207 protein-coding genes, 9 tRNA genes and 2 pseudogenes (1 of these 218 running past the window's edge) are annotated in these 227,001 nt (G+C 58.9%); 89 read left to right on the top strand and 129 right to left on the bottom strand.

Translation table 11 applies throughout. From position 1 onward, the window contains the following. Positions 1-14 precede the first annotated feature (14 nt). The 5 genes from secE to BLR72_RS05895 all read right to left on the bottom strand — a co-directional run bounded on the left by secE (position 15) and on the right by BLR72_RS05895 (position 2,423). Positions 15-215 carry a preprotein translocase subunit SecE gene (secE, locus tag BLR72_RS05915; RefSeq protein WP_027229727.1) on the bottom strand — a complete coding sequence of 67 codons (201 nt, stop codon included), beginning with the start codon at positions 213-215 and terminating at the stop codon, positions 15-17. A 227-nt stretch (positions 216-442) separates the two neighbouring features. Next, positions 443-518 (bottom strand) — tRNA-Trp (locus BLR72_RS05910). A 310-nt stretch (positions 519-828) separates the two neighbouring features. After that, on the bottom strand, positions 829-2,004 hold the full coding sequence (gene tuf / locus BLR72_RS05905) for an elongation factor Tu (RefSeq protein WP_027231390.1): 1,176 nt from the start codon (positions 2,002-2,004) through the stop codon (positions 829-831). Between the two features lie 235 nt (positions 2,005-2,239). Further along, positions 2,240-2,313: transfer RNA gene (locus BLR72_RS05900), tRNA-Gly, on the bottom strand. Between the two features lie 25 nt (positions 2,314-2,338). After that, positions 2,339-2,423 (bottom strand) — tRNA-Tyr (locus BLR72_RS05895). A gap of 241 nt (positions 2,424-2,664) precedes the next feature. On the opposite strand from BLR72_RS05895, the gene rlmB reads away from it, so the two are divergent. The 3 genes from rlmB (at position 2,665) to BLR72_RS05880 (ending at position 4,810) form a co-directional block, all read left to right on the top strand. Then, on the top strand, positions 2,665-3,528 hold the full coding sequence (rlmB, locus tag BLR72_RS05890) for a 23S rRNA (guanosine(2251)-2'-O)-methyltransferase RlmB (protein WP_091946075.1): 864 nt from the start codon (positions 2,665-2,667) through the stop codon (positions 3,526-3,528). A 92-nt stretch (positions 3,529-3,620) separates the two neighbouring features. Continuing rightward, positions 3,621-4,202 carry a cytochrome b gene (locus BLR72_RS05885; protein ID WP_091946072.1) on the top strand — a complete coding sequence of 194 codons (582 nt, stop codon included), beginning with the start codon at positions 3,621-3,623 and terminating at the stop codon, positions 4,200-4,202. 14 nt (positions 4,203-4,216) lie between these two features. Continuing rightward, positions 4,217-4,810, top strand: coding sequence for a YceI family protein (locus BLR72_RS05880; protein ID WP_091946069.1), 594 nt, complete (start codon positions 4,217-4,219; stop codon positions 4,808-4,810). Positions 4,811-4,827: 17 nt separating this feature from the next. Here BLR72_RS05880 and BLR72_RS05875 read toward each other — a convergent pair whose 3' ends face one another. Next, entirely contained in the window at positions 4,828-6,477 is a 1,650-nt protein-coding gene (locus BLR72_RS05875; RefSeq protein ID WP_091946066.1) for an FAD-binding dehydrogenase, read from the bottom strand. Between the two features lie 478 nt (positions 6,478-6,955). On the opposite strand from BLR72_RS05875, the gene BLR72_RS05870 reads away from it, so the two are divergent. The 4 genes from BLR72_RS05870 to BLR72_RS05855 all read left to right on the top strand — a co-directional run bounded on the left by BLR72_RS05870 (position 6,956) and on the right by BLR72_RS05855 (position 8,916). Then, on the top strand, positions 6,956-7,699 hold the full coding sequence (locus BLR72_RS05870; protein WP_139202502.1) for a LuxR family transcriptional regulator: 744 nt from the start codon (positions 6,956-6,958) through the stop codon (positions 7,697-7,699). A gap of 81 nt (positions 7,700-7,780) precedes the next feature. Then, positions 7,781-8,443 carry an acyl-homoserine-lactone synthase gene (locus tag BLR72_RS05865; RefSeq protein WP_091946060.1) on the top strand — a complete coding sequence of 221 codons (663 nt, stop codon included), beginning with the start codon at positions 7,781-7,783 and terminating at the stop codon, positions 8,441-8,443. After that, the gene (locus tag BLR72_RS05860) at positions 8,440-8,643 is read left to right on the top strand and encodes a hypothetical protein (RefSeq protein WP_091946057.1); all 204 of its coding nucleotides are present in this window, start codon (positions 8,440-8,442) and stop codon (positions 8,641-8,643) included. Before BLR72_RS05865 ends, BLR72_RS05860 begins: the two co-directional genes overlap by 4 nt. Before the next feature lie 84 nt (positions 8,644-8,727). Continuing rightward, complete coding sequence (locus tag BLR72_RS05855; protein ID WP_091946054.1) at positions 8,728-8,916, top strand: hypothetical protein; 189 nt, start codon at positions 8,728-8,730, stop codon at positions 8,914-8,916. A gap of 28 nt (positions 8,917-8,944) precedes the next feature. Here the strand turns inward: BLR72_RS05855 and BLR72_RS05850 are convergent, their stop codons facing one another. Then, positions 8,945-9,292: a response regulator gene (locus BLR72_RS05850; protein ID WP_210183718.1), complete on the bottom strand. Its 348-nt coding sequence runs from the start codon at positions 9,290-9,292 to the stop codon at positions 8,945-8,947. Between the two features lie 37 nt (positions 9,293-9,329). Beyond that, positions 9,330-10,949: an ATP-binding protein gene (locus BLR72_RS05845; RefSeq protein WP_027231397.1), complete on the bottom strand. Its 1,620-nt coding sequence runs from the start codon at positions 10,947-10,949 to the stop codon at positions 9,330-9,332. A gap of 233 nt (positions 10,950-11,182) precedes the next feature. On the opposite strand from BLR72_RS05845, the gene blaOXA reads away from it, so the two are divergent. Then, positions 11,183-11,998 carry a class D beta-lactamase gene (gene blaOXA / locus BLR72_RS05840; RefSeq protein WP_091946051.1) on the top strand — a complete coding sequence of 272 codons (816 nt, stop codon included), beginning with the start codon at positions 11,183-11,185 and terminating at the stop codon, positions 11,996-11,998. Positions 11,999-12,031: 33 nt separating this feature from the next. Here blaOXA and BLR72_RS05835 read toward each other — a convergent pair whose 3' ends face one another. From BLR72_RS05835 to BLR72_RS05825, 3 genes are all read right to left on the bottom strand, one after another. Further along, positions 12,032-13,150, bottom strand: a complete 1,119-nt coding sequence (locus BLR72_RS05835) for an NADH:flavin oxidoreductase/NADH oxidase (protein ID WP_091946048.1) — start codon at positions 13,148-13,150, stop codon at positions 12,032-12,034. A 166-nt stretch (positions 13,151-13,316) separates the two neighbouring features. After that, positions 13,317-13,703: a DUF6632 domain-containing protein gene (locus BLR72_RS05830; RefSeq protein ID WP_091946045.1), complete on the bottom strand. Its 387-nt coding sequence runs from the start codon at positions 13,701-13,703 to the stop codon at positions 13,317-13,319. Between the two features lie 74 nt (positions 13,704-13,777). Then, positions 13,778-13,853: transfer RNA gene (locus tag BLR72_RS05825), tRNA-Thr, on the bottom strand. A gap of 228 nt (positions 13,854-14,081) precedes the next feature. Here BLR72_RS05825 and BLR72_RS05820 point away from each other — a divergent pair. The 3 genes from BLR72_RS05820 to BLR72_RS05810 all read left to right on the top strand — a co-directional run bounded on the left by BLR72_RS05820 (position 14,082) and on the right by BLR72_RS05810 (position 17,038). Further along, the gene (locus BLR72_RS05820; protein ID WP_091946042.1) at positions 14,082-14,855 is read left to right on the top strand and encodes an NAD kinase; all 774 of its coding nucleotides are present in this window, start codon (positions 14,082-14,084) and stop codon (positions 14,853-14,855) included. Positions 14,856-15,045: 190 nt separating this feature from the next. Continuing rightward, the gene (locus BLR72_RS05815; protein ID WP_027231402.1) at positions 15,046-16,551 is read left to right on the top strand and encodes a DEAD/DEAH box helicase; all 1,506 of its coding nucleotides are present in this window, start codon (positions 15,046-15,048) and stop codon (positions 16,549-16,551) included. A 79-nt stretch (positions 16,552-16,630) separates the two neighbouring features. Beyond that, complete coding sequence (locus tag BLR72_RS05810; protein ID WP_091921630.1) at positions 16,631-17,038, top strand: NUDIX domain-containing protein; 408 nt, start codon at positions 16,631-16,633, stop codon at positions 17,036-17,038. A 19-nt stretch (positions 17,039-17,057) separates the two neighbouring features. On the opposite strand, the gene BLR72_RS05805 is transcribed toward BLR72_RS05810, so the two are convergent. Beyond that, on the bottom strand, positions 17,058-17,375 hold the full coding sequence (locus BLR72_RS05805; protein WP_091921632.1) for a TfoX/Sxy family protein: 318 nt from the start codon (positions 17,373-17,375) through the stop codon (positions 17,058-17,060). A gap of 57 nt (positions 17,376-17,432) precedes the next feature. Next, positions 17,433-17,807 (bottom strand): Fe-S cluster assembly scaffold SufA, encoded by a 375-nt coding sequence (sufA, locus tag BLR72_RS05800; RefSeq protein ID WP_091921634.1) that lies wholly within the window; start codon positions 17,805-17,807, stop codon positions 17,433-17,435. A 118-nt stretch (positions 17,808-17,925) separates the two neighbouring features. Here sufA and BLR72_RS05795 point away from each other — a divergent pair, with 118 nt between their 5' ends. After that, positions 17,926-18,501 carry a Cif family virulence factor gene (locus BLR72_RS05795; RefSeq protein WP_091946039.1) on the top strand — a complete coding sequence of 192 codons (576 nt, stop codon included), beginning with the start codon at positions 17,926-17,928 and terminating at the stop codon, positions 18,499-18,501. Positions 18,502-18,564: 63 nt separating this feature from the next. On the opposite strand, the gene BLR72_RS05790 is transcribed toward BLR72_RS05795, so the two are convergent. The 7 genes from BLR72_RS05790 to BLR72_RS05760 form a co-directional block, all read right to left on the bottom strand. Beyond that, the gene (locus BLR72_RS05790; RefSeq protein ID WP_091946670.1) at positions 18,565-18,975 is read right to left on the bottom strand and encodes an SUF system Fe-S cluster assembly protein; all 411 of its coding nucleotides are present in this window, start codon (positions 18,973-18,975) and stop codon (positions 18,565-18,567) included. A 5-nt stretch (positions 18,976-18,980) separates the two neighbouring features. Further along, complete coding sequence (locus tag BLR72_RS05785; RefSeq protein ID WP_091946036.1) at positions 18,981-20,222, bottom strand: cysteine desulfurase; 1,242 nt, start codon at positions 20,220-20,222, stop codon at positions 18,981-18,983. Between the two features lie 43 nt (positions 20,223-20,265). Beyond that, a complete protein-coding gene (gene sufD, locus BLR72_RS05780) occupies positions 20,266-21,537 on the bottom strand; it encodes a Fe-S cluster assembly protein SufD (RefSeq protein ID WP_091946667.1) in 1,272 nt (423 codons plus the stop codon). Between the two features lie 11 nt (positions 21,538-21,548). Then, complete coding sequence (gene sufC, locus BLR72_RS05775) at positions 21,549-22,304, bottom strand: Fe-S cluster assembly ATPase SufC (RefSeq protein WP_027231410.1); 756 nt, start codon at positions 22,302-22,304, stop codon at positions 21,549-21,551. 90 nt (positions 22,305-22,394) lie between these two features. Next, on the bottom strand, positions 22,395-22,601 hold the full coding sequence (locus tag BLR72_RS05770) for a hypothetical protein (protein WP_027231411.1): 207 nt from the start codon (positions 22,599-22,601) through the stop codon (positions 22,395-22,397). After that, positions 22,601-24,127: a Fe-S cluster assembly protein SufB gene (gene sufB / locus BLR72_RS05765; protein WP_027231412.1), complete on the bottom strand. Its 1,527-nt coding sequence runs from the start codon at positions 24,125-24,127 to the stop codon at positions 22,601-22,603. Before sufB ends, BLR72_RS05770 begins: the two co-directional genes overlap by 1 nt. 170 nt (positions 24,128-24,297) lie before the next feature. Continuing rightward, on the bottom strand, positions 24,298-25,473 hold the full coding sequence (locus tag BLR72_RS05760; protein WP_091946033.1) for a cysteine desulfurase family protein: 1,176 nt from the start codon (positions 25,471-25,473) through the stop codon (positions 24,298-24,300). Between the two features lie 206 nt (positions 25,474-25,679). Here BLR72_RS05760 and BLR72_RS05755 point away from each other — a divergent pair, with 206 nt between their 5' ends. Continuing rightward, positions 25,680-26,354, top strand: coding sequence for an alpha/beta hydrolase (locus BLR72_RS05755; RefSeq protein ID WP_027231414.1), 675 nt, complete (start codon positions 25,680-25,682; stop codon positions 26,352-26,354). A 56-nt stretch (positions 26,355-26,410) separates the two neighbouring features. Here the strand turns inward: BLR72_RS05755 and BLR72_RS05750 are convergent, their stop codons facing one another. After that, complete coding sequence (locus BLR72_RS05750) at positions 26,411-27,541, bottom strand: anhydro-N-acetylmuramic acid kinase (protein ID WP_091946030.1); 1,131 nt, start codon at positions 27,539-27,541, stop codon at positions 26,411-26,413. A 100-nt stretch (positions 27,542-27,641) separates the two neighbouring features. On the opposite strand from BLR72_RS05750, the gene tyrS reads away from it, so the two are divergent. Then, positions 27,642-28,895 (top strand): tyrosine--tRNA ligase, encoded by a 1,254-nt coding sequence (gene tyrS / locus BLR72_RS05745; protein WP_091946027.1) that lies wholly within the window; start codon positions 27,642-27,644, stop codon positions 28,893-28,895. An 8-nt stretch (positions 28,896-28,903) separates the two neighbouring features. Here the strand turns inward: tyrS and BLR72_RS05740 are convergent, their stop codons facing one another. Then, positions 28,904-32,224, bottom strand: a complete 3,321-nt coding sequence (locus BLR72_RS05740) for a YhdP family protein (RefSeq protein ID WP_091946024.1) — start codon at positions 32,222-32,224, stop codon at positions 28,904-28,906. A gap of 200 nt (positions 32,225-32,424) precedes the next feature. Here BLR72_RS05740 and BLR72_RS05735 point away from each other — a divergent pair, with 200 nt between their 5' ends. Continuing rightward, positions 32,425-32,898: a peroxiredoxin gene (locus tag BLR72_RS05735; protein WP_091946021.1), complete on the top strand. Its 474-nt coding sequence runs from the start codon at positions 32,425-32,427 to the stop codon at positions 32,896-32,898. 119 nt (positions 32,899-33,017) lie between these two features. Beyond that, on the top strand, positions 33,018-34,289 hold the full coding sequence (locus BLR72_RS05730; RefSeq protein ID WP_091946018.1) for a M23 family metallopeptidase: 1,272 nt from the start codon (positions 33,018-33,020) through the stop codon (positions 34,287-34,289). A 10-nt stretch (positions 34,290-34,299) separates the two neighbouring features. Here the strand turns inward: BLR72_RS05730 and prfB are convergent. The 3 genes from prfB to BLR72_RS05715 all read right to left on the bottom strand — a co-directional run bounded on the left by prfB (position 34,300) and on the right by BLR72_RS05715 (position 39,469). Continuing rightward, positions 34,300-35,428 (bottom strand): peptide chain release factor 2 gene (prfB, locus tag BLR72_RS05725; RefSeq protein WP_139202501.1). Its coding sequence is split into 2 segments (ribosomal slippage): positions 34,300-35,358 and positions 35,360-35,428, totalling 1,128 coding nucleotides; the frame shifts between segments, so codons are not numbered across the junction. A gap of 104 nt (positions 35,429-35,532) precedes the next feature. After that, on the bottom strand, positions 35,533-37,992 hold the full coding sequence (locus BLR72_RS05720) for a penicillin-binding protein 1A (protein ID WP_091921653.1): 2,460 nt from the start codon (positions 37,990-37,992) through the stop codon (positions 35,533-35,535). 271 nt (positions 37,993-38,263) lie between these two features. Continuing rightward, entirely contained in the window at positions 38,264-39,469 is a 1,206-nt protein-coding gene (locus BLR72_RS05715; RefSeq protein WP_091921655.1) for an N-acetylmuramoyl-L-alanine amidase, read from the bottom strand. 704 nt (positions 39,470-40,173) lie between these two features. Here BLR72_RS05715 and BLR72_RS05710 point away from each other — a divergent pair. The 8 genes from BLR72_RS05710 (at position 40,174) to BLR72_RS05675 (ending at position 49,153) form a co-directional block, all read left to right on the top strand. Continuing rightward, positions 40,174-43,098 (top strand): ribonuclease E/G, encoded by a 2,925-nt coding sequence (locus BLR72_RS05710; RefSeq protein WP_091946012.1) that lies wholly within the window; start codon positions 40,174-40,176, stop codon positions 43,096-43,098. Between the two features lie 253 nt (positions 43,099-43,351). Continuing rightward, complete coding sequence (locus BLR72_RS05705; RefSeq protein ID WP_244506646.1) at positions 43,352-44,668, top strand: M48 family metalloprotease; 1,317 nt, start codon at positions 43,352-43,354, stop codon at positions 44,666-44,668. Between the two features lie 50 nt (positions 44,669-44,718). Further along, positions 44,719-45,510, top strand: coding sequence for a DsbA family protein (locus tag BLR72_RS05700; RefSeq protein ID WP_091946009.1), 792 nt, complete (start codon positions 44,719-44,721; stop codon positions 45,508-45,510). A 124-nt stretch (positions 45,511-45,634) separates the two neighbouring features. Next, the gene (gene aroQ, locus BLR72_RS05695) at positions 45,635-46,078 is read left to right on the top strand and encodes a type II 3-dehydroquinate dehydratase (protein WP_091946660.1); all 444 of its coding nucleotides are present in this window, start codon (positions 45,635-45,637) and stop codon (positions 46,076-46,078) included. Positions 46,079-46,115: 37 nt separating this feature from the next. Continuing rightward, the gene (gene accB / locus BLR72_RS05690) at positions 46,116-46,595 is read left to right on the top strand and encodes an acetyl-CoA carboxylase biotin carboxyl carrier protein (protein WP_091946006.1); all 480 of its coding nucleotides are present in this window, start codon (positions 46,116-46,118) and stop codon (positions 46,593-46,595) included. A 31-nt stretch (positions 46,596-46,626) separates the two neighbouring features. Continuing rightward, positions 46,627-47,985, top strand: coding sequence for an acetyl-CoA carboxylase biotin carboxylase subunit (gene accC / locus BLR72_RS05685; RefSeq protein ID WP_027231428.1), 1,359 nt, complete (start codon positions 46,627-46,629; stop codon positions 47,983-47,985). Positions 47,986-48,026: 41 nt separating this feature from the next. Then, positions 48,027-48,596 carry a leucyl/phenylalanyl-tRNA--protein transferase gene (aat, locus tag BLR72_RS05680; RefSeq protein WP_244506645.1) on the top strand — a complete coding sequence of 190 codons (570 nt, stop codon included), beginning with the start codon at positions 48,027-48,029 and terminating at the stop codon, positions 48,594-48,596. A gap of 143 nt (positions 48,597-48,739) precedes the next feature. Then, the gene (locus tag BLR72_RS05675; RefSeq protein ID WP_027231430.1) at positions 48,740-49,153 is read left to right on the top strand and encodes a VOC family protein; all 414 of its coding nucleotides are present in this window, start codon (positions 48,740-48,742) and stop codon (positions 49,151-49,153) included. 55 nt (positions 49,154-49,208) lie between these two features. On the opposite strand, the gene BLR72_RS05670 is transcribed toward BLR72_RS05675, so the two are convergent. The 5 genes from BLR72_RS05670 to gatB all read right to left on the bottom strand — a co-directional run bounded on the left by BLR72_RS05670 (position 49,209) and on the right by gatB (position 52,717). Continuing rightward, the gene (locus BLR72_RS05670) at positions 49,209-49,598 is read right to left on the bottom strand and encodes a DUF2155 domain-containing protein (protein WP_244506622.1); all 390 of its coding nucleotides are present in this window, start codon (positions 49,596-49,598) and stop codon (positions 49,209-49,211) included. 140 nt (positions 49,599-49,738) lie between these two features. Continuing rightward, positions 49,739-50,143, bottom strand: a complete 405-nt coding sequence (locus BLR72_RS05665) for an NADH:ubiquinone oxidoreductase subunit NDUFA12 (RefSeq protein ID WP_091945997.1) — start codon at positions 50,141-50,143, stop codon at positions 49,739-49,741. Positions 50,144-50,219: 76 nt separating this feature from the next. Continuing rightward, entirely contained in the window at positions 50,220-50,708 is a 489-nt protein-coding gene (locus BLR72_RS05660; protein ID WP_091945994.1) for a GNAT family N-acetyltransferase, read from the bottom strand. After that, positions 50,705-51,214 carry a GNAT family N-acetyltransferase gene (locus BLR72_RS05655; RefSeq protein WP_091945991.1) on the bottom strand — a complete coding sequence of 170 codons (510 nt, stop codon included), beginning with the start codon at positions 51,212-51,214 and terminating at the stop codon, positions 50,705-50,707. Before BLR72_RS05655 ends, BLR72_RS05660 begins: the two co-directional genes overlap by 4 nt. After that, the gene (gene gatB / locus BLR72_RS05650; RefSeq protein WP_091946657.1) at positions 51,215-52,717 is read right to left on the bottom strand and encodes an Asp-tRNA(Asn)/Glu-tRNA(Gln) amidotransferase subunit GatB; all 1,503 of its coding nucleotides are present in this window, start codon (positions 52,715-52,717) and stop codon (positions 51,215-51,217) included. 218 nt (positions 52,718-52,935) lie between these two features. On the opposite strand from gatB, the gene BLR72_RS05645 reads away from it, so the two are divergent. The 3 genes from BLR72_RS05645 to BLR72_RS05635 all read left to right on the top strand — a co-directional run bounded on the left by BLR72_RS05645 (position 52,936) and on the right by BLR72_RS05635 (position 55,629). Continuing rightward, positions 52,936-54,681 carry an adenylate/guanylate cyclase domain-containing protein gene (locus tag BLR72_RS05645; protein ID WP_091945988.1) on the top strand — a complete coding sequence of 582 codons (1,746 nt, stop codon included), beginning with the start codon at positions 52,936-52,938 and terminating at the stop codon, positions 54,679-54,681. 91 nt (positions 54,682-54,772) lie between these two features. Beyond that, the gene (locus BLR72_RS05640) at positions 54,773-55,156 is read left to right on the top strand and encodes a DUF6152 family protein (RefSeq protein ID WP_091945985.1); all 384 of its coding nucleotides are present in this window, start codon (positions 54,773-54,775) and stop codon (positions 55,154-55,156) included. Continuing rightward, positions 55,153-55,629 (top strand): DUF2214 domain-containing protein, encoded by a 477-nt coding sequence (locus BLR72_RS05635; protein ID WP_091945982.1) that lies wholly within the window; start codon positions 55,153-55,155, stop codon positions 55,627-55,629. Before BLR72_RS05640 ends, BLR72_RS05635 begins: the two co-directional genes overlap by 4 nt. Here BLR72_RS05635 and BLR72_RS05630 read toward each other — a convergent pair. Both BLR72_RS05630 and BLR72_RS05625 read right to left on the bottom strand, forming a co-directional pair. Then, positions 55,626-56,069 (bottom strand): SET domain-containing protein-lysine N-methyltransferase, encoded by a 444-nt coding sequence (locus tag BLR72_RS05630; RefSeq protein WP_091945979.1) that lies wholly within the window; start codon positions 56,067-56,069, stop codon positions 55,626-55,628. The two genes, BLR72_RS05635 and BLR72_RS05630, sit on opposite strands and share 4 nt — an antisense overlap. After that, positions 56,066-56,695, bottom strand: coding sequence for a TetR/AcrR family transcriptional regulator (locus tag BLR72_RS05625; protein WP_091945977.1), 630 nt, complete (start codon positions 56,693-56,695; stop codon positions 56,066-56,068). The genes BLR72_RS05630 and BLR72_RS05625 overlap by 4 nt, the downstream gene beginning before the upstream one ends. Positions 56,696-56,787: 92 nt before the next feature. Between BLR72_RS05625 and BLR72_RS05620 the strand changes: the two genes are divergently transcribed. The 3 genes from BLR72_RS05620 (at position 56,788) to BLR72_RS05610 (ending at position 58,977) form a co-directional block, all read left to right on the top strand. Next, the gene (locus tag BLR72_RS05620) at positions 56,788-57,633 is read left to right on the top strand and encodes an NAD(P)H-binding protein (protein ID WP_091945975.1); all 846 of its coding nucleotides are present in this window, start codon (positions 56,788-56,790) and stop codon (positions 57,631-57,633) included. Next, positions 57,630-58,118 carry an anthrone oxygenase family protein gene (locus BLR72_RS05615; protein ID WP_091945972.1) on the top strand — a complete coding sequence of 163 codons (489 nt, stop codon included), beginning with the start codon at positions 57,630-57,632 and terminating at the stop codon, positions 58,116-58,118. Before BLR72_RS05620 ends, BLR72_RS05615 begins: the two co-directional genes overlap by 4 nt. A gap of 76 nt (positions 58,119-58,194) precedes the next feature. Then, positions 58,195-58,977: a bestrophin-like domain gene (locus tag BLR72_RS05610; RefSeq protein ID WP_091945969.1), complete on the top strand. Its 783-nt coding sequence runs from the start codon at positions 58,195-58,197 to the stop codon at positions 58,975-58,977. Positions 58,978-58,988: 11 nt separating this feature from the next. On the opposite strand, the gene BLR72_RS05605 is transcribed toward BLR72_RS05610, so the two are convergent. The 7 genes from BLR72_RS05605 to BLR72_RS05575 all read right to left on the bottom strand — a co-directional run bounded on the left by BLR72_RS05605 (position 58,989) and on the right by BLR72_RS05575 (position 67,227). Further along, positions 58,989-60,233 carry a Y-family DNA polymerase gene (locus BLR72_RS05605; RefSeq protein WP_091945966.1) on the bottom strand — a complete coding sequence of 415 codons (1,245 nt, stop codon included), beginning with the start codon at positions 60,231-60,233 and terminating at the stop codon, positions 58,989-58,991. A 92-nt stretch (positions 60,234-60,325) separates the two neighbouring features. Beyond that, the gene (gene recJ / locus BLR72_RS05600) at positions 60,326-62,116 is read right to left on the bottom strand and encodes a single-stranded-DNA-specific exonuclease RecJ (protein WP_091945963.1); all 1,791 of its coding nucleotides are present in this window, start codon (positions 62,114-62,116) and stop codon (positions 60,326-60,328) included. A gap of 77 nt (positions 62,117-62,193) precedes the next feature. Continuing rightward, a complete protein-coding gene (locus tag BLR72_RS05595; protein ID WP_027231446.1) occupies positions 62,194-62,805 on the bottom strand; it encodes a hypothetical protein in 612 nt (203 codons plus the stop codon). A gap of 151 nt (positions 62,806-62,956) precedes the next feature. Continuing rightward, a complete protein-coding gene (glpX, locus tag BLR72_RS05590) occupies positions 62,957-63,940 on the bottom strand; it encodes a class II fructose-bisphosphatase (protein WP_027231447.1) in 984 nt (327 codons plus the stop codon). 179 nt (positions 63,941-64,119) lie between these two features. Continuing rightward, the gene (locus BLR72_RS05585) at positions 64,120-65,436 is read right to left on the bottom strand and encodes a homoserine dehydrogenase (RefSeq protein WP_027231448.1); all 1,317 of its coding nucleotides are present in this window, start codon (positions 65,434-65,436) and stop codon (positions 64,120-64,122) included. Between the two features lie 71 nt (positions 65,437-65,507). Beyond that, complete coding sequence (locus BLR72_RS05580) at positions 65,508-66,725, bottom strand: LL-diaminopimelate aminotransferase (RefSeq protein ID WP_027231449.1); 1,218 nt, start codon at positions 66,723-66,725, stop codon at positions 65,508-65,510. A 142-nt stretch (positions 66,726-66,867) separates the two neighbouring features. Continuing rightward, positions 66,868-67,227, bottom strand: coding sequence for a hypothetical protein (locus BLR72_RS05575; protein ID WP_091945960.1), 360 nt, complete (start codon positions 67,225-67,227; stop codon positions 66,868-66,870). A gap of 117 nt (positions 67,228-67,344) precedes the next feature. Here BLR72_RS05575 and phaC point away from each other — a divergent pair, with 117 nt between their 5' ends. The 3 genes from phaC to BLR72_RS05560 all read left to right on the top strand — a co-directional run bounded on the left by phaC (position 67,345) and on the right by BLR72_RS05560 (position 70,948). Continuing rightward, positions 67,345-69,165, top strand: a complete 1,821-nt coding sequence (gene phaC, locus BLR72_RS05570) for a class I poly(R)-hydroxyalkanoic acid synthase (RefSeq protein WP_091945957.1) — start codon at positions 67,345-67,347, stop codon at positions 69,163-69,165. Between the two features lie 248 nt (positions 69,166-69,413). Then, positions 69,414-70,727, top strand: a complete 1,314-nt coding sequence (locus BLR72_RS05565) for a YcbK family protein (RefSeq protein WP_244506621.1) — start codon at positions 69,414-69,416, stop codon at positions 70,725-70,727. Positions 70,728-70,872: 145 nt separating this feature from the next. Continuing rightward, positions 70,873-70,948: transfer RNA gene (locus BLR72_RS05560), tRNA-Glu, on the top strand. 120 nt (positions 70,949-71,068) lie between these two features. On the opposite strand, the gene BLR72_RS05555 is transcribed toward BLR72_RS05560, so the two are convergent. Next, entirely contained in the window at positions 71,069-71,251 is a 183-nt protein-coding gene (locus BLR72_RS05555) for a hypothetical protein (protein WP_027231452.1), read from the bottom strand. A gap of 318 nt (positions 71,252-71,569) precedes the next feature. On the opposite strand from BLR72_RS05555, the gene sfsA reads away from it, so the two are divergent. The 5 genes and pseudogenes from sfsA (at position 71,570) to BLR72_RS05530 (ending at position 75,746) form a co-directional block, all read left to right on the top strand. After that, on the top strand, positions 71,570-72,274 hold the full coding sequence (sfsA, locus tag BLR72_RS05550; protein WP_091945954.1) for a DNA/RNA nuclease SfsA: 705 nt from the start codon (positions 71,570-71,572) through the stop codon (positions 72,272-72,274). An 18-nt stretch (positions 72,275-72,292) separates the two neighbouring features. Next, positions 72,293-73,123, top strand: coding sequence for a type I methionyl aminopeptidase (map, locus tag BLR72_RS05545; protein ID WP_091945951.1), 831 nt, complete (start codon positions 72,293-72,295; stop codon positions 73,121-73,123). Between the two features lie 134 nt (positions 73,124-73,257). Next, a pseudogene (gene radC, locus BLR72_RS05540) lies at positions 73,258-73,932 on the top strand (DNA repair protein RadC); the annotation flags it as partial. Between the two features lie 95 nt (positions 73,933-74,027). Then, positions 74,028-74,861 (top strand): AraC family transcriptional regulator, encoded by an 834-nt coding sequence (locus BLR72_RS05535; RefSeq protein WP_091945944.1) that lies wholly within the window; start codon positions 74,028-74,030, stop codon positions 74,859-74,861. Between the two features lie 129 nt (positions 74,862-74,990). Next, positions 74,991-75,746, top strand: a complete 756-nt coding sequence (locus BLR72_RS05530; RefSeq protein ID WP_091945939.1) for a 3-keto-5-aminohexanoate cleavage protein — start codon at positions 74,991-74,993, stop codon at positions 75,744-75,746. A gap of 29 nt (positions 75,747-75,775) precedes the next feature. On the opposite strand, the gene tig is transcribed toward BLR72_RS05530, so the two are convergent. Next, positions 75,776-77,200 (bottom strand): trigger factor, encoded by a 1,425-nt coding sequence (tig, locus tag BLR72_RS05525; RefSeq protein ID WP_091921705.1) that lies wholly within the window; start codon positions 77,198-77,200, stop codon positions 75,776-75,778. Positions 77,201-77,836: 636 nt separating this feature from the next. Here tig and BLR72_RS05520 point away from each other — a divergent pair. From BLR72_RS05520 to BLR72_RS05500, 4 genes are all read left to right on the top strand, one after another. Next, complete coding sequence (locus BLR72_RS05520; protein WP_091946649.1) at positions 77,837-78,949, top strand: efflux RND transporter periplasmic adaptor subunit; 1,113 nt, start codon at positions 77,837-77,839, stop codon at positions 78,947-78,949. Continuing rightward, on the top strand, positions 78,946-82,113 hold the full coding sequence (locus BLR72_RS05515; RefSeq protein WP_091945934.1) for an efflux RND transporter permease subunit: 3,168 nt from the start codon (positions 78,946-78,948) through the stop codon (positions 82,111-82,113). The genes BLR72_RS05520 and BLR72_RS05515 overlap by 4 nt, the downstream gene beginning before the upstream one ends. A gap of 83 nt (positions 82,114-82,196) precedes the next feature. Then, positions 82,197-82,643: a pyridoxamine 5'-phosphate oxidase family protein gene (locus BLR72_RS05510; protein ID WP_091945927.1), complete on the top strand. Its 447-nt coding sequence runs from the start codon at positions 82,197-82,199 to the stop codon at positions 82,641-82,643. Between the two features lie 463 nt (positions 82,644-83,106). Further along, positions 83,107-83,189 (top strand) — tRNA-Leu (locus BLR72_RS05500). Between the two features lie 27 nt (positions 83,190-83,216). Here the strand turns inward: BLR72_RS05500 and BLR72_RS05495 are convergent. Then, positions 83,217-83,792, bottom strand: coding sequence for a GDYXXLXY domain-containing protein (locus BLR72_RS05495; protein WP_091945924.1), 576 nt, complete (start codon positions 83,790-83,792; stop codon positions 83,217-83,219). Next, positions 83,789-84,901 carry a DUF2157 domain-containing protein gene (locus tag BLR72_RS05490; RefSeq protein WP_175492277.1) on the bottom strand — a complete coding sequence of 371 codons (1,113 nt, stop codon included), beginning with the start codon at positions 84,899-84,901 and terminating at the stop codon, positions 83,789-83,791. Before BLR72_RS05490 ends, BLR72_RS05495 begins: the two co-directional genes overlap by 4 nt. A 257-nt stretch (positions 84,902-85,158) precedes the next feature. Here BLR72_RS05490 and BLR72_RS05485 point away from each other — a divergent pair, with 257 nt between their 5' ends. Continuing rightward, complete coding sequence (locus BLR72_RS05485) at positions 85,159-85,305, top strand: DUF1127 domain-containing protein (RefSeq protein ID WP_081815883.1); 147 nt, start codon at positions 85,159-85,161, stop codon at positions 85,303-85,305. 159 nt (positions 85,306-85,464) lie between these two features. On the opposite strand, the gene BLR72_RS05480 is transcribed toward BLR72_RS05485, so the two are convergent. Further along, positions 85,465-86,043 carry a hypothetical protein gene (locus tag BLR72_RS05480; RefSeq protein ID WP_175492276.1) on the bottom strand — a complete coding sequence of 193 codons (579 nt, stop codon included), beginning with the start codon at positions 86,041-86,043 and terminating at the stop codon, positions 85,465-85,467. Between the two features lie 139 nt (positions 86,044-86,182). Here BLR72_RS05480 and BLR72_RS05475 point away from each other — a divergent pair, with 139 nt between their 5' ends. Beyond that, positions 86,183-87,130, top strand: a complete 948-nt coding sequence (locus BLR72_RS05475; protein ID WP_091945915.1) for an aldo/keto reductase — start codon at positions 86,183-86,185, stop codon at positions 87,128-87,130. A gap of 85 nt (positions 87,131-87,215) precedes the next feature. Continuing rightward, complete coding sequence (gene trmFO, locus BLR72_RS05470) at positions 87,216-88,625, top strand: methylenetetrahydrofolate--tRNA-(uracil(54)-C(5))-methyltransferase (FADH(2)-oxidizing) TrmFO (RefSeq protein WP_091945913.1); 1,410 nt, start codon at positions 87,216-87,218, stop codon at positions 88,623-88,625. Positions 88,626-88,758: 133 nt separating this feature from the next. Here trmFO and BLR72_RS05465 read toward each other — a convergent pair whose 3' ends face one another. The 4 genes from BLR72_RS05465 to yajC form a co-directional block, all read right to left on the bottom strand. Next, complete coding sequence (locus tag BLR72_RS05465) at positions 88,759-89,595, bottom strand: phytoene/squalene synthase family protein (protein WP_091945910.1); 837 nt, start codon at positions 89,593-89,595, stop codon at positions 88,759-88,761. Positions 89,596-89,607: 12 nt separating this feature from the next. Further along, positions 89,608-89,997: an Mth938-like domain-containing protein gene (locus BLR72_RS05460; protein ID WP_091921719.1), complete on the bottom strand. Its 390-nt coding sequence runs from the start codon at positions 89,995-89,997 to the stop codon at positions 89,608-89,610. 4 nt (positions 89,998-90,001) lie between these two features. Continuing rightward, on the bottom strand, positions 90,002-92,269 hold the full coding sequence (secD, locus tag BLR72_RS05455; protein WP_091945907.1) for a protein translocase subunit SecD: 2,268 nt from the start codon (positions 92,267-92,269) through the stop codon (positions 90,002-90,004). A gap of 62 nt (positions 92,270-92,331) precedes the next feature. Beyond that, positions 92,332-92,667, bottom strand: coding sequence for a preprotein translocase subunit YajC (yajC, locus tag BLR72_RS05450; RefSeq protein WP_091921723.1), 336 nt, complete (start codon positions 92,665-92,667; stop codon positions 92,332-92,334). Positions 92,668-92,830: 163 nt separating this feature from the next. On the opposite strand from yajC, the gene BLR72_RS05445 reads away from it, so the two are divergent. Continuing rightward, a complete protein-coding gene (locus tag BLR72_RS05445; RefSeq protein ID WP_091946643.1) occupies positions 92,831-93,694 on the top strand; it encodes an ATP-binding protein in 864 nt (287 codons plus the stop codon). Here BLR72_RS05445 and BLR72_RS05440 read toward each other — a convergent pair whose 3' ends face one another. From BLR72_RS05440 to BLR72_RS05370, 15 genes are all read right to left on the bottom strand, one after another. After that, positions 93,695-94,024 (bottom strand): type II toxin-antitoxin system HicB family antitoxin, encoded by a 330-nt coding sequence (locus BLR72_RS05440; RefSeq protein WP_091921725.1) that lies wholly within the window; start codon positions 94,022-94,024, stop codon positions 93,695-93,697. It abuts the gene before it with no gap. After that, positions 94,021-94,119 carry a hypothetical protein gene (locus tag BLR72_RS22665; RefSeq protein WP_244506644.1) on the bottom strand — a complete coding sequence of 33 codons (99 nt, stop codon included), beginning with the start codon at positions 94,117-94,119 and terminating at the stop codon, positions 94,021-94,023. Before BLR72_RS22665 ends, BLR72_RS05440 begins: the two co-directional genes overlap by 4 nt. Positions 94,120-94,421: 302 nt before the next feature. Then, positions 94,422-95,741, bottom strand: coding sequence for a M23 family metallopeptidase (locus tag BLR72_RS05430; protein WP_091945904.1), 1,320 nt, complete (start codon positions 95,739-95,741; stop codon positions 94,422-94,424). Positions 95,742-95,934: 193 nt separating this feature from the next. Continuing rightward, positions 95,935-96,588 (bottom strand): protein-L-isoaspartate(D-aspartate) O-methyltransferase, encoded by a 654-nt coding sequence (locus tag BLR72_RS05425; RefSeq protein ID WP_091945901.1) that lies wholly within the window; start codon positions 96,586-96,588, stop codon positions 95,935-95,937. Then, positions 96,585-97,343 (bottom strand): 5'/3'-nucleotidase SurE, encoded by a 759-nt coding sequence (gene surE / locus BLR72_RS05420; RefSeq protein WP_091945896.1) that lies wholly within the window; start codon positions 97,341-97,343, stop codon positions 96,585-96,587. Before surE ends, BLR72_RS05425 begins: the two co-directional genes overlap by 4 nt. A gap of 17 nt (positions 97,344-97,360) precedes the next feature. After that, positions 97,361-98,644 carry a serine--tRNA ligase gene (gene serS / locus BLR72_RS05415; RefSeq protein WP_091945890.1) on the bottom strand — a complete coding sequence of 428 codons (1,284 nt, stop codon included), beginning with the start codon at positions 98,642-98,644 and terminating at the stop codon, positions 97,361-97,363. 64 nt (positions 98,645-98,708) lie between these two features. Continuing rightward, the gene (tatC, locus tag BLR72_RS05410; RefSeq protein WP_091945884.1) at positions 98,709-99,533 is read right to left on the bottom strand and encodes a twin-arginine translocase subunit TatC; all 825 of its coding nucleotides are present in this window, start codon (positions 99,531-99,533) and stop codon (positions 98,709-98,711) included. Beyond that, positions 99,530-100,159: a Sec-independent protein translocase protein TatB gene (gene tatB / locus BLR72_RS05405; protein WP_091945879.1), complete on the bottom strand. Its 630-nt coding sequence runs from the start codon at positions 100,157-100,159 to the stop codon at positions 99,530-99,532. The genes tatC and tatB overlap by 4 nt, the downstream gene beginning before the upstream one ends. Before the next feature lie 58 nt (positions 100,160-100,217). Beyond that, the gene (locus BLR72_RS05400) at positions 100,218-100,445 is read right to left on the bottom strand and encodes a twin-arginine translocase TatA/TatE family subunit (protein ID WP_027231478.1); all 228 of its coding nucleotides are present in this window, start codon (positions 100,443-100,445) and stop codon (positions 100,218-100,220) included. A 185-nt stretch (positions 100,446-100,630) separates the two neighbouring features. Next, complete coding sequence (scpB, locus tag BLR72_RS05395) at positions 100,631-101,314, bottom strand: SMC-Scp complex subunit ScpB (RefSeq protein ID WP_244506643.1); 684 nt, start codon at positions 101,312-101,314, stop codon at positions 100,631-100,633. A 34-nt stretch (positions 101,315-101,348) separates the two neighbouring features. Continuing rightward, a complete protein-coding gene (locus BLR72_RS05390) occupies positions 101,349-102,212 on the bottom strand; it encodes a segregation and condensation protein A (protein ID WP_091945873.1) in 864 nt (287 codons plus the stop codon). Between the two features lie 15 nt (positions 102,213-102,227). After that, complete coding sequence (gene nagZ, locus BLR72_RS05385; RefSeq protein ID WP_091945870.1) at positions 102,228-103,247, bottom strand: beta-N-acetylhexosaminidase; 1,020 nt, start codon at positions 103,245-103,247, stop codon at positions 102,228-102,230. A gap of 76 nt (positions 103,248-103,323) precedes the next feature. Then, entirely contained in the window at positions 103,324-105,858 is a 2,535-nt protein-coding gene (locus BLR72_RS05380; RefSeq protein ID WP_175492275.1) for an SPOR domain-containing protein, read from the bottom strand. A 128-nt stretch (positions 105,859-105,986) separates the two neighbouring features. Beyond that, positions 105,987-107,744, bottom strand: coding sequence for an arginine--tRNA ligase (argS, locus tag BLR72_RS05375; protein WP_091945865.1), 1,758 nt, complete (start codon positions 107,742-107,744; stop codon positions 105,987-105,989). A 63-nt stretch (positions 107,745-107,807) separates the two neighbouring features. After that, positions 107,808-109,016, bottom strand: coding sequence for a deoxyguanosinetriphosphate triphosphohydrolase (locus tag BLR72_RS05370; RefSeq protein ID WP_091945863.1), 1,209 nt, complete (start codon positions 109,014-109,016; stop codon positions 107,808-107,810). 168 nt (positions 109,017-109,184) lie between these two features. Here BLR72_RS05370 and erpA point away from each other — a divergent pair, with 168 nt between their 5' ends. From erpA to BLR72_RS05355, 3 genes are all read left to right on the top strand, one after another. After that, positions 109,185-109,520 (top strand): iron-sulfur cluster insertion protein ErpA, encoded by a 336-nt coding sequence (gene erpA, locus BLR72_RS05365; RefSeq protein ID WP_091945858.1) that lies wholly within the window; start codon positions 109,185-109,187, stop codon positions 109,518-109,520. Between the two features lie 40 nt (positions 109,521-109,560). After that, positions 109,561-110,340, top strand: coding sequence for an exodeoxyribonuclease III (xth, locus tag BLR72_RS05360; RefSeq protein WP_091945855.1), 780 nt, complete (start codon positions 109,561-109,563; stop codon positions 110,338-110,340). 237 nt (positions 110,341-110,577) lie between these two features. Then, positions 110,578-112,914, top strand: coding sequence for a phosphocholine-specific phospholipase C (locus tag BLR72_RS05355; protein WP_175492274.1), 2,337 nt, complete (start codon positions 110,578-110,580; stop codon positions 112,912-112,914). Between the two features lie 41 nt (positions 112,915-112,955). Here BLR72_RS05355 and BLR72_RS05350 read toward each other — a convergent pair whose 3' ends face one another. The 7 genes from BLR72_RS05350 to BLR72_RS05320 all read right to left on the bottom strand — a co-directional run bounded on the left by BLR72_RS05350 (position 112,956) and on the right by BLR72_RS05320 (position 122,202). Continuing rightward, a complete protein-coding gene (locus BLR72_RS05350) occupies positions 112,956-113,699 on the bottom strand; it encodes a tetratricopeptide repeat protein (protein WP_228019424.1) in 744 nt (247 codons plus the stop codon). Positions 113,700-113,736: 37 nt separating this feature from the next. Further along, complete coding sequence (locus tag BLR72_RS05345) at positions 113,737-114,087, bottom strand: hypothetical protein (protein WP_139202500.1); 351 nt, start codon at positions 114,085-114,087, stop codon at positions 113,737-113,739. A gap of 135 nt (positions 114,088-114,222) precedes the next feature. Beyond that, positions 114,223-115,527, bottom strand: a complete 1,305-nt coding sequence (locus BLR72_RS05340; RefSeq protein WP_091945846.1) for an OmpP1/FadL family transporter — start codon at positions 115,525-115,527, stop codon at positions 114,223-114,225. 393 nt (positions 115,528-115,920) lie between these two features. Further along, positions 115,921-118,707 carry a valine--tRNA ligase gene (locus BLR72_RS05335; protein WP_091945843.1) on the bottom strand — a complete coding sequence of 929 codons (2,787 nt, stop codon included), beginning with the start codon at positions 118,705-118,707 and terminating at the stop codon, positions 115,921-115,923. A gap of 217 nt (positions 118,708-118,924) precedes the next feature. Beyond that, complete coding sequence (locus tag BLR72_RS05330) at positions 118,925-119,782, bottom strand: PopZ family protein (RefSeq protein WP_091945840.1); 858 nt, start codon at positions 119,780-119,782, stop codon at positions 118,925-118,927. Positions 119,783-119,989: 207 nt separating this feature from the next. Continuing rightward, positions 119,990-121,384: a TolC family outer membrane protein gene (locus BLR72_RS05325; protein WP_091945836.1), complete on the bottom strand. Its 1,395-nt coding sequence runs from the start codon at positions 121,382-121,384 to the stop codon at positions 119,990-119,992. A gap of 143 nt (positions 121,385-121,527) precedes the next feature. Further along, on the bottom strand, positions 121,528-122,202 hold the full coding sequence (locus BLR72_RS05320; RefSeq protein WP_091945832.1) for a protein-L-isoaspartate O-methyltransferase family protein: 675 nt from the start codon (positions 122,200-122,202) through the stop codon (positions 121,528-121,530). 423 nt (positions 122,203-122,625) lie between these two features. On the opposite strand from BLR72_RS05320, the gene BLR72_RS05315 reads away from it, so the two are divergent. Continuing rightward, positions 122,626-123,177, top strand: coding sequence for a GGDEF domain-containing protein (locus tag BLR72_RS05315; RefSeq protein ID WP_051614898.1), 552 nt, complete (start codon positions 122,626-122,628; stop codon positions 123,175-123,177). 58 nt (positions 123,178-123,235) lie between these two features. Here the strand turns inward: BLR72_RS05315 and BLR72_RS05310 are convergent, their stop codons facing one another. Both BLR72_RS05310 and BLR72_RS05305 read right to left on the bottom strand, forming a co-directional pair. Further along, the gene (locus BLR72_RS05310) at positions 123,236-124,687 is read right to left on the bottom strand and encodes an NCS1 family nucleobase:cation symporter-1 (RefSeq protein ID WP_027231495.1); all 1,452 of its coding nucleotides are present in this window, start codon (positions 124,685-124,687) and stop codon (positions 123,236-123,238) included. Between the two features lie 551 nt (positions 124,688-125,238). Beyond that, the gene (locus tag BLR72_RS05305; RefSeq protein WP_091945829.1) at positions 125,239-125,526 is read right to left on the bottom strand and encodes a hypothetical protein; all 288 of its coding nucleotides are present in this window, start codon (positions 125,524-125,526) and stop codon (positions 125,239-125,241) included. A 540-nt stretch (positions 125,527-126,066) separates the two neighbouring features. Between BLR72_RS05305 and BLR72_RS05300 the strand changes: the two genes are divergently transcribed. After that, positions 126,067-126,600, top strand: coding sequence for a cytochrome b (locus BLR72_RS05300; RefSeq protein ID WP_091945826.1), 534 nt, complete (start codon positions 126,067-126,069; stop codon positions 126,598-126,600). 634 nt (positions 126,601-127,234) lie between these two features. Here BLR72_RS05300 and BLR72_RS05295 read toward each other — a convergent pair. Beyond that, a tRNA-Cys gene (locus BLR72_RS05295) sits at positions 127,235-127,308 on the bottom strand. A 149-nt stretch (positions 127,309-127,457) separates the two neighbouring features. Then, positions 127,458-127,709, bottom strand: a complete 252-nt coding sequence (locus BLR72_RS05290; protein ID WP_036814496.1) for a hypothetical protein — start codon at positions 127,707-127,709, stop codon at positions 127,458-127,460. Positions 127,710-127,943: 234 nt separating this feature from the next. Here BLR72_RS05290 and BLR72_RS05285 point away from each other — a divergent pair. Next, positions 127,944-128,018 (top strand) — tRNA-Asn (locus BLR72_RS05285). A gap of 124 nt (positions 128,019-128,142) precedes the next feature. On the opposite strand, the gene BLR72_RS05280 is transcribed toward BLR72_RS05285, so the two are convergent. Continuing rightward, positions 128,143-128,856: a DNA helicase gene (locus BLR72_RS05280; RefSeq protein ID WP_091945824.1), complete on the bottom strand. Its 714-nt coding sequence runs from the start codon at positions 128,854-128,856 to the stop codon at positions 128,143-128,145. A gap of 266 nt (positions 128,857-129,122) precedes the next feature. Between BLR72_RS05280 and BLR72_RS05275 the strand changes: the two genes are divergently transcribed. The 3 genes from BLR72_RS05275 (at position 129,123) to BLR72_RS05265 (ending at position 131,606) form a co-directional block, all read left to right on the top strand. Next, a complete protein-coding gene (locus BLR72_RS05275; protein WP_091945821.1) occupies positions 129,123-129,431 on the top strand; it encodes a DUF6665 family protein in 309 nt (102 codons plus the stop codon). A 169-nt stretch (positions 129,432-129,600) separates the two neighbouring features. Beyond that, positions 129,601-131,109 (top strand): NAD(P)H-hydrate dehydratase, encoded by a 1,509-nt coding sequence (locus tag BLR72_RS05270; RefSeq protein WP_091945818.1) that lies wholly within the window; start codon positions 129,601-129,603, stop codon positions 131,107-131,109. 77 nt (positions 131,110-131,186) lie between these two features. Continuing rightward, positions 131,187-131,606: a hypothetical protein gene (locus tag BLR72_RS05265; RefSeq protein ID WP_091945815.1), complete on the top strand. Its 420-nt coding sequence runs from the start codon at positions 131,187-131,189 to the stop codon at positions 131,604-131,606. Between the two features lie 487 nt (positions 131,607-132,093). Here BLR72_RS05265 and BLR72_RS05260 read toward each other — a convergent pair whose 3' ends face one another. The 4 genes from BLR72_RS05260 to BLR72_RS05245 all read right to left on the bottom strand — a co-directional run bounded on the left by BLR72_RS05260 (position 132,094) and on the right by BLR72_RS05245 (position 136,912). Beyond that, positions 132,094-133,095, bottom strand: a complete 1,002-nt coding sequence (locus BLR72_RS05260) for a Csu type fimbrial protein (RefSeq protein WP_175492273.1) — start codon at positions 133,093-133,095, stop codon at positions 132,094-132,096. Next, positions 133,073-135,520 (bottom strand): fimbria/pilus outer membrane usher protein, encoded by a 2,448-nt coding sequence (locus BLR72_RS05255; protein ID WP_091945809.1) that lies wholly within the window; start codon positions 135,518-135,520, stop codon positions 133,073-133,075. Before BLR72_RS05255 ends, BLR72_RS05260 begins: the two co-directional genes overlap by 23 nt. Next, the gene (locus BLR72_RS05250) at positions 135,495-136,163 is read right to left on the bottom strand and encodes a fimbrial biogenesis chaperone (RefSeq protein ID WP_175492272.1); all 669 of its coding nucleotides are present in this window, start codon (positions 136,161-136,163) and stop codon (positions 135,495-135,497) included. The genes BLR72_RS05255 and BLR72_RS05250 overlap by 26 nt, the downstream gene beginning before the upstream one ends. A 203-nt stretch (positions 136,164-136,366) precedes the next feature. Further along, positions 136,367-136,912, bottom strand: coding sequence for a Csu type fimbrial protein (locus BLR72_RS05245; protein WP_091945803.1), 546 nt, complete (start codon positions 136,910-136,912; stop codon positions 136,367-136,369). A 533-nt stretch (positions 136,913-137,445) separates the two neighbouring features. On the opposite strand from BLR72_RS05245, the gene BLR72_RS05240 reads away from it, so the two are divergent. After that, positions 137,446-138,693, top strand: a complete 1,248-nt coding sequence (locus tag BLR72_RS05240) for an SAM-dependent methyltransferase (protein WP_091945800.1) — start codon at positions 137,446-137,448, stop codon at positions 138,691-138,693. Further along, entirely contained in the window at positions 138,690-139,052 is a 363-nt protein-coding gene (locus BLR72_RS05235; protein WP_091945797.1) for an MmcQ/YjbR family DNA-binding protein, read from the top strand. Before BLR72_RS05240 ends, BLR72_RS05235 begins: the two co-directional genes overlap by 4 nt. Here BLR72_RS05235 and BLR72_RS05230 read toward each other — a convergent pair. Further along, entirely contained in the window at positions 139,049-139,540 is a 492-nt protein-coding gene (locus tag BLR72_RS05230) for an Lrp/AsnC family transcriptional regulator (RefSeq protein WP_091945795.1), read from the bottom strand. The two genes, BLR72_RS05235 and BLR72_RS05230, sit on opposite strands and share 4 nt — an antisense overlap. A gap of 151 nt (positions 139,541-139,691) precedes the next feature. On the opposite strand from BLR72_RS05230, the gene ald reads away from it, so the two are divergent. Further along, on the top strand, positions 139,692-140,807 hold the full coding sequence (ald, locus tag BLR72_RS05225) for an alanine dehydrogenase (RefSeq protein ID WP_027231534.1): 1,116 nt from the start codon (positions 139,692-139,694) through the stop codon (positions 140,805-140,807). Between the two features lie 47 nt (positions 140,808-140,854). Here ald and BLR72_RS05220 read toward each other — a convergent pair whose 3' ends face one another. The 9 genes from BLR72_RS05220 to BLR72_RS05175 all read right to left on the bottom strand — a co-directional run bounded on the left by BLR72_RS05220 (position 140,855) and on the right by BLR72_RS05175 (position 149,226). Further along, complete coding sequence (locus BLR72_RS05220) at positions 140,855-141,328, bottom strand: DUF1203 domain-containing protein (protein ID WP_091945792.1); 474 nt, start codon at positions 141,326-141,328, stop codon at positions 140,855-140,857. A 76-nt stretch (positions 141,329-141,404) separates the two neighbouring features. Further along, positions 141,405-141,833 (bottom strand): hypothetical protein, encoded by a 429-nt coding sequence (locus BLR72_RS05215; RefSeq protein WP_139202499.1) that lies wholly within the window; start codon positions 141,831-141,833, stop codon positions 141,405-141,407. A 201-nt stretch (positions 141,834-142,034) separates the two neighbouring features. Next, a complete protein-coding gene (locus BLR72_RS05210; RefSeq protein WP_244506620.1) occupies positions 142,035-142,571 on the bottom strand; it encodes a GNAT family N-acetyltransferase in 537 nt (178 codons plus the stop codon). A gap of 3 nt (positions 142,572-142,574) precedes the next feature. After that, entirely contained in the window at positions 142,575-143,426 is an 852-nt protein-coding gene (gene sseA / locus BLR72_RS05205) for a 3-mercaptopyruvate sulfurtransferase (protein WP_091945787.1), read from the bottom strand. A 2-nt stretch (positions 143,427-143,428) separates the two neighbouring features. Then, complete coding sequence (locus tag BLR72_RS05200) at positions 143,429-144,175, bottom strand: alanyl-tRNA editing protein (protein ID WP_091945784.1); 747 nt, start codon at positions 144,173-144,175, stop codon at positions 143,429-143,431. After that, positions 144,175-145,206, bottom strand: coding sequence for a cysteine synthase A (locus BLR72_RS05195; protein WP_091945781.1), 1,032 nt, complete (start codon positions 145,204-145,206; stop codon positions 144,175-144,177). Before BLR72_RS05195 ends, BLR72_RS05200 begins: the two co-directional genes overlap by 1 nt. Before the next feature lie 172 nt (positions 145,207-145,378). Next, positions 145,379-146,713 (bottom strand): DEAD/DEAH box helicase, encoded by a 1,335-nt coding sequence (locus tag BLR72_RS05190; RefSeq protein ID WP_091946622.1) that lies wholly within the window; start codon positions 146,711-146,713, stop codon positions 145,379-145,381. 339 nt (positions 146,714-147,052) lie between these two features. Continuing rightward, entirely contained in the window at positions 147,053-148,249 is a 1,197-nt protein-coding gene (locus tag BLR72_RS05180) for an HPP family protein (protein WP_091946619.1), read from the bottom strand. Positions 148,250-148,362: 113 nt separating this feature from the next. Further along, positions 148,363-149,226, bottom strand: coding sequence for a DMT family transporter (locus BLR72_RS05175; protein ID WP_091946617.1), 864 nt, complete (start codon positions 149,224-149,226; stop codon positions 148,363-148,365). Between the two features lie 114 nt (positions 149,227-149,340). Between BLR72_RS05175 and BLR72_RS05170 the strand changes: the two genes are divergently transcribed. After that, complete coding sequence (locus tag BLR72_RS05170) at positions 149,341-150,768, top strand: aminotransferase-like domain-containing protein (protein ID WP_091945776.1); 1,428 nt, start codon at positions 149,341-149,343, stop codon at positions 150,766-150,768. Here BLR72_RS05170 and BLR72_RS05165 read toward each other — a convergent pair. The 4 genes from BLR72_RS05165 to ade are packed head-to-tail and all read right to left on the bottom strand — an operon-like array spanning position 150,744 to position 154,895. Further along, entirely contained in the window at positions 150,744-151,280 is a 537-nt protein-coding gene (locus BLR72_RS05165) for a DUF1697 domain-containing protein (RefSeq protein WP_091945772.1), read from the bottom strand. The genes BLR72_RS05170 and BLR72_RS05165 overlap by 25 nt on opposite strands. Next, the gene (locus tag BLR72_RS05160; protein WP_091945768.1) at positions 151,277-151,825 is read right to left on the bottom strand and encodes a DUF1697 domain-containing protein; all 549 of its coding nucleotides are present in this window, start codon (positions 151,823-151,825) and stop codon (positions 151,277-151,279) included. Before BLR72_RS05160 ends, BLR72_RS05165 begins: the two co-directional genes overlap by 4 nt. Beyond that, a complete protein-coding gene (ilvA, locus tag BLR72_RS05155; protein ID WP_091945765.1) occupies positions 151,825-153,084 on the bottom strand; it encodes a threonine ammonia-lyase IlvA in 1,260 nt (419 codons plus the stop codon). Before ilvA ends, BLR72_RS05160 begins: the two co-directional genes overlap by 1 nt. After that, positions 153,081-154,895 carry an adenine deaminase gene (gene ade / locus BLR72_RS05150; protein ID WP_091945760.1) on the bottom strand — a complete coding sequence of 605 codons (1,815 nt, stop codon included), beginning with the start codon at positions 154,893-154,895 and terminating at the stop codon, positions 153,081-153,083. The genes ilvA and ade overlap by 4 nt, the downstream gene beginning before the upstream one ends. 259 nt (positions 154,896-155,154) lie before the next feature. On the opposite strand from ade, the gene BLR72_RS05145 reads away from it, so the two are divergent. The 3 genes from BLR72_RS05145 (at position 155,155) to BLR72_RS05135 (ending at position 158,176) form a co-directional block, all read left to right on the top strand. Further along, positions 155,155-156,132, top strand: a complete 978-nt coding sequence (locus tag BLR72_RS05145; RefSeq protein WP_091945756.1) for a tripartite tricarboxylate transporter substrate binding protein BugD — start codon at positions 155,155-155,157, stop codon at positions 156,130-156,132. A gap of 72 nt (positions 156,133-156,204) precedes the next feature. Then, positions 156,205-156,666, top strand: coding sequence for a tripartite tricarboxylate transporter TctB family protein (locus tag BLR72_RS05140; RefSeq protein ID WP_027231552.1), 462 nt, complete (start codon positions 156,205-156,207; stop codon positions 156,664-156,666). A gap of 7 nt (positions 156,667-156,673) precedes the next feature. Further along, positions 156,674-158,176 carry a tripartite tricarboxylate transporter permease gene (locus tag BLR72_RS05135; protein ID WP_027231553.1) on the top strand — a complete coding sequence of 501 codons (1,503 nt, stop codon included), beginning with the start codon at positions 156,674-156,676 and terminating at the stop codon, positions 158,174-158,176. 5 nt (positions 158,177-158,181) lie between these two features. On the opposite strand, the gene BLR72_RS05130 is transcribed toward BLR72_RS05135, so the two are convergent. Further along, entirely contained in the window at positions 158,182-159,687 is a 1,506-nt protein-coding gene (locus BLR72_RS05130; RefSeq protein WP_091946613.1) for an ArnT family glycosyltransferase, read from the bottom strand. 87 nt (positions 159,688-159,774) lie between these two features. Continuing rightward, positions 159,775-159,860: transfer RNA gene (locus BLR72_RS05125), tRNA-Leu, on the bottom strand. A gap of 148 nt (positions 159,861-160,008) precedes the next feature. Between BLR72_RS05125 and BLR72_RS05120 the strand changes: the two genes are divergently transcribed. The 3 genes from BLR72_RS05120 (at position 160,009) to gpt (ending at position 162,356) form a co-directional block, all read left to right on the top strand. Then, positions 160,009-160,761, top strand: a complete 753-nt coding sequence (locus BLR72_RS05120) for a competence/damage-inducible protein A (RefSeq protein WP_091945753.1) — start codon at positions 160,009-160,011, stop codon at positions 160,759-160,761. 109 nt (positions 160,762-160,870) lie between these two features. Beyond that, the gene (locus BLR72_RS05115) at positions 160,871-161,713 is read left to right on the top strand and encodes a universal stress protein (RefSeq protein WP_027231555.1); all 843 of its coding nucleotides are present in this window, start codon (positions 160,871-160,873) and stop codon (positions 161,711-161,713) included. Between the two features lie 145 nt (positions 161,714-161,858). Next, positions 161,859-162,356 carry a xanthine phosphoribosyltransferase gene (gene gpt / locus BLR72_RS05110; RefSeq protein WP_027231556.1) on the top strand — a complete coding sequence of 166 codons (498 nt, stop codon included), beginning with the start codon at positions 161,859-161,861 and terminating at the stop codon, positions 162,354-162,356. Positions 162,357-162,359: 3 nt separating this feature from the next. On the opposite strand, the gene corA is transcribed toward gpt, so the two are convergent. Beyond that, the gene (gene corA / locus BLR72_RS05105) at positions 162,360-163,400 is read right to left on the bottom strand and encodes a magnesium/cobalt transporter CorA (protein ID WP_091945747.1); all 1,041 of its coding nucleotides are present in this window, start codon (positions 163,398-163,400) and stop codon (positions 162,360-162,362) included. A gap of 243 nt (positions 163,401-163,643) precedes the next feature. On the opposite strand from corA, the gene BLR72_RS05100 reads away from it, so the two are divergent. Both BLR72_RS05100 and BLR72_RS05095 read left to right on the top strand, forming a co-directional pair. Further along, complete coding sequence (locus BLR72_RS05100; protein ID WP_027231558.1) at positions 163,644-164,126, top strand: NUDIX hydrolase; 483 nt, start codon at positions 163,644-163,646, stop codon at positions 164,124-164,126. A 612-nt stretch (positions 164,127-164,738) separates the two neighbouring features. Beyond that, the gene (locus tag BLR72_RS05095) at positions 164,739-168,536 is read left to right on the top strand and encodes a vitamin B12-dependent ribonucleotide reductase (protein WP_091945743.1); all 3,798 of its coding nucleotides are present in this window, start codon (positions 164,739-164,741) and stop codon (positions 168,534-168,536) included. A 115-nt stretch (positions 168,537-168,651) separates the two neighbouring features. On the opposite strand, the gene BLR72_RS05090 is transcribed toward BLR72_RS05095, so the two are convergent. Further along, positions 168,652-169,041, bottom strand: coding sequence for a nuclear transport factor 2 family protein (locus BLR72_RS05090; RefSeq protein WP_091945740.1), 390 nt, complete (start codon positions 169,039-169,041; stop codon positions 168,652-168,654). Positions 169,042-169,169: 128 nt separating this feature from the next. Then, positions 169,170-169,621: pseudogene (locus BLR72_RS05085) on the bottom strand (nucleoside deaminase). Positions 169,622-169,861: 240 nt separating this feature from the next. Between BLR72_RS05085 and BLR72_RS05080 the strand changes: the two are divergent. Further along, positions 169,862-170,989, top strand: coding sequence for an LCP family protein (locus BLR72_RS05080; RefSeq protein WP_139202498.1), 1,128 nt, complete (start codon positions 169,862-169,864; stop codon positions 170,987-170,989). 9 nt (positions 170,990-170,998) lie between these two features. Here the strand turns inward: BLR72_RS05080 and arsC are convergent, their stop codons facing one another. The 11 genes from arsC to BLR72_RS05025 form a co-directional block, all read right to left on the bottom strand. Continuing rightward, entirely contained in the window at positions 170,999-171,421 is a 423-nt protein-coding gene (gene arsC / locus BLR72_RS05075; protein WP_027231561.1) for an arsenate reductase (glutaredoxin), read from the bottom strand. Between the two features lie 80 nt (positions 171,422-171,501). After that, positions 171,502-172,443: a CDF family Co(II)/Ni(II) efflux transporter DmeF gene (dmeF, locus tag BLR72_RS05070; protein ID WP_091945730.1), complete on the bottom strand. Its 942-nt coding sequence runs from the start codon at positions 172,441-172,443 to the stop codon at positions 171,502-171,504. After that, positions 172,440-172,718, bottom strand: coding sequence for a metal/formaldehyde-sensitive transcriptional repressor (locus tag BLR72_RS05065; RefSeq protein ID WP_091945727.1), 279 nt, complete (start codon positions 172,716-172,718; stop codon positions 172,440-172,442). Before BLR72_RS05065 ends, dmeF begins: the two co-directional genes overlap by 4 nt. A 156-nt stretch (positions 172,719-172,874) precedes the next feature. Next, complete coding sequence (gene phoB, locus BLR72_RS05060; RefSeq protein WP_027231564.1) at positions 172,875-173,561, bottom strand: phosphate regulon transcriptional regulator PhoB; 687 nt, start codon at positions 173,559-173,561, stop codon at positions 172,875-172,877. Positions 173,562-173,579: 18 nt separating this feature from the next. Then, the gene (gene phoU, locus BLR72_RS05055; protein ID WP_027231565.1) at positions 173,580-174,305 is read right to left on the bottom strand and encodes a phosphate signaling complex protein PhoU; all 726 of its coding nucleotides are present in this window, start codon (positions 174,303-174,305) and stop codon (positions 173,580-173,582) included. 22 nt (positions 174,306-174,327) lie between these two features. Further along, entirely contained in the window at positions 174,328-175,101 is a 774-nt protein-coding gene (pstB, locus tag BLR72_RS05050; protein ID WP_244506641.1) for a phosphate ABC transporter ATP-binding protein PstB, read from the bottom strand. 70 nt (positions 175,102-175,171) lie between these two features. After that, positions 175,172-176,488 carry a phosphate ABC transporter permease PstA gene (pstA, locus tag BLR72_RS05045; protein ID WP_091945724.1) on the bottom strand — a complete coding sequence of 439 codons (1,317 nt, stop codon included), beginning with the start codon at positions 176,486-176,488 and terminating at the stop codon, positions 175,172-175,174. Further along, positions 176,485-177,951, bottom strand: coding sequence for a phosphate ABC transporter permease subunit PstC (gene pstC / locus BLR72_RS05040; RefSeq protein WP_091945722.1), 1,467 nt, complete (start codon positions 177,949-177,951; stop codon positions 176,485-176,487). The genes pstA and pstC overlap by 4 nt, the downstream gene beginning before the upstream one ends. An 85-nt stretch (positions 177,952-178,036) precedes the next feature. Next, complete coding sequence (locus BLR72_RS05035; RefSeq protein WP_027231569.1) at positions 178,037-179,080, bottom strand: PstS family phosphate ABC transporter substrate-binding protein; 1,044 nt, start codon at positions 179,078-179,080, stop codon at positions 178,037-178,039. A 408-nt stretch (positions 179,081-179,488) separates the two neighbouring features. After that, entirely contained in the window at positions 179,489-180,277 is a 789-nt protein-coding gene (locus BLR72_RS05030) for an anti-sigma factor family protein (RefSeq protein WP_091945719.1), read from the bottom strand. After that, a complete protein-coding gene (locus BLR72_RS05025) occupies positions 180,274-181,014 on the bottom strand; it encodes a sigma-70 family RNA polymerase sigma factor (protein WP_091945717.1) in 741 nt (246 codons plus the stop codon). Before BLR72_RS05025 ends, BLR72_RS05030 begins: the two co-directional genes overlap by 4 nt. 308 nt (positions 181,015-181,322) lie before the next feature. Here BLR72_RS05025 and BLR72_RS05020 point away from each other — a divergent pair, with 308 nt between their 5' ends. The 3 genes from BLR72_RS05020 (at position 181,323) to BLR72_RS05010 (ending at position 183,401) form a co-directional block, all read left to right on the top strand. Then, positions 181,323-182,297, top strand: a complete 975-nt coding sequence (locus BLR72_RS05020) for an MBL fold metallo-hydrolase (protein ID WP_091945714.1) — start codon at positions 181,323-181,325, stop codon at positions 182,295-182,297. A gap of 22 nt (positions 182,298-182,319) precedes the next feature. Continuing rightward, positions 182,320-182,775 (top strand): tetratricopeptide repeat protein, encoded by a 456-nt coding sequence (locus tag BLR72_RS05015; protein WP_091945711.1) that lies wholly within the window; start codon positions 182,320-182,322, stop codon positions 182,773-182,775. Between the two features lie 209 nt (positions 182,776-182,984). After that, positions 182,985-183,401 carry a hypothetical protein gene (locus BLR72_RS05010; RefSeq protein ID WP_139202497.1) on the top strand — a complete coding sequence of 139 codons (417 nt, stop codon included), beginning with the start codon at positions 182,985-182,987 and terminating at the stop codon, positions 183,399-183,401. Between the two features lie 52 nt (positions 183,402-183,453). Here the strand turns inward: BLR72_RS05010 and BLR72_RS05005 are convergent, their stop codons facing one another. The 6 genes from BLR72_RS05005 to BLR72_RS04980 form a co-directional block, all read right to left on the bottom strand. Continuing rightward, entirely contained in the window at positions 183,454-184,242 is a 789-nt protein-coding gene (locus tag BLR72_RS05005; protein WP_091945705.1) for a hypothetical protein, read from the bottom strand. A gap of 29 nt (positions 184,243-184,271) precedes the next feature. Then, a complete protein-coding gene (locus BLR72_RS05000) occupies positions 184,272-185,204 on the bottom strand; it encodes a DUF2950 domain-containing protein (RefSeq protein ID WP_091945702.1) in 933 nt (310 codons plus the stop codon). Between the two features lie 43 nt (positions 185,205-185,247). After that, positions 185,248-186,738, bottom strand: coding sequence for a DUF3300 domain-containing protein (locus BLR72_RS22385; protein ID WP_175492271.1), 1,491 nt, complete (start codon positions 186,736-186,738; stop codon positions 185,248-185,250). Positions 186,739-186,810: 72 nt separating this feature from the next. Continuing rightward, positions 186,811-187,140 (bottom strand): hypothetical protein, encoded by a 330-nt coding sequence (locus BLR72_RS04990; protein WP_027231577.1) that lies wholly within the window; start codon positions 187,138-187,140, stop codon positions 186,811-186,813. A gap of 22 nt (positions 187,141-187,162) precedes the next feature. Beyond that, a complete protein-coding gene (locus BLR72_RS04985) occupies positions 187,163-187,855 on the bottom strand; it encodes a L,D-transpeptidase (RefSeq protein WP_027231578.1) in 693 nt (230 codons plus the stop codon). Further along, positions 187,852-188,823: an ABC transporter substrate-binding protein gene (locus BLR72_RS04980; protein WP_244506619.1), complete on the bottom strand. Its 972-nt coding sequence runs from the start codon at positions 188,821-188,823 to the stop codon at positions 187,852-187,854. The genes BLR72_RS04985 and BLR72_RS04980 overlap by 4 nt, the downstream gene beginning before the upstream one ends. 221 nt (positions 188,824-189,044) lie before the next feature. Here BLR72_RS04980 and BLR72_RS04975 point away from each other — a divergent pair, with 221 nt between their 5' ends. The 3 genes from BLR72_RS04975 to BLR72_RS04965 all read left to right on the top strand — a co-directional run bounded on the left by BLR72_RS04975 (position 189,045) and on the right by BLR72_RS04965 (position 192,273). Beyond that, positions 189,045-189,677: a response regulator gene (locus tag BLR72_RS04975; protein ID WP_091946610.1), complete on the top strand. Its 633-nt coding sequence runs from the start codon at positions 189,045-189,047 to the stop codon at positions 189,675-189,677. 166 nt (positions 189,678-189,843) lie between these two features. Next, positions 189,844-191,082, top strand: coding sequence for an alpha/beta hydrolase (locus BLR72_RS04970; protein ID WP_228018193.1), 1,239 nt, complete (start codon positions 189,844-189,846; stop codon positions 191,080-191,082). Positions 191,083-191,091: 9 nt separating this feature from the next. After that, complete coding sequence (locus BLR72_RS04965) at positions 191,092-192,273, top strand: hypothetical protein (protein ID WP_091945692.1); 1,182 nt, start codon at positions 191,092-191,094, stop codon at positions 192,271-192,273. On the opposite strand, the gene BLR72_RS04960 is transcribed toward BLR72_RS04965, so the two are convergent. From BLR72_RS04960 to BLR72_RS04950, 3 genes are all read right to left on the bottom strand, one after another. After that, positions 192,270-193,715 carry an MltF family protein gene (locus BLR72_RS04960; protein WP_091945689.1) on the bottom strand — a complete coding sequence of 482 codons (1,446 nt, stop codon included), beginning with the start codon at positions 193,713-193,715 and terminating at the stop codon, positions 192,270-192,272. The two genes, BLR72_RS04965 and BLR72_RS04960, sit on opposite strands and share 4 nt — an antisense overlap. A 127-nt stretch (positions 193,716-193,842) precedes the next feature. Next, entirely contained in the window at positions 193,843-195,582 is a 1,740-nt protein-coding gene (locus tag BLR72_RS04955; RefSeq protein WP_091945686.1) for a tetratricopeptide repeat protein, read from the bottom strand. A gap of 151 nt (positions 195,583-195,733) precedes the next feature. Then, positions 195,734-195,961, bottom strand: a complete 228-nt coding sequence (locus BLR72_RS04950; protein ID WP_228019418.1) for a hypothetical protein — start codon at positions 195,959-195,961, stop codon at positions 195,734-195,736. A 361-nt stretch (positions 195,962-196,322) separates the two neighbouring features. Between BLR72_RS04950 and BLR72_RS04945 the strand changes: the two genes are divergently transcribed. Then, positions 196,323-197,129 (top strand): hypothetical protein, encoded by an 807-nt coding sequence (locus BLR72_RS04945; protein WP_091946607.1) that lies wholly within the window; start codon positions 196,323-196,325, stop codon positions 197,127-197,129. A gap of 6 nt (positions 197,130-197,135) precedes the next feature. On the opposite strand, the gene BLR72_RS04940 is transcribed toward BLR72_RS04945, so the two are convergent. Beyond that, entirely contained in the window at positions 197,136-197,789 is a 654-nt protein-coding gene (locus BLR72_RS04940; protein ID WP_091945683.1) for a hypothetical protein, read from the bottom strand. Between the two features lie 319 nt (positions 197,790-198,108). Between BLR72_RS04940 and BLR72_RS04935 the strand changes: the two genes are divergently transcribed. From BLR72_RS04935 to BLR72_RS04885, 11 genes are all read left to right on the top strand, one after another. Further along, the gene (locus BLR72_RS04935) at positions 198,109-199,770 is read left to right on the top strand and encodes an arylsulfatase (RefSeq protein ID WP_081815869.1); all 1,662 of its coding nucleotides are present in this window, start codon (positions 198,109-198,111) and stop codon (positions 199,768-199,770) included. 75 nt (positions 199,771-199,845) lie between these two features. Next, on the top strand, positions 199,846-202,377 hold the full coding sequence (locus tag BLR72_RS04930) for a fused MFS/spermidine synthase (RefSeq protein ID WP_244506618.1): 2,532 nt from the start codon (positions 199,846-199,848) through the stop codon (positions 202,375-202,377). Further along, a complete protein-coding gene (locus tag BLR72_RS04925; protein WP_091945680.1) occupies positions 202,374-203,348 on the top strand; it encodes an AAA family ATPase in 975 nt (324 codons plus the stop codon). Before BLR72_RS04930 ends, BLR72_RS04925 begins: the two co-directional genes overlap by 4 nt. Before the next feature lie 5 nt (positions 203,349-203,353). Further along, a complete protein-coding gene (locus BLR72_RS04920; RefSeq protein WP_091945677.1) occupies positions 203,354-204,319 on the top strand; it encodes a DUF58 domain-containing protein in 966 nt (321 codons plus the stop codon). Beyond that, complete coding sequence (locus tag BLR72_RS04915) at positions 204,319-204,822, top strand: DUF4381 domain-containing protein (protein ID WP_175492270.1); 504 nt, start codon at positions 204,319-204,321, stop codon at positions 204,820-204,822. Before BLR72_RS04920 ends, BLR72_RS04915 begins: the two co-directional genes overlap by 1 nt. Then, positions 204,809-205,822 (top strand): VWA domain-containing protein, encoded by a 1,014-nt coding sequence (locus BLR72_RS04910; protein ID WP_091945674.1) that lies wholly within the window; start codon positions 204,809-204,811, stop codon positions 205,820-205,822. The genes BLR72_RS04915 and BLR72_RS04910 overlap by 14 nt, the downstream gene beginning before the upstream one ends. Then, on the top strand, positions 205,819-207,387 hold the full coding sequence (locus tag BLR72_RS04905) for a VWA domain-containing protein (RefSeq protein WP_091945671.1): 1,569 nt from the start codon (positions 205,819-205,821) through the stop codon (positions 207,385-207,387). Before BLR72_RS04910 ends, BLR72_RS04905 begins: the two co-directional genes overlap by 4 nt. Further along, on the top strand, positions 207,384-208,745 hold the full coding sequence (locus tag BLR72_RS04900; protein ID WP_175492269.1) for a BatD family protein: 1,362 nt from the start codon (positions 207,384-207,386) through the stop codon (positions 208,743-208,745). Before BLR72_RS04905 ends, BLR72_RS04900 begins: the two co-directional genes overlap by 4 nt. Before the next feature lie 68 nt (positions 208,746-208,813). Next, a complete protein-coding gene (locus BLR72_RS04895) occupies positions 208,814-209,803 on the top strand; it encodes a formylglycine-generating enzyme family protein (protein ID WP_091945665.1) in 990 nt (329 codons plus the stop codon). A gap of 46 nt (positions 209,804-209,849) precedes the next feature. Next, a complete protein-coding gene (aspT, locus tag BLR72_RS04890; RefSeq protein ID WP_091945662.1) occupies positions 209,850-211,541 on the top strand; it encodes an aspartate-alanine antiporter in 1,692 nt (563 codons plus the stop codon). Between the two features lie 10 nt (positions 211,542-211,551). After that, positions 211,552-213,150, top strand: coding sequence for a bifunctional aspartate transaminase/aspartate 4-decarboxylase (locus tag BLR72_RS04885; RefSeq protein ID WP_027231595.1), 1,599 nt, complete (start codon positions 211,552-211,554; stop codon positions 213,148-213,150). A gap of 60 nt (positions 213,151-213,210) precedes the next feature. On the opposite strand, the gene BLR72_RS04880 is transcribed toward BLR72_RS04885, so the two are convergent. After that, the gene (locus tag BLR72_RS04880; protein WP_091945660.1) at positions 213,211-214,923 is read right to left on the bottom strand and encodes a cache domain-containing sensor histidine kinase; all 1,713 of its coding nucleotides are present in this window, start codon (positions 214,921-214,923) and stop codon (positions 213,211-213,213) included. A 270-nt stretch (positions 214,924-215,193) separates the two neighbouring features. Between BLR72_RS04880 and BLR72_RS04875 the strand changes: the two genes are divergently transcribed. Further along, positions 215,194-215,820, top strand: coding sequence for a PAQR family membrane homeostasis protein TrhA (locus BLR72_RS04875; protein ID WP_244506617.1), 627 nt, complete (start codon positions 215,194-215,196; stop codon positions 215,818-215,820). Positions 215,821-215,826: 6 nt separating this feature from the next. Here BLR72_RS04875 and BLR72_RS04870 read toward each other — a convergent pair whose 3' ends face one another. The 4 genes from BLR72_RS04870 to BLR72_RS04855 form a co-directional block, all read right to left on the bottom strand. Beyond that, positions 215,827-216,225: a hypothetical protein gene (locus tag BLR72_RS04870; protein WP_091945655.1), complete on the bottom strand. Its 399-nt coding sequence runs from the start codon at positions 216,223-216,225 to the stop codon at positions 215,827-215,829. A 133-nt stretch (positions 216,226-216,358) separates the two neighbouring features. Continuing rightward, complete coding sequence (locus BLR72_RS04865; protein ID WP_091921865.1) at positions 216,359-217,324, bottom strand: substrate-binding domain-containing protein; 966 nt, start codon at positions 217,322-217,324, stop codon at positions 216,359-216,361. Between the two features lie 28 nt (positions 217,325-217,352). Next, the gene (locus tag BLR72_RS04860) at positions 217,353-218,627 is read right to left on the bottom strand and encodes an ABC transporter permease (RefSeq protein WP_091946601.1); all 1,275 of its coding nucleotides are present in this window, start codon (positions 218,625-218,627) and stop codon (positions 217,353-217,355) included. A 38-nt stretch (positions 218,628-218,665) separates the two neighbouring features. Continuing rightward, positions 218,666-220,240: a sugar ABC transporter ATP-binding protein gene (locus BLR72_RS04855; RefSeq protein WP_175492268.1), complete on the bottom strand. Its 1,575-nt coding sequence runs from the start codon at positions 220,238-220,240 to the stop codon at positions 218,666-218,668. A 93-nt stretch (positions 220,241-220,333) separates the two neighbouring features. Here BLR72_RS04855 and BLR72_RS22190 point away from each other — a divergent pair, with 93 nt between their 5' ends. After that, positions 220,334-221,038 (top strand): GntR family transcriptional regulator, encoded by a 705-nt coding sequence (locus tag BLR72_RS22190; protein ID WP_175492267.1) that lies wholly within the window; start codon positions 220,334-220,336, stop codon positions 221,036-221,038. A gap of 27 nt (positions 221,039-221,065) precedes the next feature. Here the strand turns inward: BLR72_RS22190 and BLR72_RS04845 are convergent, their stop codons facing one another. The 4 genes from BLR72_RS04845 to BLR72_RS04830 form a co-directional block, all read right to left on the bottom strand. Next, positions 221,066-221,638, bottom strand: coding sequence for a DUF1349 domain-containing protein (locus BLR72_RS04845; protein ID WP_091945652.1), 573 nt, complete (start codon positions 221,636-221,638; stop codon positions 221,066-221,068). Between the two features lie 20 nt (positions 221,639-221,658). After that, the gene (locus BLR72_RS04840; protein WP_091945649.1) at positions 221,659-222,690 is read right to left on the bottom strand and encodes an ABC transporter ATP-binding protein; all 1,032 of its coding nucleotides are present in this window, start codon (positions 222,688-222,690) and stop codon (positions 221,659-221,661) included. Beyond that, positions 222,687-224,192 carry an ABC transporter permease gene (locus BLR72_RS04835; RefSeq protein WP_244506640.1) on the bottom strand — a complete coding sequence of 502 codons (1,506 nt, stop codon included), beginning with the start codon at positions 224,190-224,192 and terminating at the stop codon, positions 222,687-222,689. Before BLR72_RS04835 ends, BLR72_RS04840 begins: the two co-directional genes overlap by 4 nt. A 202-nt stretch (positions 224,193-224,394) precedes the next feature. Beyond that, positions 224,395-225,411 (bottom strand): iron ABC transporter substrate-binding protein, encoded by a 1,017-nt coding sequence (locus BLR72_RS04830; RefSeq protein ID WP_091946591.1) that lies wholly within the window; start codon positions 225,409-225,411, stop codon positions 224,395-224,397. Positions 225,412-225,628: 217 nt separating this feature from the next. Here BLR72_RS04830 and BLR72_RS04825 point away from each other — a divergent pair, with 217 nt between their 5' ends. Continuing rightward, positions 225,629-226,630, top strand: coding sequence for a bile acid:sodium symporter family protein (locus tag BLR72_RS04825; RefSeq protein WP_091945643.1), 1,002 nt, complete (start codon positions 225,629-225,631; stop codon positions 226,628-226,630). Between the two features lie 14 nt (positions 226,631-226,644). Here BLR72_RS04825 and BLR72_RS04820 read toward each other — a convergent pair whose 3' ends face one another. After that, positions 226,645-227,001 carry the final stretch of a virulence factor family protein gene (locus BLR72_RS04820; protein WP_091945640.1) on the bottom strand. The gene runs 1,026 nt beyond the window's last position, so only the last 357 of its 1,383 coding nucleotides appear in the window; its start codon lies beyond the right edge, outside the window; the stop codon is at positions 226,645-226,647.

Here is a 227,001-nt window from a genome sequence, read left to right as displayed (position 1 = left end):
TTGTTCAGCCTGCGTTAACGGCCAAGACCGAGAACGAGATCGATCCCGAATGCCATCAACTGATCGGCCGCGAAAAAAAAGACCGCAGCAAAAGCCGCCATTACCATCACCATCGCGGTGGAAATGAGCGTCTCGCGCCGCGAAGGCCATGTGACCTTTGCGGTTTCAGCGCGCACTTGCTGAAAAAAAGTTATTGGATTCGTTTTGGATGCCATTTACCGCTCGTGCGTGTCATTGTGCTGTAAACATGCTGTGTTGAACTTGTTACAACACCATCTGTCCACACCATTGCGGTCCGTAAAGCTGACCGTTCAGCTCCACGCACCGCGTGTCTGTTGACGTTACATAGAACCGATTCCGGAAAAACGCAAGTCCCCGGATCGCTTCTTTTCCAAACATCTGTCGGCGGCACCATCCAATCGTGTCCCGGCAGATTATGCGTTGGCAGGGGAGACAGGGTTCGAACCTGCGACCTACGGTTTTGGAGACCGCCGCTCTACCAACTGAGCTACTCCCCTGCATTGGCGGCGTACATTCCATAAAGCCGTCGCCATTTCAAGGGCAATATTACGACTTCCAGTGAGTTGCGGCAAAATTCGTTTGCCAATGAAGTTCTTGCAACACCTGAAAAGCTTCAAACACCGCTACGGGTCTGCAAATTGATGAATCAGTTGCTTGGGCGAGTAATCCAAATGGCTACGGGGTTCCGTAAGTTCAAGCCCTATACGTCGGAGTCGAATCGCGTGCGGAAGATCCGCCCAGCACTCAAATGCAGAAAGGGCGGCCCCAAGGACCGCCCTTCCCGAATGCAATCGTCAGAAGACGATTTTACTCAATGATCGACGAGACGATGCCTGCACCAACGGTGCGGCCGCCTTCACGGATAGCGAAGCGGAGCTTCTCTTCCATGGCGATCGGCACGATCAGCGTCACATCGACTGCGATGTTGTCGCCGGGCATGACCATTTCCGTGCCCTCCGGCAGCGTCACAACACCCGTCACGTCGGTCGTGCGGAAGTAGAACTGCGGACGGTAGTTGGAGAAGAACGGCGTATGACGGCCACCTTCGTCCTTGGTCAGGATATAGGCTTCCGCCTTGAACTTGGTGTGCGGCTTCACGGAACCGGGCTTGGCCAGAATCTGGCCGCGCTCGACGTCCTCACGGCCAACGCCGCGGATCAGCGCACCGATGTTGTCGCCGGCCTGCCCCTGGTCGAGCAGCTTGCGGAACATTTCAACGCCCGTCACCGTCGTCTTCGAGGTCGGACGGATGCCGATGATCTCGACTTCCTCGCCAACCTTGACGATACCGCGCTCGACGCGGCCCGTCACAACCGTGCCGCGGCCCGAGATCGAGAACACGTCTTCGATCGGCATCAGGAACGGCTGGTCGATCGGACGCTCCGGCGTCGGAATGTACTTGTCGACTTCCGCCATCAGCGCGCGAACCGCGTCTTCGCCAATTTCCTTGTTGCTGTCTTCAAGCGCGGCAAGCGCCGAACCCTTGACGATCGGAATGTCGTCGCCCGGGAAGTCGTACTTCGACAGAAGCTCGCGCACTTCGAGTTCGACGAGCTCGAGGAGCTCGGCGTCATCGACCTGGTCGACCTTGTTCAGGAACACGACGATCGCCGGAACGCCAACCTGACGGGCCAAGAGGATGTGCTCGCGGGTCTGCGGCATCGGGCCGTCGGCAGCCGAAACGACGAGGATCGCGCCGTCCATCTGCGCAGCGCCAGTGATCATGTTCTTCACATAGTCGGCGTGGCCGGGGCAGTCGACGTGGGCATAGTGACGGTTGGCCGTCTCGTACTCGACGTGCGCCGTCGAGATCGTGATGCCGCGCGCCTTTTCTTCCGGCGCTGCGTCGATCTGGTCGTACGCCTTGTACTCACCAAAATACTTCGTAATCGCTGCCGTCAACGACGTCTTGCCATGGTCAACGTGACCAATCGTGCCAATGTTGACGTGCGGCTTGTTACGTTCAAACTTGCTCTTAGCCATAGCTGTCGTTCTCTCGTCATCACAACCGGCCTTGCGCCGGTACCATGTTTGTAGCTCAGACGAGACAGCAAGCCGTCCGTCAGCACATTCACCCGCTCAATCGCAGGGCGATCGACCGGGTTCTGTCCAAGCTTGCTCGTTCATATGGAAAACACATGAGCGAAGTACAATGCTCAAGACAAAAATCGAAGAGCACCTCTGCGCGTTTTCACGCACATGTGGTGCCCCCTGAAACTGGAGCGGGTAGCGGGAATCGAACCCGCATATTCAGCTTGGAAGGCTGCTGCTCTACCACTGAGCTATACCCGCACATCATGGTGTTGGTCCCGGCGGATGGTGGAGGGGGTTGGATTCGAACCAACGTAGGCTAAGCCAACGGATTTACAGTCCGTCCCCTTTAACCACTCGGGCACCCCTCCGGTCATCGCCGATGGAACCACACCATAAGCACTCTCTCAAGCAGCCTGCCTGCGTTTGCCCTGGCCGCTGCTTGCGGAGGGCCTTATGCCGACTAGCCTACGTGGTGTCAACAGGTCACGGCAGAAAATGAATGGCTTGTTGAAACAAGCTGAAGAAATCTGCCTATCATGCCAGCAATGCCCGCGATTTTTGCCGAGATGTCTGTATCGCACGCATTGTCAAAAGGGTATATGTCCGGCCATGACCGAGCAAAAACCATCCCGAACGCCCAAAGATTCCCACTATGCGACGCTGCGTCGCCAGTTTCGCGACCAGAAGGCAGGCGGCGCGCAGCAACCACAGCGCAGCCGGCGTCCCGCGGCGGAAGGCTCGCAAGCGCCTGAGGGCCTGGTGCGGCTCTACGGGCTGCATACGGTGCGCGCCGCGCTCGACAATCCCGCCAGGCAAATCAAGCGCATGCTCGTTACGAAGAACGCTCTGGATCGGCTCGAGATCGGCGATTCGTCCGCGCTGCCTTTCGACGTCGAAATCGTCGATCCGCGCGCCATCGACCGCGAAACGGGCTCTGAGGCGGTGCACCAGGGCGTGATGATCGAGGCGAAACCGCTCAAGGCACAATCCTTGAAAGCGCTGCAGGAGAGTTCGCTGCTGTTGATTCTCGACCAGGTGACCGATCCGCACAATGTCGGCGCGATCATGCGCTCAGCCGTTGCTTTCGGGGCCGGCGCCATCATCACCACCGCGCGTCACAGCCCGCAGGAATCCGGCGTCCTCGCCAAGGCGGCGTCGGGAGCGCTGGAACTCATTCCGCATATCGAGGTCCGCAATCTTGCGGAAGCGATTGGCGAGTTGCACGAACTCGGCTTCACGACGATCGGGCTCGATTCGGAAGGTCCGCTTGAACTCGAACGCACGATGCAGCAGGGTCGAATTGCCCTTGTTCTCGGCGCAGAGGGCAAGGGGCTGAGGCAAAAGACGCGCGAGACGGTAACTCACCTCGCCCGGCTGGACATGCCGGGCGCGATCAAGTCGCTCAACGTTTCCAATGCCGCCGCGATCTCGCTTTACGCCGCGCAACGCTTCCTTGCCGGCGATTCCGCTTAGAGAAAAAGCCGCTTTCGAATATAATCCGCATCAGCAGTGTTCATCCTGCTCCAGTCGTCCCAATAGCGGAGGGCTGGAATGGAGCACGCCCCATGCTGCGCAACAGCAAAGAATCATTTGGCCTGATATCGATCCTGTTTCACTGGATTATCGGCCTCCTCTTCATCGGTCAGATCGCTCTCGGCTATCTGATGGTGCGGGTGAGCGATTTTACCCTTCAATTCAATCTCTACCAGTGGCACAAATCCTTCGGTTTCCTGGTTCTCGGACTGTCTGCCCTCCGTCTGCTGTGGAAATCGGCCAATCTGCGTCCGCGCGATCCCGCAACGCTGAGTCCGCTGGAGCGCGTGGCCGCGCATGGCGCACACGTCATTCTCTATCTGAGCCTCTTCGTCGTGCCGCTGACCGGCTGGGCGATAGCCTCGAGTTCTCCCCTGCGGATACCGACGTTCATGTTCGATCTCGTCGTCATCCCATCCTTGCCAATTGCGATTTCGGACAGCGCCGAGGCGTTCTGGTCGGCGAGCCATGCCTGGCTTGCCTATCTCTCGGCGGCCGTTGCCATGCTGCATATTCTCGCGGCGCTCCACCATCACTTCTGGAAGAGGGACACAATCTTGCTGCGCATGCTGGCTCCAGGGGCCGTGCGAAACGGCGGCCGGCACGCAACATGACAGGATCAACAATCATGGAAACGAAACATGCAATTCGGTCGGCGTTCTCCGGCGCAAGCATTGCCGCGATCATCGCCCTCACTCCAACTTTCGTGACGGCCGACACGCTCTCGGACGTTGCCGGACGCTACCGTATTCAGCCCTCCTCACGCGTGGGCTTTACGGTTTCGCAGGTTGGCGGCGGCGGCATCACCGGCGACTTCAAGAAATTCTCGGGCGTCTTTGCCTTGAACAGTTCCGATATAAAGCGATCAGAGATCGACTTCACGTTGTATCCGGAGAGCGTTTCGACCGGCGAAGCCCGGGTTGAAAGCTTCCTCAAATCCGACGCGGTTTTCGATTCGGCAAATTTCCCGACCATCACGTTCAAATCGACACAGATCACCCAGACCAGTTCCGATACCGCCCAGATATCGGGGATCCTGACGGCGCGCGGCAAAAGCAGTCCGGCGAATTTCCAGGCAAGTCTCGCCGATCACGGCAAGAACACCATCACCTTCCACGTGCAGGGTAAGCTGCTGCGGTCGCGCTATGGCATGGATGTCGGTACGCCGATTTATTCGAACGTCGTCCAGTTCGACATGACGATACGCGGACAGCGTTCCTGACGGAACGAACGCGCTCGTTACACCGCCTTTGTCGCGGACCGGCCGGCGGTGCGGCCGGAAAAGATGCAGCCGCCGAGGAAAGTCCCCTCGAGCGAATTGTAGCCGTGCATGCCACCACCGCCAAAGCCTGCTGCCTCACCGGCCGCATAGAGGCCTGCGAGAACCTCGCCATCCGCCTTGAGCGCTCTCGCGCCAAGATCGGTCTCGATGCCGCCAAGCGATTTGCGGGTGAGGATATTAAGCCGCACCGCGATCAGCGGACCATGCTTTGGGTCGAGAATCTTGTGCGGCGGCACCACGCGCACGAGGCGGTCGCCGATATAGTTGCGCGCGCCCCGTATTGCCGTGATCTGCGCGTCCTTCGTAAAGGGATTGTCAACCTCGCGGTCGCGCGCTTCGATCTCGCCGCGCAGTTTGGCTTCATCGATGAGATTGTCGCCGGTCAGGGCGTTCATCCGGCGCACCAGATTGCCAAGATCCTTCTCGACGATGAAATCCTCGCCATTGTCGAGGAAGGCCTGGACCGGCGCCGGCACGCCTCCAAGCGCCCGTTTCAACACCTGCCGCCAGCTCCTGGACGTGAAATCAGGGTTCTGCTCCGACCCCGACAGCGTAAATTCCTTCTTGACGATCGTATGATTGAGGACGAACCAGGAATAGTCGAAACCGCTTTTCATGATGTAGTCGAGCGTCGACAATGTATCGAAGCCGGGCAGGCACGGAGCCGGCAGGCGTCTGCCTTCGGCATCGAACCATAGCGAAGACGGGCCCGGCAATATTCTTATCGCATGGTTAGTCCATATCGGGTCCCAATTGTGCACGCCTTCCACGTAGTGCCACATGCGGTCGCTGTTGATCAGGTGTGCGCCGGCGCGCTCTGCAATCCCGAGCATAAGCCCGTCGACATGGTCGGGCACGCCGCTGATAAGATGTTTTGGCGTGCCGAGGCGCCTTGGCCAATTACGGCGCACCAGATGATGATTGCCGCCTATGCCGCCGCTTGCGACGATCACCGCCTGCGCCTTTAGCGAAAACGATGTCGAGACCGCGCGCGAACTCGGCTCGCTGCGCTTCACCTCGCTGGGCACGAGCACTTCGCCCTCGACGCCATCGATCGTTCCGGCGCTCGACGACAGCGACGTCACCCGGTGCCTGAAGCGAAAGGACACTAGCCCGCTGCGCTCTGCTTCGCGCGCCCGGCGAATGAAGGGTTCGACGACGCCGAGGCCGGTGCCCCAGGTGATGTGAAAGCGCGGCACGGAATTGCCGTGACCCGTGGCGAGTGACCCGCCCCGCTCCGCCCAGCCCACGATCGGAAACCAGCGCATGCCCTGGGCGTGCAGCCACGAACGTTTTTCGCCGGCAGCAAAATCGATATAGGCTTCGGCCCACTGGCGGGGCCAATGGTCGTCCCGGCGGTCGAAACCGGCAGAGCCCAGCCAATCCTGCAGCGCCAGTTCACGCGAGTCCTTGATGCGCAGCCGACGCTGTTCCGGCGAATTGACGAAAAAGAGACCGCCGAACGAGCGCCAGGCCTGACCGCCAAGTGTTTGTTCCGGTTCCTGATCGACGATGATGACGCGCTTGCCGGCATCGGCCAACTCGGTTGCGGCCACCAAACCTGCGAGCCCCGCCCCGATTACGATGACATCCGCATCATGCGCCATACTGATCTCCCCAAGGGCAAACGGGACCCGATTCGGATCGCAACGAAGCGGCTTGCACCTAATTTTGCCCCGTGCAACCCAAACAAACTATTTATGTGGAGCGAGACGGCGTAAACCCTCCCCCAACCTTTTCCACTTATGCTATACTGCAATGGAACTTTTGGCCTCCGATCTAGTTAGGATGATATGAGCACAATTGTTGACTACCTACTCCCATGTTTGGTGTCATTCGCCCTCACTTACGGGATGCTCTACTTTGTCAGTACCGGACGTCCGCGCCAGCGCTAGCGGGGTTCCACGTTTTCACACCAACGAAACGTATGTCTGCCGTTGCATTCCAGGATGACGTGACGTCGTGCTCGGGTGACGTACTCGCTTCTGCTCCCATTTTCACGCGCGTCTTAGACTATCGTTCAATACAGTTTGCCATTAACGAACTGTATTAAATGTGGCGCAGGCGAATGAAGGATAAGAGCGCGTGACCTCCGCTACGGCGCATTCTATGGACCTCGATCGAAACTTCCTCAATCTGATCGAGGAGGCAACGTCGGTTCGTCATCACCCGCAGGTCCACGAATTGATCGGCCGCCTCGCGACAATCTACGAGCTGAGTTCCGTTGCCTATGTCGGCGTCAATCTTCCCGGCCCTGCCGGCGGAAATCGCTATGTCTCCACGACATTTTTGCCGGATTGGATCAATCGCTATAACGATCAGAACTACTGGCAGCTGGACCCGGTCCTGAAGCAAGGCTTCTCATCCATACTGCCTATCGATTGGGGTAAGTTCGACGTGACCAGGCCGCCATTGCGCCGTTTCTTCGGCGAAGCAGTGGAGTTCGGCGTCGGAAGGCACGGGCTCAGCTTTCCGGTCCGTGGCAGATATGGCGAAAAAGCTCTGCTCTCTGTTTCCAGCAATATGCCGCTCGGAAAATGGATCCGCTTCATGCCGTTCTGGACCCGCGATTTCCAGATCCTCGCTTTTCACATTCACCAGATGGTCCTTCGCGCCGAAGGCCACCGCGACCCAAAGATAAAACTGTCGCCACGCGAGCTGGAGTGCCTGAAATGGTCGGCCGCCGGAAAGTCTGCAGGTGAAATCGGAACCATTCTTTCCTTGAGTGAAAAAACGGTGCGCTTCTATCAAGATCTTGCCCGGCGCAAGCTTGATGCAAAAAACCTTACCCACGCTGTCGCCAAGCTCTATTCGCTCGATTTACTCTGACGATCAAAATACCCGAGTTCTCCAGTATGGCGCGGCCTTTGCCGTCGTCTAGACTGGCGCCGTATTAACGGGGTATTTCCCATGATTTATGTGATTGGCGCCGATGACTATATTTCGCACAACCATTTCCTCGACCAGATGTTTCGCCTTCGCGCCAGAGTATTCAAGGAACGCTTGAACTGGGATGTGCAAGTGCAGAACGGTCGCGAGACCGATCGGTTCGACACGTTTGATCCGCTCTACCTGACCTCGGTCAATGAACAGACCGGAAGGCTGCAGGGATCGCTTCGGTTGCTGCCAACCACGGGCCCAAACATGTTGCGTGACGTGTTCGGCGCGCTCCTGCCCGATGGCGAGTTCATTGAAAGCCCGCTCATTTGGGAAAGCTCCCGCTTCTGCATCGACCCTGACCTGGCCGCCCCGCTGGATGGCCGGCTTAACAGCGTCACGACCGAGCTTTTTTGCGGTGTTGTCGAGGTAGGCCTCTTCGCGGGGCTGGACACTGTGGTTTCGGTCTATGACGCCCGCATGGCGCGCATTTTTCGGCGCGCCAACTGGGCACCGCGTTCCGTCGGCGTCCCTACACACTTTGGCGGCATCCTCACTCATGCCGGCATGTTCGAGATTTCGGACATCGCCCGCAAACGCCTGGGCAAAGCTGGTGATCGTCCCGACCCGGTGATCATGCAACTCAATCCCTCGCCCGCCCTCTTCCTCAATGCACAGATGAGCAACCCCCAATGAAGGCCACGCGTAATGAAAGTCTCGAATATATTGCTTCTTTGCTTCAGGAACTGGCGGATCTCGCCAAAGATCAGAAACTGCCGTTCCTCTCGTACCTGATAGAAATGGCCTTCATCGAGGTTAGCGACCTGGCGAAGCAGCAAGTGTCTGGAAAGAGCAAAACGCAATCAGATCACCTCAACGGTTCCGAACCCCACTAAGGCGTATTCGACCAATTGCCAAGAGCGCCGAAGCGCGCAATGTGCTTAGTTGTGAGCCATGCAAGCTGCAACTCGGGGGCACATATGGCAACGGCCAGCAATGAAAATTTTGAACGACTTGAGGTGGCTAACAAAATCAGGGAGGAGCTCGAGCGATTGAGAACGATCGCGGCGGCCGACGGCTGGTCGTCAGTCGTGACGCTCATTTCAATTGCGTTGGCGGAGGCCGAATTGCAGGTTGCGAGTTCGAGCCAGTTGCTAACCCAAACATAACGGATTTAAAATCGCCGACTTGCGATTTCTAGAACGCGGCCAAAATACCTTCCAACTCATTGAATTGGTAGGGTTTGCGCAGCAGCGGCCGATCGGCAAATTCCGATGCGATATCTTCAAGCGAAAAACCGGATGAAAATGCAAAGGGAATGCCCTTCTCGGCAAGCAAGCTGGCGATGGGAAATGAGTTTTCACCGTGCAGCGAGACGTCGAGGATCGCAGCTTCATATGAACCCGTTTCAACAAGGCTTATGCCTTCGCTTAAGGTAGAAGCAACGTCCGGCACTTCAAAGCCCAGATCTTCCAGCATCTCCTGGATCATCATGGCGAGCAGACCTTCGTCCTCGACAACGAGAATTCTTGCCCCTTTGTTCACCGTCTAACTTTCCCCAATGTCACGATCCCCACTATTCTTATCCAAGAACGTCTTTCAGTTTCAACGCCAGTTGATCGATCGTGAACGGTTTTGGCAGCAAATTGACGCCATGGTCAAGGACGCCATTGTGAACGATTGCGTTACGGGTATAGCCGGTCGTGAACAACACTTTTACCTCCGGCCGTTTCTGCCGCACCATATCCGCCAGTTGTCGGCCGTTGGTTTCAGGTAGCACGATATCCGTGAACAGAAGGTCGATATGGGGCAGCAACTCGATTTGCTGCAGGGCCTCTTTCGGCGTGCTCGCCTGGACCACGGTATAGCCTAACTCACGCAGGGCATCGACGGTCATGTGCCGGACCTGCTCCTCATCCTCCACCACGAGGACGATTCTGGTACCGTCGACAAGAGGCAGCGCCGTTTCCAGCGCATCTCCCGGCGCCGCGACATCCGCTTCGCCGTGATGGCGCGGGAGGTAGATTTTTACCGTCGTGCCACGATCGATTTCGGAATAGATTTTGATGTGTCCGCCAGTCTGCTTGATATAGCCGTAGACCTGGCTGAGGCCGAGACCCGTCCCCTTCCCGGCGCCCTTCGTCGTGTAGAATGGATCGAACGCCCGCTCGATGACCTCCTTGGACATGCCGGTACCGGTATCGGTGATGCTGAGCATCACATATTGGCCAGGCTTGACCTCGTCATGCAGCCGCGCGTAGCGATCATCAAGTTCTGCGTTGGCCGTTTCGATGGTCAGTTTGCCGCCACCGGGCATGGCGTCGCGCGCATTGATACAAAGGTTGATGATCGCGTTTTCCAACTGGCCGATATCCGCATGGGCCTTCCAAAGACCGCCCGCCAGCACGGTCTCGATCTGGATATGCTCCCCGATCGTGCGGCGTAGCAGTTCGGACATGCCACCGACGAGCTTGTTGCCGTCGACGGTCTCGGGCTTCAACGGCTGCTGGCGCGAGAATGCCAGGAGGCGGGCCGTCAAGGTCGCGGCGCGTTGGGCCCCTTCCTTGGCGTTCTGGATCGATTTTGCCAGGCGCGGATCCTCGGAGCCCGTGAGCCGGCGCGTCGCCATGTCGAGGCTGCCGATAATGATCGCCAGCATATTGTTGAAATCGTGAGCGACGCCGCCAGTCAGTTGGCCGATCGATTCCATCTTCTGCAACTGCCGGACTTTTTCCTGTGCCGCGACGCGCTCGTCCATTTCCGATCGCAGCTGGGCGGTGCGGCGCTCCACTTTCGACTCCAGCGTCTTCGCTGCATCCTCCAATTGCTTCTGCAGGACCATCTGCTGCGCATGGGCAGCCGTAACCCGCTCCATCAGCGCAACGATGATCAACCCGTTGCAGAGAAAGCCGATGAGTGCAGCCCATTGATCCGTGGTTTCCGGCAGGACGGAGTACACCGGATCGACAAAGAAATATTGCGCCAGGAACGCCGAAAGTGCCGTTGCAAGAACCCCCGGCCCCCATCGACCGAGCAGGCTCGCAAGGAGAATCGCCGGATAGAAAAGCAGAAAATTGATGCCGCCGACATAAAGCCCGAGCCAGGCTCTGCAAACGAGCGAAACGGTAACGAGCACGATCGCAGTTGCGTAGCCGAGCCACGGACGCAGACGAATCGGATCGGTCGCAAGAAGCAAATTCATTTTTTGCAGATGCCCGGAAATATTCCCGGCCCCCATATTATACTAAGGATTGAAATGACACATGATTTGCCGCCCCGCAATAGGGCTGGTCGCGCTGGTAAAACTTACCTGAAAGCCGAACTTGGGCAGGGTCTACACCCCAGCAGATCGTGGTGGTAACTTATATGCAATGTCCGATGGTTAGCTTGGCATCTTGCACCCGGACCGAATAATCGAAAACAGCGGAGAATATTTTGCAGAAGCTCAATCTTGCGGGGCTCGCCCTTCTGGCGCTCGGCTTTCAAACCGGCGTGTCGCAGGGGAAGACGATCTGCACCATCGTTGCCAACGCATCCAATGGCAAAATCCTCGTGGAAAACGGCGATTGTCAAAGCCGGGTGACGCCAGCATCAACATTCAAGATCGCCCTGAGCGTCATGGGGTATGATTCCGGATTTCTCAAGGATGCCCACACGCCAAGGCTGCCATTTCGCGAAGGCTACCCGGATTGGCAAGGCGAGGACTGGAGACAGCCGACCGATCCGACCCGCTGGATGAAATACTCCGTGGTCTGGTACTCGCAGCAGATCACGCAGGCGCTCGGGGTCGAGCGGCTGCGTCAATATGCGACCACCTTCGGCTACGGCAATGCTGATTTTTCCGGCGATCCGGGCAAGAACAATGCGCTCGAGCGGGCGTGGATCAGTTCCTCACTGAAAATCTCGCCGCTGGAACAGGTGCGCTTTCTCGAAAAGATCGCAAACCAGAAATTGCCAGTAAACCCGCGCGCCTATGAGATGACCAACAGGATCGTTGAAAGCAGCGAGGTGCCGGGCGGCTGGACCATTTCCGGCAAGACGGGAGGCGCCTACCCGCGCAAACCTGATGGCGCGTTCGACAGAAGCCGCGGCCTCGGCTGGTATGTCGGCTGGGCACGCAAAGGCGACGACACTCTGGTGTTCGCGCGGCTCACGCAGGACGAAAGCCGGCAGGCGACATCGCCGGGGATTCGTGCCCGCGCTGCATTCCTGAAGGAGTGGCCGGCGCTAGCCGATAATTTGAAGCGTTGAGACGGGACGTACCGCCCCACCCACTATTCGCCGCTATTTCTGGGAGGCGTTTCCGTCGAACAGGGTGCGGTACTGCCGCGGCTGCGACCGTAGGTACTGGCTCGGTGCGGAAACCGTCTCGCCAAAATGTGCAGCCGCATGCCATGGCCAGCGCGGATCATAAAGCGCCGCCCTGGCAATCGCGATCAGGTCGGCATCGCCGGTCACAAGGATCGCTTCGGCCTGTTCGAACTCGGTGATGAGGCCGACTGCGATGACCGGCATGTGTGTCGCGGCCTTGACGGCTCGCGCAAATGGCACCTGGTAATTGGGACCAATCGCGATCTCCTGGTTGAATGCGAGCCCGCCGCTCGAAACATGGATGGCATCACAGCCACGCTCCTCAAGGGCATGGGCGAAGGCGACCGTCTCTTCGATATTCCAGCCGCCTTCGGCCCAATCTGTTGCCGACACGCGCATCGTGACTGGCTTGCCCGCCGGAAAGGCAGCACGGACTGTCTCGAAGATTTCGAGCGGAAAGCGCATGCGGTTTTCGAGCGACCCGCCATAGGCGTCGGTCCGTTTGTTGGAAAGCGGCGACAGAAACTGATGCAGGAGATAGCCATGCGCGCCGTGGATCTGCACCGCCGCAAGGTCGAGCCGCGCCGCGCGCGCCGTGGCGTCGGCAAACGCCTTGCGCAATCGCGCCAGTCCGTCGCTGTCAAGCGCTGTCGGAACGTCGTAGCTGTCCTTGAAGGGAACGGCGCTGGGTGCAACGGTCTTCCAGCCGTTGGCATTGTCCGGCGGCAACTGGCTGCCGCCCTTCCACGGCACCTCGCTCGAAGCCTTGCGGCCAGCGTGACCGAGCTGGATGCCTATCGGCATGTCCGACCAGCGGCGAATGCCATCGAGGACGCGGCGCATCGCCGCTTCGCAGGCATCGTCATAAAGGCCGACATCGCCGTAGGAGATGCGACCCTCCGGCGTAACGGCGGTCGCCTCGATCGTCAGGAAGCCCGCGCCGGAATTGGCAAGGGTGCCGAGATGAATGAGGTGCCAATCGCTCATCTGCCCGTCTTGCGCGGAGTATTGGCACATCGGCGCAATGACGATGCGGTTGCTGAGACTTAAATCGCCGATCGACACCGGCGAAAAGAGCTTGGTTCCACTCATAGGACCTCCGAAAACCGCTTTATGTTCGAATGGCTTTGCCGCCACATGGTAGCGTAGTCCGGCACGGCTGGTAATGCACTTTTCGAACGCAGATAGTTCGATGATGTGCTGCAGAAGACCGGTCGCAGCTCGGCGGCACAGAGACGACCATGCGAGACTTCGTTCTCTAGCGCTCCTTTGCTCCGCCGCCGGAATAGGACAATCCACCGAGCACCGCGGCGACCAACAATAGCGCCGGCACGTCGCCGAGCATATGACCGGAATGCGCACCGGGGCTGTAGGATTGGATCGCCATGATCAGCGCGTGCACGACACTCGACCCGATCGTAAAGTCGATGAGCGACCGATGTGCCATGGGGTTTCGCGCAGCTCGAACCAGAAATACTCCAAGCGTCGCATAGATGCCCACGATCATCATGAAATAGTGCGAAGCGGTCGGCGGGCCGTCATGCCACGCCCACCCTGACGGCCAGACGATCGCAAGCGGATAAAGGAGGCAGAATGCGACACCGAACACGACCAGAGCAATCTGCAGAATTTTCAGACGTGACATGGGCGCTGCTTTGTTCAGGCAAAACGGCACAGTTTCGCGATGCGGATGCTGTAAAACGTCCTGACAAGTTTTAATGGTGCCCCCGGAGAGACTCGAACTCCCGACCCTCTGATTACAAATCAGATGCTCTACCAACTGAGCTACAAGGGCAGCGGCGTCCGCTTAGCATAAAGCTCGTTCCTGTAAAATTAAAAAATCGGCGGTGAAGCGATTTCGTCAACTTTTTTAGGCGCCGGCGGTTTTGCCAGATCGGCCCTGCCGTGCTACGCGGATAGCCGCGTGTCATAGGATCTGCTGGTTGGAGCGAGGGTGAGATCGCGAACACCTTGCCAGTTAAACAGCGCGCAATGCGGATCGACCGAGGATGAGCAGGCGGAAATGAACCGAAAAATCGAAACATTTGCCTTCGTTTCCTCAGGGACGCCCGATTCCGACGAGGCGATAAGCGAGCTTGCCCGGATCTATGGCCAGACCGAAGCGCGCAACGCCGACGTCATCGTTGCGCTTGGCGGCGACGGTTTCATGCTCGCAACGCTGCAGAACTACATGAACCAGGGCAAGATGATCTACGGCATGAACCGCGGTTCGGTCGGCTTTCTCATGAACGAGTATAAGGAAGAGGGCCTGAAGGAGCGGATCGAGGCCGCACAAGCCGAAACCATCCGCCCGCTCAAAATGGTGACGGAGACGGCGGATGGCGAGACCTTCACGGCCTTTGCCCTCAATGAGGTGTCGCTGCTGCGCCAATCCTACCAGGCGGCCAAGATCCGGATCAGCGTCGATGGGCAGGTGCGGCTCGAGGAACTGATCTGCGACGGTGTCATGGTTGCGACGCCGGCCGGCTCGACTGCCTATAATCTCTCGGCGCAGGGGCCGATCATCCCGCTCGATGCGCGCCTTCTGGCGCTCACGCCTGTCTCGGCCTTCCGCCCGCGACGCTGGCGCGGCGCCCTTCTCCCAAACCGTGTGACCGTGCGCTTCGATATCCTCGAACCCGAAAAGCGCCCGGTCAATGCTGTCGCGGATCATACGGAAGTAAAGTCCGTCCTGTCGGTCACGGTTGAAGAAGCTTTGCAGATGCGAGCGACCATTCTGTTTGACAAGAACCATTCCTGGAACGAGCGAATTCTCAAGGAACAGTTCCTTTATTGACAACATTGGAATAAATTCGCGCACAATTGTAACAAACTCTTAAATGTGACCTGCGCCAAGAGTTGACTTTTGCTCCCCTGCGCCGTAACGCCATTCAAGCAAAACGCTGTGCAATTCCAAAGACCAAGGCAATCCTGGTCGGATTATGGACAGGCGCAGCACCGACTGCAGATAGAAAGTTAAACCTCCGTTGACCACCTTTGCCGATCTGGGCCTTTCACCCAAAGTGCTCAATGCTGTAGAAGCAGCAGGATATACAATTCCGACACCGATCCAGGCTGGCGCCATTCCGCATGCGCTGCAGCGTAAGGACGTGCTCGGCATCGCCCAGACCGGAACGGGCAAAACCGCTTCCTTCGTGTTGCCGATGCTGACCCTGCTCGAACAGGGCCGCGCCCGCGCCCGCATGCCACGCACGCTTATTCTCGAACCGACGCGCGAACTCGCGGCGCAGGTCGAGGAGAACTTCGTCAAGTACGGCAAGAACCACCGGCTGAATGTTGCCCTGCTCATTGGCGGTGTTTCGTTCGACGATCAGTTGCGCAAGCTTGAGCGCGGGGCTGACGTGTTGATCGCAACGCCGGGCCGCCTGCTCGACCATTTCGAACGTGGCAAGCTGCTGCTCAGCGCCGTCGACATTCTCGTCATCGACGAGGCCGACCGTATGCTCGACATGGGCTTCATCCCCGATATTGAACGCATCTGCAAGTTGATCCCGTTCACCCGGCAGACGCTGTTCTTCTCGGCGACGATGCCGCCGGAAATCACCAAGCTCACCGAACAGTTCCTGCATTCGCCGGCCCGCGTCGAAGTCGCGAAGGCAGCGACCACGGCCAAGACCGTCGAGCAGAAGCTGGTGAAGTCCGGCAAGAAGGATTGGGAAAAGCGCGCCGTGCTGCGCGACCTGATCCGCGCTGAAGACGAAGGCCTCAAGAATGCGATCATCTTCTGCAATCGCAAGAAGGATGTGTCGGAGCTCTTCCGCTCGCTCGTCAAGCATGAGTTCGATGCCGGTGCGCTGCATGGCGACATGGATCAGCGCGCCCGAACGACGATGCTTGCGAACTTCAAGGACGGCAAGCTGAAGATTCTCGTGGCCTCCGACGTCGCCGCCCGCGGCCTCGATATTCCGGATGTCAGCCACGTGTTCAACTTCGACGTGCCGATCCACTCGGAAGACTATGTACACCGTATCGGGCGCACGGGCCGCGCCGGACGTTCCGGCAAAGCCTTTACCCTGGTGACGCCCGCTGACGTAAAGCACCTTTCATCGATTGAAAAGCTGATCGGCGAAGATATCAGCTGGCTCGACGGCGACCTCTCCACCCTGCCCGTTTCGACGGAACCCGAAGAGGCGCCACGCCGCGGCCGCCGCAAGGCCGAACCCAAGCGCCGGCCACGCAACGAAGGCCGCGAGCGCGAACGGCCCCAGTCGGAAATCGATATTCTCGCCGCTGCCGACAAGGCAAAGGACGCCGAAGAAGCGCCAGTCGTGGCGGAGGTCGCCGTAGCGCCGCGCAACGCCGACAAGCCGCACAGGGCAGCCATCAAGGCCGACAATGAACAGCGCCGCGGCAAGCCTTCACAAGCCGAGCCGCGCCGTGATCATCGGCGCGAACGCGACGACCTGGGCTCGGCACCGGTCGGCTTCGGCGACGAAATCCCCGCATTCATGCTGATCGACACCAAAATCTGAACCCAGGCAGTCTTGTCGAATCCCATGCCCGTGAGCAAAGCTCAGGACCGGGATTCGGTTCAGACAGAAGGGGCTTCTCGTGCACACTCCGGGCGTCGGTTGCGGCATGGTCTTTTTGGATCGCGGCCGCATTCTCCTTCTGCAACGCAAGAAAAGCCCCGAGGCCGGAGCCTGGGGCATTCCCGGCGGCAAAGTGGATTTCCTCGAAACCGCCGAACAGGCCATACGACGCGAAGCTCTTGAGGAGACCGGTCTTGAAGCCGGAATTGTCAGCCTGCTGGGCTTGAGCGAACAGCTCTTCCACGAAGAGCAACAGCATTGGCTCGGCATCCTGTATCTCGCAAGAACCTATAGCGGCGAGGCCCGGCTGCTCGAGCCTGAAAAGCACGGCGGCATTGGCTGGTTTCCGCTCGGAGAGCTGCCGGAAAAGGTGACGATGCCGACGCTCCATGCCGTCGACCTGCTGCGCGACCGGGCGGTCGTTTAGATAAATCCTGCCTCGGTATTTATTTCTTTGTGCGCAGGGATGCCTCATAGGCGCGCCGTGCCCACTCCGCCATCATATCGGGATCGTCTATCGCCTCGTCGGGGATCGACCAGTAGGGCATGTCGATGGGCTTGTTCTTACCGCTATAGCGCCATTGCCGGCAGCCGGCGGCACTGAACGCCGGCGCTGAAACTGTATCCGCCTTGAGCAGAATCTCGTCATCCACTTCAAGCGCGATGATCAAGCCATTGAAATAGATGCCTTTGCCGCCGAACATCCGCTTGATGGTAACGGGTCCGAGACCGGAGAAAAGATCGTGAATCGCATCATTGTCCATGCACGAACTATTGCAGGACAAGCACGGCGCGTCACGCCCGATTTGACAGGAGTAATCTTAAGACGCGGCTGCAGCCAGCGCCTCCGGCTTTGCCGGCGTCAACTCGACTGATTCGCCGCACCCACAGGCCGAAGTCTGGTTGGGATTGTTGAACACAAAGCCCGTGCGCAGCGTGGTCACTTCGAAATCCATCTGCGTGCCGAGGAGATAAAGCACGGCTTCCGGCGCAACATAGACCTTAATGCCGTCCTTCTCGACCACATCGTCACCCGGCTTTGCCTCGGTAACGAGATCGATCATGTATTCCATCCCCGCGCAGCCGCCCTTCTTGATGCCGACACGAATTCCGAGCGCATTCTCGCGCGTCGCGACAATCTCGCGGACGCGGTTGGCTGCAGCATCAGTCAACGTCATGACAGAAAAACGACCCATTTCTCATCTCTCTTCTTTGAGATCGCGGAACGATCACACAACACCATAGTTAATGTTACACAACCGTCACCGCAAGTGCTCAAACTGTCCCGGCCAACGATTGAGAGGCGGAGAGCCCATGAACCATAGCAATCTTCTCTACTGCAGCATCGCATTCGCCTTCCTCGCGCCGGCCTTCGCCTCGGCCCAGGAAACGAAGCAGCCGGAACAAACGCAGGATCAGGGGCAAACTCCGGCAAAACCCGCCGAACCCGCCGCCGAAGCGCAAAGCCAGACCCCGCCCGAGTATCTCGACAATCGCAGCACGCCGGAAACCCTGATCCGATCGTACTACAATGCCATCAACCGGCAGGAATATGCCCGCGCCTACAGCTATTATGCTCCAGACAATCCGCCCAAGCCTTTTGCCGAGTTTCAGAAGGGCTATGAGACCACGGCCTCGGTAAAAGTACTCTTCGGCAAGGCCGAGGGAGAAGGCGCCGCAGGTTCCGCCTATTGGAGCAAGCCCGTTGCCATCGAATCGACCGGCAAGGATGGCAAGACCGAAGTCTTCAACGGCTGCTATCGTTTACGGCTCGCCAATCCGGCCATCCAGGGCGTGCCCTACGTCCCTATGTCGATCCTCGACGGTACGCTGGAGAAATCCGACAAGCCGCTCGAACAAAGCGTTCCTGAGGGCTGCGAGGCGCCCTGACCAATTCATCGGACGGAGCCGAAGCCCGAGGGCTTGCGGCAAGCTATCCAAACAAAGAACGGATTAATACCAGCCAACCGCAACCTGTGCCTCTTCCGACATCCGGTCGGGCGTCCACGGCGGATCGAAGGTCATCGTTACATCGACGAAGCTGACGCCTTCGACGGCGCTGACTGCATCCTGCACCCATCCCGGCATTTCTCCGGCTACGGGGCAGCCCGGCGCCGTCAGCGTCATCTCGATCTTGACCGAGCGATCATCTTCGATATCGACCTTGTAGACGAGCCCGAGTTCATAGATATCGGCCGGAATTTCCGGATCATAGACGGTTTTCAGCGCACCGATAATATCATCCGTCATCCGCGCCAGTTCATCGGCGGGAATAGCGGACGCCGACGCCGTGCCAACCGGCGTATGTACCGGATCGGCTGCAACCGTATCCTGCTTTTCAAGCGTTTCGACTTTATCGGCCATCATCATCACCCAAAGAATTTCCGCGCTTTCTCCAGCGCATCGGCAAGAACATCGATCTCGTTTCGCGTATTATACATGGCAAATGAGGCACGGCATGTCGACGTTACGCCAAAGCGCTTCAGAAGCGGCTGCGCACAATGCGTACCGGCACGCACCGCGACGCCGGCCCTGTCGATCACCATCGACACGTCATGGGCGTGAATGCCTTCGAGCTCGAATGAAATGATCGCGCCCTTGCCCTTGGCGTCGCCGAAAATGCGCAGTGAATTGATCTGCCGCAGACGCTCGTGGGCATAGTCGCGCAGATCCTCCTCATGCGCCAGAATGGCGGCGCGGCCGATCTTCTCCACATATTCGATCGCGGCACCAAGGCCGATCGCCTGGGCGATCGGTGGTGTACCCGCTTCGAACCGGTGCGGTGGATGGTTGTAGGTGACGATGTCTTCCGTCACCTCTTCGATCATCTCGCCGCCGCCCTGGAAGGGACGCATCGCTTCAAGCTTTTCCTTGCGCCCGTAGAGAACGCCAATGCCCGACGGCCCGTAAATCTTGTGCCCGGTGAAAATGTACCAGTCGCATCCAAGCTCCTGCACATCGACGGGCAGATGAACCGCACCTTGGCTACCATCGACCAGCACTGGAATGCCGCGTGCGTGGGCGATACGGACGATATCCTTGATCGGCGTCACCGTGCCGAGCACGTTCGACATATGCGTGATAGCGACGAGTTTGGTGCGCTCCGTCAGCCGCTTCTCGAATTCCTCGATATGAAACGCGCCTTGATCGTCGACCGGCACCCAGACGAGCTTGGCGCCCTGGCGCTCGCGAATGAAATGCCACGGCACAATGTTGGAGTGATGCTCCATGATCGACAGCACGATTTCGTCGCCCTCGCCGATATTCGGCATGCCATAGCCATAGGCGACGGTGTTGATTGCCTCCGTCGCCGACTTGGTGAAGACGATCTCATCAAGGGAAGCCGCATTCAGAAAGCGCCGGACATTTTCGCGCGCCTTTTCGTAGGCATCGGTCGCCGCATTGGAAAGGAAATGCAGGCCGCGATGCACATTGGCGTACTCGTTGGAATAGGTATGCGTGATCGCGTCGATGACAGCCTGCGGCTTTTGCGCCGATGCGCCATTGTCGAGGTAGACAAGCGGCTTGCCATAGACTTCGCGCGACAGGATCGGGAAATCGCGACGGATCGCCTCTACGTCGTAGCTGCTCGAAATGATCTTGGAGTCCATGATAGCCGCGTTATCCCGTTTTCCAGTTGACTTGGACGACCGCTCAGACGTGAGCGGCCAACCACTTGTCGAGGATGCCTTCCAGCGCTTCGACCAATTCCTCGTCTTGAAGCTCCTCGACGACCTCGGCCACAAATGCCTTGATCAGCAGCCCGCGTGCCTCGCTTTCGGGAATGCCGCGTGCCTGCAGATAGAACAGATGGTTCCCGTCTATTTCGGCAACCGTCGCGCCATGACCGCACGCAACGTCGTCGGCAAAAATCTCAAGTTCCGGCTTGGCGTCGAATTCGCCGTCGTCGGAAAGCAGGAGCGTGTTGCAGGCCATGCGCGCATCGGTCTTCTGGGCGATCTTGTTGACCTTGATCTGGCCCTGAAAGACGCCGCGCGCCCGGTCAGTGACGACGTTGCGGACGATTTCCACCGACGTCGTGTTCTCGACGAGGTGGCCGAGCGTCATCGTCACATCCGTATGGCAGTCGCCGCCGAGGAGATTGACGCCACGCAGCTGGAAGTCGCAGCCCTCACCCTGGGCAAGCACATGCACTTCCTGGCGAACGAGCTTGCCGCCGGCATTGACAACATAGAGGTTGAGCTTGGCGTTCTTGCCGATGGTGGCAATGAACTGAGCGAGTTGGGTCGACTGTTCGCCATGCTCGCGCAGGATGATCCAGGTAATTTCGCAATCGTCAGCGACAGTGACATTGCTGATGCTCGTCGAGAAACCGTCGCCCTCGCCGCCTGCTTGGCGCTCGATGACCGTAGCCTTGGCGCCCTTGCCGAATTTGACCGGAAACCGCACGTGGCCCTGGCCGCGCGTCTGAATGTTCTGGAGTTCGAGCGGCGTACCGAGTTCGATGCCTTCGGCAACCGACACAGCCCAGCCATCGGTAACATAGGCTGCGTTAATCTGGCCGATCGTGTCATCGCCATCACGGATGGCAAGGTCGCCAATGACCGATCCCTCCGACAGCTTCTCGCTGAACTTCTGGAATTCGACGCCATCAACTCTGGGTGCAACCAGGCTGACGCCGTTCGAAACCGCGGCAATGGCAGAGCCGGAGATAATCGGCAGCAATGCATTGGTGCCAGCAGCGCTGTCATAGGGCGCAACGCTGCGCAGCAGCGTCCGCAAATCGGTATAGTGCCAGGCTTCGACACGGCGCGAGGGCAGGCCCTGCTCCTTCAGCGCCTCAATGGCATTGTCGCGGGCGCTGGAGATTTCGCCATCGCCCGGCAGTTCGCCCATCCGGTCAACAAAGGCGTCGACCAGCGCGGCTTCCGCGGCCGTGGGCTGGCGTCTTGCGTGAACATTCATCATGACGCTCCTCAGGCTGCCTCGCCGATAATATCGGCGTAGCCGTTTTCTTCGAGGTGCAGGGCAAGTTCCTTGCCCCCCGACTTGATGACCTGCCCCTTGTAGAGGACATGCACTGTGTCCGGAACGATATAGTCGAGCAGGCGCTGGTAGTGCGTGATGACGATTACTGCCCGATCCGGCGAACGCAGCGCATTGACGCCGTCGGCAACGATCTTCAGGGCATCGATATCGAGCCCCGAATCCGTCTCATCGAGCACGCAAAGCTTGGGCTCGAGCAGTTTCATCTGCAGGATTTCGGCTCGCTTCTTTTCGCCGCCGGAAAAACCGACATTGAGCGGACGCTTGAGCATGCCGATGTCCATGTCGAGCGATGCGGCGGCGGTCTTGACGCGGCCGAGGAACTCCGGGATTTTCAGCGGTTCTTCGCCGCGTGCCTTGCGCTGCGAATTCATCGCCACCTTGAGGAATTCCATCGTGGCTACGCCCGGTATCTCCATCGGATACTGGAACGCGAGGAAAATTCCCTTTGCCGCACGCTCGGACGGGTCGAGATCGAGGATCGACTCCCCATTGTAGAGGATGTCGCCTTCCGTCACCTCATAGTCCTCGCGGCCAGCAAGAATATAGGAGAGTGTAGACTTGCCAGAGCCGTTGGGGCCCATGATGGCGGCAACTTCCCCGGCCTTGACCGTGAGGTTCAGGCCCCGGATGATCTCGGTGCCATCTTCGGCGATGCGTGCGTGCAGGTTTCTGATTTCCAGCATTTCATAGTTCCTTCGTATTCCAGCGGGACCAGCAAACAGGCGATCCTCCGCTCAATTTCATTTCCAGCATGGATAGCCTGTCGCCATCCCTCAATTCGAATTATCGCCGCTCAGGCTTTTCAGGCGCTCGACCACGGAAGCGAGCTCCTTGCGGGCCCGGATCAGTTCAGGTTCAAGCACACGTTCGGTCGCCGTGGACGAGCGCGCCAGCGTATCCGTCAATTCCTCGATGACTTCGCCAAGCTCTTCATAGCGCCGGCGCAACCTGTCGAGCTCTTCCTTCGTGGCGATGACCATTAACCGACGCTCCCCTCAAGGCTGATGCCGATGAGCTTCTGCGCTTCCACGGCAAACTCCATTGGCAGTTCCTGGATAACTTCCTTGACGAAGCCATTGACGATGAGCGCGATCGCCTCTTCCTCCGGAATGCCGCGTTGCATCACGTAGAACAGCGCGTCTTCGGAGATCTTCGAGGTGGTCGCTTCGTGCTCGAACTGCGCCGTGGCGTTCTTTGCCTCGATGTAGGGCACGGTGTGGGCGCCGCAATCATTGCCGATCAGCAGTGAATCGCACTGGGTAAAGTTGCGCGCATTCTCGGCCTTGCGGTGTGCCGACACCTGGCCGCGATAGGTATTGTTCGACTTGCCCGCCGAAATGCCCTTCGAAATGATGCGGCTCGACGTGTTCTTGCCGAGATGCAGCATTTTCGTACCGCTGTCGATCTGCTGATGGCCGTTGGAAACGGCAATCGAATAGAATTCGCCGCGCGAATTGTCGCCGCGCAGGATCACGGACGGATATTTCCAGGTGATCGCCGATCCGGTCTCGACCTGCGTCCAGGAAATCTTGGAGTTGACGCCACGGCAATCGCCACGCTTGGTGACGAAATTGTAGATGCCGCCCTTGCCTTCCGCATCGCCCGGGAACCAGTTCTGGACTGTCGAATACTTGATTTCGGCATTGTCGAGCGCAATGAGCTCGACCACTGCAGCGTGCAGCTGGTTCTCGTCGCGCTGCGGTGCGGTGCAGCCCTCGAGATAGGAGACGTAGGCGCCTTCCTCGGCGATGATCAGCGTCCGCTCGAACTGTCCGGTATCCCGCTCATTGATGCGGAAATAAGTGGAAAGCTCCATCGGGCAGCGCACGCCCTTGGGTACATAGACGAAAGAACCGTCGGTAAATACGGCCGAATTCAGCGTCGCATAGAAGTTGTCGGAGACCGGAACCACCGATGCCAGATACTTCTGGACGAGTTCGGGATATTCGCGGATCGCTTCCGAGATCGAACAGAAGATGACGCCGGCCTTGGCAAGCTCGGCACGGAACGTCGTCACGACAGAAACGCTGTCGAACACGGCATCGACCGCGACACGGCCTGACTTGTAGACGTTGTCGCTGACCTCTTCGCCGTCCGAAGTGCTCGGTTCGCCCTGCTTGCGCACGCCCGCAAGGATTTCCTGCTCTTTCAGCGGAATGCCAAGCTTCTCATAGGTACGCAGGAGTTCGGGATCGACCTCGGCAAGCGACGTCGGCCCGGTCTGGTTCTTCGGCCCGGCGAAGTACACCATGTCCTGGAAGTCGATCTTCGGATAGTTGACGCGCGCCCATGTGGGCTCTTCCATCGTCAGCCAGCGCTCATAGGCCTTGAGACGCCATTCCAGCATCCATTCAGGCTCATTTTTCTTGGCAGAGATAAAGCGAATGATATCTTCGTTAAGGCCCTTCGGCGCCTTATCCATTTCGATAAGGGTTTCAAAGCCATATTTATACTGGTCCACGTCAAGGGTGCGGACCCGATCAATAGTTTCCTGCACGGCAGGCATTGGCGTTCTCCATCCACGCGGGGTTCAAGGTCCCGCAGTTGCAAACGTCAAGGCGTATGTCGTCTTGAATATTTGCTCCGTATGTAGTGCGCAATCGCGCGATTTAACACCCGGCTGACGCCGGATTTTTTCGGTTATCGACCATAAACAGAGGCCGATAGCCGGAATTTCTAGGCCGCATCCACGGCAACAGGTTTCGAACGGTCGCGGCGGGCGACGATTTTGGCCAATGCGTGGAGAAACGACGCAACGTCGCTTTCATCCGTGTCGGACGCTGTCGAAACTCTGAGAGCACCGGTGCCGCCACCAAAACCCATGGCGGCAAGCACATGGCTGGGGCCGACCTTGCCCGAAGAACAGGCGGACCCCGCCGATAGCGCGATTCCCGCAAGATCGAAAGCGATCTGCACGGTTTCCGCTTTCATGTCGCTCAGCGAAAAGAAGGTCGTATTCGGCAAGCGGTTGGCTCCCTCGCCATGGATGATCGCATCTGGCACGATGGACTTGATACCCCGCTCGATGGCGTCGCGCGTTTTGAGGGACCAGCCTCCGGCATTCAGACGCCTGGTCGCAACCTCTGCCGCCGCGCCAAAACCTGCAATAACCGGCAGAGCTTCAGTGCCGGCCCGATGACCCTTTTCCTGGCCGCCACCGCGCACAAGTGCACGCGGCATGACCAGATCGGACACGGCCACTATGGCGCCGACGCCTTTTGGACCACCAATCTTGTGTGAAGACAAGATGAGATAGTCTGCCGAAGTATCGGATATATTGAGCGGAATCCGGCCGGCCGCCTGAACCGCATCAACCACGAACAGGCCTCCGGACGCCTTCACGACCTTACCGATCTCGTCAGTCGGCTGGATAACACCGGTTTCGTTGTTCGCAGCCTGGACGGCCACCAGCGGCAGCCCCGCGCTCCGATCGTGGGCCTCAAGGGCGCCGCGCAGCAAATCGATATCAAGGATGCCGTTGGCATCGACAGGAATAATAGTGATCTGATCCGCGGGAAACTGGCCGCCTGCGAGAATGCACGGATGCTCGCTCGCACTTGCATAGAGATGCGAAAGGCGCATCGGCGACCGTCCCATCATGAATTGCGGGGTCAGGAGGGTTGAAGCTGCCTCGGTTGCACCCGATGTAAAGAACACGTGGTCGGGCTTTGCGGCAACAAGCGCGGCGACATTCCGGCGAGCGGTCTCCAAAATGGCTTTTGCGGACCGGCCTTCCTGGTGAACGGACGATGGGTTACCCGTCTGCATGAGCGCCTGGACGACAGCATCGCGCGCCGCCGGGATCAGCGGCGCGCTTGCATTGTAGTCCAAATAGGCGCGATTGCCGGCCATGGATGGTCCTTGATCCTGTTCTTTATGAACACCGCGCTGCACAAAGCGCAATTTCCTTGAATTTTTGCCTCGGAACAGCCTATTAAGCCGCTTCGAGCAAAAATTCTATACCAGTTTTGAACGGTTCTAAACTGGTTTTATGGGCGCAGTTGGTTGCCGTCAAGTCCGGTCAACTACAACCGCCTGTGGCAAAGAGTGGAGTATACATGCCTGAAGTAATTTTCAATGGACCAGCGGGCCGTCTCGAGGGCAGATATCAGCCTTCGACGGAAAAAAACGCGCCGATTGCGATTGTCCTCCACCCTCACCCACAATTCGGCGGCACAATGAACAACAAGATCGTCTACGATCTGTTCTACATGTTCCAGCAGCGCGGCTTCACGACCCTGCGCTTCAACTTCCGCGGCATCGGTCGCAGCCAGGGCGAATTCGATCATGGTTCGGGCGAATTGTCGGACGCAGCCGGCGCGCTCGACTGGGTGCAGTCGCTGCATCCGGATTCGAAGACCTGCTGGGTGGCAGGCTACTCGTTCGGCGCGTGGATCGGCATGCAGCTCCTGATGCGCCGACCGGAGATCGAGGGCTTCATCTCCGTCGCGCCGCAGCCCAACACCTATGATTTCTCGTTCCTCGCGCCCTGCCCCTCGTCCGGCCTGATCCTTCACGGCGATCAGGACAAGGTGGCACCGCCCAAGGACGTGCAAGGTCTGGTCGACAAGCTGAAGACCCAGAAGGGCATCACGATCACGCAAAAGACCATGGTCGGCGCCAACCATTTCTTCTCCGGCATGACCGATGAAGTCATTGCCGAATGTTCGGACTATCTGGACCGCCGCCTGAACGGCGAACTGGTTGAAGCCAAGCCGAAACGGCTGCGATAACGGGCTCCAAGACTACGGATCCTCGGGACAGGCCCGAGGATCATGGTGAGCCGGATCTACCTCCGACCGGCAATTACCCCGCCCGACACCGGCACTTTGCAGCCCGTCGTCGTCGGCCAGGTCAAGGGCAGCCCGTCGAGTGCGCGAACGGCGAGGTAGGCCCAGGCCTCCGCCTCCATCGAATCACCATTGAAACCCAAATCTTCGGCGACGACGACCTTCGCGCCCGAAAGCCTCGCGCCTTCCGCCAGATCCTTGAGAATCGTTGCGTTCTTGCGCCCGCCGCCGCATATGATCCACAGCGATGGCGTTTCAGGTGCATAAGCGCCTGCCTTCAAGATGGCGTCGGCCGTCACTCTCGCCAGCGTTCGCGCCCCATCGGCAAGCTCGGCATTTCCGAGTTCCTCCAGGGTAAAATCATTGCGGTCCAGCGATTTCGGCGGCTGCAAATCAAAGAACGGTTTCGTCAGATAGCGTGTCACGGCCGCGCCTACGATCTCGCCCTCACTCGCAATGGCGCCGCCCGCATCATAGGCAATCCCGGCGCGGTCCTCGACCCACTGATCAATCAGCGTATTGCCCGGTCCCGTATCGAAAGCGATCGGATCGCCCTTCGAAGGCACGATCGTCACATTGGAAATACCGCCGATGTTGACGAAGACCACCGGCCGGCCGTGGCTGAGTTCAGCGGGAACATGCCGCGCAAGCGCACTGTGATAGGCCGGCACCAGCGGCGCACCCTGACCGCCATGCACCATATCGTTGGCACGCATGTCGTAGACGACGGGAATGCCGGTCACTTTGGCAAGAAGTTCTCCGTTACCCAATTGGACAGTCAAGCCTTCGCTTGGTCGATGCAAAACCGTCTGGCCATGAAATCCAATAATATCAATGTCTTTCGCTTCGATGTTCTGACCGGACAGAAACTGCTTCACGGCATCGCCGTGCCGCCGAGTCAGCTCTTCTTCGATTGGCGCGAGCGTTCCCGGCCGCTCATTGCGCCGATTAATTGCCTTCGCCTCGCTGAGCGACGCTTCGATGCGGCGACGGAATGCAGTCTCGTAAGGCGTGAAGCCGGACGATCCCCGCGCGACGTTGCCACCGCCATCAGTTTCGACGAGCGCGATATCGATACCGTCCATCGACGTTCCGCTCATCAGCCCGATTGCACGCCGTATTGCCGCCAAGACACTGCCTTTCTTGTGATTCGATTGAGAATGATGTTAAACGGCACCGTCTGTTAAGGCACATGCTTTGTGCCGTTTTATTCAATCAGGAAAACCCGAAATGTCTGCCTTCAAATCCGAGTTTCTGCACACGCTTTCCACGCGCGGCTTCATCCATCAGACCTCCGACGATGCGGGTCTGGATGCGCTCTTCGCCAAGGAAACCGTGTCTGCCTATATCGGCTTTGATCCGACGGCATCGAGCCTCCATGCGGGCGGCCTGATACAGATCATGATGCTGTACTGGATGCAGAAAACCGGCCATCGCCCTGTCGCACTGATGGGCGGCGGTACCGGCATGGTCGGCGACCCGTCTTTCAAGGACGAGGCGCGCAAGCTGATGACGCCCGAGACCATTCAGTCCAACATCGATAGCATCAAGCGCGTATTCACAAATTATCTCAACTTTGGCGATGGTCCCAGCGACGCGCTGATGGTCAACAATGCCGAATGGCTTCTGCCGCTCAACTACCTCGAATTTCTGCGCGACGTCGGCCAGCACTTTTCGGTCAACCGCATGCTGTCGTTTGATTCGGTCAAGCAGCGGCTCGATCGCGAGCAATCGCTGTCGTTCCTCGAATTCAACTACATGATCCTCCAGGCCTATGATTTCGTCGAGCTCAACAAGCGCTACGGCCTGCGCCTGCAAATGGGAGGCTCCGATCAGTGGGGCAACATCGTCAACGGCATCGACCTCGGCCATCGTCTGGGAACGCCGCAGCTCTACGCCCTCACCTCGCCGCTGCTGACGACATCTTCAGGTGCGAAGATGGGCAAGTCTATGAACGGCGCCGTGTGGCTCAACGCCGAACTCCTGAGCCCCTATGATTTCTGGCAATACTGGCGCAACACCGAAGACGCCGATGTGGAGCGCTTCCTGAAACTCTACACGACACTGCCGCTCGACGAGATTAGCCGGCTTAGCGCCTTGGGCGGTGCGGAGATCAACGAGACCAAGAAGGTACTCGCCACCGAAGTGACGAGCCTGCTGCATGGCCGGAAGGCTGCTGAAGAAGCAGCCGAGACCGCGCGCAAGACTTTCGAGGAAGGCGCTCTTGCGACCAGCCTGCCGACAATCGAGATCGCCGCAAGCGAACTTGAGGCCGGAATTGGTATCTTGACCCTAATTGTCAAAGCAGGGCTCGCCGCTTCCAACGGCGAAGCACGCCGCCATATCCAGGGAGGCGCGGTTCGGATCAATGACGCCAGCATATCGGACGAGCGGGCTCAGGTCGGCGCTTCGGAGGTGACCGGCGATGGCGTCATCAAGCTCTCGCTCGGCAAGAAGAAGCACATCCTCATTCGCCCGGTCTGATCAAGTCCCTACTGGAACTCGAAGATCGAACGAAAGATGCCAGGAGCAATCACGGATATCGGGTTGACGATGATCTGTGGTTGCTTCAGCGGTCCCTGCAACCGGTAGGTTATGCCGATAAGGCCGCGGTCGCGGCCATTGCCGAGGAACATGCCGAGGATCGGCAACTCGCCGAAGATTCGATTGATGCCGTAGGCCGGCATGAATGTTCCGGTCAGGTTCATGTTCCCTGCCGGATCGCTGAGCACGCCCTGAAACGTCGTGCCGATCGTCGGCCCACGGATCACGCCATTTGCAAGATTGATGTAGTTCGAGCCTTTCTCGATCTGCGAGAAGCCGCGATCGAACGTCACGCGCGACACGTCGATGTTCTTCTGCACGGCATCGTTGAGGCTCGTGCCGTTTGGCGAGGTTGACACCAGTTTGGCGAGCCGCGGCTCGTTCACGAGCGTGAAGTTCTGGGCATCGACCTGCCCGCGCAACGGCCCGTCGCCTTTGGAGTCGAGCGCAACGCTGATGCTGCCGCCTTGCATCTTCTCGTAAAATCCGAAGAAGCGCAGCACCGCGCCGGCTTCGCGCGACTGAAGGTTGATAGAGCGGGCGCCGCTCCCGGAACTATCCGTCGCAATCACCTTCTGGCCGGATTTGCTGATCGCGTTGAAGGCGAGACCCGAAACATTCGAGCCGACGCCCTCGTAGGAAAGCGAGACATTGCTGAAGGTTTCCTGATAGAACCCGACGACATTGTCGATGTCGGCATTGATCAGCACTCTCTGCTTGCCACCTGCCTCGCTGTTCTTCTGCTTCTTGTCCGTGATCTGATTGAGCAAGGGCCGCGCATCGAACGCATTGCCCTTCACGTCAACGCGGAAGCCATATTGCGTCCGCGCCACCTTGACCGTGATGTCGTCGCCGCGATTGAGCTTGACGTTATTGAAATCTGCCGAGCTCAGATCGCCGCCGACGACCTTGACATCGCCCTGGATGCGGAACGTCTCGCCCGCAATATCGAGATCCTTGATGATTGCCGTATCGCCGTCCTGCTGCAGGGCGAATTTTGCGGTGGCCTTCACACCGGCGCCCTTGGTCCAGCCGATTTGCGCCAGTTTTATCTCGGCCTTGGTCAAGTCCGCCGTTGCAACACGCGCGCCATCGGCACCCTTTGAAATATCGACCGATATCGGGCCGGACAGCAGCGGGTCGAGCGCAGGAAAGAGCGCGTTGCGTGTCTTGTCGTCGAGCCGCAAGGTGACGTTCTGCTCGCGCTTCGCCGTGTTGCCGCCCAGGGGCTCGAACAGTTCCACATCGGCGGGAATGCCGTTGAGTTTGGCTTCAGCATCAAGGCTCGCCCCCTCGCGGGTGACCGAAAGCGAACCACTTGCATCCGTGATCAACTGTCCGTCGATTTTCTTGGCGAGGTCGATGTTGGAGAGCGCCATCTCGGCGGTATATGTAAGGCTACCCGGGGGCGCGCGCCGCGTAATCGGGAATGAGACGAGCACGTGTGCCTTGACGTTCCCTTTGATGTCATCGGGCGTGAACGGCAGGTTTTTTACGGCGTTTATGGGCTTGTAGCCGATGATTTCGGCGACGGCCGAAGCGTCGCCTGCAAGATTAAGGTCGAGATCGGCGAGCACCGGCCGTTGCGGCCCCCACGGGATGACCAGCGTGCCGCCGACAATATGTGCTTCGCGGTTGTTCGGGGTAATTGCAATGCCGTTCTCCAGCGAGATCGTCGTGCGCGCGCCGCGCACGCTGATCTTACCGTCGGCATTGCTAACGGGCGGCAGTTCACCGACGATATTGAAGTGCGAGCCCTGGACGGTAAAATCCGCCTGCAGTTCATCGGCTTCGAGCGGCGGCGGCTTGCCGGGGCCGTTGAACCGGCCGGCCGCGAAATTCAAGTCGATCCTGCTGTCACTGGTCGTTCCGCCGGTGAGATTTTCGAGAACCCACCGCCGCGCGCCGGTAGCGACCCAAACGGGCCATAACTGTTTGGCATCGGCAACGGGCATCTGTGGAATCTGCAGCGACATTTGCATGGCCGGCGTGCCATTGCCAAACGTCGCCTTGGCAAAACCTGTCAACGCGCTGTCTTCGCCGGCACGTACGGAAATCTTCGGGATATCGAGCAATTTTTGCGACGGCACGTATCGTCCCGACAAGCCGGCATCGAATGCCAGCGCCGGTTCGCTCGAGTCCTGCGGCGAAGACGTTGCTTGGTTGGTACCAAGTTCGAACCGATAAGCCGGTTCCGCCGGATTTGCCGCGTCCGGGGTAATCGCGCCCGTGACGGTTCCCTTGAATGCACCGAAATGCAGCGTCGAAGGCTTGAGATCGATAGCCTTCGACCCTGCAGCGTGCTCGAAATTGATCTGCGCCGCGACAGCCATATCGTCGACATTGCCGATTGAAACCGGGCCCTCGCCTATGTTGAGCGCGCCCCAGACGCGGGCCGGCTCGCTCGCCGACCCGGCAAGACCATCGAGCTTGATTTCGGCGAGATTATCATAGGCAAGATAGGCGCCGTCAGGCTTGATGCCGTCGACATCGGGCACAGGCGCATTGCCAAATGTGCCATGGAGAGGAATTTTGCTGATGTCGAGCGAAAACGCCTCTATTTTCGCGCCGACGGCCGAGCGCTTTGCCTGTGCGGCAATGGCGATTTGCTTGCCTCGCCACTCGACCGTTCCGTTGATGGCGACAGGCCCGCCAGTCTCTGACAGATCGAGATTGACGATCCGCAGTCGCTCCGGTGCGCCGGCGATGGTGAAATCAAACGATGTGTCGGTGATGGTAATGTCGCGTGTCTCGCGCTGATCGAGCAGCGACACCGCGCTTTCAAGTCCCGAGAAGATCAGGCGCGAGGCGCCATCGAGATCGACGAGACCCTGCGCGTCCCAGGGAACGAGGGTCATGAAATCGAAGGGTACCTTCGAGGTAACCTTGATCTCGGCACCGTCGAGTTCGAGGCGCTCGACCTTGACGTTACCTTGCAGCAACGGCAGCGTCGCCAGACCGATCCGCACGGAACGGACATTGTTTATTTCGATGCCGCGCTTCGCGTCGGCAATGTTGACGTCCCTTGCCTCGAGGGCGAGGTGATGGCGCTGGTCGAGTGATATCTGCGCCGACTGGATCGTTGCCGCGGTCTCCGGGCCGACAACCGATTTCAACGCCGCCTGCGTGCGCCGGGTCAGGGCTTCGCCGCCTATGCCGACCCGCAGAACCGTAAAGGCTATGCCTCCAAGAATGGCGACAAGAATGATGAATGAAAAGCAGGCGTTCGTTGCAATATGCAAACGCGAACGACGCCGCGGCGTCGCCACGGGAGCCCTGCCGCGCTTATGAGCTGACGGGTAACGATGAAGTTTTGTGAGGTCGCGCTTCGTGAAGCGGACTTTTTCCGGTTTCTCTGTCAAATTCCCAAGCCAATTGAGGAATCATATGGGAAACCGTAGACGATTCCCTTGCCTCTGTAGTTGCGTAACTGAGGCGGGCATTCAATAATCAAAAGAAAGGCATTCATATGACAGTTCTGGACACTGGAAGCATCGCTCCGGACTTCACCCTGCCCCGCGATGGCGGCGGCGACATCACCCTGTCCGCGCTGCGCGGCAAGCCGGTCGTGCTCTATTTCTACCCGAAGGACGACACAAGCGGCTGTACCCAGGAGGCGATCGAATTTTCCGGCCTCAAGCCGCAGTTCGAAGCGCTTGGCGCCACGGTTATCGGAATGTCGCCTGACGCCGTGAAAAAGCACGACAAATTCAAGACAAAGCATGATCTGAAGGTCGATCTCGTGGCGGACGAGGACAGGAAGATCATCGAGGCCTATGGGCTCTGGGTCGAAAAGAGCATGTACGGCCGCAAATATATGGGCGTAGAACGCACGACTTTCCTCATCGATGCGAGCGGAAAAATTGCCCGGGTGTGGAACAAGGTCAAGGTTCCCGGCCACGCCGCGGAGGTTCTCGAGGCGACGCTGGCGCTCAAAAGCTGATTTCGTCGCTTTTTTCATTGCGAATTCAATGAGAATGCACGGCTCTGTCAGGATTTATTAACCCTAACAGAGTGTAGTGATTTGCAGGAATTCAGCTGCGGATCGACGAACACACAGCCATGAAAAAGGTCAAGAGCTCCAGCATCTTCGGCACGATCAAGGAACCGCATACAATCATCATTGCGCGCGGCGAAACGATCCGCCATTTCAGCGTGAAGCCCTGGGCCGCGCTCCTCGGCGGATCGCTGGCCGTGGGCTTTGCCGGAACCTACATCCTTGCGACATCCTACCTCGTTTTCCGCGATCAACTCATAACCGGAAGCGTCGCCCGGCAGGCGCAGATCGAGCGCGCCTACGAGGATCGCATCGCCGCGCTCCGCACACAGCTCGACCGCGTCACCAGCCGCCAGCTTCTCGACCGGAAACTGGTCGAGGGCAAGGTTGCAGAATTGGTTCAGCGCCAGAAGCGCCTGACCGAGCAACACCAGAAGCTCGCGCCCATGCTCAAACGCGCTGGCAACACCTTGCCAGCTGACGTCGCTCCACACCTCGCGATGGACAGCGATGCCGACACTATTGTCAGGTCCGAGGACGCCGATGCCTTCTATGGTATCGATCCTATCATAACCGGCCCAACGTCGACGACGCAAAAGCCTGCGCCGCGTGACGACAAGGCGAAAGCCAAGGTCAACAAGGCCGGACTGCTCGATTCCGTCGACCATTCGCTTGCGGCGATCGAAACCAAGCAGTCCCGCCAGATGCAGACGCTGTCCAATTCGGCCTATGAAACCGCCGACAAGATCATGGACGCGCTTGCTGCGACGGGAATCAAACGGGTGGCCGGCGGTGAGACTGCCGGCGCGGGCGGCCCGCTCATTCTGGCAAGCTTTAACCCAACCGCGCCATTCGACACGAAACTCGCCGATTTGAATGATGCGCTGCATCGTCTTGAAGGCGCAAAGAAGCTGGCAAAGGCGGTCCCCATCGCCAATCCGGCGCCGGGCATGCCCGTATCAAGCTCCTTTGGCGTGCGCAGAGACCCGCTCATCGGCATGATGGCTTTTCACTCGGGCATGGATTTCCGCGCAATAGCGGGAACGTCGGTTCTTGCTACGGCCAACGGAACCGTGACTGCCGCTGAATATGCCGGCGGTTACGGCAATATGGTCGAGGTCGACCACGGCAACGGGCTCGTCACGCGTTACGGCCATATGAGCCAGATCCTCGTCAAGACTGGCCAGCGCGTCAAGCTCGGTGACGTTCTCGGTAAGGTCGGGAGCACAGGACGCTCAACCGGCCCGCACCTCCATTACGAAGTGCGCAGAAACGGCAACGCCGTCGATCCGACGACCTTCCTCGCTATCGGCCGGCAGATCGCTGCCGACCTCTGAGAATGCGGCTTTAGGCGATATCCTCGACGACCACGTCCGATCCATGTACCCGGTGCGCCAAGGCAGCTTCCATGAACTCGTCCACCTCGCCGTCAAGCACATCCTGCGGGCTGGTGCTTTCAACACCCGTGCGCAGATCCTTTACCAACTGGTATGGCTGGAGGACGTAGGAACGGATCTGATGGCCCCAGCCGATGTCTGTCTTCGATGCGGAAATCGCATTTGCGGCTTCTTCGCGCTTTTCAAGCTCGGCCTCGTAAAGGCGAGCCCGCAGCATGGACCATGCGGTCGCACGATTCTTGTGCTGTGAACGTTCAGCCTGGCACTGTACGACGATGCCGGTCGCGATATGAGTGATACGCACCGCTGAATCGGTCGTGTTGACGTGCTGTCCGCCTGCGCCCGACGCGCGGTAGGTATCGATACGAACATCGGATTCGTTGACATCGATGGCGATATTGTCGTCAACGACCGGGTAGACCCAGATGCTGGAAAACGACGTATGGCGGCGCGCATTCGAGTCATAGGGCGAAATGCGCACCAGGCGATGAACGCCGGATTCCGTCTTCAGGAGGCCATAGGCATTGTGGCCTTTGACGAGGATCGTGGCGGACTTGATCCCGGCTTCTTCGCCATAGTGAACTTCGAGAAGTTCGACCTTCATACCCTTGCGTTCCGCCCAGCGGGTATACATGCGCAGGAGCATATTGGCCCAATCCTGGCTCTCGGTGCCGCCTGCACCCGAATGGACTTCTAGGTAACAGTCGTTGGCATCGGCTTCGCCCGAAAGCAACGTGTCGATCTGGCGGCGATCCACGTCCTGCTTGATGGCCCGGATCGCGGTCTCCGCCTCCGCGACGATCGACGCATCGCCCTCCTCTTCGCCCATGGCGATGAGTTCGACATTGTCATCCAGGGATTGGCTTAAGGTGCGGATCGAGTTGATGCCGTCTTCGAGCTGCTGGCGCTCGCGCATAAGCTTTTGCGCTTCCTGCGCGTCATTCCACAGCGACGGATCTTCGGCAAGCTGGTTCAGATAGCCCAGGCGTTTGATTGAAGCATCCCAGTCAAAGATGCCTCCTCAGCAGGCTTATGGCCTGCTTGATCTCGTCGACCAGCGTCTCGATTTCGGCGCGCATTGGCTGTCCGTTCCTTCTCTATGCTCGAATTTCGGCGGACCATATTGACTGGTCCGCGCGATGTAAAGTGTTCAGCTCTGCCTGAGATAGTGCGGGCCAGGCGGTCAGAAAAGACCGCCGCCACCGCCCTGAATGGCCCGGTTCACGTTTGGCGATTGCACCTCGACAGGTGAGCCTTCCGAGAACGTATCCATGCCGATGACCGAATAGGTGTCAGCAGGACCGGTACCGGGCTTGAACGCTTCCATGATGACATTCGGGCCGTCCGGCGAGGCGCGCATGCCCGTCTTGCGGTCGATCGGGATGACCGTCATGCCCTCGGGTACGCGGAAATCGACGGAGCGCTGCCCCTGCAGGGCCGCTTCGGCGAATTCCTTGAACACCGGGGCGGCAAGGCCGCTGCCGGTAAAGCCATGGCCCATCGGCGATGGCGTGTCGTACCCGAGATAGAGGCCGAAGACGAGGTCGGGCGTAAAGCCGATGAACCAGGCATCCTTCTCGTCATTGGTCGTTCCGGTCTTGCCGGCGATCGGACGATTGAGGCTCTTGAGGATCGTCGCCGTACCGCGCTGCACGACGCCTTCCATCATCGAGGTGATCTGATAGGCAGTCATCGGGTCCAGCACCTGATCGCGGTCGTCGATCAGATCGGGCTCCGGCTGGTCCTTCCATTCGGTGGCCGTGCAGTTTTCGCACTTGCGCTCGTCATGCTTGAACACCGTCTTGCCATAGCGATCCTGGATGCGGTCGATCATCGATGGCGTAATCTTGCGGCCGCCATTGGCGATGATCGAATAGCCGGTCACCATGCGCAGCACCGTCGTTTCGCCCGAGCCAAGCGCCATGGCAAGAACCGGCAGCATCTTGTCATAGATGCCGAAACGCTCGGCATATTCGGCAACAAGCTTCATGCCCATGTCCTGCGCGAGGCGGACCGTCATCAGGTTGCGCGACTGTTCGATGCCGTAGCGCAGCGTCGATGGGCCGGCAAACTTTCCGCCATAGTTCTTCGGCGCCCATATGCCAAGGCTGCCGCCCTGGTCGATCGAGATCGGACCATCAAGCACGACCGAGGCTGGCGTATAGCCATTGTCGAGCGCGGCGGAGTAGACGAACGGCTTGAACGAGGAGCCGGGCTGACGCATCGCCTGCGTCGCGCGATTGAATTCGGATTCGGCAAAGGAGAAGCCGCCGACCATGGCAAGAACGCGTCCCGTGTGCGGATCCATCGCAACAGCACCGCCGGCGATCTTGGGCACCTGGCGCAGTTGGAAGGCATCGTTGCTGCCCTCCTTCTTCTCAACAAAGACCACATCGCCGACGTTGAGCACGCCCTCGAGTGACTTTGCCGACGAGCGCTTGCCGTCGATGAGCAGTTTCAAGGCCCATTTTGCGTCGGCCGCGTCGATCGTGCCCTGCTTGCGCTCGCTGACGACCTTGCCGGAAGTCTCGCGGTCGGGCTGCAGACCGATCGTCGCCTGCTGCGGCGTTACCTCGAGCACGACGGCGAGCTGCCATTCCGGCACGTCGGAGAAGGCCTTGATCTCGGACAGCGGAATGCCCCAGTCGCCATTGGTTGAAATGGTCTTGTAGGCGCCGCGATAGCCGCGCGCCTCGTCATATTTGAAGAGCCCGTGCTGCAGCGCCTTGCGCGCCATGACCTGCAGCTTGGGGTCGAGCGTGGTACGAACCGAAAGGCCGCCTTCATAGAGCGCGTTCTCGCCATATTTGGCGATGATCTGGCGGCGAACCTCTTCGCTGAAATACTCGGACGCAAAGAGATAGTTGCCGGTGTGCCGCGGCGTAACGCCGAGCGGCTCGGCTTTCGCTTCGGTCGCTTCTTCCGCCGTCACATAGCCGTTCTCGGCCATGCGATCGATGACCCAGTTGCGTCGCTCGATCGCACGCTCCGGCTGGCGGAAAGGATGGTAGTTGGAAGGTCCCTTCGGAAGGGCTGCGAGATAGGCAGCCTCCGCCACGGTCAGTTCATTCACCGACTTGTTGAAATATGTCAGTGCGGCGCCTGCAATGCCGTAGGAGTTGAGGCCGAAGAAAATCTCGTTGAGGTAAAGTTCGAGAATGCGGTCTTTCGAATAGGCCTGCTCGATGCGGAACGAGAGGATCGCTTCCTTCACCTTGCGGCCAATGGTCTGGTCATTGCTCAGGAGAAAATTCTTGGCGACCTGCTGCGTGATGGTCGATGCACCAACAGGCCGGCGCGTGCCGTAGTTCTGGATATTGGTAAGGACAGCGCGGAACAGTCCACTAATGTCGACGCCCGGATGCTGATAGAAATTCTTGTCTTCGGCCGAAATGAAGGCAGCTTTGACCCGGTCAGGAACCGCCTGGATCGGCAAATAAAGCCGGCGCTCGCGCGCAAATTCCGCCATAAGCTGGCCGTCGGATGCATGAACGCGGGTCATGACCGGCGGCTCGTACTTGGCCAGAACTTCGTAGTCCGGCAGATCCTTAGAGATGCTGACGACGTAAAGGGCCGCGCCAGCAGCGGCGATCAGCGCCATAACCGTGCCGATTCCGAAAAAATATCCGATCAAGCGTATCATAAGTATCCGGAACCCGTTTCACCAATTGGCACGTAAAATCAAAGCGAGCTTTCGATTCATGCAGATTGCGATGCAGGAATGGCCACAGTGAAAGCCAGCCCAAGTTCGGCATGTGCCAGGAGCGACGCCGAAAGCTCGTCGATGCCATTGATCGACAAATGTGACAAAGGCAAGGAAAACCCGTTTCCCTTAACAATTTAAATACCAAATGTGTAGTTTCGGCAACGCACGGGCGTGAGAATTTTCAAGACAACCCTACCGTGCATAACTCCTAGTTGAGCGCGCCAGCCGTCTTCATTCCAGCAAATTCGCCGACCGCCGTGGCAAGCCTTTCGGCGACATGGCTCCGCCACGCCGGGTCGAGCATGAGCTTTTCGTCTTCCTGATTGGAGAGATAACCGATTTCAACCAGCACGGACGGCACATCCGGCGCGCGCAGCACCTGAAAGCCGGCAAAGCGGTGCGGGTTGTTGATCATGTTCACGTCTTTCTTGAGCGACTTCACCACGGTCTTGGCGAAACTCAGCGAGAAGTTGTGTGTCTCCCGGCGCGTCAGGTCCATCAATATGTCGGCGATTTCCGGCGCCTCGTTGTCGAAGGCGATGCCGGCCACTGCGTCGGCACGGTTTTCGCGGTCGGCCATGGCGCGGGAATCCGCATCGGAAGCCCGGTCGGAAACCGTGTAGACCGTGGCACCGCGGATGTTGCCGCGATTGATCGTGTCGGCATGGATCGAGACGAAAAGGTCGGCCTCGTACTGGCGGGCGATGCGCACGCGCTCGGACAGACGCAGGAACGTATCGTCGTTGCGTGTCATCTCGACACGGATGCCGGAGATCTTCTGCAATTCGTCCCGCAACTGCTGGGCGAACATCAGCGTCACATTCTTTTCGAGGCTTCCGCCAGCGCTCTCCGCGCCGCTGTCGATCCCGCCATGACCAGCATCGACGACGACTGTGAACGGTTTCGGCGCCTGGCTTGCTTCGCCGGGAGCCGCAGCCGCCAATCGATCGCCCGTCGGCGTCGATGTGGTCGAGGCAGTCGTCTGGTTCTGCGTCTTCAATGCTTCCGCAAAGGCACGATCGGACGATGCGACGAGGTCGGCAACGAGCCGATAGCCGGGACTGTTATCGTTCTTGAGGACATCGATCCGTTCGACCGCAAAAGGACCCTTCAAGGTAAAGATGAGCCGCGAACGCGTTGCGTCGATCATCCCATAGCGCACATCGGTAATGAGACCCCGCGCCTCGGTCGATTTCTTGTCGAAGCCAAAAACCGTCTTCGGCATGTCGATCGCCAGGCGATGCGGATCGCCGAGCAGCATTGTGGAAATGTCCGGCTCCTGGTCGAAATTGATGACGACGCGTGTGCGCAGTTCGTCGCCGGCTGCCTGATAGGTCAAAGCGGCGAGATCGCCCGCCGCATGCGCCACAGCGCCGCCCTGCAATGAGACAACAAGGCCAAGAAATGCAGCCATGATTATCCGACGGAACACATTCACACCTTTGAAACTGAGCGGGCAGGCAATCCCCGCAAGCACCTCTCGGCCGACCAAACACGCACTGGAAGTCTGCTCAGGGCCTATTATCTATGACTATTAGGTAAGGAGCCATGGTTAATAATCTCTTATTCAAGGTTATTTCGTTGCAGCCGTTGATGACACGATTATGAAGAAGGCCTTGTCATTAAGCGACACACCTCCTAAAAGCAAAGGTGAGTTACTTTCCGCCCTCCGGAATCAGCTCTTCGATGTCACCGCAAATGCCGGAAAGACAAGCGGAGCACAGACATGGCGGCGCGATGGCGAAGCTTCGCTGTAGGTAACCGACAAAAGGATTTGGCGCGCGCGGACAGGGATTGTCGGCAGCGCTTTGTGAACGGCAGATCGCGCAGACAAGGCGCATCGGGCCAGCCCCTAGCGGGGTGATAACAGTGGCGGCACAGCTGAAAAGCGTGCCATTCGTGAGGTCGTTTCGTCAGGAACAACAATGTTTGGTACAGATGTGACCATAACCGGCTTACAAGCCGCGGCTGCCTCAAGGCAGGTCCGCGCGTTGCCGCGTCTGTCTGTTTCTGCGAACTTTAATATATCCGGCAGATGTGAAGACGCGGCTCCAGATACCTTGAGGGTATCCGGGCTGTCTCGCGTTGTTAGCGTTGCAGCCGGGGAGAAGAATTATAATGTCGGACAAGATGCTAATCGACGCCTCCCACCAGGAGGAAACACGGGTTGTCGTGGTTCGGGGCAACCGGATTGAAGAATTTGACTTTGAGTCGGAACACAAGAAACAGATCAAAGGCAATATCTATCTGGCGCGTGTCACACGCGTAGAACCATCCCTCCAGGCTGCTTTCGTCGAGTATGGCGGCAATCGCCACGGCTTCCTCGCATTCAGCGAAATTCATCCTGATTACTATCAGATCCCGGTTGCTGACCGTCAGGCGCTGATCGAAGCAGAAGCGGAAGCGGCAAGCCAGGACGAAGATCACGAGGAACATGCAAGCGAGCAGCGCAGCCGCGATCGCAACGATCGCAGCTCGCGCAATCGCCGGCGCGGCCGTCGTGGCCCGCGGTCGGGTGAAGAATCGTCGAAGCTCGATGCCTCTTCGGAAGAGAACTCCGAGGAGAATGCCGTCACGGACGAATCCTCTGAGGACGAAGCCGTCGTGGAAGTCGCAGCCGAAGAGGCGAGCGAATCCCAGTCTGACGAATCGGGCAGCCAGACCCGCGCGGCTTCGATCGATGCGGACGTGATTTCCGAAGCTGTCGTCGTCGACGGCGATGCGGAAGACACAGAGGGCAACGAGACCCCGCGTTCGAAGAAGTCCGGTCGCCGCTCTGGCGACGACAAGGATGATGCGCACGACGAACTCGATGAAGTCGAATCGGTCGGTGCCGAGGATGCGATGGAAGAGGTGCCGACGCACCAGCGCTTTCAGCGCCGCCAGTACAACATCCAGGACGTCATCAAGCGCCGGCAGATCCTGCTCGTTCAGGTCGTCAAGGAAGAGCGCGGCAACAAGGGCGCAGCGCTGACGACGTATCTTTCGCTCGCTGGACGCTATTCCGTGCTGATGCCAAACACTGCCCGTGGCGGCGGCATTTCGCGCAAGATCACCAGCGTACAGGACCGCAAGCGCCTCAAGGACATCGTCAAGGATCTCGAAGTTCCGAAAGGAATGGGCGTCATCCTGCGCACCGCCGGTGCCAACCGCACGAAGCCCGAGGTCAAGCGCGACTACGAATATTTGATGCGGTTGTGGGAGAACGTTCGAAGCCTCACCCTCGCCTCTACAGCGCCGACGCTGGTCTATGAGGAAGGCAGCCTCATCAAGCGATCGATCCGCGACCTCTATAACAAGGACATCACCGAGATCCTCGTCGCTGGCGAGAACGGCTACCGCGAGGCCAAGGACTTCATGCGCATGCTCATGCCGAGCCATGCCAAGGTCGTGCAGCCCTATCGCGAATTGACCCCGATCTTTGCCCGCAACGGAATCGAGGCGCAGCTCGACCGTATGTTGCAGCCACAGGTGACGCTGAAATCCGGCGGCTACATCATCATCAACCAGACCGAAGCGCTCGTCGCCATCGACGTCAACTCGGGTCGTTCGACCCGCGAACACTCGATCGAAGACACCGCGCTGCAGACCAACCTCGAGGCAGCTGACGAAGTTGCGCGGCAGTTGCGGTTGCGCGACCTTGCCGGCCTCATCGTCATCGATTTCATCGATATGGAAGAGAACCGCAACAACCGTGCGGTTGAGAAGCGGCTGAAGGATTGCCTCAAGGACGACCGCGCGCGCATCCAGGTCGGCCGAATTTCACATTTCGGTCTGCTCGAAATGTCGCGCCAGCGCATCCGCGCCAGCGTTCTCGAAAGCACGACGCAGGTCTGCGCCATGTGCGGCGGCACCGGACATGTGCGCTCGGCCTCGTCGATTGCGCTGCACGTCATGCGCTCGATCGAGGAATATCTGCTGCGCCATTCGCAGAACAATATCATCGTGCGCACGACCGTTCCGACGGCGCTCTACGTCCTCAATCACAAGCGCCAGAATCTTGCCGATCTCGAGTCTCGTTTTGGTCTGACGATCAGCATCGAGGCCGATGACAGCGTTGGTGCTCAGCACTTCGCCATCGACAAGGGTTCGATCGCACTCGGTCCCATCGTTCCGCTGGCGGAGACCCCGACGCTCGGCATCGCCGACGATTTCGAGGATACCGATATTCCGGTCGAAGAAGCTGATGAAGTCGAAGACGTTCAGGCGGCCGACACGGCCCGCGTCGACGGCGACGACGGTTCGCGCAAGCGCCGGCGCAAGCGGCGGCGGCGTGGCGGACGTGACCGTCAGGAAGTTGCCGCGGGTGAGCCCGGTCAATCGGTTCGCAGCGACGACGATGCGGACGATGCTGATCAACCGCCCGTTCCAGGCGAGGATGCGGCCGCGAAGAAGGCACGCGAAGATGAGAACGAACGGCGCAAGAAGCGTCGCCGGGGTCGCCGTGGCGGCCGCAAGAACCGTCGCGACGGCGACGAAGGCGATAACTACATCGCTGCAAAAGCCGTCCCGGACGCGGAACCGGTGTTCGTAACCATACCGCTTCCGGACTTTGCCAAGGCAAAGACGATCGAGACGGTTGCCGATGAGGCCGAAGCTGCCTCCGTCGTCGCTGCGGTCGAGACACCTGCCGTCGAGCCAGTGGCCGAAGGGGTGATTGCGGTCATCGAAGAAGCGCCCGCCAAGAAGCCGGCCAAGCGCAAGTCGCGGGCAAAGGCTGCCGCCGAACCGGTGGATGCCGCCGCCGAGCCAGTAGAAACGGCCGCCGAAGCTCCGGCCAAGCCGAAGCGTGCACCGCGCAAGTCAACGAAGAAGGCTGTTGTCGAAGAGGCGGTTGCTGCCGAGGAATCACCTGCTCCGCAGCCCGAGACAGTCGAAGCCGAAGCGCCTGCGCAAGTGCAGCCCGAGCCGGACGCTGCCGAACCGAAGCAAGAGAAAGTTCCGAGCGAGCCGGTCGTCACATCTACCGTTGCCACGGAAAAGAAGAGCGAAGGTGAAGCACAACCGAAGCGTGGCTGGTGGCAGAAGAAGGGTTTCTTCTGAGCCGCGATCGATTGAATTGAAGACAAGAGGAACCGGCATTCGTGCCGGTTTTTCTTTACAAAAGCCGGGATTTGGCTTGTTGCGCCGCAGATTTGCCGAATTGGGCAGATTTCACAAGGTGGGAGGAGCTTGGGCTCCCTTTCATTCGAAGTTCGATTTCGATACCAATGGGGCCATGATGACAATTCGCAGTTCGTGCCAATCGCTCGCGTCCCTGATGCGCCCCGCCCTCATCGCCCTGACCGCGGGCGCAATGGTGGTCGCCCAAGGTGCAGTCGCGCTTGCGCAGTCCCAATCATTGCCGATCGTCCGCGATGCCGAGATCGAGGCGCTGGTTACAGACTACGCAACGCCGATCATCAATGCGGCTGGCCTCGGCAAGCGTGCGATCAAGGTCGTCCTCGTCAACAACAGCAGTTTCAACGCTTTCGTTGACGGGCGCCGCATCTTCATCAACACCGGCGCGTTGCTGCAAGCCGAAACGCCCAATGAAATCATCGGCGTCATCGCCCACGAAACCGGCCATCTTGCCGGCGGCCACCAATTCAAGCTGCGCGAGCAATTGGCCAACGCCAAGACCATGGCCGTGGTAGCGGGTCTTCTCGGCGTCGGCGCTATCGTCGGCGGCGCCGCTGCGGGCGCGAGCGGCCTGTCGAAGGCAGGCGCCGGTATTGCGATGGGCGCGCCGGAAGTCGCGATGCGCAGCCTGCTCAATTATCAGCGCACGGAAGAGATGGCGGCGGATCGTTCAGCAATAACCTACCTTGCCGCAACCCAACAATCGGCCAAGGGCATGCTCACGACGTTCGAGCGATTCTCCAACGCCCTGTCGCTGACGGGCACGCGCATGGATCCCTACCGCATCAGCCACCCGCTGCCGCGTGAGCGCATTGCCAACCTCGAGACGCTGGCACGGGCAAGCCCCTATTTCGACAAGAAGGACAGCCCTGCCCTGCAGCAGCGCCATGATCTGATGCGCGGCAAGATAGCCGCCTATACCGGCGGGGGCGCCAGCGTCCTGCAAACCTTCCGCAAGGATCCGCAAAATATCGGGGCCCGTTACGGCGACGCGATCGCCACCTATCTCAATGGCTCGGCGCAATCGGCCTTGACCAAGCTTGACCCGCTGATCAAGGAGCAACCGAAGAACCCGTATTTCTACGAGATGCGCGGCGAAATGCTGTTAAAGCAGAACAAGGTGCAGGATGCTGCAAACGCCTTCGAGAAAGCAAGTTCACTCGATCCGCGCAAGTCGGGCCTGATCCGTATGAACTACGGCCGCGCCTTGATGCTGACGGGAACGCCGGCGAACCTCAAGATTGCCGTCGACGAACTCAAGACGAGCATAGGCCGCGACCGCGAGTCCCCGGCCGGATACGCCTATCTGGCCCAGGCCTACGGACAGATGGGTGACATGGCGCTCTCCGATCTCGCCAGCGCGAACGAAAAATTCTACTCGGGCAAGATCCAGGACGCTCAAATCTTCGCGACCCGTGCACAACGTGGCTTGAAAAGCGGCTCGCCCGAGTGGATACAGGCTCAGGACATTATCAGCGCCAAGCGCAAGTAAGATGCGGCAATCCCTCAGGGGACACAGTTTTTGAAAAAGGATACTCCATAATGGCAAAAGTCGCTCTGATTGGCGCAGCCGCCGGCCTCGTCAGCATCGCCGCATTGGCGCTCGGCTATCACGCGGGCCAGACCGATCTCATGGCCTCCGCGCCAGACAAGACCGCGGTCACCGCTTCGACCACCGATCGCACCGAGATCGAAGGCATCGTGCGCAACTATCTGATCAACAATCCCGAGGTCATGCTCGAAGTTCAGACCGCGCTCAATACCAAGCAGGAAGCGGCGCAGAAGGAAGCCTCGACGCAGGTTATCGGCGAAAACAAGGACAAGATATTCCAGTCCGCCAATGACGCTGTTTTCGGCAATCCCACGGGCGATGTGACCATCGTCGAGTTCTTCGACTATAATTGCGGCTACTGCAAGAAGGCGCTCCCCGATATGGACGCGTTGCTGAAGAGCGATCCGAACCTGCGCTTCGTCATGAAGGAATTCCCGATCCTCGGGGCCGATTCGACGCGGGCGCATATCGTCGCCAAGGCATTCAAGGCGGTCATGCCCGAAAAATATCTCGAATTCCACCGCGACCTTCTCGGCGGCGAAGGACGTGCGACCGAAGCTTCGGCCATGGCGATCGCCGTCAAGCTCGGCGCCAATGAAGCGCAGATCCGCGAAAAGATGAATTCGCCTGAGATCACAAAGAGCTTCCAGGAAACCTACGACCTCGCAAATAACCTCAGCATCACCGGCACTCCATCCTATGTCGTCGGAACTGAAGTAGTGCCGGGCGCCCTCGGTGCGGACGCATTGGCCGAGCGGATCAGCCATATTCGCAACAAATAGGTCTGAATATTTACTTCTGACTGCGAAAACCCGTTGTGGACAAGCAATAACGTGACTTTGCAGGCTTTTCGCTTGCCGATAAGCCGTCTATATGGGACCAGCATTTTCGAACCGTCCGGTAATCATGAAGCAAACGATCTTCGTCCTCAACGGCCCAAACCTCAACATGCTTGGCAAGCGTGAGCCGGGTATCTATGGCGCCGTGACTTTGGACGACATCGAAGCCATGTGCCGGACCGAAGCCGAGGCACTCGGCTGCGAGATTGATTTCCGCCAGTCCGATCATGAGGGTGATCTGGTCAGCTGGATACAGGAGGCAGGCGAGCAGAAGGCATTGGTGTTGATCAATCCCGCCGCCTATACGCATACCTCCATCGCGCTGCATGACGCCATAAGGGCGGCATCTGTAACGCTGGTGGAAGTTCACCTTTCCAACATCCACGCACGCGAGTCGTTCCGCCACCACTCCTACGTTTCCTCTTTGGCCAAAGGGGTGATATGTGGCTTCGGGGCCGACGGCTACCTGATGGGCTTGCGCGCACTCATCAAGCTGGCAACGCCGCAGTAGCTGGCAGTGCCAATCAGAATAAGGGGCTTGAAAAAGCATGGCTAACAGAACCACCGGGATCGACAAGGTCATGATCCGCGATCTCGCGGAAATACTGAACGATACGGACCTCACCGACATCGAAATCGAGCAGGGCGATCTTCGCATCCGCGTTTCGCGCCAGGTCACCGTGCAGGCGGCAGCCCCGCAGCCGTTCTATGCGCAGGCTCCGGCGGCCGGTCCCGCTCAGCCAGCATCGCCCGTAGCGTCTGCGCCGGCGGCAGCGCCCGCGGCCGATCCCTCGAAGAATGCCATCCCCTCACCAATGGTCGGGACCGTCTATCTTGCGCCCGCACCCGGCGCACGCGACTTCATCCAGGTCGGTACCCAGGTGAAAGAAGGCCAGACGCTTCTGATCATCGAAGCGATGAAGACCATGAACCAGATCCCCTCGCCGCGCGCCGGCACAGTCACCGCAATCCTCGTAGCGGATTCCCAGCCCGTCGAATATGGCGAGCTGCTGGTCGTGATTGAATGATGCCGGACCCCGTGGGTGAATCGAGAGCGTGATGTTTCAGAAAATTCTCATAGCCAACCGCGGTGAAATCGCCCTGCGCGTTCTGCGGGCCTGCAAGGAACTCGGCATCCAGACGGTGGCTGTCCATTCGACCGCCGACGCCGATGCCATGCATGTACGGCTCGCCGACGAAAGCGTCTGCATTGGACCGCCGCCCTCGCGCGAAAGCTATCTGAATATTCATCAGATCGTTGCCGCCTGCGAAATCACCGGCGCGGACGCCATTCACCCCGGTTACGGCTTCCTGTCGGAAAATGCCAAATTCGCCGAGATCCTCGAGGCGCACAATATCACCTTCATCGGGCCTACCGCCGCGCATATCCGCGTCATGGGCGACAAGATTGAAGCCAAGCGTACGGCGAAGCGCCTCGGTATTCCGGTTGTACCGGGTTCCGATGGCGGCGTCACCGACGACAAGGAAGCTGCGCGCATCGCGGCGGAGATCGGCTATCCGGTTATCATTAAAGCCTCCGCCGGTGGCGGCGGCCGCGGCATGAAGGTGGCGCTCAACGAGGACGAACTGTCGATCGCGCTGTCCACGGCGCGCACGGAAGCCGGTGCCGCTTTTGGTGACGATGCCGTCTACATTGAAAAATACCTGCAAAAGCCCCGCCATATCGAAGTCCAGGTCATGGGCGATGGAAATGGCAAGGCGGTACACCTTGGCGAACGCGACTGTTCCTTGCAGCGGCGGCACCAGAAGGTCTGGGAAGAGGCCAACTCACCAGCCCTGAACTCCGACGAGCGCGAGCGCATCGGCATGATCTGCGCCAACGCCATGGCCGACATGGGCTATCGCGGGGCCGGCACGATCGAGTTCCTCTACGAAAATGGCGAATTCTATTTCATCGAAATGAACACGCGTCTTCAGGTCGAGCATCCGGTGACCGAGGCGATTACCGGCATCGATCTTGTACATGAGCAGATTCGCGTCGCCTCGGGCGGCGGGCTTTCGGTAACCCAGGAGGAGATTCGCTTCTCCGGCCACGCCATCGAATGCCGCATCAACGCCGAAGACCCGCGCACTTTCACGCCGTCGCCGGGCAAGATCACGCATTTTCACACACCCGGCGGCCTTGGCATTCGCGTCGATTCGGGCGTCTATTCCGGCTACAAGATCCCGCCCTATTATGACAGCCTCATTGGCAAGCTCATCGTTCATGGCCGCAACCGCGTCGAATGCATGATGCGCCTGCGCCGGGCGCTCGATGAATTCGTCGTCGACGGCATAAAGACCACACTTCCCCTCTTCCAGGATCTGATCAACAATCCTGATATCGCCAATGGCGATTATGACATTCACTGGCTGGAGAAATATCTGGCCGGAGATACCGCAGAAGAAGAGGCATGACGGGCAAGAACCCGGTAGAACCTTTCAAAATCGACCCCGCGTTGCTGTTGCGTGCCTACGCGACCGGGGTCTTTCCGATGGCCGAAGAGGCCGACAATCCAGAAATATTCTGGGTGCGCCCGGAAAAGCGCGGCATTATTCCGTTCGAGAATTTTCACGTCTCGCGCAGCCTGCGCAAGACCGTGCGCCAGGGTCGCTTCTCCATCCGGCTCGACAGCGATTTCGCCGGCGTCATCGCCGGATGCGCCAGCGGGTCGGGCGAGCGTTCCCGCACCTGGATCAACCAGCCGATCCGCGAGGCCTATGGCAAGCTGTTCGAACTCGGTTACTGCCATACCGTGGAAGCCTGGCTTGGCGGCCGCCTCGTCGGTGGGCTCTACGGTATCGCCCTCGGGTCGGCCTTCTTCGGGGAAAGCATGTTTTCGCGCGAGCGCGACGCCTCCAAGGTCTGCCTCGTCCATCTCGTCGGCCACCTGAGCGAGAAGGGCTTTACGCTCCTCGACACGCAGTTCACCACGAACCATCTCGAGAGCTTCGGTGCAGTCGAGGTGCCGCGCCGCCAGTACCAGAAGATGCTGGAAAACGCACTGGCACAGTCCGCGGAATTCTGAACGGCGACATCCCGCTTCCACATTGTCGGTGTATGTCTTCTTGCGGGCGGGTGCCGCGCAATTTTTTCTGAAAGAGAATGTCGACCCGGTGCGCACTCGTTCGTCTTAGGGAGGGAATAACCCGACGAACAAGGAGAATTGTCGTGAAGATCAATGCTTATCTGAACTTTGATGGAAAGTGCGAAGAGGCTTTCAACTTCTATGCCGGCGTACTCGGCGGCGAGATCGTCGCGATGATTCGTTTCGACGAAATGCCTGAAGGCAACGATATGCCGAAGGAACTTGCCAAGAATATTATGCACGCGACATTGCATATCGGCGACAACGTGCTGATGGCATCAGATGCACCGCCGCCCTATTTCCAGAAGGCGCAGGGCATGACGGTCGCCATCAACGTCGACACGCCTGCGGAAGCGGAGCGCATATTCTCTGCCCTGTCACAAGACGCGCAACACGTGCTGATGCCGCTCGGCGAAACCTCCTGGGCTCAGCGCTTTGCGATGTTTACCGACAAATACGGGACACCCTGGATCGTCAACTGCCCGAAGCCGATGTAACTGATCGCATCGGACGGCCGGCACGCTGGTGTCGGCCGGGCGCGCTATAGCGAATTCAGCTCTTTGCCGGCGCCGGCACATCCGACTTCTGCTTGCAGCTCTTCAGCCAGACATCGTAAACGGGATGCTCGACGGCATTGAGACCAGGGCTGTCGGCAAACATCCAGCCTGAGAAGATGCGCCTGATCTTGCGGTCGAGGGTGATTTCGTCGACCTCGACAAACGTATCCGTTTTCGGTGCCTCGGTATCCGGGCGCGTATAGCAGACGCGCGGTGTCAGCTGCAGGGCGCCGAATTGCACGGTCTCACCGATATAGACGTCGAATGTGGTGATGCGGCCGGTAATCTTGTCGAGCCCTGAAAATACAGCAATCGGATTGGTGATCTTTTCATCCGCCCGCGCCGAAGCAATCGCGGTGGCCGCAACTGCAGCGGCTGTGGCCATCACTCCAATCATCCGTGCAAACCTGGCGCGAAAGGGAACAGTCAGGGTCGAGCGGATCATTGCACTTCCGGGGTTAGCGGTGTCGGGGATTTCGATTCCAGCCAGTCGATAATGATCAATTGTGGCAGAAGAAGATCGGATCAGGCACCAGGCGTCCAGGCATCGTAATCGCCGGTGACGGTCGGACGATTGTCGCCATGGGCAATGGAGCCCTTGGGGCGATAAGCGGCTGGTGAACCGGTCAGATTGGGCTGGTGGCTCTTTTCCCAGCCATACGGCTTATAGTTTTCCTGCGACGGGGGCGTGTCGACCCGATGGTGCATCCAGCCGTGCCATCCAGCCGGAATCGCCGAGGCTTCGGCATAGCCGTTATAGATGACCCAGCGGCGCTTGCGCCCTTCCGAATCGAATGTGCTGAGGCCCTCGTAATAAATATTGCCGAGTTCATCCTCGCCGACCTTCGTACCCTTGCGCCAGGTAAAGAACCGGGTCCCGAGCGTCTGCCCGTTCCACCAGGTGAAAAATTGGGTGATGAAAGTCTTCATGGCAATCCTCGAACGATCTCGTTCAGCCTTTGGCAACTCAAGGGTTTATGGCGGTATCACCAAGGAATGGCAAGGGTCAAGTTGCCGCGTGAGCGGGTGCCAGCCGCAATTTGAAACCGGCATGGCTCTTCTCGAATCCGAGCCGCTCGTAAAAGCGGTGGGCGTCCGGGCGCTTGGCATTCGAGGTGAGTTGCACGAGCGCGATATCGCGCTCGCGCGCAACATCGAGACAGTGGTTGATCAGTTTTGCCCCGATGCCCTTGCCGCGCATGTCGGAGCGGGTCTGCACCGCCTCGATCGCCATTCGTCGGGTACCACGGCCGGTCAGCGATGTTATGAAGGTGGCCTGCGCCGTGGCGACCACCTCGCCGCCCAGTATGCCGACGAAGAGCAGATCATTGGGACTGGCCTCGATAGCGGCGAAGGCCCGCTCATAGTCAGGCAATGCCGCAGGATCGGTCGTATCGCCATGGCCGCCGATTGCGTCGTCGGCAAACAGCGCGATCAGCGCGGGAAGATCGGCGCGCGTCGCTTCCCGGAACGAAACATCCTTACCGGCGTTCACGGCGCCAGCTCGTAGCCAGTCAGCGATTTTTCGAAAACAACAACCGAGATACCTGAATTCGGCTCGCCCCAATTGTCGATCCGGTTATTCGTCCGCTCGAACCCCCTGCTTTCATAAAAGCGGATAGCTTTCTGATTTGCCTCGATAACTTCAAGCTGCATCGAGAAGACGCCGGGAAACGCGCTTTCGACTTCGGCCAGCAACAGCGAGCCGACGCCTTGCTTCTGGCGCTCGGGATGAACATAGAGCTGGTTGAGGATCGACAGCCTGTGATCTTTCTGCGAGGCATAGGCCATGCCGAGAATATCGGCACCATCATCGGCGATGATGAATTCCGAATAGGGCTTGGCCAACTGCTTCTTCAACGCCTCCAGAGAATGGTAGCGGCCGGTGATCGCCTGTACTTTCTCGGCTCCATATACGTCGTCATATGTTGCGTGCCAGGTAGTAACCAGCATTTCGTGGACGGCGTCGAGATCCTCTTTCGTGGCGCTGCGAACCCACATTTACTCGACAATCCCTAATTTCGCCTTGACGAGATCGCTGACCGCCTGCGGGTTGGCCTTGCCACCGGTTGATTTCATCACCTGGCCGACAAACCATCCGGCGAGCGTCGGTTTCGCCTTTGCCTGTTCCGCCTTGTCCGGGTTGGCGGCAATGACGTCATCAACAGCCTTTTCGATCGCGCCGGTGTCGGTAACCTGCTTCATGCCCCGGCTTTCAACCAGTTCGCGCGGGTTGCCGCCTTCGGTCCAGAGAATCTCGAAGAGGTCCTTGGCGATCTTGCCGGAAATCGTGCCTTCCTTGATAAGGTCGAGGACAGCGCCGAGCTGGTCCGGCGATACCGGTGATTCCTCGATGCCCTTGCCCGCCTTGTTCAACGCCCCGAGGAGATCGTTGATCACCCAGTTGGCGGAAAGCTTGCCGTCGCGGCCCTTGGCTACGGCCTCGTAATAGTCGGCAATGGCCTTTTCGGTGACGAGGATCGACGCGTCATAGACCAACAATCCCTGCTCATTCACGAGGCGTAACTTCTTGTCGTCCGGAAGCTCGGGCAGATCGGCCTTCAGCGTATCGACGTAAGCCTGTTCGAACTCGAGCGGCAAAAGGTCCGGGTCGGGGAAATAACGGTAATCATGCGCCTCTTCCTTTGAGCGCATGGAACGTGTCTCACCCTTGACCGGATCGAAAAGTCGGGTTTCCTGGTCTATGGCGCCGCCATCCTCGAGGACACCGATCTGGCGGCGGGCCTCATATTCGATGGCCTGTCCGACAAAACGGATCGAGTTGACGTTCTTGATCTCGCAGCGCGTCCCGAACTCACCGCCCGGACGGCGTACCGACACGTTGACGTCGGCGCGCATCGATCCTTCGTCCATATTCCCGTCGCAAGTGCCGAGATAGCGCACGATGGTGCGCAGCTTCGTCAGATAGGCCTTCGCCTCGTCCGAGGAGCGCAAATCGGGCTTCGATACGATCTCCATCAGGGCGACACCGGACCGGTTGAGATCGACATAGGACATGGTCGGGTTCTGGTCGTGCAGCGATTTGCCCGCATCCTGTTCGAGGTGCAGTCGCTCGATGCCGATTTCGATATCTTCGAAGTCGCCTTTTCGGTCAGGCCCCACCGAGATGGTCATCGTGCCCTCGCCGACGATGGGCTGCTTGTACTGCGAGATCTGATAGCCCTGCGGCAGGTCGGGGTAGAAATAGTTCTTGCGGTCGAACACCGACTTGAGATTGATTTGCGCCTTGAGTCCGAGACCTGTCCGGATCGCCTGGCGCACGCACCACTCATTGATCACCGGCAGCATGCCCGGCATCGCCGCATCGACCAGCGACACGTTGGCATTCGGCTCGGCGCCGAACTCCGTCGACGCACCGGAGAACAGCTTCGAGTTTGAGGTTACCTGGGCATGGACCTCCATGCCGACAACGATTTCCCAATCGCCTGTGGCGCCGGATATGAAACGCTTTGGGTCGGGCGTACGGGTATCAACTAAAGTCATGCTGCCTGTCATTCCTGGCTCATTCGTGTGTTCTATTGGCTAGTGCAATCCGCTCGGTCAGGCAAGTGTTTCTCATATGCGAATGGCTGAAAGCCAGGCCCTAATCCCTCTGATGCAATAGCAAGCAGGGCAGACACGCAGTAATACACCGACTTGGCGCATGCCAAACACCGTGATTAACTGAGTGCGTCAGATGGGGATCGGGGGCGACACCTGATATGGCAGATGAACGTGTCAAACGACGACTCGCTGCGATTTTCGTCGCCGACGTGGTCGGCTATACGCGCCATATGGAGCAGGATGAGGCAGGCACCCTCTCCCGTCTGAAGGCCCGGCGCCGCGATGTTCTCGACCCGCTGCTGCTCCGCCACGAGGGGCGCCTCGTTAAAATCCTCGGCGACGGAATTCTTGCGGAATTTGCCAGCGCCGCAAGCGCGGTTCGCTGCGCCGTGGAACTGCAGCGGGACATGGACGCGGCCAATGAAGGATTGCCCGAGACCCGCCAGTATGTGCTGCGCATCGGTATCAGCCTCGGCGATGTCATCGTCGAGGGCAAGGACCTCTACGGCAACGGCGTCAATCTCGCCGTAAGGCTCGAAAGTCATGGCAACGCCGGCGACATAACGATCTCGTCCAACGTATTCGATCAGGTCTGTCGTGAGGTCGTTGCGGAGTATGACGATCTCGGGCCCGTTTCGATGAAGAATTTCGCCAAGTCGGTTCATGCCTACCGCGTCCGGCCGTGTCCGCAGCAGCCGCCAGGAGCGGATGGTGGTCAGTCCACGCCATTGTCGTTGCCGCCGCGGCCGTCCATTGCGGTACTGCCGTTCAACACGATGGGCGCCAATGCCGAGCATGGCGCCTTCGCCGATGGGCTTACCGAAGACCTCATTACCGAGCTTTCGCGCACGCCCGGCCTTTTCGTCATCGCCCAGCATTCAGCCTTTGCCTACAAGGGAAAACCAGTGGACGTCCGCCAGATCGCCACCGAGCTTGGCGTGCGTTACCTGCTCGAGGGAAGCGCCCGCCGTTCCGCAGAGAGAGTGCGCGTCAACGTTCAGCTCGTAGACACGCTCGGCGGCTACCTGTGGGCCGAGCGATACGACCGTGAGATCGAGGATATTTTTGCGGTGCAGGACGACGTGGCGGCAAGGATCGTGGAGGCGCTTGTTGGACGACTTATCGTCCCGCCCATGCGCAATCGCCCAAAGAGCATGGAAGCCTATGATCTTTGCGTGCGCGCGCGCTCGCTTGGCTGGAATTCCGCCGGATCCCCTGAAGCCATCTACGAATCCATCGTCCTGCTCCAGCAGGCGATCGCAATCGATCCATCTTACGCCGAAGCCTATGGCTGGTTGGCATTCAATCTGTGGTCCACTTGGGCAAATGCCATGGATGCTACCGGGGATAACCGCAGACTGTCGCTTGAAATGGCTAAAAAAGCAGTGGCCCTCGATGCCAATGACGCTCAAAGTCGATGGATATTGGGTTATCTCCTTGCCTATGAAGGGCGATGGTCGGAATCGGACGCGGCGTTCGATGCAGCGATCGCAATGGATCGGAACTCGGCGGACGCGCTGATCTTTCGTGCAGAACTTCTGGCCTTTGCCGGACGAGCGAGCGAAGCCATGGACGTCATGGAACAGGCGTTCAGGCTAAATCCGCATCCGACCGCCTCCTATTATTGGGAACAGAGCCTCGTATATTACGTCGCCAGGCAATTTGAAAAAGCGATCGAAACCGTGCGCGGCAGCCCCGCATACCGCACTGGAGCCCGACGCATTCTTGCGGCAAGCCTTGCCCAGGCTGGAAATCTCAACGAGGCGCGCCAGGAGGCAGCGCTCTTCATGGCCAACAACCCCAACTTTTCCATTGGAAAGTGGGCGGAATCGCAGCCCTTCCGTGATCCGGAGACGCGGCAATTGTTTGTCGAGGGATATCGCAAGGCCGGGCTGCCCGAGTGACGCTGCCCGGCCTTCACAAGACTGTTGTTTGGCCTTCCCGCTTATCGGTGGGATAGTTTGACCTGTCAGGCAATTGAAAAGGGAGGCAGCCATGCAGGCGTTGCTAGGCCGAATTTTCAGTGGTGCCGCCGTTGCAGCGATATTCGCCACGGGCGCACTCGCACATCACGGCTGGTCCTGGGCCGAAGCCGACCAGATCGAACTTCGCGGCATTATCCGGGAAATCTATATTGGGCCGCCGCACCCGACCCTTGATGTCGAAACGGCGGGCGATGGCCTTTGGCGCATCGAACTCGCCAATCACAACCAGACCACGCGCGCCGGATTCGTTGAGGGGTCGGCAAAAGAAGGTGATGAAATCATCGCGCTCGGCAACCGTTCCACTGACCCGCAAGAGAAGCGTATGAAAGCGGTGAGGATTTCGGTCGCGGGCAAGACCTATGATCTTTATCCCGAGCGAATAAAAACGCAGTGAACAGCGGTTTCGTCGAGCTGCTGCAGGGACTCTCCGAATGGCCGGTCGCCGTGCTGCTGCGGCGCTATCAGATTGCATATCTGATCGCCAACGCCGTCCATATCATATCCGTCGGCCTGCTCATCGGCGCCATCGTCACGCTTGATCTTCGCATTCTCGGCCTGTTCAAGCAGTACCCTGTGAACATGCTTGCGCCGCCTCTCATCCGCGTAGCGGCAACGGGCATCGCGCTTGCCATACTGACGGGGATCATCCTGTTCACCGTGCGGCCGGTAGCATACGTCAACAACCCGGCCTTCCTTGCCAAACTTGCCTTGATCGCGCTGGGTCTGGGCAACGCATTGCTGCTCAGCCGCAGCCGGTCCTGGCGGTTCGAAAAGCAAGTGTCCGGCGGAGCGCGCATCGCCGCGCTCATATCGTTGACCGCCTGGATATGCGCCGTCATTGCGGGACGCTGGATCGGTTTTATCTAGTCGTCGTCCTGCATGAACGTCGTATCGTCCCGTTGCATGTAGCCGTCGGGTACCGGCTGCACCGCATAGTCGAGAGTCAGTTCTTCGCCTGCGGCGATGGCGCGTATTGCCCGCATGGTGCGATAGTCGGCGCCGATCTCGATACTGGGATTGAAACTGTGGTTGATAAAGCCGTAGCTCGTGCGCAAGGGACGAACCAGCAGCATTTCGCCCGGCAGCGCATTCCATTCCATTTCCGTCAGCAAGACCGGGTAACGCTTCGCTTCCACCAACTGACCATCGAGAACACAAAGCACCTCGTCCCTCGCCCAAGCCCTGCTGGTGAAGAGCCCCTGCCCCTGCAGCCCGCTCTTTGCCACGTATGTATCTGGAATAGTCTCGATAAGCGCTTCGCCGTTGAGGAAGATTTCGGCGCAGGTATCGATCGTCGGCTTGCTCATTCTTGATCCATCTCCCGCAAGACCATGTTCTTGAAGTGCTCAACCAACGCATCGCCCTCCGCCCGGTCGACCGAGATGGCAAGGCGCATCGTTGCTTCGCCAAGCTGCATGATGAGAAAACTCGACCGTTCGAGTTCGGTTCGGTCGGCAACGGGATTGACGCGTGCACGGGCGCTCGCCAGGACCGCGCCATTGATGCGGCTATCGGCAAGATCGATATCGCGCAGCGCCTTGTCGGCCTGCATGCCGGACCAGATATCGCGCATTACCGGCTCGGCCAGGAACATAGCATAATAAATATCGATCAATTCGCCGAACGCCCGGCGCAAACCCACCTTGTCGCTAACCCCTTCCAGTCCTTCGGCAATGCATTGCTGGCCGGCCACATTATAGCGCTCCGCCAGCGTCCGAATGATTGCCGCCTTGTCGGGGAAATACTGGTAGAGCGAACCGATCGATATGCCTGCCATTTCGGCGACATCGCTCATGCGCATGGCATCGCTGCCGCTTTTTTCAATGAGCGCCGAGGCGCACGCCAATATGCGCTCAACCCGTTCGCGGCTGCGTTTTTGTGTGGGTTCGCGCCGCGTCCCCGACTCTGTTGCCACGATGCCAGTGTCATTCATGAGTATTCCTCACATTTTTCTTGACTCCTATAATATGAGGATTTATCACATTTGCAAATATGAGACTTCCTCATATTTAATGGGAGCTGAAAATGACAACGTTTCATAGTTCGCAATTTCCTGTTCTGATCGTTGGCGGCACGGGCAAGACTGGTCGGCGCGTGGCCAAGCGCCTTGCCGCCCTCGGCCTTCCCGTACGCATCGGTTCGCGCCAAGGTACTCCGGCCTTCGATTGGGAAAATCCCGACACATGGGCCGTGGCACTGGAGGGTGTGTCGGCAGCCTATATCACCTACTACCCGGATCTCGCCGTGCCGGGCGCCGCGGATACCGTCGGTGAGCTAGCCCGCCTTGCCGTTCGCAAGGGCGTGAAGCGTCTCGTTCTCCTTTCCGGACGCGGAGAGCCGGAAGCGCAACGCGCTGAGCAGGCCTTGCAGACGTCGGGGGCGGACTGGACGATCATACGCGCGAGCTGGTTTGCGGAGAATTTCAGCGAGAGCTTCTTTCGCGAACCGATCCTTGCCGGCGAACTTGAACTACCGGTGAAAGATGTGGGCGAACCCTTCATCCATGCCGATGACATTGCCGACATCGTCGTCGCCGCGCTGACGGATACGAGGCACATCGGCGAGCTTTACGAGGTCACCGGCCCGCGCCTGATCACATTTGCCGAGGCGACCGCGGAAATCGCCAAGGCGACCCGCCGGGATATCCACTTCACCCCGATCCCTCACGACGTCTTCATGCAGGGGCTGACGGCCGATGGCGTTCCGGATGATGTCGCTGCGTTGATCGATGAGCTATTCCGCTCGGTTCTGGATGGGCGCAATGAATATCTTACCGATGGCGTGCAGCGGGCACTCGGCCGGGCACCGCGGGATTTTGCCGAATTCGCCCAAGCGGGCGCCGCGGCCGGCGTATGGGAGCAAGTGAAATGATTGCTCTCATTCCAATCCTCACCCTTCTTGCCGCCCTTGGCAGCGGTCTGATGGCCGGGCTGTTCTTTGCGTTCTCGAGCTTCGTCATGGCGGCGCTCGCACGCCTTCCCGCCGATCAAGGCATTGCCGCCATGAACTCGATCAACGTGACCATTCTCAACCTCAGCTTTGGCGTCGCCTTCTTCGGAACAGCTATTCTATGTCTTGGACTGGGCGTCGTCGGATTTCTCCGCTGGTCCGAACCCGGATCGATGTGGCTCGTTGCAGGAAGCCTGCTCTTCCTGATCGGCACGATCGCCGTGACGATGATCTTCAACGTGCCGCTGAATGACGCGCTTGCCACCGCCAACCCCGCGAGCCCCGAGAGCGCAGCGCTCTGGACGCGTTACCTTGCAGAATGGCTGCCGTGGAACCATGTCCGCGCGCTCACCACCATAGCGGCATTGATCAGCTTCATCCTGGCCTTTGCCCGACAGTCAGCCTGACCAAACCTCATCTCCTGTCCTTTTTCCGGAAACACAGTAGATTAACCAGGCAATTGCGCTTGTTCCGGGGGAATACATGGCATTTGAGCTTCTTGTCGCGGTCCTGTTCGTTGGCGGAACGATAACCCTGACGCTCATCGCCTATTTCCTGATGCGCCTCATTACGGGCGGCGATCCCGATGGCCAGGAACGCGATCTGGCAAGTTCGATCATCTTCCGCGTATCGGCCTTGCACGGACTAATCCTGGCTCTCGTCTTTGCGCAGGAGATGATCGACTACCAGCAGCTTCGCAATGAAACCGCGACCGAATCCAACGCCATTGCCGATATCTACTTCGACGCGGGCCGCTATGGCGGCGGCCATGCCGGGGCGATCCAGACGCCGCTCAGCGAATATATCAGCGTGGTGGTCGACAAGGAGTGGGCGATCCTCGGCGCCACCGACCGCCTGACGCCAGAGGCCTGGGCGAAGTGGGACGCAGCCTATGCGGCCGCGCTTGATCTCGAACCGACGAACAAGCGCGAGGAAAGCCTGCGCAACCACATGCTTGAGCGTCTCTACACAGTTGCCGAAAGCCGGACCAAGCGGGAAAGCAATGTCGCCGACTCGATGAGCGGCATCTTCTGGTTCGCGGCTCTCTCCGGCGTCGTGTTCATCGCGCTCGCCTATTATTCCTATCCGCCGCAGCGACGAAATATCGTTCTCATCTCCATGTTCGGCGCCTATACCGGCATTATCCTGTTTCTCATTTATGCCTTCTCCAACCCCTATAGCCCGCCCGCAGCAATGAGCCCCGGCCCGCTTCTGCGCCTCCAGGAGCAGATCCGCCACTCGATCTCGCAACCACCGCAGACCTAACGAAGCGCTTCTCAAAAATCCTCGGCTGCCGGTATTCGGCCAAATGCGATCTTCGACCCTATGTAGTTTCCGGGCCCGTTCGCTGGGCCAAGGTTCAGCGCCCTGGATCCGTGCCTTACCCTGATCGTGTCGAGAACATCCGACACCCGCTCCCACTGACTCTGCGCTTGACGGCTGTCGCGCGTATCGAACAGGTCGCGACTGGCTTCCTGCTCCTCGGAGAGCTCATGCAGGACGACGGTGACCGAACTGATATTGTTCATTTCGCCTGACATCACAAATTTCTCGTGCAATTCGTTGAGTGCATTGAGAAAAGTATGATCGTCGCGTGCCGGCCTGAACCGCTTGTCCAGGCTTGTGCGGCTTTCGCGGCGCGTGCCCACGGAGTAGGTCAGCGCCCCGGCGCGATGATGCGAACGGCGCAGCCTTCGTGCCGCGCTCATTGTCAAAAGACGCGCACATTGCAGCACCTTTTGCGGCGCCCGCCAGTCCGGAGGCAAATTGCGCCCATGGCCGAACATGCGCTTGATCGTTTCCGGCCTTTCGACGGAGTAACCGTGCAAGGCGGCAACGAAGCGTTCGCCTTCGACGCTGTTCCAGATCGCCCGCGCATGCTTGGGGGCAAGTGCCCAAAGGCCTGCAATATCGGTGACGCCTGCCTCTGTGAGGCGCGTCTCCATGCCCTTCGAGATACCCGGCAGATCGCGCAAGGCAAGACCCAGCAATTTCCCTGGCAGATCCGTGTGGTCGAGAATCACGAAGCCATCCGGCTTATCCATCTCCGCCGCAATCTTGGCGAGCAGTTCATTGAACGAGATGCCGATCGAACAGGTGAGCACCGGACCAAACTCGTCGCGCAACGATCGCTTGATGCGCGACGAGAGCTCCGCTGCCTGCCGCGCTTCGGATTCGAGCAGCGTGCAGGCAAGCTCGTCGATCGAGCGCACCGCGGCGATCGGAACGCACCGCTCGATGATTTCAAGAATGCGGTTGTGCAGGCGCACGTATACATCAGGCCGCGCCTCGATGAACACGATGTCCGGGCATTTCTCCCGCGCATCACGTACTGAAGTGCCCGTCTTGATGCCGAATGGCTTGGCTTCGCGGCTTGCAGCGATCACGCTGGTATAGGGAGAATCGAGCGGAACGACCGCTATTGGCCTTCCCTGCAGCGCCGGGTTGAGTTGCTGCTCGACGCTCGCAAAGAAACTGTCAAAATCAAGATATAGCTTTTCAGGATGGGTCGGCTTGCGCATGTTCCGGGGCTCTCACATTGAGAACAAAAATAGAACATTTGCTCCGGAATTAAAACAGCAATCTTGGAAATTGCGAAGAAGAGAAGCTCCGGTCAGGCAGCACGTGCCGCATCGAGAATGCGAAACTGCGTGGTTGTCGAACCATTCCAGTGGTTGAGGGAAAGATTGCCCGCAACGTGGATGGTTTGGCCGAGATTTTTGAACAGGAAATCGCCGAGCGGGCTACCGACAGCGCGAAACGCCATGGCATTGATCCGCGAGCCATCGGCACTGACGAGTGTCGCTCGCACATGGCCGCTTCCCACTTCCCGCGCATCGGTCAGGCGGTGATGCGGCAGTACAAGCACCGGTTGTGGATGTCCCGAGCCGTAGGGTCCAGCCCGCTCCATCAGGTCGTGCAAGGCCACGGTGGCGCCGGCGGCGCTGAGCGCTCCATCGATTTCGAGCGATTCATTGCCGCGCAATTCCCCGACCATGGCCGCTGCATTTTCTTCGAAAAAAGCCCGTAAAGCGCCGAGTTTGCCGCGTTCCACGGTTATGCCGGCTGCCATGGCATGCCCGCCGCCCTTGACGAGAAAGCCCTGTTCGACCGCGCCGCGTACCAGCCTGCCGAGGTCGAACCCGTGGATGGAGCGGCCGGAGCCCGCGCCGGTGCCATTGGCATTGAACGCGATGGCAAAAGCCGGACGCCGGGTTTTTTCTTTCAGCCGGGCCGCGATCAGCCCGACGATCCCCGGATGCCAGTCGTCATTCGCGGTAACGACGATGGCGGGGCCAGCGGCCGCTGAAAGTTCGGTCATTGCCTCCGCTTCAGCCTGTTCCAGCATGGCGGTTTCCATCGCCTGGCGTTCCTGATTGAGGCGGTTGAGTTCCTCGGCAATGCGCAGCGCTTCGTTTGGATCGTCCAGCGTCAACAGACGCGCGCCGAGGCCGGCATCGCCTATACGCCCGCCGGCATTGATGCGGGGGCCGATCAGATAGGCGAAATGAAAGGCATTGAGCGGTTCACCGATCCGCGCAACACGCGCGAGGGCCGCAAGGCCGACATTTTGCTGGGCCCGTGCCACAAGGATGCCCTTGACGACGAAGGCACGGTTGAGTCCCTGCAGCGGCACGACATCGCAAACGGTCGCAAGCGCCGCAAGGTCGAGCAACGACAAGAGGTCGAACGGGGGCGCGCTCGCGCCGACACCCTGTTCGCGCATCGCGCGCAACGTCTGCACGAGCGTCAGGAACACGACGCCTGCAGCACAAAGGTGGCCCTGCCCCGAAAGATCGTCCTCGCGATTGGGGTTGACCACGGCAAGCGCGGCAGCTGGCAACGCGCCGCCAAGCTGGTGATGGTCGAGCACAACGACATCGGCGCCCGCAGCCTTCGCCGCCTCGATGGCGGCCGCGCTGTTGGTTCCGCAGTCAACTGTTACAATCAGGCTCGCCTGTTGCGCGAGTTCCTGCATCGCCGCAGGATTGGGACCGTAGCCTTCGAAAATCCGGTCAGGAATATAGATGCGATTGGCGATGCCATAATGGCTGAGGAACCTTGACAGGATCGCCGAGGAGGCCGCCCCGTCAACGTCGTAGTCGCCGAAGATGGCGACCTTTTCGCGCCCTGCAATTGCCCTTGCGATGCGTGCCGCCGCAATTTCCATATCGGTCAGCGATGTGGGATCGGGCATGAGGCTTTTCAGCGTCGGGTCCATGAAGGCAACCGCCTCGTCGAGCCCGACACCCCTGCCGGCCAGCACGCGGGTCACGATATCCGGGAAACCATGGTTCTGCGCCATAGCGAGCGCAATGTTCGCCTCGCGCTGGGCGAGCCGGTCCACCCATTTCAGGCCGGTTGCCGATTTTTCAACGCCGAGGAAGAGCCGTGCCGATGTCATTGCATCGTTCAATCACCCGGCGACTGCGAAAGCAATGCTTCGAAAGGCCTATCCAACGCCAATCACGCCAACGGGTGTCAGTTGCTGGCAGGAGGCAGCGCAAGTTCGCTGATGGCGGAGGCCATGGCGGAGGCAAAGTCGGCGAGTTGCCGGTCGACCACCTCCTTGGAACTGAGGCGATAATTCATTACGGGCTGTATAAGCATATAGCGCCCGAGCACGCCGGTGGCGCAGACGAGAAAATCGTCCTTCTTCTGCGGATCATCAGAGCTGACACAGGCCATGGCGCGGTTGCCGTAGCTTATATTGGTGCGCTGTGCCACCTGATTGGGCTGGCTCGAATGGTATTGGAATGCCTGGTCGAGCAGGCTGCGCACCACGGGATCATCCGGACCGTCCTTGACCGGGTACATGCCGGCGACATTGCTGGCACGGACCCCGTTGACCGAGACGATCGCTCGCGCATCCACGCCGCCATATTCGACAGTCGCGCTGAAATTCTGCGGATCGGCATTGCGGCTGATGACGGTGAAGGGGCCGGAGGTATCAGGCAGACCGACGAGGATGTCGCGCGAACGGTAGCCTTGAATGAGATCCAGGTCCGTTTCCTGCGCATGAAGCGGAGAAAACGGCACTAAAACCAAAAGTATCGACAATATATTGCAGACAATTCCGTAATGGATATTCATGCCTGACCCGTTGCGAAGAGGTACTCATATGACAAAATACCAAAAAACACGTGATCCCAATAGGGTAGAGTGAAATCAGCAGTAATTATCGTAAAAAAAAGCTGCCGGTCCCGAACGAGACAGGCAGCTTTATGTGAAGGCGGGCGTGTCGTTACTGAAACTTGGCCATGTCCTGATGCTTGGCCTTGATCTCGCGCACCGTTTGCGAATGCGAACGCATGACGACCGTATGCGTCTGGATGTAGTCGCGGGCAAACTTGACGCCGCTGAGCATGTTGCCGTCGGTCACGCCCGTGGCGGCAAAGAGCACGTCGCCCTTCGCCATTTCTTCCATCGTATAGACCTTCTTGGGATCGGAGATGCCCATCTTGGCGGCGCGTGCGATCTTGTCGTCGCTGTTGAGCTGCAAGCGTCCCTGCATCTGGCCGCCGATGCAGCGCAGCGCCGCCGCGGCAAGTACGCCCTCAGGGGCGCCGCCAATGCCGAGATAGATGTCGATACCGGTCTCGTCCGGATCCGTCGTATGGATGACGCCGGCAACGTCGCCATCACCGATCAGGCGAATTGCAGCGCCCGTCGCACGCACCTCCTCGATCAGGCGCGCATGACGTGGGCGGTCCATGATGCAGGCGGTGATTTCATTGAGCGGCACGCCCTTTGCCTTGGCAACGGCGGTGATATTTTCGATGGCAGGCGCGTCGAGATTGATGATCCCGGCCGGATAACCCGGACCAACGGCGATCTTTTCCATGTAGACGTCGGGCGCATAGAGAAGATTGCCCTTCTCGGCAATCGCGATGACTGCGAGAGAATTCGGCAGGTTCTTGGCGCAGATCGTCGTCCCTTCAAGCGGGTCGAGGGCGATATCGACGGCGGGACCGTTCCGCGTGCCGACTTCTTCGCCGATGTAGAGCATCGGCGCCTCATCGCGCTCACCCTCGCCGATCACCACGGTTCCGGCAATGGGGAGCCGGTTGAGCTCCTGACGCATCGCATCCACAGCCGCCTGATCGGCCGCCATCTCGTCACCCCGGCCGCGCAGGCGTGCAGCAGCCACCGCTGCCCGCTCGGTTACGCGCACCAATTCGAGGGTAAGGATGCGATCGAGACCATTTTGTTCGGAGGTTTTCAGCATAGTTTTTCCTGCGTTGGTGTGGCGACGCTGTATTTTCGGATCGCCACAGCTCTCCTTAGCATCGGTATGCAAACCTTTTGTCAAAGTCGCACCAATGCGGCAAGGGCTCGCAAAAAAGCTAATCGATTAAACGCCCTAGGCGCTGTTTCTTCCAGTGGTTGCGGCCGCGCGAGGCGGTCTCAACCCGCCCGTTCGATACGGATCATCTGCGGTTTGTCGGTCGCGTGGCCATCCTTGACGATCCCCTCGAGCGCTTTCTTCACCGCAGCTTCAGTGGTCTCGTGGGTGACAAGAATAACCGTCTTCGTCGCTTCCGGTTGGTTGTCGGCGCTCTGGCGCTGGACGATGGATTCGAGCGAGATATCGTTGTCAGCCATGCGCTTGGCGATAGCGGCAAACACGCCGGCGCGGTCGTGCACCGTCAGGCGGATGAAGTAGCCGCCCTCGTGCGAGCGCATCCGCGCCCGTTTGTAAGGCGCCAGCGCCTTTGCCGGTGTACCGAACACAGGACCGTGCTGGAAACCCGGCCGGCTTTTGGCAATATCGGCAAGGTCGCCAATAACGGCCGAGGCCGTCGCCGCGCCGCCGGCGCCAGGTCCTGACAACAGCAATTCACCCAGAAGATCGGTTTCAATCGCGACCGCATTGGTGACGCCGTGGACCTGCGCAATGACGGATTCGACCGGCACCATCGTCGGATGAACGCGCTGCTCTATGCCGCTGTCGGTTTTCAGGGCCACGCCCAGCAACTTGATGCGATAGCCGAGTTCGTCGGCAGCCTTGATATCGGCGAGCGAGATGTTGCTGATACCCTCAAGATAGATGTCGTCTGCGGAAATCTGGGTGCCGAATGCAAGGCTCGTCAGGATTGCGAGCTTGTGTGCCGTATCATTGCCCTCGATGTCGAAGGTCGGGTCCGCTTCCGCATAGCCGAGACGCTGCGCATCGGCGAGACAGGCATCGAACGAGATACCCTCTTCCCACATGCGCGTGAGGATATAGTTGCAGGTGCCGTTCATGATGCCATAGACGCGCGAAACAGTATTGCCGGTGAGCGACTCGCGCAGCGCCTTGATAACCGGGATGCCACCGGCGACCGCTGCCTCGAAGTTTAGGAGAACCCCCTTATCCTCCGCGATCTTTGCCAAGGCGACGCCATGCTTGGCAAGCAGGGCCTTGTTGGCGGTGATGACGTGCCGGCCGGATTTCAGCGCAGCCTCCACGGCGGCACGCGCCGGCCCTTCGTCACCGCCGATCAATTCGATGAAAACGTCGATGTCGTTTGATTTGGCAAGGGCAACCGGGTCTTCGAACCAGCTCGCTGAGGAAAAGTCGACGCCACGATCGCGCTTGCGGTCACGCGCCGAAACGGCGGTAACCACGATTTCCTTGCCGCACTGGCGAGTGAGCATTTCGCCCCGGTCACGCAATATTTTCAGAACGGAGGCACCAACAGTACCCAGTCCGGCGATACCCACGCGCAGCGCTTCACTCATCATGCAATTCCCTGAAATTTGCTGAAACGGCGCCGGATGGCGCCGCCGATTTTACTGCGAACGCCCTCAGATCAACGACGGACGTTCAACGGGATGACGTTGTGCAGTTTTTCGTCGGCCGTGGCAAGAAACCGCTTCAGACTGCGTGCGGCCTGACGTATCCGGTGCTCGTTCTCGACGAGAGCGATACGGATGTAGTCGTCGCCATGCTCGCCGAAACCGATGCCGGGGGCGACCGCAACATCAGCGTGCTCGATCAGCAGCTTGGAAAATTCGAGCGAGCCGAGGCTGCGGAATTTTTCCGGGATCGGCGCCCAGGCGAACATGGTCGCCGCCGGTGGCGGTACATCCCAGCCTGCCCGGCCGAAGCTGTCGACGAGCACGTCACGCCGGCGCTTGTAGATGCCGCGTACTTCCGCGATGTCGGACCCGTCGCCGTTGAGTGCGGCGGCCGCCGCAACCTGAATAGGCGTGAACGCGCCGTAATCGAGGTATGATTTGACCCGGGTCAGCGCGGCGATCAGCCGCTCATTGCCGACGGCAAAGCCCATGCGCCATCCGGGCATCGAGAAGGTCTTCGACATCGAGGTGAACTCTACCGCGACATCGATCGCGCCCGGCACCTGCAAAACGGAGGGAGGCGGCGCGCCATCAAAATAGATCTCCGAATAGGCGAGATCCGATAGAATGATGATCTCGTTCTTGCGGGCGAAAGCGACGACATCCTTGTAGAAATCGAGCGACGCCACATGGGCGGTCGGATTGGACGGATAATTCAGAATAAGTGCCAGCGGCTTTGGAATGGAGTGGCGAATGCCGCGTTCCAACGCCGGAATGAACTGATCGTCGGGCTTTGCCGGAATCGAGCGAATGACGCCGCCCGACATGATGAAGCCGAAAGCATGGATCGGATAGGTCGGATCGGGGCAAAGCACGACGTCGCCCGGAGCGGTAATCGCCTGCGCCATGTTGGCGAAGCCTTCTTTCGAGCCAAGGGTCGCGACGACCTGCGTGTCAGGATTGAGCTTCACGCCGAAGCGCCGCTCATAATAGGCAGCCTGGGCGCGGCGCAAACCGGGGATGCCTTTCGATGCCGAATAGCGATGCGTGCGCGGGTCCTGCACGGCCTCGCACAGCTTGTCGACAATGCCCTGGGGCGTCGGCAGGTCGGGGTTGCCCATGCCGAGATCGACAATATCCGCACCCGCCGCTCGCGCGCTCGCCTTCAGGCGATTCACCTGTTCGAAAACGTAAGGCGGGAGGCGGCGAACTTTATGAAATTCTTCCATAGGCTGGGTCCGGTTAAAAGGGTTAATTATGCGCGTCGCGCTATACAACGAAACGCTACAGCGGTCGAGTAATCATTGCGGGCATTCGCGCCGGCGATCGCCGACAGCCTCCCACCTCATTGTGGGAAAGATGCGGCCAAAACTAGGGCGTTGTCTTCCTGCCTTCGATCGCCGTCAAATCGTCCTGCTGCTGCTTGATCAGCTTCTGCAAATCCGCCTGCTTCTTGGCAGCCGCCGCTGGATCGGCCGAGGGACCGGATTGCGCGGCTGTCTTTGCCGCCGTCGTCCTGGCGATCAGCGCCTGCTTCTCTTCCGGGGTAAATTGCGTCGTCTCGCCCTTCGGGTCCGGCGTAAAATGCGGATAGGTGCCGGTATTGACGGGTCCGGTCAGCGGCGAATTCGCCATGACCGGCTGCGCCGAGTTATTTGCGCAGGCGCCGAGCCCCGAAATCAGAACGGCGCCGAATGAAAGGCGCATGAGGTTTTTGACCGGCAAGTTCATTTTATGTCCCGATTGCGAAAAACGAATTCATAATGACGATAACAATTGCACGTTAGAGGGATAGCACCAATTTATGATATGATGTCAATATTGTGCGACATGGGAGGAAGTGCCTGCATGGACAATCAAGGGGACAAGACAGGCAAAGCGCCGAACCTTGATAATTATGTCATCAAGGATCCAGAGGCGTTTGCCCGCAATGTCGCCCACATGATCGAGCAGGCCGGCAAGGCCGCATCCGCCTGGGTTGAGCCGCGCGAAAAGGGCCTGAAGCGCGATACGCTTGCCGACCCTGTGACCGATGTCGTCAAGACACTCTCCAAGGTTTCCGAATATTGGCTCGCCGAACCGGCGCGTGCCCTCGAGGCCCAGACAAGGCTGTTCACCAGCTATATGGCGATCTGGTCGAACTCCATTCGCCGCCTGAGCGGCGAAGACGTGGAGGATGTCGTCACGCCCGACAAAGGCGACAAACGCTTTGCCGACGAGGATTGGGGAAAGTACGCCTTTTTCGATTTTCTCAAGCAGGCCTATCTTGTCACGTCCCGCTGGGCCGCCGAGCTCGTCGAAAACACCGAAGGGCTCGACGAGCATACGCGGCACAAGGCCTCCTTTTACGTGAAGCAGATTACGACCGCCGCCTCGCCGAGCAATTTCCTCATGACCAATCCCGAGCTCTATAAGGAAACGGTCGCCAGCAACGCGGAAAACCTTGTCCGCGGCATGAAGATGCTTGCAGAGGATATCGCCGCCGGCGGCGGTGACCTCAGGCTCCGCCAGTCCGACACGACGAAATTCTCGCTTGGCGAGAATGTAGCCACCACGCCGGGCAAGGTCATCGCGCGCAGCGAAGTCGCCGAGATCATCCAGTATGAGCCGACAACGGAAAAGGTGCTCAAGCGCCCACTTCTCATCTGCCCGCCCTGGATCAACAAATTTTACATTCTCGATCTCAACCCGGAAAAATCATTCATCAAATGGGCAGTTGATCGGGGACACACGGTCTTCGTCATCTCCTGGGTCAATCCAGACGAACGGCATGCTCACAAGGACTGGACGGCCTATATCAATGAAGGGCTGCGCTTTGGCCTCGACACTATCGAAAAAGCCACGGGCGAAAAAGGCGTCAATGCCATCGGCTATTGCGTCGGCGGTACGCTGCTGAGTGCGGCGCTTGCGCTTTTTGCCAGAGAGGGCGAGGACCGCATCAAGAGCGCGACGCTCTTCACCACACAAGTGGATTTCACCCATGCCGGCGATCTGAAGGTTTTCGTCGATGAAGACCAGATCAGTGCATTGGAAAAGGCGATGTCCGCCGAGGGTTACCTTGAAGGCACGCGCATGGCGACCGCCTTCAACATGCTGCGTTCCGGCGACCTTATCTGGCCCTATGTCGTCAACAACTACATGCGCGGCCGCGATCCCTTGCCCTTTGACCTTCTCTATTGGAACGCCGACGCGACGCGCATGAGCGCTGCCAACCATTCCTACTATCTGCGCAATTGCTATCTCGACAACAATTTGGTGCGCGGCATGATGCAACTCGCCGGCGAAAATCTCTCCCTCGCCGATGTCAAGATTCCGATCTACAACCTTGCGGCCAAGGAAGACCACATCGCTCCGGCCCTCTCGGTCTTTACCGGGTGCAAGTTTTTTGGCGGGGATGTCACCTACGTCCTCGCGGGTTCGGGCCATATTGCCGGCGTCGTCAATCCCCCGGCCAGGAACAAATACCAGTATTGGACGGGCGGAGCTCCCATCGGCAATTTTGATGACTGGATCGCCAAAACCCGGGAGCACCCGGGTTCTTGGTGGAGCCACTGGGAAAAATGGGTCGAATCACAGGCTCCAGAGCGCGTTTCCGCACGCAAACCCGGCGAACAAAACGTTGAAATTCTGGCCGAAGCACCAGGAACCTATGTTCGCGTCAGGGTGTAGGAAAGAGTTGATTCGAACCGGCGGCACCCGACAAAGCACAGGTGAAGACAATGGCAAAAAAGCGGCCAAACACGTTTTCGCCTCATTCTATCTATACTGGACGACTTGTGCAGATACCTAAAAGTCTTTAACTCTGGCGACTCTACGCCGGTGTTTTTGCACTTAGACAAAACTTCGCGAGCTTTCTGCTCTTATAAAAGCGGTCTCCACGATCCACGGAAATCGCGAAAGACGAGACGGGGGAATCGTTGAAAATACTGCCAGCCTCAGTTTCTGCCTTGCGGGCGAGTACCGTCGCATGCGTCGTTGCGCTCTCTGCATTCGCAGCAACCTCCTGCACCACTGGCACCAGTCCCAGCGTGACCTCGGCACTGACCAGCGCTGCCGAATCGACACAGACGGCCGAAGCCAAGTCCACCTCAGAACACGGTATGCCCTCCACCGGCACGGCGACAGTATCGCCCGAAGCGCTTGCGCTTGCCGGCAGCACCGAAGCCAATGCCCTGCAAGCCGTGAAGGATGCAACCAAGCCAGCCGACGCCAAGGCCGCTGCGCCAGTCGCGTCGACAGAACAGCAAGCAGCGGCCACCGCACCGGTCGAAGCGGCTCCGCAGCAGAAAACCTCGCTCTTCGGTTCGAGCGCGCCGGCAAAGCCGGAAGGCACCGTAGATGTCGCCAGCGCCGCAGCAGCGGCAGCTCCGGCCAAGACTTCGCTCTTCGGCAACAGCATGCGCGGTGAAGGCGCACCAGCGCCGCAAAAGGCTGCGCCGAAGCCTGCCGCGGCCGCGGAAGCACCGGCCAGCGCCGAGACGGCGAAGCCCGACGAGGCTGCCGCCAATGCAGACGTCAAGCCCGCCGAGACCAAGGCGGCGGCTGCCACCGCCCCGAACAAGGACAGCGGTCTCCTCCTTCGCCTTTTCGGCAACAGCCAGAACAGGCCAGCGGCAAGCCGCCAGGTTGCCATCATCCAGCCAAGATCCCAACCGCAACTTCGCTCCGCCGAGCCTCCGGTCCAGACCGCATCGACCGCGCTTCCCTCGGCCGAATCATTCGAAGGCAAGACCGAGCATCTGTCGTCCTTGCCCGGCGTTCGCCCGAATGCCGGCATTCAGATCATGCAGCGCGACAGCCTTTACGAAGATGATGACGTCGAGGCCGCGCCGGCACAGGTGATCCTCGCTTCCGCTGCCGGCCTCGCGCGTCTCGCCCCGAACGGCTTGAAGGTGCAGCGCGAGAATGTGCAGGTCGCATGTCTCAAGCCGCAGCTCGTCGGCTTCCTCAAGTCGATCGAGCGCCGCTTCGGCAAAGCGGTAATCGTCACCTCCGGCTATCGCAGTCCGCCCTACAACCGCCTAGTAAATGGCGCCAAGGCCTCGCTCCATATGTCATGCGCCGCCGCCGATATTCAGGTGCCGGGCGTTTCCAAGTGGGTTCTGGCCAATTTTGCCCGCTCCATGCCCGGCCGTGGCGGCGTTGGAACTTATTGCCACACCGAATCGGTTCATGTGGACATCGGACCGACCCGCGACTGGAACTGGCGCTGCTCTCGTGGCCGTGGCTAGCCGCACCGCGAAAACCGCCTCGTCCTTAGACGCTGTCCTGTGTCGGCTAACGCGCAAGTTGAACAATCTTCATTTTTTTGAAAAAAGAATGCTCAATGGGGTTGCGGCACAAAAACTGTTTCACTATAAGCCGCTTACCTGCGGGGCGCCCATCGTCTAGCGGTCTAGGACGCCGCCCTTTCACGGCGGAAACAGGGGTTCGATTCCCCTTGGGCGTACCAGGTTTTCTTCCTGGAAAATCAGAACCTTAAAGCGCAAAGCTCATTTGCTTTTGTGGCGCGTATCCCATGCAAACGGCCAGCCCTGCGCGAGCTGGCCGCACGATTTGGCGTTTACACGACTCAGTTGGATGGCGCAGGCTTTGCTGGCTCGGGTGCAGGTGTCGCTGGCGCTGGAGCCGGTGTGGCCGGCTCGGATGTCGTGGCAGGCGCGCTGGTTTCACCCTCTTTCGGCTTGTTGTCGCATGCGGCCAAAGTGAGCGCGGCGACGGCTGCGACGGGTAAGAAAAACTTGAAGTTCATCATGTTCTCTCCTGTTTGTTTCGTCCCCATACATAGAATGGGTCAGCGAAAGCGGTTCGAACACCCCGGCATTTTCAAGCTTTATCACGCACTGTTAGACAAAGTTATGAGACCGATAACGGCGGCTGACCTATCATCTGCTTACTGCCGGGACTCATTTGCCGGCAGTAGGGTTCGGTTTACCTCCACTCGGACCCGATTCTCCCACCCCAGAGCAAACTAACCTGCCTTTAGAGGCAGGTTTTTTTATGCAGCATCAGTTATCACTGTACCCGTTCACGCTGATTGCCGTCTTTTTGCGCTTCGGCTAAACCCAGGACCATGAATTTCGCTTCACCCCTCATTACCGGCAGGCTGGTCCAGCGCTACAAGCGCTTTCTCGCCGATATCATTCTCGACGACGGCGGCGCTGCGATCACGAGTTCGGTCCCTAATACCGGTTCGATGCTTGGCCTCACCGATCCCGGCATTCCGGTCTGGCTCTCGCTCTCCGACGGCGCGAAACGCAAATATCCGCACACGCTGCAGATGGTCGAGGTAGGCGGCACGATGGTCGGCATCAATACCGGCCTGCCCAACCGGATCGCGGAAGAAGCCATCCTTGCCGGGATGATACCCTCGCTCTCGGGCTATGCCGAGCTGAGACGCGAGCAGAAATATGGCGCGAACTCGCGTATCGATCTCCTTTTGCGCGGCCCCGGTCGTCAGCCGGCCTATGTCGAGGTCAAGAACGTCCATTTCTCCCGAAAAGCCGGCCTTGCCGAATTCCCCGATTCGCCAACGGCGCGCGGCGCAAAACATCTGGACGAGCTCGGAAACATGGTTGAAAATGGTTTTCGCGGCGTAATGCTTTATGTCGTCCAGCGCGGGGATTGCGAACGACTGAGGATCTGCGGCGAGCTTGACCCGGTCTACGCTATGGCTTTTGATCGGGCAATTAAGCGCGGGGTTGAAGCATACGCTGTAAAATGCCACATCACGCCCACGGGCATTGCTGCCATAAGCACGATGCCAATTATCGATTGATGCCAACCGGACTTAACTATGGTCACCTATCTCGACGCACGGAACGCGCCTCTTAAGAATACCGGCCAGATCCGGCTGCACGGCCCGGAAGGGTTCGAGGCGATGCGCAAGGCTTGCCAGCTGACGGCCCGCTGCCTCGACGAACTGGCATCGATCGTGGCGCCCGGCGTCACGACAAATACGATCGACCGGTTCGTGTTCGAGTTCGGCGCCGACCATGGCGCCCTGCCCGCGACGCTCAACTATCGCGGCTACACCAAATCGAGCTGCACGTCGATCAACCACGTGGTTTGCCATGGCATCCCCGATGACAAGCCGTTGCGCGAAGGCGATATCGTCAATATCGACGTCACCTATATCCTCGATGGCTGGCACGGCGATTCAAGCCGCATGTATCCCGTCGGGCAAATCAAGCGCGCTGCTGAACGCCTGATGGAAGTCACGCTTGAAAGCCTGATGCGCGGCATTGCCGCCGTTCGGCCGGGCGTGCGCACCGGGGCCATTGGCGCTGCCATCCAGAGCTATGCCGAAGCCGAGCGTTGCTCGGTCGTGCGCGACTTCTGTGGCCACGGTGTTGGCCAGCTCTTCCACGACGCACCCAACATCCTTCACTACGGCACGCCAAATGAAGGTATTGAACTGCGCGAGGGAATGATCTTCACGATCGAACCGATGATCAATCTCGGCCGGCCGCATGTGAAGGTGCTTGCAGATGGCTGGACGGCGGTGACACGTGACCGCTCGCTGACCGCGCAATACGAACACACTGTCGGCGTCACCAGCACGGGCTGCGAGATATTCACTCTCTCGCCGGCCGGCCTGTTCGCGCCCGGACTGAACCTCGGATAGGATAGGCAATGAGCGAAGAAAAGCCGGAACCGACTTTCTTCCTCAACGAACCCTCCGCAAAATCCACCCCTAAACAACCAGTCGTTGAGCGTTACGGTGCTTCGCACAACGCGCAGCCGAAGGAGTCGGGCAATGACACGCCGCATTATGTCGGTCATCGCGATCGCATGAAGGAGCGCTTCGAGAAGGTCGGCCACGATGGTTTCGCCGACTATGAAATGCTCGAAATGCTGCTCTACCGCTCTATCCGACAGGGCGACACCAAGCCGCTTGCCAAGGCGCTCATTGCCCGTTTTGGTTCACTGGCGGAAGTCCTGGGCGCGCCTGAGCACCTGCTGCGCGAAGTAAAGGGCTGCGGCCCTGCCGTCACTTTCGACCTCAAGCTGGTATCCGCGCTCTCGCATCGTGTTATCCGCAGCGATATTCGAGCGAAGGCGTTGCTGACATCGTGGAACAAGGTCATCGAATATTGTATCGCCGCGATGGCCCACGAACCCCGCGAGCAGTTGCGCATCCTGTTCCTCGACAAGAAGAACGCGTTGATTGCCGATGAGGTGCAGCAGGTCGGCACTGTCGACCACACACCTGTTTACCCGCGGGAGGTGATCGCACGGGCACTGTACCTTTCCGCCAGCGCGATCATTCTGGTTCACAACCATCCGTCCGGAGACCCGACGCCTTCCAAGGCGGACATCGAGATGACACGGACCATCGCCAATATCGGCGCGCAGATGGGCATTGTCGTCCACGACCACATTATCGTCGGCAAGAACAGCCATGCCAGTCTCAAGGGATTGCAACTTTTCTGAGAATCTCCGGGCAATATCCTGTTCGACAGCAAACCCGATCAAATGAACCATTCTGAAAAGTCCTATTCAGGTATCGTGCTTGAATGGAGATTTGAATGAACACGGTCGAAAAAGCGATCTGGTACATTGAAGGGCATTTTTCCGAGGGTATAACCCTCGATGACATCGCCGCTTCGGCGGGCCTGTCGCGCTTTTACATGTCACGTGCCTTTGCGGCTGTGACTGGCTGTTCGGTCAGCGGCTACATCCGGGGCCGCCGGCTCAGCTCGGCCGCCCGGCTTCTCAGCGAAGGTGCTCCCGATATTCTCTGCGTTGCGCTCGGGGCCGGTTACAATTCCCATGAAGCATTCACCCGCGCCTTCCGCGATCAGTTCGGCATGACGCCGGAACAGGTTCGTGCGCAAGGCCATGTCGACAACATCCCCCTGGTGGAGGCTATCAAAATGGACGAAACATTGGTCGTAAATCTGGAAGTACCGCGTGTCGTTGCCGGCAAGCCTCTTCTCGTCGCAGGATTGGGCGCGCGCTACAATTGCGAGAGCAGCAAGGCGATCCCGTCTCAATGGCAGCGCTTTGCACCGCATATCGGGCATATTGCAGGTCAGGTCGGCGACATTGCCTACGGCGTTTGCTGCAATAGCGACGATGAGAACAACTTCGATTACATCGCCGGCGTCGAGGTCAGGGATTTCTCCGAAATTCCCGACACATTCAGCCGCCTCCGTATTCCGTCCCAGAAGTACCTCGTTTTCACGCATCAGGATCATATCTCGACGATCCGAAGCACGTTCATGACCATCTGGGGCAACTATCTTCCGGAGTCCGGCCATGAGGTCGCCGATGCTCCCAATTTCGAGCGCTATGGGCCGCAATTCGATCCGAGAACCGGAAATGGCGGGCTCGAGATCTGGATACCTGTGAAGTCCTGATCGTTTTCATTGGTGGGCCAGCGGCAGCCGGCCCGCCGCAACCATGCGCCGCTCCAACCGTTATTGCTGACAGATGGCTGTTAGCAGGTTTGCTAAGATCAGCCGCCTTGGCAAGATGGGAGCTGACACATGCTGCAAGCCTGCCTCAACGGCGGTCGTAACCGCGATTTTCACGCTGCCGTTCCCTTTACGGCAGACGAGCTTGCCCGCGACGCCGCGCTTGTCGTGGCGGCAGGCGCCGGCGAGCTTCACATACATCCGCGGGATCTGGATGGTAACGAAAGCCTTGTCGCCTCTGATATCAGCGCCGCGATCCGCGCCCTACGTGAAAGCGTTCCGGAGGTACCGATCGGCGTTTCGACACATTGGCGCATCCCACCCGGCGGCAAGGCGCGCCAGGCACCGATCGCGCAATGGCAGGAGCTTCCCGACTATGTATCGGTCAATCTGATCGAAGAGGACGCTGCCGAGATCATGGCGCTTGTCTGGGATAAGGGCATCGGCGTCGAAGCCGGCCTATGGTCGGTGAGCGACGCCGAGCGCTTCATTGCCCTTCCTGACGCCAAGAAGTGCCTGAGAGTGCTCATTGAAGTCAATGAACAGGACTTTGATGAGGCAATGGCGGTGGCAACTGGGATCATATCAGTGCTGGAACAGGCGAAATTCGAGCTTCCCATTCTGCTGCACGGCGATGAAGCGAGTGTCTGGCCGATGTTCAACCTGGCAATTGCGCGCGGCTATGATGGACGCATTGGCCTCGAGGATGGCAAGCTCCTTCCCGAAGGCAAGGAAGCCGAGGACAATGCCGACCTGATCCGGGCTGCGGTGGTCCTGGCGCATGGCGGCGATACGCTTCTCGGTACCGCAAATGAAAAGGGCGGCTGACGCCGCCCTTTCCGGATCGATAGTGAGGCTTATGCCTCGTCGTCAGTCTTCTTCTTGGCAGCCTTCTTCGGCGCGGCCTTCTTCGCAGGCTTCTTGGTCTCTTCCGACTTGGCATCCGCCTCATCGTCGGCCATCAGCTCTTCCTTCGTCACCTTCTTGTCGGTGACCTTGATGTTCGAAAGGAGATGGTCGACCACCTTCTCCTCGAAGATCGGCGCGCGCAGATTGTTTACGGCTTCCGGCGTCTTACGGAAGAATTCATAAATCTGCTGCTCCTGGCCCGGATAGCGGCGAACCTGATCGTAGACGGCGCGCTGCAGCTCTTCTTCCGTTACCTCGATGCCGGCCTTGTTGCCGATTTCGGAAAGGACGAGGCCGAGACGAACGCGGCGTTCGGCCAGCTTGCGATATTCTTCGCGCGCTTCTTCTTCCGTCGTGTCTTCATCTTCGAAGGTCTTGCCGGCTTCCTGGAGGTCGTGACCGATCTGTGCCCAGATGTTGTTGAACTCGGCGTCGATCAGGCGCTCCGGCGATTCGAACTTGTATTCACCGTCGAGCGCGTCGAGAATCTGGCGCTTGACCTTCTGGCGCGTAAACGTGCCGTACTGGCTCTCGATCTGTTCGCGGATGACCTGGCGCAGGCGGTCGGCGCTTTCGATGCCGAGCTTCTTTGCGGTCTCGTCGTTGATTTCGAGTTCGCCCGGCTTGGCGACTTCCTTGACTGTGACGTCGAAGGTTGCGTCCTTGCCGGCAAGGTGCGCAGCACCATATTCAGCCGGGAACGTCACGTTGATCTGCTTCTCGTCGCCAGCCTTGACGCCGATGAGCTGATCTTCGAAGCCGGGGATGAATTGGCCGGAGCCGAGGACGAGCGTCGCGTCGGTGTCGGCGCCGCCATCAAACGGAACGCCGTCGACTTTGCCGAGGTAGTCCATCGTCACGCGATCGCCGCTCTCGGCCTTGCCCTTCTTCGTCTCGAAGGTCTGGGCGGAGCTGGCAACGCGCTTAACCTGCTCTTCGACTTCCTCGTCGCTGACATCGACGACTTCGCGGGTCACGCTGATGTTCGACGCGTCCTTGATCTCGATGGCAGGAAGAACTTCGTAGTTGAGCGAGAATTCGAAATCGGCTTCGCCGCTCAGAACCTTTTCCGCTTCCTTCTCGTCCTCAGTCATTACGACTTCCGGCTGGGTAGCGGACTTTTCGTTGCGGTCGGCAAGAATGGACCGCGAGGAATCGCTCAAAATCTCGTTTACGACTTCAGCCATGAACGACTTGCCGTACATCTTGCGCAGATGGGTCATCGGCACTTTGCCAGGGCGGAAGCCATTGATGCGCGCCTTGGCGCTGGCGCCCTTGAGGCGTTCGGAAAGCTTTGCTTCCAGATCCTTGGCCGGAACGACGACCTTGATCTCGCGCTTCAGCCCTTGATTGAGCGTTTCAGTAACCTGCATGTCCAAACCTTCACTTTTTTAACATTTGTCCCGCCGTTGCCGGCTCGTTGGCCTAAATTGCGGGAGAAAACTGCCTGCCCTTGCGGCTTCCGGTGCGGACGAGGAGCTTTACTCACCATCCACGTTGATTTTATTGCCTAATTCCAGTGCAACTCTCGATTTGCGACACGAATTCTAGCACAGAATGTGGCACAAAGTTGCGAAAGAGATTGCACCCTCACCGACTGGTCGCTCCCTTTACTTGCCTTGCGGGCAAAAATCAATGGCGCAGCCCGGTTGCTGCTTCGAGAAAAATGCCCGTTTTGCAAGGCGTTTAACCTTTAAATACCAGTCGCGATTGCAAGGTGACAACCGATTCGAACTATGCAAGTCTGGATTCGTGGGGTTTTGAGACAGGTTGTCTCCGCGTCGCCCGGCTGGGCGCACGAGCGTATCTGGTTGAATTACTCCGCCTGAGCGTTGAATTCTGACTTTGCGTAACTAGACCCGATCGCCCGATGATTTGCAGTTTCAGCCGCTCCATCCGGTTGATTTGTCCTCATCCCGCGTGGTCGTTCAGTGTCCGATTGTTTTGGAGGCCTGCCCTTGCCACGAACATTCATTTCCGCCGTTAAACTCGGCCTTGCAGCCGCTATTATGACCGCAACTTCAGCTTTGGCGCAGGAGGCTGCCGCCCCGCCTCCACCACCGGTATCGGTTGCAAAACCCATTGTTCGCGATGTGATCGACGCCGATGAGTTCATCGGCCGGTTCGACGCCGTCGATCAGGTCGCTGTGCGCTCGCGTGTGTCGGGCTATCTCGATACGGTCCACTTCAAGGACGGTGCGCTCGTCAAGAAGGGCGATCCGCTGTTCACGATTGACCAGAGGCCGTTCCAGACTGCACTCGATCAGGCGCAAGCGGCGCTCGAGGTCGCAAAGACCACCCTTACCTACGCCGAAGCCCAGTACAAGCGCACTGAATCGCTGACCGGGAGCGGCACCCTGTCGGTATCGACGCTCGACGACCAGCGCCGCGCCTATCTCGCCGGCCAGGCGAGCGTGCGTGGCGCGGAAGCCGCGGTCGCTCAGGCGAAGCTCGACATGATGTACACCGAAATCACCGCGCCGCAGGACGGGCGTATCGATCGCAGGCTTATTTCCGTCGGCAACCTCGTCAATGCCAATGAAACGATCCTGACGACGATCGTCTCGCTCGATCCCATCGACTTCTACTTCGATGTCGATGAGCGCAATCTTCTTGCCTATGCCCGCTCGGCGCGCGAGCGGGGCAGCGACCTTCAGGAAGGCGGTGGCGGACTGGATGTTACGGTTCGGCTGACCGACTCGAAGGAACCACCGGTCAAGGGCAAGCTCGACTTCTCCGAAAACCGGCTCGATGCCCAGACAGGCACGATGCGGGTGCGAGCCCGCTTCGCCAATCCGGATTTCGTCTTGCAGCCCGGCCTGTTCGGGCGCGTCGAAGTCTCAGCCTCGAACACCTATAAGGGCATCCTCGTCCCTGATGATGCAGTTGGCGCGGACCAGAACGAGCGCATCGTCTACACAGTAAGCGAAGACGGCACGGTTACGCCGAAGCCGGTGCGGCTTGGGCCCAAGCAATATGGCTATCGCATCATTCGCGAGGGTCTGACCGGCGACGAGACCATCGTCGTCAATGGATTGATGCGCATCCGTCCGGGCGTCAAGGTCAAGCCGGAACTCATTACCCTGCCACCCGAAGCCAAGGCGACGGGGGTCGGCCAATGAGGTTCGCGCATTTCTTTGTCGACAGGCCGATCTTTGCATCCGTCCTGTCGATCGTGCTGTTGATCGTGGGCGGCATTGCCTACACGCAGCTTCCCGTCGCCCAATATCCGGAAATCGCGCCGCCTACGATCGTGGTGCGCACCTCCTATCCCGGCGCGGATGCGCAAACCATTGCCGACACGGTGGCGACGCCAATCGAGCAGGAAGTCAACGGCGTCGAGAACATGCTCTACATGTCCTCCTACTCGACCGCAGACGGGTCAATGGCGCTGACGATTACCTTCAAGCTCGGCACCGACCTCGACCAGGCGCAGGTCCTGGTCCAGAACCGCGTTTCCATCGCCGAACCGCGCCTGCCCGAGGAGGTGCGGCGTCTCGGCGTGACCACGACGAAAAGCTCGCCCGACCTGATGATGGTCATCCACGTTCTTTCGCCGAACAACCGCTACGACCAGCTCTATGCGTCCAACTATGCACGCACCCGTATCCGCGACGTCCTCCTGCGGCTCGACGGCGTTGGCGATCTGACCATCTTCGGCGAACGCGAATATTCGCTGCGCATCTGGCTCGACCCGCAGAAACTTGCTGCCTACGGCATGACGGCGAGCGACGTCGTCCAGTCGCTGCGCGATCAGAACGTGCAGGTTTCGGGCGGTTCGATCGGCGGGCCGCCGACGTCGGGCAACAGTGCATTCCAGTACACCGTCACGACGGAAGGGCGTTTCAGCGACGCGAGGCAATTCCGCTATGTCATTGTCAAAGCTTCAGATACCGGCCGCCTCGTCCAGTTGCAGGACGTGGCGCGCATCGAGCTCGGCGCCAAGGACTATGTGACCAACAGTTACCTCGACGGTAGTCCCGCCGTGGCGCTCGGCATTTTCAGCCGGCCCGGCACCAATGCCTTGGCAACCTCCGAAACCATTCAGGAGACGATGAAGGAACTCGCCAAGGATTTCCCGGACGGACTGACCTACAACATCGTCTACAACCCGACCGAGTTCATCTCTGAATCGATCAACGAGGTCTACAAGACCATCATTGAGGCCGTCATTCTGGTGGCTCTCGTCGTGCTTGTTTTCCTGCAGTCCTGGCGCACCGCCATTATTCCCATCGTCGCCATTCCGGTGTCGTTGATCGGAACGCTCGCCATACTCCTTGCCTTCGGCTTCTCGCTGAACATGTTGACACTGTTCGGCCTCGTCCTCGCCATCGGCATCGTCGTCGATGACGCGATCGTCGTCGTCGAAAACGTCGAGCGTAATCTTGCGTCCGGCATGACGCCGAAGCAAGCGGCCCACGTCACCATGGATGAGGTCGGAACGGCGGTCGTCGCCATCTCGCTCGTGCTCATTGCCGTGTTCGTGCCGACTGCCTTCATCCCCGGCATTTCCGGCCAGTTCTATCTGCAATTTGCCATTACCATCGCCGTCGCCACCGCGATCTCGGCGCTGAATTCATTGACGCTCTCCCCGGCCCTTGCGGCAATCGTCCTGCGCCCGCATGGGCACTCGCAATCGCGAAACCCGCTTGCCCGCGCCGGCCGCTTCCTTGCCAACGGCTTCAACACCGGCTTCGACCGAATGGCACATGGCTACTCGTGGATCATACGCCATCTTGTCGGCTCGACTGTCGGGCTTCTGGCCTCGCTGCTCGTCTTCGTGGGTCTCCTCGTCGGCACATGGTACATGGCCAATATCGTACCGCGCGGGTTCATTCCGACAATGGACCAGGGCTACGCCATCGTCGTCGTCCAATTGCCCGATGGCGCGTCGCTGGAGCGCACCGATGCGGTGATCAGGCGTGCCTCGGACATCGTCCGCAGCGTTCCCGGTGTAAGCCATGCCGTGGCGTTTGCTGGCTTCAGCGGCGCCACCTTCACCAATGCGTCGAACGCGGGTGTGGTGTTCGCGCCGTTCAATTCCTTCGAAGAGCGACTGCCAAAGGGCGAGACGGCGCAGGCGATCATCGGCCAGCTCTTCACCAAGATGCAGAGCATCCAGGAGGCCTTCATCATCGCCGTGCCGCCGCCATCGATCCGGGGCATCGGCAATTCCGGCGGCTTCAAGATGCAGATTCTCGACCGCGACAATCCGGACATGCGCCGCATCCTGCCTCTTGCCTATCAGATGATGGGTGAAGCCAACAAGACGCCGGGACTCACCGGGGTTTTCACGACCTTCTCGGCATCGAGCCCGCAATATTTCCTCGAGATTGACCGCGACAAGGCGCGGGCGTTGAACGTCCCGATCCCCAACATCTTCGAGACGCTATCGATCAACCTTGGCACCTCTTATGTCAATGATTTCAATGCATTCGGCCGTGTTTATCAAGTACGGGCGCAAGCGGACCAGCAATATCGCATGGACCGGGCTGATATTCTCGCCTTGAAAGTGAGATCGGCGACGGGCGCGTTGGTGCCGCTCGGCACCCTGATCGAGATCAGGGATACCACCGGACCCTCACTGGTGCAGCGCTACAACATGTATGTTTCGGTGCCATTGCAGGGCAATCCGGCGCCGGGCATTTCGACTGGTGATGCACTCGACAAGATGGAACAACTGGCGGCGCAGACGCTGCCTGTGGGAACGACCTTCAACTGGACTGAACTCGCATTCCAGGAGCGCAGTACCGGCAATACGGCGATCTATATCTTCGCCCTGTCGGTCATTTTCGTCTTCCTGGCGCTTTCCGCCCAGTATGAAAGCTGGATCCTCCCCCTTGCCATCATCCTGATCGTCCCGCTCGCCGTGCTCGCCGCGCTGATCGGCGTGCATCTGCGTGGCATGGACAACAATATCCTGACCCAAATCGGGCTTGTAGTGTTGATCGGCCTTGCCGCGAAGAACGCAATTCTGATCGTCGAGTTTGCGCGACAGCACCAGGACGACGGCGCGACACCCGTCGAGGCTGCAATCGAGGCAAGCCGTTTGCGCCTGCGTCCGATCCTGATGACCGCATTTGCATTCATCTTCGGCGTGGTTCCGCTGATGATCGCAACCGGCCCCGGCGCGGAAATGCGCCAGTCGCTGGGAACGGCCGTGTTCTCGGGCATGCTGGGCGTTACGTTCTTCGGGTTGTTCCTGACGCCGGTGTTCTACGTGGCGCTCCGTTCATTCGGGCGCAAGCGCAAACCCGCGGTGGAGGCTCCGGCGCGGGGCTTCTAGTCCCGCTTCATTACCGGCTTGCGTTAAGGGTCGGCGGGCATCATGCTGGTGCGCGCTGACTTATCATTCATGCGGAGCGAGAAATGATCATTACCGAAATGTCGCGGCAGGAAATCAAGGAACTGCTGACCCGGGCCAGCATCGGCCGGCTCGCCTGCGCCAAGGATGATCAGCCTTACATCGTCCCGCTTCGCTTCGTCTATAATTCCGTCTACCTCTATTCCTTCACCACTGTTGGGCGGAAAATCGAGTGGATGCGCGAGAACAACAAGGTCTGCGTCGAGTTCGACGAGATCGATGCGACCAATAACTGGAAGAGCGTTGTGGTTACCGGCAGGTTCGAGGAGATCACCAAGGAACATGGCGACGAGCGCAACATGGCCCATGATCTCTTGAACAAGAAGGCCGAATGGTGGGAGCCCGGCTACGTGAAGACAGTCATTCGCGAACAGGAACGCCCGCTTGACCCGGTTTACTTCCGCATCGCTATAACAGAAACGACCGGCCATAAGGCGGTCAAGGAGCGTTAGACGAAGCTCGCACATTGCCATTTCTATAAGGTAGAAGAATGTGATCCTGGCCTGCGAACTGGTGCAACCAACGATACCCCTTAGACGTTGTATAATTGAGGGACCAATCAAAAGGAGCACCACCATGGGCGGAACGTCCAATCAGCATTTCGTGCGCAGGATGCCAACTGCTTCGGATCATCTCATCGATACGATTCGGCAGGCAACGCCAAAACCAAAATTCAATCCTGAACGCTTGTCAGATGTCTTGAAACGCTCCAAGGGGGCTTTTTCGATTACGAAGAGCCGGCCATCCGCCAAGTAGGCGCGTACCTACCCCGTCTACCCGAGTCCCGCAGCAGCGGGCCATGCCTCGCGTGTGGCCGGCTCGCCAATCTTCCTTGGAACAACCCCTTTTTCCTTTGACGGCAGAAATCACGATGCTATAGAGACCGGCGCTTGGGGTGCGGTAACGCCTCCATCTGCGGATGTGGCGAAATTGGTAGACGCACCAGATTTAGGTTCTGGCGGGAGACCGTGGGGGTTCGAGTCCCTCCATCCGCACCACAGTGCTTGACGCATAAGGCGCGATCTTCAGTAGATCGGCTCCTCGTAGAGAACTTCTCCGTTATTTTTCAGAGCGCGAATTTGCGCATCTCCCGACGGCGAAACCGCGATGACAGCCTCAATCCTGCGTTCCCGCTGCTGGTCTTCGATCACGCGCCCTTCGCCCTCCGGCACATAATAGCGCTCGATCCCGTATTGGATGTGAAGATCGTGATAGATCGCGGCATTGGCGTAACCGGAGGTGCGGCCGCGCAACTGTATTTCACCTGGCGCCAGATCCTCGCGCTTTTGCCACGAGGCGCTGCTTATGCCCCAAGCACCGTCATCCGCCTGCTTCAACGCTACATAGATATCGGCGAACCCGGTTGACGTCGGCGGCGTCCCGGTCACCTTGTTGGCCTCGATTGTCGCGATGCCGTAACCCAGTGTGACATAGTCGCCGCGCAGGAAATCATGTGGGTCGACGGGCTCGGTAAGGAGCGTGATATTGGTGCCGCTGCGCAGGATCGACGCCCGCTGTGCGACCATGGCATAGAGGGCTCCGGATTGTAAAATCGCCACAGCGGCGCCAAGCAGGATCAGGCGATTTACCTTGAGGATCATGCCGTTGCTTCCTTTTTCGGATTCTTTCTTTGAAGTCTTCGCTCCATTCTGACGACGAAGGCCGCCAGCAACAAGACGAGGATGCCGGCAGTCAGGAAGAAGCCCGCGGTGCCTATCAATGTACCGATCGTCTTGAACGCCAGGTACAGCACCTCGAGCGAGAAGACCGTGTAGGAAACCCAACGCACCGCAAGGTTCCGGTGCCCCGAAAGGGCGAGGCCCGCGACAGAGCATCCCAAAATCGCAAAGCCGATGGCAACCTGATTGCCAACCCCTTCGCTGAATTCGTCGAACTGGAAGAAGATGAGGGCGATGACCAGCATGATGAAGCCATATCCGCCGATGGCCTCGCTCCAGCCGGTCAGCTGCTGGGTCGCCCTGCTCCGCAGTGCATCCGCGAGGAAGAGTGCCGCGCCGAGAACGGCCGCGATCCAAAGGATTGCCTGGTCGTCCAGATCGAACCGGACCACGAAGACATAGGCGATGAGGAGAATGGCAATGAAATGTCGCGCCTGCTTAGCCTTCGTCCACCAGACCAGTCCCGCGCAGGTTATTGCAAGCACAGGCACCAGCCAGATGTAGTTCCAGTGGTCTGGAGTCGATGGTTCGAGCGAAGCGAACAGGTAGAAGCCGGCAATTGCGACGCTGGTGGACGTCAGTACCTTCGATCGCAGCAGGAGGGCTGCGACGATCGTGCCCGCCACCCAAAGAAGCGCAGCATCGGTGGTGTCTCCCGAGAGGTGGTACATTTGGCCAACCAGGCCGATACCGGCACCGAATGTGATGGCGGCGATCAGGTAGAGCGCCTCGCTGAATATTCTGTCACCCAGGGTTGCCCGCCAGGCGCCACCGATATAGCCGACGCCAATGACCGATATGATAAGACCAAGCCGAACAAGGCGCGGCATGAGTTCCCAGTTGGCCGCTACGAGGGAGACGATGGCTGCGCCCAGCAAAACTGCGCCGAGAACCGCAAGGACGCCTCCAAGCCCGAGGCCGTGTCCCCTGCCGTCCATGTCCTTGCGCAAGCGTTCGGCCGTCGTCTCATCGATCAGACCGTCCCGCTGCCAGCGCGCAATGTGTTTCTTCACACCAATGGTTATCGCCAAGGTCTGCTCCTGAATCGCTGCAACGAGTCTTTAGTATAGCGAGGTGGCGGTCATCCTCCTATGGCGATCCCTGCGTGCTCGCAGCGCCACAATCACGACATTTGTGCGCCGCAACAATTAACATCGATTAATGTTGCAATGCAGCAATTGCATAGCTGATCTGCAAACTTGGCTCTGCAACTTTCAGGGGCCGTGCACTATCTTCCACTCAACGATCAAGAGTGATCAAGCAAACAACAACCGAAGTGGTGATTGAAATGAACCTTATCCGCTCCTACAGCAACTGGCGTCGTTATCGCGACACGGTTTCCGAATTGAACCGCCTGTCGTCCCGCGAACTCAGCGACCTCGGCATTGCTCGTTCGGACATCCCGTACGTCGCCAAGAAGTCCGCAATTCGCTAATCGCATAGAGAATATCGCCGGGGCTTATCCTCCTCCCGAAGCCCCCGCGATCAAAGGCCGATACTCCTCCTCCCTGATCGGCCTTTATCAAACGACACCCACCGCACCTCCTCCCGCGGTGGGTGTTGTTATTTCAGGCCGCCTCCACCGCATTGAGCCCTAGCGGACGCCGCCATATCCCCTGCTTTTCCATTCTGCGAGCGTCATGACGTCTGGAGCGCCGCCTCCCGGCTCGTACCAGGAATCGACTGCCCAAAGCGTACCGCTGCGGTCCTTCAGAACAGCAGTGAAATGTGGATAGCGCCCGTCGAAAAAGCTTCCGCGCGAATCCCGCCGGGCAACGGTGTGGAACTGCAACAGGCCTGCACCCTGCAGATAGCGCAGGAAGTGATCGGTATTCGTGGATTCGTCCACGCAATCCATCTGGCCGCGCTCGCGTCCCTTGCCAAAATCCATCTTCGGCCGGTCGACGACGCCAATCACCTGCGTATTGCGTTGTTCGAATACTTGAACCGCCCGGCGAACCGCCGCGCGCTCACCCTCTGGCGATTTGCGACCAGACGCCATGATGGAGGCAATGCGGGAACGGTCGGTTCCGGTCAGCGTCACATTGGTCTTAAAATAGCAGCCATAACCGTGGCAAACGCTGAAGGTCTGCGCCGTGGCGATGGATGCGGGACTGCAAAGAATGAGAAGAAGAAAACAGAAGACGAGTTTATTTAAAACTTTTGTTTGCATGCGCCAACACTAACAATTGTTTTCACCGAAGCCCAACAGATTTGCATAATATGGTTGCTGCCGGAAATCCTCATCTGGCAACAGCCAGCGCCGCACCCTAAATCACCCCTGGCGCAACTCACCCAATCGGAGAATGATCATGCAACAACGCCGTCTCGGCCGAACCGGCCTTTCCATCGCACCGCTCGTTTTTGGCGGGAATGTCTTTGGCTGGACCGCAGACAAGAAGACATCCTTCGACCTGCTTGATCGCTTCGTCGATGCCGGCTTCAACGCTGTCGATACGGCCGATGCCTATTCGCGCTGGGTGTCCGGCAATGAAGGCGGCGAATCCGAAACCATCATCGGCGAATGGATGAAATCGCGCAAAAATCGCGACAAAATTGTCATTATCACCAAAGTCGGCTCCGACATGGGACAGGGCAGGAAGGACCTTTCGGCTGCCTATGTCGCCAAGGCGGCCGAGGCTTCCTTGCGCCGGCTGCAGGTTGATGCGATCGATCTTTATCTTTCGCACTGGCCAGATCCGGAAACACCCTACGAGGAGACCCTCGGTGCGCACGCGGCGCTCCTGAAGGCGGGAAAGGTCAAGTCAATCGGCGCCTCTAATCTCGATGCCCAGCAACTGCGTGCCGCACTCGACGTTTCTAAGGAAACTGGTCTTCCGCGCTACGATGTGCTCCAGCCGGAGTATAATCTCTACGACCGCAAGAGCTATGACGGACCGTTGCGCGATCTCTGCATGGCGGAGGATATCGGCGTCATTACCTATTTCAGCCTCGCGCGCGGCTTTCTCTCCGGCAAGTATCGCAGCGAGGCCGACCTTGGCAAAAGCGCACGCGGCGGCGGCATCAAGGATTATCTCAATCCGCGTGGATTCCGCATTCTCGCCGCCCTTGACGATATTGCCGCCAAGCACAAGGCGAAGCCCGCGGAAATCGCCCTCGCCTGGATCATGCAGCGCGAAGGCGTGACCGCCCCGATTGCCAGCGCGACGTCGCTCGAACAGTTGGACAGCCTGATCAAGTCGGCTTCGCTCAACCTGAGTGCCGAAGACGTTGCCGAACTCGACAAGGCCAGCGCCTGATCGCTTGGATCGAAAGCCGCCGCATTGCACCGTGCGGCGGCTTTTGCACATTGATGCGGGCGATCAAAGCGTTTATTGGAAAGCCATGTCCATCAAACCTGTACACATCATTGGCGGCGGTCTCGCCGGTTCCGAAGCCTCATGGCAACTGGCGCAAGCCGGCGTGCCTGTCATCCTGCATGAAATGCGCCCTGTGCGCGGCACGGATGCCCATAAGACCGAAGGACTGGCCGAGTTGGTCTGCTCCAATTCGTTCCGTTCCGACGATGCCGAAACCAATGCGGTCGGCGTGCTTCACGCCGAAATGCGGCTTGCCAATTCGCTGATCATGGCTGCGGCAGACGCCCACCAGGTGCCGGCCGGCACCGCCCTTGCCGTCGACCGCGACGGCTTTTCCGACAAGGTCACCGCAATCCTCGAAGCGCAGCCGCTCATTACGATCGTGCGCGAGGAGATCACCGGCCTGCCGCCAGCAGACTGGGACAAAGCCATCATAGCGACCGGACCGCTGACGGCTCCTTCGCTTGCCGAGGCCATCGGCCGTGAGACCAGCGCCGACGCCCTCGCCTTTTTCGATGCGATTGCTCCGATCGTGCATTTCGATTCGATCGACATGAACGTCTGCTGGTTCCAGTCGCGCTACGACAAGGTTGGACCGGGCGGCACCGGCAAGGATTACATCAACTGCCCGATGACCAAGGAGCAATACGAGGCCTTCGTGCAGGCCCTGATTGCCGGCGACAAGACGGAATTCAAGCAGTGGGAGGGCACGCCCTATTTCGACGGCTGCCTGCCCATCGAAATCATGGCCGAACGCGGGCCGGAGACGCTGCGCCACGGTCCGATGAAGCCCATGGGGCTCACCAATGCGCACAATCCCACCGTCAAGGCCTATGCAGTCGTGCAACTGCGCCAGGATAATGCGCTTGGCACGCTCTACAACATGGTCGGCTTCCAGACGAAGCTGAAATATGGGGCGCAGACCGAAATATTCCGCATGATCCCCGGACTCGAAAACGCCGAGTTCGCGCGCCTCGGCGGCCTGCACCGCAATACCTACCTGAATTCGCCCACCCTCCTCGATCCAACGCTGCAATTGAAAAGCCGGCCAGGCCTGCGCTTTGCCGGTCAGATCACCGGCTGCGAGGGATATGTGGAATCGGCGGCCATCGGTCTGCTCGCCGGCCGGTTTGCCGCCGCCGAACGACTGGGCCAAGCCGTCACGCCGCCGCCGGCAACGTCGGCATTCGGGGCGCTTCTCGGCCACATTACCGGCGGCCATATCGTCACCGATGAGGAGCCGGGGAAGCGCTCCTTCCAGCCGATGAACGTTAATTACGGGCTCTTCCCGCCTATCGAGGCACCGAAGTCGGAAGGCAAACGCCTGCGCGGCAAGGAAAAATCCAATGCCAAGAAGCGCGCCATGAGCGCCCGCGCCCTCGCCGATTGCCGCGCTTGGCTCGGTTTGCCGGCGATTGCCGAGGCTGCGGAGTAGCGAGCTACTTCACATCGGAGTTGCGTCCCTCAAGGGTGCTCACCCCTCTAGGCGGCCGCCCATCTTCCCGCTTGTGGGGGAGATATCCTGCAAGACCAAGGGGGTGCTGCGTCCTCGATCGGCCTTGTCCCTGTTAACTGACTGAAGCCTTCAGCATCGCCCACTGCCGGCGCAGAGGCGTGATATCGGCAACTTCGTTCGCAGCATCAGCGCCCTTTGCCTTGAGCTTTTTCAGATAGATACGCGTAAGCCGCGCCGGCAGGTATGCAGGACGCAGGCTGACGCGCAGCTCCTTCGCGCCGGCTTCAAACTTTGCCAAATGGTCAGTCGCAAGCGCAATCATGGCAGCGACAGCGCGCGCAATCGCTTCTCCATCAGAACCATCGAGGAGATTCTGCGGGCTGCAGCCGACCGCTGTCAGAATATCGGCCGGGATATAAATCTGGCCGCGCCGCCTGTGCAGGGGCAGGAGCCGCAGCAGGCCGGCAATCGCCTGTGCAACGCCGGCGTGTCCGGCCGTATCCGCGTGCTTCAGCGCGGCATCCTCATCGAGCACCAGCGATGCCAGCTGGATCAACGCCGACGCGGTCTCGCCGCAATAGCCTTCAAGATCATTGCGGCTGGGCATCGGGTCGTCATAAAGGTCGAAAATCCGGGCTTCGCAATAATTGTCGAAAGCCTGTCGCGGCAGGTCGCGGATCTTGATCGTCTCGAGGAGCGCGGCGGCGACCGGATTCGCCGAGGCCGCGCCATGTTCGGTGCCGTTGATCAGATCGCGCCACCATTGCAGCCGTACCTCGCCGGGCAACGGATCATGGATCAGGTCGCGAATGCGGGCGATCTCCGCATTGAAAGCATAAATCGACGCCAGCGCGCCGCGCTTGTCCTCGGGGGCATAGAGGATCGAGACATAGCGGTCAGGGTCCGCATCGCGCAGGAACTGCATGCAGTAGGTTTCATTGGCGTTCATCGAGATGCCGCCTTAATCGACGGCGATCAAGGCAGCCGCCACCGCCCGATCTTCGGCCAGCAAGACATTATAGGTACGCACTGCCGCGCCTGTGCTCATGGGATCGGCGGAAATGCGGTATTTGCGCAAAGCATCGCGCAGTTCCTGCGGCAGCCGGCGCAGCTCCGTGCCGGTGCCTACCAAGAGGATCTCGATGTCATCCGCTTGCTCCATCACGAGCGACAGATCGGCAGCCGTCAAGATCGGCGGCGTTTTCGGCTCCCAGCCATGAATGCCTGATGGAAGACACAGGATCGAGCCACGATGGGACATGTCGGCAAAGCGAAATCCGCCATTGCCATAGGCATCGATCGGCGCGCGCCCCGGAAAATGGGCGTCCCGGATTTCAATGCCCTTGGCCAAGTCCCTAAACTCCGTTCTGCTCGGACGCCACCCTCGCGGTGTCATCAACAACGTCGCGGCCCTTGAGCCCGAACAACATCAATAGTGGACCGGCCACGAAGATCGACGAATAGGTCGCAACAATGATGCCGACGGCAATGGTCAGCGCGAAGGAACGCACGTCATCGCCGCCATAGATGTAAAGCATAAGGAGTGCGAGGAAGGTCGCAAGCGAAGTCAGGATAGTGCGCGACAAGGTTTGATTGATCGATGCATCGAGAACAGCCGACAGCGACATGGTATTGCCATGGCGCCTGAGGTTTTCGCGGACCCGGTCATAAATTACCACCGTATCGTTGAGCGAGTAGCCGACGATGGCAAGAAGCGCCGCGATGCTCCAGAGATTGAATTCCATCTGGAAGATAACGAACATGCCGACGATGAGCACGACGTCGTGGATCGTGGCAAGGATCGCGCCGAGCGCAAAATGCCACTCGAAGCGGAACCAGACATAGGCAAGGATGGCGACGAGCGACAGGACCACGGCGAGCACACCCGCCTGCGACAATCCACTCGATACGGACGGGCCGATGACATCGACACGGCGGAAATCGTAGTCGTCCTGCAGTTCGCCGCGGATCTTGACGCCGACGGTCTGCTCGGCATTCTCGCCCTCGCCCTGGCTTCCAACCGTTATCAAGGCGCGGTCGTCCGACTTAAACGGTTCGATCTTGACCTCGCCAATGTTCAGATCATCGAGCCGGCTATAAACATCGTCGAGGTCGATCGGCCCTTGCCGCGACTGGATTTCGACCAACGTGCCGCCCTTGAAATCGATGCCGAAGTTCATGCCGACAACGGCAAAGAGGACGATGGCGGCAATGCTCGAAAGCGCCGAGAAACCGAGGGTCAGGCCGCGCAATTTCATGAACGGAATTCTGGTGTTGTTCGGCACGAGCTTGAGCGGTGCGCCAGGTACTTCCTTTGGCTTCGAGCGTTGCACCCAGATCGATATGAGCCACCTGGTCAATGTAAATGTCGTGAACAACGTCGTAACGATGCCGATCGTCACCGTGAGGGCGAAGCCGTGCACGGGGCCGCTGCCGAGAATGAACAGGACGAGCGCTGCAATCAGGGTGGTCACGTTGGCATCGACAATTGTCGCAAGCGCCCGGGAAAACCCGGAGTCGATGGCCTGGATGACTGAAAAGCCCGCCCGCCGGTCTTCACGGATGCGTTCATAAATAAGGACGTTCGAATCCACCGCCATGCCGATCGTCAGGACGATACCGGCGACACCGGCAAGGGTCAGCGGCGCGCCAAAGAGCGTCAGCACTGCAAGGATCAGGAGGACATTGACGACAAGCGCAACGCTGGCGATGACCCCGAGGAAGCCATAGGTCAGCAGCATGAACAGGATGACGAACGCTGCGCCGATCAGGGCCGCAATCTTGCCGGATGATACGGCTGCAGCGCCAAGGTCGGTACCGATGGTGCGCTCTTCGATCACGGTAACATCGGTCGGCAAGGCGCCCGCACGCATGACGAGCGCAAGATTGCTTGCGCCGGAGAGGTCGAAATTACCGGTAATCTGCCCGGTATTGCCGGGAATGGCCTCGCTGATCACCGGCGCCGACAGAACCTGATTGTCCAGGACAATAGCAAAGGATTGCCCGACATTGGCTTTCGTCGCCTTGGAGAAGCGATCGGCCCCGATGCTGTCGAGCCGGAACGTCACCACCGGCTCCTGTGACGCTGTGTCGATACCGGCCTGCGCGTCGACGAAATTCTTGTTCGAAACGAGCGGCTCGGTTTTGACCAGATAGGGAACAGGGGGATCGTCGAAGGAATAGACGACCTCATCGCCTTCCGGCGGTGTGCCATCGACTGCCTTCTGAGCCGGTATCGACGAATCCACCATCTGGAAAGTGAGTTCTCCTGTCAGGCTCAAAATGTCCTTGAGGAGCTGCGAATCGTAGAGGCCCGGCACCTCGACAAGGATACGCCCGTTGCGCTGGCCCTCGACATTCGGATTTGTATAGCCGAGTTCGCTCAGGCGCCGCGTCAGCACCGCCATCGTCGCATCCGTATCGGGGAGATGGTCCTTGTCGACCTGCAGGCCGATGCGCGATCCGCCTTCGAGATCAAGCCCGAGGGCAAGCTGCTTCTTGGGCAGCCAGTCCGGCAGCTTTACCAGTTGATCCTGCGTGAACAGATTGGGAAGAGCCAATATGACGGCTGCCAGAACAACGGCCCAAATGAGTACGGTCTTCCAGCGGCTGAAATAGAGCATTCGGCAATAACCTTCGGCATAGAATCAACAGGGCGGCTCCGTGGCCGCCCCGTAACTATGCCTTATTTCTTGTTATCGGCAACCGGTTCGCCCTTGACCCGTACATCGGCGACCATGCCGCGCAACACCCGTGCCTTGACGCCATCGCCGATCTCGACATCGAGTTCGCCCGTATCCTCATACACCTTCACCACCTTGGCGATGAAACCGCCGCCGGTGACGATCGTGTCGCCGCGGCGAATTGCCTTCAGCTGTTCCTCGCGCTTCTTCGCCGCCGTGCGCTGCGGGCGGATGATGAGGAAGTACATGATCACGAAGATGAGGATGAATGGCAGAATGCTCATGAGCATTTCCGGTGCGCCGCCGGCGGCCTGTGCATATGCAGGAGTTACGAACATTGAGACAAACCTCCAGAGAAGACATATTTTGATTATACCTGAGCCTGCGCAATACAATGTTTGCGTTGGCAAAAGCAACCGTACAAAACCGTGAGGGCGGCTTTTCGATTTATCGTCAACATGATAGTTGCAGGTGCGCAGGTAAAGCAAAGGCTGGATGGGAATGTCGCGGGAATTGCTGACGGATAAACTTGACCGCTTGATTAAGGTGCTGGAGCGAATGGCGCCGCCTGAGCCGCAGGCAGTCGACCTCGATAGCGCCGACTGTTTCGTCTGGAATCCGGACCATCTCTGCTTCGATCCAGTAACCAGGGTCAATCGCGTCGATATCTCGCTGATCCGCGGCGTCGACACTGTCCGCGATATCCTTTTCGACAACACCAAGCGTTTTGCCGAAGGCTTCCAGGCCAACAATGTGCTCCTGTGGGGCGCGCGCGGCATGGGCAAATCCTCGCTGGTCAAAGCGGTACACGCCTCGGTCAATGCTGCAGCGGGCGATAATGGCGCGCCGCTGAAGCTTGTCGAGATCCACCGTGAGGACATTGACAGCCTCCCTGCCCTCATGGCGGCGATCAAGGACACCGACTACCGGTTTATCCTGTTCTGCGATGACCTTTCCTTCGACCATGACGATACGTCCTACAAGTCGCTGAAAGCTGCGCTCGAAGGCGGTGTCGAGGGCCGGCCGGACAATGTCATCTTTTACGCGACATCCAACCGGCGGCACCTCTTGCCGCGCGACATGATCGAAAACGAGCGCTCTACGGCGATCAATCCGTCGGAAGCGGTGGAGGAAAAAGTGTCCCTTTCCGACCGTTTCGGCCTGTGGCTCGGATTTCACAAGTGCAGCCAGGACGATTACCTGGCCATGATTGATGGCTACGCCGCGCATTTTGACCTTGGCGTCGAAAAGGGCGAGCTCCATGCCGACGCCCTGGAATGGTCAACGACGCGCGGCTCGCGCTCGGGGCGTGTCGCCTGGCAGTTCACTCAGGATCTCGCCGGCCGGCTCGGGAAGAAGTTGTAGTCAGCTCGCCGCCTTGTCCAAAGCCTCTTCGGCCCATTGATTGAGGCTCTTCCCGGCCCGTTCTGCCGCCAGGACTGCGCGGCGATGAACTTCGGGCTTCACCCGAAACATCATCTTGCCCGAGTAGGGCTTCTGCGGCTCCTTGCCGATCTTGGCGCAAGCCTCGATATAGTCATCCACCGCTTCATGAAAAGCCGCTTTAAGGTCGACGACTGTATCTGCATGAAAGCCGACGCCGTCGCTTATATCTGCGATTTTGCCGAAAAATATTTCATCTTCGTCGTCATACTCTACCCGCGCAGTATAATTCTTGTAGTGCATGACGTTCATGGTTCGATTCCAATTCTTTCCAGAAAGGCCCGGGCGGCGCGGACTTGATAGCGCTTTGCTTCCTTGGTGGGATGGGGCCTGTGAAAGCTTTCCAGTTCACCATCCTTTTCAAATTTGACACGCGAGCCACGACCCTCGATCGTCCGTACCCCCGACGCTGACCAGCAAGCTTTCGATATCCGACCATGCTATCGAGCCAGAGACCGGGTCAGAAAAGACAGCGAGCAGGGCTCGCCTATGCCTGCTATTCATCAAAATGCCTCTTTAAAATATATTACTTGCAAGCATTGAATGCTAGCACAATCGTCAATCTAAAATGCAAAACCCCCGAAGGTTGATATTCAACTTTCGGGGGCCAAATTACATAAAGGCTTCTGAGCTCTCGGTCGAAGCCTGATCAGGATTCGAGATACTTCGACGGATCAACCGGCGTCGAGTTCTTGCGCACCTCGAAGTGCAATTTCGGCTGGGTGGCGTTGCCGGTCATGCCCGACTTGCCGAGTTCCTCGCCGCGCTTGACCTTCTGTCCGCGCTGGACATTGAGCTTGCTGGCATTGCCATAGACGGTGACAAGGCCGTTGTCGTGGCGCACGAGCACGGTATTGCCAAACTCCTTCAAGCCGTCGCCCGAGTAAATGACGACGCCGTTCTCGGCGGCCTTGATCGGCGTGCCTTCGGGCACCGAGATATCGATGCCATCGCTACCCTTGCCGTAATTGGCGACGACACGTCCACGCACCGGCCAGCGCATGCCGGTGACGCCGGTCGCCGATGGTGCTGCGGCCACGTCCTTCTCCGCATCGTCGATGACCTTCTCGCTCGCCTGCGGCGGCGTATATGGCTTAGCCTGGCCGTCAGGCTGGGCATTGGCCGGAGTTGCTGCAGTCGGCGCGGCGTTGGCGACAACCTTGGGCTGTTCGGCGGGCGGCGTCGATGCGGTCTTGACCTGGTCGACCGCGCCCTTCGACTTCATGTTATTGGCGACATTCTGCGCAAGCGAACCGCTGGAAGGCGGAATGATCAGCGACTGGCCGATACGGACAGTACCGTCGGTCATGTTGTTGGCCTGCTTGATGGCCTCGACATTGGCGCCGGTCTTGCGCGAGATCGCATGCAGCGTATCGCCGCTCTGCACCGTATAGGCACCGTTATTATTAGCCGGCGTCTTTGCAGACGTAGAAGCGTTGGGCTGCGTTGCCTTTACCTGCGGCGCTTGCGGCATTACGGCAACGTTGTTGGCAGAATTGTGGGCTGGCTGGGCAGGCATGCGTGCTTCACGTCCGTCGGGGGTCTTCAAAGTGTTTGTGCTGGAGCCAAGCGGTGCCGCCCGCATGGGCTGGACCGGTTCAGCGGATGCCATCTGCTGGCTGCGCGCCGGAGCGCTGGCAACCGGAGCAAGCGCAGGACGCGAGGGCTGCGACGATACGGGCGGCAAGGCCGACGCACTGGCTGCGCCAACCGGCGGCAGGTTGCCGCGCTGAACTTTTCCGCTGCTGACCGAAGCGGTCTGCGTCGAATCGACCGGCGGCGTATAGGGCTGCGGGACGTTGTTCTGCGCCATGACGGAGCGCTGGTTATCGCTGTAGCCGGAGCTGAAATCGGCGCTGGTGAAGCGCTGCACGCCTGAGCTGCAACCTGCAGCCAATCCAGCAACCGTAAGAATAGCGGCATTTAGAGCCAGCCGCCGTGACGCTTTGTCTAATGTACTCAAACGCATCGCATGTCCCGCCCGTACTCAATACAAGTTTATTGACGCCATTAGATCGCGTTAATGTTACCCGACGGTTAAAGTGCTCATAAAATTTGCGAAAAATTCACCAAACCCGTAAAGGGTTGCCCTTCGTCGGCTTGTAGATAGCCACGCGGGGGCGCTACGAGCCGCGCCGAGTGCACGTAGTTGATTACGTAGATCAGAGCGCGGCGGAAAGGCCTTCGAGAAGCGGCAGGAAACGCACCGGCATCATGTCCTGACGCTCGAAACGGCTGCCGACCTTCGAAAGGCGGGCCATGACCTGCCTGCCCTCAAGCGCGCCGATCGGCGCGATCATCACGCCGTTCGACGACAAGAGGTCGACGAATTGGCGCGGCAGGCTCTCGAACGAGCCCCAGACAACAATCCGGTCAAACGGGCCGTCATTGGCAAGGCCATGCCTGCCGTCGGCATGTTTGACGAAGGTGTTCTCGATCTTCAGCGCTTGCAGCCGTTGCTGGGCAAGCTCGGCAAGCGTTTTGTAGCGCTCCAGCGACAGGACACGGCCCGCAAGACGCGCCATGACGGCAGCTGTGAAGCCTGTGCCAGTACCAACCTCCAGCACGCGGTGCGTCGGCTCGAGATCGAGCGACTTGATCAGCTGCGCCTGAAGGTCGAGCCCTTCCATGAACTCGCCGCACTCGATCGGCAGCATCCCCTGCCCATAGGCCAGAGTACCAAGATTGCCATTGACGAACGCCATGCGCGGCGTCGCCTCGAAGGCACCGAGCAGGCGTTGGTCGGTATCGCCGAGCGAGCGCATGCGCAAAACGAATGCGGCAAACCCCTCCCGTTCGGACAATGCAGGCTTCATGCGAAGGCATCCTCCAGCGCCGCACGCGTCTCGTGCGCGGTGAGGTCGAGCTGGAGGGGCGTTATCGAGATGAAATTCTTGCGGATCGCCGCGACATCGCTGTTTTCTGCGGGCACATCCTTGCCCCGCCCGTAGCGCAGCCAGTAGTAGGGCAGACCACGACCGTCATGACGCTCTTCGATGGCGAGGCCATGGGAAAGCTTGCCCTGCACGGTCACCCGCGTCCCCGCGACGGCGCCGGCGTTGCAGTTCGGGAAATTGAGATTGATGAGGACTCCCTTCGGCAATTCGACACCGAGCAACTTCTTCAACAGGTCCGGCGCGTGCGCCGCCACGACGTCCCAAGGCAGCACCCGGGCGTCGCCCTCAAGGCCATATTCCTGCGACAGCGCAATCGACCTGATGCCGAGCAGCGTGCCTTCGATGGCACCGGCGATGGTTCCCGAATAGGTGACGTCATCGGCGGTATTCGATCCCGCATTGACGCCCGAGAGGATAAGGTCAGGCGGCTCGGGCATCAGATGCTTCACGCCCATGATCACACAATCCGTCGGCGTGCCGCGCAGTGCAAAGTGCCGCTCGTCGATCCTGCGCAAGCGTAGCGGATTGGAAAGCGTCAACGAGTGCGCAAGACCGCTCTGGTCGGTTTCCGGCGCGATCACCCAGATATCGTCCGAGAGGCTTCGGGCAATGCCTTCGAGCACACTCAGACCTTCCGCATGAATTCCATCATCGTTGGTCAGAAGTATGCGCATTACCCTATCCTTGCCTGTTAAGCGGCTCTTTCGATTCGTGTCAGTCCACCCATATAGGGCACGAGTGCTTGAGGAACCGTAACGCTGCCGTCCTCATTCTGGTAATTTTCGACAACCGCGATAAGCGCGCGCCCGACCGCGACACCGGAACCATTCAGCGTATGGACGAAGCGCGTCGACTTCTCCCCTTCCGGCCGGTAGCGCGCATTCATGCGACGGGCCTGGAAATCGCCGCAGACCGAGCAGCTCGAAATCTCGCGGTAGCTCTTCTGCCCCGGCAGCCAGACCTCGATGTCATAAGTCTTCTGCGCGCCAAAGCCCATGTCGCCCGTGCACAGCGTCACGGTGCGGAACGACAGATCGAGACGCTTCAGCACCTCCTCGGCGCAGGATGTCATGCGTTCATGTTCCTCGATCGAACGATCCGCATCGGTGATCGACACCAACTCGACCTTCATGAACTGGTGCTGGCGCAGCATGCCCCGGGTATCGCGCCCGGCCGACCCGGCTTCCGAACGGAAGCATGCGGTCAATGCGGTCATGCGCAGCGGCAGGTCGCGTATGTCGAGGATCTCCTCGCGTACGAGATTTGTCAGCGGCACTTCGGCGGTCGGGATGAGGTAGCGGCCTTCGGTTGTCTGGAACAAATCTTCAGCAAATTTCGGCAATTGGCCCGTCCCGTACAGAACCTCGTCATTGACGAGGAGCGGCGGGCTCACTTCCATGTAGCCGTGCTCTTGCGTGTGCAGGTCCAGCATGAACTGTCCGAGCGCCCGCTCGAGCCGTGCAAGCTGGCTCTTCAGCACCGTGAAGCGGCTGCCCGAAAGACGCGCGGCGCGTTCAAAATCCATGTAGCCGAGCTGTTCGCCGATCTCGAAATGCTCCTTCGGCTCGAAGGCGAAGTTCTTCAGCTGCCCGATGCGGTGAACCTCGACATTATCGGACTCGTCCTTGCCGACAGGCACGCTCTCGAGCGGAATGTTAGGCAGCACCGACAGTGCATCGGTCAGCGCACGGTCGAGCTGACGCTCTTCCTCTTCGGCCAACTGCAGGAACATCTTGATGTCGGCGACCTCGGCCTTCAGCCGATCCGCAGTCGCCTGGTCCTTGGCGCCCATGGCCTTGCCGATTTCCTTGGACGCGGCGTTGCGGCGCTCCTGCGCCTCCTGCAGTTTGCCGATATGCTGGCGGCGCTTTTCATCGAGCTCGATCAGGCGGGACGACGCCGGCTCATTGCCTCGTTTGGCCAGAGCTGCGTCAAGCGCTTGCGGATTCTCGCGGATCCATTTGATGTCGAGCATGGGAGTAAAGCCGTCTTGGATGCGTGGTAAAATGGGCCCGAAGACCCGGCGAAATCGGAGAGTGTCAGGAGGAGACTTCGCTTGAGCCCGATTGCGCTTCGGCTTCGGCCGCTGCACGCTTCTTCTCGACCAGACGCACCATCCAGATGGAAATCTCGTAGAGAATGATCGTCGGGAGCGCAAGACCGATCTGGCTGACCGGATCCGGTGGCGTAATCACGGCGGCAACGATGAAGGCGATGACGATGGCGTATTTGCGCTTCGACTTCATGCCGTCATAGCCAACGAGACCGACGCGGGCCAGCAACGTCGCAACGACCGGAAGCTGGAACACCAGGCCGAACGCAAAAATCAGCGTCATGATCAGGCTGAGATACTCGGAAACCTTGGGCAGAAGGGAGATCTGCACTTCTCCAGCGACGCCTTGTTGCTGCATGGCGAGGAAGAACCACATCACCATCGGTGTGAAGAAGAAATAAACGAGGGCCCCGCCCATGAGGAAGAGGATCGGTGACGCAACGAGAAACGGCAGGAATGCCATGCGCTCATTGCGGTAGAGGCCAGGCGCGACGAATTTGTAGATCTGCGAGGCGATTACCGGGAAGGCCAGCACGATGCCACCGAACATGGCGATCTTCACCTGCGTAAAGAAAAATTCCTGCGGCGCGGTATAAATCAGCTGAGCCTTGGCCGGATCGAAACCCGCCCAGCCCACGGCCCATTGATAGGGAATAACGAGAAGATTGAAGAGCTGCTTGCCATAGTGGAAACAGCCGAGGAATGCGACGAAGAACGCAACGAGCGCCCAGATCAGACGCCGGCGCAATTCAATGAGGTGCTCAATCAGAGGCGCTGAGCTCTTGTCGATTTCGTCGTCGGACTTGTTCAAGATTGTTTCCCCGTATCGCCAGTCTTGGCGCGCGGCTTGGCCGTTGTCTTTGCGGGCGCCTTTGCAGCCTTGGCTACCGGAGCCTTGGAAGCGACGGACTTCGCGGTTGCTGCCTTGGCGGGTGCGGCCTTTGCTTCGGTTGCCTTGGGCCCCGCTGGCTTTGTCTTCCGCACAGCTGGTTTCTTTGCCGGAACTTCAGTCTTGGGCTCGGCGACAGTTGAAGCAACCTGCGTCGCTGCCGGCAATGGTTCCATCACCTGCGGCTGGAGCTGAGCTGCGCCGGGCGCGCTCGGATCGGGAATGGCAACGTTATCCTTGGCTGATGCCGCCACGTCCTTGAGACTTGAGCGAATATCCTCGCCCATCGTCCTTACCGGATCGAAAACCTTGCGTATATCGCTGCGCGGATCGAGGCTTTTCGCGTCGTTGATGATGTCGCGGACATCGTCAAGCTCCGCCTCCTTGAGCGCCTCGTCGAACTGGCGGCGGAATTCTCCAGCCGTTGCGCGAAATTTCGCTGTCGCCTTGCCAAAGGCGCGTATCATCTTCGGCAAATCCTTCGGACCGACCACCACGATCAGGACGATCACGATAACCAGGATTTCCGACCAACCGACTTCAAACATTCAACATGCTCCAGCGCGGCAAATCCGCCGCGCCCATGACGAGGCTAATCATTGCCAATCAAGACTTGGTCGTCTTTTCCTTGACCGAGTTTACCGGCTGGCCAGTCTGGTTGTCGATCGTCTTCGAGCCGTCGGCAGTTGCTTCGTCTTCATCGCTCATGCCGCTCTTGAAGTTCTTGATGCCCTTGGCAACATCGCCCATCAGTTCCGGAATTTTGCCGCGACCGAACAGAAGAAGCACGACTGCAAGCACGATAAGCCAGTGCCAGATTGAAAAACTACCCATAATTTCCTCACATTCGCCCAATGGTTCGGGCTGATCTATGCCTTTTCCCCGTGCTTTTCAAACACTAGAGCTGCTTGCTCTTTCACATTCATGTAAGCGACGCGCAAGGCCCAAGTTTAAAACCCGCACAAAATCTTGCGTGACGGGTTGTTTAGGCCACATTATCCTTAAGTCCAAAGCTTGTCTCAATCATGTTCGACGCGCGGCGTCAAAAGACCAAGCTCCTCAAGATCGATGTCCGTCAGCGGATCCTCATCCTCGGTCAGCTCATCCGGATCATTGGTCGGAACGGGCACGGCGAAATTTGCCGGCATGCGCGCCGACAACAAGCCTGCCCCGCGCAGTTCATCGATGCCCGGCAGATCGCGCACCTCTTGCAGGCCGAAATGATCGAGGAATGACGCCGTAGTGCCATAGGTGATCGGCCGCCCCGGCGTGCGTCTGCGGCCGCGGAATTTTATCCAACCTGTTTCCATGAGAACGTCGAGCGTTCCCTTCGACGTTTCAACGCCGCGAATGTCTTCGAGCTCCGCTCGCGTCACCGGCTGGTGGTAGGCAATAATAGCCAAGACTTCGAGCGCCGCCCGCGACAGCTTCTTCTGCTGCACCGCCTCGCGGTTCATCAGGAAGGCGAGATCCGCCGCTGTCCGAAACGCCCAGGCGCCGCCGACCTGACGCAGGTTGATACCGCGCTTTGCGTAGAACTCCTGAAGCTCGCCGAGGAGTGCCGGAACATCGACGCCGGATGGCAGCCGCTCCTGCAACGCCTTCTCGGTCACTGGTTCAGCGGACGCAAACAGGATCGCTTCCACCATGCGCAGCGCCTCGGAAACCCCGATCCGCGCTGTCCAGTTCGCGCCCGGCTCCATGATTTCGTCGTCTTCCAGCGTATCGTGAATGTTGTCAGCCATTGACCACATCCTCCATCGGCTCGAAATAAGGCTCGGTCGCCTTGGTCTGCCGATTGCGCAGATAGATCGGATTGAAGGCGCCGGTCTGGCGAATTTCAAGATGGCCTTCGCGCACCATTTCAAGGCTTGCCGCAAAGGAACTCGCAATTGCGGTTGCTCGTTCTGCCGGCGAGACGATAAATTCCAGGAGATATTGGTCGAGAGCGGTCCAGTCCTTCATTTCGCCGACAAGGCGCATGAGGATTTCTCGGGCATCCTTCAGCGACCAGACACTGCGCCGGGCGATCTGCACCTGCGACACTGCCTGCTTCTGCCGTTGCGAGGCATAGGCCGTCAAAAGCTCGTAGAGCGTCGCGGCATAAGTGTTGGTCTGGTCAACTATGACCGCTTCGGGCATGCCGCGCGCAAAGATATCGCGCCCGAGCCGCGGGCGATTGACGAGCTTCATCGCCGCATCGCGCATCGCTTCGAGGCGCTTCAGCCGGAACTGCAGGGTTGCAGCCAGTTCCTCGCCGCTTTCGCCGTCATCGCCCGGCGACTTGGGGATCAGCAGCTTGGATTTCAGATAGGCAAGCCAGGCGGCCATGACGAGATAATCGGCCGCAAGCTCAAGCCGCAAAGCCTGCGCCTGGCGAATGAAGACGAGATATTGTTCGACGAGTGCGAGCACGGAAATGCGCGCAAGATCGACGCGCTGGTTGCGCGCCAGATGCAGCAACAGATCAAGCGGGCCTTCGAAGCCCTTGATATCAATGACAAGCAAGGGTTCACTGACGCCGCGATCGGACGGACTTTCCCAAAGCGCCTCCATGGGCGCTCCGTTATTGCCGTTTAGCTTCTGTTCCGTCGCTGCCAAAAGTCTCTCACGCTTCTATGCCACCGCCTCGAAATAGCGCTGGAATTCTTCCCGGAGTTCCTCCTCATTCGAGCTATCCGGCTGCTTCCTGTATTCAATTGCCCGCTTTGCGCGCTCGAATGCCTTGCCTTCGAGCTCCGGCGTACACGATGCAACTGCCCGCATCTGATCCATGATGCCATGGCAATGAAGCACGATATCGAGTCCGGCGGCAAAGATTGCTTTGGTGCGGTCGAAATAATCCCCAGAAAGTGCGTTCATGGAGATGTCGTCGCTCATCAGCAGCCCGTCGAAGCCAATATGGCCACGTATAACCTCTTCGACAACCTTTCCCGAGGTCGTCGCCGGATTCTTCGGGTCTATGGCGGAGAAGATCACATGCGCGCTCATCGCCATCGGCAAATCCGCAAGAGCGCGGAACGGGGCGAAATCATGCTCGGCCAACGCATCGAATGGTGTCGTTACTGTCGGCAGCTCATGATGCGTATCGGCAAACGCGCGGCCGTGGCCCGGCATGTGCTTCATAACCGGCAACATGCCGCCGGCGATCAGTCCGTCCGCTGCGGCGCGGCCCATTGCCGTGACGATCTCAGGCTCCTTGCCATAGGCACGGCTGCCGATGACCTCGTTTGCGCCCTCGACCGGAACATCGAGTACAGGCAGGCAGTCAACATCGATCCCGCGTTTCAGAAGGTCGAAGGCGTGCAGGCGTGACAAAAGCCAGGCAGCGCGCAGCCCCTCTTCCTCATTCTCGCGATAAAGCGCTCCGAGAGCCGAACCGGAAGGATAGTTGGGCGCCAGCGGTGGACGCAGGCGCTGCACGCGCCCGCCCTCCTGATCAATCAGCACGAGCGCATCCTCGCGATCGACGAGATCGCGCAAGTGCGCGCACAGATCCTCGATCTGCGCCGGTTCGCTGACGTTGCGGGCGAAGAGAATAAAACCCCACGGGCGTTCGTCGCGGAAAAACGCAATTTCGTCTGGGGTCAGTTTCAAACCGGCAGTGCCGGCAATCCATGCTTTTGATTCGCTCATGCGAGAAGTCTACTTCCTCAATCCAAAAAAGGAAAAGGCGGCCGGAGCCGCCTTGTCTCATTCGTTGTAGTGCCGATCACTGCGTGACGAAGCAACTGCCACCGGCAGACTTGTATTTCGTGCACAGATTGATCGCGTCAGCCTTGGATCCTGCCGGGATGCGTACCCGGAAGAACGTGCCCTTGCCGGCAATCTCGGCCTGTTTGATATCAACGCCGCGACCGCCGATCACACCCGCATATTTCTGCGAGAGCGATGCGTAGGTCTTCTGCGCGCCCTCGACGTTTGGCTGCGATGCGATCTGGATCAGGTAGCTGCCCGCTGCCGGGGCAGCAGAGGCGACCTGCTGTCCTGCGGCATTCTTTGGTGGCACGCGGTCGACGATGTCGACCGGCTGATCGGCGGGGCGATCGACAACCGGTGCATTCCGAGGCGCCGCCGATACGGAGGCGACCGTTTCCTGCGTGATCTTCTTGGTCTCAACCGCCTTCGGCGCAACTTTTGCGGCGACGGGTGCCTTGGCGGGCTTTGCCGGCTCCGATGCAGCGGCCTGCGCCGGGGCGGCAGGTGCATCATTGCTCTCGACCAGATCGCCAATGGCATCGTCACCCGAGGTATCGGCCATCTGCGACGCGGTCGGAGCGTCGTTCGCTACAGCTGCAGCCGCCGGACGATCGACCGGGGCAGCGGCTGGACCACTGCTGAGCGCCTGATCATTCTGCGGGATGGATGCAACCATCGTTCCGTCCGGCTTGACGACCATGGTCTGGACCTTGCGCGGCGCCAGCGTATTCGTATTGGCCGCCGGCTGCTGATCGTTGGCGGCGATATCCTGCTCGGCCGGATCGACCCGTGCATCGACCTTGTCGGTCGCCGGGTCCTCGGCATCTTCATCGGCGGCCAGATCGACCGGATCTTCACGCGTGGTCACGAGCTGATCCTGCTTCGGCGCCGTCGGTGCAGCCGTTGCATCCTTATCGTAGACTGCCTTGTCCTGATTGGGCACGATTGCAGTACTGGTCGTCTCGGGTTGAACCTTGATCGGCGTCTTGTCGGCCATGATCACGACCGGGTCACCGCCCGCACCGCCGGTCCATTTATAGGCAACGGCGCCCGCGACGGCGACGAGCACCACGGCAGCGGCCACACCCGGCACAAACAGGCTGCTGCGGCGCTTCGCCTGCTTTTCGCCGTAAGGCGTTGCGGCGATATCGACATTGTCGCGGCGCGGATCGTAGCCGAAGTCATTGTCGTCCTCGGGACCATAGGCCGGCGTTTGATGCTGGCGGGCACCGGCGGCTGCCGCACCCATGGCGGCGACACCAGCGGCGGCCGCATAACCAGCCGCACTATACTGGCCCTGCTCCGCCTTGTTGCCAAACACATCGGCAAAGATGTCGGCATATTCGTCTTCTTCGGGCTCGGCTTTCGCCGCAGGTTCCTCAGCGACTGACTGGCTCGAACGCACCTCTTCGGCCTCGATCGATCCGAAGACTTCGGCAAATTCACTCTCGAGCTCGCCGAGCGCATGATGTTCGGGAGCATCGTCCTCGTAGTGCACTTCCGGCAGGTCGAGCGCTTCGGTGAAATCGACGCGATTTTCCGTTACCGAGATCGTGTCGACGTCAGGGGCGGCATCGATCGCCGATGCGGCCCGGTCGAGTTCATCGGCGTAGTCATGCAGATCGTGAACTTCGGGAAGCTTCGGTGCGTTTGCGACCGGTATCGCCACCGGCACTTCTAGCTGCTCGCGGACGGGTGCCACTACTGCAGACGGCTCGACAGCCTGATAGAGCGGGAATACCGGCTGGCTCTCGGCAACTTCTTCCTCGGCCTCGGCCGAAACGTCGAAATCGTCGAACGCCGCCATCAATGCCTCAGAGTCGAACTCGTCCTCAGCGGCTTGGGGCTGCTCATCGGTGGCTTCGTAGCTCTGCTGCGTCGGTTCCGGCGCGTTGTAGGCGACCGGTTCGGGCGCACTGTAAACGGCAGGCTCCGGGGCTGGCTGGTGAGCGGCCGGCTGCTGATAGGACATCGCCCGAGCAATCGACGGGGCGGGATGCTCCGCACGGCCGGTCATCTGCGCCTGCGATCCATAACCCCAGGAGGAAGTTGCCGAACGCTGCACCACGGGTTGCGGCGATCCAGCGAGAAGGTTCTCAAGTTCGTCTTCGAGGCTCATCGATGGCGCATCGACCACCGAACGGCCCTCACCTGCCTCATTGTCCGCATAAGAAAGGTCGGGCTCGTAATCGGCATAGTCCGGTTCGGCATACGCTGCGAGGGGTCCTGACGCCGCTTCATGATGGCCGTAATTCGGATCGCCCGCGAGTTCGCGCTCTATGGCTTCCTGAAAATCATCGACCGCATGGCGATCGTCATCCGCCTGCTGCTGGTGATCAGGAACTTTCGCGGCGGACTGCACGGGCGCAGGCTCGTCGAAGCCTCCCATGAGTTCGCGTTCGAGGTCCAAGGCAAACGCGTCGTTCGACGCGGCATCATGCCCTTCATCGGGCGTTCCCATGATACGGGAAAGCTCCATCAAAGGATCGTCATTGCCGAATCGCGAATCGTCCTGCCGGTGAGAACGCTGAATAATATTGTCCGCCATAGCGTTAATCCTGTACTCAACTGTGGGACGTCCGCAAACGTCTCGCATTGGCCTTACCAGCGCAATGTGGGCAAAAGTTGTCAGAATTGCTACGCTTTTCGGCGGTTTATACCGTGTTATACCCGCTTTTAGCGCATTTCGGTCGGAGCGTCCGCACCTATTATTGTCAATCCGGACGCCAAGACTTTCGAAACAACCTGAACCAGCCCTAGCCTGGCTTCTGACAAGTTTGGATCGTTAACCTTAATAAAACGTAAGTCCGGATTTTCCGTGCCTCTGTTCCACTGCGTATGCAGCGCGCTGGCAAGGTCATAAAGGTAGAATGCGAGCCGGTGCGGCTCCTGATGGAGCGCCGCTGTCTCGATCAGCCGGGGATACTCGGCCAACTTGCGGATGAGCGCGATTTCGCTCTCGTCGGTCAGCAAACCGAAGTGCTGGGAACTGCCCGCCAATGCTTCTTCGCCAATATTCATCTGCTCCATCGCCTGCCGGAAAACCGAGTGGCAGCGGGCCGAAGCGTACTGGACATAGAACACCGGGTTGTCCTTCGAATGCTCTGTCACCTTGGCAAAATCGAAGTCGAGCGGGGCATCGTTCTTCCGGTAAAGCATCATGAAGCGGACGGGATCGCGTCCCACCTCCTCGACGACATCGCGCAGTGTCACGAACTCGCCGGAACGCTTCGACATGCGAACAGGTTCGCCATCGCGAAAGAGCTTTACCAACTGGCAGATGAGCACTGTAAGCTTGGCCGTGCCGCCCGAAACTGCGCGCGCCAGCGACTCCAGCCGCTTGATATAACCGCCATGATCGGCGCCCAGCACATAGATCATCTCGTCGAAATGACGGTCATACTTGTCCTTGAAGTAAGCGACATCGGCGGCGAAGTAAGTGAACTGCCCGTCAGACTTTACCAGCGGCCGGTCGATGTCATCGCCGACATCGGTCGAACGGAACAGAGTCTGCTCACGATCTTCCCAATCTTCCGGAAGCTGGCCCTTCGGCGGCGGTAGTTTGCCCTTGTAGACATGACCCTTCAACGTCAGGTCGTTGATCGCCGACCGGATCAGCTTCGCATTGTTCGCATGCAGCGTCCGCTCCGAGAAGAACACGTCGTGATGCACATTCAGCGACGCAAGATCATCGCGGATCATCGCCATCATGGCATCGATCGCCCGGTTCTTGACGATGGCAAGGGCCTCTTCTTCCGGCATTTCCAGGAGTTTGGTGCCGAAATCGCTGGCCAGCGCCTGGCCGACGGGAACGAGATAATCGCCCGGGTAGAGCCCGGCGGGAATTTCGCCGATCTGCTCGCCAAGCGCTTCGCGGTAGCGCAACATCACCGAGTTTGCCAGAACGTCGATCTGCGACCCCGCATCATTGACGTAATATTCCTTGGTGACGTCATAGCCAGCAAACGTGAGAAGATTCGCCAGGGTGTCACCGACGACGGCGCCGCGGCAGTGGCCGACATGCATCGGTCCGGTCGGATTGGCCGAAACATATTCGACGTTGACGCGGTGCCCGTAGCCAAGCTGCGAGCGCCCATAATTGAGGCCGGCGCCTTGCATCATCGCCAACTGCCGGTGCCAATAGGAGTCTTTCAATCGCAGGTTGATAAAGCCCGGCCCCGCGACATCGACGCTGCCCACATCGGGATCGCTCTTCAGCGCCTCGCCTATCCGCACGGCGAGTTCGCGCGGATTCTGCCCAACCGCCTTGGAAAGAACCATGGCGGCATTGGTCGCGATATCGCCGTGGCTCGGATCGCGCGGCGGCTCGACGCCCACGCGGGACAGGTCGATTTCGCTGCCTTGCGCAGTCTTGAGTTCAAGCGCTTGCAGGGCTTTTTTTATCCGCGCGTCGAAATCGGCGAAGATGTTCATGACGTCATACTCGTTTGGGTTTTAGCAGGGTCTAGCGGCTAGCTACCGCAATTTGCGCCCGCATTAAGCTAAATCGGGCGTATGGTCAAACAGGCGTCGGTGTTCTCGCACAGCATAGGTGTCGGTCATGCCCGCAAGAAAATCGGCGACGAGCCGGGCCCGCATGGTCGCATCCCCCTGTTCACCCTCCTCGCGCCAGCCCTCGGGCATCGATTGCGGGTCGGCGAGATAAGCATCGAAAAGCTCGCGTACAATCCTGTCCGCCGATCTGCGCACCCGCATGACGCTGTCATGGAAATAGAGATTCTTGTAGAGAAATGCCTTCAGCGATTTCTCCTCTTCCCGCATCGAAGCGGAGAACCCGACAATGGCACGACCCGCAGCATGAACATCGCCAATATTGCGCGGCCTGACGGCGTCAAGGTTTGCCTGTGCCGCCCGAATGACATCTTCAACCATGATCGTGATCTGACGTCGCACGATCTCGTGCGAGGTACGCACATCGTCAAGCGATGGGTATTTCTGCCGGACCGCCCGCAGGATGCCGCCGGTAATGGCGACATCTTCCAGGCTTTCAAGTGAAAGGAGGCCGGAACGCAACCCGTCATCGATGTCGTGGGCATTATAGGCGATATCATCGGCAATCGCCGCGCACTGCGCCTCAAGCGAAGCGTAGTTCGCAAGTTCGAGGTCGAACCTTGCATTGAACTCGACAATCGGAGCGGGGACAGGATGCTCGATCCCCTCGCCCTTTGCATTCGTCAGCGGCCCATTGTGCTTGACGAGCCCTTCAAGGGTTTCCCAGGTGAGGTTCAGCCCGTCGAAATCGGCATAGCGTTTTTCAAGGTTCGTCACGATCCGCAGTGACTGGGCATTGTGGTCGAAACCGCCAAATTCGCGCATCCTTTCGTTGAGCGCATCTTCGCCCGTGTGGCCGAACGGCGTGTGGCCAAAATCGTGGACCAGCGCGATCGCCTCGGCGAGATCCTCGTCGAGCCGCATCGAGCGCGCCAGCGCCCGCGCGATCTGCGCAACCTCTATCGTATGGGTCAGGCGCGTGCGGTAGTGGTCGCCCTCATGCGCGATGAACACCTGCGTCTTGTGCTTCAGCCGGCGAAAAGCTGTCGAGTGAATGATCCGGTCGCGATCGCGCTGAAAAACCGTTCGCGTCGGGCTTTCGCTTTCAGCTACCAGCCGTCCGCGGCTCTTTTCGGGGTCGCACGCATAGGGCGCCCTTTCCCTATAACCGAACCCGATACCCTGCATGGACATTCTCGAACTTCCCTCGCGCGCAGCTTCCAGTTGGCAGGAACCTGCGCGCCGTTGACTTCACAGTCGCCAATTCTTAGCTATGCTATATGATGAATGGCAAGGTGTGACATGATAATGTCGAACCGGCCAAACAGGGTGCGGAGTAATCCGCGAAGGAAGCTTGAGCGAATGACCGAAGCCGTAAACATTTCCGTATCCGATGCCGCTGCAAAGCGCATATCGGCTATCCTGAAATCCGATCCCGAGAAGACGGCGCTGCGAATCTCGGTCGAGGGTGGCGGCTGCTCCGGATTCTCCTACAAATACGATCTGGTCGATGCCCAAGATGCAGACGATATCGTCATTGAAAAGCTCGGCGCGAAGGTGTTGATCGACGCGATTTCCCTGCCCTATATCGGCGGTTCTGAGATCGATTTCGTTGATGACCTCGTGGGCCAGTCGTTCCAGATACGCAATCCAAACGCCACGGCGTCCTGCGGCTGCGGAACGAGCTTCGCAATCTGAACTCCCGTCATTGCCGCCGTCGCAACCCAGAGCGGATCCCATGAAAATCGTTACCTGGAACATCAACGGCGCCAAGGCGCGCATCGACGTCCTCACAACATGGCTGCAGGAATCCAATCCTGACATCGTCTGCCTGCAGGAAATCAAATCTGTCGATGATTCCTTTCCTCGCTTCGAGATCGAAGCCCTCGGCTATCATGTCGAAACGCACGGCCAGAAGGGCTTCAACGGCGTCGCGATTCTCTCCAAGAAATCGCCCGATGAAGTGACGCGCGGACTGCCCGGCGATGACAGCGACGAACAAGCCCGGTTCATCGAGGCGGTGTTCTCGACCGAGCGAGGCGCGTTGCGCGTCGTGTCGCTTTATCTGCCGAACGGCAATCCCATCAACACCGAAAAATTCCCATACAAGCTGAACTGGATAGCGCGACTTGAACGCTGGGCCGAAGCGAGGCTGGCGCTCGAAGAGCCGCTGATCCTCGCTGGCGACTACAACGTCATCCCCGAACCCATTGATGCAAAAAACCCCGAAGTCTGGGTGAACGATGCGCTGTTCCAGCCGGAAACCCGTCAGGCATTCCGCCGCCTCGAAAACCTCGGATTTACGGATGCTGTTCGCAATGTCAGCGAAGAAGCGGGCATTTACACCTTCTGGGACTACCAGGCCGGGGCCTGGCAAAAAAATAACGGCATCCGCATCGATCACCTGATGCTGTCGCCGGAAGCAACCAATCTCCTCGAATCCGCAACCATCGAGAAGCATGTGCGTGCCTGGGAAAAGCCCTCCGACCACGTCCCCGTAGCGATTTCAATCGCCTAGCTTGATGTATTGATAACGCGACGGATAATATTTCTGAAACAAACCTGAAATATTTCTGAAACAATTTTTTTAGAAGCGTGCCGCATCACGCACGCCTCCAAGTCCACATAAACTATAGTCGCATTGACGCATTGACGTGACGTTCCGTATGGGGTGCGCACAATTGCGGCAATCTTTATGCCGTCCATTTCAAGCAAGCATTTTGCATCTGAACTTTATGACGACTGGAGATTGAACTTGAGCGATAATCGCACGCATAGGCAGATGAGCCGCCGCAAATTCATGGAAATGATGGGTGTGAGCGCGGGCGGCGTCGCGGGGCTGAGCATGTTGCCGCCGGCCATCCAGCAGGCGCTGGCAATCCCGCCCAACAATGCGACCGGCACGATCAGGGACGTCGAGCACGTCGTGATCATGATGCAGGAGAACCGGTCGTTGAATCACTACTTTGGAACCTATAATGGCGTACGCGGCTTTACCGACCCGCGGCCCGTCGTCTCTCCAGCTACCGGCAAGGACGTGTTCCGTCAGCCGATTACCGACAGTCTTTCCAACAAGGACGGGAAGCGCTGCGGCGTGCCGTTGGGGACAAGCGAAGTCCTGCCCTACCCGATTGACTACGACAAGACGGGCGAGGGCCTGCGCGGCACTGACCATGGCGTCAACAGCGGCCAGTCCTGCTGGAATCATGGCCGCTACGACAATTGGATCGCCGCGAAAGGCGATGTCCTGACGATGAGCTACCTGCGCCACAAGGACGTAAGCTATCACCGCTATCTCGCCAACGCCTTCACCGTTTGCGATCATTACTTCGTATCCTGCCATGGCGATACGATACCGAACCGCCAATTTCTGGTGTCAGGCGCCGCCGCCAATCCTGCCTTGAAAAATCCGAAGGTGATCTGGCCGTCGTGGGACAAGACACCTGCCGTGCGCGTAGTCTCCGACTGGACGACCTATCCGGAGCGCATTGAGAAATTCAATGCGGAGCAGACCAATCCTGGACGGAAGATCACCTGGCGCACCTACCAGGGCGGCACAGGCAAACCGGGCGAGCCGACCGATTGCTACGAGGAAAACAACCTTGCCTATTTTGCCGCCTATAACGACCAGCCCGTGAAGGGGTGCTACTGGGTGGATGGCGTCTGCTACAAGGATGGCAAGGTATATACTGGCAGCCTGGACAATCTTCCGACGCTCGTCCGAAACGGCGTCACCAACCGCTCGATCGCGCAGATGCGTGAGGATGTCCTCAACAATCAGTTGCCCAATATCTCATGGGTCGTGGCACCTTATAAGAACTGCGAACACCCATCCGCGACAGTCACAGACGGTGCTTACTATATCAACGAGGTCCTGAGCGCTCTGGTCGCCAATCCCGAGGTGTGGAGCAAGACGATTTTCCTGCTCAACTACGACGAGAACGACGGCCTGTTCGACCACGTCGTGCCACCCATGCCTGTCGATGAAAAGGGCCCGGGCAAGATGTCGCCCTCGCTGCTGAACGGTCTCGACCGCGAACTGTATAACCACGAGAATGAATGGGTCGGTCAATATATCGGCTTCGGACCGCGTGTGCCGATGCTTGTGGTCTCGCCATGGAGCAAGGGCGGGTGGGTGTGTTCGGAAGTATTCGACCACACCTCCACATTGCGCTTCCTCGAAGCGCGTTTCGGCCTTGAGAGCGACAAGACGGGTGTGGAAAACCCGCTCTACGAGAGCAATATCACGCCGTGGCGCCGGGCGATCGCCGGTGATCTTACCTCGGCGTTCGACTTCGCCAAGAATGATGCCGCTTTCGTGGCCTATCCGAAAGGCGGACCATTCGTGAACAAGAGCGGAAAGTTTCCTCCGAACGTGCCGCTCACCAACGCCATGCCGAAGGTGGAAAACCCGGTCACGGCATTTGGCACCGACAATACCAGCAATCCCGATTTCTCCCGGAGATCCCGGCCGCTCCCCTACGAGTTCCACATCAACGGGCATTTGGATGCTGCAAAAAAACAGCTGGTGGTCGATTTCGTCAACGCGGGCAAAGCGGGAAGCTGTTTCTATGCCTACGACTATGTGCTCAAGGATCAAAAGCCGCGCCGCTATTCGGTGATCAAGGGTGAACCGTTGCAGGATGCGTGGGATGTGACCGACAAGGGCTATCACCTCGCTATCCATGGGCCGAACGGCTATCTGCGCCAGTTCAAGGGCGCCCTGACGGCCGAACTCGAAGTCGATCCTCAAGTCGAAATCCTGTATCAGGCCAACGGTGACGTGACGCTCAAGTTGGTCAATGCCGGAACAAAGGACCAGACCCTCAAAATTACGGTTCTTTATGACAAGATCGGATCGGCCGATCGCACCCCTTCAACGAAAATGCGCCCGCTCAAGCTTCTGACCTGCGTTCCGCAGTTCGAGGAGATCAAAACCCGGTCAGGCTGGTACGATATTACGGTGGAATTGGTCAATGAAAGCGGCAAGTCCGACGGCGTCTATCTGCGCCGGTTTGCAGGTCGTGTCGAAACGGGCGCCGCGAGCGTTACCGACCCGTTCCTGACCTTCAACAATGTGGAGACGGCTTAGGCGAGAATAGACCTGCCCGGGCAATTTTGCGCGGGCAGGCTTCAGAAATCGCCGGTCTTGATGATGTCCTCGGCAAGCACCATGGCTGTTCGCCGGTCGGCTTCGTCGGAGATCGAGAATGCCTGTTCCTGGATATCGCCGATCCAGGCGCGATCCTGCTTGCTCGCGTGTTCGAGCGCAGCGGTCATCATGGCGAGGCCGCGTACGGTCTTGCCGGCCTGGAACAGAAGATTGCCGAGCATCGCCTGCGCGCCGGCATTGCCTTTCTGCGCAGCGAGACGGAACCAGCGGGCGGCCTGATTGGGATTGGACTGCCCGCCCTCGCCCTTCATCAGCATCTTTCCGAGTTCGAACTGGGCGTCGGAATCACCGAAGTTGGATGCCGCCTGCATGTAAAGGTCGCGGGCAGCGCTTGGATTAGCCCCGACCGGTGAGTTCGGGATGCCGCGCTTCAGGTAGCCTGCAAGCGCCACAAGGGCGTCAGCGACGTAGCTCTCGTTCTGCGTTCCCTGGTCAGCGCCCTCGCGAATGACCTGCTCGAACATCTGGTAGGCTTGGTAGTCGTCTTCCTTGACGCCGTCGCCCTCCGCATACATGCGGGCGAGTTTCCAGTTGGCGCCCTGATGGCCCTTTTCCGCTGCAAAGCGCAACGCTTTGACTGCCTCGTCCTTGTGGCCGTTCTTATAGGCTGAAAAACCGAATTTGAAGAGCGCGAAGGGACTGGAATCCTCCTTCACCTCATTCTGTGTATCGAATGCAAAGCAGGGCGCCGTCATGGCGCTCATCAGAAGGCCAATCCCGATCAGGGGTGCACGAAGACGATCAGCAATGACCATGGCAGCAATCTTCCTTCGCCCGGATCAGTTGTGTCGCTGCATTAATGCGCGCCATTGCAACCTTGCGGGCCCAATCCCCGCCGCGCTGCTCTGACAGGGCAGCCATGGCCGGAACCTCAATATCCTGCACATCATTCCAGCAATCATTTGACAGATTTCCGGCAATACTGGGGCTGTCAGTAAAATGATGGCGAAACGTCAGACGACGATCTGAAAAACTGCCATGCGGAATAAGTATTGCGTCCATCATTTCCCCGTGCGGAACATCAGCACTATTACTCGATGTTTTTCCGCCGCCCATTCGAGGTGCGCTGGGTTTGTGGCGCAAAATGGGCAAATTTGTTCCCCGAACCCGTGCGGAAGATCATGTCGGACAAGTGTTGCTGAATCGTCACAAAATCAGTGACCTAGCACACATGGCGCAACAAAAAACCCGGCACATGGCCGGGCTCTTGGGGGTGCGTGGGTCTGATCAGAACTTGACCTTGCCGGAGATGGACAGAGCAGTTACAAGGTCATCGCCGAAGTCATAGGACACATCGGTGCCGCAGGTCTGATTGCCCGGGCATGCCGTAGGGCCGTAGGAACCGGAGGTAAGCATACCGACAGCGCCGCCCACACGCAACTCGACATTCTTGTTGGGAGCGTAGGCAACACCGCTCGACAGAAGATAGGTATCCGTCTGGGTGGTCAGGCCCGTTGACGTGCCGCGGTCCCAGCTGAGCTGCGCTGAGGCCGACCATTGATCGTTGAACTTGTGGCCAAGGCCCGCAGAGACAGTCCAGCCATCCTGGAACATCAGGTCAAGCGAGGTCAGGCGGAATGGTGAGCTCGGACCGCACGAACCAAGCGACTTGGTTGAAGTCGGGCAGAAGGCGATGACTTCGAGAACGCTCCAGTCTACCCACTTCACCGTACCGAAGGCGAGCCAGTCCGGGGCAATACCGGTCTGCCAGTTAAACTGGACCGACTGCGGCATGGTCGCGGTACCGTAGACATCCGTGATCCGGCCGACGAACGGATTGCGCAGCGCGCCGGCCATGACGCCAGGAATTTCCGTCAGGTCCACCGTGCCATTGATCTGGCCGAGATCGATCTCGGCGTTGTAGATCAGGCTGGCGCGAAACGCGTATTCGGGAATTTCGTAGGCAGCACCAACGCGCCAGCCAACACCGTCTGCCTCTAGATCAAGAAGTCCACTTCCGTCAAAGCCAGCAGCCGCAGGTCCAAGTGCTCCCTGAATAATGGCCGGCCCAAGAACGAGGCGGCGCTTGAAGCCGGAGACTTCCTGGTACGACACGCCGCCGATGGCACGCAGTTGGCCTTTGCCAACGTCAAAGCGATAGGAGCAGGTCAGGCCGTAATCATGGCTGCGGATCTTTGTCTCGATGTTCTGGTTGGCGCCTACCCAATCATAGCCGGGGTCGGTGTGAACGCCCCACGGTTCGGCGTAGCTGGCAAGACAGTCGGCATCGTCGGTAAGGCCGACCTTCACGCCAAAACGCGGAACGGTATAGTCCGGCGTTTCGTCCACGGACGTCGCGCCGCCGCCAATACCGTTCGATCCAAGACCGTCGCGCGCGTTGGTATCAACCGCATTCTTGATCCGCCGTTCCGGCATCACATAGATGGCGCCGGCTTCCGAAGCGAAGCGGCCCGGTTCGAACAACAGATCCCAGTTATAACCTCCGCGCTCGAGCCCCCCGGCCTGAGCAGCGGAGGCCACACTTGCCAAGAGCAATGCCCCGCCCACGATTTTCGATATTGCCCCTGACATAAAACCCCTCCCGAAGTCCAAAAAGCACGCTGAACATCAATACGGTTCAGCAGAATTGTTACTAATACGTAATAGGTAACAAAGCTCGCAGAACGTGCAACGACTTTAAGGGAGGACTCTCTTTGGTTAAATTAACGGGTTTTTGCAAAACCACGAAATTTGCCGCCTCGAAGCGACGCTTTTCGCAATTTTCCAAACTAATCCGAAAGGGTTACGGCCAAAAAGGACGGTTTTCGCGTCAAAGTTGCCGTTGTTGCGCAAATGCAACGACGTTGAAAAATGACGAAATTGGGGTAAATGACAGGCGAAAATAGGAAGTTACCCACAACCTCCATCGGGGAAAGCCGGAGGCAAACGGAGGATTCGCTCGGGTACGCGAATCCTCGTTATGGGTTATTCGACGTCGCGGACACGCTGAATTGCAGTCTCGATCTTTCCAGCCGCAACTTCGAGTTCAGCCAGACGCTCGCGCTCAGCGGCGACGATCTCCGGCTTGGCATTGGCAACGAATTTCTCATTGCCGAGCTTCCTGTTGATCTTCTCGAGCTCGTCGGCAATCTTGCCGGCTTCCTTGCCGAGCCGCGCCACCTCGGCATCGACATCGATAAGGCTGCCAAGCGGCAGGCAAGCAGTGGCTTCGCCGATAACGAATTGGGCCGATCCCTTCGGCACATTATCGCCGATCGTGATCGAATCGACGCGCGCCCGCCATTTGATCGAGGCCTCGTGCCGCTGCAGCCGCTCGCGCGTGGCTTCGTTGGCTCCGACGACGACGAGCGGCGCAACAGCTGCCGCCGGGACATTCATTTCGGCCCGCACAGAGCGAATGCCGGTGACAAGATCTATCAGCCAGTTGATATCGGCAGCGGCTTCCGCATCAAGGAAATGCGGCTGCGGCCATGGAGCATGGCAAAGCAAAGTATCGCGGCTCTGGCCCTCTCCCGCCGTATGGGCCCAAAGCTCCTCGGTCATGAACGGCATGAACGGGTGGAGCAGCTTGTAGATTTTGTCGAGCACATAGGCAGCGCAAGCCTGGGCTTCCGCCTTCGCTTCGGCATCCTCGCCATTGAACACCGGCTTCAATAGTTCGATGTACCAGTCGCAGAACTGGTTCCAGACGAAGCGGTAGGCTGCGCCCGCCGCCTCGTTGAAGCGATAACTGGTTATCCCATCGGTGACGTCGCGCACTGCATTGGTCAGTTCGGTCAGGATCCAGCGATTGACTGTGAGCTTGGCATCCTGCGGGCGGAACGCCGGGTCACGCTTGACGCCGTTCATCTCGGCAAAGCGCGTCGAGTTCCAGAGTTTCGTGCCGAAGTTGCGGTAGCCGGCAATACGGCTCGGGTCGAGTTTCACGTCACGCCCCTGCGCCGCCATGATGGCGAGGGTAAAGCGCAATGCGTCTGCACCGTACTCGTCGATAAGGTCGAGCGGGTCGATGACATTGCCCTTCGACTTCGACATCTTGGCGCCGTTCTTGTCGCGGACGAGAGCGTGCACGTAAACCGTATGGAACGGTTCTTCATTCATGAAGTGCAGGCCCATCATCATCATCCGGGCGACCCAGAAGAAGATGATGTCGAAACCGGTAACGAGCACATCGGTCTGGTAATAGGTGGCAAGTTCAGGCGTCTTGTCCGGCCAGCCAAGCGTAGAAAACGGCCAGAGTGCCGAAGAGAACCAGGTGTCGAGCACATCTTCGTCGCGCGTCAGGATTTCACCGGGCTTGAGGTTTTCCAAGAGGTCTTCGACATAGGCCTTCATCGGGCCTTCATGCGCGAGATAATGCTGGATAGCGGCACTCAGCGCTTCTTCCTCGGTACGCTCGACGAAGACCTGGCCATCGGGACCATACCAGGCCGGAATCTGATGACCCCACCAAAGCTGGCGGGAAATCGTCCAGGGCTGGATATTTTCCATCCAGTCGAAATAGGTCTTTTCCCAATTCTTCGGAACGAAATTGGTCCTGCCTTCGCGCACGCTTGCGATCGCCGGCTTGGCGAGTTCGGCTGCGTTCACATACCACTGGTCCGTCAGGAAAGGTTCAATCGGCACGTCACCGCGGTCACCATGCGGGACAATGTGCGTATGTTCCTCGATCTTCTCGAGGTAGCCGCCCTCCTCCATCATGGTCACGACCAGCTTGCGCGCCGCAAAGCGATCCTTGCCGTCGAGCACATGGATAAGTTGGGTGAGATTTCGCGAAGGCTCGAGGCCTTCCAGGAAATCGTCATTGTCCTTCAGATGTATCGACGCATCGGTATTGAGGATGTTGATCTGGCGCAGATCGTTGCGCTTGCCGACTTCGAAATCGTTGAAGTCGTGTGCCGGCGTGATCTTGACCGCCCCGGAACCTGCTTCCGGATCCGCATAGCTGTCGGCAACGATCGGAATATGCCGGCCGACGAGCGGCAGCACGACATTGTTGTCGACCAGCGCGTGATACCGCGTGTCGTCCGGATTGACGGCAACACCGGTATCGCCAAGCATGGTCTCCGGGCGCGTGGTAGCGACGACGATGAACGTGTGCGGGTTTTCCGGGTCGAATGCGACGTTCTCAAGCGGATAGCGGAAATGCCAGAGATTGCCCTTGATCTCCCGCTGCTCGACTTCTAGGTCCGAAATCGCGGTAAGCAACTTCGGATCCCAATTGACGAGGCGCTTGTCCTTGTAGATGAGACCTTCCTTGTAAAGTGTTACAAAGACTTCGAGAACCGCCTTCGAAAGGCCTTCGTCCATGGTGAAGCGTTCGCGCGACCAATCGCAGGAAGCCCCCAGGCGCTTGAGCTGTCCCGCGATAATCCCGCCGGACTCCGCTTTCCATTCCCACACACGCTCGACGAACTTTTCACGTCCCATGGCGCGGCGCCCGGGAAGCTGGCGTTCCATCAACTGGCGCTCGACAACCATCTGGGTCGCAATGCCAGCATGATCCATGCCAGGCTGCCACAGAACGTTCTTGCCGCGCATGCGCTCGAAGCGCACCAGAATATCCTGAATGGTATTATTGAGTGCATGGCCCATGTGCAGCGAGCCAGTGACATTGGGCGGAGGAATGACGACGGCAAAAGGATCGGCGCCCGGTTTCGAACCGGCCCCGGCCTTGAAGGCCTCGGCCTCGTCCCAGATTTCTGCGATCTTCGGCTCTATGGCCGCTGCGTCATACGTCTTCTCAAGCATGCAAATGGTCCGTCATTTCGCGGAAAGGATTGGCTACGGTGTAAACCGAATGCCTGCCTATAAGTCAATGATGCTTGTCGAACGCGTGCCCGGCACTGCTCGCAGAATCATTGGGCTTCTTACCCAATGGCATGCGCAATGTGGCGCATTTTGGTTCAGCGAGCGCATCGTCGCCCGCGCGGTGGAGCCTCGCCGAAAATGCGATTGATTGGAAGGCTTAAGTCCGCCGCCCACCACGTGCGACGCGCTCGATCTCCTCGCGCACGAGCCGCTCGACCAGCGTCGGCAGGTTATTGTCGAGCCATTCCTGTAAGAGCGGGCGCATGATCTCCTGCGCAATCTCGTCAAAGGAGCGGCGCTGCTCATTGCGCACGGCAAACGACAAATTGTCAAAAGCGGCGCTGACCTCGCGCTCCGCTGCTGCGGAAAGGATCGGCTCCAGCGCCTGTTCGAGATTAAGCGAGACCGCCTCGTCCGGATTTGCGCTATGCACGTCTTCCTGTTCCTTCGTTGGTCCGGCCAGGTACTCGGGCGCTGCGGCAGGTTCTACCCTTGGCGCAACGGGCGGCCTGACATCTGCGATCGGCTCGAACTCCGGCAAAAGGGCTCGCGCCTCCTCGATGCTCATCTCTGTCACTGGCTGCTGGAGATGGGCCGGAACCTCCAGAACGGGCGCCGACACGAGAGTTTCGTTCGCTTCAGCCTGCGCCGCGTAGCTGGCGGTTAGCTGCTCTGCCGCATCCTCGGCGGGTAGCTCCATCGTTTTCGCCTGGGCAATCTCCGGGTCGCTGGCTTTCGCCTGCACCGGTGACGCAGCCCTGCGCAAGGGCGCTTCAAAGGTCGGCCTTGCGCTGGCAACAGGAGGCTTTATTGCGATACCCTCGCGCGGCGGCAGGACCGGTTCTTCGCTGACGGAGGGCTCGGAGCGCGCTACAGGCGAAGCGACGTCGGTGTTGACCGCTTTGGGCGGCACATCGTCGGTCCGCGTCGTGTCACTTTCTTCAATGATACGACGTATCGATGCGAGAATCTCCTCCATCGAAGGTTCCCGCGCGACGCTGGATGATTGTGCCATAGTACCCTTGCCCACTACATCTTGTTCCGTTGCGCTGCAACGAATCTGTATTCAGTGTAGAGGCTCGGATTGAGTTTGAGAATCCCTGCGCGCGGTGTTTGGCGCTAACCCACAGATTTTCTGGAGGCGATTGTCGGAGACCCGAAATGAATTTGCCGCCGGGCGATCGACCCGACGGCAAATAATCAATCAGAAACGGAGATGAGGTTAGCGGCCGTCTGGTGTTCGCAAGCCGATCCACTTGTCCTTGACCGCATCGTAATGCTCTTCAGGCTTGTACTCTGCAACCTGGAGTCCAATCTGCATCGCGGTCAGGCGACCCACGGCGGAAAGAACCGCATAGCTCGTCACCACGCTGTCGCGCTCCGCTTGCGCGAGATTGATCTGGCCAGTCAGAACATCAGCCTGGGCATTCAAGACGTCGAGCGTTGTCCGCTGTCCGACCTTGCGTTCTTCGATGACACCGTTCAGGGCAAGCTGGGCGGCGGCAACCACCGAACGCTGAGCAACAATCTGCGCCTTGGCGGATTCCATCTGCGAATAGGCTTGGGCAATTGCCTGGCGCACGCTGTCGCGAGCGACGTCAACTTCGATACGACGCTGGCCCAACGTTTCCTTTGATTGGCGCACGAGCGCAGAGGTTCGGCCGCCATTATAGATCGGGATCGTCACCTGAATGCCCGCCGAAGCAGACGTTCCGTCGGTTGTTCCCGAACTGATACCACCGGAAAAAATCTCGTCGCGTTGGATAGTGCCATTCAAGCCAATCTGCGGCAGGAGCTGACCTTCATTGGCCTTCACATTGTAGCCCGCCGAGTCGACGGCGTACTGTGTGGAAAGGATCGCGGGGTGATTGTTGGTGGCAATGGAGAATGCCTGATCCATAGATTTCGGTACGGCTTTCGTTGCCATCGCCGCGGCAGCAAGCCTGCCCGGAGCGTCACCGACGATCTGGATATAGGTCGCCTCTGCGGTCTTCTCGTCGGACTTTGCAGCATCGAGCGTTGCAATCGCGGAAGCCTTTGATGCCTCTGCCTGCGCAACGTCCGTCCGTGTGCCCTCGCCAACGTCGAAACGCGCCTTTGCGGCGCGCAACTGTTCATCGAGGAACTCGAGATTCTTCTGGCGCAAAATGACGATCTGCCGCGTCAGGTAGACGTTCATATAGGCCTGCGCAGCGCTGAAAAGCAGGTTCTGCTCGTTATTGCGCAGGTTTTCGCGTGCGGCCAGCACCTGGGTTTTCGCAGCCTTGATGTTGTTGCTTACGGTAAAACCGTCGAAAAGCACCTGATTGACCGAAACGCCGAATGTACCAACATTCGAAGTTCCGCTTGGGCCGCCATCCAGGCGGCGATTGGTAGACGTCAGATCCGCCGTCGCAGAAACGATCGGGCGGTAGCCGGACTTCGCGACTGCAACGCCCTCATCGGTAACGCGTACGCCGGCCCTGTCTGCATTCAGCGAAGCATTGTTGTTATAGGCCTTGGCCATTGCGCCAAAGATCGTCTCTGCCATCGAAGGCGTTGTGGCCAACACCGTCGCTGACAATAGCGCTGCGGTTAGAACTCGCTTACCCGCTTTGAACACCATAAGCCCCTTCATTCTCTAACTCTCACGTTTAACCGAACCGATTGGTTCGACAACATGTGGTTCAATAACTGCCAATTGCCAAGATGGCCACAGGCACAACTTCCGATGTGCAACAAAATTCAGCTACAGTTGCACATTTGTCTCATCGCCCGCAGTCAGAACTCGAACGCAGCAACCTTCTCAAATCCGGGAAGCGGTTTGACCGCGGCATTGAAGGCACGTCGCCCGGAAACAATCCCCTCATTCTTTCCGTAGAGCATAGCCTTTCCCGCGTTTCCGGTCCCCACGACCACCGCGAGTCGTCCCCCCTCCTTCAATTGGTCGAATAATGTACCAGGAACTTCGTCCACGCTACCCTCAATAATGACTACATCGTAGGGCGCTTCGGCCGGATATCCCTGCTTCAGCGGCGCATTGACCAGGACAACGTTGTCGAAGCCGAGCGCAGGCAAGGTTTCGGCGGCCTTGTCGGCCAATTCCTTGTCGCTTTCGAGAGCTATCACCGAGCTTGCGATTCGCGACAGGACGGCAGCGGAATAGCCCGTGCCGCAGCCAATATCGAGAACGACATCGCCGGGCTGGATATTGCAAAGCTGTACAAGTTTCGCGAAGGGAGACGGCTCCATCAGATAGCGCGGGCCCGATTCGGCACGATCCGAAGCGAGGAGCACATCCTCGTCGATATAGGCCAGCGGCTGACGCGCGGCCGGCACGAATTTTTCCCGTGGAACGTCTAGAAAAGCCTGCAGAACGGCCTTTGTGGTCACATCAGTCGTGCGCAACTGATTGTCGACCATCTTGATCCGCAGGTCTTCGAAATTCGGTGTCATTCTCTACAAGCTTTCCTGGCAAGGCGCTTGCAACCACTACGCTTTGCAAGCGCGTAACATGCTTCTGGCGAATCCCCATCAAACCCGCCGTCCGTCAAGCTGATGGTCCTTCGCAGGATCACCCTCTCACAGAAGTTACTATTTTACTTAAAGGGTGTGGCAAAAAATTCCGTTAGCGTCAATGAATGACTAATGCGCTTCGGACTGCATGACCCAATTTGTTGGAGGATTGCGGCGTTCGTGCACCACTTGCGCATGGGCAACGCCGGGCGGAGATCATAGCCAAATGATGCCATGCGCGCGCCTCGGGTACGGTTGCTTAACCCTTGGCTGAATGCGGGATTGAACGTTGGGCGCCCACCTGTCATTGTCCACATGGAACGCGGAGGATGCGTCCACATGGACGATAGGAAATCGAGGCAAATGATTGAGGTCAAAGGATTCGGCGATGTTCCGTTCACGCAGGACGAGTTGACCGGACTGGCGGACCGCGCCGCGCTTGAAGAACATCTCGACAGCCTGTGCGGCACCTATGCGGACAGCGATTTCGACGATCGTCTGCAGTTCGCGATCCTGTGCATCGACGTCGATGGCTTCGGCAAGTTCAATGAGCGCTATGGCCGCGCCGATGGCGACACCCTGCTGCGGTTGGTAGCCGACCGGCTCCAGTCATGCATGCGCAGGAACGATGTCGTCTATCGCATTGCCGGCGACGAATTCGCCATCATCCTTTTGCAAGTAACCGCCAACGAAGTTGCGAACATCGCCGACCGCATCATCGGCACCGTATCCGAACCGCTCGACCTTGGGCGCGCGGAACCGGTCACGGTCACCGTCAATGTTGGAGCAGCGCTGGCGCCGCGCGACGGCGATACGCCGGAAAGCCTGCTCTGGTGTGGCGACGCAGCGCTCTACATCGCCAAGAAGGCCGGCAAGGGCGTTTACCGCAGATATTCGGAACGACGTTCGAGTTGAACGATCCCGGCAAGTCCCCACCCGCTTCTCGCAGCAACCCTCGACGATAGCCTGCGATTCAGGTGGCGAATGCCGGTTTGGCGCGCGCTCCCATGCGCAGCATGAAATACACACCGCCACCGATCGCCACGCCGAAGAACCATCCATAGGTTCCCCACCAGGCCGGTAGAATACTGGTGAAGGTCGGAAGTATCGAAGAAAACAGGACCCCGGCCGCGAAGGCAATGAACGCATTTGCATGCCACCCACCCTGGAAACGGAATTCCCCGTTTTCCTGGTAAAGCGCGTTCACATCGAGGACGCCTTTGCGTATCAGGTAATAATCGACCATCATAACGCCGAATATCGGGCCCATGGTCGATCCTATGAAGTTGACGAAGTGGGCAGCACCCGTCTCCCACGGCGCGAATGGATAGAGCAACAGGGCAATCAGTGCCGCGATATAACCGCCGCGCTTGAAGCTGATCTGCCGTGGAAAGGCGTTGGAAAAATCGAAGGCCGGGGAAACGAAATTCGCCACCACATTGATGCCGAGCGTCGCAACGGCAAAGGTGAGAGCGGCCAGCAGCGCCAGGAACCAGTTGTCGAACTTCGCTGAAATGCCATCGGGATGGAGAAGCACTTCACCATAGACCGTATATGCGGCTGTCGTGGTGATGCCGGCCACGAGGCAGAAAGCGAGCAAATTGATCGGCAGGCCCCAGAGGTTGCCTTTGCGCAGCGTTTTCACATCCTTCGCGTAGCGTGAAAAATCACAGAAATTGAGATAGAGCGCGGCGAAATAGGTGATCCATGTCGCAGCCACCGCTGCGAGCGCGGCGACTGAACCGGGTTCACCCGGAACGCCTGCATCCTTGGTCTTTTCCAAAAGCACATCGCGCGGAATTTCGCTGCCGAACGAGAACGTCCCCGCCTTGATGACCAGATAGATCGCAAGGAAAAGCATCATGATCCACACCGCGGGACCGGCCCAATCCTGAAACCTGCGGACCGTTTCCATGCCGCGCTGAATGATCATCAGCTGCAGCGACCATATGATTACATAGCAGATGACTTCCAGCGTGGAATGGCCGAGCATATGGCTGTTCTGGTGGAAGTTGAGCATGGCGTCATTGCGGATCAACAGCGCGACGATGGCACCCGATGCCGCTGCGGTCTGTGCACCGTACCAGAAGCATGCAACCACCGCCCGCACCAGCGCCGGCACGTTGGCACCGAACGTGCCGAACGATGCTCGGGCAAGCACAGGGAACGGCACGCCGGTTTTGACGCCGGCATTGCCGACGAGGCTCATGAGGAAGAAAATCACCAGGGAGCCAAGGCCAATGGCGATGATGAAATTGAGGAAGCTGCCGCAAAGAAGAAAAAGACTGGCGGCGAGATAATAGCCCCAAAGACTGTGAACGTCCGACGTCCACACGTTGAATATACTGAAGGCACCCCACTTTCGTTCCGTGGCAGGTGCCAGATCCTCATTGTGCAATGCAGGTGAAGGATTGCTTAGAGACATATCGCCTTCCTCATTCAGACGGGATATCGAATAGTTCAATGCCCTCGGCATTGAACGCTGCAACCCCAATCAACCCCTCCAACAATACGGAACGCTGATTGGTTTCGCAGAGCATAGCCAACAGTTGAGCCATTTCCTATTCTATTGTGCGCAGGCTAAATACTTCTCCACAATCGTATACATTCGAGGCGGCGGCGAACACCCATGCTTGAGGATTCGAATATCACGACGCGTAAAACCTGAATTCCTTGCTCCCATCACGCCAAGGTGGGAAGGCAATGGAGAGCGTCTCGTCAGTGGCTGCGGCGCGAACTCAAAATCGGACAAAGAGCGGGGGCAAGGTCGCGCTCGCCGCAGCCAGACCTCCTGTTAGCGGATCGATCGTAGTACATGCCTGACCGATAGGGCATGTTGGCAAAACAATCTCGGAAGGAAAAATCTAGTTTTAACTTCCGCCCGTTGGACAGCCTTCCCCCTTTAACAGAATTGCGGGACCACTCTTCGACATTTTTCGACTTGCTTAGGCCTGCCAAACGCTTGAGGTGCCAGGATCAGCCTCTAAAGGTGGGATAATCCCACAGGTCTACCAGCCGGCTCCGCGCGCCTTCTACAATCTGATTGTAGTCGTCCTTGAATGGAGCGACGAGCTGTTTCTCAAGGTCCGTGAGGAGACGATCGAGCACGGCGCACTCTGCGGTGCTTTCGAAGCAAATGCTGCTGGGCTTATGAGTAGCCTTCGGATCGCACCAACGAGACAGAAGCTCGAAGAGCACGATAGCCTCGTGAGGGCTGAGGTGGATTTCAGCATCATCATGATGCGGATCTGGGGCGCTGGTCATAGTTCAATGTTACACGAGAAACGTTCTGTTTCAAGATTTTGCGATACTTCTGGATCACCTCAAAGCGGGAGAGCCTCACAGGGTTGCTGCGCTCATGCTCAAAGTCTTACCCAACGCCAAAGCTTGCTTGCAGACAAGGATATGACGTGGACTGGTTTCGAGCGGCCCTTCCCGACCGAACTATCACCGCCCGCATTCCGTCGAGGGCCAACCGAAACGTCCTAATTCAGCATAATCCTTTGCCTTACAAAAGGCGCCACAAAAATCGAGAACATGTGTGTTAAGCGCAAGGGCTGGCGTCGCATCCACACCCGATATGACCGCTGCTCACACCTTCTTCTCAGGCATATTAGTTGGGGTAGCCGTCAAGGGGCAACGCCTAATATGTCCAGGCTACTTACCGCGGATAACTCCTTCGGAAATTTATTCCGTGTCGTTCAGGCTGCCGTCAGAACTGCAACGTAACCAACAGGTGGCGCCTCACGAGACAGCAAACCACAATTGTGCATTCTGACATGATCAGAAGTAGGAGCAAGATCGATGTCAAAAAAATCGGATTCAACTACGTTTTCACTTCCACAGCGTGTCCTGCATTGGCTTGCGGCTGCACTAATCTTTTTTAATTTGCTGCTGCCCGACGGTATGACCGAGTGGGACCGAAGTGTCAAAAAAACCGGAATGGCATCTGCCGACCAAATATCCAGCGCGAATATCCACGCCTATGTCGGGATCCTAATCCTGGGACTCGTCATTCTTCGCCTTGCACTCAGATTCATTCGGGGTGTGCCGGCCTCGCCAACTAGAGAGCCTGAAATTTTTAAGGTAGCATCCAAATTCGCTCACGCGGCGCTTTATTTCGTTCTGTTTGCCATGCCGGTGACAGGTATGGCTGCATATTATTTGGGATATAACGAGGCAGGCGACGTCCACGCCGATATTCTCAAAGTAATCCTATGGGCGTTAATTGGGATGCACGTCCTGGGCGTACTTGTTCACCAGTTCTATTGGAAAACGAACGTTCTTAGGCGCATGGTATTCGGCGAGCCCGAAATCTCTGATCGATCACGCCCTTAGGTCTCTTTGGGCACCCCCGTCCTTGCTGACTTACGCAATCCAATAAGATAGCGAGCAAGATCGGAGTTTGCTGCAAACGAGCTGCTTGCGTAAGGCAAAGCGAAACGAAGCGAATACTCTGGACCAAAACGTGTGGCGTTTTCTTGTGCCCTCGAATGTGTCTGCGGGATTTTCCAGGTCTGGACGCCGATGGCAATCGTGGGTTCGGAGCATGGTGTCAAAGTCTGCGACGAGCGCGACGAGGCTTTGAAGTCGCTGGAGCCTTTGGTGAGGGCGGCGAATGCTTATGAGGTCAATCAAGGGATTGGGCAATCGCTTATCGGATTGGTTCACGCAAGCCGGGCTTCCCCACCTGACCACACACAGCGCCCGGAAGGGCGTCGCTACCAATATGGCTGAGACGAAGCGACAGACCTGATGCTTCAGGGAATGATCGGCTGGAAGGATGCCAAAACATCGAAGATTTATACCCGAAATGCGCAGCGCGCAGTGCTAGCCGGACAGGCGGTCTCAACGATCGATTGGGGTGAAAGCGGGAACATTGCCACACCCTGAAGGTGGGGTGCTGTCCCAGAGTGCCACACCCGACAAAAAATCGAGCAATGTCAAACAATTGGAGCGGAGCCGGAAGAGTTGGAGGCCTCGCCCGGAATCGAACCGGGATACAAGGATTTGCAGTCCTCTGCGTAACCACTCCGCCACGAGGCCTCACGTCAACAAATGCTTGGGAACATCTGCCGAATTCAAGGTTGGTTCAATATGGAAGGCTTCATGGCTAGTCAAGCCATCCGAAGCGAAATCCTCGATTGATCCTGAACGGATGCTTACCCGGAACGCCCGACTGTATGCCGAAGGCATCACGTGCCAGAGCCGTCTTTCTTGTTCGCGGCATTCCCCTTCCAGCGGCGTCCGAGCTTTACCTCCAGCTGACGTCGCTTACGCCGCACCAGGGCAGAATCATGCGACAGGACAACGAGACCAAGCGGAATCATCCAGAACCCGAGAACCGGGAGAAAACCCAATGTCCCGCCAGCGACAAGCGCACCACCGAGCGTGCGACGCATTGCCACCGATTGCGGCATGGGTACGTGGCGGCCGAGAATGCGCATATGCCGGCGCTTGACCCGGGCCTTGTGCGTCTCTTCGCCGTGTTCCTTGTTGTCTCCCGGGCGCTCAGCCAAAACTTTTCTCATCATCTGGACGTATTTCGACCGGATGTAAGAAGCCGGGCCGGCCATGTCATCCTTCTGTTATGCACATTTGCGGAAAAAAAATCGAAATGGTCCTTTGCAAAAGCGAAACCCTTTTGCTATAGGCCACATCGCTGATGACTGAGTAGCTGTTCCCCGGTAGCTCAGCGGTAGAGCAACCGGCTGTTAACCGGTTGGTCGCTGGTTCGAATCCGGCCCGGGGAGCCACTTCCAAGCACAATCCCAGACTTTTATTGCAGTTTTTTGAAGGCCGACAAGCTTCGCGGACTTGCGTGTCGGCCATATGCATCGCCGGATCCGGTTGATTTTACCGGGCCTGCGGCATCGGCGTTCACTCATTTATGGTCTGGAACCGCACCGCGCCATTGCTCAGAAACACTGCCTTGTCGAATAAGGCGAGATCGAGCGGATTGGGCAATCGAATATCTCGCAGATCGGGACAGGGTTTCAACGATGGATCGTATGACCGGTCGATCTGCGAAATGAAGACGATGATCAGCCCTCGTTGCCGTGCAAACCCTCGCAGCGCTTGCACCTGTGTCGTAAGATCCGGTCTGTCGCGCTTTTGATCTAGAATCTGCAGATAATCGATGACGGCCAATGTCCCGGTGGGAGCCTGTGCCAGTCGCTCGATGATGTAATCGGCGCAAATGGCATTGGAGTGGTCCAGATCAAAACTTTGATCAAATAGCGTGGGATTGGCTCCGATGGCGCGCAAGCGATCGACGACGTCCTTTGCCGTGTATTCGAGCGTAAAGAACGCGCTTCGCCGGCCTGCCTTCATCGCTTGAACGGCCAGCCTGAGACCCATAAGCGTCTTGCCTTGGCCGGGGCGCGCACCGATCAGTACGAGGTCGCCCTGATCCAATCGGGAAAACAACTCGCTGGCCGGCAAGCCTGCAGGCGCTGTGGCTGCGAGCAGGCTCCAGCGCGTAAACCCTTCCCTCGCCGCGATCTGATCGAGCGCCTTATGCAGGGGAATGCCGAGTTCGCGGAGGTTTTTGGCCTGGCGCTTCAAATGGAAAACGGGTGCCGACAATTTCATCTAAATAACCTCCTATTGCGAGCATATGCTGCAGTCCCTCCTTATGCGTCGTGCTCGAACAGTCGGTTTCAAAAATCTTCACCCTGCATGAATGATGCTTTCCCGAACGGAGGGGGGAGGCATGGGCTTTGCCGGAGCCGATTCGTAGCCGATTCTGCGTGGCAGCGGCAAGCCGTGCGGGGTGAACAATGCACCCTTGCGATGTGGCGGCTCGTATGCTCGAATTATGATCGTCGCCTTTCGATGATCCTTATACCGAGCTGCCCATGTCGTTTCGACCGCCACAAAACATTGCATCCGGTCTCGATCGCGGAGCGCCGCCGAGCGCGATCGACATGGAAATCATCGCTGAAATGGCAGCGGCGCTGGGCCGCGCAGGACAAAAGGTCGAACAGGCGCTGGAGCAACTGAACGCAGCCTCGGATACTGAACGCGCGGCGCGCCTGAAGGCAGCGGCGAGAGCAGTGCACGCCTATTTCATCCAGCGCGAACTTTGCGGGCTGCGCAGACATGACGACGCGATCAACCACTATGGTATCCCGCGCGCCGTGCTGGTGCGGCTGGGCGCCGACTGAGCTTCACAGACCAGCAAATACGCGTGGCGCTGCCGCCTGTTGAACTTTGCCGGCCTTGCCGCGTTTTGGAGGCTGCGGAGCGTACTTCCAACACCGGCTTCGCTTGAACCGGCTTCATTTCGCCGGGATTTGTTCTAGTCTCGAGCGAAATGTTCAAGGGAAAGCGCGAATGGCATATGAGATCTTGACGCCGGCCGAAATGAGCGAGGCCGACCGGCTCGCCATCGCTGCCGGACCGGGAGACGGGTATACGCTGATGCTCCGTGCCGGCGAAGGCATCGCAAGCCATCTCCTTGCTCATCACGGCGATGCAGCTGCGTTTCACGTTCTCTGTGGGCCTGGCAATAATGGCGGCGACGGTTATGTGATCGCCCGCGCGCTCAACGACAGCGGCGCCAGCGCCTTCGTCTGGTCGGACGGCGCGCCCAAGGCCGGCACCGATGCCGCCCGCGCACTTGCGGACTGCCCGCTACGTCCGCGTTCAATCGAAGGCTTCGCGCCCCAGCGCGGATCTGTCGTCGTCGATGCCTTGTTTGGCGCCGGGCTGGACCGGCCGGTCACCGGCAAGGCTGCCGAGGCAATCGAGCGCACCAACCACGAGCCGGTGCGCCGGATTGCCGTCGATGTGCCTTCGGGGCTCGACGGCGCCACCGGCCTGCCGCTCGGCACTGTTTTCCAGGCCGATAGCACGATCACGTTCTTCAGAAAGAAGCCGGCGCATTTGCTCTATCCGGGCCGCGCGCTATGCGGCGATCTTATAGTCCACGATATCGGCATCAGGGATGAGGTGCTCGCCGCGATCGCGCCGCGCTGCTTCGAGAATGCGCCCGGCTTGTGGCAGGACCAACTCCCCTCTCCTGATGTCGACACCCACAAGTACCGTCGCGGCCACGCCGCCGTATTCTCGGGCGGCGCCACATCAACGGGGGCGGCGCGCCTGTCAGCGATGGCTGCCGCCCGCAGCGGCGCGGGGGCGGTCACGGTCCTTTCTCCAGGTGAGGCACTTGCGGCCAACGCAGCGCATCTGACATCTATCATGCTCAGCCGGTGCGACCATGGACAGGACCTCGCCGACTTTATCGAAGCGCGCCGGCCAACCGCCTTCGTTATCGGGCCCGGCTTCGGTATTGGCGAAAAGACGCGCGCCCTTGCGCTTGACCTCCTTGACAAGGCGTCCGGACATTTCGTGTTCGATGCCGATACGATCACATCGTTCAAGGACAAGCCGGATATGCTGTTTGCCGCGACCCGGCGCCTGCCGGAAGTGCGCCTGGTACTTACGCCGCATGAAGGCGAATTCAAGCGCCTCTTCCCTGATCTCGATGCGGAGGCCATGCCCTCAAAGCTGGAGCGGGCACGCGCTGCAGCTGCGCGCGCCAACGCCATCATTGTCTACAAGGGCGCCGATACCGTCATTGCAGCGCCAGACGGGCGCGCCGTCATCAACAGCAACGGCACGCCCCTTTTGGCGACCGCAGGGTCGGGCGATGTGCTTGCGGGGCTCAACGCAGGACTGATGGCGCAGGGCATGGCGCCGTTTGCGGCGGCCTGCGCGGCGGTTCATATCCACGCCGCGGCGGCACATGCACTTGGCTTTGGGCTGATTGCCGAAGATCTGCCGCGGGCAGCCGGAAGCGTTCTAGCCTGCCTGATGGAAACCGCAGAAGAGAGCAAATAACCGAGCCAGAGGCGCCGATCCCGGTACACCTGACAGGAATGCCACGCCACTCAAGGCGTCAATTATGGAGTTACAGTATGAAACCTTCGCTGCTGCTGACAGCCCCTCTCCTCCTCGCCGCTTTGACCGGTTGCGCGGGGATCGACTACGCAAAATCCAACTATGGCGGCCTGCCGCAGCAACAATTTACGGCGAGCAACGGCCAGTCGTTCCAGATCATCGACAATCCGCAGCGCAACCGCTTGATGATTGGACCGGGTGGCGGCGGTGGAGCGACGCAAGGCTTCGTCAAGGGCCTTGCGGGCGGCGTAGCCGGCGGTCTGGTGGCGACGCCACCGGTAGTCTACCGCGACGCCGCCGAGCAGTTCCTGCGCAGCACCGGGCGAAACTGTACGGCTCAGGACGTGACCGCAATCATGGATCCGCGCTATGAGGTTCGCTACACCTGCATGGGCGGGCGAACCAACCAGGATCGATTGTTGGGACCGGCCCAATAGTTCGATAGCCGCATTAACCCGGTCTTTACCTTGATCGTTCACATTGTTCCCAAGCGCGATAAGGTGTTGCGTACGCGCTTCCCGTTTTAATCGATGTACGTCATCATTCTGTCGCGATAACAGGGTAGTGAACGTTCTCAAGCGAACAGCTTATCTTCGTCTTTGACCACGGATGTACTGGCACTGATGTAGAGGTAAGTTTAGGAAGGTCGGGTCGCTCCCGGCCTTTTGCTTTTCTAGGACCTGCATCGAATATTTGGGCTACACGCGTGTCGTGTATCAGACGCAAATGTCGTTCGTTACGGAGTCCCAGCGCCAAGCCGCTAACGTTTTCTCGTCGCGCTCACGAGGCATTCCGGAACCCGCCACCACGGCACATGAGGGCGGCTTGCCCCGTCACCAAGCTCATCGCTTGCTACCTGCTTCGCTTTGATCTCACCGCCGCGCCGAAACCCGCGTCCAGTTCATCACCCGCTGCTTCCAGCCGCTAGAATTCGATCTGCACCAGAACCGTGTCGAAATATTTTCCGGCCGGCTTTCTGTCGAGCGGTTCGGTAATTCGGCCGTATACGGGAACTTTCATTAGAAGGCCCGTGCCGGTTCCTTTTACAGGATCACTCCCACTCCACCGTGCGCCGGCGGAACCATCCTTATATAGGTCGTAGGCGACGGAGGTCCCATTCGAGCCTTCCATATACATTCTACGGACTTCCGAACTTTTCGACTTACCATTGTCGATCGCGATCGTGTAGTTGGCGTCTCGCGAACACTGGACGGTCAGCGCGGTCGAGGCCCGCATATTTTTCCAATCCGTGACAGGCGTTACGACACCGAAATCGAGATCCCCCATGACGTTCACCTTGCAGCTCCGCTTGATTTCGACGCTAAGCGGACGCGTCGTCGTCATACGGATCATTTGTGGAGGTACCGATGCCGAGCACGAGGGATTGGATCCCTTGCTTAACACGCCATACCAGACATCGACATGAAGGTCTGTTTTATAGGTACCTTCCTTGACCCACGGGCCAGGCGGAATCTTCACGGTCCAATAATTGAACATGTATTCGATACTACCCTTGGTGCCCGGCACGTCATAACGGTAGCTGTCGTAGCCGCCCTTGGCGGCAGACTGGCCGTGGGTCAAGACTTCGAACGCAATTTTGTCACCGTTTTCGGATCGCAGGGTCTGGTCATCGGTATCAGCCAGTGTGATGCATGCATAAAATATCGAACCAACATTTGCGCCTGTCACATTGCAGGAGATACTTACCGGCGGAAAGGTGACGTTGGCCAGATCGCCGCTCATCGCCTCGAGTTGTATGGTATCCAGCCGACTTGTGCAGGTCACGGATCCGTCGGCTGCGGCCGGAACCGCCCACATTCCCAAGATGATGGAGAGGCAAACCAATAGCGTTTTCATAAAACAGGTCTCCTTGGACTGCTTCTTCCTTCCAAACCACAGCGCATCATTGGCATCGAACGCCTCCAATCCGCACCTGCTGCCCTGGGCTTGGCCGGTAGCCGAATTCTGCTGTGCAAATTGCCCCATCCGCCAGATGAATGGACGCAGCGTTATTGGCCTTGAGCCCCTTGATGAAAGCCTGTCCGTCATAACCGACGACAAAGGCATCGTCTGCTCCGTTGAGGCTGCCGGCCAACCCGGCTTCCAGCGGCTCGCCCGCCGCGTTCACGAAGGAAATGACAGCCGCTTCGGGGTCTTCCTTAACGCCGAAATCGACGACGACCCCGCTTTGCTGCGCCGGCACGACAATAGTGCGCGTCGAATCGATCGCAGCATCGACCGGAAGATTGGTCGTATCGATATCGATACGGTTTTCTTCGTAGGAATTCAGGTTTGGAACTATGATGCGGCCGGACTTGTTTGTGCGTCCGATCACCCGATTGTCCGAGCGAACCTCGACGTCCGGAGCACCAACCTTGACCACGGCAAAGGCATCGTCGAGGCGATTGGTAGCGAAAACTCCGCCGCCCGCGACAGCGATCGCACCATCAACCCAAAGATTGCCCTGTGCGGTATCGTCGTACTGGTTCACCTGACCTTCGATTCGCGCATATTTCGATCGATAACTTGCCGATGCCGACCGATTTGCCGCCTCGCCCTCGCGGTCCCTGAGGCTCCAGCCGTAGCTGCCCTCTTGCTGCATCTCCTGTTTCGTCAGGGCCGTAGTTACCGCCAGCCCGTCAGGAGATTGCTCGAGGCCCGTGTTGAGACCGATGCCATTGTCGAACGGGATCGACAGGCCGGCGAAAATACCGAAACTGTCGCTGTCGTTCAGGTCGGTGAAGGCCGAAGCATAGAAAGAAGTGCTTTTGAACATCGCTTGGCTGTAGGAAATCCCGGCAATACTGCTTTTCTCGCCCGTATCAGTCTCGATATGAGTGAAGGACAAGTTGAGGCTTGCCCGTTCGATCGGCGTTGGCACGCTTAAGGAAGCCTGGATGGTCCGGCGCGGTACGCGCGGGCTGTAGATTTGCGTGTAACCGGTAAATATGTAGCCATTGCTGCTAAGATCGACACCGTCATCGGCCGAGACCGAAGCGATGTCATCATAGTCTCCAAAGGTCTGCTGGACGCTGCCATAAAGCCCGTATGAACCGATATCGAATTGGAGCCCACCATTGAGGAGCATGCCCGTGCCATCCTCGTACTGGCTACCGGCAGCCGCCAGGGAAAGCGCTCCAAAGCTCCCTACCGAAAACACAGCGCCTGCGCCGCCATTGATCAGGCCCGCTCCGCCCTCGACATGGGATTGGAGCGTAAGCCTGTCCGTGGCCCCGTACCGCACCGTCGTGCTTCCAACTGGATCCCCGAAATAGTCGTTCGATTCGGTACCGAAGTTACGCCGGGGAAAACCCCCTTCGACCGAGAAGTCGACGAGACCTTGTTTCAGCATGTCGACGGTGCTGTAGAATGGCAGAGATGTCCGGGTTTCACGTCCAAGAGTGTCACGCACCACGACCTGTGCGTCTCCATTTCCCGTATATGCCGGAAGGTTGGTCAGACTGAAGGGGCCGGCGGGTACATCCATCGAAAACGTCTTGGCGTTGCGCGTGTAGACTTCGAGTGTCGATGGAACGGCCGCAGAGCCGGTGAACCCCGGCATGGGCAAAGTCACCAGATCCGAACGCAGGCGGAAGTTTCGCGACACCTGCATGCCGCCGAGATAGACGGGACGCGTCCACGAAAGACCGCCCGACACGAAGTCGCCAACCTTGTAGGTGACGAGGCGGTTCTGGTCCGAATACGTCCAGAGCGTATTCAGGCGCTCGACGCCGCCAAGCTCGCCATCGGACAGGCTGGCGGTAAAAGACTGGCTGAGCGTGCCGAAACGACTGAAGATGCGCCCGTCAAAGCCGCCGGAAACGCCGCGAAACGCGTCGAACGAACCGTCGAGCATGTTGTCGGTGCTCGAAAACAACGAATAGTTGAGCACAGCTCCCGTGCTCGCCGTCGCAGGCTGTCGCTTTTCCATCGGGTTGACGTCGATGATTTTTGGCATACGAGCAGCGTCCGTCGCCTCGATGTAAACCATCTGCGTCTCGCTGACCACGTGATACGAAATGCCGACGAGGTCGTTTAGATTGACTAAATCGTCCGGCCTTGTGCTGTTCGGCGGACGCAAGCCAAGTTCCTTGAGTTCTTTGGCCCTCGCGCTGAGATGGCCGTCCCGCGCCTGCTCGAAAGCGCCGAGCAAACCGGTGGAAACGTCGTTGATAAAGACTTCGAGTTGCAGTTCCTGGGTCGCTTGCGATTGCAGGATTCCCGGTTGCAGACCAGTTGCGGCAGGGATGACCGGCGTCGCCCCTTGCGTCGACTGCTGAGCAGAGGCAATGGCATCAAATACAAGTGTTCCGGCTATCGCAAAGCTAGTTACGTATAGGAACCGTCGCATCGATTGCGCCCCTATCGCTTTGAGCCCGGATCTGCACGTTGCCCTGCAGCGGACCCTTCACCAGCCCCAACGCGAAGTCGGCGGTAGACCCGCCCTGCACGTAGCCGACAAGGCCCGACTTGCTGGCAACCACGCGGCCGCCCGAGAGAATCTTAAGATCGGAGATGCGTGCGGTGATATCGCCGGCATTGGAGCCAGTCACGACCAGGCCCCTAAGGGTCTGTTTCACGCTCCAGCTCAGCTTGGCGTCAAGCGCATCCTTGTTGTGAAAAAAGACGGGAACCGAGAAACGCAGCGAAAAACCAACCGTACCGGCCTTGGCTTTCCTCGGGTCGGGAATCTCGTCGATCAGGATACGGTAGCGCTCTTCGCCGATGACGGGCGCTTTGCTGACCCGAACAACGCGAAGGACGTATTGCCCCCCTGCGGGCACTTTAGCGGCCGGAGGACTGGCAACCACGTCCGGTGTCGGGTCAAGCTTCTCGACACCGTTGACGGTCGACCAGCGGAACACCCGGACCTGAATATTGACCGGCTCATCGTCGCCGTTGGTCAGCGTAAGCTTGCTTGCGACCTGCGGGGAAGAAATATCGAGCTTTATGGGCATGACCGTCAGCGACGACGCCGCGGCCCAGGTTGACATCGACAACCACAGACAAACTACGCTGATCAAAGAAAAGAATGGCAGCTTATACCGCAACATCGATAAAAATAACCTACAAATTCAATGTATTAAATGCGTTGTATTAAACGCGCTTCAGTAATCTGAAATACTGCAGCGACTGAGATATAGACCGAACAGAACGATGCGGGCAGGAAGAGAATTCCCCCTGCCCGCTTACGAGATTAGTAGGTCAGAACGATCTGTACCGTATCGGTATAGACGCCTACCGGTTTGCTGGTTATGTCGCTCTTCTTGACCACACCATAGATCGTCACTTCCTGCGGCGTATCATTGGTCAGGTTGTTGATAGTGAGCGGACCACCAGACCCGGTGCCGGCAAGACCCCAGGCATCACCGTAGTAGCCATTCTTGTAGAGCGAATAAGGAACCTTGTTGGTGCCGCTCTGCACATTGCGCTGGTTTCCGTCCGCGTGGAGACCGTAGCCAAGCCCGAGCGTCGGAGCAACGGCAGCAGGGCCCGTTGCCGGCTTGTAGCCACTGCAGGATACGCTGACGCGAGCCGAACGCTGGATGTCGTTTGTCGGCGTTCCGGCAACCTGGCCGAAGTCGAGCGTAGCGCCCTCAAGCAGATTTGCGGTACAACCGGATTGAATTTCAAGCCGAACATTGAGTTCCGAAGTCTGGCTGGTAGCAAGCGCCGAGCCGGCCGACGAAGTGGCTGCGACCACGAAGAGGGCAGCAGCGAGGCGTAGTGTTTTAGTGCTCATGGGTTGTGTCCTCAAATCAGATTCGTATGAAAAATTTTGACCCCTATTAATTGGGGTAGTTAAATTACCGTTTACGTGAGTACGGCAATAGTTTTGTCACAATTTTATTTGGAGCGACGTAAATTAAGAAATTAACGACAAACTGGATGAATATATTAGTTCAGATGATCAGTTAACAGCTTTATTGCAAAATATTATGATACTTTAGTCTAATATCAACAACAACAAATCGCGTTTTGTTTCATTTTTACTATTGAGATGATCTATTCGAACGCAAGCGAACGTTCATATGTCGGCTAAAAGACGCTCGAATGACGTCAATAGCCGTCGAATACTTGTGGCCCATCGCCTTTATGCTCAAAGGCGCCAATCCCTTGATCGCGCGAGTTGATATTGGCGCTTTAGAAACACGAGTAGCTTGCGAACTACATTCACACGCGCGATCACTCGCTTGCGTTTTAGAACCACTGGATGCAACTTAAACGTTTGATAACATGGGCCAACAATAGTCCGCCAATTGGAAGATCGACGGCATGAAGCAAACATCTATCGCCAACCCCGATGCCAAGTGGCTCACGCCTGAAAATGTCGGCGCCATGCTGAAGGGGCTCCCTCTCAAGGCTCAGGCTGCACTTCGCGCTGCGGTTCATCTGCCCCGCGGAACGCTGGCGATCACAACCCCCAATGGCCAATTGTTCAAGGTTGGCGGCCGGCAGGCGGGGCCAGATGCGTCGGTCATTCTCCACAATTGGAACTTGCCGGGTCGTGCCTTCTCGGGCGGTACGATCGGCCTTGCGGAGTCCTATATGGACGGCGATTGGGAGAGCCCCGATGTCGCGACCTTCCTCGAACTCTTCGTCGTCAATGAAGAGGTCGGCGAAAACCTTGCCGGCGGCTCGAATTTCATGCTCAACACGGTGCAGCGGCTACGGCACTGGCTCAATGACAATACCCGCAGCCGTTCGCGCAAGAATATCTCGGCGCATTACGACCTCGGCAACGCCTTCTATCGCGAATGGCTCGATCCGACGATGACCTATTCGTCGGCCCTGTTTGCGGAAAACGCCACCGACCTCGAAAGCGCCCAGAATGCCAAGTATCGCGCCCTCGCCCGCAATATCGGCATTACCCCCGGCAGCAGGGTGCTTGAAATCGGCTGCGGCTGGGGCGGATTCGCCGAATTTGCCGCGCGTGAGATCGGCGCGCATGTGACCGGGCTCACGATCAGCCGTGAACAATACGACTATGCGCGCCAGCGCATCGAACGCGCAAAGCTTTCCGGCAAGGTCGACATCAAGTTCCAGGATTACCGCGACGAGACCGGCAAATACGACCATGTCGCGTCGATCGAGATGTTCGAGGCGGTGGGCGAAAAATATTGGCCGGTATTCTTCGGTAAGGTGAAGGACTGTTTGAAGCCGGGCGGCAGCGCCGGCCTGCAGATCATCACCATTAATGACAAATCGTTCGATCGCTACCGAAAGCGGCCGGATTTCATCCAGCGCTATGTTTTTCCGGGCGGCATGTTGCCGACGCCTGAAAGGCTGAAGCGGCTCGGCAAGGATTTTGGCCTCGACCTTTACCGCGAGCACGTGTTTGCGCAGGACTATGCGCGAACGCTCGCCGAATGGCGCCAGCGCTTCTGGGACTCGTGGGACCGCCTGCGTCACCTTGGTTTCGACGGCCGTTTCAAGAAGCTCTGGGAATTCTACCTGTTCTATTGCGAGGCCGGCTTTCGCTCCGAATATATCGACGTGCGCCAGGTCTTCTACAAGTCATGACGCAGAGCGCCTCGGATAAGGCGTTCGAACGCATCTGGAACGTGGCGAGTGGGCTTGAATTGCCCGAACTCGTGCAGAGCACAACGCATGGAACACCTTCCCTGAAAGTGAAGGCATCGTTCATCGGTCGGCTCAAAGATGCCGACACCTTCGCCATCCACTGTCCGCTCGAGGAAAAGCCGCTCCTTATGGAGAGTGCCCCCGAAATCTACTTCGAAACCGACCACTATAAGGGCTGGCCCTATATCCTAATGCGTCTCGGCCGTATTTCGGATGCGGAACTTGGCCATCGCATCAAACTGGCCTGGCATGTCAAGGCGCCTGCCAAGCTCCGTAAAGCTGTAGAAGCAAAGCCTTAGCGCTCGCCTGTCGTTTCGATCAGCGCGGTCTCGACCCCCAGCCCGGTCCGGTCCGCGACTTCGCGCAGCGCAAAGGACGAATTTATCTTCGTCACATGCGGCATCGCCGAAAGCCAGAATTTGTGGATACGCTCGTAGTCCTCGAGATCTTTCGCGGCGATCCGCAGCAGATAGTCGTATTCGCCCGACATCAGATAGCAGACAAGAACATTGGGGCAGCGTTTCACCGCCGTCTCGAACTCCCGCAATTGCTTGTCGGCCTGCCCGGACAGCGAAATATTGACGATGACGATGACCGGATGCCCGAGCATCTTGTTGGAGAGCCGTGCGTGATAGCCGCGGATGACGCCGGATTTCTCCAGAAGGTCGAGCCGGCGCGAGCAGGCCGATTGCGACAGGCCGACCTTCTCCGCCAGCGTCGCATTCGACATGCGTCCATCCTTCTGCAAGCTGTCGAGAATCGCGATATCGATCCTGTCCAATGTCATTCTTCGTGCTTTCCGCTTTCAATTGCCGATCTTGCGCAAGAATATTCGAAATTTTGCCTTCCGTCGAGCCGTCTTGGCAAGGACATGCGACAGGATTCGTGATGAAATATTTGCCTCAAAAGGGAACTCAAAAACACTAACAGGAGGCGTTATGCGCGTTGGCTGCCCGAAGGAAATCAAAAACCATGAATATCGCGTCGGTCTCACTCCGGGGGCCGTACGCGAATACATCGCTCATGGCCACACGGTCATCGTCCAGTCCGGAGCTGGCATTGGAATAGGCGCCGACGACGGGGCCTACCAGGCGGCAGGCGCGAAGATCGCCAAGACTGCCGAAGAAGTCTTTCAGCAATCCGACATGATCGTGAAAGTGAAAGAGCCGCAGCCCTCCGAGTGGGCACAGCTGCGCGAGGGTCAGCTTCTCTACACATATTTGCATCTCGCTCCCGATCCGGAACAGACCAAGGGTCTCCTCGCATCCGGTGTGACGGCGATAGCCTATGAGACCGTTACGGATGATCGCGGCGGCCTGCCGCTGCTCGCGCCAATGTCGGAGGTCGCCGGCCGTCTTGCGATACAGGCGGGTGCGACAGCCCTGCAGAAGGCCAATGGCGGCCGCGGCGTTCTTCTAGGCGGCGTGCCGGGGGTCCTTCCGGGCAAAGTCACGATCATTGGCGGCGGCGTCGTCGGCATCAACGCGGCCATGATGGCGACCGGTCTTGGCGCTGATGTCACGATTCTCGACCGCTCCATTCCGCGTTTGCGCCAGCTCGACGACCTTTTCCGCGGCCGTATCCACACGCGCTATTCGACTATCGAAGCCCTCGACGAAGAGGTCTTCTCGGCGGATATCGTCGTCGGCGCCGTGCTCATTCCGGGCGCCGCAGCGCCGAAGCTCGTCACCCGCGAAATGCTGTCAGGCATGAAGAAGGGTGCTGTCATTGTCGATGTCGCCATCGACCAGGGCGGCTGCTTCGAGACATCGCATGCGACCACCCATTCCGAGCCGACCTATGAAGTCGACGGGATCATCCACTATTGCGTCGCCAACATGCCGGGCGCTGTGCCGGTCACTTCAGCCCATGCGCTGAACAATGCGACGCTGCAATATGGCCTGCAGCTGGCCGACCGTGGCGTCAAGGCGCTGGTCGACAACCCGCATCTGCGCAATGGCCTCAACGTCCACAAGGGGCGGATCACCAACCAGGCCGTTGCCGAAGCGCTTGGCCTGGAGATGGTCGAAGCCAAGGCCGCCATCGCCGCCTGACGCATCGCTGCATCACTATCAACAGCCCGGACCTGTGCCGGGCTTTTTCATGGCAGTTCGATCCGGCACTGGAAGCAATTGTTGCGCGCGGAGCGCATATGCACATAGGCGACATCGTCTCGCGCGAGTAATTCCGCCGCGCGGTTGGCAATTGCCTCGGTTCGGATTACCCCGCCCGTTCCATAGACGATACGGTCCTGGCAGGAATAGCCGCGCAAGATGTAGTCGCTGGTCTCGCGAAACATCGCCGGCATCTCCTCTGTTTCCGGGTACCGCTCGCATGGATCAGCATGGAGAAAGATCGGCCCTGTTTCCGCGTATGGTTGCGGCGCTGGAAACGGTCGATGCGACAGGACCAGATATTTGTCGCCAGCCGCAATGTTCTGCAGGCAATGGCGGCACGGCATGCCATCGCCGTCAGATAGGTGGGTTTCGGGTGTCTGGCCATTGGCGTCGGCTCCGCCCTGCTGGTAGTGGCGAGCGAGCGTGGTGGCCATGGCAATATAGCGGATCGTGGTCATCGGTGTCTCCTTTGTTGCAGCAAGAAGACACCGAACGAGCGAGCCGAGCCACCCGATTCATGCGGATGTTGACCGGCTAGTTCGCGACCTCGATGTGGAAGGTGACGTAGCCGTAAACATCGCTGCCTGCGGCCTTGGCTGCAACGACGACCCGATCACTCCCCACGAAACCGGGCGCCGGCTTATAGAACAGTCCGAGTTGCGGCACCTTGTGCGAATTGCACTTGGCAAGAAAGTGCCCGGACGCATAGGTCGGATTGCCTGTGAAGCGTTGGATTCTGACCGTTCCGTGCGCAGGTTCCGTGACGACTTTCAGCGAGCCCGGGTTTCGACCTGAACAATCACCGTTCACTTTGTAAAATCCGGCAAGTCCGGTTTCCTGTCCGGCTTTCGCGGACACCTTGGCGCTTCCCGACCCTTCCTTGGTCGTCGAGAGTTCGGAAGGGACACAACCAGACAGCAAGGCCATGGCGATCGTGGAATAGACGGCACTGCGCATCGACAAGATAATTTTTACCTCCCAGAACGAATCTATTCGCGTTGATAGGGGGTCATTGGCGTTTTCTCTATTCGGTGCGCGTCGAATTCCACAGATCGTTATTCGAACGTGGCAAGCCCAAGTTCTTCGTGCTGCGGGTGGCTTTAGCTCAAGGTCCTCGGGCCAGAGCCGAGGATGAGGGAGAGCATTTCGGAATGACGCTTTGCCTTAAACCCACGCCTCGATTTCAGCCTCGGCGAAGCTGACCGGATGAAACCCCATCCGCTGGTACATCTGCAAGGCACGTGGGCTGTCGAGCGTGTTGGTTTCGATGATGACCTTCTGCGGGTCGCTCATCCACGCCGTCGAGATCGCCTCGTTGAGAAAGAACCTGGCAAGACCGCGACCCTGAAATTCCGGGATCAGCCCGAAATAGAGAATCTCCGTGACGCCTTCTTCCTCGCCAGTGACGAGTTCGAAGAAGCCGGCCGGAGAGCCATCCGCGTAGAGAACATGGATATCGACATTGTCGCGGTGAATGATCGCGGCGAGCGCCTTGTCGTCGAGATGACGGTGGACCGACCAATGATGCGGCTTGCCTACCTGCTCATAGAGGAACCGGTAGAAGGGTAATGAAATCCTCGTCGCCCGCATGATTGCCAGCCTGAAACTGACGGGCGTCGGAACGGATTGGGTCGGGCGATCGGTCAGTTCGAGATGCGTCACCCGGGTCTTCAGCATGCGGGGCTTGGGATTGTCGGCCATGGCTTACGCTTCGCCCGTTACGACGGGAGTATCCTTGTGGGCGCCCCACTCCGACCACGAGCCATCATAAAGCAGATTGTCCTTGTGGCCGAGCGATTCGAGCGCAAGGGTGATAACGGCTGCGGTGATCCCCGAGCCGCAACTCGTCACGATCGGACGGGATAAGTCCACGCCCGCCTCGTCAAGGACATGCCGCAACCCGCTGAGGTCCTTGAGATAACCCTTATCGGCAAGGCTCGATGAGGGTACGCTGCGGGCGCCCGGCATGTGGCCGGAGCGTAGGCCCGGGCGTGGTTCCGGATCGGTTCCGACGAAGCGGCCGGCGGAACGCGCATCGGCAATCTGACGCGAGCCGCTATCGACGATCTGGCGCATCTGCTCGAAACTTGCAACCTTGCCTGCATCGAACTTTTCCACGAATGCGGAGGGCGCGATCTTGGTCACCGCGTCCGTGACCGGGCGGCCCGAAGCCTTCCAATTGTCGAAGCCGCCATCGAGCACGAAGACTTTCTTCGCGCCCATGGTGCGGAACATCCACCACACCCGGGGCGACGTGTACATGCCGGGCCCATCATAGACGACGATCGTGTCCTCATTGGTAATGCCCATGCTGCTGACGGCAGCCGCAAAGGCTTCCGGCTTCGGGAAAGTATGCGGCAGGGCAGAATCGGGATCCGACAACTGCTCATGGTCGAAGAAAACAGCGCCCGGAATGTGGGCTGCCTCATACTCGGCCTTGGCATCGCGGTTCTGGAACGGAAAGTACCAGGACGCATCGAGGATGCTCAAGCCGGGCTGATCGAGGCGCTCCTCAAGCCAGTCCGGAGAAACGACAAAGGCGCTTTTTTCCGACACGTTCACTCTCCCTCCGGCAAGGCGCCGAACCTGATGCGAAAACGCCGGTTCTCCTTGCCCTTTTTTTCGATTTTGCCGATATGGATTGCTCCGACCTCGCCGGTGGTCGCTACGTGGGTTCCCCCGCAGGGCTGCGAATCGATCACCGCGTCCTTGCCGATGCACACGAGCCGGATACGTCCCGTGCCCATGGGCGGACGGACATTCTTCGACTTGATCAGGCCCGGATTTGCCGCCAGTTCCTCGTCGGTAATCCAGCGGGTGAATACCGGATGATTGGCGTTCACCAGTTCCATCAGCTTGGCCGTTACGCCCTCGCGCGTGACCCCCGCCTCCGGCAAATCGAAGTCGACGCGGCTGTCATCTTCGCTGACCGCAGCTCCTGTGATGGGAAACGGGCAGACGACACTCAAGAGATGGCAGGCCGTATGCATGCGCATCAACCTGTAGCGGCGGTCCCAATCGACGCGAAGCAAGAGCTTTTCGCCGACTGCGGGCACGGGCTGCTCCGCGGCCGGCACATGGATGATCTCTTCCTTGGTTTCGCCGGTCACCGTTGCGGCGATGGCGATGCTCGATCCGTCGGGCCGGATGAAGGCGCCGCTATCGCCGGGCTGGCCGCCCGAGGTAGCATAGAAGACCGTCCGATCCGTAAGAATGCCGCCGCGTTCGTTGACGCCGACAACCGCCGCCTCAATCTCCTTGAGGTAGGAATCATCGCGAAACAGGATCGTGGTATCGTAAGCCATTATGAATTCTCGAAGGGGACGGAAATGTCGGACATGGTCTCCATCCATGCCGGCACCGGCAGGTCCTTGGATCGCAAGAATTCGGGATTGAACATCTTCGACTGATAGCGGTTGCCATAGTCGCACAGCACCGTGACGATGATATGCTCCGGGCCAAGATCGCGTGCCATGCGGATGGCGCCGGCAATGTTGATCCCCGATGAGCCACCGAGGCAAAGCCCCTCTTCCTGCACGAGGTCGAACACCACGTCGAGAGCTTCCGCATCCGAAATCTGATAGGAAAAATCAGGCTTGAACCCTTCGAGATTGGCTGTCACCCGCCCCTGTCCGATGCCTTCGGTAATCGAGTTGCCCTCTGCCTTGAACTCGCCGGTGGTATAATAGGAGAACAGCGCAGCGCCGAGCGGATCGGCAAGCCCTATCTTGATCGACGGGTCGCGCCCCTTCAGCCCTTCCGCAACCCCGGCAAGCGTGCCACCTGATCCGACCGCGCAAATGAATGCGTCGACCTTGCCGTTGGTGTCGCGCCATATTTCCGGTGCGGTGGTTTCCACGTGCGCCTGACGGTTGATCACATTGTCGAACTGGTTGGCCCAGACCGCACCGTTCGGCTCGGACTTCGCCATCTGCTCCGCCAAGCGCCCGGAAACCTTCACGTAATTGTTCGGATTGCGGTAAGGGACTGCCGGCACTTCAACGAGTTCGGCACCAAGGAGGCGAAGGGCGTCCTTCTTTTCCTCGCTTTGCGTTTCGGGGATGACGATGACTGTGCGATAGCCGAGCGCCTTGGCCACCATGGTGAGCCCGATACCGGTATTACCGGCGGTCCCTTCGACGATCACGCCGCCCGGACGAAGCAGGCCGCGCCTTTCCGCGTCGCGAATGATGTAGAGTGCCGCGCGATCCTTCACCGATTGCCCCGGATTGAGAAATTCCGCCTTGCCGTAGATTTCGCAGCCAGTGAGATCGGAGGCTTTCTTGAGGCGGATGAGCGGCGTGTTGCCGATCGCGTCGATCACTGAATTCAACATGGCACAAGTCCTTCAATCTGCAGGGCTTGAACCTATTTGTCCCGGGCGGGCCGTTCAAGCGCAGAATTCAATCAGCCACGTGAATTGTCTGATTACGCTGCAGGATGCCAGCAAAAAGAAAGGCCGCCGGCACGTTTATGCCGGCGGCCCTTATAAGTTTCAGACGCTACGCTCAGGCAGCCTTGGCGCCAAAGCTGCGGCGCTTGTTGCGGCGGAACGGGCGCTTTTGCGCCGGGGCGCCGCCATCATTGCTCCAAATCTTCTCACCACGCGGCTCGCGCGGCTTGCTAGCTGCCTGGCCGCGATGCGGCTTCTTGCCCGGAGCACCGCTGCCGCCTTCGCGGCGCGGCGGACGCTGGTCGCTATTGGCAGCACGGGCCGGCAGGCTCGAAAGATCAACCGGCGAATCGGCCATCGGCAAACGCATGCGCGTAACCCGCTCGACGGCCTTCAGCTTGACGCTCTCTTCGGCCGGATCGTAAAGCGTAATCGCCGAACCCGATGCGCCGTTACGCCCGGTACGGCCAATGCGGTGAACGTAGCTCTCGGGCTCATCCGGCAGGTCGAAATTGATGACATGGCTGATGCCGACGACGTCAATGCCACGCGCTGCGATATCGGTCGCAACGAGAATGCGAACGGAACCGTCCTTGAAGCCGTTCAACGCGCGCTGGCGGGCATTCTGCGACTTGTTGCCGTGAATGGCGGCAACTTCATAGCCGTCCTTCTCGAGGACTCGCGTTACCGCATCCGCGCCGTGCTTGGTACGGGTGAAGACGATGACCGAAGCCAGCGCCTCGTCCTTCAGCATTGCCGAAAGAACCTGCTTTTTCTGCTTCGTCGGAATGGCGTGTACCACCTGCTTGATCTCGGCCGCGGTCGTGCCCTGCGGCGCGACTTCGACGCGAACCGGGTCGCGCAGCAGGCCCTGGGCCAGCGTTGCGACTTCCTGGGGCATGGTTGCCGAGAAAAGCGCGGTCTGGCGGTCGCGATGCGTGCCCTTGGCGATGCGCTTCACATCGTTGATGAAACCCATGTCGAGCATGCGGTCGGCTTCATCGAGGACGAGCCAACGCGTCTCCGAAAGATCGATGCAGTTTTCGCGCACGAGATCGGTAAGGCGGCCCGGCGTTGCTATAAGCACGTCAACGCCCGGCTGCATCTTCTTGATCTGGGAGATGCGCGAGACGCCGCCGAGAACAAGCGCTGTCGAAATATGCGCGCCCTTCGAGAGCTTACGGATCGTTTCTTCGATCTGCACGGCAAGCTCGCGGGTCGGGGCGAGAATGAGGGCGCGGGCGGTCTTGCCCTTGCGCTTGTCGCCAAGACCCATGATCTTCTGCAGGATCGGCAGGCTGAAGGCAGCCGTCTTGCCCGAACCCGTCTGGGCGATGCCGAGAATGTCCTTGCCGGACACCTGTGCCGGAATAGCCTGTTCCTGGATTGGTTTCGGCTCTGCCATGCCGGCCGCTTCGATGGCCTTGAGAAGGACCACGTTCAGGCCCATTGCGGCAAAGCCGTTTGCTTCTGGAGTGTTCAATTCAATCTTCTTTCACTGACCGGCGCGAATTTTCGCGGGTCACAAACGCATCGCAGGGCGCAACCTGCATGCACAATTTATGGATGAACGACGAGACGCGGAGGGAAGCACCGCCGGATTGGCGGGCCCAAGCGACTTGCGCAGCCGTGCCCATCGCCTTTTGCAGATGGGACTGAAGACGCCACAAGTCCAAATTCTGGAAGACCGGATCAAACCGGCCCAAGCGCCTGAACCGCATATGGGCCTTATCACGCCAAAATGCAAATGAATTATTGTGCGGCGCAAAAACAGCGTCTGCGGTGCCGGTTAGCCGGCAAGTGAAAGCGGTTCGGGCGTCTGCCTGTCGTTGAGGTTGCGCGCGTAGAGCGCAGCGATAAGGTCGGATTGGGTAACGATGCCCAACACGCGCCCTTCCGCATCGGCGACCGGCAAATGATGGAGGCCGCGATCGGCCATCGCCGGCACGAGTTCCGTGACAAGCGTGTCGGGTCTGACAAACTGAACCGGCGCCGTCATGATGTCCGCAACCATGCGCGGCGGTTTGTGGGCGACGCTGACAATGCTGCCAAACTTGCCGACAACGCCCGGTCTTAGCGCGGTTCGGGACGGCCATGCGGCGCGCTGCATGAAATCCGTTTGCGTCACGATACCGATCAGCCTGCCCTCGGTATTGACGACGGGCAGTGCCTTTATCCGATGCCGGCGCAACAGGGCAAAGGCACGCCGTACGGACGTCTCGGGCGCGACGCTCACCACGTCGCTTGACATGATCTCTTCGCAGCGTATCTCGCCGAAGCGGCGATGATAGGCATGCATTTGCGCCCGATGCAGGATGGAATCGAGATCGTCCGGGCTCACATCGATCAGTTCGTCGTGCTGGCCTAGCGCAAATCGAAGATCGCCGGGCGTAAATCCAATGCGCTCCGACGGAATTGGATCGGCGGTATCGTGGATATTCTTGGCCGCCGGTGGCGCCAGATGCGGATAGCGCCGGCCCGTCAGATTGTTGTAGGCGATGGCGATGACGAGCAGCAGAAGCGAGTTCAAGCCCACCGGCCAGATGACGAAGCTATAGCCGAGATCGTGGACGACAGGCCCACCCAATACGGCAGTCAGCGCAACCGCTCCGCTTGGCGGATGCAGCGATTTCGTCAGCATCATGACGGCAATAGCCGCGCCTATGGCAGCGGCCGATGCAATGACAGGGTCGGGGATCCAGATAGCGCAGGTCACGCCGATCAGGCAGGCGAGTATGTTACCGCAAAGGATCGACCAGGGCTGTGCCGGCGGACTGGACGGAACGGCAAAGAGAAGCACCGCCGAGGCGCCCATTGGCGCGATGAGCAAGGGAACGCTGGAGGTCGGGCCGAGGGCGGCCGCGCTGACGATGCCGGTTGCGAGTATGCCGAGGAACGCGCCGATGCAGGCGCGCAAGCGCTCCATGCCGCTCACGGGGGCAAGCGGAGGCAGGAATCGCTTCAGGTAATCAGCCAGGGCATTCATCGAGGGTGCAGCATCCAGCATCACAGGAGTGCGTCAGGCGATAACCGGTCGATGCGGCCCTGGCAAAGGATAAGTTTGCGCGTGGGCCCACAGGAATAGAAAATCTGTCCAACCTATCGGGCAAAGCGCTTGGCGCCGACAACGCAGGCGATCACGCCGACCGTTGCCAGAATCATCGGCCACCCGACATGCTCGCCGAGCAGGGTTGCCGCAAGGACAAGGCCGAAGAAAGGCTGCAGCAGTTGCAGTTGCCCGACTGCGGCAATGCCGCCCTGCGCAAGTCCGCGATACCAGAAGATGAAGCCGATCAGCATCGAGAACAGGGAGACATAAAATAGGCCAAACCAGGCAGGCCCGCTTATGCCCTGCCACTCGCCGGGCATGACGAATAGTGTCAGCGGCAACATGACTGGCAGCGAGATGACAAGCGCCCAGCATATAACCTGCCAGCCGCCAAGGCGGCGCGACAGTTTGGCTCCTTCGGCATAACCAAGACCGCACACGACGATTGCTGTGAACATCAAAAGATCGCCAACGAGCGAGGCGCTGACGTTCTGAGTGAGCGCGAAGCCAACCACGAGCAGACTGCCGAGGCAGGAAAACAACCAGAACAGCGGGCGTACCCGCTCGCCGCCGCGCCAGACTGCGAAAATGGCGGTTGCGAGCGGCAAAAGGCCGATAAAGACGATCGAATGCGCGGACGTGACATGACGGAGCGCCAGCGCTGTCAATAGTGGAAAGCCGACGACAACGCCAAGCGCGGTCACGACAAGCGAAATGAGATCGGCCTTGTCAGGACGCTTTTCGCGAAAGGCGATAAGCAGCGCCAAGCCGAGCAATGCCGCGATGGTCGCCCGGGCGCCCGTCAGAAAGATCGGATCGAACCCTGATACGGCCGCGCGGGTCGCCGGCAGCGATCCGCTGAAGATAAGTACGCCCACGAAGCCGTTGATCCAGCCGCTCGCCATCTTGTCCATATTGATTCCCACTGCCTGCATTTGTGTGGGCTTTTCTGACGTCGGAAGGATGGATTTTCCAGAGACGGTCCGGTACAATTTTGTCAAACTGTAATGGATACAAGTGCAGTACAGATGGACTTAAGCACGCATATTGCACGCCTGCGGGGCACGCTGGTCGAACAGGTGATGGACGAGATCCGTCAGCGGGTAATGCGGCGCACGCTCGCACCGGGAGCCAAGCTGCCATCGATTCGCAGCCTTGCAGTCACAATGGGCGTATCAAAATCGACAGTTGTCGAGGCCTATGACCGGCTCACCGCGGAAGGTGCCATCCAGTCGCGGAGAGGCTCGGGCTTCTACGTGGCCGGCCATCTGCCGCCGCTCAGCCTGACAGAAATTGGTCCGCGCCTCGACCGTGCCATCGACCCGCTATGGGTGTCGCGCCTGTCGCTTGAGGCTGGCGAGGACGTGGCAAAGCCCGGCTGCGGCTGGCTTCCCGCCGAATGGATGCCCGAGGACGGCATTCGCCGGGCCTTGCGGACACTGGCGCGGGGTGAGACGTCTGCCCTTACCGATTACGCCTCACCTCTCGGGCTGCATCCCTTGCGTCAACTGCTTTCGCGCCGCATGGCCGACCATGGCATCGAGGCAGCGCCGGACCAGATCATGCTGACAGAGTCAGGTACGCAGGCGATCGATTTGATCTGCCGGTTTCTGATCGATCCCGGCGATGCGGTTATTGTGGACGATCCCTGCTACTTCAACTTTCACGCCCTGCTCAAAGCGCACCGTGCCAGGATCATTGGCGTGCCCTTTACGCCGTCGGGTCCCGATCTTGAACGTTTTGCGGCTGCGCTCGAGGCGAACAGGCCGCGCCTCTACATCACCAACGCGGCATTGCACAATCCCACCGGAGCGACCCTCTCGCCAGTCGTCGCCCACCGCCTGCTGAAGCTTGCCGAGCAATATGGCCTAACCATCGTCGAGGATGATATCTTCGCTGACTTCGAGCAGGAGTCCGCTCCCCGTCTTGCCGCATTCGACGGTCTCGAACGGGTGGTCCACATCGGTAGCTTCTCGAAGTCCCTATCGGCATCGGCGCGGTGCGGCTTCGTCGCGGCGCGCCGCGATTGGATCGAGGCGCTGGTGGATATGCGGGTCGCGACCTCCTTCGGCGCTGGCCGCATTTCTGCGGAACTGGTCTACCTGATGCTCAAGGATGGCGGCTATCGCAAGCACATCGATGGTTTGCGCACGCGCCTGGCGCGCAGCATGGGCGAAACCCTGTCCCGGTTGAAGTCCATGGGCGTTACGCCGTGGATCGAACCGCGCGGCGGCATGTTCGTGTGGTGCAAGCTGCCGCAAGGTGCCGATGCGGCGGCAGTCGCGCAGTACGGGCTAACCGAAGGCGTGATCTTCGCACCCGGGCAGGTGTTCAGTCCCTCGCCCGGAGCAAATGCCTACATGCGCTTCAATGTTGCGCAATGTTCCGACCCGCGCATTTTCCGGACGCTGGAGGATTCGCTCGCTCGGGCTCAGATGGCGCCTGCCATCTCCTGAAGCGTCAGAACCGTGCGCCAGTTGCGCGCCGTCAGCGGCACTTTCAAAACCTTGTCGAGCGCTTCGGCCAGCTTCGAGGTGCCGAAACCGTCGGGCGTATAGAGATAGAGCACGCGATTACTGACAGTGAAGCTTTCGGAACCGCGTGCCCTCGTCTCAAGCTCTGTAAGGGCAGCGTCTGTCGGTTCGCTATCAAGGATTACTGCATGCAGCGATTTCGGGTTTTCCTTGGCCTGCGGATAGGGATTCTTCGCGACCATGCAATTCCATTCGTCGATGCTGCGAAGCGAGACGCGAGACTCAAAGCCAAACGTCTTTGGAAAGAGATCCGCAATCATCTTTTCGATACGCGCTGCCGTCTGGTTCGATTTGAAGACGACATTGCCGCTCTGAATATACGTCTTCACGTCCGCCAGACCCGCCTCCTCCAGCGCGCTGCGCAACGTCTCCATTTTGACAAGCTTGTTGCCCCCGACATTGAGCCCGCGAAACAGCGCGATATAGACCGTCATTGCGTTTCCCCCTCCAGCCGCTCGGCCAGATCCCCCAATTTCAGCACTGTGTTCCAATTGCGCGCCGTCGCGGCAACCTTCAGTGTCGATTCAATTTTGCCATGCAGTTTCGACTGCGATGCCCCCTGCGGCGGATAGTAGTAAAGGACCTTGCCCAGAATTTTGAATTGTTCCGGCAACCCCGCCGCCTTCCGCTCAAGGGCCTGGACCGCCTCCTTTTCAGGCTCCTTCTCCAGAATGAACGCGTGGAGTTTGTTGCCCTCGGCCGCGTGCTGCGGGAACGGATTGCCGGCAATGAGGCTCGACCATTCCTGCCGGTCGAGGATCATGATTGCCTTGGAAAACGCAAAGTTTTCCAGTGCGATAGACGCCACTCTTTGCAAGATGGTTTGCCGCTGAAGCTCCGACACCAAAACGACATTGCCGGTATTGATGTAGGTGGCGACCTTGTCGAAGCCGCCCTCGATCAAGGCGTCCTTCAGCGGCTTGACGGGCAAGAGGGTTGCTCCGCCCACGCCACGGAACAGGACGATATAGGTCGTCATCAGATGATCAGTCCGGCAATCGCCTCATTGTCGGTAATATCCTGATAGGCCCAGCCCGCCTCATCGAAGCGTTTGAACAGAATGTCGAAATTGACCTTGTTCTTGGTCTCGATGCCAATCAGTACCGAGCCGAAGTTTCGCGCCGATTTCTTCAGATATTCGAAGCGCGCGACGTCATCCTCGGGCCCGAGAAGATCGAGAAAGGAGCGCAATGCGCCGGGGCGCTGCGGAAAGCGGAAAATGAAATATTTCTTCAGACCCTCATAGCGCAGTGACCGCTCCTTCAGTTCCGGAAGCCGCTCGAAGTCGAAATTGCTGCCGGAAACGACGAGGATGATCCGCTTCCCCTTAAGTTCGCTCTTCTTGAAGTCCTTGAGCGAGTCGATGGCGAGCGCACCGGCCGGCTCCAGTACGATGCCTTCGATATTGAGCATTTCAAGGATCGTCGAACTCAGGCGGTTCTCCGGAATCAAAGTCACAGCATCCGCTGTGAAGCCTTTGAGAATCTTGAAATTTTCGCGCCCGATCTCGGCCACTGCAGCGCCGTCGACAAAATTGTCGACGGTGTCGAGCTTGACGCGCTTGCCCGCCTCGAGACTTCGCTTGAGGCTCGGCGCGCCAGCCGGCTCAACGAAGCGAAAGCGTGTTTCCCAGCCGAGTTCGCCGAGGTAGCGGGTAACGCCGCCAGATAAGCCGCCCCCGCCGACGGGGAGGATCATCAAATCAGGCTTGCGCTTGTCCGGTAGCTGATGGGCGATCTCGAACGCGACCGTCGCCTGTCCGGTGATGATGTCGTTGTGGTCGAATGGAGGCACCATGACCGCACCGGTCTCGGCGGCATAATCCTGCGCGGCGACATAGCATTGGTCGAATATATCGCCGACAAGACGGATCTCGATAAACTCGCCGCCGAAGGTACGCGTCTTGTCGATCTTCTGCTGCGGTGTCGTCACCGGCATGAACACGACGCCCTTCTTGCCGAAATTCCGGCAGATGAAAGCGAAACCCTGCGCATGATTGCCCGCCGAGGCGCAGACAAAGCTGGTGTCTTCGCCTTTGTGCTCATTCAGGTAATGCGCGATAAAATTGAACGCGCCTCTGATCTTATAGGAGCGAACCGGCGACAGGTCCTCGCGTTTAAGCCAGATCTGCGCACCATACTTATGGGACAAATAGTGATTAAGTTGCAGCGGCGTTTCTGGAAAAAGGGCGCGCATTTTTTCCGCCGCGCGCTCCACGGCCTTGATGAATGCAGTCATAGGAACAGGTCAACCTTCTCGAATGTCCTGACGTCGATAATGCCGACATCGGAAATGCGCAATTCCGGTATCACGACGAGAGCGAGCAAGGAATGCTGCATATAGGCGTTGTTGAGGCTGCAGCCCATGGCGCGCATAGCCTTGACCAGTTTGTCCGCCTGCTCGGCAACGACCTCGGCCCGCTGATCAGACATCAGGCCGGCAATCGGCATCTCGACCAGCGCCAGCTCGCGCCCCTTCGAGAACAGCACCACACCGCCGCCGACCTGGCCGAGCCGATTGGCTGCCTTGGCCATGTCTTCCTTGTTCGTGCCGACAACGATCATATGGTGGCTGTCATGTGCGACCGTGGATGCCATGGCGCAATCGAGCGTATAGCCGAAGCCTGAAACGAAACCGTTGACCACTGCGCCGGTACCGCGATGGCGCTCGACCAGCGCGATCTGGCAGATATCGTTGCGCCGGTCCATCTGCACGATATCATCGGAGACGGTAAGATCGGCTTCAAGCGCACGTGTCGGCGCCTGGTTCTCGATCACTCCGATCACCCGGGCCGTGACATGCTTTGCGGGCTTCGGCGCCTTGATGTCAAAGTCTTTCGCCGTAAGCTTCTTGCCCAGCTTGATCGTGTTCTTGGCGAACGCTGGATAATTGTAGGGCGGGATTTCGGCGAGGAGCTTGCCCTTTTCAGCCACATGCCTGCCGCGCGCATAGACGCGGTCGATCGTCAGATTGGCAAGATCCGAGACGATGAGGAAATCCGCAAGGCGTCCCGGGGTGATTGAGCCAATCTCGCGTTCAAGGCGGAAATGCTGGGCGGTGTTCAACGTTGCCATCTGGATAGCGATCAGCGGCTTCAGGCCCTGCGCGATCGCATGGCGAACGACGCGGTCCATATGACCTTCATGCACCAGCGTTCCCGAATGGCTGTCATCGGTGCAAAGAATGAAATTGCGCGGATCGAGCCCCTGCTCGGTCACTGCCTTGATCTGGCTGGCAACGTCATACCAGGCAGAGCCAAGCCGCAGCATGGCGCGCATGCCCTGGCGGACGCGCGCAATTGCATCGTCCATGCGCGTTCCTTCATGATCGTCCTCCGGGCCACCCGCGACATAGCCGTGGAAAGCCCGTCCAAGCTCGGGCGAGGCGAAATGGCCGCCCACTGTCTTGCCGGCGTTCATGGTCGCATCAATGCCGCCGCGCATGGTGGCATTGTTGCTGGCGACGCCCGGAAAATTCATCACCTCGCCGAGACCGATGATATTCGGCCAGGTCATGGCTTCTTCGATATCGTGCGGACTGATGGCAGCGCCTGCATTTTCGAGGCCAGGGGCTGACGGAACGCAGCTCGGCATCTGCACGTGGACGTTGATCGGCATCGCGAGCGCTTCGTCATGCATGAGGCGCACGCCTTCGAGCCCGAGCACATTGGCAATCTCGTGCGGATCGATGAACATCGAGGTCGTGCCATGCGGTATGACGGCGCGGGTGAATTCGGTCACCGTCACCATGCCGCTTTCGACGTGCATGTGCGCATCACAAAGACCGGGGACGAGGTAGCGCCCGCCCGCATCCACCACCTTGGTCTTCGGTCCGATACAGTGCTCGACACCGTGCCCGACAAACGCGAAGCGGCCGGCGGCGACGGCTATATCCATGCCTGCAATGATTTCACCGGAATAAACGCTGACGAGGCGACCATTACGCACCACAAGATCGGCATGTTTGCGGCCCATCGCGACATCGACCAGCAAGGATGCTGATTCCGTCCAGGACTTTGGCTTTCCGCCATGATTTGCTTGCTTGACCATTAAACTGCCTCTGATGCTTGGTGGTGCGAACAAACCTATACTAAAGCTCAAGGCATAGGGGGTTTGTTCACAGTCGCTCTGTCAAAAATATTCACGAACCCCATGAATTGCTTGACATACCGGCCGTGGTTTCGTCCGATAGACTGGATGCTACGCGCCGAAAGCGACGCTGCCAATATCGGGAGGAGAAAGATATTGGCAAGCTTCGGCGCCATGGTTCGTTTCGAGTAATTTCAAGAATCGTCTGGGAGGAACAAAGATGCACAAACTCATCTCTACGCTGGCTGCCACGGCTGCCTTCGCCCTTATCGCCGGTGGCGCCAATGCCGCTGGCTATCCCGAGCGCAGCATAACCATGGTCGTGCCCTTTGCGGCAGGCGGACCCACCGATACCGTTACACGCCTCGTAGCCGAATCGTTGTCGAAGGATCTCGGCCAGCAGATCGTTGTTGAGAACGTAGGCGGCGCCGGCGGCACGCTGGGTGCCTCGCAGGTCGCCAAGGCTGATCCGGACGGCTACACCCTCCTCCTGCACCATATCGGCATGGCAACGAGCGCCACGCTGTACCGCAAGCTTCCCTATGACACGCTGAACGCCTTCGAATATGTCGGCCTCGTCACCGACGTGCCGATGACCATTGTCGCCAAGAAGGATTTCGAGCCAGCGGACATGAAGGGCCTCGTCGAATATGTGAAGGCCAACGCTGACAAGATTACCCTCGCCAATGCGGGCATCGGTGCAGCTTCGCATCTGTGCGGCATGCTTTTGATGAGCGAGATCAAGACGTCGCTGGTGACGGTGCCTTACAAGGGAACCGGGCCTGCCATGACCGACCTTCTCGGCGGCCAGGTCGATTTGATGTGCGACCAGACCACGAACACGACCAAGCAGATCAAGGGCGCGACGGTCAAGGCCTATGCCGTGACCTCGGCCAAGCGCCTTGATGCCCTCCCCGATCTGCCGACGGTTGCGGAAGCTGGCCTGCCGGGCTTGCAGGTCGGCATCTGGCACGGCATCTACGCTCCAAAGGGAACGCCGGCGGATGTCACCGCGAGGCTCTCAGCATCGCTGCAGAAGGCGCTGAAAGACCCGAACGTCGTCGCTCGCTTTGCCGAACTCGGCACCGTACCGGTAACCGACGCCGAGGCGACGCCTGACGGGCTCAAGTCGAAGCTTGAAAGCGAAGTTTCCCGCTGGAAGCCGATCATCGAGGCCGCGGGCCAGTACGCCGACTAGAACTATTCGCCGGTTCAGGCCCTCATCGTCTGAGCCGGCCCATTACAAAGGATTTATTGGTACGGGGGACATATGAAATCCTTAAGTTTCAGTATGCGGGACCTGATATGCGGCCTGTTTTTCATCGCAGTCGGTCTCTTCTTCGCAATTCAGGCCTATGGCCTCGATATCGGAACGGCCTTCAAGATGGGTCCGGGCTATTTCCCTCTGGTCCTCGCCGGCCTGCTCGTCATTTTCGGGATTATCGTGATCATCCAGGGCACGCAGGTCGAGCATGAGCCGATGGGTCCGATCGCGTGGCGCGGCATGCTTTTCATCCTGCCCGCTCCCATCCTTTTCGGCCTCACGGTGCGCGGTCTTGGCTTTGTGCCTTCCCTGTTCCTGTCCGGTTTGCTCGCCGCCTTCGCCAGCTCGAAGATGCGGCCTGGAACCGCCCTTCTCCTCGTCAGCGGGCTGACACTTTTTTCGGTAATTGTTTTCAGCTACGCGCTTGGCTTGCCCTTCCGGCGGTTCGGCCCCTGGCTCGGACAGTGAGGCCAAGATGGAACTGATCGACAATCTCACGCTTGGCTTCGTTACCGCGGGACACCCGTGGAACCTGTTGTTCTGCCTGATCGGCGTTATTCTCGGCACGCTGATCGGCGTATTGCCGGGCATCGGCGCGACCGCGACGATCGCCATGCTTCTGCCGCTCACATTCCAGCTCGAGCCGGTCTCCTCGCTGATCATGCTCGCCGGCATTTACTACGGCGCGCAGTATGGCGGCTCCACGACGGCGATCCTGATCAACATGCCCGGGGAATCGTCCTCGGCCGTCACCGCCATCGACGGCTACCAGATGGCGCGCAAGGGCCGCGCCGGCGCAGCGCTCGCTATAGCTGCCATTGGCTCGTTCTTCGCCGGTACCGTTTCGACGATCCTTGTCGCCGTCTTTGCGCCGCCGCTCACCGCCGTGGCGCTGCAATTCGGTTCAGCCGAATACTTCTCGCTGATGATCGTCGGCCTCGTCTCGTCCATCGCGCTTGCCCATGGCTCGGTCATCAAGGCGCTTGGAATGGTCGTTCTCGGGCTTCTGCTTGGGCTTGTCGGCACCGATATTTATACGGGTACGCCGAGGTTCAACCTCGGGATCCTTGAACTCTCCGATGGCCTCAATTTCGTCGCCCTCGCCGTCGGCGTCTTCGGTATCGCCGAGATTCTGCGCAATCTCGAAAACGAGCATGAGCGCGACGTCATGATCAAGAAAGTGACCAATCTCTGGCCGACGCGCGAGGACTGGAAGGCGATGACTGCGCCGATCCTGCGCGGCACGGCCATCGGTTCGGCACTTGGCATCTTGCCCGGGGGCGGCGCAATTCTCGCTTCATTCGCCTCCTATACGGTGGAAAAGCGTATCTCGAAGACGCCGGAAGAGTTCGGCAAGGGCGCGATTGCCGGCGTTGCTGGACCGGAATCCGCCAATAATGCCGGCGCGCAAACGTCGTTCATTCCGATGCTGACCCTAGGTATTCCTGCCAATCCGGTCATGGCGCTGATGATCGGCGCGATGATCATTCAAGGAATCGTTCCCGGCCCGAATGTCGCCACGGAACAGCCGGCGTTGTTCTGGGGCATCATCGCGTCCATGTGGATCGGCAATCTCATGCTGATCCTGCTCAATCTGCCGCTGATCGGTCTTTGGGTGAAGCTGCTGACCATCCCCTATTACATGCTCTTCCCTGCGATCATCGCGTTCTGCTCGATCGGCGTCTACAGCGTCAATTCCAATGTATTCGATCTCTACGCCGTCGCCTTTTTCGGGCTTCTCGGTTACGGGCTTTCGAAACTGCGCTGCGAACCGGCGCCGCTTCTCCTCGGCTTCGTGCTCGGACCGCTGCTGGAAGAACACCTTCGACGCGCCATGATCATGTCGCGCGGCGACCCGACGACATTCGTGACGCGGCCGCTGAGCCTCGGTCTGCTGCTCCTTGCGGCTGCCGTCCTCGTCGTCGTGCTGCTGCCGAGCATCCGCAAGAAGCGCGACGAGGTCTTCGTCGAGGATTGAGGTGCCTAAGGCTTTGCCGGACCTGGAACGAGGACGTAGCTGACGGCCTCGTTCCGATCCGGATAATTCCTGAAGTTGAGCGAAATGTGCCGCACATCCGTGGGCGGTGTGGGCACGCCGGCAGCGCTCATCAAGGCCATGACGCCAGGATTGAGACCCTCGCCGAACCAGACGAAGAGCGCCGGAAACTTGATGCGCGCCGAGGCGTTCGGCATTTCCATGTGCACAGGCGTTAGTGACGTATCATAAAGCCGCAAATTGCCGGGAAATTGCGGGCCGTCGGAAACGACCGACTGGTAGCTGCCCTCGGCGCGCGTCGTGGCAAAAAGCTTCGCATAGTCGAGTTCGCCGATATAGGGATCTTCACCGTCGCGGGCGTAGAGCATGTTGATGGCGAGGCCCGGAATGACGATGAGGCCGCAGATCGCCCCGACCACTGCAAAGCGCTTCAGGGGAAGATCGGATCTGATAAACCGGTCGAGCAGCACGGCAAGATACAAGGGCGACAGGAACAGAACCGGCTGCAGCCAGCGATCCTTGACCTCGGCAGCGCCGCTGATCAAGACGCCGACCGCAACGCATGCGAGCGCGAACCAGATGAGCCGCGCAACGAACTTTTCCCCATCGGTCGCGCTGGAGCGCGCCGTTACCCGGTCACGGCGGCTGCGCCACCAGGCAATGCCGAAGAACGCCAGCGCCACGCCTGAGAAAAGCACGCTGTTGAGGAGCACCTTCCATTCACCGTGAAGACGGCTGAGGAGAAAATGACCGCCCGCGTTCATTTCGAACTTGTGCGTCCGCGCGAGCAGGTTTTCGGTATGGGCGAGCGCCCAAAGGCCCGTCGGCGTGACGGCAACCACGAAGGCGAGGACCGCAGCAAGCGTTGGACGCGAAAGCAGCACGGCACGATAGGGCGGGATGGAAAGACCAGCCAAAATCAAAGCGATAAGAAAGAAACTTGCATTGAATTTGCCTAGAAGGCCGGCGGCGATGCCGAGCCCGAGCAGTGCCGCCGAATGCCATGACCGCGACTTCATATGCCAGGCAAATGCGAGGAAAGCCCAGGCGCAACCGGTCGTTCCGCCGACGGAGTGGGTGAGCGTGCGCTGCGATTCCCACGAGATTTGCGGCAGCATGAACATGCCCAGCATGCCTGCGGCGGCGACCATGCGCGACAGCCCGAGGAGCCTTGCGCCAAAATAAACGCTGGCAAAGAGGCTCGCGAGCATGCTGAATTTTACGAGATAGATCGTAAAGAGACTGATGCCCAGAACATCACCGGCGATGCTGTTGATCCACGTATAAAGCGGGGCTTGCGAGCCGCCATAGCCCCATTGCAAGGCCCCGACATAGGCGAGCTGCTCGGCGTCATCGACCCCTGCGCCATTCGAGATCATCGTCAGGAAAAATATCTGGAAGGCGAAATAGCAAAGCACGAACAGCATCGCTGGATTGCTCGCGGCGAATGACTTGATCCTGGTGGTTGGGGTCTGTGCTGAAATGGCCGGCATCATCTTCTCTTGGCGTTGGAAGTGCCGCTTTTATGCGATGTTGGATTCCAAATCCACCCGCCATGCCTCGCCTCACGCAAGCGTGCATGGTGCGGACGGCGGGGATCGAACCCGCATGACCTATGGCCGAGGGATTTTAAGTCCCTTGCGTCTACCAGTTTCGCCACGTCCGCGCGCTTTGCTTTTCGACGGTTCAGGCGATTCAGTCAATCGTTGATTTGACGTCGCCGGCCTTCCACGGGAAGAGCAACGACGCCCATCGGAAATGGCTTGCCGCAGGCCCCTCCTGCAATTACCGTCGCCGTCCGATAGGAGAATCTGATGTCGAACGAAGTCGTGACCGCTGCCATGCTTGCCATCGGGGATGAATTGCTCTCCGGCCGGACAAAGGACAAGAATATCGGCCATCTCGCCGATATCCTGACAGCGGTCGGCATTGACCTTGAGGAGGTGCGCATCGTTCCCGACGAGCAAGACCGCATCGTCGAGGCGCTGAATGCGCTGCGCGCCCGCTATGACTACGTCTTCACCTCCGGCGGCATTGGTCCAACGCATGACGACATTACCGCCGATGCTATCGCCAAGGCATTCGATGTGCCGTGCGAACATGATGCCAGGGCCATGAAGATCATGGGCGACAATTATGCGGCGCGCGGCATCGAGTTTACCGAAAGCCGCCAGCGCATGGCCCGCATGCCGCGCGGATCGGAGCATATCGCCAATCCGGTTTCAACGGCTCCAGGCTTTCATATCGGCAATGTCTATGTGATGGCCGGCGTTCCATCGGTTTTCCAGGCCATGCTCGACAACGTCTTGCCGACTTTGCGCGTCGGCCAGCAGTTGCTGTCGCGCTCGGTGAATTGCCCGTTTGGCGAAGGAACAATTGCCACTGCCCTGCGCGATATCCAGGCCGCACACCCCGATACGATCATCGGGTCCTATCCGAAATATGAAAATGACAGGTTCTCGACCGAACTCGTCATCCGGGCTCGCGACAAGGAAAAACTCATCGCTGCGGAAACCGCGGTCAGGAATATGGTCGAGGGCTTGTCGGCGTCGCAGCTTGGACGCTGATACACATCGAATTGACGCCAGCTTACGGAAAACGCAAAGAAATTCTTGTGTTTAAGGGGTATAATACTGTCAGATGCGCCGAGCGGCGCAAGATATGATGGAGACCACTATGGCATTTCGCACGATCATCGCATTCATTCGCAGCGAACGTGAAGCAAAGAGAGTGATCGATGCCGCAAGACTGATTGCTTCGTCGAGCGAGCGAACCCACATTATTGGTCTCTATACGATCCCTTCGCCGATCGTTTACGCCGATCCTACCGGCTTTGCCGATACGACGCTGTTCGAAGCGCATGAGCAGCGGCACAAGGAAAATTCCGAGGCGATCACCAAGCTTTTCAATGCCGAAATGGGGCGCGGCAAGATCAGCCATGAATTTCGCATCGTTCGTTCAGAGAGCAGCAGTCCTTCCGCTGGGGTCACACAGAGTGCATTGCGCGCCGATATCATCATTGCCGGCCAGCCTGACCCGAACGATCCCGACAGCGTCAACGACGTCACCGATCCGCTTGTGATGGAAAGCGGCCGGCCGGTGCTCTTCGTTCCCTACAAGGTCAGCATCCCGGAACGGATCGACCATGTGGTGCTCGCCTTCAATGGCAAGCGCGAGGCGTCGCGCGCCGCGTTCGATGCGCTTCCCCTGCTTCTCAAGGCGCACTCCGTCGATATCCTGTGGATCGATCCCAAGAAGCCGCTCGATCCCAGCCTCGAAATCCCGGGCACGCCGCTTTCCGATGCGTTGCGGCGCCACGGCGTCAACGTCACGCCCCACATCGTCGATTCCCATGGCGAGGCCACCGACAAGGTGTTGCGTCGCCGCATTGCCGAGACCAATGCATCGCTGTTCGTTATGGGTGCCTATAGCCAGTCGCGCCTTAAGGAATGGGTGTTCGGTGGCGTGACCAGTTCGATCATGGCGGACATGCCCTGCCTGACGCTGATGTCGCGCTAGCGCCCGCAATACACATATTTCGAGGACTCGCGATGGGCCAACATCGCATGCCGCTTGCCATCGGCCGGCATTTGCCGCTATTGCGAAATGCATTCCGAGCGGATTTCCGCTATTTTATCGATCCAGCCTTATTGGAGTGCGCGCCATGTCCCTGCCCGACAAAGCTTTTCCGGTCTCCTGGGACCAGTTTCATCGCGACGCGCGCGCCCTCGCCTGGCGCGTTGCCGGGATGCAGCGCGAATGGCGCGCCATGGTGGCGATCACGCGCGGCGGGCTTGTGCCAGCAGCGATCATCTGCCGCGAACTCGGCATAAGGATGATCGAGACAGTCTGCATCGCCTCCTACCATGATTATGACGAGCAGGGCGATCTCAAGGTGCTGAAGGATGTCGATGCGCGCCTCCTCGAAAATGAGGGCGAAGGCATCCTCGTTGTCGACGACCTCACCGATACCGGCAAGACGGCGGCGATCGTACGCTCGATGATGCCAAAGGCCCATTTCGCCACGGTTTATGCCAAGCCCAAGGGCCGCCCGCTCATCGATACGTTCGTTACGGAAGTCTCGCAGGATACCTGGATCTATTTTCCCTGGGACATGGGCCTGACATATCAGGAACCGATAACCAAGGGACACCGTGGCTGATCGCTAGAGCCAGCCGCTCTTGCGGAACCGCCAGAAGAGAATCAGGCACACGCACAGCATCAGCGCCATGATCCAGTAATAGCCGTTGGGCGAGTCGAGTTCGGGCATGTATTTGAAGTTCATGCCGTAGATCCCGGCAATTGCCGTCGGCACTGCGAGGATTGCCGCCCAGGCGGCAAGCCGCTTGGAAATAATCGTCTCCTGGCTTTGGCCGACAAGCAAGCTCGCCTCGAAGGCGAAGGCGAGAACCTCGCGCAAACCGTCGATCTTTTCCTGCACGGTGCGCACATGGTCTGTCACATCGCGAAACAGGGGCTGCATCGCAGTCTGTATCTGCGGCAGGTCCGTATTGCTGAGCCGTCCGCATACATCGACCAGCGGACCAATGGCGTTGCGCAGGCGCAAAAGATCGCGCCGAAGCATGTAGAGCCGCTCGAGATCGCTGCTGGTCATGGGCTTGGTCAGGACGCGGTCTTCGATCGACTCGACCTCGTCATGGATCGACTCGAGCACCGGCATGTAATTGTCCACGATGAAATCGAGAATGGCGTAGAGGATGAAATCCTCGCCCTTGGCCAGGGCATAGGGCGAAGTTTCCCAATGTTGGCGGACGGCCGTATAGGACGTTGAAGGTCCGTGACGGACGCTGACGAGATAGCCCTTGCCGACAAAGACATGGGTCTCGCCGAAAGCCACCCGGTTGTCGATGAGTTGTGCTGTGCGCGCCACCACGAATATGGCATCCCCATATTGCTCGAGCTTCGGCCGTTGGTGCGCGTGCTCGGCATCCTCTATCGCAAGGCTATGCAGGCCAAACTGGTTCTGTACCCGGTGCAGGAGTTCGCCGTCAGGCTCGAGAAGCCCTATCCACACCACATGTCCGTCTTTCTTGGACCAGTTGCCAGCCTCATCTATCGGAATATCGGCAATCCGCTTGCCATTGGCGTAAACACACGAGGCAATGACGCTCGAACGGCCGGTGTCCGCGGTCGAAGTGTGCGAATGAGGTAAATCGTCATCGAAAGACGAATGTTGGGAAACCATTGCACCTCCGATCGCGTTGAACGACAGATTATCGCGTGTAGCGATCCCTTTCCAGTTATCACTTGGTCGTGTGATTGGTTTGCACTGCAATTAGAATGGTGGAGCGTGAGATTTTTGCACTGCTGTTCAAAAAATCGTCACAAGTGGCGTATAAGCAACCTGTAGTTGGGCCGAAACACTTGTGAATTCGGAGAATCGGTCCACATTAGTAGAAAATAGTAAGACTAAAGTACGAGCGGACCATTGAACGTAACCTACCTGGATGAGATCGTGACCGACAAGCGAATTGAATTGCCAAACGGCAAAATTCGCCAGGTGGCGGCGCTTGTCTATCGTACGAAGAAGAGCAAGACCGAAATCTTGCTGGTTACGAGCCGGGGTACCGGCCGCTGGGTGTTGCCCAAAGGCTGGCCGCAGGTCCGGAAGACTTTCGCTCAATCCGCACGCACCGAAGCCTATGAGGAAGCGGGCGCACGCGGCGATGTCGCGCCCTTCTCCATCGGCACTTACACCTACAAAAAGAGCGACATGTGCGACGGCGAGAATGGCGACTTCATTGTCGACGTTTTTCCAATGCATTTTTCCCGGCAGGAAAAGAACTGGCCGGAGCGCGGCCAGCGCCGCATCGAATGGATGAGCGTGGCCGCCGCAGCAGAATGTGTCGACGAGCCGGAATTGCGCGAGCTTATCGCCAGCTTCGATCCTGCAATCCTGGATCTTCACTAGTTTCAAGCTCGCTGATTTCGGCTGACTTGACGATCGTCGTCGTTTTTCGCGACGACTATCCACAGGCGTTTTTTTCGCAAGGTTCTCCCCGTTATCCACATATGTGACACACAAGATATTGCGGTCACAAATATGTAAAAAACTATGCCTTGACGCTCACGCCCGAGTCATTTTTTATGATCGACGGCGTTGCGTTCGTGGCGTGGCCGGCGTGTCTGTTACCGGTCTTCTTACCAGTTTATGCAGGTTTTTCCGCAGCTTGGCCTGTTGTGCCAAGGCGTCGGCGAAGCTGTGCCCGGACGGACAACTTCTTTGCATCTGCTGGCAGATATTTCTTGGGTAAACGGCAATTTAACACTATATTTAGTGTTTACAGGGTAGAGTGAATACCAGATAGTGTGAACACATCATAAAAGATGAATCACACGACAGGCGTCAAAAAAAGGGCCGCCAGGCCCGGAAATCATGCGGGCGACCGCGCCGATGACGGGTCGAGGAAATTCGGCTGGCTCCAGACCGCTGGAGCCGGATAGGGCGGACATGTGTCCATAGCTGCGCATCTCTTCACAGGGAGCCCGATGGACACTATATATAGAGACAAGGACGAGAGAGATGCGGATAGAACGGCGTTTTACCAAAGACAATCAGTCAGCCTATGCGGACATCGAATTTCGTGTAGCGACGAGTGAGATCAAAAACCCTGATGGATCCGTCGTGTTCCGTCTTGAGAATATCGACGTTCCAGCCCAGTTCAGTCAGGTGGCTGCCGATATTCTGGCGCAGAAATATTTCCGCAAAGCCGGCGTGCCGGCCAAGCTGAAGAAGGTCGAAGAGAACAACGTTCCGTCATGGCTCTGGCGTTCGGTCGCCGACGAAGAGGCGCTCGCGGCATTGCCCGCTGATGCGCGCTATGGTTCGGAAATGGACGCACGCCAGGTCTTCGACCGGCTTGCCGGCACCTGGACCTATTGGGGCTGGAAGGGCAAATACTTCGACAGTGAGGAAGATGCCCTCGCCTTCCGTGACGAACTTGCCTACATGCTCGCGACCCAGCGCGTCGCGCCCAATTCCCCGCAATGGTTCAACACCGGCCTGCATTGGGCCTATGGCATCGATGGTCCCGGCCAGGGTCATTATTATGTCGATCCCGAAACCGGCAAGCTGACAAAATCAAAGTCCGCCTACGAGCATCCGCAACCGCATGCCTGCTTTATCCAGTCTGTCGCCGACGATCTCGTCAATGAAGGCGGCATCATGGATTTGTGGGTGCGCGAGGCGCGCCTGTTCAAATATGGCTCGGGCACCGGCTCAAACTTCTCCTATCTGCGCGGCGAAGGCGAAAAGCTTTCGGGCGGCGGCCGCTCATCCGGCCTGATGTCGTTCCTGAAAATCGGCGACCGCGCTGCCGGCGCGATCAAGTCGGGTGGCACCACGCGACGCGCCGCGAAGATGGTCGTCGTCGACGTCGATCATCCGGATATCGAGGAATATATCGACTGGAAGGTCAAGGAAGAGCAGAAGGTTGCCGCGCTTGTGACCGGCTCGAAGATCGTTCGCCAGCACCTGACCGCGATCATGAAGGCTTGCGTCAATTGCGAGGCCGACAATGGCGATTGCTACGACCCGACCAAGAATCCGGCGTTGAAGCGCGAGATCAAGGCCGCGAAGAAGAACCAGGTTCCGGAAAACTATATCCAGCGGGTCATTCAGTTTGCCCGGCAGGGTTACACGGACATCGACTTCAAGACCTACGATACGGATTGGGATTCGGAAGCCTATCTCACCGTTGCCGGCCAGAACTCCAACAATTCGGTTTCGCTGAAGGATGAGTTCCTGCGCGCAGTCGAAGGTGATGGCAACTGGAACCTGACCGCCCGCAAGGACGGCAAGGTTATGAAGACGCTGAAAGCCCGCGACCTCTGGGAAAAGATCGGCTACGCCGCATGGGCCTCGGCTGATCCGGGCCTGCATTTCAATACGACCATGAATGATTGGCATACCTGCCCTGCGGCAGGGCCGATCCGCGCGTCAAATCCGTGCTCGGAATATATGTTCCTTGACGATACGGCCTGCAATCTCGCCTCGATCAACCTCCTCACCTATCGCGGCAAGGACGGAAAGTTCGACGTCGTCGGCTACGAGCATACGGCCCGTCTGTGGACCATCGTCCTCGAAATCTCGGTGATGATGGCGCAATTCCCTTCGAAGGAAATCGCACGGCTCTCCTACGAATACCGCACGCTCGGCCTTGGCTATGCCAATATTGGCGGCTTGCTGATGACCTCCGGCATTCCTTATGACAGCGCTGAAGGTCGCGCCATCGGCGGTGCCCTCACCGCGATCATGACCGGCGTTGCCTATGCGACCTCAGCCGAAATGGCGAAGGAGCTCGGCACTTTCCCGGGCTATGCGCCGAATGCCGCCAACATGCTGCGCGTCATTCGCAACCATCGCCGCGCTGCCCATGGCGAAACCCAAGGCTACGAGGCGCTTTCGGTAAACCCGGTCGCCCTGATCGCTACCGACTGCCCTGACCAGGACCTGATTGCCCACGCGAAATCCGCCTGGGACCAGGCACTGGCGCTCGGCGAGAAGCATGGCTATCGCAACGCCCAGGCAACCGTCATCGCACCGACGGGCACGATCGGCCTTGTCATGGATTGCGACACCACCGGTATCGAACCCGATTTCGCCCTGGTGAAATTCAAGAAGCTTGCCGGTGGCGGCTACTTCAAGATCATCAACCGCGCCGTACCGGAAGCCCTGCGCACGCTTGGCTACACGGAAAGCCAGATTGCCGAGATCGAGGCCTATGCCGTTGGCCATGGCAATCTCAACCAGGCTCCCGGCATCAATCCCGGCTCGCTGAGGGCGAAGGGATTTACCGACGAGATCATCGCCACGTTGAACACTGCGCTGAAGTCGGCCTTCGACATCAAGTTCGCCTTCAACAAGTGGACGCTGGGTGAAGATTTTGCCAGGAACGCGCTCGGTTTCACCGACGAGCAGCTCAACGATATTTCCTTTGAGATGCTGCCGGCTCTCGGCTTCTCGAAGAAGGAAATCGAAGCCGCCAATATCCATGTCTGCGGTGCAATGACGCTCGAAGGCGCCCCCTTCCTGAAGGAAGAGCACTATCCGGTGTTCGATTGCGCCAATCCCTGCGGCAAGGTCGGCAAGCGTTTCCTCTCGGTCGACAGCCACATTCGCATGATGGCCGCCGCCCAGCCGTTCATTTCCGGCGCGATCTCGAAGACGATCAACATGCCGAATGAAGCAACGGTCGACGATTGCAAATCCGCTTACATGCTCTCGTGGAAGCTGGCGCTCAAGGCAAACGCACTCTATCGCGACGGCTCCAAGCTTTCGCAGCCGCTCAATTCCTCGCTTATCGCCGATGAGGACGAGGATGAGGACGATGCAGTCGAGGCGCTGATCGAGGCACCAACCGCGGCACGCGCCGTGCAGGTTACCGAAAAGATCGTCGAGCGCATCGTCGAGAAATATATCCATGACCGCGAGAAGCTGCCCAACCGGCGCAAGGGCTACACGCAGAAGGCAGTCGTCGGCGGCCACAAGGTCTACCTGCGCACCGGCGAATTCGACGATGGCCGTCTCGGCGAAATCTTCATCGACATGCACAAGGAAGGCGCCGCCTTCCGTGCAATGATGAACAACTTCGCCATCGCCATCTCGCTCGGCCTGCAATATGGCGTGCCGCTCGAGGAATATGTGGAAGCATTCACCTTCACCAAGTTCGAGCCGGCCGGCATGGTTCAGGGCAATGACGCGATCAAGAATGCAACATCGATCCTCGATTACGTCTTCCGCGAGCTTGCCGTTTCCTATCTCGACCGTCACGACCTCGCCCATGTCGATCAGTCTGATTTCTCGAATACTTCGCTCGGGCGTGGTATTTCCGAAGGCAAGGCCGAACCGGTATCGAAGGGCCTGACACGCGGCGCTTCGCTGAAAGTGGTTTCGCCGGGCAAGGCCGACCCAAAGGGTTTTAGCAATGCAGGGGGTCAGGGTGCGGTAAGCGCTCCGAAGGCAACTGCGTCATCAAATGTCACGACCCTTGCCGCCCGCTCCGCCGTCGCCGTCGCTGCCAAACCGGCCATCGCCGCAGTCAGCGAGGAATCCTCGGCCTTCAAGCGCGATTATGAAGAACGCGCCAAGGGCGAGGCCGAGGCCAGCGCCGCTTCCGCGCTCTTCGAGAACGAGGATGCAGAAGCTGCCGCCGAGGAAGCGAAGGCCGAAGCAAAGAAAATCATGTCGGACCGGCGCATCAAGTCAATGATGCAGGGCTATACCGGCGACAACTGCTCGGAGTGCTCGAACTTCACGATGGTGCGCAACGGCACCTGCCTGAAGTGCGACACATGCGGCGCAACCAGCGGCTGCAGCTGATAAGCGCAGCGCGCATTGTCCGGCACAATCAGCTTGACAATGTTCGTAGCAAGCAAATTCATCTCCGGTCGTTTTCACGACCGGAGATGAAAATTTTCAACTGAACAGGTTCGTGCTACTTCAGAAACGTCTCGCTGTGCGCGTGACACTCCCAACCAGTTGATCCGCGAATCCAAACCGAGCTATCTGCGGCCCGCATTTTTTGCGATTTGCCATTCATCGTTACATTCTGCTCGACAGTATACGCGATAAGCGCGACATCTGGCGACGGCGTCGAAACCTCGACATCTGCGAATTCATAGGATTCCAGGCTCCAGTTGCCGTCCTCGGTCATCTGGCCCATTTTCTTTTTGCCGATGCGCATCACACCTTGGGCGCCGGTTACAAGTGCCGGATCCGCCGACAGTTCCGCGGTGCGGTCGCCGTCTTTCGCCTTCATCGCATCCCAATAGGATTTTTCGAGAGCTACGATGTCATCCTTCGTTGGCATACTGCGAGCGGTCATGGCCTCGTCCTCCGATGGTGTATCATCGAAAAACGCTCAATGATGCCCCAGGTTCCCGCTACCGTCGCTCTGCGGGTATTCCGCCTTCTCAAGACGAGGCTTGCAACCATTGCAGGATGACGCGGAGATCAGGGCGCTTGGTTGTCCTGCCAAACTTGATACAGCTTACCATCGCCCACGGGCGAATGCGCATATGACAACCCCGTTTGCTGGTCGATTGGTTTCGCCAACTCTTTTGCTATGACGGCCGTAGAGAAGCCGAACGGTTCTGCCTGTTCATTGGAATAAGCGAACTTGATATCGCCAATACCGGCCATGCGCATGGCTGCGAGGCACATGGGACAGGGTTGGCCGCTTGCATAGACCGAACAGCCGTCCAAACGGGGGGATTGCAATGCAAGCCCGGCAGCCCCAGGGCCAGAAGTTCGGCATGTGCTGTTGGATCGTTGTCGGCCTGAATCCGGTTGACGCCGCGCGCGATGACCTTGCCATCCTTGACGACCACGGCCCCGAAAGGACGACCGCCCGTTTTTACATTGTCGAGTGCAAGGGCGATCGCCTCTTCGAGAAATTGATTGATGTCCGTCTAGTGCGGTAGCGCCTTCCTTCAATTCGCGCCCTCAGCATAGTCGTTCTGCCGTGTGTCGCAACGGCTTGGCCATCTCCTTGCGGCGTTCGCACACTCTGGGCATGGCAAATGTCTTGTTCGAATTCTCTGGCATTCGCGTTGTTGCTTGTGCGATGGGCATCGTTAAAACGGAAATGTTAGTTGGCTTGGCCCGGATAATGATTACCTTGGCTTGTTCTACTGGAGAATTTTGTGAGTGACGGATTGATCAACAGCGCGCCGAAGCCTGAGGGCGATCCTCAACGACGCCGGCGGCTGCATTTGCTGCTCGCTTCCGTCACTTGCCTGATGCTTGTAATCCTGCTTGCCATTTGCGGCATGTATTGGAAGTTCACGAGCAATCTGCGGCACTTCGAGGTTGCTGAAGCCGACCTCGGCAATCGCCGCCCGGCCAAGGCATCGCCTGATGCACTCAACATCCTGATCGTGGGTTCAGACCAGCAAACCGTTTCCGTCGCCAACCCCGGCGAGCGCAGCGACATCCTCATGCTTGCGCATCTTTCGGCCGATCGCAGCGAGTTGAATGTCGTGAGCTTCCCGCGCGACCTGCTCGTTCCCCTTCCCGCCTGTTCCGGCCGCGAGGGCCTGCCCGGCCAGCGGGCGCACCTCGGCATGATCAACTCATCCTTCATGTTCGGCGGCATCGGTTGTACCTGGAAGACCGTCGAAACCCTAACGGCCATAAAGATCGATCACGTGATCAAGGTTGATTTTAGCGGCTTCAGGCGGATTGTTGAGGCCATTGGCGGCGTCGAATACTGCATATCCGAACCAATCCACGACAAGCTTGCCGGGCTGGACCTCCCTGCGGGATGCCAGACGCTCAATGGCGAAGAAGCGCTAGGCTACGTGCGCGCCCGTTACAGCATAGGCGACGGCACCGATATCGGACGCATTCATCGTCAGCATGAATTCTTTGGTGCCATGGCTCAAAAATTGCTCGGAGCGCAACTGGCGAACCCTGTGCGGCTCTTCAGCTTCATGGATGCCGCGACGAAATCCGTCATCACCGACCCGGGTTTCAGTCCGGGCGTGATGCGGGAACTCGCCTTCGCCGTCCAGCATCTTTCGTCCGAAAATATTCACTTCATCACCATGCCATGGCACTATTCGACGGCATCCCCCGGACGGGTCGAATGGGTCGAAAAGCCTGCAAAGCGGCTTTTCCGCTCGATAGCCGCCGATAAATCCCTGATGGATACTGAGTTCACGCGGGCCAAGATCGGCGAGCCGCAAGATTCCACGACCAAGCCCTGCGGCGCCAGCCGCGTCGACCACTGCGCCGAAATTTCGCAGGCCGATGGCGTTGCTCGTCCATAACATCGAGGCTCAGCGGACGCGATTGCCCGAGCTGTCGATAACGACCTCACCATCCTCCTTGGAAAACGGGCCCTTCTGCGCATCTGGCAGGATCTCAAGCACAATTTCTGAAGGGCGGCTGAGCCGCACGCCTCTTTCGGTCACGACGAAAGGACGTTCGATGAGGATTGGATTGGCCATCATCGCGTCGAGAAGCGCATCGTCGTCCAACGAAGCATTGTCGAGGCCAAACTCGGCATAGGGCGTACCTTTTTGGCGCAAGGCCTGGCGCACGCTAAGACCAGCCCGGCTGATCATTTCCTTCAGGGTTTCCCGGCTCGGCGGCGTCTTGAGATATTCCACGATCACCGGCTCGATCCCTGCATTGCGGATCATGGCGAGGGTATTACGCGAGGTACCGCATTTCGGGTTGTGGTAAATCGTGACGGTCATCACATGGGCTCCCGGCTATTCGAACGTTCGTCGCACGTGGGGTCTTCAAAGCTCAGCGTGTGACCCACCAGAATCGATATTTACGCGGCCTTCGGCTCTACCTCAACGGTCACATGCGACAACTCATGGATATGTGCGAGTTTGGCACGATAGGACGACGGCGCTTTCGGATCGTCGCTCAAAAGCGAAACAATGGCACCGTGATGCCCCGGGCCAAGCTGCCAGACGTGCAGGTCGGTAATCACGTCGCCCTCCTTTTCGATGGCGCCACGTATTTCATCAGGCAGGTCTTCACCCTGAGGGACATAGTCGAGCAACACGCCGCCCGCATCGCGGATGAGACTCCATGACCATCTGGCGATAACAAGAGCACCGACTATTCCCATGGCCGGATCGAGCCAAAGCCAGCCGTAAATGCTGCCCGCGAGAAGGGCGATGATGGCGAGGACGGACGTCAGCGCATCGGCAAGAACGTGCAGATAGGCGGCACGCAAATTATGATCGTGACCGTGGTGATGATGGTTATCGCCATGGTGACCGTGGTGATGATGGCTATGGTCGTCGCGCAAGAGCCAGGCACAAACAAGGTTGACGGCAAGGCCAAGCACGGCAACGGAGATCGCCTGCGGAAAACTGATCGAGATCGGGTTGGCAAGGCGTAGGAAACTCTCCCAGCCGATCAGCAGTGCAATAAGCGCGAGGATCACAGCGCTGGCAAAACCTGCGAGATCGCCGAATTTTCCCGTGCCGAAGGTGAAACGCGGATTGCTGGCATTCTTCCTTGCATAGAGATAGGCCAACGCCGCGATCAAAATCGCGGCAGCATGTGTCGACATATGCCAGCCATCGGCGACAAGCGCCATCGAGCCGAAAACCGTTCCCGCCACGATCTCCGCAACCATCATCGTCGCGGTCAGCGCGATCACAAACCAGGTGCGTCGTTCGTTGCGCTCGTGATCGTCGCCCAGAAACACATGGGCATGCGTGCCTTGAGGCAAATGGATCGCGTGATCGTGGCTCATTTCAGATACATCCTTACAACGTCGATGAGATCCGCTGCGCCCTTGGCGCGTTCGCTGTCCGTCTCGGTTCCGGGATCGACGACATGCATGCGGATATGGTCCTCGATGAGTTCACCCATCAGGCCGTTTACCGCGCCGCGCACCGACGCCACCAGGTTCAAAATGTCACCGCACGACATTTCCGCTTCGAGCGCACGCTCGACGGCCTCCATCTGCCCCTTGAGACGACGGATCCTTGCGAGGAGTTTTGGTTTTTCCTTGGTGGTATGAGACATAATATAGCCCCCTACCCTATATTTGCGTGAATTTCAAGTCCAGGCTGTGGAGACTTTGAGCAAGGCGTTGTCGGCGGACTACAAAATACCAAAAGGCGTCGCATCAGCCATCTAGCGCTGATGCGACGCCCTTGTTAGAACCACAATAATTGAGAATCAGCCGAACGAATAGCCGGCGCCACGTACGGTGCGGATCGGATCTATCGAACGTCCGATATTGATCGCCTTGCGCAGGCGACCAACGTGGACGTCAACTGTGCGATCATCGACATAGATGTCCGCACCCCAGACATTATCGAGCAACTGGCCGCGCGAAAAGACTCGTCCGGGTGACTGCATGAGGAATTCGAGCAGCCGAAACTCCGTCGGGCCAAGTTTTAGCTCGCGCTCCTTGCGGAAAACGCGGTGCTGTTCGCGGTCGAGCTTGAGATCGCCGAAGCTCAGCACGTGCGAAAGCAGGCTCGGATTGACGCGGCGAAGCATGGATTTGATGCGCGCCAGGAGTTCAGGCGTCGAAAACGGCTTGACCATGTAGTCGTCGGCACCGGTCGAAAGGCCGCGAACGCGTTCGCTTTCCTCGCCGCGGGCGGTGAGCATGATGATTGGCAGGATTTCGGTCTCGCGCCGCGCCCGCAGGCGGCGGCAGAGTTCGATGCCCGACAGGCCAGGCAGCATCCAGTCGAGGATCAGAAGATCCGGAACGTTCTCGCGCAGCGCAATTTCCGCTTCGTCGCCACGTGCGATCGTCTCGACAACATAGCCTTCAGCTTCAAGATTGTACCGGAGGAGGACGCTCAGGGCTTCCTCGTCCTCCACAACGGTGATTTTGGGAGCTATTGCCATATCAAGCCTTCAGTTGAATTAGGACTCGGTCGTTTCATCCACAATAATAGTATGTGTCTGGTCTTCCTTGGGACGTTCCGCCGGCAGTTGCGAACCGGTAACAATGTAATAGACTGTCTCGGCAATATTGGTGGCGTGGTCGCCTATGCGCTCGATATTCTTGGCGCAGAACAAAAGATGCGTACAGGCGGAAATGTTGCGCGGATCTTCCATCATGTAGGTCAGCAATTCGCGGAACAGCGACGTATAGAGCGCGTCGATTTCGTCGTCGCGTTCGCGCACAATGTTCACCTGCTGTACCGAGCGCGTCGCATAGGCGTCGAGCACGTCCTTCAGCTGCGTCAAGGCAAGTTCGGCGATTGTCTGCAAGCCGCGGTAGACCGAGAGCGTCTGGCGGGTATCGGTCACGGCAACGACGCGCTTGGCAATGTTCTTGCCGAGATCGCCGATACGCTCGAGATCGGAGGAAATGCGGATCGTCCCGATGACTTCACGCAGGTCGATCGCCATCGGCTGGCGCTTGCCGATGATGGTGATGGCCTTTTCATCGATCTCGCGCTGACCGGCGTCGAGGATCAGATCGTCCGAGATAACGCGCTGCGCCAGCGCATTGTCGGAATTGACCATGGCGGCGACCGCCTGTTCGACCATGCGTTCGGCATGACCACCCATCTCGGCGATCTTGTGCGTCAGGAACTTCAGTTCGTCATCGTAAGAGCGCACAGTGTGCTGCAACTCGGTCATGTGCTTTGTCCTCGTTCCTGCGTCAGCCGAAGCGTCCGGTGATATAGTCCTGGGTGCGCTTCTCGGTGGGGCTTGTGAACATCATTTCCGTATCGCCGACCTCGACAAGATTGCCGAGATGGAACATGGCCGTGCGCTGCGAAACGCGCGCTGCCTGCTGCATCGAGTGGGTAACGATGACGATGGTGTAGTTTTCGCGCAATTCATCGATCAGTTCCTCCACCTTTGCTGTGGCGATGGGATCAAGCGCCGAGCACGGCTCGTCCATGAGGATCACTTCCGGACTGACGGCGATGGCGCGGGCAATGCACAAGCGCTGCTGCTGGCCGCCGGACAGACCGGTGCCAGCCTCATGCAGGCGATCCTTCACCTCGTCGAAAAGGCTGGCGCGGCGCAGGCTTTTTTCAACGATTTCATCAAGTTCGTGGCGACCCTTCGCGAGTCCGTGAATGCGCGGTCCATAGGCAACGTTCTCGAAGATGGACTTCGGGAAAGGGTTGGGCTTCTGGAACACCATGCCCACCCGGGCACGGAGTTCGACGACGTCGATCTTCGGATTGTAGATATCCTCGTCATCGAGCGTGATCTTGCCGCCGATCTTACAACCTTCGATGGTGTCGTTCATGCGGTTGAGACTGCGCAGGAACGTCGACTTGCCGCAGCCCGAAGGGCCGATCAGCGCCGTGACCATCTTTTCCGGCACGTCGAGGCTGACACCGAACAAGGCCTGCTTGTCGCCGTAGTGAACAGTGACTTCCTTGCCTTGCATTTTGATTGCGTTGGGCTGGGCGCTCATCTTGTCGTTTACCGCCTTTTCGAGATTTCGTTCCGTCATAAGGTTCATAACTAGGTCCTCTCTCGAACAGTTACCAGCGGCGCTCGAAGCGGCGACGCAGAAGGATGGCCGTGATGTTCATGACCGCGAGGAAGAGAAGCAGCACGATGATAGCACCGGACGTCCGCTCGACGAAGGCGCGCTCCGCTTCGTTGGCCCACATGTAGATTTGCACGGGCAATGCCGTCGAAGGATCGAGCGGCGTTACCGGATTGTTGGCGACGAAAGCCACCATGCCGATCAAAAGCAGCGGCGCGGTCTCGCCGAGGGCATGCGCCAGGCCGATGATGGTACCGGTCAGAATGCCGGGTGCGGCGAGCGGCAGGACGTGATGGAAAACCATCTGCGTCTTCGATGCGCCAATGCCAAGCGCCGCCGCGCGGATGGACGGGGGTACGGCACGCAGCGCGGCGCGCGTCGCGATAATGATTGTCGGCAGCGTCATCAGTGTCAGCACGAGACCGCCGACCAGCGATGCCGAGCGCGGCATATGCAGGAAGTTGATGAAGACTGCGAGGCCGAGCAGACCGAAGACAATCGACGGGACCGCCGCAAGATTATTGATGTTGACCTCGATAATATCGGTCAGGCGGTTCTTCTTGGCGTATTCCTCAAGGTAGATCGAGGCGGCAACGCCGATGGGCAGCGAGAGGCCGAGCACGATCAGCATCATGTAGAGCGAACCGATGAGGGCGACGCTGAGACCCGAAGTTTCGGGGCGGCTGGACGCGCCATAGGTGAAGAGACCGGTGTTGAAGCGCTGGGCCATGGCGCCGTCAGCCTTCAGCTTGTTCATCCATTCGACCTGCTTGTCCGAAACCTTGCGGCGCGACTGGTCGACGCTGAGATCGATCTGGCCCTTGAACGCGGAGTCGATGTCGGCGCCCGTAAGCACCCAGACATTCTGCGTAGTGCCGATGAGATTAGGATTTGCAACGACGAGCTCACGCAACTGGCCGCGCACGCCATCGGAGAAAAGCTTGCCGAGTTCGCGCAAGCCGGGCTTGTCGGTTTGGGCGACCCCCAGCTTTTCCGCCAGTGCATTGCGGGCGAGAACCGGATAATTGGCGGTCAGAAGCACGTTTGGATCGGTGGCACGCTTATTGTCCGGATCGATGATCTTCGGATCGAGATTGATCGCAAGATTGACCTCGGTCTGCCAGAATGCGGTGTAGCCGTTGGAGAACACGGAGAACAGCAGCGCAATGAGAAAGAAGATGCCGATCGCTATCGCTGCGATGCCATAGAGCTTGAACCTGCGTTCGGCAGCGTAGCGGCGCTTTAATCCAATGTCTCGCCGGGCGGGACGTGCCGATGCAGCAGCGGGATTGAGGGCTATGTCGGTCATTCGTACTGCTCCCGATACTTGCGGACGATGTAGAGCGCGAAAATGTTCATGCCAAGCGTGATGAAGAAGAGCGTGAGACCGAGTGCAAAGGCGACGAGGGTTTGCGGCGAATTGAACTCAAGGTCTCCCGTCAGCTGGTTGACGATCTTGACAGTGATTGTCGTCATCGCCTCGAACGGATTGATGTTGAGATTGGCGGCAACGCCGGCTGCGAGCACGACGATCATCGTTTCGCCGATGGCGCGTGATGCCGTCAGGAGCAGCGCGCCGACAATGCCTGGCAGCGCGGCGGGCAGTACGACGCGGCGGATCGTTTCCGAACGGGTCGAGCCGAGCCCGAGCGATCCGTCACGCAGCGACTGCGGTACGGCCGTGATGATATCGTCGGAAAGCGACGAGACGAACGGGATCAGCATGACGCCCATGACGATGCCGGCGGTGAGCACGCTCTGCGCCTGGATGAAGGCATAGCCGCCGGAAAGCGCCGCGCTGAGGTCGCGCAGGAACGGTCCGACGGTGACGAGCGCGAAGAAGCCGTAGACGATGGTCGGGATGCCGGCGAGCACTTCGAGCAGCGGCTTGACGACCGAGCGCACGCCGCGGCTCGCATATTCAGCCATGTAGATGGCCGAGAAGAGGCCGACCGGGACAGCGAAAAGCATGGCGACGAAGGCGATGTAGAGCGTGCCGGCAAGGAGCGGGATCAGTCCGAACTGGCCTTGCGATCCGCCTGAGCCGGCCGCGGCAAAGCGCGGATCCCATACGGTGCCGAAGAAGAAGCTTGCCGGCGAGACCGACTGGAAGAAGGTGAGCGTCTGAAACAACATCGACAGGATAATGCCGACGGTTGTCAGAATGGCGATGGTGGAGGCAGCGAGCAGAGCACCGAGGATGACGCGCTCGACATTGTTGCGCGCCCTCGCCCGAACATGAACGCCGGACAGGCCATAAAGTGCGCCGCCGACCGCCAGAAGGAGGGCCATGATGCCGCCGATATAATTCGCGCGCTGGGTGTTCTTGTTCCACTCAACGGCGATCGGGATCATATAGTCCTGACCGTCGGGCGCGAGCGCCACACCCTTGGCTGAAAGCAGCGGGCGCAACTCGGCGAAGGTCTGGGGAAGATTGGCCATCTCATCGGTCGTCAGCTTCCCGAGGCCGCGGGCAATGCCGCTGACCATGCCGAGTTCGAGGCTTTGGCTGGCGATAACGGTGTCAGCCGTACGGACTGGCAGTTCAGCAATCGCGGAGCGCTCCAGGTAGATATTGGTCGCGCCGGCCCAGACGACCAGGAACAGGATCGCTGGCAACGCCGAAGCCAGGAATACCCACCATGCATGGTAGTGCGGCAGGGAGTGCGGCTTTACGCTTCCGTCATTCTTGCTGACAGCGCGCTGGCGCCCAAGGAAGTATCCGATAACGCCGATCGCAAGGACAATGACAAACACCAATGACGTGGACATCAAGCTTTCCCCGATCTGTCCTGTAATTCAGTTTGAATTCGAAACGGGACAGGGGCGGCTCGCGCCGCCCCTGTACCTCAGGAATTTAGTTCTTCATCGTGGTTCCGGCGGCGAACGCGTCACGCTGGGCCTTACGTTCTGCTTCCGGAGCCGGTACGAGACCGTATTCGGCAAGCGGGCTGTCTTCGCCGATCATCTGATCGCTGAGGAAGAAGTCGACATATTCCTTCAGGCCCGGAATAACGCCGAGATGCGCCTTCTTGACGTAGAAGAACAGCGGACGCGAAACCGGATACTTGCCCGAAGCTATCGTCTCGGTGCTCGGCACAACGTCCGAAACCGTCGCGACTTTCAGCTTGTCGGCATTGTTCTCATAAAAAGCGAGGCCGAATACGCCAACGCCGGTCTTGTTGGCGTCGATGCGGGCAAGCGTCTCAGGATAGTCGCCGTCGATATCGATGGCCTTGCCGTCCTTGCGGATCTTGACGCAGGCAGCAGCCGAAGCCTTTTCGTCGAGGCCGAGCTTCTTGATTGCGTCAGCAGCGCCGGAAGCCTTGCAGCCGCCCGTCATCAGCTTCTCTTCGAAAACTTCACGGGTGCCGTGCTTTTCGCCGGGGATATACGCTGCAATGTCCCAATCCGGAAGGTTCGGGTTGACCTGGTTCCATTTGGTGTTCGGATTGTCTACGAGCTTGCCGTCAACAACGATCTGAGCGGCGAGAGCGGTGTAGATGTCCTTCGGGACGATCTTCCAGTCCGGACCCTTGATGTCGGTGGCGAAAACGATGCCGTCATAGCCGATGCGGATTTCTTCAACGTCCTTGACGCCAGCGTCCACGCAGGACTTCAGCTCGGTGTCCTTGATCGGGCGCGAAGAGTTGGCAATGTCGATCGTGTCTTCGCCGACGCCCTTGCAGAATTCCTTGATGCCTGCGCCAGAACCACCGGATTCAACAACCGGCGTCTTGAAGTTCGGGAAGGTCTCACCGAACGTTTCGGCAACAATCTTGGCATAGGGCAGCACGGTCGAGGAGCCAGAAACCTGAATCTGGTCGCGGGCAGATGCACCCACCGTCGATGCGGCCACCGCAATTGCAAGCACTGCGGCCGTGGAAATTAGCTTGTTCATAGGAGCAGCTCCTGTTGGTTTAATTCGTGTGACGCCTCTAACGTCGGCTGCGGTCTATAGAAGCTTTATTACAGTCATATGACAGCATTGTAACAGTTATGTTGCAGGGGTTGCGGCGGCTCGCATCAACCACCTGAATCGAAAATCACACTGAAACCAAAACCTTATGAGTCTACTGAATTGGGTGTAGATGGGCGCAATCGAATATGATCAATGATTCCAGCAGCTTCTCCGGATAAAATTGCGACAGGTGGCGACAAGCCGGCCAAGTTCCGTGACAACAGGAACTTAGCCAGCTTAACATGCCCGGCAACGCTCGAAAGTTTCGCTAAATTCTCTCAGCCCGCAATAAGGCTGTCACAATCGTGTGCGCGCCGTTGAGGGCATCAAAAAGAGTGGGCGAACGTTCTAGCCCGATTTCGCGACAGCATTGGCAAATAGCTCGCGAAACGCTCGAAGGTCGGAGGGATTGACGTCGGAAATCGCCCAAAACGTCAGGCCATCCTCATACCATTTGATCAGATTATACCCTTCCCGCACGCTTTCGCTGCCTGCCGCTGGTGCGGATGGCCACACGAACACGTTGATAACATGGGCGTTGCGTCGGTAGACGAGCGCTGCGACGACCTTGCCGTCAATGTAGTCCATGCGGCCACCGACGAGGGGAAAGCCATGCCCCGAAAGATCGACCACCGGCGGCGAATAATCGACCTTCCCGTTGAACCACGGCTTCACGGTGTGCTGGTCTGAGGTCAGCACGTCGGTCAGATGGCTGACCATCAGGGAGCGGACATGACTGGCGAGGATTTGATCCTGCAGCGACGTTTGCGTCTGCGGCAGCGAGAAGACCAAGAAGAGGCTCGCCGCCAGGGCGGCAAAGGAAGGAATATAGCTCCAGCGCTTGGTGAATTGCAGCAGCCGCGTAGCCCAGTGGTTGTCTTGTGCGCGCGCCCCGCTTTGCTCCTGCGTAATCGCTGCGAGAATTGTCTCGCGAACCTGCGGCGGCATCGTCCACCGAACATTGTCCTGGGACATCATGTGCTTCAGCGATCGGACGTTGTCGAGTTCCCTTGCACAGTTCGCGCAGGTCTGCAGATGCTCCTCGAATGCGAGCGCATGGACCGCATCGAGTTCGTCATCGATATAACCGTGCATCATTACAAACCAGTCCGGGCAGGCGTGAGAGGTCTTGCTCATTTTGCTGCCTCCTCGTCGCCGTTCTCGTTGCGCCAGCACCGGCCGAACTCCCGTCGTGCCCGGGCGAGCCGCGACATCACGGTTCCAATCGGCACATCGATGATATCGGCGATCTGGCGGTAAGAAAGTTGTTCGAGTTCGCGCAATACCAGTATTTCCCGCAGGTCGTCGGCGAGCGCGTTGATGATGGAGCGAACCCGCTCCGATTCGGACGCGCGGATAAGCACGTCTTCCGGCGTATCGTCCTCTGACGCTATGTCGGACGCATCGGCTCCGGCTTCATCCGGGTGCGCAGATTCGGCAAGAGGCGCCTCGAACCGGCGCTTGCGACCCCGCTCCTGCTGCCACGCAAAGTAGCAGTTCCTGACGATGGCAAATATCCAGGAGCGTGCATCGCCGCCGAGATAGCCGTCGAAATTACGATAAGCCCGCAAAAAGGCGTCCTGGACGATATCCTGCGCGGCGTCGCTATCGCGGCTGAGATAGCGTGCGAAATTATAGGCCGCATCCAGTTGCGGAAGCATGAGTTGGTTGAAGCGGGCCGACCGGGCCTCGTCCACGACAGGCGTTCTTGCAGCTGCCGACGAAACCATAAGCAGCGTGGTATTCGCCCGTGGCTTAAAACCACGGTCGCCCGCATTCCTGAAATCGAAAAGCCGGGACAGCCATGTGAAGGCCGGATTTTGCGGCAGCAAAGTCGATGTAAGCGCCATGCGCATGCCTCGTACAATTGTCATTTTTGCCTACTGAACATCGGGCGGCAAAAGCCGCATTCATCAGGTAGATCGTTCTGCCGCGTGAAATATTCTCCACATCGATGATTTTTTTGAGACGCCCTCGTTTTTGGGACGGGCCGAAAATGCCAGCGTGACCGTCCTCTTGCGGGAAACCAAATATATTCATTTCAATTCAATGACTTGTTGGATTTTTCGGCTTGGTGCGAGAATAAAATCGCCTTCCATTCAGTCTCCTTGTTCAGCGGATCGAACAGTCGATCGGACAAGTTCTCCGCCCGGAATGAACCATTTTACGAGGAGACGAGCACATGTTTGATATTACACGCCGTACAGTCCTTGGAGCGGCCGCCTCGGCCGCCGCCTTCGGCCTCGCGCGCAAATTGGAAGTCACCCTGCCCGCGCGTGCCGAAGCGCAAGTTGAGCCGGCAACCGGCTTCTACAAATACACGGTCGGATCCATTGAAGTGACCGCCATCTATGACGGCATCTGGCGCAAGCCGCACGATCCGGCATTCATCAAGAACGCTTCCGTCGACGAGACGAAGCAAGCACTGGCGAAGGCCGGGCTAACCACCGATTTCATGCCGATACCGCTTACCGTCGTCGTCCTGAAGGTGGGTGACCGCCTGATCATGATGGATGCAGGCTCGGGCGTCGGCCAGTGGCAGGCCAACGCAACGCATCTGCCGGCAAATATGAAAGCTGCGGGCATCGACTATACCAAGATCGATACGTTGATGATTTCGCACTTCCATCCCGACCACGTCTGGGGCCTCATGGAAAAGCAAACCAACGCCTCGATCTTCCCCAACGCCGAAATCATCGTCAACGACGCCGAGTATCAGTGGTGGACGGACCCCGGCCGGGTCGACAAGCTGGCCGAGGGCCGCAAAGCAGCGGGACGGCGCATCGCCTCGGTGTTCCCCACCTGGAAGAATTGGAACCGCGTCGAGAATGGAGCCGAGGTAGCCCCCGGCATCCAGATGATCGCCGCACCCGGCCACACGCCCGGACATTCGGTCTTCCTCGTCACCTCGGGCAATGAGCAACTGATGGTGTCGGCCGACACGATGTACGTGCCCGCGTTGCTGGCGGCGCATCCGGAGTGGCAGGGGAGCTATGATCAGGACGGTCCCATGGCGATCGCTACCCGGCACAAGCTTATCGACCGCGTCATCGCTGACAACATCAAGATCTGCGGGTCGCACTTCCCGTTTCCGGGATCGGGAACATTCGTAAAGGACGGCAACGCCTATGCCTTTACCCCGACCGTTCAAGCCTGACCAAACAAAGGAGCATGAAATTATGATTAAGCACGTACTTATCGGCCTGCTGACATTCGCCGCCACCACGGCTTTCACGCCGCTGGGTTCAATAACGCCAGCCTACGCGGTCGACAACATCGAGCCCGACCCCACGGTTGACCTTACCTCGGTTCGCGCGAAGATCGATGCAAAGGACTATGCCGGTGCTTTGGCCGAGCTTCGCGACCTGGCCGAGACCGACCAGCAGGCTGATGTCTACAACCTCCTCGGGTTCACCTTGCGCAAGACCGGCGACTTCGACACCGCCCTCACCTATTACGACAAGGCATTGCAACTTGAACCGGATCATAAGGGCGCCCACGAATATCTCGGCGAGCTCTATGTCGAGACCGGCAAGATGGACAAGGCGCAGGAGCAGCTTGCCTCGCTGACCAAGCTGTGTCCCGCTGGTTGCGAAGAACTGGATGATCTGCGCAACTTCATTGCGTCGAAGTGAACCAATGCCGCGGGCGGTTACTTGCCGCCCGCGACGTGCGCCGACAGCATTTTTCCGTCGCGGTATATGCAACCATTCCTTGCAGGAAATGAGCCGGAAGCCGTTGACATGGTTGGCATTCCGTAGCCGTATATCGACTGGCAGCGCCAAGTCCGGCAAGAACTCGGATCCCTATCGCGCCACCACTAAAACAAATCGGAGTGAACTCGATGACGGGTAGAATGAGCAAGGTCGCGCTCTTGAGCAGTGTGATCAGCCTTTGCATGGCAACGGGCGTGATGGCTGCGACGATAAAGGAACTGCAGGGGGCCTGGACCATGGACGGCACCAAATGCGAGGATACCTTCACCAAGAAGGGCAAGTCGACGGTCTTCAAGGATCGAACGGCGTCAACGTCCACCGGGTTGCTGGTTACGGGCAGCAAGGTCGCAGGGCCCAACGCGATCTGCACAACAAGGAGCGTTCGCAAGCAGAAGGACCGGGTTTCGGCCAATCTCAGCTGCGTCGACTCGATGATGCAGAATGATATGACGGTCACATTCAAGATCGTCGACGCAAAGACATTCCAGCGTTACGATCCGTTTGGCGACAATATGTATGTCACCTACCAGAAATGTGACATGTGAATGGACAAGGGCTCGCCGCTATAATGCGCGCGAGCCCTTTGACGTTTCCTGATCAGAAATGCAAGACGACGCCGAGGATCGGGCCCTGCTGGACGACGTCGAAAACAAAACCGTCATCACTGTAATCGACCCCGAGGGCACGGTAGCCGGCGACGGCCGACACCTTCTCGTTGAACGAATAGCCGATGCCGCCTGCAACGTCCCAATCAAGGTTTGCCTGGCCGCCACCAACCAGGCCCCAGCCTGTTAAATAGATATTGTTGGTAAGCGAATATTTGCCGCGCACGCCGGCAAGCGCATCAACCCATGTAGCACTGTCGCTTCGATCGACGCCGTCAAGTATGCCGCCGTTGAATGAAATCTCAGTCTTGGCGTACCAGAGACGGGCCGCTGCGACGAGGTCGAGATTGCCTCGGTCGCTTTGCAGCACCGAATAGCCGCCGCCGAGCAGGCCGGCGAACGTTTCGGAAGACACACCGACGCTATCCGCCAATATTCCTCGCGGCGTCCCCGATGCGTCTGAAATCTTGCTGTAGATCACGTCGCCAAAAATGCTGTACCGGTCGTAGCGCGCTTCCCCGATTGTCATCGCGGCAAAGTCGAGCTCGTCCCAGATATCGCTGAAACTCATATCCGTGTGTACGGGCGGGAGGCCGAAGACGCCCGTATCGCCGGACATTCCCGCCGCCCAGAAATAGGGGCTGACCGCGAAGGTCCAGCCGTCCTTCTCGACCTGGTTCATTTCCGGCGCCATCGCGGAGTAAATATCGGCGGCGCGTACCGGGCTGGCGGCGAGCAGACCCGCAACCAGTACGGACACAAGTGCGATAGGATTTTTCATGTCATTCCCCCGAGTTCTGCGCAAAGCACTCAATCCTCGACCGGTTCCCATGACTTGTCAGGATTGAATGACCTTATCTCCTTTGCGCGCTTATCGGTAGCCGGGCCAAGGTCTTTTTCGTAGACGGTGCCATGATGGCTCACAACAAATGTCTTGACGCCCGTTTCGTCATAGACAGCCGGCCAGGCGATCAGCGCGTAACCTGCGATCATGTTGCCATTGATAACGAAATCATACTTGCCGCCGGCGATGTTATCGCCCTGTGACCTGAGTATTCTGTAGCGATAGCCGAAATACCCATGATCCGAGGCAGGAGCGCCCTCGATCTTGCTTGCTTCGCCGAAATTGCCGGCAGGGCTCTCCTCGCCGCCTGCCGATGGCCAATAAAGTCCATCCTGCTTGCCTTTGTCGCTAATGAGCTTTTGGGCAAATTCAAGCACGCCATCGCCATCGTGATCGCTTTGGGCGTAAAGCACCTGCGCGGCGACGTAATTGCGCATGGTCTTGATAGCTTCGAGTTCGTTTTCACCGATTCTCCGCGCCAGGACCTCTTCGAGGCCGGCAAGCGTATCAAACTGCCAACCGGCATCGTGCTTGACCAGCGGAAATGGGAAGGGCCAGTCGAGATTGCCAAGGATGACGGTCTTCGAGCCATCCTCGCGATCCTTGAGTTCGGCACGCTCCTTCGATGCCTTCTGGAGATCGCTCAGCCGATCGTCAAAATCATCGGATTTCTTCGCAGCCGCTGCGTTGAGGCCCAGAACCTTTGCCAAGGCATCCACGTCCTTTGCATCGAGGTCTTTCTTCAAGGCATCGAGCGCTTCGCCCGGTTCCTTGAACGTTTGCGGCTCAGCGCCGACGAAACGCTGCAAGGAGGGTTCCGCCGCAAATGACGGCGCAGAGGGGGCCGCCAGTGCAATGAAGGCGGAGGCAAGCAGTATTTTGAAAGTTGTCCTGTACATATCGAAATCCCTTCAAGGAATGCGCAATTGGTGTTGAGTGCGGTTAGCGATGGAAACGGCCACCGCCGCCGTGAAAACCACCACCGCCGCCGTGGAAACCACCGCCACCACCGTGGAAACCGCCGCCACCACCGCCTTGGAAGCGGCCACCACCGCCCTGGAAGCCACCGCCGCCGCCCTGGAAGCGCTGTCCGCCGCCACCGCCGCCGAGGCTCAGATTGCCACGTTGCGAGGCAGAACGCGCGTCGCGACCCGGTCCGTAATTGCCGAGGGCACTCGGCTGCCTTGGGCGATTGTCGACGCGGCCCGCGGCCTTCTGCGCATTGGCACGCACATTGCCCTTGTTCTGACCAATATTCCTGTTCCCGGCCTGATTTTGCAGCTTGCCTGCGAGATCACCGCCTCCAGCCTGATTCTGGAGCTTTCCAGCAAGATTGCCGCCGCCGGCCTGCCCCTGGAGCTTGCCAGCAAGGTTGCCGCCCTGCCCCTGCAGCTTGCCGGCGAGATTGCCGCCGCCCTGCTTCAGCTGATTCTGGACGTCGCGCCGCACATCAGAACTCTGCAGCCGCGATCCGACGCCGGCAAGGCCGCCGCCAGCGCCAAGATTCTGCAAGCCGCCGTTTTTGAGATCGAGACGGTTCGCATTGTTTTCGCGCAGATTGTTCGTGATCGAATCGCGATCGAAATTGAACTTGCTGTTGTCGAAATTGAGATTGTTGATGTTGTTTCTGTCGAAATGGAAATCGTCGCGGTTGAAGTTGTTGACGTTGATGTTGACGTCATTGCCTCCCCACGAATGCCAGTTATCCCAATCGACGGCCGCACCGAACGCGACCCCGGTCACGAAGCCGGCCCAATACGGCGCGTAAGGATAATAATAGGACGGATAGGGGTCGCCGTAGACAATGGGCGCGGCCGCGACATAGGTAGGGCTCGTCAGGATGACGGGATCATAGGTCGGAACGTAGGTCACTTCCTTCTTGGCCGGGCGGATGATCACATTGTCGTTCTTGGTTTCGACCACGACCTTGTCATTGGACTTGATCGTGCCATTTGCAACCGCCTTGTCACGCAAATCCTGGATGGCGACTAGCACGTCCTTCTGCTGATTGACTACGGCGGTTTCGAGCTGCTGCGTCCAATCAAGGTCGTCGCTCATCATCTTGAGGACCGTCGGATAGTTGAGAAGCGATACCACGCTTCCATCCCATGCAGTGTCCGGCTTTGCGTTCGGCTTGTTCTGTTCGATAAACCGCTCGGCCTGCACGATCTGCAGCGGGTTGAGGCTGGCCGACAATACCAATGCGACAAGATCGTCTGGATAGAGCGCGATCCGCGCAACGAGGATTTGCAGTTCGTCCGCCGTCATCAGTACCGGAGCTTCGGCGGCGGGCGTTGCAGGCGTTGCGGCGGGCGCCGCTGCCGGTGCAGGTGCGGCGGCGGTCTGGGCGAAGGTATAATTTAAATCAGGTCCGGAAAATAAAATGAATGCGACTGATGAAATGAGGGCAATCGTCTTGTAGTGCAATGGCATTCCGGCATCTCCTTGGTGGTTCGCTTTCGCGACAGGCAATTTCATTGCTTGCTTATGGTTACGTAAGAATACTCACATCTTTTCGAGCGACAGCACCTGCCCCGTCTGGTCGATCAGGCAGGTTGAGCGCTGACCCTTGGCCTCAAGTATGATCTGGTATTTCCCGCCGTCGAGCGCGCTCGAACTGACCGGCAGCACCGAAGCGTGATCGGCGCCGAACTTTTGCGTCGCGGCGTTGGCACAGGCGACCTGCAGGTCGGCTGGAGCAGTCTGCTGTGTATTTCTCGCCATGTTTTCTGGCGCAGGCGTATTCGATACGCATCCCCCGAGCGAGAAGGCGCCAGCGGCAAGCGCCATCCAGACAAGCGTTTTCGTGTATTCCCGATCAGACTTCCAAAGCATCGTGTCCCCCTGCTCCAGTTGCTTAAACACCTTTGTAAAGTGAAGCGCCCTGCATGAGCACGATCACCTTGGCGCCGACCTGTATCTGTGAGGCAAGATCGACGATATCGTCATTGTTCATCCTGATGCAGCCCGACGAGACGTTAAGTCCGATCGACCAGGGTTCAGGCGTGCCGTGGATGCGGTAGATGGTGTCCTGGTCGCCATCATAGAGATAGAGCGCCCTTGCGCCGAGCGGATTGTCGGGCCCGCCGGGCATGCCGCCGGCAAACTTGACGGCGTTCGGATCGCGCGCCACCATTTCTGCGGGCGGAGTCCAGGTCGGCCACTCGGCAATGCGGCCGACGCGGACGATGCCCGCCCAACCAAACCCGTCACGGCCGACACCGATACCGTAGCGAACAGCCTGACCGCCGCCTTTGACCAGATAAAGGAAATGCTGGTTGCCATCGATGATGATCGTTCCAGGCTTTTCGGCCGTGCGGAACGTGACCATCTGCCGTCGGAACGCTTCCGGCACCTGGCCATTGGCGGCGTAGTATTTGCGCGCCTTGCGGCTGTCGTAGGGTATCCAGGTACGCGTCTTCACATCGTAAATCTGCGTCTTCGGAACTTGCGCGAAACCAAGTCCGAACGGAGCGACCAGAACCAGGCTTGCCACCGCCACCCCGGCAACGAGCTTCGCCCTCAAAGGATTACGCAGGTGCATGGTCATTGCCCTCCCCCCTTTACCCACTTCGCGATACGATCCGGGTTCTTTTCCACCCAGGCCTCGGCGTAGTCTTCCGGTGTCTGGCGGTCGACTTCCACCGCATAGCTCATGTCGGTGATTTCCTCGGGCGTGAAATCGATGCTTTCGAGGAACTTGGTCACCTCGGGCTTGCGCGTCGCCAACGCCTTGGCATAAGCGATGTGAAAATGCGCCTTGTCCCATGCGACGGGCGCGTTCGATTTGGCGAGCCAGTCGGGATCGTCGGCGGGAAGGACGACGTGCCACTTGGCCGGGTCGAAGGCCGGCTCGTCGAGCTTGACGATATCATGCAGCTTGAAGACGACGTGCGGGCTGTAGCAGGCGAAGACCACGGGCTTGTCCGCAGCCTCGGCCGCATCCACAGACGCCATGCCCATGTCCTCGGGCATTTGCAGAAGCTGCAGGTCCTTGTCGTAACCATAGCTTTTGGCGCGGATTTGCTCGATGGCCGTCGACGACCAGGTTTCGGCGCCGACCCACATCTCGCCCTTGCCATCGCCGTCAGTATCGAGCGCGGCGGTCTTCTTGGCGTCCAAGAGATCGGTCACCGAGTGAATTCCGGTCTTTTCGACCGTCTGCTTGGTCGTGCAGATGCCCTGCCACGCATCGACGCCGGTATCGGCGAGTTGAACCTTGTCGGCATATTTGGTGACGAGAGAATTGAGGTTCGGCAGCCATACTTCGGGATGCACGTCGACCTCGCCCGACGCAAGGCCGGCAAAGGCGATCATCGTACCCATCTCGCGAACCTCGACGTCGAGGCTCAGTTCCTTTTTCAGGGCGCTCTTTATGATGTTGGCCGTCACCTGGCCCGAAGGCCAGTTCGGCATGGCGACTACAAGATCAGCGGCCGCGGCCAGCCCGGACTGCGCCATTGCCAGCAGCAACGTCAACGCTGCGGTCTGTCCCAGCCGTGCCATCCTCATTCGCATCGGCGGTCTCCCCAAGCCACGCTCATCCACAGATTGTAAATGGCTCCCGAACGATCGTTGACTCATGTGCAGCGCTCCCGCTGTTTTCGTTGCGCGCATTAGCCAACATCGCGCCCGTTACCGGAAGTACGTAACAGTTAATTTTTGCCGCATCGTCGTTTCCAGTGTAGGGGTAAACCGTGCCGGCGAGATGATCGTGGCAGATGAATACGAGGATTGGCATGACACGAATTCTGATCGCGGACGACCATGAGATCGTCAGACAGGGCGTCCGCGCGATCCTGTCGAAGCGCGATCGCTGGGAGGTCGTGGCGGAAGCCGGCGACGGTCGCGACGCCGTGGAACAGGCGCGCCTCAGTGAGCCTGACATCGCCATCCTCGACTATGCCCTGCCTTTCATCAACGGCGTGGAAGCGGCGCGCCAGATCAGGCTGCACAGTCCCAAAACCGAAGTCCTCATCTTCACCCAGCATGACAACGAAGCGTTGCTGCGCAGCATCCTGGAGGCCGGCGTTCGCGGCTACCTTCTGAAATCGGATGCAACGCTTTATCTCGTACAGGCCGTCGAGGCCCTGGAACATCGCCAGCCGTTTTTCACCAAAACGGTCTCCGACATGCTGGTCTCGTCCTATCTGGCCAAGGCGGACGCTTCACCGAGTATCCTGACGTCGCGCGAAACCGCTGTGGTAAAGCTCATCGCCGAGGGGCACAGCAACAAGGAGACGGCAGCCATCCTCGGTCTCAGTGAAAAGACGGTGGAAAGCCATAGGGCGGCCTCGATGCGCAAACTCGATGCGAAGTCGACCGCCTCGCTGGTTCGCTACGCGATTCGCAATCGGCTGATCGAAGCTTGACCGGATGGCCGTCGCATGAGCTTTAACAAACTGACATTTTCGTCCACTACTAGCTCAAGCCAGCATGTACACAGTGTCGTCGTTCGGCGCGTATCGTTTTGTTTAGTTCGGAGCAATCCGCCTGTTTGAAAGCCTGACCATGGTTCGTCAATATTCGAAAGCACGCATGTTCCTGTCCGTCCGCACATTTTCCCCTGCCATTATTGTCCTTGGTTTGGCCCTTGCCGGATGCGCAGGGCACCCCAAAGGCGTGATGGCGCCGGTCATGACCACCGGTGCGACCGGTGGCTCGTCTGTCGACATGCTGGTCGTGACAAGCCGTGTGCCCTCGGACGATCCGGCAACGCTCTTTACCGGCGAGCGTAGTCCAAAACCCTACCTCACCGATATTACAGTCTCGATCCCATCCGACAAGATTCGCAAGCCCGGTACCGTACAGTGGCCGAAGCGGCTACCGCCCAATCCGAAGACCGACTTCGCGGTTACCCACGTGAAGGAATTGAATTCGGTTGCCGAAGGACGCGCCTGGTTCCGCAAACATGTCGTCGGCGGCCATGCGCTGGTCTTCGTGCACGGGTTCAACAATCGCTACGAGGACTCCGTCTTCCGCTTTGCCCAGATCGTCCACGACTCCGGCGCACAGGTGACGCCGATCCTCTTCACCTGGCCTTCGCGCGCCAGCGTCTTCGACTACAATTACGACAAGGAAAGCACGAACTATTCGCGCGTTGCCTTCGAGCAAACCTTGCGCACTCTCGCCAACGATCCCGAAGTCAAGGATATCACGGTCATGGCCCACTCTATGGGCACCTGGCTTGCCATGGAGTCGCTGCGCCAAATGGCAATTCGCGACGGACGCGTAGCGCCGAAGATTGACAATGTAATCCTCGCCTCGCCGGATATCGATGTCGATGTGTTCGCGCGGCAATTCACCGAGATGGGAGAGAAGCGCCCGAAGTTCACGATTTTCGTTTCGCAGGACGACCGCGCTCTCGCCGCGTCGCGTTTCATCTCCGGCGATGTGCAGCGGCTTGGAGCCATCAATCCGGCGGAGGAGCCCTACCGCTCCAAGCTGGAACACGCAGGCATCACGGTTATCGACCTCACCAAGGTGAAAGCCGGCGACAGCCTAAACCACGGTAAGTTCGCCGAGAGCCCGCAAGTGGTCCAGCTTATCGGCCAGCGCCTCGTGACCGGACAGACGCTGACGGACTCCAACGTCTCGCTTGGACAGGGCATCACAGCAGTCGTTGCCGGCTCGGTCAGCACCGTCGGCAATATCGCAGCGAAAACCGTGGCGGCGCCGCTGACCGTGATTGAAGAGCCAAAGCGCATGCCGAAGAAGAGCGACGAACTGGGTTCGACCTTGGGCAGCCCGACACCATCGAAGGAACTGAGCTACTAGGGTGATGCGATGACCGACGATCACAAGGACGGCCAGCAGTTCCTCATTGCGCGTGGAGGGCCGTTCTATGATCTGCAGCTGCAAGCGAAACTCGTCCGTCGCCAAGACCTTAAGCCCGCACTGCGTGCCGCCCTCTTCGTGGCGCTCAGCTGGGGTGTGCCACTGCTCTTGAGCTTGCTCGCGGGCACTGCTTTCGGGCCGCTTGCCGAGCGGCCTTTTCTGCTTGACCCCGGACCTTGGGCCCGCTTTTGCGTTGCCATCGGCCTGCTGGTGCTTGCCGAGACCCAGATCGAAAATAATCTTCGGCAAGGTGTGCGGAACTTCTTTTCGGGCCCATTGCTTCCCGAGGCATCCAGAGCCGCGGCCAGCGCTGCCGTTGCCAAGGCGCTTCGGCGGAGGAATGCGCCGGCCGGTGACCTGGTCAGCCTCTTTCTGGCGATCGTCTCCTCCTTCCTTCTCTACCACAACATGCAGGACCAGCCACTCGCCGCCTGGGCGGCGACCGCTGGGCCGGAAGGTCCGACACCTAGCCTCGCTGCCTGGTGGGCGGTTGCCGTCAGCAACACGCTATTCTGGTTCCTCGCTGCCCGCGCATTCTGGCGCCATATCATCTGGTCGATGCTGCTTGCTGATCTTTCGAAGCTGGAAACGCGACTTGTCGCAACGCACCCGGACGGGCACGCCGGCCTCGGTTTCGTCGGCCAATACCCCAACGCCTATGTGCTCTTTACGGTGGCCGTCAGTTGTGTGATCGCAGCATCGGTGACCCACGAGGTGCTGCATGGCAGCTTTACCGTTACTGCAATCGCGCAGGTCATGGGGCTGTGGCTGGCCCTCATTTTTGCCTATTTCGGCATACCGCTCGCCGGCTTCATATCGCTTCTCGCCAACTTCAAGAAGCGCGCGCTGCGTGCGGCGAGCGAACGCGGGACGGACTTCCAGCGGCAGGTCGAGCGCAAGACGTTCGGCAAGAATCTCGTGGCCGATGATGGCAAGGCTATGGCCGACGATGAACTCGGCGATCCCGGCAAATTCTACGACGCCGCCAAGAAGCTATCACCCATGCTGGTGACCCGCTCCACCCTGGTACCGGTGTCCGCGGCCGCCCTGCTTCCATTCGTGGCCGTCGCGATAACGCAGCTGCCGATCAAGGAACTCGTACCGGTATTGAAGCGTCTGCTGCTTCTCTAGCCGCCTTTGGCTCCGGCATTGACCGCGTCGGCATGCTCGCCGAGGCGCTCGACGAGCATCGAATAGGCAACGTAATATTTGAAGATGTTGCTGACGTACTGCACCGTCTCCCGCCCTATGATATCGGCCGCCGAATTCTCTACATTGCCGAACCAGATGTTCGGATCGAGACCCATCTGCGTGGCCCTTTTCCGGAACTTGTTGAGGTTGCCCGGGCCGGCATTATAGGCGGCAAATGCCATCAATTGGCGGTCGCGTTCCTTCATGTCCGGCTCGTTGAGATAGGTGTCGATAAGATAGCGCAAATATTTCGACCCGGCTTCGACGTTGCGGTCCTGGTCCTTGTCGATGCCGTTTATGCCGACCGCCTTGTCTCGCGCGGTGGCGGGCAGCAGTTGCATGATTCCGACGGCGCCCCTCGGGCTGCGTTTCGCCTGATCGAGTTTTGATTCCTGATAACCCTGCGCCATCAGCATCAGATAATCGAAGGAATAGGTCTTGCCGTGCTTGCGGAATATCTCGACAAGCTGCTTGAACTTTTCCACGTCTTCGCCCGAATAGGCGCGCTGCAGGATCTTGTCGCTCTTGAAATATTTGCTGCGCAACATGTTACCGAACGCAGTACCTACCCGGTGGGCGGCGACGAAAGTGTCGAGTTCCTTCTTGAGTTGCGGGCTGTTTTTGCGGATCGCCCAAGCGATCTCGCCGTCCTTGGCGACTGCAATATCCTCATGCACCTTGATGTCGGTGAAAATCGTCGCCCAGATATCCGCCTTGTACTTGTCGACGACCGTGTACTGCAAAATGCCGGCATTGACCATTTCGAGGATGTCTTCGTCCTCCAGATTGTCGTCCATGATCCTGAGCTTGATCGGCTCCTTGCCGCGCGACTTAAGGTCCTCGTTTACCTTCAAAAGATGCTCGTAATAGCTGCTCGTTTCCCGCACTGCGAGTTCCTTGCCGGAGAGACCGTCAAGGTTGATTACCTCTTCGGAGGCCGGCCCTGTTACCAGCACCTCGCTTGCCTTGTCATAGATAGGGATGGTGAAATCGACCTGCTTCAGGCGGTCTGGCGTGATCGTCAGGTTGGCCATGATAATGTCACCAAGCCCTTCGTTCAACGCCGGTATCAGCCGGTCGCGTCCCATCGGGATAAAGGCAACGTGGATGCGATCGACTTCGCGCTTCTTGCCGATATTGAGGGCTGTCTCAAGCTCCAGCCCGAAGTCCACGGCTGTGCCAAGTTCTCGGCCCTTGTCCAGGAAAAAGATCGTTTTGCTGTAAGGAACGAGGACGCGGACCAGACGCCGCTGCTTCATTCCGTCAAGATCGTCCAGATGGGGCTGGACGAGGGATTTTGTTTCCGCCAGCGCCAGGCCTGCAGGCACGCACAAGAGTGCCAGCGCGAGCGCGACAGCACCGACGAACCACCTCTTATTCATTTGTTTTGGGCCTCCCCGCCCAGCAGCGCCGTGTCGTTATGGTTTCCCAGGTTCTATCCCGGATGAGCAACGGCAGTGCGCTGGTGAGATTTCACCGACACCACCACTCCCTGCAAGTACGTAACTGTTAATTGGTTGCAGGAAGCGGCTGGGCCAACGGAAGACCGGCCTTGGCCAGCCCGGCCTCGAGCCCATCGATCATGGCCGGAGCATAGCGGCGCGCAATCATGTCGGCGCGGAACGTCGTCCAGAAGCGGTCGCGATAGCGGGTCACACGGTCCATGGTTTCCCGGACGCCCGAGGCATCACCCAATTGGCCGAAGGCTGCAAGTTCAAGCACATCGGCCAGATAGTTCCCCGAATGACCCATCTGCTGAACCTTAAGCACCGCCTTGGTGAAATCGCCCTTGCGATAGGCATCAAGCGCAAGGATCAACTCGGCATCATCCTGCGTGCCGTTGATCTGTTCTGCCCTGGAGGCGAGGTTTGCGCCCTCCGTCCAATTGCCGTTGGCGAAGAACATCGCGCCAAGCTTGGCTGGAATGAAGCTATTGTTGGGATTGAGCGCCATCGCCCGATAGCCAGCAACGAAAGCTGCTTCACTCTGTCCGTTGTGATAGAGCGCCAGCATTTGCGCATAGCCGGCGCGGTCCGACATCGGCGCCAATGCAACGGCTTTATTGGCCAGAAGCAGCGCCTGCGCTGCAGTGCCGTTGACGACTTCCGGCGCCGCGGACTCGATCATGGTGACCGCCATGGCGGCGTTGGCATCGGGATTGTTCGGCATGGCTTGCAAAGTGGCGGCGAGACAGTCGCGAACGGCGTCCAGTTCGGCGGCATCTTGCCGCTCGAGCGCCACCCCGGTTCTGAGGATGCAGCCATTGCCGAGACTGGGCGATGCGAGTTCTCGCGTATACTCGATATTGTTGATGACGCCTTGCGGGCCGGCGAAGCGGGTGGCGAGATCGGTGACAAGCTCGCGGCGAACCTCCGTGTCTGGCCGGTCGTCCGGGTTCGCACGCTCGACCCCCGACCGCAGGGCTTCGCCGCTCACCGGATCGACGACCTGCCACCAGACTGCGCGACCATTTATGTCCGGATGGTACTTTAGGACGACATGGTAGGGATTCGCAGCACGCCGGGCGCTACGGAACCAGCTAAGCGCTGGAACCGTCGCCTTTACCGGGGAAGGCATTTCTGCCGCCGCCAGCGTCAAAGTCTGAAATTGCGAAAGCGCCGTCATCAGATAGTCGCGGATGAGGCCGGCTTCAGCATCGGTGCCATCGCCTGCCAGCTTCATCTCGACAGCAACGACCGGCTTGTCGGAAAATACACGGCGGTTGGCCGCAACTGCCACGAGAGAAATCGCTGTGATACACACGACGCCTGCTGCAACGGCAAGATGCCGCTTGGTAATGAAGCTATGGGAAGGCTGCGCCGGGGGCAAGACGGGCTGTTCTTCCGCCTCCTCGCATTCTTCCACGACCTCCGCTTGCGGCGGCGCCTTGGTGAATACGGGTATGTAGCGGCCGCGCGGCAGTTCGATGCGTACGCTGCCTTCCTCGGCCCGGCTCTCATAATATTGCGCCAGGGAGGCCCGAAGCCGGGTTGCTTCGATGCGGACGATGGGATCGGTCGTCGGGTCGAAACTCGAGGGCCGGCCAAAGACGTCGACGGCAATTGTATAGGCTTTTACCGAGGCTGCCCGGCCCTCGAACATCTCCTGGGCGACGAACCTCAGGAAATTCCGGTTACGTTCGGTCGAATGGAATTGTGGGTCCGAAAGGAGCCTGTCGAGCTCCGCCCGCGCCTCTTCTTCGGAGATCCTCTCCGAGTCTGGCATGTCGACATTGAAGTCAACTTCCATGTTCGCGCCCCACCCCCAGTTTCACTGGATAGTAGAATTGAACGGAACGCTACGCAACGCCATACGGGAAATCCCCCAGGTTGCGATGGAATTGTCCTGACGCAAGACCAGGTTGAGGAGATCAGCGATCGATAGTGGGGGAGGCTCTACCTCAGTAGCTTCTGCCGCGCGTGGCGATGCAGATGTCGATGACTTCACTCTCGATGTCAGCGCAGAGCATTTCATATTCAGCAATCAGCTTGAGATCTTTCGAGCCGTTGCGGCGCAAGCGATCAAGCGTGGAGCTGGCCTCGTCGAAGGCATCGCACAAGCTTTGCAATGTCGTATTCCGCGCACTGAGAACCTGCAGCTGCCCACGCATCGCAGGCAGCCTGAGCATCAATTTCCACAGTCCCCTTTGGGCAGACGCGGTCGACATCGCTTCAATTGCATCCCCTGCTCGTTGTTCCGTCGAGCTCCGGTCGGGCCGCAATCAGCAATTATATCCCCAGGCCCCGCTCGGTCATTGATCATAGAATGATGTCTCGCCTTATGGGAGTACGTAACGGTTAACAGGGGGTCCGTTGCCGCAAATCCGCGAGCCCAAAAAACGAAATGTTTTGCCTTGGATGAATTTGGATTGCCCCCTTTTTGGTCGTTCTACCCCGGCATGGGCGGGAGGCCGTAAACGTTACAGTTACGAACTTGTCATGGAGGATGGAATCTGGCTGACCTTGGCTTTCAATTAAGGGATGAAGTTCATGAGATATTTAAGTTATTCGTTAGATGTATTGATTGTGGCCGGCAGCGCGATTTCGTTGGGTACGCAAGCCGCATCAGCACAGGAACACGCAGATGTAAATGCTGCAAACAACCCGCTTACGCCCAAGATCACGCTGAATTTTCATGACTACTACGTTCCCGAACTGAGCGGACTGCCGGGCGACCGCTACGCTAACCAGTTCCTGCTGCGTGGTCTCGTGCCTTCGGACCTTTTCGGCGCACCGCAATTGATCCGCTTTACCCTGCCAGTCGCGACCGCACCGGAATTTCCGACAGGATATACGACGGGCCTGGGCGACCTGACGCTGATGGACATTTTCCTCGTGCCCGGCAAGGAGATTTCATTCGGCGCCGGCCCGCTCGTCGTCCTCCCGACTGCGACGGACGATGCCCTTGGCGCCGGCAAATGGCAGGCGGGCGCCGCCGGCGTTGTGGTCGCACCGCAAAGCTGGGGCCTGCTCGGCGGTCTCGTCACCTACCAGACGTCATTTGCCGGCGAAAGCGACCGGGATGATGTTTCACTCGCAACGTTCCAGCCTATCGTCAATTTCAATTTGAGCAAGGGTTTCTATCTCAGGTCATCCGCCATCTGGAACTTCGACCTGGAGAGCGGAAACTACTCGGTTCCGGTCGGTTTTGGCGTCGGCAAGGTGTTTCAGGTCAACGACAAGGTGACGATGAACGCCTTCGTCGAGCCGCAATACACCGTCTTCGATCACGGCCGCGGCAACCCCGAGTGGCAGGTTTTCGTCGGCGTCAACTTTCAGTTTGCGCTCGGCAAATAGACGAGATCATTTGGCCGTAACCTGACTGAACGACATGCCGTCGATCTTGCCTTCGTCGAGCCGATAGACGAGGGCTTGCAGGGTCGTCACGCCATTGCTGTTTGGGCCCTGTTCATTCGAGTAACGGATAATCCCGTCATGAATGCTCATGCCGAAAGCCTGTTGCAGATCCGTCTCGTCATCCTTCAAGCCTGGTACGGGCAACATCCACGCCGTCAAGGTTTCAGGACCTTGGGAGCAGCCTGACCGCGCAGTTTCGCTCTCCTCAGCCGATACCATCGTCAGGAGCCGTTTCGAACCCGCTGCTTCACCATTGGAAATAAACCAGAGATTCGACGCATGGCCATCGAGCGCAACCTGGTAGCAGAGCCAGCTGACACCATTGGCGCCCGAACCGCGCGTCCTGATCTCGCCGCCAAACGCCTTCTGGATTGCATCGAGCGTCGTTGCTCCGAACGAAATGTCGAGCATGTCCGCCTTGAGCATATTGTTGAAGGGCTTGGGCATTTGATAGGACGTTGATTTGGCTGTGCCACCCGACAGGATCAGCGATGGAAAGCCCGAAAGCCGTACGTCGTCAGCCTTCGCCTGCAATGCCCATATCAAGGGACCGGTGGCGAAGATCATTGCACATAGGGTCTTCACGGTGACCGCCTTCATTCACGTCTCCTGCTGAGTTTTCGCGTCTAACGTGCAGACATCATGAGCGCATCTCATCCGAAGACAAAGTACTTAACTGTTACAGAACGCTCTGCGACAGGCAGATAAAATTTCGTCCCGTTCCCGTTAAAATCAAGCATTGCGTTACAGTTACGTACTTCCTTCGGAAGCCGAAGCCCGAAAGCATGCAGGTCGTCCAAAAGCCCAATCCAGGGCAGAAACACGCGCAGCGGTTGCAGGGGCCTGATAATCCCTGGGCCCAGACACGAGAGTACAATGCTTCAGCACGAAATTTGCCCCCGTCTCCAGGAGGATCCTGATGTCAGTTGAATGGAAGATTGATTTAAGCAGGCTTTGGCAAGCTTGCGTTCCGAGCGGAGCCAAGGCGAGAACCTCCCTGCTCGCTGGCGCGGCCATAGCGACAGGGATTGCTTTTGCGCAATGGCCCGGAGTTCAGGCCGCGCAGGCGCAGGACGCTCCCAAACCCAACATCCTGGTCATTTTCGGCGACGATATCGGCCAGACGAATATCAGCGCCTATACCCGCGGCCTCGTCGGTTACCAGACACCGAATATTGACCGCATCGCCAAGGAAGGCATGATGTTCACGGATTATTATGCCGAGAACAGCTGTACCGCCGGTCGCTCTTCGTTCATCACCGGCCAGACGCCATTGCGCACCGGTCTTTCCAAGGTGGGCGCGCCCGGAGCACCGGTCGGGCTCCAGGACCGCGACATAACAATCGCCCAGGCCCTTAAGCCGCTTGGCTACAACACCGCCCAATTCGGCAAGAACCACCTTGGCGACAAAGATGAATATCTGCCCGTAAAGCACGGTTTTGACGAGTTTTTCGGCAATCTCTATCACCTCAATGCGGAGGAAGAGCCGGAACGACCCTATTGGCCAAAGGACCCCAATGATCCCTTTGTTAAGAATTTCTCGCCGCGCGGCGTCATCAAGGCGACGGCCGATGGCAAGATCGAGGATTCCGGTCCGTTGACGACGAAGCGGATGGAAACGATCGACGACGAGACCACGGGTGCCGCGATCGACTATATCAAGCAGCACAGCAAGGGCGACAAGCCATTCTTCGTCTGGATGAACACAACCCGCATGCACGTATTTACTCATGTGCGGGAAGAGTATCGCGGCAAGAGCGGCATGCCGGGCAATGAATATGCCGACGGCATGTGGGAACACGATCAGGACGTCGGCAAACTTCTGAAGACACTCGACGACGAAGGCATCGCCAACAACACGATCGTCGTCTACACGACCGACAACGGGCCCAACATGTTCTCATGGCCGGATGCGGCGATGACGCCGTTCCGCAGCGAAAAGGATTCCAACTGGGAGGGTGCATTCCGCGTCCCGGCGATGATCCGTTGGCCAGGCAAGATCAAACCCGATACCGTCAGCAACGACATGTTCTCGGGCCTCGACTGGTTTCCGACCCTGCTCGCCGCTGCTGGCGACACGGATATCAAGGACCGGCTACTGAAGGGTACCGATATCGGCGGCAAGAACTTCAAGGTGCATCTCGACGGCTACAATCAGCTGCCCTATCTCGAAGGTCAGCAGCCAAAGAGTGCGCGCAACGAGTTCTACTATTTCGACGACGACGGTAAACTCGTCGCCATGCGTTGGGACAACTGGAAAGCAGTGTTCTGCGAGCAGCGCGCGCCAGGCAACCTCAACATCTGGCAGGAGCCCTTTACCTGCCTGCGTCTTCCCAAGATCTTCAACCTGCGCATGGACCCCTATGAGCGCGCCGACATCACTTCGGACCAGTACAATGACTGGCTGGCGAAGAACGCGTATCTGACGGGTATAGCCACGTTGAAAGCTTCGGAGTTCCTTCAAACCTTCGTCGATTATCCGCCGAGCCAGAAGCCGGCAAGCTTCAGTGTCGACCAGGTGGAGGAAGCCGTTCACAAGAAGATCGACGAGGAACTGGCAAAGCAGAACAAGGCGCAATAACGCCCGTTTGATTTCGATAACCGGCTGGCGCCCAGAAGATGCGCCAGCCGAACAATCCATTGCGGAGCGCATCAGATGAGCGTTGATACGCAACTTTCCAACCAGCCTGCCGGTGCCGAACAGTTTGAGGTTTCCATGCCCCAACGATTGACCCTCACGGCGCCGCCTGCCCTTCTGCTTTTCGCCTCGGGCTTTTCAGCTCTGGTCTTTCAGGTCGTCTGGGTACGGCAACTCTCGCTGATCGTTGGCGTCGACGTCTATGCCGTCACGGCTGGCGTTGCAGCGTTCATGGCAGGGTTGGCGCTCGGCAGTCTGTTGCTCGGGCCCGCAATCGATCGCAGCTATTATCCCTTTCGGTTTTATGCGCTGCTCGAGGCGGGTGTCGCCCTTTGCGGCATTGCAGTTACCGTCGCGCTCGCACATTTTGCGCCGTCCTTTGCAATTATCGAGAATTCCGCTGCACCCGTCGCCTGGTTGATCGTTTTCGCTCTCGTCGGTGTTCCCGCTGTCCTCATGGGCGGCACCCTTCCGGCGGTGGTGCGATCGGTAGCCGCGTCGAACCGCGACGTCGGCCGCAAGGGCGGACGCCTATATGCGACAAATACCGCCGGAGCCATTGCCGGCACCCTCGCCGCTGCATTCCTCCTCATCCCCTATCTCGGTGTCTCCGGCACCGCCTATGCTGCGGCGGCGCTGAGCCTTCTTGCAGCTGCCCTTGCGCTGGTCCTTGCGTCGCCTGCTCAAGCGCAAACCATCTCGCCTGCCAATGTGAATTACCGGAATGTTCGTCTTGCCCTGTTTTTGTATTCTGTGGCGGGCGGCATCGCACTCGGCTACGAGGTCATCTGGACCCAATCCATCGTCCAGTTCATGAGCACACGGACATTTGCCTTCGCCATCGTGCTCGCCACCTACCTCATTGGTTTGGCCGCAGGGTCCGCACTTGCCTCGAGATGGGTCGACCGCGTTCGCGACCACTGGAGCATTTTCGGCCTGCTAATCGCCGGCGCGGGCCTCATCGGTCTTTGCGGCATCGCGTTCCTCGGCAACTGGATCATCATGCTGCAGTCCATGGCCGAGTACTGGCTGCTTCAGCTGACAGGAAACCAGCTTGCGGGAATGTCGGCACGCTTTGCGGTCGCCGCGATCCTCATCGTGCTTCCAACGACGCTTCTGCTTGGCGCCGCCTTTCCCTTTGCGCTTAAGCTCGTGGTTGAAGATGGCCGGACGGGAAGCGGCGTCGGGCTCGTCAGCGGCTGGAACACGCTCGGCAGCATTGTTGGGACGGTCCTTACGGGCTTTGTCCTCGTTCCCACTTTCGGCTTCGTCGGCTCGTTCGGCATCCTCGCCGTCGCTGCCACCGTCATTGGCCTGATCGCCGTGTTTCGCAACGTCGCAGCCGTACGCCTCCACCGCATTGCCATCGCATCGGTCTGCATCCTGACGCTGGCCCTGGCCTTCATCGTCCCCTCTGATCGCTTCGCCAGTCTGCTGCCCGGTGCACAGGCCGGAAGGCTGGTCTTCTACGAGGAAGGCCTTGGCGCAACCGTCGCGGTCGTCGAACAGGGCCGCGACCGCAAGTTCCGCCGACTCTATATCCAGGGTGTTTCCAATACGGGAGACTCCCTGCCCTCCCTGCGCTACATGCGGCTCCAGGCGCTCCTTCCCCTGATAACCATGCAAAAGCAGCCGCAGGCGGCGATGGTTGTAGGCCTCGGAACCGGCATAACCGCAGGTGCGCTCCTGGCCTACGATGGGCTCAACCAGCGCGTCGCCGCTGAACTCCTCCCGGGCGTGCAGCGGGCAGCGAACCTTTTTAAGGGCAATTTCAATGCTGCCTCCTCGCCCGACCTCGATATCAGGCTGCGTGATGGCAGGCGGGAACTGCTTGGAAGCGAAGAGTCCTACGATCTCGTAACGCTCGAACCGCCGCCCCCCTCGGCCGCAGGGGTCGCCAATCTCTACTCCACCGATTTCTACAGGCTTGCCGCAGCACGGCTGCGGCCAGGTGGCATGGTCGCGCAATGGCTCCCGTTGCCGACGCAAAACGATGAGGATACGCGCTCGCTCGTTCGAAGCTTCATCGATGTCTTTCCGCAAGCATCCCTATGGACAACCGAACTGCATGAAATGCTCCTCGTCGGCTCGTTCGAACCCATGAACCTCGATGTCGCTCAGATGAGTGCGCGGTTAGAACAACCCGGTGTGAGGCAGGCCTTGCGCGAAGTCGGCGTCAATTCACTTCCTGAATTGATGGCCACATTCGTGATGGATCGCAAGGGACTTGAAACCTATGCCGGAGACGCGGCCCCCGTGACCGACGATATGCCTCGCATCGAATATGCGGCGTGGGTGAGACCCGACACCTTTCCGACAGTCCTGCCGAAACTTCTCGCACTTGCCAGTGAACCGCCTCTGGTCAATGCCGATGCGGCCTTCATCACATCCACGAAGCAGGAACGGGAAATTCTCCACACGTTCTACAATGCCGGCCTAAGCGCCTATCGCGGTGATCGGGACGCATGGCAGCGTAACGCCGGATTCGTCAGCGAGCATGCACCCGACAATGCCTACTATGCCTGGTTTTTAGGGGGGAACACACAATGAGCGCACGTGACGACATTCTCGCATTGGGCAAGCGGGTCGGCCAGTCGATCATCGGCCAGGACACAATGGTCGAGCGGTTGCTGCTTGGCCTCATTGCCAATGGCCATCTGCTGGTAGAAGGCTTGCCCGGCCTTGCGAAGACGCGGGCGATCAAGAGTCTGGCCAAAAATCTCGATGCCAAGCTGTCGCGCGTGCAGTTCACGCCGGACCTTTTGCCGGCCGACATCACCGGCTCCGAAATCTACTTCAGCGAGGGCGGCAAGGGCGAGTTCAAATTCCAGCAGGGGCCGATCTTCGCCAACCTGATCCTTGCCGACGAGGTGAACCGTGCGCCGGCGAAGGTGCAATCGGCGCTGCTTGAAGCGATGGAGGAACGCCAGGTGACCGTCGGGGGCAAAAGCTATCCCCTGCCTGACCTTTTCATGGTCATGGCGACGCAAAACCCAATTGAGCAGGAAGGGACGTATCCGCTCCCCGAAGCTCAGCTTGACCGCTTTCTCATGCACGTCGAAGTGGGCTACACAGATGAGCAGTCGGAGGCGGCGATCATGCGGCTCGTTCGCAGTGAAGAGACTTCAACCAAGTCCAAGGCCGGAAAAACCGACGACAGGTTGGATCCCAAAGCAGTCTTCGATGCCCGTGCCGAAATATCGGCCATCACCGTGTCCAAGCCGGTCGAGGACTACATGGTGGCACTCGTTTTCGCGACACGCTACCCCGACAAGATCGACGCGGACCTCGCCAAATGGCTGCAAGTCGGTGTCAGCCCGCGCGGCGTCATTGGCCTCGACAAGGTTTCACGCGCCTATGCGTGGCTAAAGGGCCGCGACTATGTCACGCCCGACGATGTCAAGGCAATCGTCCATGATGTTTTCAGGCACCGGCTGATCCTGTCCTATGAGGCACATGCCGCGGATATCGGTCCCGACAAAGTCATCGACCGGATTGTCGAACGCGTAGCGGTGGCCTGAGTGCCATGGCGCCCGCTTCCTCGTCCACGAAAGAAATCTCCGACGGCGTTTATGTCTCAGTCGAACAGCTCGCCGCACTCGAATCGACAGCGCGCGACCTGACATTCATCCAGAGGAACGCGGTACAGCAGCCCCTGACCGGGCGCCACAGTTCCAGGATGCGCGGACGCGGACTGACCTTCGAGGAACTGCGCGAATATCTTCCGGGCGATGATATACGCACCATCGACTGGCGGGTAACGGCGCGCACCAACAAACCCTTCGTGCGCATCTACGGCGAGGAAAAGGAACGTCCTGCCCTCATCGTCGTCGACCAGCGCACCAATATGTTCTTCGGCAGCCGTCGCGTCATGAAATCGGTCACGGCTGCGGAAGCCGCCATGCTGTGCGCCTGGCGCATTCTCGGCTCGGGCGACCGGGTCGGCGGGCAGGTGTTCAACGATAGTGGCACAACGCAGTTGCGGCCGCATCGCAGCCGAGAGTCCGTCATTGCCTTGGGCGACAGCATTGCCGCCATGAACCAGGCGCTGAATGCGCGCGCGCCCGGCGAGCGCGCCACAGGGCAGCTGGACACGGTGCTGCGGACCGTGGAGAATGTCGCGCATCACGATCACCTCGTGATCATCGTCAGCGATTTTGACGGACATTCGGCGGAAACGCGCGATCTCCTTTTGCGCCTCAGCGTGCGCAATGACGTGCTCGCCATTCTGGTCTATGACCCGTTCCTGCTCGAATTGCCAACCAAAGGCGAGATTGTCATCAGGGGCGGCTCCATGCAAGCAGAACTCGCTTTCCAGCAGGCAAAGGCACGCAACGCGATCGGCGATTTTGCCCGAAGCAGAGGGCGCGAATTGTTGGCCTGGCAGCAGGAACTCGGCCTGCCGATGCTGCCGGTATCGACCGCGCTTGAGACGGCGCCACAATTGCGCCGATTGCTGGCGCAGACCGCCTGGCAGCAAAGGAGGCGATGATGGCCGATACGCCGCTCGATCTCGCAACACAACAGGCGTTGAAATCACTGGCCGATATCGCAACCCCCGCCCCCGTTGCGCTGTTCCCGCAAACCTGGGGTTGGGCCTTGGTGGCAATCCTCCTTCTTGCAGCATTGGCAATGGCTTGCTGGCATTGGTTCAAGAGGCGACGAGCCAATCGTTACCGGCGCGAAGCCTTGCAAATTCTCGATCGGCTCGAGAGCGATGGTGATGCGGATACGATCGCCCGGGAGGTACCGATTCTGGTCAAGCGCGTTGCGTTGGCCGTCTGGCCGCGCGATGCGGTTGCCGCGCAAAGCGGCGGGGCATGGGTCGCGTTCCTGCAAAATGCCCTGCCGGATCGAAACCTCGGCGCAGATCTTGTCCATATGCTCGACGACCTGGAATATCACCCCACACGGGAGAGCGATCCTTCAGGTAACCCCAAGCAATTGCTCGCAGCCGCACGCCACTGGATCGAGAAGCACCATGTACCAGCTTGATTTCCCGTGGTTGCTGGTGCTGCTGCCATTGCCGGTCCTCGTCTGGTGGCTCCTGCCGCCATATCGCTCGCAATCTGCTTCGGTACGCATTCCATTCTTCGAAGAAGTCACGCAGGCCGCGGGAATAGCCCCATCGACCGGCTCACTGGTTACGCGTAGAACCTGGCCGGAGCTGATCGTGGGAACGATCTGCTGGCTTCTTGTCCTTATCGCTCTCGCCCGTCCGCAATATGTCGAACCGCCGATCGAGAAGACCGAGCCGCAGCGCGACCTGATGCTGGCGATCGACCTTTCGCAGTCGATGGAGACAAAGGACTTTCGCGATCCCGGCGGCAACCTCATCTCGCGGATAGACGCGGTTCGCAGCGTCGTCAGCGACTTCGTCAAGAAGCGCCCCGCTGATCGCATCGGCCTCATCGCCTTTGGCGACGCACCCTACCCGCTCGTCCCCTTCACCATGGATCATCCCACCGTGCAGACCATGATCACGGAGGCGTTGCCCGGAATTGCCGGGCCGCGGACGGCACTCGGCGATGCCATCGGGCTGGCGATCAAGATGTTCAAGGATACGAGCGCGCCCGAGAAGGTGCTCATCGTTCTCACTGACGGCAACGATACGGCAAGCAAGATGCCGCTGGCCAAGGCGTCGGACATAGCCAGGGACGCAAAGATCACGATCCATACGATCGGCATCGGCAATCCCCAAGCCACCGGTGAAGAGAAGCTCGACACTGCCTCACTCGAAAAAATCGCAGCGACGACGGGCGGACGATATTTCTTCGGCCAGGACCAGACCGGGCTTCAGGACATTTATACGACGCTCGACCGCATCACGCCCATGAACCAGAAAACACTATCCTGGCGTCCGCGCATCGAATTGTTCCACTATCCTCTCGGTGCCGCGCTTTCGCTCCTTATTGCTTATCATCTTCTGGCGCTCCTGTTCGCAAGGCTGCGAAACCGCAGCGGCGCTGCGCTTGAACCGGCAGCCAGCCAATGATCGCCGATTTCCACTTCCTTCGGCCGTGGTGGCTGCTCGCGATCCTCGCAGCGATCGCAATGTTGTGGCTGGCATCGCGCCAGTCCGACATGAGGCTGCGCTGGCGCGATATGATTGCGCCGCAATTGCTCGATCATCTCGTCTCCGACGATCCATCCAAGGGGCGGCTGCGGCCCTATCACCTGACAGCAATGCTCATCGCCCTCGCAGCACTCGCCCTTGCCGGTCCGACTTGGCAACGCGAACTCCCGCCCTTCGTTCAGGACGAAGCGCCGCTGGTGATCGCCATCGACCTGTCGCAGACGATGGACGCTATCGACGTCACCCCGTCGCGGCTTGAACGGGCGAAGCTCAAGGTTCACGACATCCTTGCCGCGCGGCCCGCAGCGCGAACCGCCATCATTGCCTATGCGGGCTCGGCGCATCTGGTTCTTCCGTTAACCGACGATGCAGCGCTCGTGCGCACCTATGTCGACTCGCTGGCCACGCGGATTATGCCCGTTGCCGGCAAGAATACTGCTGTCGCATTGGCAGCGGCAGAGAAAACGCTTGAAAGTGCGCAAGCGCCCGGAACGATTCTTCTCATGACCGACGGTGTCGATGCGGCCGCCTTCGATCAGGTGGCGCGGTTCGGCGGCAGCAACAATGTCGTGCTCCTTGCGATTGGCACAGCCGAGGGCGGTCCGGTCAAAACCAGCGGTGGAGGTTTCGCCAGTGATGCTGCCGGAGGTCGCCTCTTCGCCAAGCTTGACGTGGACGAACTGAAACGGTTGCAAGGCGCCGGAAACATCAGCGTTGCAACCTTTACGAGCGACGACAGCGACGTGCGCTGGGTCGTGGAGCGGATCAAGACGCATTTCGCGCAGAAGGCCGCCGAAGCCGAAACGCGCTGGCGCGACTTCGGCTGGTGGTTGACCATACCGATCGTGCTACTTGCCGCGCTGTCGTTCCGGCGGGGCTGGGTCGTGCGCTGGGCCGGCGCGCTTGTCGCCTTCCATCTCATTTTCAGCCCCGATACCTCAAGCGCCGCCGATCTGAGCCTTGCCGATATGTGGCTGACGCCGGACCAGCAAGGACGCCTCGCCTATGAGCGCGGCGATTATCCCGCCGCCGCGGCTGCCTTCAGGGACAATGAATGGCGCGGCATCGCACTCTATCGCGCTGGCAAGTTCGGCGAAGCGGTCGATGCATTCGCGGCAAGGGATACGCCAGAAGCCTGGTACAACCAGGGCAACGCTCTGCTTCACCTCAATCGGCTGGATCAGGCGATCGCCGCCTACAAGCGCGCACTGGAACTTCGAACAGATTGGCCCGAGGCCAAGGCCAATCTCGCCATTGCCGAGAAACTCGTGTCGCTGCAAAAGCAGGAAGAAGAGGAACAGCAACAGGACCCCAATCTCAAACCTGATCAGGTCCAGTTCGACGACAAGGGCAAGCAGGGCAAAAAGGGGCAGGTCAACGTTTCTGAACAGACAGCCGATCTATGGATGAAGAATATCGAGGTCAGTCCGGCCGATCTTCTTGCCCGCAAATTTGCCATCGAGGCGCGAGGAGGCAAGCAATGAGATATTTTGGCTGGCTTGTCGCGCTTGCTCTTCTGTTTGCATCGCCGGTTTACGCCGCCGAGCCATTCGCGGAAACGTCGCTGGCGACACAGGGCAAGATTGTGGTCGGCCAGCAGGTGAGCATCGATGTCGACGTCTACGTTCCGAACTTCTTCACATCGCCGCCGCAGTTTCCATTGCTCGACGTCCCGAACGCAATCGTGACGCTTCCCGACGAGCGGGCCCAGAATCTGGTCAAATCCGTCAACGGCGAAGAATATTCCGGCATTCGCCGCACCTATTTCATTATTCCGCAGATCGCCGGCGAATTTACGCTCCCGACAGCAAGCGTCACGCTCGCCTACGCCAGGCTGCCGGGTCAGTCCACCCCAGCAACTGTAAACCTTCCCGCAGTCACCTTTGTCGCCGCGCAACTGCCACCCGGGGCCGAAGCATCGGCGTTTTCCGCCGCGCGTGCCGAACTTAGTGAGACCCTCGACGGTGACCCGGCCAATCTCAAGGTCGGCGATACGCTTGTGCGCAGGGTTACGCTCTTTGCGACAGGGACGCGGGCAATGATGTTGCCGCAATTATCGTTCGACGTGCCGGATGGCGTAAAACTCTATCGCCAGGCCCCGACCCTCGCAGACAATGTTGCCGGCAGCGGTGGCCGTGAGCGAGGGAGCAGCCGCACCGAGCGCGTCACCTATGTGATGGATAGAGAGGGAACGTTCACGCTTCCCGCACTGACCGTCACCTGGTTCGACACGGAAAAAATGCAGGCGCAGCGGGCCGAACTGAAGCCCCTCGTCCTCGCCGTGAAGGCAAAGCCAGCGACGGCCGACGCTATTGCGCCCGATCTTCCGCAGGCGAAGGAAGCACCAGACCGCCTTTCCATCCGCGCCATGGTTGGCATTGGCATCACCATACTCGCCGCCCTTGTCCTGGCGTTCCTCCTCCATCGCCTGTGGCCCCGCATGAAACGCTGGGTTGATGCGCGCAAGCAGGCTCGGGCCCAATCCGAACCCACGCGCTACCGTGAACTCCTGGCAGCGCTCAACTCGGGCGACGCGAAGCGTGCCTATTCGGCGCTCAACCTCTGGACGAAAGCGATGGGATTTCGAAGCGCGACGGATTGGGCTGAGGCAAGCAATGACCGGTCGGTGCAGGACGCGCTGCCAGGATTTGAACGTGATCTCTTCGGTGCGCCGCATCCACCGACACAAGGCAGTGCGCGTATTCTTGCGTCAGCCATATTGGCCTGGCGTATGAAGTATCGCCGCCGCGACCGGCGATCCGTTATAGTTACACCAGCGCTTCCTCCGCTTAATCCGCCGTTCGACAACTGGCAGCGTCCGGCCAGAAACAACAGTATGTAACTGTAACGTACTTCAGTCGCAGCGAATTCGCGGCAATGCTCGCACAAGTTGACTTTCGGAGAGGTAGAATGCCCGCCGCAGCCCAAAGAGATGGCTTCAACGACCAGTTGAAATCGGAGGACGGCCTCATCTGGATCCCCGGACGAACCTTCATGATGGGTTCGAACAAGCACTATCCGGAGGAGTCCCCTGCGCACCCGGTCGAGGTCGACGGATTCTGGATCCAGGCCACCCCGGTCACAAACCGTCAATTCATGGAATTCGTCAAGGCGACCGGCCATGTCACGGTTGCCGAAAAGGCCCCGGATCCAAAGGATTATCCGGGTGCGCTACCACATATGTTGAAGCCGGGCTCGCTGATGTTCGATCCGCCGACCCGCCCGGTCACAAGCCCCGATATTTCCCAGTGGTGGACTTACAAATTCGGGGCCGACTGGCGTCATCCCTATGGCCGGCGCAGCGACTTGCGCGGCAAACTCGACCATCCCGTCGTACATGTGGCGTGGCAGGATGCCAAGGCCTACGCGGATTGGGCCGGCAAGGACCTGCCGACGGAAGCCGAGTGGGAACTGGCAGCCCGCGGTGGGCTCGACGAAACCGAGTTTGCCTGGGGTGACGAACTGAACCCCGGGGGCCGGCAGATGGCAAATACCTGGCAAGGCATATTTCCACATCACAACCTTCGCTCCCAAGGCGACGACCGGACCTCGCCCGTCCACAGATTCCCGCCGAACGGTTATGGCGTTTACGACATGATCGGAAATGTCTGGGAGTGGACGGGCGATTTCTGGTCCACACGTCATGAGGAGCCGGCGGCAAAAGCTTGCTGCATCCCGCTTAACCCGCGCGGCGGTCCGATCGACGCGAGCTATGATCCGCACACGCCGCAAATCCTTATCCCCCGGCGCGTCCTCAAGGGCGGTTCGCATCTTTGCGCACCGAATTATTGCCGGCGTTACCGTCCGGCCGCGCGGCATGCCGAACCCGAGGACACTTCAACCAGTCACGTTGGTTTTCGCTGCGTCAAGCGGCCGGAACAACGCTCGACTACGACCTGACGCTCAAACACCACAATCGCGCTGATACAATCGTTGGAGGATCTCGATGGTCTGGCTTCATGAGATTTTTCGTCAATCGCCCGAAATTGCCTTGTTCCTGTCGCTTGCGGGCGGCTATGCCATCGGCAAGGTTCAATTCGGCAAATTCCAGCTCGGCGGCGTTGCCGGATCGCTGCTTGTAGCGGTGCTGATAAGCCAGGTCGGCGTCTCCGTCGACAATGGCGTAAAATCCGTGCTCTTCGCGCTGTTCATCTATGCCGTGGGCTTTGAAAGCGGCCCGCAATTCTTCCGCTCGCTCGGCCGGCAATCGCTGCGCGAAATCGCTATGGCCGTGGTGCTTGCTCTCAGCGGGTTGCTGACCGTCATCGTGCTGGCTCGGATGTTTGGGCTCGACAAAGGCCTCGCCGCCGGTATCGCGGCGGGCGGCCTTACGCAATCGGCCATCATCGGCACGGCTTCCGCCGCCATCGGCAAGCTCGGCCTTGCCGCCGATGAAGTCCAGCGCCTGCAAGGCAATGTCGCCGTCGGCTACGCGGTCACCTACATCTTCGGTTCGTTCGGCGCGATCATTGTTTGCGTCAACATTCTGCCGAAGTTCATGGGCCGCAGTATTCGTGATGATGCGATGAAGGCCGAGGCCGAACTGCTCGCCGGCGCGCAGGTCTTCGGTCCGGGCGAAGTACCCGCCGCGCCCGATCTCGTCGGCCGCATCTATCGGGTGACTACGGCAGCTGGAAAGACAATTGCCCAGATCGAAGGGCCGACGACCAAGGACGCGCCGATGACCATCGAACGCGTCAAGCGCGCCGGCGCGCTTATTGGTGTCCAGCCTGACCTCCGGCTTGCATCCGGCGATGTAATCCTGGTCGTCGGCCGGCGTGCGGGCGTGGTGTCTTCAGCACAAGGCATCGGTCCCGAGCTTCAATCGTCGGACGGCATGGACCTTGTCATCGTGACCCGCGATATAACGATCAACAGCCCGGCGCTGGTCGGCAAGACGGTCGCGGAAATCAGGGCGGCAACCGCCGATGACCTGCGTCACGGCATCTATGTCACCGGGATCAAGCGCGCCGACAAGCCGCTGCCGCTATTGCCTGACACGCGCATCGAAACCGGCGACGTGGCCAGCCTTTACGGCACTGACCAGGATTTGCAGAGAGTGGCCAAATCCATCGGCACGGTCATCGTCCCCAGCGACAAGACCGATTTCGTCTTCCACGGCCTTGGCATCGTTGCCGGCCTGCTGATCGGCCTCGCCGTAATCCGCATCGGCTCGATTCCTCTGACGCTTGGAAGTGGCGGCGGCGCCCTGCTCTCCGGTCTTCTGTTCGGCTGGTATCGCAGCCGTAACCTTGCCATCGGCAACATGCCGATCGCGGCGTCGACGCTGCTGCGCGACCTTGGTCTGGCAGGCTTCGTTGCGGTGGTCGGACTTCAATCCGGCCTGCAGGCTGTGCAAACCATCGCCACAAGCGGTCTTTCGATCTTCCTCATCGGCGTGGTCGTGACCATCCTGCCGCTGCTGATCACCATGGTCTTTGGCCGTTATGTCCTCAAATATGAGAATACGGCGATCTTTGCCGGCGCGCTGTCCGGCTCGCGCAGTGCCAATCCTGCCTTCGGCGAAATCCTCGACAAGGCAGGCAACACGATTCCGACGACACCCTTCGCCATCACTTATGCCCTTGCCAATGTATTCCTGACCCTGCTCGGCCCTTTGGTCGTGGCATTTGCCTGAGGAGAGTTCCATGTCCCGCACAGACTACAGCCAATATGCCAAGCTTAGCCCGTTCGAACTCAAGGATGCGTTGATCCAGGTTGCCTCCAGCAAGGAAAACCGCCTCATTCTCAATGCCGGACGCGGTAACCCGAACTTTCTCGCCACCCTGCCGCGACGCGCCTTTTTCCGCCTCGGGCTCTTTGCAGTTGCCGAAGCCGAACTCTCATTCTCATATATGGAGAACGGTGTCGGGGGGCTGCCGAAAATCGCCGGAATCGAGGGGCGCTTTGCCCGCTATATCGACGAACATCGCGATCAGCCCGGGGTGGTGTTTCTCGGGCGGGCTTTGAGCTATGTCCGCGATCAGCTCGGGCTCAACGCATCGGACTTTTTGCATGAAGCTGTCGAGGGAATTCTCGGTTGCAATTATCCCGTACCGCCGCGCATGCTTCGCGTCAGCGAGGAGATCGTGAAGCACTACATCGTCAAGGAGATGATCGGAGGCTTCATCAGTTCGGACGACATCGACCTTTTCGCGGTCGAGGGCGGCACCGCGGCGATGACCTATATCTTCAACTCGCTGAAGCAGAACAAGCTGATATCGGCCGGCGACAAGGTGGCAATCGGCATGCCCGCCTTCACGCCCTACATCGAAATTCCCGAGCTCAAAGAATACGACCTGAAGCAGGTTCATATAAACGCCGATCCTACTCAGGAATGGCAATATCCCGATAAGGAGATCGACAAGCTTCTCGACAAGGACATCAAGATCTTCTTCTGCATCAATCCGAGCAATCCCCCCTCGGTGAAGATGGATGATCGCAGCCTTGAACGCATCACGAAGATGGTCGCGGAGAAGCGGCCGGACTTGATGATCCTTACCGATGACGTCTACGGGACCTTCGCCGACGACTTCAAGTCGCTGTTTGCGACCTGCCCCGCCAATACGCTTCTTGTCTATTCCTTCTCGAAATATTTCGGCGCAACGGGATGGCGGCTCGGCGTCATCGCAACGCAACGCGAAAATATCTTCGACGCCAAGCTCAAGGGCCTCTCCAAGTCAGACCGCAAGGAACTGGACGAGCGTTATTCGACGCTTGTTCCGGACGTATCGAAGCTGAAATTCCTCGACCGGGTGGTTGCGGACAGCCGGGCGGTTGCCCTCAACCACACAGCCGGGCTTTCCACACCGCAGCAGGTACAGATGGTGCTGTTTTCGCTGTTTGCCCTGATGGACGAGAGCGACGGCTACAAGGCAGAGTTGAAGAAGCTTATCCGCCGCCGTGAGGCTGCACTCTACCGCGAACTCGGGCTTCCGCCGGAACACGACGTCAATGCCGTCGATTACTATACGCTGCTTGATCTAGAACATATTGCCCGCAAGCTCTATGGAGATGCATTCGCCGACTGGGTGAAGAAAAATGTGGCGCCCACCGAGCTCCTGTTCCGGATTGCCAGCGACACCGGCATTGTACTGCTGCCCGGCAGCGGCTTCGGTACCCTGCATCCTTCGGGGCGCGCCTCGCTCGCCAATCTCAACGAATTCGAATACGCGAATATCGGGCGGTCGTTGCGCAAATTGGCCGACCAGATTTATGCGGATTATAAAGGCAAGAAGAAGGGTTGAGCTAGCCGGTCCTGTATCAGCATCCTCGGGGCCAATCCCGAGGACTGCAATGAGCTGCGATCAACCCCGTACGCGCACGGAGAGCGTGGTTCCCTTCTTGCCGGTGGATATATCGAGCAGTCCGTTGAAGGGTCGAAGTCGCGCCTCCATTCCGGAGAGTCCGACGCCGATCGTATTGCGATTTCTGCGCTCTATGCCGATGCCGTCATCCTTCACGGTCAAAGACAGCATCGGGTATGCATCGCTGCCCTGGCGCACAAGCCTGATCGTGGCGTGGCTTGCGCGTGCATGGCGGTAGATATTTGTCAGCGCCTCTTGGACAATGCGAAATATCGCAAGCTCGACGCCGGCGGGCGGCCGCTTCGTGCCAATTTCGGGCGCCACACGCAGCTCGATCTCAAGACCGCTCCGCTCCTCGAAACCGACGACGAGCAGTTCGAGAGCATTGGGCAGCCCGGACTCGTCAAGCATCGGCGGGTGAAGCAGGTAAGACAGCGTTCGCAATTCCTCATTGCTTTGCATGATCAATGCGGCGGCGCGGTGCAATGCCCGCGACGTGTCATCGTCAGTCTCCGAAACGCGGGAACGGGCGCTGTCGAGTTCCATTGCCGCGCCGATCAGGTGCTGGCCGGTTGAATCGTGCAGGTCGCGCGCGATCGAACGGCGCTCCTCATCCTGAGAAACAAGCACCCGCTCGCTCACCTCGCGAAGCGACTCGTTGGAATGAAGCAGCGCTATCGAATTGCGCCGCGCCATCCATGCCGTCGCCATGAATGCTGCAAGGGCGGTCGCGAGAACCGCGCCATAGACGAAAACCGATTGCCACCAGCCGTTCAGCAATTTTCCTTCATCGATGGCGTAGCTCACGTAAAACGGAAACGCCTCAACCTTTCGGTATGCCACCAGCCGGTTCGTCTGGTCACTTGCAGACACGCTGTTGACCACCCCTGCGGCCGGATTGGCTCCCACGGCAGACGCGAACCACAAGGGCGCCTGGTTGCCGCCTTGGGCAAAGGGGACATTGACGATGACCCTGCCATCGTTCCGCAGCAGCTGGGCAACGTCCGACGGCGAAGCCGCCCCGTTGAACAGGTTGGAAAAATACTCGAGCGGCATGGTGATCAATATCAAGCCGTCGAACAAGCCATCCTGCCGGTGCAGGGCCTTGCTCATGGTCAGCGAGAGTTTGCCATGGACCCTGCCTATGAGCGGCTCGCCAATGAATGTCTCGCTCAAGGGATTATCGTGCAGGTACCGGTAATAATCGCGGTCGGTGACGCTGAACGACTTGGCCGGAAAGCCCTCACTATAGGCGACGAGCGAACCTTCCCTGTTGACGAGGGCAATGACGCCAGAATGCTTCAGGAATTGCTTTTGATCGGCGAGAAGGCTCGCCACTTTCGGCGACGCCACGATGTCGCTCCAGGGCATCGGATCGATTTCAGAAGAAATGTTGCGCAAAACCATTTCATTGGCTTCGAGGATCTTGCTGACATAGGCTTCAAGCAGCGCCGTCTTCTGGCGCAACTGAACCGTCGATTCGGTGATCATCCTGTCCCTGCTCTCACCGACGCCGATAATGAAAACGAGAATGATCGCGGCGACGCTGAGGAAGAGGAGAAGTCCGTAAGGCAGCAGCTCCAGCGGACGCGAATGCGAGCGGACGCTGCCGCTCAGCGCTTTGCCGGCGGGCGCCATCAGGCCAAGGCGGCGCAGGAGTGCATGAAGTCCCGCAAGCGCCCATCGATCACCACTTCTGCGCAGAATGCTCAACACCAGTCCCCAGTCACCACGTCCGCCACAGCGGATCCGCCTGTTTATACTGCAATTCTATCAAGTAAAAAGGAAAGTAATTACGAATGTAATTGCCCATCATTGTTACACATTTTCCCGCCATACGCATCGGGAATTCTCCTGATCGCCCTGCGTAGTGCCTGGGTCAGGGGATTTCGGGTTGTCAAAAGCGAAGAATGAAATACGCTGGATGCCATGATCGAGATTGCAGGAGCCCCTTTGACAGGACCACAGCTACGAGCCCTACCCGTGACGATCTTCCGGCGCTATTCGGTAGCCGAGCTTTGGGCAGATGGCGTTGTGCACGTTCTGGGCACCACTCTCGCCATCGTCGGATCGATCATACTCCTGACGATCGTGCTCGGTCAGTCAGCGATCGGCACCTCGGCCGCGACCGCCATCTACGTCGGAACACTCGTGCTTTCGATGGGCCTGTCAGCCACCTACAACATCTGGCCGGAATCACCGATCAAATACTTGCTGCGCCGTTTCGATCATTCGGCGATCTATCTCCTGATTGCCGGCACTTATACGCCCTTCATGGCGAAGTCGGGCACATGGTGGCTGCTCGCAGGCGTCTGGGCCACGGCCGTGGTCGGTGTCGTCCTTAAACTCGTGATGCCAGGACGCTTTGATCGCCTCGCCATCGGGCTTTATCTCTTGCTTGGATGGAGCGGGGTTTCCGCTTATCACCAGCTTGAAGGGGCCTTGTCAGCATCGGTGCTGTGGCTGATCCTCGCTGGCGGCATTGTCTATTCCTGCGGCGTCATCTTTCACGTGCTCGAACGCCTGCCGTTTCACAATGCGATATGGCACAGCTTCGTCCTCACAGCGGCGGGCATTCACTTTGCGGCCGTCTATTCCGTCGTCGTCTGAAAAATTCTACTGCGTATCGACCGTCGGCTGATCCTGCCCGCTTATTGGTGCGGTGAAAGGCATCGTGAACACCTGTCCGCCAATTCCGGCCGCAAGATCGGTGGAAAACGACAATGGCATGCAGGCCTGGATCGCTTCAATTGCTGAACCAACGAACTTTTGACGCGCCTTGTCATCGCCATCGACAGCGATGTTCGTCGGCTTCGGCGGCCCAATCAACGTTCCATCACGCTTGAAGCTGAAGCTGAGCGTTACCGTGCCCTTCCAATCCGAGGCTGGCTTCCAGCAGGCGGAAATCGCCTGGCCGACGTCATCCATCGTCTGCAGCGGTTCGGCGGAGGCCTTGCTTGTCGATATGGCAGCCGCGGCGAAGAAAATTGCGGCGGCAATGGCCTGCGTTTTCATGACGGTACCTCCAACAACATGCGGCGCAACAGGTGCGGCCGGGCCAAATCATAGCGCAAAAGACTGCGATAACAACAAGATGTCGGAGAAATTCGAGCCGCACGTGGAAGTGCGGCTCGCCTTGGGCAATGCGTTAGAGCCCGTTCGCCTTGAGGATCGCAGGTGCGTTTTCCTTGGTGATCGTTTCCGTTCCAAGCACGATCTTCTTCTCGACCTTTTCACCCGCGAGAACCTTCAAGGCTTGGCGCAGTCCTTCAGCACCCGGCGTCGGATAGAGGAATGTCGCGGCCAGTTCGCCCTTGTTCACCCATTGGACGCCCTCATTGGGCAACCCGTCGACGCCGAGGAAAAGGATATTCTTTTCACGGCCCGCATCCTTGGCGGCAAGGTAGGCGCCATAGGCCATTGGGTCGTTGTGGCCGTAGACCATGGTAATATCTTCATGGTTGCGCAGGGCGGTCGCCATGATGTTGTAGGCCTGATCCTGTTTCCAGTCGCCCGATTGCTTGTCGAGCAAATATTTGATGCCGGGTTCCGCATCCGTATATTTGTGGAAGCCGTCGCTGCGATCATGGCTTGCCTGCGTGCCCAGCCCGCCCCAGATTTCGACAACGGTGCCCTTGGCCTTACCCTTACCGCCGAGGAGTTCCACGGCATGTTTGCCGGCGGCCTCGCCAATCACAACATTGTCGCCGCCGATCCACTGGGTATATTTTTCGGTATCGACGTTGCGGTCGAGAACGATGACCGGAATGCCAGCATCCATCGCCTTTTCGACGACGCCGGTAAGGCCGGCGGATTCCTTTGGCGAGATCAGGATGGCGTCAACCTCCTGGCGGATGAAGTTTTCAACGTCAGCGACCTGCTTTTCCGTCTTGTCCTGGCCGTCGGCAACCAGAAGCTCGACATTGGCGTGTTTCTTCGCCTCTGCTTCGAGGTCCTTGTTGAACTGGACACGCCACGGCTCGACGGTCGTCACCTGGCTGAAGCCGATGACGTATTTGTCCTTGGCTTCAGCCAGGGATACGTGGAAGGCGACTGGAGCGATCAGGGCCGTCGCGAGGGCCCAGGTGGCAAACTGCCTGCGGGTAATCTTCATTCTCTCTCTCCCTTTGTGGTTATGCGTATTATTCGCCGTGCCGGCCTGTCTCCGTCTGCTGGCTGGACACGGATCTCTCGGGTGCGTCGCGCACCTTGAGCTGAGAAAGGAAGAACATCCAACCACTTGAGCGGCGTTCCTGAAGCAGGACCGCGACAATGATGATGATGCCCTTCAAGACGAGCTGGGTATTGCTGTCGATATTGTTGAGCTGAAGGATATTGCTGAGGAAACCGAAGATGAGGACGCCAACGAGCGTGCCGATCATCGATCCGCGGCCGCCCATGAGGCTGGTGCCGCCGATGACAACGGCAGCGATCGCGTCGAGCTCGAGACCCATGCCGGCATCTGGTTTGCCCTGGCGGTATTGTGCGACGTAGAGGATGCCTGCAAGCGCTGCAAGATAGCCCGAAATCGCGTAAACGGTGATCTTGACGCGCCAGACCGGGACGCCGGCAAGCCGGGCCGCTTCCTCATTGCCTCCGATCGCATAGACATAGCGGCCGAATTTCGTAAATCTGAGAATGATCCAGAAGAGCAGTATGACGCCCGCAAAGATGACGCCGGGTACCGGAATGATGCCGAAGATGAGCGCCCGCAGCGCCTCGAAATCCTGGGTGGCATTGCTTCCGGTATAGACCGGCCAAACGGCCGTGTTCTGGCCAGCAGTCAGCCGGGCAATACCGAGGCCGGCGACCATCATGGCGAGCGTAACGATGAAGGGTTGTAGCCTGCCGCCGACGATCACGACACCGTTGATTGCCCCGAGCATCAGGCCAACAGCGGGCACGACAAGCAGAACAAGCAGGACGCTGGCCTTGCTTGCGGAACTCGACGCGACCAGGGCGGCGACGACAAACGCGGCGGCCAAGGCGGCAACCAGTGCGATCTTGGAAATTCCGGGAACCGCTCCGGTTTGCGTTGCGCGCCGCTGCACCTTGACAGCAAACGATACGACGCCGAGGACGACAAGGAAGGCCAGGAGAAATACAGCTGGAACACCGAGCAGATAGGCGGAAGACCAGCCCTCATTGGTCAGGAGCATCGCGCAGACCACGGAGCCGAGTGCAAGCACCGACCCGACCGAAAGGTCGATACCGGCAATAAGGATCACAAGCGTCATGCCGACAGCGGTGATGCCGGTCACGGAAATTTGGCGGAAAACGTCGGAAAGGTTGCCGAAGGACAGGAAGATATTGTGTCCCTTCGATGAGACGGGCGAGGACAGAACGCCGACTGCAAACAGCAATGCGAGGCCCCAATAGAGCTTCGTCGCCTTTACGATCCCCTTCAGCCATTCCATGGTGTTCGATGATGCCATTGCCCGCTCGCCTGTATCGGTCATGCCGCTGCTCCGGTCAGGGCATTGCCCTGCGGCGTTGCAAGCTCCATGACCCGCTCTTCTGAAAATTCCTGGGCGTCGATGACGCCTGTCGCCCTGCCCTCGCACATGACAAGAATGCGATTCGACAGCGAAAGGAGTTCCGGAAGCTCCGAACTTACCATCACGATGGCAACCCCGGATTCCGCCAGTTTTTTGAGAAGGTCGTAAATCTCCTCCTTCGCGCCGACGTCGATGCCACGCGTCGGCTCGTCGAGCAGCACGACCCGCGGTCGCGTCTCCAGCCATTTGCCGAGTACGATCTTCTGCTGGTTGCCGCCGCTGAGTTCATCGATGCCCTGGTCTGGTCCCTGACAGCGCACGTGCATGGCCGAGATGATGCGACCCGCAACCGTGTCTTCGCGGGCCTTGCTGATCCAGCCAAGCGGCGCAAGCCAGGGCAGCGAAGGGAGCACCGCGTTGGAGCGGATGTCGGCGTGAAGCAGCAGACCCGTCCCTTTGCGGTCTTCGGTCAGGAAAGCGATGCCGTTGCCGACGGAACGGCGCGGGTTTAGCGACTGCGCCGCCTGCCTGATACCGCCGCGTTCTATCGTACCCGACCGTTTTCCGATGGCAGCGCCGAAAATGAGTTCCAGCACTTCGGTACGGCCCGACCCCAGGAGCCCGCCTATCCCGAGTATCTCGCCCTCATGAAGATCGAAGCTTACATCATTGACAACGCTGTGAATTCGGCCGCGCGAGTTCGGTCTTTCGAGCCCGAGATTGCGCACCGAAAGTACAATCGGCCGCTCCGACACAGAAGCTGCAGCAAGCTGCTTCTTTACGTCCCGGCCCACCATCATGCGAATAACGTCGCGTTCGCTGATCTCGCCCGAGCGGCGGGTTGCGATAAAATTGCCGTCGCGCAGGACCGTGATCTTGTCAGCAAGTGCAAAGACCTCGCTCATCCGGTGCGAAATGTAGACGATGGCGACGCCTTGCCCGGCAAGATCGCGCACGAAACTCGCAAGCCTTTGCGCTTCGGCTTCCGACAGGGCCGATGTAGGTTCGTCGAGCACCAGCACATCGGCGTTCAGCGAAAGGGCGCGTGCTATCTCCACCAATTGCTGCTCGCCCACCCGCAGGTTCTCGATATCGGCGCGCGGGTCGATATCGATACCGAAGCGCGTCAGGATTTCGGCGCTGCGTCTTTCAATCTCGGCATAGTCGATGAAGAGGCCGGCTTTCAGAGGTTCGCGGCCAAGGAAGATGTTCTCCGAGACGCTTAAGGTGGGGATGAGGTTGAGTTCCTGATGGATGATGGCGATGCCGTTGCGCTCCGCCTCCTTCGGCGTTGCAAAATCGACCGGCTCGCCGCGAACTTCCATGTGTCCGCCGCTGCGCCGATGCACGCCGCTCAAAATCTTGACAAGTGTCGACTTGCCCGCACCGTTCTCGCCCATGATTGCATGGATTTCTCCAGCATGGATATCGAGGTCAATACGGCGCAGGGCAACCACGTGAGCGAAGGTCTTGCTGATCCCGCGCAGCGACACAATTGGAGGCTGGCTGTCCAAATGCTCCTCCCAAAACATTCTTCCCCGTTGGTATGTAACATGTTAGATGTTGGGAGGGGAGTCAATTGCTGGGACCCCTGGTTTCAGCGAACAATGGGGGGAGTTTCGACCGTGCAGATTCGTTCTGCGAGCAGGGACTTCAAGCAACAGAAGGTCGTCGCCGTCACACGCAAGGACCAGGTCTATACGATATTACGGCAGGCGATCATTTCATCGCAGCTCGCGCCGGGTGAAGCTATCCGCAAGGAAGTCGTAGCGGCCCAGCTCGGCGTCTCCCGTACCCCCGTCAGTGATGCGATCAACCGTCTGGCCGATGAAGGGCTGGTTGAGATTTATCCGCAGACCGGCACGTTCGTCGCGCGCCTGTGGCTGGAGAAAATCGAAACGGCGCAATTCGTCCGTGTCGCACTCGAAACCGCCGCAATACGCCGGGCGACGGAGCAGCTGACGCCGGAAACGCTTGAGCGAATGCAGCAGAACCTCGAGCAGCAGCGCCACGCCGCGGCCCACCGGGAATTCGAACACTTCTATGAACTCGATGAGGCGTTGCACGACATGGTCAGCGATGCGGCTGGATTGGTGGGACTGCGCGAAATCGCTTCGCGTGAGCGCAGCCAGATCGACCGGGTGCGACGTCTCCTTCTCCATTACGAAGCGCGGATGGCGGAAACGCTCGTCGAACATGAGGCAATCATTGCCGCGATTGCCGACAGGGATGCCGATCGCGCCGCAAAGACCATGGAAACCCATATTTCACAGATGGGCCGCATGCTGCTGCATCTGCGCGACAAGCGACCGGAATTGTTCAAAAGCTAGAAGAAGTTCCGCTTAAACAGGACAGGCTCAGTCGTGCAGCTTGCGATCGATGGCGGCACCAAGTTCGAAACCACGGAAACGCGCCGTAAATCCTGCCCGCTCCGGCGAACATGCCATCATCCCGACCGAGGCGTCGGCATCGGAAAACGGGGCAAGGCGCGCCATCTGCCAAGGCGCATCGTTGACGGCGAATTGCACGCGGACCGCCGAACCGTGCCGGGTCAATTGCACCGCAACCTCATCGTCGGGACCTGCAAAGGGCAATGGAATGACCGACCAGTCCGACTGGCGATTGGTGACGACGACGCTGAAATGCATCTGCCCGTCCGTAAACTCGATGCCTGTCTTGATCCAGTTTGCCGGATCAATCCGCAGCAGCAGCCCGGCCTGATCATAAAGTTCGCGGTAGTCGCCCTTGAACCTGACCCGCGCGGTGAAATCGCCTGCTACCGGTGTCAGGTAAGCATGACCGTTGTCTCGCTTGAAACCATAGAATGTCTCTTGCCAGAAATCGGTCTGCAGATCGGTCGTAAGTTGCAGTTCTGCGGCATTGCCGCGATGCACCGCGGGTTCATTCAACCAGGTAAATTGCCTGCTCATTCGTCTCTCCGCGCGGGTGATCAGGCGAAGACGTGCGCCTGACCGATCAAATTGATCTGAACATGGCTGCCCACAGGCGGCAAGTCCAGCCGCGCACTTTTGACCATCAGCGGCGCTGTGTCTTTCCCGAGCGACAGCGCGATCAAGCTGGACGGACCGTTGAAATCGATCCGCAGAATGGTCCCCTGGCAAGGTTGCGCGCCGTTGGACAAGGAGAGGACCACCTGTTCCGGACGCAGCATGATGCGGCCCTTGCCGCGATAGGAACTCGACACCTCGACGCGACCGAGCTCGCACTCGGCCCATCCATCGTCAATCTCCGCCGGCAGGATGATCGCATCGCCAAAGAACGAGGCGATGCCGGGATCGGACGGCTTCATGTAGAGGTCGCGCGGCGGTCCCGCCTGGAGCAATTTCCCTTCGCGCAAGATCGCCACCTGATCGGCAAATGACAGCGCCTCCGCCTGATCATGCGTAACCAGAATGGCCGTGATCTTCTCCGCCCGCAGCAACTCGGCAACGGACATGCGGATGGCCTCGCGCAAGCCCGTGTCGAGCGCCGAAAAAGGTTCGTCAAGCAGCATCAGCTTGGGCTGGCGGGCCAAGGCACGCGCCAGGGCGACACGCTGCTGCTGGCCGCCAGAGAGTTGGTGCGGCCGCCGGTCGCCCATCTCCCGCGCGAGTTCCACCATGTCCATCAGCGCCAATATGCGCCGATCGCGGTGGGGCGCCTTTCGGTCCAGCCCGAAACCGATATTGTCCGCAACCGTCAAATGGGGAAACAGCGCTCCATCCTGCGCGACAATGCCGATGCTGCGCTTGTACGGCGGTGTGGCGGCCCTGCCATCGGCCAGCAACTCTCCATCCAGCACAATCTGGCCCGAATCCGGCACTTCGAAGCCGGCGATCAAGCGCAGCAGCGTTGTCTTGCCCGACCCCGACGGTCCAACGATGGCCGTACGGCTGCCGGCAACGACGTTGATGCTAACATTTTCGAGGGCTGTGACACGCCCATAGCGTTTGGTGACGGTCTTTGCTGAAAGAAAAGTCATTGTCCGGTCATTCGCTTGGATTGTGTGTAGAGCAGCAAAGTCATGGGCAGTGACAACAGAACCATCAACAATGCGTAAGGCGCGGCGGCAACGTAGTCAATCTCACTGGTCAGCGACCAGAATTGCGTTGCGAGCGTGCGCGTCCCGTTGGGCGACAGCATCAACGTGGCGGTCAGTTCATTGGTTATGCCCAATGCAACGAGCGCCATGCTGGCGGCAAAACCCGGCGCGGCGAGCCGCATGGTGATCTGCGCCACGGCGTTGATCGGCGTCCGCCCCAGCGCCATCGCCGCCTGTTCGAGTTCGACGGGAACCTGGGCGATGCTGGCGCGCAATCCGACGAGGGATCGCGGCAGGAACAGGAGGGCGTAAGCAAGAAGCAGCGTTGCCACCGTCTGGTAGAGCGGCAGGGCGACGCGGACCGTAATGGTGACCAATGCCAGGGCCACAACCACGCCGGGAAGCGATCCCACATAGTAATGGCACGACTCAAGAATACGCTGGATACGGCCGGGCGCGCGGACGGAGAGCCATGCCATCGGCAAGGTCACCGCCGTCGTCAGGGCTGCACCCGCGAGTGCGAACAGGATCGTTTGCCCGAGAGCGTTGCCGATAAGGTCGAGACGCCAGACGCCGGCGCCGCCAAGGACAAGCCAGCGGCCAAGCGTCGTGAACGGAACGCCGATGGCGAGTGCTGCGGTCAGTGCGCAAAGCAGCAGTCCCGGCACCGCCATCCAGCCGAGCGTCCGCTTGACAGGGATGCGGGCCGCGCCGGAGCCGACGCGGGCATAGCGCTCGTTGCCGCGAGCGAGGGCTTCAAGGCCAAGAAGGCCGAAGCAGCAGATGACCAGCACGCCAGCCAGCATGTTCGCGGCGGGACCGTTGAAGGCCGATTGGAACTGGTCGACGATCGCCGTGGTGAAGGTATCAAACCGGATCATTACATAGAGGCCGTACTCGGCAAGAAGATGCAGGCCGATCAGCAGCGACCCGCCGCAGATCGCAAGGCGCAATTGCGGCAGCACGGCAAAGAAGAAAACGCGCCACGGACCATTGCCAAGCGAGGCCGCAGCATCCTCGATCGCCGGATCAAGGCGCCTGATTTGCGCCGAAACCGGAAGGTAGAGGAACGGAAAATAGGCGAGAACCGAAACGAGTACGCCGCCGAAGAGGCCTTGCAACCCGGGGACGAGACTGACCCAGGCGTAGCTGTGGACGAAGGCGGGAACGGCGAGCGGCGCAACCGCCAGCCAGGACCAGAAACGGGCGCCGGGAAGGTCCGTCCGCTCGGTAAGCCATGCGAGCGTCACCGAAAGAGCGATCGAGATCGGAATGGTGAAGGCGAGCAGCAGAAGCGTATTGATCAACAATTCGCCGACGCGCGGCCGAAAAATCAATGCCGATACGGTTTCCCAACCGGTCTGAACGGCAATCCAGATGACAAACCCGACCGGTAGCAGCGAAAGCGCCGAAACTGCCGCCGCCGCAGCGAAGACCCACATGCGTGGCAGTCCGCGGCGGCGCACCAGGGGAAATGGGGCTTGCAGCAACAACGCGCCTGGCTGGTCTGACTGGCTTGGCGGCAATGGAGACATTGCTTTCTTCGTTATGGCGCAGACGCCTGCGCGCCCGCACGGAAATGAAACAGCACCCCGACATTGATGCCGGGGTGCCAGGACGACGCCTTATGAACGTGACTGACGCTTAGAGCAAGCCAGCCGCGGTCATCAAATCCGTCACCTTCTTGCTGTTCAGCTTCGAAGGTTCAACCTTGGGCGCGTTCAGGTCCGCCAGCGGCACGAGAGCGGCATTCGATGCCTCATCCTTGCCCACGGCGTATTCGAACGAATTGCCGTCGCGCAAGACGGCCTGGCCGCCCTTGCCTGTGACCCACTTCAGGAAGGCCTGCGACTGATCCTTGTTCTTGCTCGATGCGAGAACACCGCCACCGGAAATGCTGACGAACGCGCCGGGATCTTCGTTCTTGAAGAAGTGCAGGGAGACGTTCTTGCTGTTTTCGCCGGTCTTGGCCTGATCGCCGTAATAGTAGTAGTGATAGATAATCGCGCCATCGACTTCGCCGGCGTTCACACCCTTCATGGCAATGCTGTTGCCCTTATACGGCTTGGCGTTTTCCTTCATGGCCTTGAGCCAGTCTTCCGTGACCTTTTCGCCCTTGAGTTCGAGCAAGGCGCTGACAATGGCCTGAAAATCGGCGCCGGCGGGCGCTGCGCCCCAGCGACCCTTCCAGCTTTCATCTGCAAGATCGACCATCGATTTCGGCAGCTTGTCTTCGGTCATCTTGTTCTTGTCATAGGCAAAAACGGTGGAACGGGCAGCAACGCCGATCCAGTTTCCATTGGCCGGCCGGTAGTTGTCCGGGACCTGCGCGAGGATATCGGCGTTGAGCGGTGCGAAGAGCTTCGAATTGTCGACGAGCGCCATGGCCGGCGAATTCTCGGTCAGGAAAACATCCGCCGGCGAAGCTGCACCTTCCTGTACGATCTGGTTGGCGAACTCCATGTCTTTGCCGTTGCGGATCGTAACCTTGACGCCGGTCTCCTTGGTAAAACCATCGGCCCAGGCCTGGGTAAGGCTCTCGTGCTGAGCATTGTAGACGGTGATCCCGTCCTCGGCGCGCGCCGACGCCACCATGGTCGCGCTTGCGACACCGGCAGCAACGATCAGCGTGCCGGCAAATTGCGAAAATGACTTCTTCATGGAAAATCCCCCTGTCAAAAGCATCCGGACCCCCGGATGTCCGTTCACTCGATAAACAATTATGATAAAACTCGTCAACTTAGACCAGTGACATTTATGTGAGCGAACGACTCATATTTTCAATTCTCATGCGTGTGCAAATATGATTGTCCTCATCGTTTCGGGACTGGCCTGCGTATGTTAGACGGACGCGTTGTATTCACGAATGGAAGTCGCAATGCGTCGCTTTTTGCCTGACAATTTCACGCTGATGCTGGTCGGGGCCGTGATCCTGGCCTCGTTCTTTCCGATCAGCGGCGTAGCGGCGGATTATTTCGGCATCGCGACCAAGATAGCGATCGGCATACTGTTCTTCCTGCACGGCGCCCGCCTTTCACGCGATGTCGTCATTGCCGGCTTCCTGCACTGGAAACTGCACCTGACGATTCTCGCAGCGACCTTCGTCCTCTTTCCGCTGCTTGGTATTTGCGCCGGCATTCTGGTGCCAGCGATACTGCCGCCGGCGCTCTATTCCGGCATTCTTTTCCTGTGCGTGCTACCCTCGACGGTGCAATCGTCGATCGCATTCACCTCGATCGCCGGCGGCAACGTGCCCGCAGCCATCTGTTCCGCCTCTGCTTCGAACATTTTCGGCATGTTCCTGACGCCATTTCTGGTCGGCCTGCTCTTTTCGACGGCAGGCGGCCATGGCGGATTTTCGTTCGACGCGCTGCAGTCGATTCTCCTGCAATTGCTCGCGCCCTTTGTTCTCGGGCAGATCCTCCAGCCATTCATCGGCAACTTCATTCGCAGCCAGCGCAAGCTGCTGATGCCGTTCGATCGAGGGTCGATCCTGATGGTGGTCTACCTGGCGTTCAGCGAATCCGTGACCGAGGGGCTGTGGCATACGATCTCGATTCGTGACCTTGCCGTCGTGATCCTGCTCGACATTGCAATCCTTGCCATCGTCCTTGCGGTCACCATGTTCGGCAGCCGCTGGGCCGGATTTTCACGCGAGGACGAAATTGCAATAACCTTCTGCGGCTCGAAGAAGAGCCTTGCCAGCGGCATTCCCATCGCAACGGTCATTTTTGCCGGGCAAAGCATCGGCAGCATAGTATTGCCGCTGATGCTGTTTCATCAGATCCAGCTGATGGTGTGCGCTGTCATCGCCCAGAAATATGCGGATGCCGGAAAGCGGGCCCGCGCGAAGGAAGCACATCCCGCCGCGCAGACCTGACGGAAAATCCAAGACTATTTGGGCTGGCGCGCCGCGATCGCCTGCATCAGCTTTGCGGCCAGCATGTCGTACTTCTCGTCATAGTGGTGGTCGCCCTGAAGTTCGATTTTCTCGACTGAGGCAAGCGATGGATCGTTGCACGCCGTATCGTCTTCCTCGGAACCGTAAACGCATAAAACCTTGTCGAGCGGCAGCTTGGCAACCGCGGGCGCAACCTCGTTGTCGCCGCCGAGCCCGAGCCATGCGCCGACCGACACCTGAAACGGCGTCGTCTCTTCCGTGCCGATCAGGCCGATCATCCGCACCCGGTCCTGCAATTGCTGGGGCATGGATGGCCATGAGAAGGGGATGGTGTTGGCACCAAATGAATA

Source organism: Phyllobacterium sp. YR620, from assembly GCF_900104165.1.
Classification (GTDB): Bacteria; Pseudomonadota; Alphaproteobacteria; order Rhizobiales; family Rhizobiaceae; genus Phyllobacterium; species Phyllobacterium pellucidum.
The sequence above is the reverse complement of the archived record's forward strand: the minus strand, read 5'-3'. Positions and strand labels throughout refer to the sequence as shown.

What these genes read in the sequence shown, in the direction of transcription:
- secE (WP_027229727.1), bottom strand. Translation starts at nt 215, where the DNA reads ATGGCATCCAAAACGAATCCAATAACTTTTTTTCAGCAAGTGCGCGCT.
- tuf (WP_027231390.1), bottom strand. Translation starts at nt 2,004, where the DNA reads ATGGCTAAGAGCAAGTTTGAACGTAACAAGCCGCACGTCAACATTGGC.
- rlmB (WP_091946075.1), top strand. Translation starts at nt 2,665, where the DNA reads ATGACCGAGCAAAAACCATCCCGAACGCCCAAAGATTCCCACTATGCG.
- BLR72_RS05885 (WP_091946072.1), top strand. Translation starts at nt 3,621, where the DNA reads ATGCTGCGCAACAGCAAAGAATCATTTGGCCTGATATCGATCCTGTTT.
- BLR72_RS05880 (WP_091946069.1), top strand. Translation starts at nt 4,217, where the DNA reads ATGGAAACGAAACATGCAATTCGGTCGGCGTTCTCCGGCGCAAGCATT.
- BLR72_RS05875 (WP_091946066.1), bottom strand. Translation starts at nt 6,477, where the DNA reads ATGGCGCATGATGCGGATGTCATCGTAATCGGGGCGGGGCTCGCAGGT.
- BLR72_RS05865 (WP_091946060.1), top strand. Translation starts at nt 7,781, where the DNA reads ATGATTTATGTGATTGGCGCCGATGACTATATTTCGCACAACCATTTC.
- BLR72_RS05860 (WP_091946057.1), top strand. Translation starts at nt 8,440, where the DNA reads ATGAAGGCCACGCGTAATGAAAGTCTCGAATATATTGCTTCTTTGCTT.
- BLR72_RS05855 (WP_091946054.1), top strand. Translation starts at nt 8,728, where the DNA reads ATGGCAACGGCCAGCAATGAAAATTTTGAACGACTTGAGGTGGCTAAC.
- BLR72_RS05845 (WP_027231397.1), bottom strand. Translation starts at nt 10,949, where the DNA reads ATGAATTTGCTTCTTGCGACCGATCCGATTCGTCTGCGTCCGTGGCTC.
- BLR72_RS05835 (WP_091946048.1), bottom strand. Translation starts at nt 13,150, where the DNA reads ATGAGTGGAACCAAGCTCTTTTCGCCGGTGTCGATCGGCGATTTAAGT.
- BLR72_RS05830 (WP_091946045.1), bottom strand. Translation starts at nt 13,703, where the DNA reads ATGTCACGTCTGAAAATTCTGCAGATTGCTCTGGTCGTGTTCGGTGTC.
- BLR72_RS05820 (WP_091946042.1), top strand. Translation starts at nt 14,082, where the DNA reads ATGAACCGAAAAATCGAAACATTTGCCTTCGTTTCCTCAGGGACGCCC.
- BLR72_RS05805 (WP_091921632.1), bottom strand. Translation starts at nt 17,375, where the DNA reads ATGGACAATGATGCGATTCACGATCTTTTCTCCGGTCTCGGACCCGTT.
- sufA (WP_091921634.1), bottom strand. Translation starts at nt 17,807, where the DNA reads ATGGGTCGTTTTTCTGTCATGACGTTGACTGATGCTGCAGCCAACCGC.
- BLR72_RS05795 (WP_091946039.1), top strand. Translation starts at nt 17,926, where the DNA reads ATGAACCATAGCAATCTTCTCTACTGCAGCATCGCATTCGCCTTCCTC.
- BLR72_RS05790 (WP_091946670.1), bottom strand. Translation starts at nt 18,975, where the DNA reads ATGGCCGATAAAGTCGAAACGCTTGAAAAGCAGGATACGGTTGCAGCC.
- BLR72_RS05785 (WP_091946036.1), bottom strand. Translation starts at nt 20,222, where the DNA reads ATGGACTCCAAGATCATTTCGAGCAGCTACGACGTAGAGGCGATCCGT.
- sufD (WP_091946667.1), bottom strand. Translation starts at nt 21,537, where the DNA reads ATGAATGTTCACGCAAGACGCCAGCCCACGGCCGCGGAAGCCGCGCTG.
- sufC (WP_027231410.1), bottom strand. Translation starts at nt 22,304, where the DNA reads ATGCTGGAAATCAGAAACCTGCACGCACGCATCGCCGAAGATGGCACC.
- BLR72_RS05770 (WP_027231411.1), bottom strand. Translation starts at nt 22,601, where the DNA reads ATGGTCATCGCCACGAAGGAAGAGCTCGACAGGTTGCGCCGGCGCTAT.
- sufB (WP_027231412.1), bottom strand. Translation starts at nt 24,127, where the DNA reads ATGCCTGCCGTGCAGGAAACTATTGATCGGGTCCGCACCCTTGACGTG.
- BLR72_RS05760 (WP_091946033.1), bottom strand. Translation starts at nt 25,473, where the DNA reads ATGGCCGGCAATCGCGCCTATTTGGACTACAATGCAAGCGCGCCGCTG.
- BLR72_RS05755 (WP_027231414.1), top strand. Translation starts at nt 25,680, where the DNA reads ATGCCTGAAGTAATTTTCAATGGACCAGCGGGCCGTCTCGAGGGCAGA.
- tyrS (WP_091946027.1), top strand. Translation starts at nt 27,642, where the DNA reads ATGTCTGCCTTCAAATCCGAGTTTCTGCACACGCTTTCCACGCGCGGC.
- BLR72_RS05735 (WP_091946021.1), top strand. Translation starts at nt 32,425, where the DNA reads ATGACAGTTCTGGACACTGGAAGCATCGCTCCGGACTTCACCCTGCCC.
- BLR72_RS05730 (WP_091946018.1), top strand. Translation starts at nt 33,018, where the DNA reads ATGAAAAAGGTCAAGAGCTCCAGCATCTTCGGCACGATCAAGGAACCG.
- BLR72_RS05720 (WP_091921653.1), bottom strand. Translation starts at nt 37,992, where the DNA reads ATGATACGCTTGATCGGATATTTTTTCGGAATCGGCACGGTTATGGCG.
- BLR72_RS05715 (WP_091921655.1), bottom strand. Translation starts at nt 39,469, where the DNA reads ATGGCTGCATTTCTTGGCCTTGTTGTCTCATTGCAGGGCGGCGCTGTG.
- BLR72_RS05710 (WP_091946012.1), top strand. Translation starts at nt 40,174, where the DNA reads ATGTCGGACAAGATGCTAATCGACGCCTCCCACCAGGAGGAAACACGG.
- BLR72_RS05705 (WP_244506646.1), top strand. Translation starts at nt 43,352, where the DNA reads ATGGTGGTCGCCCAAGGTGCAGTCGCGCTTGCGCAGTCCCAATCATTG.
- BLR72_RS05700 (WP_091946009.1), top strand. Translation starts at nt 44,719, where the DNA reads ATGGCAAAAGTCGCTCTGATTGGCGCAGCCGCCGGCCTCGTCAGCATC.
- aroQ (WP_091946660.1), top strand. Translation starts at nt 45,635, where the DNA reads ATGAAGCAAACGATCTTCGTCCTCAACGGCCCAAACCTCAACATGCTT.
- accB (WP_091946006.1), top strand. Translation starts at nt 46,116, where the DNA reads ATGGCTAACAGAACCACCGGGATCGACAAGGTCATGATCCGCGATCTC.
- accC (WP_027231428.1), top strand. Translation starts at nt 46,627, where the DNA reads ATGTTTCAGAAAATTCTCATAGCCAACCGCGGTGAAATCGCCCTGCGC.
- BLR72_RS05670 (WP_244506622.1), bottom strand. Translation starts at nt 49,598, where the DNA reads ATGGCCACAGCCGCTGCAGTTGCGGCCACCGCGATTGCTTCGGCGCGG.
- BLR72_RS05665 (WP_091945997.1), bottom strand. Translation starts at nt 50,143, where the DNA reads ATGAAGACTTTCATCACCCAATTTTTCACCTGGTGGAACGGGCAGACG.
- BLR72_RS05655 (WP_091945991.1), bottom strand. Translation starts at nt 51,214, where the DNA reads ATGTGGGTTCGCAGCGCCACGAAAGAGGATCTCGACGCCGTCCACGAA.
- gatB (WP_091946657.1), bottom strand. Translation starts at nt 52,717, where the DNA reads ATGACTTTAGTTGATACCCGTACGCCCGACCCAAAGCGTTTCATATCC.
- BLR72_RS05645 (WP_091945988.1), top strand. Translation starts at nt 52,936, where the DNA reads ATGGCAGATGAACGTGTCAAACGACGACTCGCTGCGATTTTCGTCGCC.
- BLR72_RS05640 (WP_091945985.1), top strand. Translation starts at nt 54,773, where the DNA reads ATGCAGGCGTTGCTAGGCCGAATTTTCAGTGGTGCCGCCGTTGCAGCG.
- BLR72_RS05630 (WP_091945979.1), bottom strand. Translation starts at nt 56,069, where the DNA reads ATGAGCAAGCCGACGATCGATACCTGCGCCGAAATCTTCCTCAACGGC.
- BLR72_RS05625 (WP_091945977.1), bottom strand. Translation starts at nt 56,695, where the DNA reads ATGAATGACACTGGCATCGTGGCAACAGAGTCGGGGACGCGGCGCGAA.
- BLR72_RS05620 (WP_091945975.1), top strand. Translation starts at nt 56,788, where the DNA reads ATGACAACGTTTCATAGTTCGCAATTTCCTGTTCTGATCGTTGGCGGC.
- BLR72_RS05615 (WP_091945972.1), top strand. Translation starts at nt 57,630, where the DNA reads ATGATTGCTCTCATTCCAATCCTCACCCTTCTTGCCGCCCTTGGCAGC.
- BLR72_RS05610 (WP_091945969.1), top strand. Translation starts at nt 58,195, where the DNA reads ATGGCATTTGAGCTTCTTGTCGCGGTCCTGTTCGTTGGCGGAACGATA.
- BLR72_RS05605 (WP_091945966.1), bottom strand. Translation starts at nt 60,233, where the DNA reads ATGCGCAAGCCGACCCATCCTGAAAAGCTATATCTTGATTTTGACAGT.
- recJ (WP_091945963.1), bottom strand. Translation starts at nt 62,116, where the DNA reads ATGACATCGGCACGGCTCTTCCTCGGCGTTGAAAAATCGGCAACCGGC.
- BLR72_RS05595 (WP_027231446.1), bottom strand. Translation starts at nt 62,805, where the DNA reads ATGAATATCCATTACGGAATTGTCTGCAATATATTGTCGATACTTTTG.
- glpX (WP_027231447.1), bottom strand. Translation starts at nt 63,940, where the DNA reads ATGCTGAAAACCTCCGAACAAAATGGTCTCGATCGCATCCTTACCCTC.
- BLR72_RS05585 (WP_027231448.1), bottom strand. Translation starts at nt 65,436, where the DNA reads ATGAGTGAAGCGCTGCGCGTGGGTATCGCCGGACTGGGTACTGTTGGT.
- BLR72_RS05580 (WP_027231449.1), bottom strand. Translation starts at nt 66,725, where the DNA reads ATGGAAGAATTTCATAAAGTTCGCCGCCTCCCGCCTTACGTTTTCGAA.
- BLR72_RS05575 (WP_091945960.1), bottom strand. Translation starts at nt 67,227, where the DNA reads ATGAACTTGCCGGTCAAAAACCTCATGCGCCTTTCATTCGGCGCCGTT.
- phaC (WP_091945957.1), top strand. Translation starts at nt 67,345, where the DNA reads ATGGACAATCAAGGGGACAAGACAGGCAAAGCGCCGAACCTTGATAAT.
- BLR72_RS05555 (WP_027231452.1), bottom strand. Translation starts at nt 71,251, where the DNA reads ATGATGAACTTCAAGTTTTTCTTACCCGTCGCAGCCGTCGCCGCGCTC.
- sfsA (WP_091945954.1), top strand. Translation starts at nt 71,570, where the DNA reads ATGAATTTCGCTTCACCCCTCATTACCGGCAGGCTGGTCCAGCGCTAC.
- map (WP_091945951.1), top strand. Translation starts at nt 72,293, where the DNA reads ATGGTCACCTATCTCGACGCACGGAACGCGCCTCTTAAGAATACCGGC.
- BLR72_RS05535 (WP_091945944.1), top strand. Translation starts at nt 74,028, where the DNA reads ATGAACACGGTCGAAAAAGCGATCTGGTACATTGAAGGGCATTTTTCC.
- BLR72_RS05530 (WP_091945939.1), top strand. Translation starts at nt 74,991, where the DNA reads ATGCTGCAAGCCTGCCTCAACGGCGGTCGTAACCGCGATTTTCACGCT.
- tig (WP_091921705.1), bottom strand. Translation starts at nt 77,200, where the DNA reads ATGCAGGTTACTGAAACGCTCAATCAAGGGCTGAAGCGCGAGATCAAG.
- BLR72_RS05520 (WP_091946649.1), top strand. Translation starts at nt 77,837, where the DNA reads ATGACCGCAACTTCAGCTTTGGCGCAGGAGGCTGCCGCCCCGCCTCCA.
- BLR72_RS05515 (WP_091945934.1), top strand. Translation starts at nt 78,946, where the DNA reads ATGAGGTTCGCGCATTTCTTTGTCGACAGGCCGATCTTTGCATCCGTC.
- BLR72_RS05510 (WP_091945927.1), top strand. Translation starts at nt 82,197, where the DNA reads ATGATCATTACCGAAATGTCGCGGCAGGAAATCAAGGAACTGCTGACC.
- BLR72_RS05495 (WP_091945924.1), bottom strand. Translation starts at nt 83,792, where the DNA reads ATGATCCTCAAGGTAAATCGCCTGATCCTGCTTGGCGCCGCTGTGGCG.
- BLR72_RS05485 (WP_081815883.1), top strand. Translation starts at nt 85,159, where the DNA reads ATGAACCTTATCCGCTCCTACAGCAACTGGCGTCGTTATCGCGACACG.
- BLR72_RS05480 (WP_175492276.1), bottom strand. Translation starts at nt 86,043, where the DNA reads ATGCAAACAAAAGTTTTAAATAAACTCGTCTTCTGTTTTCTTCTTCTC.
- BLR72_RS05475 (WP_091945915.1), top strand. Translation starts at nt 86,183, where the DNA reads ATGCAACAACGCCGTCTCGGCCGAACCGGCCTTTCCATCGCACCGCTC.
- trmFO (WP_091945913.1), top strand. Translation starts at nt 87,216, where the DNA reads ATGTCCATCAAACCTGTACACATCATTGGCGGCGGTCTCGCCGGTTCC.
- BLR72_RS05465 (WP_091945910.1), bottom strand. Translation starts at nt 89,595, where the DNA reads ATGAACGCCAATGAAACCTACTGCATGCAGTTCCTGCGCGATGCGGAC.
- secD (WP_091945907.1), bottom strand. Translation starts at nt 92,269, where the DNA reads ATGCTCTATTTCAGCCGCTGGAAGACCGTACTCATTTGGGCCGTTGTT.
- yajC (WP_091921723.1), bottom strand. Translation starts at nt 92,667, where the DNA reads ATGTTCGTAACTCCTGCATATGCACAGGCCGCCGGCGGCGCACCGGAA.
- BLR72_RS05445 (WP_091946643.1), top strand. Translation starts at nt 92,831, where the DNA reads ATGTCGCGGGAATTGCTGACGGATAAACTTGACCGCTTGATTAAGGTG.
- BLR72_RS05440 (WP_091921725.1), bottom strand. Translation starts at nt 94,024, where the DNA reads ATGAACGTCATGCACTACAAGAATTATACTGCGCGGGTAGAGTATGAC.
- BLR72_RS05430 (WP_091945904.1), bottom strand. Translation starts at nt 95,741, where the DNA reads ATGCGTTTGAGTACATTAGACAAAGCGTCACGGCGGCTGGCTCTAAAT.
- BLR72_RS05425 (WP_091945901.1), bottom strand. Translation starts at nt 96,588, where the DNA reads ATGAAGCCTGCATTGTCCGAACGGGAGGGGTTTGCCGCATTCGTTTTG.
- surE (WP_091945896.1), bottom strand. Translation starts at nt 97,343, where the DNA reads ATGCGCATACTTCTGACCAACGATGATGGAATTCATGCGGAAGGTCTG.
- serS (WP_091945890.1), bottom strand. Translation starts at nt 98,644, where the DNA reads ATGCTCGACATCAAATGGATCCGCGAGAATCCGCAAGCGCTTGACGCA.
- tatB (WP_091945879.1), bottom strand. Translation starts at nt 100,159, where the DNA reads ATGTTTGAAGTCGGTTGGTCGGAAATCCTGGTTATCGTGATCGTCCTG.
- BLR72_RS05400 (WP_027231478.1), bottom strand. Translation starts at nt 100,445, where the DNA reads ATGGGTAGTTTTTCAATCTGGCACTGGCTTATCGTGCTTGCAGTCGTG.
- scpB (WP_244506643.1), bottom strand. Translation starts at nt 101,314, where the DNA reads ATGGAGCCGGGCGCGAACTGGACAGCGCGGATCGGGGTTTCCGAGGCG.
- nagZ (WP_091945870.1), bottom strand. Translation starts at nt 103,247, where the DNA reads ATGAGCGAATCAAAAGCATGGATTGCCGGCACTGCCGGTTTGAAACTG.
- BLR72_RS05380 (WP_175492275.1), bottom strand. Translation starts at nt 105,858, where the DNA reads ATGGCGGACAATATTATTCAGCGTTCTCACCGGCAGGACGATTCGCGA.
- argS (WP_091945865.1), bottom strand. Translation starts at nt 107,744, where the DNA reads ATGAACATCTTCGCCGATTTCGACGCGCGGATAAAAAAAGCCCTGCAA.
- BLR72_RS05370 (WP_091945863.1), bottom strand. Translation starts at nt 109,016, where the DNA reads ATGTCCATGCAGGGTATCGGGTTCGGTTATAGGGAAAGGGCGCCCTAT.
- erpA (WP_091945858.1), top strand. Translation starts at nt 109,185, where the DNA reads ATGACCGAAGCCGTAAACATTTCCGTATCCGATGCCGCTGCAAAGCGC.
- xth (WP_091945855.1), top strand. Translation starts at nt 109,561, where the DNA reads ATGAAAATCGTTACCTGGAACATCAACGGCGCCAAGGCGCGCATCGAC.
- BLR72_RS05350 (WP_228019424.1), bottom strand. Translation starts at nt 113,699, where the DNA reads ATGAGCGCCATGACGGCGCCCTGCTTTGCATTCGATACACAGAATGAG.
- BLR72_RS05340 (WP_091945846.1), bottom strand. Translation starts at nt 115,527, where the DNA reads ATGTCAGGGGCAATATCGAAAATCGTGGGCGGGGCATTGCTCTTGGCA.
- BLR72_RS05335 (WP_091945843.1), bottom strand. Translation starts at nt 118,707, where the DNA reads ATGCTTGAGAAGACGTATGACGCAGCGGCCATAGAGCCGAAGATCGCA.
- BLR72_RS05330 (WP_091945840.1), bottom strand. Translation starts at nt 119,782, where the DNA reads ATGGCACAATCATCCAGCGTCGCGCGGGAACCTTCGATGGAGGAGATT.
- BLR72_RS05325 (WP_091945836.1), bottom strand. Translation starts at nt 121,384, where the DNA reads ATGAAGGGGCTTATGGTGTTCAAAGCGGGTAAGCGAGTTCTAACCGCA.
- BLR72_RS05320 (WP_091945832.1), bottom strand. Translation starts at nt 122,202, where the DNA reads ATGACACCGAATTTCGAAGACCTGCGGATCAAGATGGTCGACAATCAG.
- BLR72_RS05315 (WP_051614898.1), top strand. Translation starts at nt 122,626, where the DNA reads ATGATTGAGGTCAAAGGATTCGGCGATGTTCCGTTCACGCAGGACGAG.
- BLR72_RS05310 (WP_027231495.1), bottom strand. Translation starts at nt 124,687, where the DNA reads ATGTCTCTAAGCAATCCTTCACCTGCATTGCACAATGAGGATCTGGCA.
- BLR72_RS05305 (WP_091945829.1), bottom strand. Translation starts at nt 125,526, where the DNA reads ATGACCAGCGCCCCAGATCCGCATCATGATGATGCTGAAATCCACCTC.
- BLR72_RS05300 (WP_091945826.1), top strand. Translation starts at nt 126,067, where the DNA reads ATGTCAAAAAAATCGGATTCAACTACGTTTTCACTTCCACAGCGTGTC.
- BLR72_RS05290 (WP_036814496.1), bottom strand. Translation starts at nt 127,709, where the DNA reads ATGCGCATTCTCGGCCGCCACGTACCCATGCCGCAATCGGTGGCAATG.
- BLR72_RS05280 (WP_091945824.1), bottom strand. Translation starts at nt 128,856, where the DNA reads ATGAAATTGTCGGCACCCGTTTTCCATTTGAAGCGCCAGGCCAAAAAC.
- BLR72_RS05275 (WP_091945821.1), top strand. Translation starts at nt 129,123, where the DNA reads ATGTCGTTTCGACCGCCACAAAACATTGCATCCGGTCTCGATCGCGGA.
- BLR72_RS05270 (WP_091945818.1), top strand. Translation starts at nt 129,601, where the DNA reads ATGGCATATGAGATCTTGACGCCGGCCGAAATGAGCGAGGCCGACCGG.
- BLR72_RS05265 (WP_091945815.1), top strand. Translation starts at nt 131,187, where the DNA reads ATGAAACCTTCGCTGCTGCTGACAGCCCCTCTCCTCCTCGCCGCTTTG.
- BLR72_RS05255 (WP_091945809.1), bottom strand. Translation starts at nt 135,520, where the DNA reads ATGCGACGGTTCCTATACGTAACTAGCTTTGCGATAGCCGGAACACTT.
- BLR72_RS05250 (WP_175492272.1), bottom strand. Translation starts at nt 136,163, where the DNA reads ATGTCAACCTGGGCCGCGGCGTCGTCGCTGACGGTCATGCCCATAAAG.
- BLR72_RS05245 (WP_091945803.1), bottom strand. Translation starts at nt 136,912, where the DNA reads ATGAGCACTAAAACACTACGCCTCGCTGCTGCCCTCTTCGTGGTCGCA.
- BLR72_RS05240 (WP_091945800.1), top strand. Translation starts at nt 137,446, where the DNA reads ATGAAGCAAACATCTATCGCCAACCCCGATGCCAAGTGGCTCACGCCT.
- BLR72_RS05235 (WP_091945797.1), top strand. Translation starts at nt 138,690, where the DNA reads ATGACGCAGAGCGCCTCGGATAAGGCGTTCGAACGCATCTGGAACGTG.
- BLR72_RS05230 (WP_091945795.1), bottom strand. Translation starts at nt 139,540, where the DNA reads ATGACATTGGACAGGATCGATATCGCGATTCTCGACAGCTTGCAGAAG.
- ald (WP_027231534.1), top strand. Translation starts at nt 139,692, where the DNA reads ATGCGCGTTGGCTGCCCGAAGGAAATCAAAAACCATGAATATCGCGTC.
- BLR72_RS05220 (WP_091945792.1), bottom strand. Translation starts at nt 141,328, where the DNA reads ATGACCACGATCCGCTATATTGCCATGGCCACCACGCTCGCTCGCCAC.
- BLR72_RS05210 (WP_244506620.1), bottom strand. Translation starts at nt 142,571, where the DNA reads ATGGCCGACAATCCCAAGCCCCGCATGCTGAAGACCCGGGTGACGCAT.
- BLR72_RS05200 (WP_091945784.1), bottom strand. Translation starts at nt 144,175, where the DNA reads ATGGCTTACGATACCACGATCCTGTTTCGCGATGATTCCTACCTCAAG.
- BLR72_RS05195 (WP_091945781.1), bottom strand. Translation starts at nt 145,206, where the DNA reads ATGTTGAATTCAGTGATCGACGCGATCGGCAACACGCCGCTCATCCGC.
- BLR72_RS05190 (WP_091946622.1), bottom strand. Translation starts at nt 146,713, where the DNA reads ATGGGCCTGAACGTGGTCCTTCTCAAGGCCATCGAAGCGGCCGGCATG.
- BLR72_RS05180 (WP_091946619.1), bottom strand. Translation starts at nt 148,249, where the DNA reads ATGAATGCCCTGGCTGATTACCTGAAGCGATTCCTGCCTCCGCTTGCC.
- BLR72_RS05175 (WP_091946617.1), bottom strand. Translation starts at nt 149,226, where the DNA reads ATGGACAAGATGGCGAGCGGCTGGATCAACGGCTTCGTGGGCGTACTT.
- BLR72_RS05170 (WP_091945776.1), top strand. Translation starts at nt 149,341, where the DNA reads ATGGACTTAAGCACGCATATTGCACGCCTGCGGGGCACGCTGGTCGAA.
- BLR72_RS05165 (WP_091945772.1), bottom strand. Translation starts at nt 151,280, where the DNA reads ATGACGGTCTATATCGCGCTGTTTCGCGGGCTCAATGTCGGGGGCAAC.
- BLR72_RS05160 (WP_091945768.1), bottom strand. Translation starts at nt 151,825, where the DNA reads ATGACGACCTATATCGTCCTGTTCCGTGGCGTGGGCGGAGCAACCCTC.
- ilvA (WP_091945765.1), bottom strand. Translation starts at nt 153,084, where the DNA reads ATGACTGCATTCATCAAGGCCGTGGAGCGCGCGGCGGAAAAAATGCGC.
- ade (WP_091945760.1), bottom strand. Translation starts at nt 154,895, where the DNA reads ATGGTCAAGCAAGCAAATCATGGCGGAAAGCCAAAGTCCTGGACGGAA.
- BLR72_RS05145 (WP_091945756.1), top strand. Translation starts at nt 155,155, where the DNA reads ATGCACAAACTCATCTCTACGCTGGCTGCCACGGCTGCCTTCGCCCTT.
- BLR72_RS05140 (WP_027231552.1), top strand. Translation starts at nt 156,205, where the DNA reads ATGAAATCCTTAAGTTTCAGTATGCGGGACCTGATATGCGGCCTGTTT.
- BLR72_RS05135 (WP_027231553.1), top strand. Translation starts at nt 156,674, where the DNA reads ATGGAACTGATCGACAATCTCACGCTTGGCTTCGTTACCGCGGGACAC.
- BLR72_RS05130 (WP_091946613.1), bottom strand. Translation starts at nt 159,687, where the DNA reads ATGCCGGCCATTTCAGCACAGACCCCAACCACCAGGATCAAGTCATTC.
- BLR72_RS05120 (WP_091945753.1), top strand. Translation starts at nt 160,009, where the DNA reads ATGTCGAACGAAGTCGTGACCGCTGCCATGCTTGCCATCGGGGATGAA.
- BLR72_RS05115 (WP_027231555.1), top strand. Translation starts at nt 160,871, where the DNA reads ATGGCATTTCGCACGATCATCGCATTCATTCGCAGCGAACGTGAAGCA.
- gpt (WP_027231556.1), top strand. Translation starts at nt 161,859, where the DNA reads ATGTCCCTGCCCGACAAAGCTTTTCCGGTCTCCTGGGACCAGTTTCAT.
- corA (WP_091945747.1), bottom strand. Translation starts at nt 163,400, where the DNA reads ATGGTTTCCCAACATTCGTCTTTCGATGACGATTTACCTCATTCGCAC.
- BLR72_RS05095 (WP_091945743.1), top strand. Translation starts at nt 164,739, where the DNA reads ATGCGGATAGAACGGCGTTTTACCAAAGACAATCAGTCAGCCTATGCG.
- BLR72_RS05090 (WP_091945740.1), bottom strand. Translation starts at nt 169,041, where the DNA reads ATGACCGCTCGCAGTATGCCAACGAAGGATGACATCGTAGCTCTCGAA.
- arsC (WP_027231561.1), bottom strand. Translation starts at nt 171,421, where the DNA reads ATGACCGTCACGATTTACCACAACCCGAAATGCGGTACCTCGCGTAAT.
- dmeF (WP_091945730.1), bottom strand. Translation starts at nt 172,443, where the DNA reads ATGAGCCACGATCACGCGATCCATTTGCCTCAAGGCACGCATGCCCAT.
- BLR72_RS05065 (WP_091945727.1), bottom strand. Translation starts at nt 172,718, where the DNA reads ATGTCTCATACCACCAAGGAAAAACCAAAACTCCTCGCAAGGATCCGT.
- phoB (WP_027231564.1), bottom strand. Translation starts at nt 173,561, where the DNA reads ATGGCAATAGCTCCCAAAATCACCGTTGTGGAGGACGAGGAAGCCCTG.
- phoU (WP_027231565.1), bottom strand. Translation starts at nt 174,305, where the DNA reads ATGACCGAGTTGCAGCACACTGTGCGCTCTTACGATGACGAACTGAAG.
- pstB (WP_244506641.1), bottom strand. Translation starts at nt 175,101, where the DNA reads ATGAGCGCCCAGCCCAACGCAATCAAAATGCAAGGCAAGGAAGTCACT.
- pstA (WP_091945724.1), bottom strand. Translation starts at nt 176,488, where the DNA reads ATGACCGACATAGCCCTCAATCCCGCTGCTGCATCGGCACGTCCCGCC.
- pstC (WP_091945722.1), bottom strand. Translation starts at nt 177,951, where the DNA reads ATGTCCACGTCATTGGTGTTTGTCATTGTCCTTGCGATCGGCGTTATC.
- BLR72_RS05035 (WP_027231569.1), bottom strand. Translation starts at nt 179,080, where the DNA reads ATGAACAAGCTAATTTCCACGGCCGCAGTGCTTGCAATTGCGGTGGCC.
- BLR72_RS05030 (WP_091945719.1), bottom strand. Translation starts at nt 180,277, where the DNA reads ATGAGCAAGACCTCTCACGCCTGCCCGGACTGGTTTGTAATGATGCAC.
- BLR72_RS05025 (WP_091945717.1), bottom strand. Translation starts at nt 181,014, where the DNA reads ATGACAATTGTACGAGGCATGCGCATGGCGCTTACATCGACTTTGCTG.
- BLR72_RS05020 (WP_091945714.1), top strand. Translation starts at nt 181,323, where the DNA reads ATGTTTGATATTACACGCCGTACAGTCCTTGGAGCGGCCGCCTCGGCC.
- BLR72_RS05015 (WP_091945711.1), top strand. Translation starts at nt 182,320, where the DNA reads ATGATTAAGCACGTACTTATCGGCCTGCTGACATTCGCCGCCACCACG.
- BLR72_RS05010 (WP_139202497.1), top strand. Translation starts at nt 182,985, where the DNA reads ATGACGGGTAGAATGAGCAAGGTCGCGCTCTTGAGCAGTGTGATCAGC.
- BLR72_RS05005 (WP_091945705.1), bottom strand. Translation starts at nt 184,242, where the DNA reads ATGAAAAATCCTATCGCACTTGTGTCCGTACTGGTTGCGGGTCTGCTC.
- BLR72_RS05000 (WP_091945702.1), bottom strand. Translation starts at nt 185,204, where the DNA reads ATGTACAGGACAACTTTCAAAATACTGCTTGCCTCCGCCTTCATTGCA.
- BLR72_RS22385 (WP_175492271.1), bottom strand. Translation starts at nt 186,738, where the DNA reads ATGCCATTGCACTACAAGACGATTGCCCTCATTTCATCAGTCGCATTC.
- BLR72_RS04990 (WP_027231577.1), bottom strand. Translation starts at nt 187,140, where the DNA reads ATGCTTTGGAAGTCTGATCGGGAATACACGAAAACGCTTGTCTGGATG.
- BLR72_RS04985 (WP_027231578.1), bottom strand. Translation starts at nt 187,855, where the DNA reads ATGACCATGCACCTGCGTAATCCTTTGAGGGCGAAGCTCGTTGCCGGG.
- BLR72_RS04980 (WP_244506619.1), bottom strand. Translation starts at nt 188,823, where the DNA reads ATGCGAATGAGGATGGCACGGCTGGGACAGACCGCAGCGTTGACGTTG.
- BLR72_RS04975 (WP_091946610.1), top strand. Translation starts at nt 189,045, where the DNA reads ATGACACGAATTCTGATCGCGGACGACCATGAGATCGTCAGACAGGGC.
- BLR72_RS04970 (WP_228018193.1), top strand. Translation starts at nt 189,844, where the DNA reads ATGTTCCTGTCCGTCCGCACATTTTCCCCTGCCATTATTGTCCTTGGT.
- BLR72_RS04965 (WP_091945692.1), top strand. Translation starts at nt 191,092, where the DNA reads ATGACCGACGATCACAAGGACGGCCAGCAGTTCCTCATTGCGCGTGGA.
- BLR72_RS04960 (WP_091945689.1), bottom strand. Translation starts at nt 193,715, where the DNA reads ATGAATAAGAGGTGGTTCGTCGGTGCTGTCGCGCTCGCGCTGGCACTC.
- BLR72_RS04955 (WP_091945686.1), bottom strand. Translation starts at nt 195,582, where the DNA reads ATGGAAGTTGACTTCAATGTCGACATGCCAGACTCGGAGAGGATCTCC.
- BLR72_RS04950 (WP_228019418.1), bottom strand. Translation starts at nt 195,961, where the DNA reads ATGCTCAGGCTGCCTGCGATGCGTGGGCAGCTGCAGGTTCTCAGTGCG.
- BLR72_RS04945 (WP_091946607.1), top strand. Translation starts at nt 196,323, where the DNA reads ATGAGATATTTAAGTTATTCGTTAGATGTATTGATTGTGGCCGGCAGC.
- BLR72_RS04940 (WP_091945683.1), bottom strand. Translation starts at nt 197,789, where the DNA reads ATGAAGGCGGTCACCGTGAAGACCCTATGTGCAATGATCTTCGCCACC.
- BLR72_RS04935 (WP_081815869.1), top strand. Translation starts at nt 198,109, where the DNA reads ATGTCAGTTGAATGGAAGATTGATTTAAGCAGGCTTTGGCAAGCTTGC.
- BLR72_RS04930 (WP_244506618.1), top strand. Translation starts at nt 199,846, where the DNA reads ATGAGCGTTGATACGCAACTTTCCAACCAGCCTGCCGGTGCCGAACAG.
- BLR72_RS04925 (WP_091945680.1), top strand. Translation starts at nt 202,374, where the DNA reads ATGAGCGCACGTGACGACATTCTCGCATTGGGCAAGCGGGTCGGCCAG.
- BLR72_RS04920 (WP_091945677.1), top strand. Translation starts at nt 203,354, where the DNA reads ATGGCGCCCGCTTCCTCGTCCACGAAAGAAATCTCCGACGGCGTTTAT.
- BLR72_RS04915 (WP_175492270.1), top strand. Translation starts at nt 204,319, where the DNA reads ATGGCCGATACGCCGCTCGATCTCGCAACACAACAGGCGTTGAAATCA.
- BLR72_RS04910 (WP_091945674.1), top strand. Translation starts at nt 204,809, where the DNA reads ATGTACCAGCTTGATTTCCCGTGGTTGCTGGTGCTGCTGCCATTGCCG.
- BLR72_RS04905 (WP_091945671.1), top strand. Translation starts at nt 205,819, where the DNA reads ATGATCGCCGATTTCCACTTCCTTCGGCCGTGGTGGCTGCTCGCGATC.
- BLR72_RS04900 (WP_175492269.1), top strand. Translation starts at nt 207,384, where the DNA reads ATGAGATATTTTGGCTGGCTTGTCGCGCTTGCTCTTCTGTTTGCATCG.
- BLR72_RS04895 (WP_091945665.1), top strand. Translation starts at nt 208,814, where the DNA reads ATGCCCGCCGCAGCCCAAAGAGATGGCTTCAACGACCAGTTGAAATCG.
- aspT (WP_091945662.1), top strand. Translation starts at nt 209,850, where the DNA reads ATGGTCTGGCTTCATGAGATTTTTCGTCAATCGCCCGAAATTGCCTTG.
- BLR72_RS04885 (WP_027231595.1), top strand. Translation starts at nt 211,552, where the DNA reads ATGTCCCGCACAGACTACAGCCAATATGCCAAGCTTAGCCCGTTCGAA.
- BLR72_RS04870 (WP_091945655.1), bottom strand. Translation starts at nt 216,225, where the DNA reads ATGAAAACGCAGGCCATTGCCGCCGCAATTTTCTTCGCCGCGGCTGCC.
- BLR72_RS04865 (WP_091921865.1), bottom strand. Translation starts at nt 217,324, where the DNA reads ATGAAGATTACCCGCAGGCAGTTTGCCACCTGGGCCCTCGCGACGGCC.
- BLR72_RS04860 (WP_091946601.1), bottom strand. Translation starts at nt 218,627, where the DNA reads ATGGAATGGCTGAAGGGGATCGTAAAGGCGACGAAGCTCTATTGGGGC.
- BLR72_RS04855 (WP_175492268.1), bottom strand. Translation starts at nt 220,240, where the DNA reads ATGTTTTGGGAGGAGCATTTGGACAGCCAGCCTCCAATTGTGTCGCTG.
- BLR72_RS04845 (WP_091945652.1), bottom strand. Translation starts at nt 221,638, where the DNA reads ATGAGCAGGCAATTTACCTGGTTGAATGAACCCGCGGTGCATCGCGGC.
- BLR72_RS04840 (WP_091945649.1), bottom strand. Translation starts at nt 222,690, where the DNA reads ATGACTTTTCTTTCAGCAAAGACCGTCACCAAACGCTATGGGCGTGTC.
- BLR72_RS04835 (WP_244506640.1), bottom strand. Translation starts at nt 224,192, where the DNA reads ATGTGGGTCTTCGCTGCGGCGGCGGCAGTTTCGGCGCTTTCGCTGCTA.
- BLR72_RS04830 (WP_091946591.1), bottom strand. Translation starts at nt 225,411, where the DNA reads ATGAAGAAGTCATTTTCGCAATTTGCCGGCACGCTGATCGTTGCTGCC.
- BLR72_RS04825 (WP_091945643.1), top strand. Translation starts at nt 225,629, where the DNA reads ATGCGTCGCTTTTTGCCTGACAATTTCACGCTGATGCTGGTCGGGGCC.